This window comes from Ectothiorhodospira sp. BSL-9 (assembly GCF_001632845.1).
Lineage (GTDB): Bacteria > Pseudomonadota > Gammaproteobacteria > Ectothiorhodospirales > Ectothiorhodospiraceae > Ectothiorhodospira.
The window spans coordinates 1,246,449-1,473,343 of record NZ_CP011994.1; the positions used below are offsets into that span (position 1 = coordinate 1,246,449).

At 62.8% G+C, this 226,895-nt stretch carries 203 protein-coding genes, 2 tRNA genes and 11 pseudogenes (2 of these 216 cut by a window edge); 117 read left to right on the forward strand and 99 right to left on the reverse strand.

Annotation, left to right across the window (positions count from 1 at the left end; translation table 11 throughout):
• Positions 1-284, forward strand: the 3' portion of a protein-coding gene (secB, locus tag ECTOBSL9_RS05890; protein WP_063464287.1) for a protein-export chaperone SecB. It extends 244 nt beyond the left edge of the window; the window shows 284 of its 528 coding nt (coding positions 245-528); its start codon lies off the left edge, out of view; its stop codon occupies positions 282-284.
• Positions 285-298: 14 nt separating this feature from the next.
• A complete protein-coding gene (locus tag ECTOBSL9_RS05895; protein ID WP_063464288.1) occupies positions 299-1,300 on the forward strand; it encodes an NAD(P)H-dependent glycerol-3-phosphate dehydrogenase in 1,002 nt (333 codons plus the stop codon).
• Here the strand turns inward: ECTOBSL9_RS05895 and ECTOBSL9_RS05900 are convergent.
• Complete coding sequence (locus tag ECTOBSL9_RS05900; protein WP_063464289.1) at positions 1,297-1,761, reverse strand: tRNA (cytidine(34)-2'-O)-methyltransferase; 465 nt, start codon at positions 1,759-1,761, stop codon at positions 1,297-1,299. The genes ECTOBSL9_RS05895 and ECTOBSL9_RS05900 overlap by 4 nt on opposite strands.
• On the opposite strand from ECTOBSL9_RS05900, the gene ECTOBSL9_RS05905 reads away from it, so the two are divergent.
• On the forward strand, positions 1,760-2,707 hold the full coding sequence (locus ECTOBSL9_RS05905; RefSeq protein ID WP_063464290.1) for a dihydroorotate dehydrogenase: 948 nt from the start codon (positions 1,760-1,762) through the stop codon (positions 2,705-2,707). The genes ECTOBSL9_RS05900 and ECTOBSL9_RS05905 overlap by 2 nt on opposite strands.
• 82 nt (positions 2,708-2,789) lie before the next feature.
• On the opposite strand, the gene ECTOBSL9_RS05910 is transcribed toward ECTOBSL9_RS05905, so the two are convergent.
• Positions 2,790-2,865 (reverse strand) — tRNA-Thr (locus ECTOBSL9_RS05910).
• A gap of 125 nt (positions 2,866-2,990) precedes the next feature.
• On the opposite strand from ECTOBSL9_RS05910, the gene ECTOBSL9_RS05915 reads away from it, so the two are divergent.
• The 3 genes from ECTOBSL9_RS05915 to ECTOBSL9_RS05925 all read left to right on the forward strand — a co-directional run bounded on the left by ECTOBSL9_RS05915 (position 2,991) and on the right by ECTOBSL9_RS05925 (position 6,468).
• The gene (locus ECTOBSL9_RS05915; protein WP_082829766.1) at positions 2,991-5,048 is read left to right on the forward strand and encodes a TonB-dependent receptor; all 2,058 of its coding nucleotides are present in this window, start codon (positions 2,991-2,993) and stop codon (positions 5,046-5,048) included.
• 139 nt (positions 5,049-5,187) lie between these two features.
• A complete protein-coding gene (locus ECTOBSL9_RS05920; protein WP_063464291.1) occupies positions 5,188-5,952 on the forward strand; it encodes an SDR family NAD(P)-dependent oxidoreductase in 765 nt (254 codons plus the stop codon).
• 27 nt (positions 5,953-5,979) lie between these two features.
• Positions 5,980-6,468: a hypothetical protein gene (locus ECTOBSL9_RS05925; protein WP_063464292.1), complete on the forward strand. Its 489-nt coding sequence runs from the start codon at positions 5,980-5,982 to the stop codon at positions 6,466-6,468.
• Between the two features lie 16 nt (positions 6,469-6,484).
• Here the strand turns inward: ECTOBSL9_RS05925 and fnr are convergent, their stop codons facing one another.
• The 7 genes from fnr to ECTOBSL9_RS05960 form a co-directional block, all read right to left on the reverse strand.
• Positions 6,485-7,270, reverse strand: a complete 786-nt coding sequence (gene fnr / locus ECTOBSL9_RS05930; RefSeq protein WP_063464293.1) for a fumarate/nitrate reduction transcriptional regulator Fnr — start codon at positions 7,268-7,270, stop codon at positions 6,485-6,487.
• A 139-nt stretch (positions 7,271-7,409) separates the two neighbouring features.
• Positions 7,410-7,814: a CrcB family protein gene (locus tag ECTOBSL9_RS05935; protein ID WP_063464294.1), complete on the reverse strand. Its 405-nt coding sequence runs from the start codon at positions 7,812-7,814 to the stop codon at positions 7,410-7,412.
• Positions 7,811-8,212, reverse strand: a complete 402-nt coding sequence (locus ECTOBSL9_RS05940; RefSeq protein ID WP_063464295.1) for a CrcB family protein — start codon at positions 8,210-8,212, stop codon at positions 7,811-7,813. The genes ECTOBSL9_RS05935 and ECTOBSL9_RS05940 overlap by 4 nt, the downstream gene beginning before the upstream one ends.
• Positions 8,209-9,174 carry an alpha-L-glutamate ligase-like protein gene (locus ECTOBSL9_RS05945; RefSeq protein ID WP_063464296.1) on the reverse strand — a complete coding sequence of 322 codons (966 nt, stop codon included), beginning with the start codon at positions 9,172-9,174 and terminating at the stop codon, positions 8,209-8,211. Before ECTOBSL9_RS05945 ends, ECTOBSL9_RS05940 begins: the two co-directional genes overlap by 4 nt.
• Positions 9,171-10,700, reverse strand: coding sequence for an inactive transglutaminase family protein (locus ECTOBSL9_RS05950; protein ID WP_063464297.1), 1,530 nt, complete (start codon positions 10,698-10,700; stop codon positions 9,171-9,173). Before ECTOBSL9_RS05950 ends, ECTOBSL9_RS05945 begins: the two co-directional genes overlap by 4 nt.
• A 32-nt stretch (positions 10,701-10,732) precedes the next feature.
• Complete coding sequence (locus ECTOBSL9_RS05955) at positions 10,733-11,161, reverse strand: RimK/LysX family protein (RefSeq protein ID WP_063466037.1); 429 nt, start codon at positions 11,159-11,161, stop codon at positions 10,733-10,735.
• 173 nt (positions 11,162-11,334) lie between these two features.
• Entirely contained in the window at positions 11,335-12,285 is a 951-nt protein-coding gene (locus ECTOBSL9_RS05960; RefSeq protein ID WP_063466038.1) for a LysR family transcriptional regulator, read from the reverse strand.
• A gap of 135 nt (positions 12,286-12,420) precedes the next feature.
• Here ECTOBSL9_RS05960 and ppsA point away from each other — a divergent pair, with 135 nt between their 5' ends.
• The gene (gene ppsA, locus ECTOBSL9_RS05965; protein ID WP_063464298.1) at positions 12,421-14,805 is read left to right on the forward strand and encodes a phosphoenolpyruvate synthase; all 2,385 of its coding nucleotides are present in this window, start codon (positions 12,421-12,423) and stop codon (positions 14,803-14,805) included.
• A gap of 97 nt (positions 14,806-14,902) precedes the next feature.
• On the forward strand, positions 14,903-15,718 hold the full coding sequence (locus ECTOBSL9_RS05970) for a pyruvate, water dikinase regulatory protein (RefSeq protein WP_063464299.1): 816 nt from the start codon (positions 14,903-14,905) through the stop codon (positions 15,716-15,718).
• 4 nt (positions 15,719-15,722) lie between these two features.
• Here ECTOBSL9_RS05970 and cysQ read toward each other — a convergent pair whose 3' ends face one another.
• Positions 15,723-16,538 carry a 3'(2'),5'-bisphosphate nucleotidase CysQ gene (gene cysQ / locus ECTOBSL9_RS05975; protein WP_063464300.1) on the reverse strand — a complete coding sequence of 272 codons (816 nt, stop codon included), beginning with the start codon at positions 16,536-16,538 and terminating at the stop codon, positions 15,723-15,725.
• A complete protein-coding gene (gene nudE / locus ECTOBSL9_RS05980; RefSeq protein WP_025282751.1) occupies positions 16,535-17,083 on the reverse strand; it encodes an ADP compounds hydrolase NudE in 549 nt (182 codons plus the stop codon). Before nudE ends, cysQ begins: the two co-directional genes overlap by 4 nt.
• Before the next feature lie 107 nt (positions 17,084-17,190).
• Here nudE and yrfG point away from each other — a divergent pair, with 107 nt between their 5' ends.
• Positions 17,191-17,859 carry a GMP/IMP nucleotidase gene (gene yrfG, locus ECTOBSL9_RS05985; protein WP_371259005.1) on the forward strand — a complete coding sequence of 223 codons (669 nt, stop codon included), beginning with the start codon at positions 17,191-17,193 and terminating at the stop codon, positions 17,857-17,859.
• A gap of 56 nt (positions 17,860-17,915) precedes the next feature.
• Complete coding sequence (locus ECTOBSL9_RS05990; protein WP_063464301.1) at positions 17,916-18,602, forward strand: sulfite exporter TauE/SafE family protein; 687 nt, start codon at positions 17,916-17,918, stop codon at positions 18,600-18,602.
• Here the strand turns inward: ECTOBSL9_RS05990 and ECTOBSL9_RS05995 are convergent.
• The 4 genes from ECTOBSL9_RS05995 to ECTOBSL9_RS06010 all read right to left on the reverse strand — a co-directional run bounded on the left by ECTOBSL9_RS05995 (position 18,566) and on the right by ECTOBSL9_RS06010 (position 21,064).
• A complete protein-coding gene (locus ECTOBSL9_RS05995; RefSeq protein ID WP_063464302.1) occupies positions 18,566-18,898 on the reverse strand; it encodes a DUF167 family protein in 333 nt (110 codons plus the stop codon). The two genes, ECTOBSL9_RS05990 and ECTOBSL9_RS05995, sit on opposite strands and share 37 nt — an antisense overlap.
• 15 nt (positions 18,899-18,913) lie before the next feature.
• On the reverse strand, positions 18,914-19,468 hold the full coding sequence (locus ECTOBSL9_RS06000) for a YggT family protein (RefSeq protein WP_063464303.1): 555 nt from the start codon (positions 19,466-19,468) through the stop codon (positions 18,914-18,916).
• Between the two features lie 9 nt (positions 19,469-19,477).
• On the reverse strand, positions 19,478-20,305 hold the full coding sequence (proC, locus tag ECTOBSL9_RS06005; RefSeq protein WP_063464304.1) for a pyrroline-5-carboxylate reductase: 828 nt from the start codon (positions 20,303-20,305) through the stop codon (positions 19,478-19,480).
• 75 nt (positions 20,306-20,380) lie between these two features.
• Positions 20,381-21,064, reverse strand: coding sequence for a YggS family pyridoxal phosphate-dependent enzyme (locus ECTOBSL9_RS06010; protein WP_063464305.1), 684 nt, complete (start codon positions 21,062-21,064; stop codon positions 20,381-20,383).
• A gap of 94 nt (positions 21,065-21,158) precedes the next feature.
• On the opposite strand from ECTOBSL9_RS06010, the gene ECTOBSL9_RS06015 reads away from it, so the two are divergent.
• The 3 genes from ECTOBSL9_RS06015 (at position 21,159) to ECTOBSL9_RS06025 (ending at position 24,700) form a co-directional block, all read left to right on the forward strand.
• Positions 21,159-22,193 carry a type IV pilus twitching motility protein PilT gene (locus ECTOBSL9_RS06015; RefSeq protein ID WP_025282745.1) on the forward strand — a complete coding sequence of 345 codons (1,035 nt, stop codon included), beginning with the start codon at positions 21,159-21,161 and terminating at the stop codon, positions 22,191-22,193.
• A gap of 76 nt (positions 22,194-22,269) precedes the next feature.
• Complete coding sequence (locus tag ECTOBSL9_RS06020) at positions 22,270-23,436, forward strand: PilT/PilU family type 4a pilus ATPase (protein ID WP_063464306.1); 1,167 nt, start codon at positions 22,270-22,272, stop codon at positions 23,434-23,436.
• 49 nt (positions 23,437-23,485) lie between these two features.
• Positions 23,486-24,700, forward strand: a complete 1,215-nt coding sequence (locus tag ECTOBSL9_RS06025) for a PilT/PilU family type 4a pilus ATPase (protein WP_063464307.1) — start codon at positions 23,486-23,488, stop codon at positions 24,698-24,700.
• A 45-nt stretch (positions 24,701-24,745) separates the two neighbouring features.
• On the opposite strand, the gene ECTOBSL9_RS06030 is transcribed toward ECTOBSL9_RS06025, so the two are convergent.
• The 11 genes from ECTOBSL9_RS06030 to gshB form a co-directional block, all read right to left on the reverse strand.
• Positions 24,746-25,627, reverse strand: coding sequence for a dihydroorotate dehydrogenase electron transfer subunit (locus tag ECTOBSL9_RS06030; protein WP_063464308.1), 882 nt, complete (start codon positions 25,625-25,627; stop codon positions 24,746-24,748).
• Between the two features lie 15 nt (positions 25,628-25,642).
• The gene (locus ECTOBSL9_RS06035) at positions 25,643-26,923 is read right to left on the reverse strand and encodes a dihydroorotase (protein WP_063464309.1); all 1,281 of its coding nucleotides are present in this window, start codon (positions 26,921-26,923) and stop codon (positions 25,643-25,645) included.
• Positions 26,920-27,942: an aspartate carbamoyltransferase catalytic subunit gene (locus tag ECTOBSL9_RS06040; protein WP_025282785.1), complete on the reverse strand. Its 1,023-nt coding sequence runs from the start codon at positions 27,940-27,942 to the stop codon at positions 26,920-26,922. Before ECTOBSL9_RS06040 ends, ECTOBSL9_RS06035 begins: the two co-directional genes overlap by 4 nt.
• Positions 27,939-28,448, reverse strand: a complete 510-nt coding sequence (gene pyrR, locus ECTOBSL9_RS06045; RefSeq protein WP_063464310.1) for a bifunctional pyr operon transcriptional regulator/uracil phosphoribosyltransferase PyrR — start codon at positions 28,446-28,448, stop codon at positions 27,939-27,941. Before pyrR ends, ECTOBSL9_RS06040 begins: the two co-directional genes overlap by 4 nt.
• Positions 28,441-28,917: a Holliday junction resolvase RuvX gene (gene ruvX, locus ECTOBSL9_RS06050; protein WP_063464311.1), complete on the reverse strand. Its 477-nt coding sequence runs from the start codon at positions 28,915-28,917 to the stop codon at positions 28,441-28,443. The genes pyrR and ruvX overlap by 8 nt, the downstream gene beginning before the upstream one ends.
• On the reverse strand, positions 28,910-29,467 hold the full coding sequence (locus ECTOBSL9_RS06055; protein WP_063464312.1) for a YqgE/AlgH family protein: 558 nt from the start codon (positions 29,465-29,467) through the stop codon (positions 28,910-28,912). The genes ruvX and ECTOBSL9_RS06055 overlap by 8 nt, the downstream gene beginning before the upstream one ends.
• A 91-nt stretch (positions 29,468-29,558) precedes the next feature.
• Positions 29,559-30,443, reverse strand: coding sequence for an energy transducer TonB (locus ECTOBSL9_RS06060; protein WP_240481068.1), 885 nt, complete (start codon positions 30,441-30,443; stop codon positions 29,559-29,561).
• Positions 30,440-30,949 carry a Gx transporter family protein gene (locus ECTOBSL9_RS06065; protein ID WP_063464313.1) on the reverse strand — a complete coding sequence of 170 codons (510 nt, stop codon included), beginning with the start codon at positions 30,947-30,949 and terminating at the stop codon, positions 30,440-30,442. The genes ECTOBSL9_RS06060 and ECTOBSL9_RS06065 overlap by 4 nt, the downstream gene beginning before the upstream one ends.
• A gap of 23 nt (positions 30,950-30,972) precedes the next feature.
• Positions 30,973-31,335 (reverse strand): NusG domain II-containing protein, encoded by a 363-nt coding sequence (locus ECTOBSL9_RS06070; RefSeq protein ID WP_063464314.1) that lies wholly within the window; start codon positions 31,333-31,335, stop codon positions 30,973-30,975.
• Positions 31,332-32,417, reverse strand: coding sequence for an FAD:protein FMN transferase (locus tag ECTOBSL9_RS06075; protein ID WP_063464315.1), 1,086 nt, complete (start codon positions 32,415-32,417; stop codon positions 31,332-31,334). Before ECTOBSL9_RS06075 ends, ECTOBSL9_RS06070 begins: the two co-directional genes overlap by 4 nt.
• Entirely contained in the window at positions 32,414-33,379 is a 966-nt protein-coding gene (gene gshB / locus ECTOBSL9_RS06080) for a glutathione synthase (protein ID WP_063464316.1), read from the reverse strand. Before gshB ends, ECTOBSL9_RS06075 begins: the two co-directional genes overlap by 4 nt.
• 216 nt (positions 33,380-33,595) lie before the next feature.
• Here gshB and ECTOBSL9_RS06085 point away from each other — a divergent pair, with 216 nt between their 5' ends.
• From ECTOBSL9_RS06085 to ECTOBSL9_RS06110, 6 genes are all read left to right on the forward strand, one after another.
• Positions 33,596-33,952, forward strand: coding sequence for a PleD family two-component system response regulator (locus tag ECTOBSL9_RS06085; RefSeq protein WP_177169973.1), 357 nt, complete (start codon positions 33,596-33,598; stop codon positions 33,950-33,952).
• A gap of 87 nt (positions 33,953-34,039) precedes the next feature.
• The gene (locus ECTOBSL9_RS06090) at positions 34,040-34,402 is read left to right on the forward strand and encodes a PleD family two-component system response regulator (RefSeq protein WP_063464317.1); all 363 of its coding nucleotides are present in this window, start codon (positions 34,040-34,042) and stop codon (positions 34,400-34,402) included.
• Positions 34,402-34,962: a chemotaxis protein CheW gene (locus ECTOBSL9_RS06095; protein WP_063464318.1), complete on the forward strand. Its 561-nt coding sequence runs from the start codon at positions 34,402-34,404 to the stop codon at positions 34,960-34,962. The genes ECTOBSL9_RS06090 and ECTOBSL9_RS06095 overlap by 1 nt, the downstream gene beginning before the upstream one ends.
• A 61-nt stretch (positions 34,963-35,023) precedes the next feature.
• The gene (locus ECTOBSL9_RS06100) at positions 35,024-37,120 is read left to right on the forward strand and encodes a methyl-accepting chemotaxis protein (RefSeq protein WP_063464319.1); all 2,097 of its coding nucleotides are present in this window, start codon (positions 35,024-35,026) and stop codon (positions 37,118-37,120) included.
• An 82-nt stretch (positions 37,121-37,202) separates the two neighbouring features.
• Positions 37,203-42,734, forward strand: coding sequence for an Hpt domain-containing protein (locus ECTOBSL9_RS06105; RefSeq protein WP_240481070.1), 5,532 nt, complete (start codon positions 37,203-37,205; stop codon positions 42,732-42,734).
• On the forward strand, positions 42,731-43,201 hold the full coding sequence (locus ECTOBSL9_RS06110; RefSeq protein ID WP_063464321.1) for a chemotaxis protein CheW: 471 nt from the start codon (positions 42,731-42,733) through the stop codon (positions 43,199-43,201). The genes ECTOBSL9_RS06105 and ECTOBSL9_RS06110 overlap by 4 nt, the downstream gene beginning before the upstream one ends.
• Here the strand turns inward: ECTOBSL9_RS06110 and ECTOBSL9_RS06115 are convergent, their stop codons facing one another.
• A complete protein-coding gene (locus ECTOBSL9_RS06115) occupies positions 43,202-43,963 on the reverse strand; it encodes a 16S rRNA (uracil(1498)-N(3))-methyltransferase (RefSeq protein WP_063464322.1) in 762 nt (253 codons plus the stop codon).
• Positions 43,964-44,036: 73 nt separating this feature from the next.
• Positions 44,037-44,720 (reverse strand): annotated as a pseudogene (locus tag ECTOBSL9_RS06120) (ATP-binding protein); the annotation flags it as partial.
• A 104-nt stretch (positions 44,721-44,824) separates the two neighbouring features.
• Here ECTOBSL9_RS06120 and ECTOBSL9_RS06125 point away from each other — a divergent pair.
• The 14 genes and pseudogenes from ECTOBSL9_RS06125 (at position 44,825) to ECTOBSL9_RS16895 (ending at position 60,223) form a co-directional block, all read left to right on the forward strand.
• Complete coding sequence (locus ECTOBSL9_RS06125; protein ID WP_082829767.1) at positions 44,825-45,505, forward strand: TnsA endonuclease N-terminal domain-containing protein; 681 nt, start codon at positions 44,825-44,827, stop codon at positions 45,503-45,505.
• Positions 45,505-47,439 carry a Mu transposase C-terminal domain-containing protein gene (locus tag ECTOBSL9_RS06130; protein WP_063464323.1) on the forward strand — a complete coding sequence of 645 codons (1,935 nt, stop codon included), beginning with the start codon at positions 45,505-45,507 and terminating at the stop codon, positions 47,437-47,439. The genes ECTOBSL9_RS06125 and ECTOBSL9_RS06130 overlap by 1 nt, the downstream gene beginning before the upstream one ends.
• Positions 47,436-48,326 (forward strand): TniB family NTP-binding protein, encoded by an 891-nt coding sequence (locus tag ECTOBSL9_RS06135; protein ID WP_063464324.1) that lies wholly within the window; start codon positions 47,436-47,438, stop codon positions 48,324-48,326. Before ECTOBSL9_RS06130 ends, ECTOBSL9_RS06135 begins: the two co-directional genes overlap by 4 nt.
• Positions 48,323-49,393 (forward strand): TniQ family protein, encoded by a 1,071-nt coding sequence (locus ECTOBSL9_RS06140; RefSeq protein ID WP_063464325.1) that lies wholly within the window; start codon positions 48,323-48,325, stop codon positions 49,391-49,393. Before ECTOBSL9_RS06135 ends, ECTOBSL9_RS06140 begins: the two co-directional genes overlap by 4 nt.
• 584 nt (positions 49,394-49,977) lie before the next feature.
• A complete protein-coding gene (locus ECTOBSL9_RS06145) occupies positions 49,978-50,976 on the forward strand; it encodes a hypothetical protein (protein ID WP_156500049.1) in 999 nt (332 codons plus the stop codon).
• Between the two features lie 225 nt (positions 50,977-51,201).
• Positions 51,202-52,551 carry a Fic family protein gene (locus ECTOBSL9_RS16440; protein WP_082829768.1) on the forward strand — a complete coding sequence of 450 codons (1,350 nt, stop codon included), beginning with the start codon at positions 51,202-51,204 and terminating at the stop codon, positions 52,549-52,551.
• Positions 52,552-52,721: 170 nt separating this feature from the next.
• A pseudogene (locus ECTOBSL9_RS06155) lies at positions 52,722-53,123 on the forward strand (transposase); the annotation flags it as partial.
• A 51-nt stretch (positions 53,124-53,174) separates the two neighbouring features.
• Entirely contained in the window at positions 53,175-53,315 is a 141-nt protein-coding gene (locus ECTOBSL9_RS16890) for a hypothetical protein (RefSeq protein WP_156500050.1), read from the forward strand.
• A 76-nt stretch (positions 53,316-53,391) separates the two neighbouring features.
• Entirely contained in the window at positions 53,392-53,775 is a 384-nt protein-coding gene (locus ECTOBSL9_RS06160; protein ID WP_063464329.1) for a helix-turn-helix domain-containing protein, read from the forward strand.
• Positions 53,772-54,137 (forward strand): IS66 family insertion sequence element accessory protein TnpB, encoded by a 366-nt coding sequence (gene tnpB / locus ECTOBSL9_RS06165; protein ID WP_063464330.1) that lies wholly within the window; start codon positions 53,772-53,774, stop codon positions 54,135-54,137. Before ECTOBSL9_RS06160 ends, tnpB begins: the two co-directional genes overlap by 4 nt.
• Before the next feature lie 59 nt (positions 54,138-54,196).
• Positions 54,197-55,834 carry an IS66 family transposase gene (locus tag ECTOBSL9_RS06170; protein ID WP_063464331.1) on the forward strand — a complete coding sequence of 546 codons (1,638 nt, stop codon included), beginning with the start codon at positions 54,197-54,199 and terminating at the stop codon, positions 55,832-55,834.
• 622 nt (positions 55,835-56,456) lie between these two features.
• Positions 56,457-58,457 carry a hypothetical protein gene (locus tag ECTOBSL9_RS06175; RefSeq protein WP_063464332.1) on the forward strand — a complete coding sequence of 667 codons (2,001 nt, stop codon included), beginning with the start codon at positions 56,457-56,459 and terminating at the stop codon, positions 58,455-58,457.
• Positions 58,458-58,461: 4 nt separating this feature from the next.
• A complete protein-coding gene (locus ECTOBSL9_RS06180) occupies positions 58,462-59,133 on the forward strand; it encodes a hypothetical protein (protein WP_063464333.1) in 672 nt (223 codons plus the stop codon).
• Positions 59,120-60,223, forward strand: a complete 1,104-nt coding sequence (locus tag ECTOBSL9_RS16895) for a hypothetical protein (protein WP_156500051.1) — start codon at positions 59,120-59,122, stop codon at positions 60,221-60,223. Before ECTOBSL9_RS06180 ends, ECTOBSL9_RS16895 begins: the two co-directional genes overlap by 14 nt.
• On the opposite strand, the gene ECTOBSL9_RS06185 is transcribed toward ECTOBSL9_RS16895, so the two are convergent.
• Positions 60,220-61,356 carry a hypothetical protein gene (locus ECTOBSL9_RS06185; RefSeq protein ID WP_205631996.1) on the reverse strand — a complete coding sequence of 379 codons (1,137 nt, stop codon included), beginning with the start codon at positions 61,354-61,356 and terminating at the stop codon, positions 60,220-60,222. The two genes, ECTOBSL9_RS16895 and ECTOBSL9_RS06185, sit on opposite strands and share 4 nt — an antisense overlap.
• Before the next feature lie 181 nt (positions 61,357-61,537).
• Entirely contained in the window at positions 61,538-63,820 is a 2,283-nt protein-coding gene (locus tag ECTOBSL9_RS06190; RefSeq protein WP_063464335.1) for an IS4 family transposase, read from the reverse strand.
• 349 nt (positions 63,821-64,169) lie between these two features.
• On the opposite strand from ECTOBSL9_RS06190, the gene ECTOBSL9_RS06195 reads away from it, so the two are divergent.
• From ECTOBSL9_RS06195 to ECTOBSL9_RS17435, 5 genes and pseudogenes are all read left to right on the forward strand, one after another.
• The gene (locus ECTOBSL9_RS06195; RefSeq protein ID WP_063464336.1) at positions 64,170-65,222 is read left to right on the forward strand and encodes an IS630 family transposase; all 1,053 of its coding nucleotides are present in this window, start codon (positions 64,170-64,172) and stop codon (positions 65,220-65,222) included.
• Complete coding sequence (locus ECTOBSL9_RS06200) at positions 65,219-66,628, forward strand: IS66 family transposase (protein WP_205631997.1); 1,410 nt, start codon at positions 65,219-65,221, stop codon at positions 66,626-66,628. Before ECTOBSL9_RS06195 ends, ECTOBSL9_RS06200 begins: the two co-directional genes overlap by 4 nt.
• A gap of 687 nt (positions 66,629-67,315) precedes the next feature.
• A complete protein-coding gene (locus ECTOBSL9_RS06205; protein ID WP_063464338.1) occupies positions 67,316-69,910 on the forward strand; it encodes a DEAD/DEAH box helicase in 2,595 nt (864 codons plus the stop codon).
• A gap of 65 nt (positions 69,911-69,975) precedes the next feature.
• A pseudogene (locus ECTOBSL9_RS17430) lies at positions 69,976-70,101 on the forward strand (transposase); the annotation flags it as partial.
• Between the two features lie 45 nt (positions 70,102-70,146).
• The gene (locus ECTOBSL9_RS17435; RefSeq protein ID WP_240481141.1) at positions 70,147-70,365 is read left to right on the forward strand and encodes a hypothetical protein; all 219 of its coding nucleotides are present in this window, start codon (positions 70,147-70,149) and stop codon (positions 70,363-70,365) included.
• Between the two features lie 68 nt (positions 70,366-70,433).
• Here ECTOBSL9_RS17435 and ECTOBSL9_RS16900 read toward each other — a convergent pair whose 3' ends face one another.
• A complete protein-coding gene (locus tag ECTOBSL9_RS16900) occupies positions 70,434-70,682 on the reverse strand; it encodes a hypothetical protein (RefSeq protein WP_156500052.1) in 249 nt (82 codons plus the stop codon).
• A 250-nt stretch (positions 70,683-70,932) separates the two neighbouring features.
• The gene (locus tag ECTOBSL9_RS06215; RefSeq protein WP_063466043.1) at positions 70,933-71,127 is read right to left on the reverse strand and encodes a carbon storage regulator; all 195 of its coding nucleotides are present in this window, start codon (positions 71,125-71,127) and stop codon (positions 70,933-70,935) included.
• Between the two features lie 145 nt (positions 71,128-71,272).
• Between ECTOBSL9_RS06215 and ECTOBSL9_RS06220 the strand changes: the two genes are divergently transcribed.
• Entirely contained in the window at positions 71,273-72,469 is a 1,197-nt protein-coding gene (locus tag ECTOBSL9_RS06220; RefSeq protein ID WP_063464340.1) for an IS4 family transposase, read from the forward strand.
• 151 nt (positions 72,470-72,620) lie between these two features.
• On the opposite strand, the gene ECTOBSL9_RS16905 is transcribed toward ECTOBSL9_RS06220, so the two are convergent.
• The 3 genes and pseudogenes from ECTOBSL9_RS16905 to ECTOBSL9_RS06240 form a co-directional block, all read right to left on the reverse strand.
• The gene (locus tag ECTOBSL9_RS16905) at positions 72,621-74,357 is read right to left on the reverse strand and encodes a hypothetical protein (protein WP_168161538.1); all 1,737 of its coding nucleotides are present in this window, start codon (positions 74,355-74,357) and stop codon (positions 72,621-72,623) included.
• A gap of 152 nt (positions 74,358-74,509) precedes the next feature.
• Positions 74,510-75,367: pseudogene (locus tag ECTOBSL9_RS06235) on the reverse strand (YifB family Mg chelatase-like AAA ATPase); the annotation flags it as partial.
• A gap of 91 nt (positions 75,368-75,458) precedes the next feature.
• Positions 75,459-77,030 carry a glycosyltransferase family 39 protein gene (locus tag ECTOBSL9_RS06240; protein WP_063464343.1) on the reverse strand — a complete coding sequence of 524 codons (1,572 nt, stop codon included), beginning with the start codon at positions 77,028-77,030 and terminating at the stop codon, positions 75,459-75,461.
• Between the two features lie 132 nt (positions 77,031-77,162).
• Here ECTOBSL9_RS06240 and ECTOBSL9_RS06245 point away from each other — a divergent pair, with 132 nt between their 5' ends.
• The 4 genes from ECTOBSL9_RS06245 (at position 77,163) to ECTOBSL9_RS06260 (ending at position 81,598) form a co-directional block, all read left to right on the forward strand.
• On the forward strand, positions 77,163-78,074 hold the full coding sequence (locus ECTOBSL9_RS06245) for a lysylphosphatidylglycerol synthase transmembrane domain-containing protein (RefSeq protein WP_063464344.1): 912 nt from the start codon (positions 77,163-77,165) through the stop codon (positions 78,072-78,074).
• 68 nt (positions 78,075-78,142) lie between these two features.
• Positions 78,143-79,150, forward strand: coding sequence for a glycosyltransferase family 2 protein (locus ECTOBSL9_RS06250; RefSeq protein ID WP_063466044.1), 1,008 nt, complete (start codon positions 78,143-78,145; stop codon positions 79,148-79,150).
• 183 nt (positions 79,151-79,333) lie between these two features.
• Complete coding sequence (locus ECTOBSL9_RS06255) at positions 79,334-80,974, forward strand: tetrathionate reductase family octaheme c-type cytochrome (RefSeq protein WP_240481071.1); 1,641 nt, start codon at positions 79,334-79,336, stop codon at positions 80,972-80,974.
• Positions 80,975-80,986: 12 nt separating this feature from the next.
• Positions 80,987-81,598 carry a cytochrome b/b6 domain-containing protein gene (locus ECTOBSL9_RS06260; RefSeq protein ID WP_063464346.1) on the forward strand — a complete coding sequence of 204 codons (612 nt, stop codon included), beginning with the start codon at positions 80,987-80,989 and terminating at the stop codon, positions 81,596-81,598.
• A 120-nt stretch (positions 81,599-81,718) separates the two neighbouring features.
• Here ECTOBSL9_RS06260 and ECTOBSL9_RS06265 read toward each other — a convergent pair whose 3' ends face one another.
• Positions 81,719-81,922, reverse strand: coding sequence for a cold-shock protein (locus ECTOBSL9_RS06265; RefSeq protein WP_025282765.1), 204 nt, complete (start codon positions 81,920-81,922; stop codon positions 81,719-81,721).
• A gap of 217 nt (positions 81,923-82,139) precedes the next feature.
• Here ECTOBSL9_RS06265 and ECTOBSL9_RS06270 point away from each other — a divergent pair, with 217 nt between their 5' ends.
• The 3 genes from ECTOBSL9_RS06270 to ECTOBSL9_RS06280 all read left to right on the forward strand — a co-directional run bounded on the left by ECTOBSL9_RS06270 (position 82,140) and on the right by ECTOBSL9_RS06280 (position 86,556).
• Positions 82,140-84,323 carry a tRNA(Met) cytidine acetyltransferase TmcA gene (locus ECTOBSL9_RS06270; RefSeq protein WP_156500055.1) on the forward strand — a complete coding sequence of 728 codons (2,184 nt, stop codon included), beginning with the start codon at positions 82,140-82,142 and terminating at the stop codon, positions 84,321-84,323.
• 227 nt (positions 84,324-84,550) lie between these two features.
• The gene (gene ilvG / locus ECTOBSL9_RS06275) at positions 84,551-86,278 is read left to right on the forward strand and encodes an acetolactate synthase 2 catalytic subunit (RefSeq protein ID WP_063464348.1); all 1,728 of its coding nucleotides are present in this window, start codon (positions 84,551-84,553) and stop codon (positions 86,276-86,278) included.
• Positions 86,275-86,556 carry an ACT domain-containing protein gene (locus ECTOBSL9_RS06280; protein WP_063464349.1) on the forward strand — a complete coding sequence of 94 codons (282 nt, stop codon included), beginning with the start codon at positions 86,275-86,277 and terminating at the stop codon, positions 86,554-86,556. The genes ilvG and ECTOBSL9_RS06280 overlap by 4 nt, the downstream gene beginning before the upstream one ends.
• 76 nt (positions 86,557-86,632) lie before the next feature.
• Here ECTOBSL9_RS06280 and ECTOBSL9_RS06285 read toward each other — a convergent pair whose 3' ends face one another.
• From ECTOBSL9_RS06285 to ECTOBSL9_RS06295, 3 genes are all read right to left on the reverse strand, one after another.
• The gene (locus ECTOBSL9_RS06285) at positions 86,633-87,964 is read right to left on the reverse strand and encodes an MFS transporter (RefSeq protein WP_063464350.1); all 1,332 of its coding nucleotides are present in this window, start codon (positions 87,962-87,964) and stop codon (positions 86,633-86,635) included.
• A gap of 81 nt (positions 87,965-88,045) precedes the next feature.
• Complete coding sequence (locus ECTOBSL9_RS06290; RefSeq protein ID WP_063464351.1) at positions 88,046-89,119, reverse strand: homoserine O-succinyltransferase; 1,074 nt, start codon at positions 89,117-89,119, stop codon at positions 88,046-88,048.
• Between the two features lie 21 nt (positions 89,120-89,140).
• Positions 89,141-89,989 carry a hypothetical protein gene (locus ECTOBSL9_RS06295; protein ID WP_063464352.1) on the reverse strand — a complete coding sequence of 283 codons (849 nt, stop codon included), beginning with the start codon at positions 89,987-89,989 and terminating at the stop codon, positions 89,141-89,143.
• A 144-nt stretch (positions 89,990-90,133) separates the two neighbouring features.
• Here ECTOBSL9_RS06295 and ECTOBSL9_RS06300 point away from each other — a divergent pair, with 144 nt between their 5' ends.
• Entirely contained in the window at positions 90,134-92,035 is a 1,902-nt protein-coding gene (locus ECTOBSL9_RS06300) for an ATP-binding cassette domain-containing protein (RefSeq protein WP_063464353.1), read from the forward strand.
• Between the two features lie 116 nt (positions 92,036-92,151).
• Here the strand turns inward: ECTOBSL9_RS06300 and ECTOBSL9_RS06305 are convergent, their stop codons facing one another.
• On the reverse strand, positions 92,152-92,700 hold the full coding sequence (locus ECTOBSL9_RS06305; protein WP_082829774.1) for a SprT-like domain-containing protein: 549 nt from the start codon (positions 92,698-92,700) through the stop codon (positions 92,152-92,154).
• Between the two features lie 293 nt (positions 92,701-92,993).
• Between ECTOBSL9_RS06305 and ECTOBSL9_RS06310 the strand changes: the two genes are divergently transcribed.
• Positions 92,994-93,389: a hypothetical protein gene (locus tag ECTOBSL9_RS06310; RefSeq protein ID WP_240481072.1), complete on the forward strand. Its 396-nt coding sequence runs from the start codon at positions 92,994-92,996 to the stop codon at positions 93,387-93,389.
• Between the two features lie 252 nt (positions 93,390-93,641).
• Complete coding sequence (locus ECTOBSL9_RS06315; RefSeq protein ID WP_025280460.1) at positions 93,642-93,848, forward strand: cold-shock protein; 207 nt, start codon at positions 93,642-93,644, stop codon at positions 93,846-93,848.
• A 104-nt stretch (positions 93,849-93,952) separates the two neighbouring features.
• Here the strand turns inward: ECTOBSL9_RS06315 and ECTOBSL9_RS06320 are convergent, their stop codons facing one another.
• Both ECTOBSL9_RS06320 and rnd read right to left on the reverse strand, forming a co-directional pair.
• Positions 93,953-94,441 (reverse strand): peptidylprolyl isomerase, encoded by a 489-nt coding sequence (locus ECTOBSL9_RS06320; RefSeq protein WP_063464355.1) that lies wholly within the window; start codon positions 94,439-94,441, stop codon positions 93,953-93,955.
• A gap of 64 nt (positions 94,442-94,505) precedes the next feature.
• The gene (gene rnd, locus ECTOBSL9_RS06325; protein WP_063464356.1) at positions 94,506-95,675 is read right to left on the reverse strand and encodes a ribonuclease D; all 1,170 of its coding nucleotides are present in this window, start codon (positions 95,673-95,675) and stop codon (positions 94,506-94,508) included.
• A gap of 183 nt (positions 95,676-95,858) precedes the next feature.
• On the opposite strand from rnd, the gene ECTOBSL9_RS06330 reads away from it, so the two are divergent.
• Positions 95,859-96,839 (forward strand): ChaN family lipoprotein, encoded by a 981-nt coding sequence (locus ECTOBSL9_RS06330; protein ID WP_063464357.1) that lies wholly within the window; start codon positions 95,859-95,861, stop codon positions 96,837-96,839.
• Positions 96,840-96,877: 38 nt separating this feature from the next.
• Here ECTOBSL9_RS06330 and ECTOBSL9_RS06335 read toward each other — a convergent pair whose 3' ends face one another.
• Positions 96,878-98,413, reverse strand: a complete 1,536-nt coding sequence (locus ECTOBSL9_RS06335; RefSeq protein WP_156500057.1) for a sulfatase-like hydrolase/transferase — start codon at positions 98,411-98,413, stop codon at positions 96,878-96,880.
• 102 nt (positions 98,414-98,515) lie between these two features.
• Between ECTOBSL9_RS06335 and ECTOBSL9_RS06340 the strand changes: the two genes are divergently transcribed.
• The 4 genes from ECTOBSL9_RS06340 (at position 98,516) to ECTOBSL9_RS06355 (ending at position 103,537) form a co-directional block, all read left to right on the forward strand.
• The gene (locus tag ECTOBSL9_RS06340; protein WP_205631998.1) at positions 98,516-100,018 is read left to right on the forward strand and encodes a glucan biosynthesis protein; all 1,503 of its coding nucleotides are present in this window, start codon (positions 98,516-98,518) and stop codon (positions 100,016-100,018) included.
• On the forward strand, positions 100,011-101,858 hold the full coding sequence (gene mdoH / locus ECTOBSL9_RS06345; protein WP_063464359.1) for a glucans biosynthesis glucosyltransferase MdoH: 1,848 nt from the start codon (positions 100,011-100,013) through the stop codon (positions 101,856-101,858). Before ECTOBSL9_RS06340 ends, mdoH begins: the two co-directional genes overlap by 8 nt.
• Positions 101,842-102,669 carry an FkbM family methyltransferase gene (locus ECTOBSL9_RS06350; RefSeq protein ID WP_063464360.1) on the forward strand — a complete coding sequence of 276 codons (828 nt, stop codon included), beginning with the start codon at positions 101,842-101,844 and terminating at the stop codon, positions 102,667-102,669. The genes mdoH and ECTOBSL9_RS06350 overlap by 17 nt, the downstream gene beginning before the upstream one ends.
• A 121-nt stretch (positions 102,670-102,790) precedes the next feature.
• Complete coding sequence (locus tag ECTOBSL9_RS06355; protein WP_205632023.1) at positions 102,791-103,537, forward strand: RibD family protein; 747 nt, start codon at positions 102,791-102,793, stop codon at positions 103,535-103,537.
• Here the strand turns inward: ECTOBSL9_RS06355 and ECTOBSL9_RS17440 are convergent.
• The 3 genes from ECTOBSL9_RS17440 to ECTOBSL9_RS06370 are packed head-to-tail and all read right to left on the reverse strand — an operon-like array spanning position 103,527 to position 106,879.
• Complete coding sequence (locus ECTOBSL9_RS17440) at positions 103,527-105,461, reverse strand: glycosyltransferase (protein ID WP_063464361.1); 1,935 nt, start codon at positions 105,459-105,461, stop codon at positions 103,527-103,529. The genes ECTOBSL9_RS06355 and ECTOBSL9_RS17440 overlap by 11 nt on opposite strands.
• Positions 105,458-105,856, reverse strand: a complete 399-nt coding sequence (locus tag ECTOBSL9_RS06365) for a 6-carboxytetrahydropterin synthase (protein ID WP_063464362.1) — start codon at positions 105,854-105,856, stop codon at positions 105,458-105,460. The genes ECTOBSL9_RS17440 and ECTOBSL9_RS06365 overlap by 4 nt, the downstream gene beginning before the upstream one ends.
• A 21-nt stretch (positions 105,857-105,877) precedes the next feature.
• Positions 105,878-106,879: a zinc-binding alcohol dehydrogenase gene (locus ECTOBSL9_RS06370; protein WP_063464363.1), complete on the reverse strand. Its 1,002-nt coding sequence runs from the start codon at positions 106,877-106,879 to the stop codon at positions 105,878-105,880.
• A gap of 105 nt (positions 106,880-106,984) precedes the next feature.
• Between ECTOBSL9_RS06370 and ECTOBSL9_RS06375 the strand changes: the two genes are divergently transcribed.
• Positions 106,985-107,731 carry a CDP-alcohol phosphatidyltransferase family protein gene (locus ECTOBSL9_RS06375; protein WP_205631999.1) on the forward strand — a complete coding sequence of 249 codons (747 nt, stop codon included), beginning with the start codon at positions 106,985-106,987 and terminating at the stop codon, positions 107,729-107,731.
• Between the two features lie 6 nt (positions 107,732-107,737).
• Here the strand turns inward: ECTOBSL9_RS06375 and mreD are convergent, their stop codons facing one another.
• From mreD to ECTOBSL9_RS06390, 3 genes are all read right to left on the reverse strand, one after another.
• Entirely contained in the window at positions 107,738-108,229 is a 492-nt protein-coding gene (gene mreD, locus ECTOBSL9_RS06380; protein WP_063464364.1) for a rod shape-determining protein MreD, read from the reverse strand.
• Entirely contained in the window at positions 108,222-109,100 is an 879-nt protein-coding gene (gene mreC / locus ECTOBSL9_RS06385) for a rod shape-determining protein MreC (RefSeq protein ID WP_063464365.1), read from the reverse strand. The genes mreD and mreC overlap by 8 nt, the downstream gene beginning before the upstream one ends.
• Positions 109,101-109,177: 77 nt before the next feature.
• A complete protein-coding gene (locus ECTOBSL9_RS06390; RefSeq protein ID WP_063464366.1) occupies positions 109,178-110,224 on the reverse strand; it encodes a rod shape-determining protein in 1,047 nt (348 codons plus the stop codon).
• Between the two features lie 124 nt (positions 110,225-110,348).
• Between ECTOBSL9_RS06390 and gatC the strand changes: the two genes are divergently transcribed.
• From gatC to gatB, 3 genes are all read left to right on the forward strand, one after another.
• The gene (gatC, locus tag ECTOBSL9_RS06395; protein WP_025280476.1) at positions 110,349-110,636 is read left to right on the forward strand and encodes an Asp-tRNA(Asn)/Glu-tRNA(Gln) amidotransferase subunit GatC; all 288 of its coding nucleotides are present in this window, start codon (positions 110,349-110,351) and stop codon (positions 110,634-110,636) included.
• 77 nt (positions 110,637-110,713) lie between these two features.
• The gene (gatA, locus tag ECTOBSL9_RS06400; RefSeq protein ID WP_063464367.1) at positions 110,714-112,168 is read left to right on the forward strand and encodes an Asp-tRNA(Asn)/Glu-tRNA(Gln) amidotransferase subunit GatA; all 1,455 of its coding nucleotides are present in this window, start codon (positions 110,714-110,716) and stop codon (positions 112,166-112,168) included.
• Between the two features lie 54 nt (positions 112,169-112,222).
• A complete protein-coding gene (gene gatB / locus ECTOBSL9_RS06405; RefSeq protein ID WP_063464368.1) occupies positions 112,223-113,656 on the forward strand; it encodes an Asp-tRNA(Asn)/Glu-tRNA(Gln) amidotransferase subunit GatB in 1,434 nt (477 codons plus the stop codon).
• A 36-nt stretch (positions 113,657-113,692) separates the two neighbouring features.
• Here the strand turns inward: gatB and ECTOBSL9_RS06410 are convergent, their stop codons facing one another.
• From ECTOBSL9_RS06410 to ECTOBSL9_RS06445, 8 genes are all read right to left on the reverse strand, one after another.
• A complete protein-coding gene (locus ECTOBSL9_RS06410) occupies positions 113,693-114,433 on the reverse strand; it encodes a molybdopterin-synthase adenylyltransferase MoeB (RefSeq protein WP_063464369.1) in 741 nt (246 codons plus the stop codon).
• A 5-nt stretch (positions 114,434-114,438) separates the two neighbouring features.
• Positions 114,439-115,404: a lipoyl synthase gene (gene lipA, locus ECTOBSL9_RS06415; protein WP_063464370.1), complete on the reverse strand. Its 966-nt coding sequence runs from the start codon at positions 115,402-115,404 to the stop codon at positions 114,439-114,441.
• Between the two features lie 114 nt (positions 115,405-115,518).
• Positions 115,519-116,763 (reverse strand): HDOD domain-containing protein, encoded by a 1,245-nt coding sequence (locus tag ECTOBSL9_RS06420; protein WP_063464371.1) that lies wholly within the window; start codon positions 116,761-116,763, stop codon positions 115,519-115,521.
• Positions 116,756-117,979 (reverse strand): HDOD domain-containing protein, encoded by a 1,224-nt coding sequence (locus ECTOBSL9_RS06425; RefSeq protein ID WP_063464372.1) that lies wholly within the window; start codon positions 117,977-117,979, stop codon positions 116,756-116,758. Before ECTOBSL9_RS06425 ends, ECTOBSL9_RS06420 begins: the two co-directional genes overlap by 8 nt.
• A gap of 72 nt (positions 117,980-118,051) precedes the next feature.
• Complete coding sequence (locus tag ECTOBSL9_RS06430) at positions 118,052-119,326, reverse strand: O-acetylhomoserine aminocarboxypropyltransferase/cysteine synthase family protein (protein WP_063464373.1); 1,275 nt, start codon at positions 119,324-119,326, stop codon at positions 118,052-118,054.
• Positions 119,327-119,367: 41 nt separating this feature from the next.
• Positions 119,368-119,610 carry a BolA family protein gene (locus ECTOBSL9_RS06435; RefSeq protein ID WP_063464374.1) on the reverse strand — a complete coding sequence of 81 codons (243 nt, stop codon included), beginning with the start codon at positions 119,608-119,610 and terminating at the stop codon, positions 119,368-119,370.
• Positions 119,611-119,669: 59 nt separating this feature from the next.
• On the reverse strand, positions 119,670-120,569 hold the full coding sequence (locus ECTOBSL9_RS06440) for a hypothetical protein (RefSeq protein ID WP_063464375.1): 900 nt from the start codon (positions 120,567-120,569) through the stop codon (positions 119,670-119,672).
• A complete protein-coding gene (locus tag ECTOBSL9_RS06445; protein ID WP_063464376.1) occupies positions 120,566-121,525 on the reverse strand; it encodes a patatin-like phospholipase family protein in 960 nt (319 codons plus the stop codon). The genes ECTOBSL9_RS06440 and ECTOBSL9_RS06445 overlap by 4 nt, the downstream gene beginning before the upstream one ends.
• 124 nt (positions 121,526-121,649) lie before the next feature.
• On the opposite strand from ECTOBSL9_RS06445, the gene ECTOBSL9_RS06450 reads away from it, so the two are divergent.
• The gene (locus ECTOBSL9_RS06450; RefSeq protein ID WP_063464377.1) at positions 121,650-122,408 is read left to right on the forward strand and encodes a YdcF family protein; all 759 of its coding nucleotides are present in this window, start codon (positions 121,650-121,652) and stop codon (positions 122,406-122,408) included.
• Between the two features lie 85 nt (positions 122,409-122,493).
• Here the strand turns inward: ECTOBSL9_RS06450 and amrS are convergent, their stop codons facing one another.
• Complete coding sequence (gene amrS, locus ECTOBSL9_RS06455) at positions 122,494-123,531, reverse strand: AmmeMemoRadiSam system radical SAM enzyme (RefSeq protein ID WP_063464378.1); 1,038 nt, start codon at positions 123,529-123,531, stop codon at positions 122,494-122,496.
• A gap of 438 nt (positions 123,532-123,969) precedes the next feature.
• Between amrS and amrB the strand changes: the two are divergent.
• The 7 genes and pseudogenes from amrB (at position 123,970) to ECTOBSL9_RS16910 (ending at position 130,427) form a co-directional block, all read left to right on the forward strand.
• A pseudogene (amrB, locus tag ECTOBSL9_RS06460) lies at positions 123,970-124,769 on the forward strand (AmmeMemoRadiSam system protein B).
• Positions 124,756-125,328: an AmmeMemoRadiSam system protein A gene (gene amrA / locus ECTOBSL9_RS06465; protein ID WP_063464379.1), complete on the forward strand. Its 573-nt coding sequence runs from the start codon at positions 124,756-124,758 to the stop codon at positions 125,326-125,328. Before amrB ends, amrA begins: the two are co-directional and overlap by 14 nt.
• A 147-nt stretch (positions 125,329-125,475) precedes the next feature.
• Positions 125,476-125,552: transfer RNA gene (locus ECTOBSL9_RS06470), tRNA-Arg, on the forward strand.
• An 887-nt stretch (positions 125,553-126,439) separates the two neighbouring features.
• Positions 126,440-127,684 (forward strand): group II intron reverse transcriptase/maturase, encoded by a 1,245-nt coding sequence (gene ltrA / locus ECTOBSL9_RS06475; protein ID WP_240481109.1) that lies wholly within the window; start codon positions 126,440-126,442, stop codon positions 127,682-127,684.
• Between the two features lie 38 nt (positions 127,685-127,722).
• Positions 127,723-128,976: an IS256 family transposase gene (locus tag ECTOBSL9_RS06480; protein ID WP_063465985.1), complete on the forward strand. Its 1,254-nt coding sequence runs from the start codon at positions 127,723-127,725 to the stop codon at positions 128,974-128,976.
• 234 nt (positions 128,977-129,210) lie between these two features.
• Positions 129,211-129,708, forward strand: coding sequence for a transposase (locus ECTOBSL9_RS06485; RefSeq protein ID WP_063464381.1), 498 nt, complete (start codon positions 129,211-129,213; stop codon positions 129,706-129,708).
• Positions 129,705-130,427 carry a helix-turn-helix domain-containing protein gene (locus ECTOBSL9_RS16910; protein WP_156500058.1) on the forward strand — a complete coding sequence of 241 codons (723 nt, stop codon included), beginning with the start codon at positions 129,705-129,707 and terminating at the stop codon, positions 130,425-130,427. The genes ECTOBSL9_RS06485 and ECTOBSL9_RS16910 overlap by 4 nt, the downstream gene beginning before the upstream one ends.
• On the opposite strand, the gene ECTOBSL9_RS16455 is transcribed toward ECTOBSL9_RS16910, so the two are convergent.
• From ECTOBSL9_RS16455 to ECTOBSL9_RS06530, 10 genes are all read right to left on the reverse strand, one after another.
• Complete coding sequence (locus tag ECTOBSL9_RS16455; protein WP_082829778.1) at positions 130,335-131,630, reverse strand: hypothetical protein; 1,296 nt, start codon at positions 131,628-131,630, stop codon at positions 130,335-130,337. The genes ECTOBSL9_RS16910 and ECTOBSL9_RS16455 overlap by 93 nt on opposite strands.
• Complete coding sequence (locus ECTOBSL9_RS06495) at positions 131,623-132,864, reverse strand: ATPase domain-containing protein (RefSeq protein WP_168161539.1); 1,242 nt, start codon at positions 132,862-132,864, stop codon at positions 131,623-131,625. Before ECTOBSL9_RS06495 ends, ECTOBSL9_RS16455 begins: the two co-directional genes overlap by 8 nt.
• 80 nt (positions 132,865-132,944) lie before the next feature.
• A complete protein-coding gene (locus ECTOBSL9_RS06500) occupies positions 132,945-134,714 on the reverse strand; it encodes a carbamoyltransferase C-terminal domain-containing protein (RefSeq protein ID WP_063464383.1) in 1,770 nt (589 codons plus the stop codon).
• Positions 134,711-135,826, reverse strand: a complete 1,116-nt coding sequence (locus ECTOBSL9_RS06505; RefSeq protein WP_156500059.1) for a hypothetical protein — start codon at positions 135,824-135,826, stop codon at positions 134,711-134,713. Before ECTOBSL9_RS06505 ends, ECTOBSL9_RS06500 begins: the two co-directional genes overlap by 4 nt.
• A 78-nt stretch (positions 135,827-135,904) precedes the next feature.
• On the reverse strand, positions 135,905-137,179 hold the full coding sequence (locus ECTOBSL9_RS06510; RefSeq protein WP_082829779.1) for a phenylacetate--CoA ligase family protein: 1,275 nt from the start codon (positions 137,177-137,179) through the stop codon (positions 135,905-135,907).
• The gene (locus ECTOBSL9_RS16460; RefSeq protein WP_371259006.1) at positions 137,076-138,374 is read right to left on the reverse strand and encodes an AMP-binding protein; all 1,299 of its coding nucleotides are present in this window, start codon (positions 138,372-138,374) and stop codon (positions 137,076-137,078) included. The genes ECTOBSL9_RS06510 and ECTOBSL9_RS16460 overlap by 104 nt, the downstream gene beginning before the upstream one ends.
• The gene (locus ECTOBSL9_RS17150; RefSeq protein WP_063464387.1) at positions 138,290-139,630 is read right to left on the reverse strand and encodes a hypothetical protein; all 1,341 of its coding nucleotides are present in this window, start codon (positions 139,628-139,630) and stop codon (positions 138,290-138,292) included. The genes ECTOBSL9_RS16460 and ECTOBSL9_RS17150 overlap by 85 nt, the downstream gene beginning before the upstream one ends.
• Entirely contained in the window at positions 139,630-140,622 is a 993-nt protein-coding gene (locus ECTOBSL9_RS06525; RefSeq protein ID WP_063464388.1) for a radical SAM protein, read from the reverse strand. The genes ECTOBSL9_RS17150 and ECTOBSL9_RS06525 overlap by 1 nt, the downstream gene beginning before the upstream one ends.
• 882 nt (positions 140,623-141,504) lie before the next feature.
• Entirely contained in the window at positions 141,505-141,654 is a 150-nt protein-coding gene (locus ECTOBSL9_RS16915) for a hypothetical protein (RefSeq protein ID WP_156500060.1), read from the reverse strand.
• Between the two features lie 280 nt (positions 141,655-141,934).
• A complete protein-coding gene (locus tag ECTOBSL9_RS06530) occupies positions 141,935-142,141 on the reverse strand; it encodes a hypothetical protein (RefSeq protein ID WP_063464389.1) in 207 nt (68 codons plus the stop codon).
• Positions 142,142-142,250: 109 nt separating this feature from the next.
• Here ECTOBSL9_RS06530 and ECTOBSL9_RS06540 point away from each other — a divergent pair.
• Positions 142,251-143,386 (forward strand): IS3 family transposase gene (locus ECTOBSL9_RS06540; protein ID WP_371258969.1). Its coding sequence is split into 2 segments (ribosomal slippage): positions 142,251-142,527 and positions 142,527-143,386, totalling 1,137 coding nucleotides; the frame shifts between segments, so codons are not numbered across the junction.
• 69 nt (positions 143,387-143,455) lie between these two features.
• Here the strand turns inward: ECTOBSL9_RS06540 and ECTOBSL9_RS06545 are convergent.
• The 3 genes and pseudogenes from ECTOBSL9_RS06545 to ECTOBSL9_RS17820 all read right to left on the reverse strand — a co-directional run.
• Complete coding sequence (locus tag ECTOBSL9_RS06545; protein ID WP_063464390.1) at positions 143,456-144,214, reverse strand: ExeA family protein; 759 nt, start codon at positions 144,212-144,214, stop codon at positions 143,456-143,458.
• 4 nt (positions 144,215-144,218) lie between these two features.
• The gene (locus tag ECTOBSL9_RS17445; protein WP_063464391.1) at positions 144,219-144,611 is read right to left on the reverse strand and encodes a Mu transposase C-terminal domain-containing protein; all 393 of its coding nucleotides are present in this window, start codon (positions 144,609-144,611) and stop codon (positions 144,219-144,221) included.
• A gap of 51 nt (positions 144,612-144,662) precedes the next feature.
• Positions 144,663-144,827: pseudogene (locus ECTOBSL9_RS17820) on the reverse strand (integrase core domain-containing protein); the annotation flags it as partial.
• Positions 144,828-145,147: 320 nt separating this feature from the next.
• Here ECTOBSL9_RS17820 and ECTOBSL9_RS06560 point away from each other — a divergent pair.
• From ECTOBSL9_RS06560 to ECTOBSL9_RS16470, 8 genes and pseudogenes are all read left to right on the forward strand, one after another.
• Positions 145,148-146,100: pseudogene (locus ECTOBSL9_RS06560) on the forward strand (IS3 family transposase); the annotation flags it as partial.
• Positions 146,101-146,285: 185 nt separating this feature from the next.
• Positions 146,286-147,727 (forward strand): IS3 family transposase gene (locus ECTOBSL9_RS06570; RefSeq protein ID WP_371259018.1). Its coding sequence is split into 2 segments (ribosomal slippage): positions 146,286-146,634 and positions 146,634-147,727, totalling 1,443 coding nucleotides; the frame shifts between segments, so codons are not numbered across the junction.
• Positions 147,728-147,764: 37 nt separating this feature from the next.
• Positions 147,765-147,953 (forward strand): annotated as a pseudogene (locus ECTOBSL9_RS06575) (IS3 family transposase); the annotation flags it as partial.
• A gap of 96 nt (positions 147,954-148,049) precedes the next feature.
• On the forward strand, positions 148,050-149,177 hold the full coding sequence (locus ECTOBSL9_RS06580) for a site-specific integrase (protein WP_063464394.1): 1,128 nt from the start codon (positions 148,050-148,052) through the stop codon (positions 149,175-149,177).
• On the forward strand, positions 149,174-149,473 hold the full coding sequence (locus tag ECTOBSL9_RS06585) for a site-specific integrase (protein ID WP_082829784.1): 300 nt from the start codon (positions 149,174-149,176) through the stop codon (positions 149,471-149,473). The genes ECTOBSL9_RS06580 and ECTOBSL9_RS06585 overlap by 4 nt, the downstream gene beginning before the upstream one ends.
• A gap of 95 nt (positions 149,474-149,568) precedes the next feature.
• Positions 149,569-150,765, forward strand: coding sequence for an IS4 family transposase (locus ECTOBSL9_RS06590; RefSeq protein WP_063463543.1), 1,197 nt, complete (start codon positions 149,569-149,571; stop codon positions 150,763-150,765).
• A 39-nt stretch (positions 150,766-150,804) separates the two neighbouring features.
• Positions 150,805-151,518 (forward strand): tyrosine-type recombinase/integrase, encoded by a 714-nt coding sequence (locus ECTOBSL9_RS06595; protein WP_168161542.1) that lies wholly within the window; start codon positions 150,805-150,807, stop codon positions 151,516-151,518.
• Positions 151,515-152,537: a tyrosine-type recombinase/integrase gene (locus ECTOBSL9_RS16470; protein ID WP_082829786.1), complete on the forward strand. Its 1,023-nt coding sequence runs from the start codon at positions 151,515-151,517 to the stop codon at positions 152,535-152,537. Before ECTOBSL9_RS06595 ends, ECTOBSL9_RS16470 begins: the two co-directional genes overlap by 4 nt.
• A gap of 416 nt (positions 152,538-152,953) precedes the next feature.
• Here ECTOBSL9_RS16470 and ECTOBSL9_RS17660 read toward each other — a convergent pair.
• From ECTOBSL9_RS17660 to ECTOBSL9_RS06615, 3 genes and pseudogenes are all read right to left on the reverse strand, one after another.
• Positions 152,954-153,349, reverse strand: a pseudogene (locus tag ECTOBSL9_RS17660) (helix-turn-helix domain-containing protein); the annotation flags it as partial.
• Positions 153,292-154,005 (reverse strand): hypothetical protein, encoded by a 714-nt coding sequence (locus ECTOBSL9_RS06610; RefSeq protein ID WP_240481073.1) that lies wholly within the window; start codon positions 154,003-154,005, stop codon positions 153,292-153,294. The gene ECTOBSL9_RS06610 and the pseudogene ECTOBSL9_RS17660, both read right to left, overlap by 58 nt.
• Before the next feature lie 291 nt (positions 154,006-154,296).
• Complete coding sequence (locus ECTOBSL9_RS06615) at positions 154,297-155,286, reverse strand: Rpn family recombination-promoting nuclease/putative transposase (RefSeq protein ID WP_063464399.1); 990 nt, start codon at positions 155,284-155,286, stop codon at positions 154,297-154,299.
• Between the two features lie 534 nt (positions 155,287-155,820).
• On the opposite strand from ECTOBSL9_RS06615, the gene ECTOBSL9_RS06620 reads away from it, so the two are divergent.
• Both ECTOBSL9_RS06620 and ECTOBSL9_RS06625 read left to right on the forward strand, forming a co-directional pair.
• Complete coding sequence (locus tag ECTOBSL9_RS06620) at positions 155,821-157,017, forward strand: IS4 family transposase (RefSeq protein ID WP_063463543.1); 1,197 nt, start codon at positions 155,821-155,823, stop codon at positions 157,015-157,017.
• Between the two features lie 516 nt (positions 157,018-157,533).
• Positions 157,534-157,803, forward strand: a complete 270-nt coding sequence (locus ECTOBSL9_RS06625; RefSeq protein WP_240481074.1) for a hypothetical protein — start codon at positions 157,534-157,536, stop codon at positions 157,801-157,803.
• Between the two features lie 20 nt (positions 157,804-157,823).
• Here the strand turns inward: ECTOBSL9_RS06625 and ECTOBSL9_RS17825 are convergent, their stop codons facing one another.
• Entirely contained in the window at positions 157,824-158,303 is a 480-nt protein-coding gene (locus ECTOBSL9_RS17825; protein ID WP_063464401.1) for an isoprenylcysteine carboxylmethyltransferase family protein, read from the reverse strand.
• Positions 158,304-158,381: 78 nt separating this feature from the next.
• Between ECTOBSL9_RS17825 and ECTOBSL9_RS17470 the strand changes: the two genes are divergently transcribed.
• From ECTOBSL9_RS17470 to ECTOBSL9_RS06640, 3 genes are all read left to right on the forward strand, one after another.
• Entirely contained in the window at positions 158,382-158,843 is a 462-nt protein-coding gene (locus ECTOBSL9_RS17470) for a hypothetical protein (protein WP_240481076.1), read from the forward strand.
• Between the two features lie 296 nt (positions 158,844-159,139).
• A complete protein-coding gene (locus ECTOBSL9_RS17475) occupies positions 159,140-159,829 on the forward strand; it encodes a serine hydrolase (RefSeq protein ID WP_082830044.1) in 690 nt (229 codons plus the stop codon).
• Positions 159,760-160,200, forward strand: a complete 441-nt coding sequence (locus ECTOBSL9_RS06640; RefSeq protein ID WP_168161543.1) for an HIT family protein — start codon at positions 159,760-159,762, stop codon at positions 160,198-160,200. Before ECTOBSL9_RS17475 ends, ECTOBSL9_RS06640 begins: the two co-directional genes overlap by 70 nt.
• Before the next feature lie 147 nt (positions 160,201-160,347).
• Here ECTOBSL9_RS06640 and ECTOBSL9_RS06645 read toward each other — a convergent pair whose 3' ends face one another.
• The 3 genes and pseudogenes from ECTOBSL9_RS06645 to ECTOBSL9_RS16935 form a co-directional block, all read right to left on the reverse strand.
• Positions 160,348-160,575, reverse strand: a complete 228-nt coding sequence (locus ECTOBSL9_RS06645; protein WP_063464403.1) for an Rpn family recombination-promoting nuclease/putative transposase — start codon at positions 160,573-160,575, stop codon at positions 160,348-160,350.
• A gap of 16 nt (positions 160,576-160,591) precedes the next feature.
• Positions 160,592-161,845, reverse strand: coding sequence for an IS256 family transposase (locus ECTOBSL9_RS06650; protein ID WP_063465985.1), 1,254 nt, complete (start codon positions 161,843-161,845; stop codon positions 160,592-160,594).
• A 92-nt stretch (positions 161,846-161,937) separates the two neighbouring features.
• Positions 161,938-162,045 (reverse strand): annotated as a pseudogene (locus tag ECTOBSL9_RS16935) (Rpn family recombination-promoting nuclease/putative transposase); the annotation flags it as partial.
• A gap of 177 nt (positions 162,046-162,222) precedes the next feature.
• On the opposite strand from ECTOBSL9_RS16935, the gene ECTOBSL9_RS06655 reads away from it, so the two are divergent.
• From ECTOBSL9_RS06655 to ECTOBSL9_RS06665, 3 genes are all read left to right on the forward strand, one after another.
• A complete protein-coding gene (locus tag ECTOBSL9_RS06655) occupies positions 162,223-162,474 on the forward strand; it encodes a type II toxin-antitoxin system Phd/YefM family antitoxin (protein WP_040405933.1) in 252 nt (83 codons plus the stop codon).
• 9 nt (positions 162,475-162,483) lie between these two features.
• Entirely contained in the window at positions 162,484-162,912 is a 429-nt protein-coding gene (locus tag ECTOBSL9_RS06660; protein WP_063464404.1) for a putative toxin-antitoxin system toxin component, PIN family, read from the forward strand.
• Positions 162,913-162,994: 82 nt separating this feature from the next.
• Positions 162,995-166,864, forward strand: coding sequence for a DUF3427 domain-containing protein (locus ECTOBSL9_RS06665; RefSeq protein ID WP_063464405.1), 3,870 nt, complete (start codon positions 162,995-162,997; stop codon positions 166,862-166,864).
• A gap of 80 nt (positions 166,865-166,944) precedes the next feature.
• Here ECTOBSL9_RS06665 and ECTOBSL9_RS06670 read toward each other — a convergent pair whose 3' ends face one another.
• Entirely contained in the window at positions 166,945-168,261 is a 1,317-nt protein-coding gene (locus ECTOBSL9_RS06670) for an ATP-binding protein (protein WP_082829789.1), read from the reverse strand.
• Between the two features lie 405 nt (positions 168,262-168,666).
• On the opposite strand from ECTOBSL9_RS06670, the gene ECTOBSL9_RS06675 reads away from it, so the two are divergent.
• Complete coding sequence (locus ECTOBSL9_RS06675; RefSeq protein ID WP_063464406.1) at positions 168,667-168,957, forward strand: nucleotidyltransferase family protein; 291 nt, start codon at positions 168,667-168,669, stop codon at positions 168,955-168,957.
• An 83-nt stretch (positions 168,958-169,040) separates the two neighbouring features.
• Here the strand turns inward: ECTOBSL9_RS06675 and ECTOBSL9_RS16485 are convergent.
• Positions 169,041-169,157, reverse strand: a pseudogene (locus ECTOBSL9_RS16485) (transposase); the annotation flags it as partial.
• 111 nt (positions 169,158-169,268) lie between these two features.
• Between ECTOBSL9_RS16485 and ECTOBSL9_RS17155 the strand changes: the two are divergent.
• The 7 genes from ECTOBSL9_RS17155 to ECTOBSL9_RS06710 all read left to right on the forward strand — a co-directional run bounded on the left by ECTOBSL9_RS17155 (position 169,269) and on the right by ECTOBSL9_RS06710 (position 174,365).
• Positions 169,269-169,490: a hypothetical protein gene (locus ECTOBSL9_RS17155; protein ID WP_063464407.1), complete on the forward strand. Its 222-nt coding sequence runs from the start codon at positions 169,269-169,271 to the stop codon at positions 169,488-169,490.
• Positions 169,491-169,597: 107 nt separating this feature from the next.
• A complete protein-coding gene (locus ECTOBSL9_RS17480) occupies positions 169,598-170,131 on the forward strand; it encodes a DUF6431 domain-containing protein (RefSeq protein ID WP_240481077.1) in 534 nt (177 codons plus the stop codon).
• A gap of 131 nt (positions 170,132-170,262) precedes the next feature.
• The gene (locus ECTOBSL9_RS06690) at positions 170,263-171,621 is read left to right on the forward strand and encodes a DDE-type integrase/transposase/recombinase (RefSeq protein WP_063464409.1); all 1,359 of its coding nucleotides are present in this window, start codon (positions 170,263-170,265) and stop codon (positions 171,619-171,621) included.
• A 5-nt stretch (positions 171,622-171,626) separates the two neighbouring features.
• On the forward strand, positions 171,627-172,421 hold the full coding sequence (locus ECTOBSL9_RS06695; protein ID WP_063464410.1) for an ExeA family protein: 795 nt from the start codon (positions 171,627-171,629) through the stop codon (positions 172,419-172,421).
• On the forward strand, positions 172,418-172,627 hold the full coding sequence (locus ECTOBSL9_RS06700) for a hypothetical protein (protein ID WP_063464411.1): 210 nt from the start codon (positions 172,418-172,420) through the stop codon (positions 172,625-172,627). The genes ECTOBSL9_RS06695 and ECTOBSL9_RS06700 overlap by 4 nt, the downstream gene beginning before the upstream one ends.
• 138 nt (positions 172,628-172,765) lie before the next feature.
• Complete coding sequence (locus ECTOBSL9_RS06705; protein ID WP_063464412.1) at positions 172,766-173,137, forward strand: GNAT family N-acetyltransferase; 372 nt, start codon at positions 172,766-172,768, stop codon at positions 173,135-173,137.
• A gap of 70 nt (positions 173,138-173,207) precedes the next feature.
• Positions 173,208-174,365, forward strand: a complete 1,158-nt coding sequence (locus ECTOBSL9_RS06710; protein ID WP_063464413.1) for an RNA-guided endonuclease TnpB family protein — start codon at positions 173,208-173,210, stop codon at positions 174,363-174,365.
• A 104-nt stretch (positions 174,366-174,469) separates the two neighbouring features.
• On the opposite strand, the gene ECTOBSL9_RS06715 is transcribed toward ECTOBSL9_RS06710, so the two are convergent.
• The 8 genes from ECTOBSL9_RS06715 to ECTOBSL9_RS06755 all read right to left on the reverse strand — a co-directional run bounded on the left by ECTOBSL9_RS06715 (position 174,470) and on the right by ECTOBSL9_RS06755 (position 180,374).
• Positions 174,470-174,712 (reverse strand): hypothetical protein, encoded by a 243-nt coding sequence (locus ECTOBSL9_RS06715; RefSeq protein ID WP_063466051.1) that lies wholly within the window; start codon positions 174,710-174,712, stop codon positions 174,470-174,472.
• 364 nt (positions 174,713-175,076) lie between these two features.
• On the reverse strand, positions 175,077-175,394 hold the full coding sequence (locus ECTOBSL9_RS06725) for a hypothetical protein (protein ID WP_156500063.1): 318 nt from the start codon (positions 175,392-175,394) through the stop codon (positions 175,077-175,079).
• 109 nt (positions 175,395-175,503) lie between these two features.
• Positions 175,504-177,192 carry a DEAD/DEAH box helicase gene (locus tag ECTOBSL9_RS06730; RefSeq protein ID WP_205632026.1) on the reverse strand — a complete coding sequence of 563 codons (1,689 nt, stop codon included), beginning with the start codon at positions 177,190-177,192 and terminating at the stop codon, positions 175,504-175,506.
• A gap of 256 nt (positions 177,193-177,448) precedes the next feature.
• The gene (locus ECTOBSL9_RS06735; RefSeq protein WP_256366335.1) at positions 177,449-178,240 is read right to left on the reverse strand and encodes an Rpn family recombination-promoting nuclease/putative transposase; all 792 of its coding nucleotides are present in this window, start codon (positions 178,238-178,240) and stop codon (positions 177,449-177,451) included.
• 21 nt (positions 178,241-178,261) lie between these two features.
• Positions 178,262-178,963 carry an RES family NAD+ phosphorylase gene (locus tag ECTOBSL9_RS06740; protein WP_063464417.1) on the reverse strand — a complete coding sequence of 234 codons (702 nt, stop codon included), beginning with the start codon at positions 178,961-178,963 and terminating at the stop codon, positions 178,262-178,264.
• Positions 178,947-179,330 (reverse strand): MbcA/ParS/Xre antitoxin family protein, encoded by a 384-nt coding sequence (locus tag ECTOBSL9_RS06745; RefSeq protein WP_205632001.1) that lies wholly within the window; start codon positions 179,328-179,330, stop codon positions 178,947-178,949. Before ECTOBSL9_RS06745 ends, ECTOBSL9_RS06740 begins: the two co-directional genes overlap by 17 nt.
• Positions 179,331-179,640: 310 nt before the next feature.
• Complete coding sequence (locus ECTOBSL9_RS06750; protein ID WP_063464418.1) at positions 179,641-179,916, reverse strand: STAS domain-containing protein; 276 nt, start codon at positions 179,914-179,916, stop codon at positions 179,641-179,643.
• A 116-nt stretch (positions 179,917-180,032) separates the two neighbouring features.
• Positions 180,033-180,374, reverse strand: coding sequence for a carboxymuconolactone decarboxylase family protein (locus tag ECTOBSL9_RS06755; RefSeq protein WP_063464419.1), 342 nt, complete (start codon positions 180,372-180,374; stop codon positions 180,033-180,035).
• A 93-nt stretch (positions 180,375-180,467) separates the two neighbouring features.
• Here ECTOBSL9_RS06755 and ECTOBSL9_RS06760 point away from each other — a divergent pair, with 93 nt between their 5' ends.
• The 4 genes from ECTOBSL9_RS06760 (at position 180,468) to dinB (ending at position 183,308) form a co-directional block, all read left to right on the forward strand.
• Positions 180,468-181,184 carry a metalloregulator ArsR/SmtB family transcription factor gene (locus ECTOBSL9_RS06760; RefSeq protein WP_063464420.1) on the forward strand — a complete coding sequence of 239 codons (717 nt, stop codon included), beginning with the start codon at positions 180,468-180,470 and terminating at the stop codon, positions 181,182-181,184.
• A complete protein-coding gene (locus ECTOBSL9_RS17290; RefSeq protein WP_063464421.1) occupies positions 181,177-181,521 on the forward strand; it encodes a hypothetical protein in 345 nt (114 codons plus the stop codon). The genes ECTOBSL9_RS06760 and ECTOBSL9_RS17290 overlap by 8 nt, the downstream gene beginning before the upstream one ends.
• A gap of 73 nt (positions 181,522-181,594) precedes the next feature.
• Positions 181,595-182,035, forward strand: a complete 441-nt coding sequence (locus tag ECTOBSL9_RS06770; RefSeq protein WP_168161544.1) for an HIT family protein — start codon at positions 181,595-181,597, stop codon at positions 182,033-182,035.
• A gap of 148 nt (positions 182,036-182,183) precedes the next feature.
• Positions 182,184-183,308: a DNA polymerase IV gene (gene dinB, locus ECTOBSL9_RS06775; protein ID WP_371259019.1), complete on the forward strand. Its 1,125-nt coding sequence runs from the start codon at positions 182,184-182,186 to the stop codon at positions 183,306-183,308.
• A 56-nt stretch (positions 183,309-183,364) separates the two neighbouring features.
• Here the strand turns inward: dinB and ECTOBSL9_RS06780 are convergent, their stop codons facing one another.
• Genes ECTOBSL9_RS06780 through ECTOBSL9_RS06800 form a run of 5 tightly spaced genes read right to left on the reverse strand, consistent with a single transcriptional unit; the run spans position 183,365 to position 189,097 of the window.
• Positions 183,365-184,504, reverse strand: coding sequence for an ABC transporter permease (locus ECTOBSL9_RS06780; protein ID WP_082829791.1), 1,140 nt, complete (start codon positions 184,502-184,504; stop codon positions 183,365-183,367).
• Positions 184,501-185,622, reverse strand: coding sequence for an ABC transporter permease (locus ECTOBSL9_RS06785; RefSeq protein ID WP_063464424.1), 1,122 nt, complete (start codon positions 185,620-185,622; stop codon positions 184,501-184,503). The genes ECTOBSL9_RS06780 and ECTOBSL9_RS06785 overlap by 4 nt, the downstream gene beginning before the upstream one ends.
• Positions 185,619-186,638 carry an HlyD family secretion protein gene (locus ECTOBSL9_RS06790; protein ID WP_063464425.1) on the reverse strand — a complete coding sequence of 340 codons (1,020 nt, stop codon included), beginning with the start codon at positions 186,636-186,638 and terminating at the stop codon, positions 185,619-185,621. The genes ECTOBSL9_RS06785 and ECTOBSL9_RS06790 overlap by 4 nt, the downstream gene beginning before the upstream one ends.
• Positions 186,631-188,013 carry a TolC family protein gene (locus ECTOBSL9_RS06795; RefSeq protein ID WP_168161545.1) on the reverse strand — a complete coding sequence of 461 codons (1,383 nt, stop codon included), beginning with the start codon at positions 188,011-188,013 and terminating at the stop codon, positions 186,631-186,633. The genes ECTOBSL9_RS06790 and ECTOBSL9_RS06795 overlap by 8 nt, the downstream gene beginning before the upstream one ends.
• A gap of 4 nt (positions 188,014-188,017) precedes the next feature.
• Complete coding sequence (locus ECTOBSL9_RS06800; RefSeq protein ID WP_240481079.1) at positions 188,018-189,097, reverse strand: linear amide C-N hydrolase; 1,080 nt, start codon at positions 189,095-189,097, stop codon at positions 188,018-188,020.
• A 301-nt stretch (positions 189,098-189,398) separates the two neighbouring features.
• Between ECTOBSL9_RS06800 and ECTOBSL9_RS06805 the strand changes: the two genes are divergently transcribed.
• Positions 189,399-190,655, forward strand: coding sequence for a D-amino acid dehydrogenase (locus tag ECTOBSL9_RS06805; protein ID WP_063464428.1), 1,257 nt, complete (start codon positions 189,399-189,401; stop codon positions 190,653-190,655).
• Here the strand turns inward: ECTOBSL9_RS06805 and ECTOBSL9_RS06810 are convergent.
• Positions 190,646-193,141 carry an EAL domain-containing protein gene (locus tag ECTOBSL9_RS06810; RefSeq protein ID WP_063464429.1) on the reverse strand — a complete coding sequence of 832 codons (2,496 nt, stop codon included), beginning with the start codon at positions 193,139-193,141 and terminating at the stop codon, positions 190,646-190,648. The two genes, ECTOBSL9_RS06805 and ECTOBSL9_RS06810, sit on opposite strands and share 10 nt — an antisense overlap.
• A 256-nt stretch (positions 193,142-193,397) precedes the next feature.
• On the opposite strand from ECTOBSL9_RS06810, the gene ECTOBSL9_RS06815 reads away from it, so the two are divergent.
• The 7 genes from ECTOBSL9_RS06815 to ECTOBSL9_RS06845 all read left to right on the forward strand — a co-directional run bounded on the left by ECTOBSL9_RS06815 (position 193,398) and on the right by ECTOBSL9_RS06845 (position 203,391).
• Positions 193,398-195,317 carry a methyl-accepting chemotaxis protein gene (locus ECTOBSL9_RS06815; RefSeq protein WP_156500064.1) on the forward strand — a complete coding sequence of 640 codons (1,920 nt, stop codon included), beginning with the start codon at positions 193,398-193,400 and terminating at the stop codon, positions 195,315-195,317.
• A 320-nt stretch (positions 195,318-195,637) separates the two neighbouring features.
• Positions 195,638-199,303, forward strand: a complete 3,666-nt coding sequence (locus ECTOBSL9_RS06820; RefSeq protein ID WP_063464431.1) for an ATP-binding protein — start codon at positions 195,638-195,640, stop codon at positions 199,301-199,303.
• Positions 199,300-199,923 carry a hypothetical protein gene (locus ECTOBSL9_RS06825; RefSeq protein ID WP_063464432.1) on the forward strand — a complete coding sequence of 208 codons (624 nt, stop codon included), beginning with the start codon at positions 199,300-199,302 and terminating at the stop codon, positions 199,921-199,923. Before ECTOBSL9_RS06820 ends, ECTOBSL9_RS06825 begins: the two co-directional genes overlap by 4 nt.
• On the forward strand, positions 199,920-201,167 hold the full coding sequence (locus tag ECTOBSL9_RS06830) for a hypothetical protein (RefSeq protein WP_063464433.1): 1,248 nt from the start codon (positions 199,920-199,922) through the stop codon (positions 201,165-201,167). The genes ECTOBSL9_RS06825 and ECTOBSL9_RS06830 overlap by 4 nt, the downstream gene beginning before the upstream one ends.
• Positions 201,164-202,054 carry a hypothetical protein gene (locus tag ECTOBSL9_RS06835; RefSeq protein WP_063464434.1) on the forward strand — a complete coding sequence of 297 codons (891 nt, stop codon included), beginning with the start codon at positions 201,164-201,166 and terminating at the stop codon, positions 202,052-202,054. The genes ECTOBSL9_RS06830 and ECTOBSL9_RS06835 overlap by 4 nt, the downstream gene beginning before the upstream one ends.
• 118 nt (positions 202,055-202,172) lie before the next feature.
• Positions 202,173-202,787, forward strand: coding sequence for a BMC domain-containing protein (locus tag ECTOBSL9_RS06840; RefSeq protein WP_063464435.1), 615 nt, complete (start codon positions 202,173-202,175; stop codon positions 202,785-202,787).
• 34 nt (positions 202,788-202,821) lie between these two features.
• A complete protein-coding gene (locus ECTOBSL9_RS06845) occupies positions 202,822-203,391 on the forward strand; it encodes an NUDIX hydrolase (protein ID WP_063464436.1) in 570 nt (189 codons plus the stop codon).
• Between the two features lie 6 nt (positions 203,392-203,397).
• On the opposite strand, the gene ECTOBSL9_RS06850 is transcribed toward ECTOBSL9_RS06845, so the two are convergent.
• From ECTOBSL9_RS06850 to ECTOBSL9_RS16945, 4 genes are all read right to left on the reverse strand, one after another.
• Complete coding sequence (locus tag ECTOBSL9_RS06850; RefSeq protein ID WP_082829794.1) at positions 203,398-203,916, reverse strand: DUF2939 domain-containing protein; 519 nt, start codon at positions 203,914-203,916, stop codon at positions 203,398-203,400.
• A gap of 156 nt (positions 203,917-204,072) precedes the next feature.
• The gene (locus ECTOBSL9_RS06855) at positions 204,073-204,678 is read right to left on the reverse strand and encodes a nucleoside deaminase (protein ID WP_240481080.1); all 606 of its coding nucleotides are present in this window, start codon (positions 204,676-204,678) and stop codon (positions 204,073-204,075) included.
• A gap of 62 nt (positions 204,679-204,740) precedes the next feature.
• Complete coding sequence (locus tag ECTOBSL9_RS16940; RefSeq protein ID WP_156500065.1) at positions 204,741-205,688, reverse strand: hypothetical protein; 948 nt, start codon at positions 205,686-205,688, stop codon at positions 204,741-204,743.
• A 40-nt stretch (positions 205,689-205,728) separates the two neighbouring features.
• Complete coding sequence (locus ECTOBSL9_RS16945; protein ID WP_205632003.1) at positions 205,729-209,562, reverse strand: PAAR-like domain-containing protein; 3,834 nt, start codon at positions 209,560-209,562, stop codon at positions 205,729-205,731.
• A gap of 3 nt (positions 209,563-209,565) precedes the next feature.
• Here ECTOBSL9_RS16945 and ECTOBSL9_RS06875 point away from each other — a divergent pair, with 3 nt between their 5' ends.
• The 14 genes from ECTOBSL9_RS06875 (at position 209,566) to ECTOBSL9_RS06935 (ending at position 223,573) form a co-directional block, all read left to right on the forward strand.
• Positions 209,566-210,063 carry a BrnT family toxin gene (locus ECTOBSL9_RS06875; RefSeq protein ID WP_240481081.1) on the forward strand — a complete coding sequence of 166 codons (498 nt, stop codon included), beginning with the start codon at positions 209,566-209,568 and terminating at the stop codon, positions 210,061-210,063.
• Entirely contained in the window at positions 210,047-210,340 is a 294-nt protein-coding gene (locus tag ECTOBSL9_RS06880) for a BrnA antitoxin family protein (RefSeq protein ID WP_082829796.1), read from the forward strand. Before ECTOBSL9_RS06875 ends, ECTOBSL9_RS06880 begins: the two co-directional genes overlap by 17 nt.
• Before the next feature lie 105 nt (positions 210,341-210,445).
• On the forward strand, positions 210,446-210,586 hold the full coding sequence (locus tag ECTOBSL9_RS16950; protein ID WP_156500066.1) for a hypothetical protein: 141 nt from the start codon (positions 210,446-210,448) through the stop codon (positions 210,584-210,586).
• Positions 210,587-210,882: 296 nt separating this feature from the next.
• Positions 210,883-211,344, forward strand: a complete 462-nt coding sequence (locus ECTOBSL9_RS06885) for an RT0821/Lpp0805 family surface protein (protein WP_063464441.1) — start codon at positions 210,883-210,885, stop codon at positions 211,342-211,344.
• Positions 211,345-211,387: 43 nt separating this feature from the next.
• On the forward strand, positions 211,388-211,810 hold the full coding sequence (locus tag ECTOBSL9_RS06890; protein WP_063464442.1) for a DUF1841 family protein: 423 nt from the start codon (positions 211,388-211,390) through the stop codon (positions 211,808-211,810).
• Between the two features lie 453 nt (positions 211,811-212,263).
• Positions 212,264-213,115, forward strand: coding sequence for an RnfABCDGE type electron transport complex subunit B (locus tag ECTOBSL9_RS06895; RefSeq protein WP_063464443.1), 852 nt, complete (start codon positions 212,264-212,266; stop codon positions 213,113-213,115).
• A 123-nt stretch (positions 213,116-213,238) separates the two neighbouring features.
• Positions 213,239-218,248, forward strand: a complete 5,010-nt coding sequence (locus ECTOBSL9_RS06900; RefSeq protein ID WP_205632004.1) for a 2-oxoacid:acceptor oxidoreductase family protein — start codon at positions 213,239-213,241, stop codon at positions 218,246-218,248.
• A 2-nt stretch (positions 218,249-218,250) separates the two neighbouring features.
• A complete protein-coding gene (rsxC, locus tag ECTOBSL9_RS06905; protein ID WP_063464444.1) occupies positions 218,251-219,597 on the forward strand; it encodes an electron transport complex subunit RsxC in 1,347 nt (448 codons plus the stop codon).
• The gene (locus ECTOBSL9_RS06910; RefSeq protein ID WP_063464445.1) at positions 219,594-220,613 is read left to right on the forward strand and encodes an RnfABCDGE type electron transport complex subunit D; all 1,020 of its coding nucleotides are present in this window, start codon (positions 219,594-219,596) and stop codon (positions 220,611-220,613) included. Before rsxC ends, ECTOBSL9_RS06910 begins: the two co-directional genes overlap by 4 nt.
• On the forward strand, positions 220,610-221,305 hold the full coding sequence (locus tag ECTOBSL9_RS06915) for an FMN-binding protein (protein ID WP_063464446.1): 696 nt from the start codon (positions 220,610-220,612) through the stop codon (positions 221,303-221,305). The genes ECTOBSL9_RS06910 and ECTOBSL9_RS06915 overlap by 4 nt, the downstream gene beginning before the upstream one ends.
• A gap of 3 nt (positions 221,306-221,308) precedes the next feature.
• Entirely contained in the window at positions 221,309-221,971 is a 663-nt protein-coding gene (gene rsxE, locus ECTOBSL9_RS06920; protein WP_063464447.1) for an electron transport complex subunit RsxE, read from the forward strand.
• Positions 221,961-222,542: an electron transport complex protein RnfA gene (locus ECTOBSL9_RS06925; RefSeq protein ID WP_063464448.1), complete on the forward strand. Its 582-nt coding sequence runs from the start codon at positions 221,961-221,963 to the stop codon at positions 222,540-222,542. The genes rsxE and ECTOBSL9_RS06925 overlap by 11 nt, the downstream gene beginning before the upstream one ends.
• A gap of 6 nt (positions 222,543-222,548) precedes the next feature.
• Positions 222,549-222,743 carry a hypothetical protein gene (locus ECTOBSL9_RS06930; RefSeq protein WP_063464449.1) on the forward strand — a complete coding sequence of 65 codons (195 nt, stop codon included), beginning with the start codon at positions 222,549-222,551 and terminating at the stop codon, positions 222,741-222,743.
• Between the two features lie 116 nt (positions 222,744-222,859).
• Positions 222,860-223,573 (forward strand): glutamine amidotransferase, encoded by a 714-nt coding sequence (locus ECTOBSL9_RS06935; RefSeq protein ID WP_063464450.1) that lies wholly within the window; start codon positions 222,860-222,862, stop codon positions 223,571-223,573.
• Between the two features lie 3 nt (positions 223,574-223,576).
• On the opposite strand, the gene hrpA is transcribed toward ECTOBSL9_RS06935, so the two are convergent.
• Positions 223,577-226,895 carry the 3' portion of an ATP-dependent RNA helicase HrpA gene (gene hrpA / locus ECTOBSL9_RS06940; protein WP_063464451.1) on the reverse strand. The gene runs 560 nt beyond the window's last position, so 3,319 of the gene's 3,879 nt are visible here — the last part of the coding sequence; its start codon lies beyond the right edge, outside the window; the stop codon is at positions 223,577-223,579.

A 226,895-nucleotide genomic window follows, 5' to 3' on the forward strand; every position in this document is an offset into this window, starting at 1 on the left:
AGGGCGAGACGGCTTACCTGGTGGAGGTCAAGCAGGCAGGTGTGTTCATGGTTCGCGGTATTCCCGACGAACAAAAAGGGCCGCTGCTCTCTTCCTACTGCCCCAACATCCTCTTCCCGTTTGCCCGGGAAGTGATTTCCGACCTGGTCACCCGCGGTGGCTTCCCGCAGCTGCTGCTGGCACCGGTGAATTTTGATGCCCTCTATGCCCAGAAGGTGCGTGGTCAGCAGCAGGCCCCTGCAGCGGGTGGGAACGGCGATGCGGGCATCGCCACACAGAACTGATCCGGGCTGACCCCATGAGCAACGTGCGGAATGTGGCAGTGGTGGGCGCCGGCTCCTGGGGAACGGCGCTCGCCCTGCATCTGGCTCGCAAGGGGCTCGATGTGGGGCTGTGGGGTCGCGATAGCGACCACGTCAGATCCATGCAGGCAGAGGGTCGCAACGCCCGCTATCTGCCGGAGGTTCCCTTCCCCGAGACCCTGGGGGCCACATCGGACCTGGAAGGCCTGGTGGACCGGGCTGACCGGGTGCTCCTGGCCGTGCCCAGTAGTGGGTTTGGCCCGGTGCTCCAGCGCATTGCTCCACATCTGGGTTCGAGCGGTCTGATCTGGGCCACCAAGGGGCTGGATCTGGACAGTACCCGCTGGCTGCATGAGTTGGTGCTGGAGGAACTGGGGTCGGATCGACCCTGGGGTGTGGCCTCCGGGCCCTCCTTTGCCGGTGAACTGGCGCGGGGCCTGCCCACGGCACTCACGCTGGCCTCGCCGGATACGGGTTTCGCTGAGGACGCCATGACGTGGATGGCGGGCGGCACCCTGCGGGTTTATACCAGCGACGATGTGGTGGGCGTGCAGTTGGGTGGCGCCTTCAAGAACGTGCTGGCCATCGCCGCCGGGGTGTCCGATGGTCTGGGCTTCGGGGCCAACGCCCGCGCCGCCCTGATCACCCGGGGGCTGGCGGAATTGATGCGCCTCGGGGCCGCCACCGGCGCCCGCACCGAGACCCTCATGGGTCTGTCCGGTCTGGGGGATCTGGTGCTCACCTGCACCGACAATCAATCCCGCAACCGCCGCCTGGGCATGGCGCTGGGTCAGGGACAGAGCCTGGAGGAGGCCATCGCGGCCATCGGTCAGGCGGTGGAAGGGGTGAGCACGGCCCGCATCGCCGTGGCCAAGGCCTCGGCCCTGGGTGTGGACATGCCCATCTGCAGTCAGGTGGCGCGGGTATTGTTCGAGCAACTGCCTCCCACCGTGGCGGTGGAGGAACTGCTCAGCCGGGATCCCAAACCGGAATTCTAGGCACCGCCCGCATAGCCGCATTGCCGCCAGGCCTCATACACCACCAGGGCCACCGAGTTGGACAGGTTCAGGCTGCGGCTGTCCGGCACCATGGGTATTCTCACCCGCCGCTCTGCCGGCAGCCCGGCCAGCACCGTCTCCGGCAGGCCCCGGGTCTCCGGGCCGAACAGCAGTGCATCACCCGCCTCGAAGTGCGTGTCGCCCAGGCCCTGTTGCCCACGGGTGGTCACGGCAAACAACCGCCGGGGGGCGACAGCTTCCGAGAACGCCCCCAGGCTGTCATACTCCGACACCGACGCTAGATCCCGATAGTCCAGGCCGGCACGGCGCAGCCGTGTGTCATCCAGGGTGAACCCCAGGGGATGGATCAGGTGCAGGCGGCAGCCCGTGTTGGCCGCCAGGCGCATGACGTTGCCGGTGTTGGGCGGGATTTCCGGTTGATACAGGACGATGTGAAACATGCCAGTCGATACCCATCACAAACAGGCCCTTGCCATCGATTTCTGCGGCCTGCCGTTTGCCTCGCCCCTGGTGCTGCTTTCGGGCTGCGTCGGTTTTGGCGAGGAGTATACCCGGGTCGCGGGCTTCTCCAATCGCCAGGTGGGGGCGGTGTGCCTCAAGGGCACCACGGGCGACGCCCGCCTGGGTAACCCGCCGCACCGGGTGTACGAGACCCCCGATGGCATGCTCAACGCCATCGGCCTGCAGAACCCCGGGGTGGACCATGTGGTGGACGAGATCCTGCCGAACCTGGATTTCGATGAGACCCGCTTCATCGCCAATGTGTCCGGGTCCACCATTGAGGAGTACATCCGCGTTACCCAGCGGTTTGACGACTCCCCGGTGGATGCCATCGAGATCAATATCTCATGCCCCAACGTGAAGGAGGGCGGGGTGGCCTTCGGTAACGACCCGGACATGTCGGCCCGGGTGGTGGAGGCCTGCCGCAAGGTGACGCAAAAGCCCCTGATCACCAAGCTCTCGCCCAATCAGACGGACATCGCCGGGAATGCACGGCGCTGCATCGAGGCGGGGACCGATGGCCTCTCGGCCATCAACACCCTGATGGGGATGGCGATTGATACAGAGCGTCGCCGTACGGTGATTGGCAACAACCAGGGCGGTCTGTCGGGCCCGGCGGTGAAGCCGGTGGCCCTGCTGCGGGTGCATCAGGTCTACCAGGTGGCCCGGCCCCATGGGGTGCCCATCATCGGTCAGGGCGGGGTGGCCAGTGCCGATGATGCCATCCAGTTCCTGCTGGCCGGCGCCACAGCGGTGGGGGTGGGCACGGGGCTGTTCTACGACCCCCTGCTGTGCGGCAAGATCAATCACGGTATCAGCGATTATCTCAAGCGCCATGGCATGAGCCATGTGTCGGAGCTCACCGGGGCCCTGGAGCTGAACTGAAGCCCCCTCGTGCCAGGCTTCCATGACCACGAAGATGATCTCCACAACAAAAAAGGGCGGCCCCATGGGCCGCCCTTTGCGTTGGTGCCGGAGAGAGGAGTCGAACCCCCGACCTTGGCATTACGAATGCCCTGCTCTACCAACTGAGCTACTCCGGCGTGCCTGGGAATGTTGCCAGGGACGTTCATCCCGGGCCAACCTCTCCGACAGCCCGCGAAGGTTACAACAACCAGCCTGCGGACTCAAGATTGACCGTGCCCAGAGTCTTATCGGAGGTGTTGCCATGATCCCTGCTGCTTTCGCCATGCCCTTGCTGCTGCTGATGGCAGCCCCGGTTGCGGGGACCGAGGGGACAGGGGCCGACACGGCCGTGGGCCTGGACCCTGTTCAGGTGAGCGCCCCCCGCCTTGAGCGGGACTGGCTGGGCAGTCCCGCCGCCATCGGTCTGCTGGACCCCGAAGATGTGGGCATGGGCCGTCAAGGGCTGCAACTGGACGAATACCTGAATCGCATCCCCGGCCTGCAGATGCAGAACCGCTACAACTTCGCCCAGGATATCCGCCTGTCCATCCGGGGCTTTGGTGCCCGCGCCCCTTTCGGTGTGCGTGGGCTGCACATCCGCGTGGATGGCATCCCTGAAACCCTTCCGGACGGTCAGTCTCAGGTGGATGCCATTGATCTGGAGTCCCTTCAACGGGCAGAAGTGATCCGTGGCCCCAGTTCCACCCAGTACGGCAACGCCGCCGGCGGGGTGGTGGATTTGCATACCCAGCGAGGACGGGATATGCAGGGCGTGCAGGCCAAGGTGGATGCTGGAAGCCATGGCTTGCGTCGCCTGGGCATCAAGGCGGGAGATCAGGCGGGACCCTGGGAGTACAGTGTCAGTGGCTGGGACCTGCGCTATGACGGCTATCGGGATCACAGCCGGGTGGAGAAGCGGCTGCTCAATGCCAGGCTGGGTTACGAATTTGACGATGGCGCCCGCATTGAGGCGGTGCTGCGTGCCCTGGATGCACCGGACACCCAGGACCCGGGATCGCTGACCCGGGAAGAAGTGCAGGACGACAGGCGGCAGGCACGGGAGGCCTCCCTGGCTCGGGATGGCGGGCAGTCCGCGGAACAGCAGACCCTGGGGCTCACCTACACCCGCCCCCTGGGTGCGGACGACGAGCTGGAACTGCGTGGTTTTGTGAGCCAGCGAGACTTCAACAACCGTTTGCCGTTTGAGGGCGGGGGGCAGGTGCGCTACCAGCGGGATCACCATGGCCTGGGCGCTCGTTACACCCGTCAGGCGACGGTCGGCAGCCTTCCCATCCTCTATACCGCCGGTGTGGACCTGGCCGAGCAGCGGGATGACCGCCAGCGCTTTGACAATCTGGACGGTGGTATCCGGGGGGAGCAGCAATTCGACCAGCTGGAACGCGCCCGCTCCCTGGGAGTCTTCACTCAGGGGGGGGTAGAGCTGACGGATCGCCTGGATCTGGTGCTCGGCGCCCGCCATGACCGCCTGCGCATGTCCGTGGATGACCGATTCAGCGACCCGGGGGAGGACCGCTCCGGTCGCCAGGATTTCCGTGAATGGAGTTATCGCGCCGGGCTCGGCTATGCCTGGACACCGGGGCACCAGTTCTACGTCCAGTTGGGCACCTCGTTCGAAAGCCCCACCTTCACCGAATTTGCCAATCCCGATGGCGGCACGGGTCTCAACCCGAATCTGGAGCCGGAGCGGGCCCGTAGCCTGGAGTTGGGTGCCAAGGGCTTCTGGGGTGATACGGGCCGTTACGAGCTGGCGGTGTTCACCACGCAGGTGCGTCATGAGATCGTGAACTACCAGTCGGACGATGAGCGTGACTATTACGAAAACTCCGGTCGCTCCAGACGCCACGGCCTGGAAGCCGGCGCCTCCTGGTATCCCATGGATCCCCTGCGCCTGACCCTGGCCTACACCCTGTCGCATTATCGGTTCAGGGAGTTTCGCGACGAATCGGGCGAGGACTTCTCGGGCAAGGCCTTTCCCGGCGTGCCGCGCCAGCAGCTATTCGCCGAACTGGCCTGGCAGGGCCCCGAGGGGCGATTCGTCACCGTGGACATGCTCGCCGTGGATCGGCTTTACGCGGATAACGCCAACACCGAGCGGGTGTCGGGGCACGTGTTGACGAATCTGCGCCTGGGGCGGGCCTGGGAAACGGGGAACGCCCGGGTGGTGCCCTATCTGTCCGTCAACAATCTCTTCGATCAGGACTACCAGAGCAACATTCGCATCAACGCCCTGGGCGGCCGTTATTACGAGCCCGGCCCCGGTCGGGAATACGGAGTCGGGCTGAGCGTGCAGTGGCGCTGATCAGAGCGATGGGCCCTGCCGCGACCCTGCGTCGATCCCGGCACGGTCTCGACACGGGTGGGGTAGACGTGTACAGATGAGGGTATGACACGGGGTAGCCATCGGGTTGCCTGAGCCACACAGAAGGGAGGGTGCGAACATGAAGCCATTCGAGAACAAGGTCGTGGTCATCACCGGCGCGGCGGGCGGCATAGGCGAGGCCACCGCCCGAATGCTGCATGCCCAGGGGGCGCGGCTCCTGCTCACGGACCGGGAGCCCGACGGGGTGGAACGCCTTGCCGGGGAACTGGGTGATGGCGTCGCCGCCATGGCGGTGGACGTGAGCCGCGAGGCCGACAACCAGGCCATGATCGAGGCGGCGGAAAAGCGCTTTGGGGCCGTGAACGCGGTCTTTCTCAACGCCGGCATCGAGGGGCGGGTGGGCCCCATGGACAGTCTTGAGCAGGCGGACTGGGACAAGGTCTTCGCGGTCAATGTTCATGGCGTGCGCATGGGTATCCTGGCCGCCTTGCCGGCGCTGCGCCGGGTGGGGGGTGGGTCCATCCTCATCACTGCCAGTGTGGCCGGCGTGCGTGGCGCGGCGGGCCTGTCGCCCTATGTTTCCAGCAAGCATGCCGTGATGGGCATGATGCGCACCGCCGCCGCCGAGCTGGGCCCCGAGGGCATTCGCGTGAACACCGTCAATCCCGGCCCCGTGGACAACCGCATGATGCGCTCCATCGAGGATCAGGCCAGCCCCGGCCACGGTGATGACGTGAAGGCCGGCTTCGTGGAGCGCATGCCCCTGGGGAGGTACGTTACCAATGAAGAGGTGGCCGGTGTCGCGGTGCTGCTGTTATCCGATGCCTCCAGTGGTGTGACGGGCACCCATTACCTGGTGGATGCCGGGCTCACGGCCCATTGATCCGAATCACAGCCCGAGGAAGTGACCATGTCGGAAAAATCCCGCTTTCTGCCCCACGCCGAACGCCTGGTGTGGTTCGGTTTCATGTTGTTCCTGCTGATTACCGCGATGATCTACATCCATCGGGGCATTGGTCTTGAGCGGGATGTGCAGCAGGCTCACCAGGAAATCCTGGCGCTGCAGATGCGCCTGAACGAGATCACGGCAGGTCAGGTGGAGCAGCCAGCCGTTGTGGGGCTCACCCAGGGGCAGGAGCGTCGTCTGCGCCGGCTGGGCTTGAATCAGCCCCGGGAGGACCTGCTGAATGATCTGGTACAGCAGCCGGAACTCATTGATCATGATCCGGTGCTGGGCGGCACACTGTTCTTTGTGCCGGATGAGACCCATATCCTCAATGACCGATGGGTACTGGCCACCTTTGAAGACGGCCATGTGCGAGGGCAGATGCTGCTGGAATACGAGGTGGCCTTCGGCACCATCGACTGGCGCGTATTGACCTCCGAGCTGGATCGGTAATCGCCCGGCGGCTGCTTCAGCTGCCCGCGGAGACCTCGGGGCGTTGTTCGCACTCCACGGGGCACTGTGGCTGCCCATGCAGCCCCGCCACGCGTCGCAGGCCTTCGATATCGTGCAGGGTAATCAGCTTGCGTCGCACGCTGATCAGGTCCTGGCTCTGGAAACGGCTGAACATGCGACTCACCGTCTCCACCGCCAGCCCCAGATAGTTGCCGATATCGTTGCGGGACATGGTCAGGTTGAACTCGTGCCGGGAAAAACCGCGCTGCCCGAAGCGGTCGGAGAGGTTGAGCAGAAAGGCCGCCAGGCGGGCGTCGGAGGCCCGCTTGCCCAGCAGGGTCATGAGTTGTTCGTCGCTTTGCAGCTCGCGGCTCATGATCCTGAGTAGCTGATGCTGCAGTCCTGGCGTGCGTCCCGCCAGGGCCTCCAGCCCCTCGAAGGGGATCTCGCAGACGCTGGATGTTTCCAGAGAGAGTGCCGTGCAGGGGTGAACCCCCTCGCCGATGGCATCCAGCCCCAGGAGTTCCCCGGGCAGATGAAAGCCCGTGATCTGTTCCTCGCCATCATCGGTGAGCACGAAGGTCTTCACCGACCCGCAGCGCACGGCGTACAGGCAGCCCAGAGGATCTCCCGCCTGGTAGAGCAAATCGCCCCGATGCACTGGACGCTTGCGGCTGATGATGCCCTCCAGGAGCTCCAGGTCCTCCAGGGGAACCCCAAGCGGCAGGCATAGATCACCCAGACTGCAGGCCTTGCAGGCCTGTTTGAGATTCTTGATGTTCATGACATTGCTCGGGGTCATGGCTGTACTCGTCAAGTGGATTCGACCGCTTGTCCGGAAAAGGCTGATGGCCCGAACAAACATACTTGAGTTTAGCACTAAGGTACAAGCCTGCTAGGGAGACTCGATTCCGCCTGCCGGCCCAGGGTTCAGGATGGTGTCACGTGTTATGTGGGCGAGAGGCGTTGAAACGGGCGGCCAGACCATGGCCCAGCCAGGCCGCCGCCAGGGCCGCGATCAGGTGCAGGCCCATGGCAATGGCCGCAGAGGTTAACCCGTTCTGGTAGGCCCAATCCAGGGTTTCCACGCTGAGCATGGAAAAGGTGGTGAATCCCCCCAGGAATCCTGTGACCACCGCCTGGTAGATCGTGGGGCTTACCTTGAGGCGCCCGCCCGGCCCGGTGAGGGTGGCGAAGGCGCCGATCAACAGGCAGCCCAGCACGTTGACGGTCAGGGTGGCGACAGGATGCACCAGGCCCATACCGCCCACCACGGCAACCCCCACCAGGTAGCGGGTCAGTCCCCCCAGGGCGGTGCCGGCGGCGATGGCCAGATACAGTCTCATGGGTGGCCCGCCATAAGCATTGTCAGTTGGTATCCCAGCCAGGCCGCCCCCAGGCACGCCGTGCCCGAGGCCAGGACATTGCCTGCGGCCTGGAGTGAGCGTCCCTGTTGGGCCAAGTTGAGGGTTTGCAGGGCGAAGGAGGATACGGTGGTATAGCTCCCCAGAAAGCCCAGCATCATCAGGGCAAACAGCCCCGGCGAGGCCGTGTGGTCGAAGGGCCACAGGGCGATGAGCACCCCGGCGGCCAGGGCGCCGCTGACATTCACCACCAGTGTGCCCCAGGGGAATGCCGTGCCGGTGAGCTGCGTGACCCAGGCGCCCACCTGGAAGCGGGCTACGCCGCCCGCGGCGCTGCCCAGGAGAACACCCATCAGGGTTTCAGCGGTGATCATGCTCATGCCGCGGGTTGGGCTGAGCCTGAGAAGCACTCCTGTGCCAGCGCTGCGCGGCGCTGGGGGCTGAGCCCTTCACTGTGAAGTGATTCGATCAAGCGCACCCGCTCACCCAGCCCGGAACCATTGGCCAGTTGAACCGCCAGGCCCGGGCGGGCGTTGAGTTCCAGCATCAGCGGCCCCCGTTCCCGATCCAGCACCACGTCCACGCCCAGATAGCCCAGGCCGGTGATCTCGAAGCACCGTGCAGCCATTTCCAGCAAGGTGTCCCAGCCGGGGATCTGCAGGCCCTGGATGGGGGCGCCGGTGTCCGGATGCACGTCGACGATGCGGTTATGCCATACCCCCTGTCCAGTGCGCCCCGTACCCATGTTGACGCCCACGCCTACCGCTCCCTGATGCAGATTCGCCTTGCCATCGGAATCCCGGGTGGGCAGGCGCACCATGGCCATGATGGGGTAGCCCTTGTAGACGACGGTGCGGATGTCCGGTACGCCCTGATAGCTGACCTTCTCGAACAGGGGGTCGAATTTCACCCGGTATTCCACCATGGCCTTGTCCGGCTGACCGCCCAGGCTGTGCATGCCGCTGAGCACATTGGACACGTGGTGACCTACACCCTCCAGATCCACCATGCGGCCGCTGGATTTGCGAAAGCTGTCCCGCAGGCGCCCGGTGATCACCAGGATGCCGTTGCCCCCGGCCCCATGGGCGGGCTTGATCACGAAGTCATCACTGCGCGCCACAATGCGGGGCAGGTGACGGATGTCGTGGTTGGTTTCGATCACCCCATACAGTTCAGGCACGGCCATGCCTGCCTCCAGGGCCAATTGCTTGGTGCGCAGCTTGTCGTCCACCAGAGGGTAGAGATGGCGGGGGTTCAGTTCGGCGATCAGGTCGGCATTGCGCTGGTTCATGCCCACCACGCCCTTGCGCCGGAGTTCACGCGGGGAGATGAACCACTTCATGGGGCCTTTTCTCCCTTGAAGGCCTTGAAGCGCACCAGTTCACTGAGCCGGTAGCCGGTATAACGGCCCAGCAGCAGGGTGATTGCCAGGGCGATCAGCAGCAATTCCGGGAAGACGAAGAACAGGTGATCGATCGTGGGGTTGATCATCAGCAGATAGGCGGCGGCCGCCACCGCCAGGCTGCCAATGCCCTGGCGAATGGCGTCCGATGGGCCGTGCTCCTCCCAGACGATGGACATGCGCTCGATGGTCATGGCCAGGATCACCATGGGGAACAGGGCCACCGACAGCCCGTGCTCAATGCCCAGGTTATGGCTGAGGATGCTCAGGGTGAGCATCAGCATGATCACCACGATGACCACCGAGGCCAATCGGGGTACCAGCAGCAGTTTGAGCCGGTCCAGGTAGAATCGGATGGCGAGCCCCAGGGAGACGATCAGCGTGAACAGGATGATGCCGCCCAGAAGCTCCGTCTCCCGAAAGGAGAGGGCGATGAGCACCGGCATGAAGGTGCCAAAGGTCTGCACGCCCACGATGTTGCGCAGAAGCACGATGATCATGGCGCCCAGGGGGACCAGCAGCAGCACCCGGTACATGTTCTGGGTCTGCACCGGCAGGTTGAACAGGGAAAAGTCCATCAGCCGGGAATCCATGACCTGGGCCCGCTGCTGGGCCACGTCGATGGCGTCCATGTAGTTCTGGGTCACCGCGAAGCTGATCTGCGGGTTGCGCGCCCGGCTCAGTCGCACCGGGTCCTCGTCCCCGTACCACCACACCAGGAAGTTTTCCGGATACCCCACGCTGCCGTCATGGATGTTGATGGGTACCCACTTGCGGGTGTTGTGCACCTCAAGCCAGGTTTGCGGCTGCAGGTCCCGGGCCCTTTCGGTGAGGGAAATGCCATGGACCATGCGTGCCGGGATGCGCGCCCCGGCCAGCAGGTCAATGGCGGTGCGGACCTTGGCCCGGTCGCTGTCCGAGTTGGATACGAACAGGCTGATGTTCTCATCGGGCACCTGCTTCAGGTCACGAACCAGCACCGTGGCAAAACTGGTGATGTCGGCCGACCGGGCGCGTACCCGCGTGATCACCTCCTCGGCAGCCGAGGCGTAGGGTTCATCCCATTCCGGGGGGGTGACCGGACCGGGGTAGGGGGCATCGCGGCGTCGGTCACGGTCCAGCTGATAAACAGTGGTCCGATAGTAGAGTACCTGCCGCCCACTGGGCTGGCGGGTGGTCCACACCGCCTCGCGGTTCTCACCTACGAGCCCGGTGGTAAGGCCATAGCCCCGGGAGATGAAGTTCTCGTCCAGGATGGCCAGCCCCTTGGGCTGATCCGGGATGAACACCCGCGCCGTCACCGCGCCACCCGTGGGTTCGAACCCAACCCGTGCCTCCACGATCCAGTTGTTGGTGGTCTGGGCCGGCGTCAGCGGGAATCCCAGGTTGAAGGCCTTGTGGTAGAAGATCGTCAGGCTCATGGCAACCAGGGCCATGATCAGCAGGGGCAGGTGAAATCGCTTCATGCGGTGTCCTTGGGGTGGCGCGTGGGACTGGATCAGTCGAGATTGCAGTCCGGGGCCTGCAGGTACTTGTCCTTGGAATCCAGCAGGATGGCACCTGCCATATGGTTGCGGCCCACCAGCAGCTGATAGCTCAATGCCGTGCGGTCAATCAGGCTGACCTCCTTCTTGCGGTACACATCCCCCATGCAAAGGCCCATCTCGACCACTGGACGCCGCTGATGGTTGCCACTGTGACGGATGATGCGCACATGCCGGGTGATCTCCCTCTCCAGGCGGATCTTGTTGCTCTCATCATCCGGGTCGATGATGTCAAAGGCGATCCAATCCTTGCCGTCACGCTCGAAGGTCTCCTTGTTCAGCGCGTTCAGCGAACTGGTGGTGGCGCCGGTGTCCATCTTCGCCTCCAGTACGATCCCTTCCGGCATCAGGGCGACATTTTCCACCCAGCCCAGAATGCGCATCTGCTCGGTATCCAGTGTGTCCTTGTCATCACTGGCCCCAGCCGTGGGCGTCAGCAGGGCGCCGAACAGGGCGGCGAGTACCATCCATTTCATTTCTACCTCCGTTGCATTTCGGTAATGGTTCACAATTTTAGGTGGGGGCGCCATCCCGGAACGTTGACGAAGACCCCATTTCAGGTCTTCAATTCCGTATCCCGGACCTGCGGCTGGCCGGTATAGGCCTGTTCCATGAAGTGGATGAACCGTTTGGCCTGGGGGGAGAGGTGTCGGCCCAGGCGCTGCACCACGCCATAGCTGCGGGCGGGGAAGTAGTGATCCAGCGGTATGGCGGCCAGGGGCTCCTCACCGGTGAGGCAGACATCCGTCACGATGGAGATGCCGAGGCCCAGTTCCACGTACTTCTTGATGACTTCCCAGCCCCCGGCCTCCAGGGATACGTGGTAATCCACGTTATGCTGGCGAAACACCAGGTCCACCATGCGCCATGTGGACAGATGCCGTGGTGGCAGGATCAGCCCGAAGGGACTGATGTCTTCCAGGCTGATCGGGCCGGTCTTCTGGGCCAGGGGGTGGTCCAGCGGGGCGATGAGCTTGGGATGATAATCCACGATGGGCTGGTAGGTGATGCCATCGGGCACCTCGAGCATGGAACCCACCGCGAAATCCACTTCATCCCGATGCAGCATCGCCAACCCGTCGCGCCCGGTCACGTTATGCAACTTGATGCGGATATGCGGATGCACCTCGGCAAAGCGCCGCAACGGGTCAGGCAGCACGTAGAGGATGGTGGACTCCCCCGCCGCCACGTTCAGTTCACCCGATTCCAGGCGACCGAATCGCGCCGCAAAGGTCTCGTGCAGCTTGTCCACACCTTCCACCAGCGGATCGGCCAGTTTGTACAAGGCCTCCCCCTCGGGGGTGAGCTTGATGTGCGGGCCACGGCGCTCAAATAAAATGGTGTCGAACTCACGCTCCAGTGCCTGTATCTGCAGGGAAACGGCTGGCTGGCTGAGAAAAAGCGACTCCGCAGCCATGGAAATGCTGCCCAGCCGGGCGGCCCGGCAGAAGGCCCGCAGCTGCTTGAGGCGGTTCTGCTTGTAGTAGAGGTTGGGCACCGAGCCCATGATCTTCTCCTCATCAATGTTACTATTAAGAAACACAAGACTGATTCATGGGGCAATAGCTTGGCTGAATACTCGTCTTCAAGCTACGGTCCCGGCTACAATCACATTCCAACGTAAGAGGCAAAGGGCAGGACCATGGATAAGTATGTGATCTGGTTCCAAGATCTGGGCATGAACGACGTTCCCGATGTGGGAGGGAAGAACGCATCCCTGGGGGAAATGATTCGCGGCCTGTCCGAAGCCGGCGTGCGTGTTCCTGGCGGCTTTGCCACCACCTCCCATGCCTTCCGCGAGTTTCTGCGTCACGAAGGCCTGGCGGACCGCATCAACAATGAGCTGGCCAGTCTGGACGTGGATGACATCAACGCCCTGCGCGAGGCCGGTGCCAAGATCCGCCAGTGGGTGGTGGAAACCCCGTTCCCGCCGGCCCTGAACGAGGCCATCGGCGAAGCCTGGAACCGGATGATGGAAGAGGCGGCCGGTGATGAATTCACCGTGGCCGTGCGTTCTTCGGCCACCGCCGAAGACCTTCCGGATGCCTCGTTTGCCGGCCAGCAGGAAACCTTCCTGAACATCCACGGCCTGGACAGCGTGCTGCACCACATCCACGAGGTGTTTGCCTCCCTGTACAACGACCGGGCCATCTCCTATCGCGTACACCAGGGGTTTGATCACTCCGAAGTGGCCCTGTCCGCCGGCGTGCAGCGCATGGTGCGCTCCGACATCGGCGCCTCGGGCGTCATGTTCACCCTGGACACGGAATCCGGTTTCCGCGACGTGGTCTTCGTGACCGCCTCCTGGGGCCTGGGCGAGACGGTGGTGCAGGGTTCGGTCAACCCGGATGAATTTCATGTCTACAAGCCTTCCCTGGAGGCCGGGCGCCCCGCCGTGCTGCGTCGCCACCTGGGCAGCAAGGCCATCCAGATGACCTTCGGCAAGGACGGTCAGAGCACCCAGACCATCCCCGTGGACGACGCCGACCGCAACCGTTTCTGCATCAATGACAAGCAACTCGAGGAACTGGCCCGTCAGGCCGTGATCATCGAGAAGCACTATGGTCGCCCCATGGATATCGAATGGGCCCTGGATGGCGTGGATGGCGAACTCTACATCGTCCAGGCCCGCCCGGAGACGGTGGAGAGCCGTCAGGACGGCCAGGTGATCGAACGCTTCCGCATCCGCTCGCCCCGCACCGAAGTCATCGCCCGCGGGCGTGCCATCGGTCAGCGCATGGGCGCCGGCAAGGTGCGCGTGGTGATGGACCTCGACGACATGCACAAGGTGGAGGCCGGCGATGTGCTGGTCACCGACATGACCGACCCGGACTGGGAGCCGGTGATGAAGCGGGCTGCCGCCATTGTCACCGACCGGGGTGGCCGTACCTGCCACGCGGCGATCATCGCCCGCGAACTGGGTATCCCTGCCGTGGTGGGTTGTGGGGATGCCTCCTCACGCATCAAGGATGGCCAGGAGGCCACCGTGTCCTGCGCCGAGGGCGACGAGGGTCGCATCTACAAGGGCATCCTGGATTTCGAGATCACCCAGACCCGCGCCGACTCCATGCCCGAAGTGCCCTGCAAGGTGATGATGAATGTGGGCAACCCGGGCCGTGCCTTCCATTTCCGCAACATCCCCAACGCCGGTGTGGGGCTGGCGCGCCTGGAGTTCATCATCAACAGCATGATCGGCGTGCACCCCAAGGCGCTGCTGAATTTCGACTCCCTCTCCGGCGACCTCAAGGACGAGATCTCCCGCCGCATTGCCGGCTATGACGATCCGGTGACCTTCTATGTGGAAAAACTGGTGGAAGGCATCGCCACCCTGGGTGCCGCCTTCAACCCGAAGCCGGTGATCGTGCGCCTGTCGGACTTCAAGTCCAACGAATACGCCAACCTGCTGGCCGGCGAGCAGTATGAACCCGATGAAGAAAACCCGATGATCGGCTACCGTGGCACCTCCCGGTACCTGTCGGAGAACTTCCGCGACTGCTTCGAACTGGAATGCCGCGCCGTGCGCAAGGTGCGCGACGAGATGGGCCTGACCAATGTGGTCATCATGGTGCCCTTCGTGCGCACCCTTGGTGAGGCTGATGGCGTCATCAAGCTGCTGGAGGAAATGGGCCTCAAGCGCGGCGAGAACGGCCTGAAGATCTACATGATGTGCGAGATCCCCTCCAATGCGGTGCTGGCCGAGCAGTTCCTGGAGTATTTCGATGGCTTCTCCATCGGCTCCAACGACCTGACCCAGCTCACCCTGGGCCTGGACCGGGATTCCGGTCTGGTGGCCGCCACCTTCGACGAGCGTGATCCGGCGGTGAAGGCCCTGTTGTCCCAGGCCATCCAGGGCGCCCGCAAGGCCGGCAAGTACGTGGGCATCTGTGGTCAGGGCCCGTCCGACTATCCGGACCTGGCGGAATGGCTGATGCAGGAAGGTATCGAGTCCATCTCCCTGAACCCGGATACGGTGGTGGAGACCTGGCTGCGCCTGGCCGGTGACGAGAAGGGCCGCAAGGACGCCTGAGGCTGAGGGGGCGCACCTGCCCCCCACCCCAACCCCCTCCCCGGCGGGGAGGGGGGCTGTCTTTCTGGAACACTGGCTGCAAACGAGGAGAATGGCCATGATCCGCTCCGTCTTTTTCGTCTCCGACGGCACCGGCATCACCGCCGAGACCCTCGGGCACACCCTGCTCACCCAGTTCGAGCAGGTGTCCTTTCAGCAGATGAGCCTGCCCTTCGTGAACACCGACGACAAGGTGGAGTGGGCAGTGCAACGCATCAACCGGGCGGCAGAATCCGATGGGGGGAAGCCCCTGGTGTTCTCCACCCTCATCGACTCCCAGCTCAGAACCCACCTGGCCAAGTGCAACGGCGTGGTCTTTGACTTCTTCGAGACCTTCACCGGTGCCATGGAGCAGGAACTGGGCGTCACCGCCCAGCGTGTGGCGGGGCGCTCCCACGGCATGGGGAATGTGCGCGCCTATTCCGAGCGCATCGATGCCCTGCATTACGCCATCCAGAACGACGATGGCGCCACCACCCGTGATTACCCCATGGCCGATGTGGTGGTGATGGGCGTCTCCCGGGCCGGCAAGACACCCACCTGCATGTACCTGGCGCTCACCTACGGGGTCCGGGCTGCCAATTATCCCCTGGCGGACGACGACTTTGAGCGAGGCAGCCTGCCGGCGGCACTGGAACCCTATCGGCACAAGCTGTTCGGGCTTACGGTGGACCCGGAGCGGCTTCAGCAGATCCGCAATGAGCGCCGCCGTGGCAGTCACTACGCGAGCATGGACCAGTGTCTGATGGAGGTGCGCGCCGTGGAGCGGCTCTTCAAGCGCGAGCGCATCCCGTTCTTCAATATCACCCAGCGCTCCATCGAGGAGATCTCCGCCCAGCTCATGCAGCAGGCGGGCCTGACGCGGCGCATTTGAGGCCTTAAAGGCCTTCCAGATACCGGGCCCAGTTGCGGTCGGTGTCGCCGATCACCAGGAACTCTGGATTGAGCAGCGAGTCCTTGGTGTTATAGCGCAGGGGCTGCATGTGGATGTCGGTTACCTGTCCGCCCGCCTCGCAGACAACGCACTGCGCTGCTGCCGTGTCCCACTCACAGGTGGGGCCCAGGCGAGGGTAGAGGTCGGCCTTGCCCTCGGCCACCAGGCAGAACTTGAGCGAACTGCCCATGCTGATCAGTTCATGCTCTCCCACTCTTTCCAGCAGGGCCTGCATGCGTTCGGTGCCGTGAGAGCGACTGCCGGCGATCACGGGGACGCGCTGCCCGGTGTTCACCCGGATGGGCTCGGCGGCAGCCGTTGCCGACCGGCGGCGATGGGCACCCAGCCCCCGGGCGGCACTGTAGAGCAGGTCAAGGGCCGGACAGAACACCACCCCCAGCACCGGCTCGTGGTCATGGATCAGGGCGATGTTCACGGTGAATTCGCCGTTGCGCTTGATGAACTCCCGGGTGCCATCCAGCGGATCCACCAGCCAGTAGCTGGACCATTGGCTGCGTTCGCCAAAGGGGATCTGGGTCGATTCCTCCGAGAGGATGGGGATCTCCGGGGTCAACTCCCCAAGGCCCTTTACGATATGCCGGTGTGCTGCCATATCCGCCTCTGTGAGCGGTGTGCGGTCGGCCTTTTCCGTTACATCGAAGCCTTGGCCGTAAATGGTCATGATCGCCGTCCCGGCCTCACGGGCAATGCGGCAGGCGTTGTTGAGAAGGCGGTCCAGTGAGTGTTCGTCCAGTGTCATGCGGTTCTCGAGAGTTGGTCGCGGGCCATGTAGAGCGCGGCGATGGAGCGGGCTTCTGTGCAGTCGTCCAGGGCGATGAGTTGATCCAGCTGGCTCAGCTTCCAGGGTACCACCTGGATGTCCTCCGGTTCGTCACCGGGGAGGCGCTCCGGGTAGAGGTCCCGGGCCAGTATTACGTGGGTGCTGTGGCTCAGATACCCCGGGGCCACGGTCAGGGCCGTCAGGTAATCCAGTTGGCGCGCGCCGTAACCCACCTCTTCCATGATCTCCCGGTTGGCTGCCTCCAGCAGTTCCTCACCTTGCTCCACCAGCCCCTTGGGCAGGCCCAGTTCATAGCGCTGCGTGCCGGCGGCATATTCGCGAATGAGCAGCACCGTGTCGTCATCCAGCATGGGCACGATCAGCACCGCCCCCCGGCCCGAGCCCACCAGGCGTTCAAAGCGGGTACGGGCGCCGTTGGCGAACAGGAGTTCCAGCTCCTCCACATGAAAGAGTCGGCTGCGGGCCACCGTTCGGCGGCTGAGGATCTGAGGTTTTTGCGGCATGATGTCTGGGTGCCCTGTGATGGGTCGATGGGGTAGTCTCATGCTTGCCGGCCCAAGTCTCAAGGCCCGGATTTCACGTTTTCGAGTTTCATGAGGACTGCACTACAGTGAAGCCAGCATCCCCAAGCCTGCCCTGGACCGACGTGGACACCGTGCTACTGGACATGGACGGCACCCTGCTTGATCTCAACTTCGACAACCATTTCTGGCTGGAGTATCTGCCCCGCCGCTATGCCGAACGCCATGGCATGGCCCCGCAAGTGGCCCGTGAGGGCATGATCAAGCGTTATGCCGCGGTTCGCGGCACGCTCAACTGGTACTGCCTGGACTACTGGCAGCAGGAGTTGCAGATGGATATCGTCGCCCTCAAGCAGGAGGTGGCCCATCTGGTGGCGGTGCATGAACACGTGCCGGCCTTTTTGGCCACCATGCGTCGCCAGGGCCGCCGGCTGGTGCTGGTGACCAATGCCCATCGCGGTGGATTGGAGATGAAACTCACGCTCACCGCCCTGGAGGGGCATTTTCACCGGGTGATCAGTGCCCATGAGTACGGGCGCCCCAAGGAGGACCAGCGCTTCTGGGAGCAGTTCCGCGCCAGGGAGCCCTTTGACCCGGCCCGTACCCTGTTCGTGGACGATAACCTGGATGTGCTGCGCGCCGCCGAGCGTTTCGGTATTGCCCATCTGCGTGCCGTGCGCCGGCCTGATAGCCGACGCGGCGAGGTGGACACCGGCGAGTTCGCTGCCATCCGCGATTTTCGGGAACTGATGCCCTGACAATCGCCCCCTGGAGCCCTGGAGCCCTGGAGCCCTGGACCACCTCAAGGATTCACATGTCACTGGAACCCGGAACCCTCCTGGCCGCCTTTGTCGTCGGCCTGCTTGGTGGCGTGCACTGCGTGGGTATGTGCGGCGGCATCGTCGGTGCGCTGACCCTGGGCGTGAAGGGCGCCCAGACCGATGAGCGCCCCCGCCTGGCGCCCTTCCTGCTGGCCTATAACAGTGGCCGGGTGATCACCTACACCCTGGCCGGCGTCCTGGCCGGTGGCGTGGGCTGGTTTGCCGCCAACCTCACCGATGTACACCATGCTCAGCAGGCGCTGCAGATCCTGGCTGGGCTGTTCATGATTGCCCTGGGGCTGTATCTGGCGGGCTGGTGGTACGGGCTTACGCGGCTGGAGCGGGTCGGCGGGGTGGTGTGGCGGCGTCTGGAGCCCCTGGGGAGGCGCATGATGCCGGTGCGTTCACCCGGGCAGGCATTGGGGCTGGGGCTGGTGTGGGGCTGGCTGCCCTGTGGCCTGGTGTACAGCGTGCTCATCTGGTCGCTCACCGCCGGAGGGGCCCTGCAGGGGGGCGCCCTCATGCTGGCCTTCGGCCTGGGCACCCTGCCCAATCTGCTGCTGATGGGGGTATTCGCGGCGCGTCTGGCCAGCTTTGTGCGCAAGCCCTGGGTGCGGGGTCTCGCCGGCGGGGCGGTGGCGGGCTATGGGGTGTATATGCTGTTCGTGTCCTGGGTGTGATCCTGGCCACACACATCCAGCGGTGCCTCAAGACGCTGCGGCGCGCGGACGGCCAGGGTCTTCTCCCGGGAGGTGGCGCCGGACACCAGTTCCACCCGTGACCGGGCCACGCCGCAGTGCTTGCTCACCAGCCTGATCAGCCGTTGGTTGGCCGCTCCGTCCACCGGTGGGGCGGTGACATGGACCTTCAGCCGATCCCCCAGCGGCTCTCCCAGCTTGTCGCGGGAGGCCCTGGGCTGCAGTTTCAGGCGCAGCAGCAGGGTGTCACCCTGCCACTGCCACCACGCGTGGCTCATCGGCTCGGAATCCCGTCAGATGGAGCTCACGAAGATCAGCAGCACGTTCAGCCCGATGATGGCCACCAGCGGCGACAGGTCCACCATGCCCGTTTGCGGCATGATGCGACGGATGGGGGCCAGAACGGGGTGGTTCAGGCTGAACACCAGGTCTGCCACGGGATTGCGACCCATGGCGCCACCGGCCTGGAACCAGCTCATCACCGCCTGGATGATGATGCTGATGATGTAGATCCAGATCACCAGACGGATCAGCGCCAGCACACTCACCACAAACAGGGTGAAGATGGGCACGCCCACCCCGTGCAGCATGGCGATCAGCCAGATCTCCAGCATCTTGAGCAACAGCACCAGCACGAACGCCGCCGTATCGATCCGGCCCATGGGGGGGATGAATCGGCGCAGTATCCGCAGCGGTGGATTGGTGACCGTCACCAGAAACTGGGATACCGGGTTGTAGAAGTCCGCCCGGGCCATGGCCAGCAGGGTGCGGAGCATCACCGCCAGGATGTACAGGCTGAACAGGGTGGAAATCAGAAAGTCAGCGACGTTTTGAAACGCGTGCGTCATGGATGAACCTCAGTCCCGACCCAGTTGGTCGGCCAGTGCATGGGAACGGTCGCGGGCGGCGGTGAGGGCGCGCAGCATGAGTTCGCGCAGCCCCCCGGATTCCAGTTGCGCCAGCGCCTGCTCGGTGGTGCCTCCCTTGGAGGTCACCCGGGTGCGCAGGGTAGCGGCATCCTCGTCGGATTCCAGGGCCAGCTTGGCAGCGCCGAAGGCAGTTTGCAGGGCCAGCAGCCGGGCCGTGTCGCGGGGCAGGCCCAGTTCCACGGCGGCATCTTCCAGGGCCTCGATGAACAGGAAGCAGTAGGCAGGCCCGCTGCCCGAAAGGGCCGTCACCGCATCCAGCTGAGCCTCGTCTTCCAGCCATACGGTCAGCCCCACGGCGCGCAGGATGGATTCCGCCACGTCGCGCTGCTCATCGCTCACGAGGGGGTTGGCGGCCAGTCCCGTGGCGCCGCTGCCCACCAGGGCAGGCGTGTTGGGCATGCAGCGCACCACTGGCAGATTGCCACCCAGCCAGCGCTGGATATCCGCACCGCGCACGCCGGCGGCGATGGACACCACCAAGGGGTGGCGTTCCTGCACCTGCGCGGCCACCGAGCGGCACACCTCGCCGAGTACCTGGGGCTTGACCGCCAGGACCAGCACCTGGGCATGGGCGATGGCCGCCGCATTGTCGTCGGTCGCGTGCACATCGGGCCATCGCTGGCTCACCGCGTCTCGCTGTTCCGGATTGGGATCGGCCGCCCAGATGGCATCCTGGTTCCAGCCATCGGCGATCAGTCCACCGATGAGGCTGCGCGCCATGTTGCCGGCGCCGATGAAGGCGATCGTCTCATTCATGGGAAGGCCCGTCATGGCTATGTCAGTAGGGGCGTTATGGTAACCCGAACGCCGGGTGGATTCGTATGCCCCGGCTTATCCCCGCGCCCCGAAGATGGCCGTGCCCACACGCACGATGGTGGCGCCCTCGGCCACGGCGGCCTCCAGGTCGTCGGTCATGCCCATGGAGAGGGTGTCCAGTTCAAAGCCGCGTCGGATCAGATCCTCCTGAGCCTCCCGCAACCGGGCAAAGGCCCGGCGCTGCTCTTCGAAATCATCGCTGGGGGCGGGGATGGCCATCAGGCCGCGAAGTTTCAGGCCGGGCAGGGGGGCCACGGCCTCGGCCAGGGCAGGCAGGTCTTCCAGCGCGACGCCGGACTTGCTGTCTTCCGCGCTGATGTTCACCTGCAGGCATACATTCAGCGGCACGGCGCCCACCGGGCGCTGCTCGCTCAGCCGCCGGGCGATGCGTTCCCGATCCACCGAGTGTGCCCACTGGGCCGTATCGGCAATGAGTCGCGTCTTGTTGCTCTGGATGGGGCCGATGAAATGCCAGGCGGGGTGACGATCACCCAGTGCCCGGGACTTCTCATCCAGTTCCGAGGCATAGTTCTCCCCGAACTCACGCAGCCCGCAGTCCATGGCCTGGGCCACCATTTCCGCCGGGCGCGTCTTGCTCACGGCCAGGAGCTGGACGTCTTCAATGGGGCGGCCAAAGCGCTGGGCTGCCGCCTGTAGGCGGTCTTGCACCGCCTGGATTCGATCGCATAGCTGGGTCATGACGCTATGCTATATTCGGGGCTGATCAGAGTCACCTGTTCGCATGCGTTACAGGCATGCCCCGGGTGATGACAGGACATCAAAAGGGGGCTGGATGGACATCACCCAATTGCTTGCGTTCGCCGTGAAGAACGGCGCTTCCGACCTGCATCTTTCCTCGGGCCTGCCCCCCATGATCCGGGTGGACGGGGACGTCAGGCGCATCAACGTACCCGCCATGGACCACAAGCAGGTCCATTCCATGGTGTACGACATCATGAACGACAAGCAGCGCAAGGACTTCGAGGAGTTCCTGGAAACCGACTTCTCCTTCGAGATCCCCGGCCTGGCCCGTTTCCGTGTGAACGCCTTCAACCACAACCGGGGCGCCGGCTCGGTTTTTCGTACCATTCCCAGCAAGATCCTCACCCTGGAGGAACTGGGCTGCCCCAAGATCTTCGAGAAGATCTCCGAATACCCTCGCGGCATCGTGCTGGTGACCGGCCCCACCGGCTCGGGCAAGTCCACCACCCTGGCGGCCATGGTGAACCACAAGAACGAGACCGAGTACGGGCACATCCTCACGGTGGAGGACCCCATCGAGTTCGTGCACGAATCCAAGAAATGCCTGGTCAACCAGCGTGAGGTGCACCGGGACACCCTGGGTTTCAACGAGGCCCTGCGCTCCGCCTTGCGTGAAGACCCCGACACCATCCTGGTGGGGGAAATGCGCGACCTGGAGACCATCCGCCTGGCCCTCACCGCCGCCGAGACCGGTCACCTGGTCTTCGGCACCCTGCACACCAGTTCCGCCGCCAAGACCATCGACCGCATCGTCGACGTCTTCCCCGCCGCCGAGAAGGATATGGTACGCGCCATGCTCTCCGAGTCCCTGCGCGCGGTCATCTCCCAGACCCTCATGAAAAAGATCGGCGGCGGCCGCTGCGCCGCCCACGAAATCATGCTGGGCACCCCCGCCATCCGCAACCTCATCCGCGAGAACAAGATCGCGCAGATGTACTCCGCCATTCAGACCAGTCAGGGTGCCGGCATGCAGACCCTCGACCAGGGCCTCAAGGAAATGCTACAGAGAGGCCTGGTCAGCAAGGAAGAAGCCAGACGCAAGGCGGCAAATCCGGATAATCTCTGAGTCTGTCAGATACACTCGAACCAGGGTGGCCGGCGCCGGGCCGGCGGGATGATTTTCAAAGATCGAGGCACGCTTCATGGATCGGGACAAGGCAATACGCTTCATGCACGACCTGCTCAGAACCCTGCTGAGCAAACAGGGCTCGGATCTATTCATCACCGTGGGCGCGCCGCCGTCCATGAAGATCGACGGCAAGATGACGCCGGTCACCAATCAGCCCCTGTCACCGGCCCACACCCAGGTGCTGGTGCGTTCCATCATGAATGACCGGCAATCCTCGGAGTTCGAGCGTTGCCAGGAGTGCAACTTCGCCATCAGCCTGCCGGGGATCTCCCGCTTCCGGGTGAACGCCTTCACCCAGCGGGGCAGCGCCGGCATGGTACTGCGCGTGATCACCGCCGATATCCCCGCCCTGGAGGATCTGGGCCTGCCGATGCAGCTCAAGGATGTGTCCATGACCAAGCGGGGCCTGGTGATCTTTGTGGGCGGTACCGGCTCGGGCAAGTCCACCTCCCTGGCGGCCATGGTGGGTTACCGTAACCAGAACAGTTACGGACACATCGTCACCATCGAAGACCCCATCGAGTTCGTGCACTCCCATGTGAACTGCCTGGTGACCCAGCGCGAGGTGGGGGTGGATACGGAAAACTACGAGATCGCCCTGAAGAACACCCTGCGCCAGGCCCCGGATGTCATCCTGATCGGCGAGATTCGCGACCGGGAGACCATGGACTACGCCATCGCCTTCGCCGAGACCGGTCATCTGTGCCTGAGCACCCTGCACGCCAACAGCACCAACCAGGCCCTGGACCGCATCATCAACTTCTTCCCCGAAGAGCGGCGCCAGCAACTGCTCATGGATCTCTCATTGAACCTGAAGTCGGTGATCTCCCAGCGCCTCATCCCCAAATCGGATGGCAAGGGGCGGGTGCCGGCGGTGGAGGTCATGATCAACACCCCACTGATGTCGGATCTGATCTTCAAGGGCGAGATCCATCAGATGAAGGAGCTCATGGCCAAGTCCAACGAGGCGGGCATGCAGACCTTCGACCAGGCCCTGTTCCAGCTCTTCGAGGCCGGTCACATCACGTATGAGGATGCCCTGCGCAACGCCGATTCTCTCAACGACCTGCGCCTGCGCATCAAGCTGGACAGCAAGCGGGCCAGGAGCCACGGGCTCCTGGATGACACCCAGGATCTGAAGATGGAGGAGACCCCGGAGGAGTCGGGGATGCTCAAATGAGTCGTCGTTACGCCTGACGCCGCCGCTTGCTGAATCACGGGACCCGGACATGCTGCTTCAACCCTACCTCAAACTCATGGCCCAGAAGAACGCCTCCGACCTGTTCTTCACCACCGGTGCGCCGGCTTGCGTGAAGATCGAGGGTGAGGTGCGGCCCATGAGCCGCCAGTATCTGCAGCCGGGGGCGGTGAGGGAACTGGCCTACGACATCATGGATGAGCGCCAGATCGAGACCTTCGAGCGCGAGAAGGAGATGAACCTGGGCATCTCGGTGGAGCAGCTGGGGCGCTTTCGGGTGAATGTCTATGTGCAGCGGGGTGAGGTGTCCATGGTGATCCGCTACATCAAGAGCGAGATTCCCACCGTGGAGCAGCTGCGTCTGCCGCCAATCCTCAAGGAGCTGGTGATGCATGACAACGGGCTGGTGCTGGTGGTGGGGTCCACCGGCTGCGGCAAGTCCACCACCATGGCTTCCATGATCGACCACCGCAACAGCACGCGCACCGGGCATATCCTCACCATTGAGGACCCCATCGAATACAGCTTCATGCACAAGAAGTCCATCATCGGGCAGCGCGAGGTGGGGCTGGACACCCTCTCCTACGACAATGCCCTTCGCGAGGCCATGCGTGAGGCCCCGGACATGATCATGATCGGCGAGGTGCGTGACCTCAACACCATGAAGGCGGCCATCACCTATGCAGACACCGGCCATCTGGCCCTCTCGACCCTGCATGCGGTGAATGCCAATCAGGCCCTGGACCGGATCATCAATTTCTTCCCCCCCGAGGCCAAACAGCAGATCCTCATGGATCTCTCCCTGAATCTGCGGGGCATCGTCTCCCAGCGACTGGTACTGGGCAAGGAGGGTAATCGTCTGCCGGCCGTGGAGGTCATGCTCAACACCCCCTATGTGGCCGAACTGATTCGCAAGGGAGAGATCAATGCCATCAAGGCCGTGATGGAGAAGGGGGGCTCCACGGGGATGCAGACCTTCGATCAGTCCCTTTTCGAGTTGTACAAGGCGGATCTGGTCCACCTGCCCGAGGCGCTATCCAAGGCCGACTCCCGGGGCGACCTGGAATGGCGCATCCATTTCGGGGGTGGGGTGCGCAGCCTGAAGAAGAAGGACGAGGACCTCAACCTGCCCAGTTCCGACAGCATGGCTGGTGCGCGCGGGGTCACGGACGGGCGCAAGGGCTTTGATGATGAGCTCAAGCCCTTGTCGGAGACGGGGGTGGAATCCGGGCAACCGAAGGAATAAAGGGGCCATGGGGGGCGGTGTCCCAGCGATGGGGACACCGCCAGTTCAGGCGGCGGGGAACACCCGCTCCGCCGGGAACACCGGGCCATCCACGCAGACCCGCTTCATGGCGGGGCCCTGGTCCGTGTGCACCTTGACCACGCAGCCGGCACACCCGCCCACGGCACAGGCCATGTATTCCTCCAGCGACACCTGACAGGGCAGGCGGTATTCCCGGGCAAGCGCCGCACAGGCTTCCAGCATGGGGTGGGGGCCGCAGGCGTAGATCTGCACCTTGCGCCGCTCCTGGGGCGGCAGGGCATCCAGCCACAGGCGGGCCAGGTCGGTCACGAAGCCTTCATGGCACCCGGAGAATCCGGCCTGACTGGTGAGCCGCGAGGCCACGCCCCAGTCCTCCAGCAACGGCATGGCGGCGATCACGCCCTCCGGGATGCCGGGGATCATGATGCGTGATGGCTGCGGCTTGAAGGGGAAGGGCACTTCCGAGCCCATGATGACGAACGGCTCACTCACCGGGTCGCGGCGCATGGCATCGGCCAGGAAGACCATGGGCGGAATGCCCACCCCACCCCCCAGCAGCAGGGCCCGGGGGCGGTCACCGTGGGGCATCTCGAAGGGCGTGCCGATGGGGCCCATCATGTTGATCTTCTCGCCCACCTGGCGCCGGGCCAGCAGCCGAGTGCCTTCGCCCACCGACTTGTAGAGAAACTCCACCCAGCCCTCGTCGGGATGGGTGCGCATGATGGACAGCGGCCGGCGCATGGGCAGCAGCGGATCGCATTGCAGATGGGCAAAGCTGCCGGGCCGTGCGTGGGCGGCACACTGGGGCGCCTTCACCCGCAGGATGTGCTGATCGCCGGCATGGGCCGTGTGAGACAGGATGGGCGCATCCTCGACGAAGATGGTCCCGCGGTGTTTGTGGTTCATGGGGCGACTCGTTGTTTACTTTCGGGACTCGAAGATGACACGGCCGGCGGCCAGGGTATGGGTGACCCGGCCCTGGAATTCCCAGCCGAAGAACGGGCTGTTGCGACCGGCGCTGAGCCAGTTGTTGGCGCTGGGGCTGTAGACCTTGTCCGGGTCCACCAGGGTGATGTCGGCCCGGGCATCCGGGGCCAGGGTGCCGGTGGGCAGGCCCATGATGCTGGCCGGGCCGGTGGTCACCCGCCGGATGGCCTCCATCAGGGGCAGCACGCCTTCCTCGGCCAGCCGCAGCGTCAGCGGCAGCAGGGTTTCCAGGGTGGACATGCCGGCCTGGGTGGCCGGAAACGGGGCCAGTTTGGCATCCGCCTCGTGGGGTTGGTGGTCCGAGCAGATGGCGGCGATGGTGCCGTCGGCCACCGCCTGGCGCAGGCCCTCGCGGTCACGGGAGGTGCGCAGCGGCGGCACCACGTGACACAGGCTGTTGAAGTCCGCCACGTCCATCTCGGTAAGGAACAGCTGGTGAGCGCACACATCGGCCGTCACCGGGAGGCCGTCCTGCCGGGCCCGGGCCACCAGGGCGGCGCCCCTTGCCGTGGACAGTCGGCACAGATGAATGCGGGCGCCGGTCTGGGCCACCAGTGCCAGGATGACGCCCAGGCTGGCCGTTTCCGCGGCCTCGGGGATGCCCGTCAGCCCCAGGCGGGTGGCCACGGAGCCCTCGTGGGCACAGCCACCTGCGGCCAGGGAAGAGTCGATGGGGTGCAGAAAGACGGTGATCTCGTGGCTGGCGGCGTACTCCAGGGCCCGGCGCAGCAGCACGTGGCTGTCCAGGGGTTTGAGGCCCTGGCTGGCGCCCAGGGCGCCGGCCCGCTTGAGTGCCGCCATCTCCGCCAGTTGCTGACCCCGCAGGCCTTCCGTGAGCGCCCCCAGGGGGTGCACGCGCACGCCGCAGGCCTGTTTGGCGCGACGGTGGATCAGTTCGATCTGGGCCGGGGAATCCACCGGCGGGTCCGTGTCCGGGGGACAGATGAGGGTGGTGATGCCGGCGCTGGCGGCGGCCCGGGTTTCGGAAGCGATGGTGGCCTTGTTCTCGAACCCCGGCTCGCGCAGGCGCGCCGCCAGATCCACCAGCCCGGGCAGCACCCAGCGGCCCCGGGCATCGATACGCCGATCGGGGTTGAAGCCCTCCGGCGCGACGCCCAGTGCAACGATCCGCTCTTTTTCGATGAACAGATCCATCACTTCATCCAGGCCCTGGTGCGGATCAATGACCCGGCCCTGTTCGATCAACAGCTTCATTGCGATGCCCCCTGGTTGACGCTGCCCCCCATGATCATGGACATCACGGCCATGCGCACGGCGATCCCATAGGTCACCTGCTTGAGGATGACGGACTGTGGTCCGTCCGCCACCCGGGAGTCGATTTCCACGCCCCGGTTGGCCGGGCCGGGGTGCATGACGATGGCCTCAGGTGCGGCCAGGGCCAGGCGCTCCTCGTTCAGGCCCCAGAGCTGGAAGAACTCATGCTCGGAGGGCAGCAGGCCGCTATCCATGCGCTCGCGTTGCAGTCGCAGCATGATGATCACGTCCACATCCTTGAGGCCGGCGCGGATGTCGTGGAAGACATGCACACCCAGTTCCTCCACAAAGGCTGGCAGCAGGGTGCGGGGGGCGATCACCCGCACCTCGCCAGCGCCCAGGACGTTAAGTGCGTGGATCTGGGAGCGGGCCACCCGCGAATGCAGGATGTCACCGACAATGGCCACTCGCAGGGCAGAAAAATCCCCCTTGTGGTGGCGGATGGTGAACATGTCCAGCAGTGCCTGGGTAGGGTGGGCATGACGACCGTCGCCGGCGTTGAGCACGCTCACGTGCGGTGCCACGTGCCGGGCGATGAAGTGGGCGGCACCGCTGTCGGCGTGACGCACCACGAACATGTCCACCAGCATGGCCTCCAGATTGCGCAGGGTGTCCAGCAGGCTTTCGCCCTTCACCGTGGCCGAGGTGCTGATGTTGATGTTGAGCACGTCGGCCGACAGGCGTTTGGCGGCCAGTTCGAAGGTGGTACGGGTGCGGGTGCTGGCCTCGAAGAACAGGTTCATCACCGTCTTGCCCCGCAGCAGGGGCACCTTTTTCACCGTCTGGGCGTTCACGCCCAGGAAGGATTCGGCGGTGTCCAGGATCTCGGTGATCAGGGGCCGGGAGAGCCCCTCGATGGTCAGCAGATGGCGCAGCCGACCCTGGTCGCCAAACTGCAGCGACGGGGGAAGTGGCCCCGAGGTGGCTGGAGCAGGGGGGGTGGGCCGGGCCTCCGTCATGATGATGCCTCCAGTTGCACGATATCCAGATGCAACGGCGCGGGGCCGCGCAGCTTCACTTGTTGGTCCGGGTTCAGCTTCAGGTGTTCCCCCACCACCTGGGCCTGGATGGGCAACTCTCGTCCGTCGCGCTCCACCAGCACCACCAGGGTGACCGAGGCGGGCCGGCCATAATCGAAGATCTCGTTCATGGCGGCGCGGATGGTGCGGCCGGTGAAGAGCACGTCGTCCACCAGCAGGATGTGCCGGTCTTCCACCGAGAAGGGGATGGAGGAAGGTTTCACCTGGGGGTGCATGCCGATGCGACTGAAGTCATCCCGGTAAAAAGAGATGTCCAGTCTGCCCAGTGGGGCCTCCAGCTGCAGGCGGGACTGCAACTGCTCGGCCACCCAGACACCGCCGCTGTGAATGCCCACCAGGCCGGGGTCGGTGATGCCCTTGTCCGGCAGGCGGTGACGCAGTTCGTCGGCCATGCGGTCCAGGAGCTGTTTGACGTGTTCAGTCATGGGAGGTCTCTTGGGAAAGCCAGTGTTCCAGGAGCACCGCCGCCGCTACGGCGTCGATGTCCTCCTTGCGAATACGCCCGCGGCGTCCCTCGCGGCGCCAGTCCTTGAGATGGGATTCGGCCGCGGCGGAGGTGAATTGTTCATCCACCGGGCGCACCTTCAGCCCGTAGCGGGCACGCAACCGGTCAGAAAAGGCCTGGATACGCCGGGCCAGGGGATGCTCGGTGCCATCATCCGTTTCCGGCAGACCCACCACCAGCAGCTGGGGCTGCCACTCGCGCACCAGGGTGTCCAGGCGGGCCCATTCGGGGATGCCGTTGCGGGCTGGCAGGGTCTCCAGGGGGGCGCTGGTGCCGGTGAGGCCATTGCCCACCGCCACACCGATGCGCCGCTCGCCATAGTCCAGCCCCAGTACCGTGCCCGACGTGGCCGGCCCCGTATTCGCCGGCTTCGACCGCTGTTCAGGCATGTCCCGCCTGGCCGGTCATCAGCGACAGATCGACCCCCAGGCGGCCGGCGGCGGCCTGCCAACGCTTTTCGGTGGGTTGCTGGAAGAGGATGTCCGGGTCGGAGGGGCAGGTGAGCCAGGCGTTCTCGCCGATTTCCTGTTCCAGTTGCCCGGGGCCCCAGCCGGCATAGCCCAGGGCGATGAGGTAGGACCCTGGGCCGCTGCCCTGGGCCATGGCCTCCAGGATGTCCCGTGAGGTGGTTACCGAGATCCGCTCGCTCACCTGCATGGTGGAGGTCCAGCGTCGCTCGGGCGGGTGCAGGATGAAGCCCCGGTCCGGTTGCACCGGGCCGCCGTTGAAGACGGGCACCTGGCTGGCATCCACCTCGATGGAGATGCCCATGTGCTCCAGCACCGACTCCAGGGTGAGGTCGGTGGGATGGTTGATGACGATGCCCATGGCGCCATCCTCGCTGTGCTCGCACACATAGGTAACCGAATGAAAGAAATTCGGATCCTCCAGCGAGGGCATGGCGATCAGGAACTGGTCTGTGAAGTTGGCACTGTGCATGGGTTCATGGGCGCACTTGGGGTACATGAGCTAGTGTACACCCTTGATGCCGGTCGTCGTAGGTGGGGCAGGCAGTCAGATCGACCGATGTTCAACGGGTACGCAGGGTCTGGTTGCCCTGGAACACCCAGGTACGGGTGATCATGATCTGGTCGTAGGACTTGCGCATGTCGGCGGGAAAGGGTGCAAAAGGGCCCGCCAGATCGACAATGCGCCGGGCTGCGTCGTCCAGCACGCGCTCGCCGGAACTGCTGCCCACCTCGATGCTCAGCACCTGGCCCTCCCGGTCCACCAGCACGCTGAGCACCAGGGAGCCGGAAAGACGCTGGCGCCGCGCCTCATCCGGGTAATTGAGGTTGCCCACCCGCTCCACCTTGCGTACCCAGGCGTCCAGGTAACTGGCCTCCACGGCGGACTTGGCGCTCAGGGCGTCCACGTAGTGGGTACGGGGACGATGGCCGTGGCGTCGGTTCTGCTCGGAGATCTCCGAACTCAACCGTGCCATCTGCAGGCTGCGTTCCACCAGTTCATCGGTGGTCCATTCACGGGTGGGCGCGGGGATTTCGGTGGGAGTGTCCGGGGTGGCGGGCTGTTCGCTCTGCTCGGCGGTGATCACCTCCACCTCTTCCCGGGGCGTGGGCTCCGGGGCGCCGGCGCGCACCTCTTCCGGGGCCAGGCCATCAGTGGGCCTGAGCAGGGGGGCGGTCACCGGGCTGCTGGGGCGCTCTTCTTCGGCCTCCCGGCCGCTGGCCTGTTGATCCACCTGGGCGATGTGGCGGGCGTCCTCGGGCGTTTCCCGGGACTGGGTCTGCACCAGCACCACGTCCATCATGGGTGGGTGGGCTGAGGGCTCCGCTGGTTCGAAGTCGAAGCCCAGGCCGAAGATGACGATGCCGTGGATCGCCAGTGCCAGGAAGATGCCCAGGCCCAGGCGGTCGCCGGGTGTCACCATGCTGGAGGGGGTCAGGTTGCTCACGCTGGAGGCGAAAGCCGTCGTTGCATCAGGAGGGCCATTGTACCGCTCACCAGACCGAAAATCAGTGAGAAGGTGAGCAACACCGGCAGGAGTTTGAGCAGGCTGGCATGGGGGATGAACAGCCACCAGGCCAGCAGGAACTGCCCCAGCATGTGGGCCAGGGCCGCCAGCACGCACAGCCCCATGGGGCTCAGTGCCTGGCCGGCCAGACGATGGGCCAGGCCCAGGACCGCAAGGCTGCACAGGGCACCGGCGGCGCTGAGCCAGAAGGTGGGGCTGAGAAAGGTGCCAATCACCAGGCTGCCGGCCAGCACCCGCAGGCCGGTCACCCAGGCGGCCATGCGCCAGCCATAGAGCACCAGGACCAGCACGGTGATCACGTTGGCCAGGCCCGGCTTGATGCCCGGCAGCGGGCTGGGGAAGGCGGCCTCCAGCACATGCACGGCAATGGCCAGGGCGGCCAGCCAGGCAATCAGGTGGTCTTCGCGGGTGGTGGCAATCTGCACGGGCGTAGGACGATGGCGGGGGGTCAGTAGTTCATGCTGTCGAATTCGGCCTCATCGCCCAGCACCTCGATGATCACCCGGTTGGGCAGGCTCACGGCCATGTCGCCGGCCCGCCTCAGCCAGCCTGCGCTCTGGCAGATGCCCTGGGAGCCGGGAGAGGCGGCGCAGCGCGCGGCGCCATCGGCGATTTCCACCACGGTGATGCCGGCGGGACCGGGGATCTCCAGTTGCCGGGCCTCGTCCAGGGGCAGTCGGGCCACCTCCTCGTTGCCGGAAATCACCCGCACCTGCGAGGCGGGGGCCCCCGGGCTCCAAAGCCAGGCATAGGTGCCGGCCACCAGCCCGCAGGCCAGCAGGATCACCAGGGCGTCGGCGCGGGTGATCATGCCGACGGGGAGACGGACGCCGTGTCCTGCCCGTCGGGCAGCGGCGTGATGACTCGGTCCTTGGGTTCGGTCTCGAAGCGCACGCGCTTTTCCATGGCCGGGGTCATGTACACCACGCCCGCATCATCAATGAGCATGACCTTCTCGATGCCCAGGCGGGCGGCGATGCGGGGCCAGTCGTCGGCGCCGGCGATGAACAGGGCCGTGCTGGCCACGTCCGCCTCGGCGGCATCATCATGGATCACGGTGACCGATCGTGTGCCCCGTGCGGGGCGACCGGTGCGTGGGTCGAGAATGTGGTGATAACGCTCGCCCTCGTGCATGAAATACCGCTCATAGTCGCCGGAGGTGAAGATGGCTTCATCGCCCTTGATCTCGATGGCCGCAAGCACGCCCTGCCCGTCGGGGGCGCGCACGCCGATGCGCCAGGGGCGGTTGCCCGGCCGGCCAATGGCGCGCAGGTCGCCTCCGGCATTGAGGATGGCGTTTTCCACCCCTAACTCCTTGAGGTGCTCCATGGCCTGGTGCAGGCCATACCCCTTGGCGTAGGCCCCCAGGTCCAGGCGCACGGCGGTGTTGTGACTGCGCATGCGGATGCCGTCGATCCATACATCGTCCATGGAGGGTTCTTGCTCCAGGATCGCCTGAATCTCCGCGTCATCGGGCGGCGGGCCCTGGGGGTCGTCCGACTGAAAGCCCCACAGGGCAAACAGTTCTCCCAGGGCCGGGTTGAACAAGCCCTCGGTGGCCTCGGAGAGCCGTTTGGCCTCGATGATCAGCGGCAGTACCGAGGGGTTGGCGGAGAATTCCATGCCGGTGGCCAGCAGTTGGTTGGTGCGCCCCATGGGGCCGGGTTCCCAGGCATGCCAGGCGCCGTGCATGTAGTCCAGATCCGCCCGTACCGCCTCGGCGGCGGTGCGGGCCAGTTCCCGGTCAGCGGTGTAGATGTTCAGTTCGATGATGGTGCCGAAGGCGATGAAACGGTCACGATGAATCTCCGGGCGCTCGCAGCCGACCACAAGGGTGGTGGTCACGATGATGGCCAGTACCGCAGCGGCCCTGTGAAGGATTGCCCGGCTCATGCCTCAGCCTCCAGTTTGCGGGCGATGGCGCCCATGAGTTGATCCCCGATGTCCAGTCCGAACAGGGCGTCCAGTTCCCGGATGCAGGTGGGGCTGGTCACATTGATTTCGGTGAGGTAATCGCCGATCACGTCCAGGCCCACGAAGGTCAGTCCCTTCTCCCTGAGCCTGGGGCCCACCTGCTGGCAGATCCATTGATCCCGGTCGCTGAGCGCCAGACCCTCGCCACGCCCGCCCACGGCCAGGTTGGCGCGGTTTTCACCCTCGGCCGGGATGCGGGCCAGGGCGTAGGGCACCGGTTCACCGTCGATGAGCAGGATGCGCTTGTCCCCCTGACGATATTCGGGCAGGAAGCGCTGCGCCATCACCGTGCGGGTGCCCCGTTGCGTGATGGTTTCCAGGATGACCCCCGTGTTGCTGTCCCCCGGGGTGAGGCGGAATACGGAAACGCCTCCCATGCCGTCCAGGGGTTTGACCACGATATCCCCCTGCCGTGCCATGAATTCGCGGATGCGACCGGGGTCGCGGCTGACCAGCGTGGGTGGGCAGCACTGGGGGAACCAGGCGGTGAACAGCTTTTCATTGGCGTCCCGCAGGCTGGCCGGGTGATTCACCACATGGCAGCCCTCGGCCATGGCCAGCTCCAGCAAATAGGTGGTGTAGATGTACTCCATGTCGAAGGGCGGATCCTTGCGCATGAGGATCACGTCCAGGTCGGACAGAGGGTGGGTGCCGGCCTCACCCAGCCTGTACCAGTGCGTGGGGTCGTCGCGGACCGCCAGCGGGCGAGAGCTGGCCAGCACGCGGCCGTCCTCCAGCCACAGGTCGCCCTGTTCCAGATAATGCAGATGCCAGCCCCGGGACTGGGCTGCCAGCAGCATGGCCAGGGTGGAGTCTTTCTTCACCTGGATGCCCGCAATCGGGTCCATGACTACGCCCAATCGGATGTCTGTGCCGTTCATCGGCCCACCCCACACGCTTTCAAGGAGAATGGGTGCATCATACAAGACAGCAAAGGCAAAGCCATTGGCGGCCGCTTGGGGTTTTGTTTGATACGGCCCTGGCCATGGAGTAAATTCGGGAGCCTGTCTTGACACAACGGCATGCACGGGGGCGTCGTGAGCGAACACACCGAGGAAGGCGGTAACGGGGAGGAGGATCTCTCAGGACTCAAGGTGATGGTCATCGACGATAGCAAGACCATCCGGCGCACGGCAGAGACGCTGCTGAAAAAGCATGGCTGCGAGGTCGTGACGGCCACCGACGGCTTTGAGGCCCTGGCCAAGATCGCCGAGCACAAGCCGGACATCATCTTTGTGGATATCATGATGCCGCGGCTGGATGGCTATCAGACCTGCGCACTCATCAAGCACAACCGGTTGTTCAAGCAGACGCCGGTGATCATGCTGTCCAGCAAGGACAGCATCTTCGACAAGGCCCGGGGGCGTATCGTCGGCTCGGAGCAGTACCTGACCAAACCCTTCACCCGTGACGACCTGCTGGGCGCCATCAGGTCGCATGTCAGGAAACAATAGGCCAGGCCCGGGGTGGGGCCGACCATACCCGGCCCATACCGCCATCAGGGCGGATGAGGCCCAGAGCATCCATAGGGAGACCATGTCATGACCCGCATCCTGGTGGTCGATGATTCACCCACCGAACTGCATGTCATCAAGACCATGCTGGGAAAGCATGGCTACGAGGTGAGCACCGCTTCCAGTGGTGAGGATGGCATGGCCAAGGCGCGGGAGACCCTGCCGGATCTCATCCTCATGGATGTGGTCATGCCGGGTCTCAATGGTTTTCAGGCCACCCGGCAGCTGAGCCAGGACGCCGCAACCGCCAGGATCCCGGTGATTGTGGTCACCACGAAGGATCAGGAGACGGACCGGGTCTGGGCCATGCGCCAGGGTGCGCGGGATTACATCGTCAAGCCCGTGAAGGAGAAGGATCTGCTGGAACGGCTCAAGGATATCCTGCCCTGATGGAGTCCACCCAGACCCATACGGCGGCCGCGGACCCCTTCGCCTACCTGGTCTCCGTGGAGCGCAAGGGGCGCTCCCTGGGGGGGCAGTTGCCCATCCAGGAAGAACTGCGCGGGGCCTGGAAGGGCGTTCTTTTCCGCATTCACGGCGAATCGCTGCTGGCCCCCATGGAACAGGTGGCCGAGATCGTCACGCCTCCCTCGTTTACGCGCATTCCCGGGGTTAAGCCCTGGGCCCTGGGCATGGCCAACATGCGGGGCAATCTGCTGCCCATGATGGATCTGCACGGGTTCCTGTACGGCGACAATCTGGAATTCGATCCGCGACGGCAACGTCTGCTGGTGATGAATCACCAGGGCGTGTATGCCGGGCTGCTGGTGGAGAGTGTACTGGGGATGAAGCACTACTGGCGTGAAGAGCGGCTCGACGACGTGCCCGAGGTGGATGCGCGCCTGCAGCCCTACCTGGCCGGGGCCTGCCGCCGGGGGACTGAACACCTGGCGGTGTTCAGTCCATGGAAGCTGGTGGACGACGAACAATTCATGAACATCTCGGCGTAAGCCGGAATCACACACAGGGTGCCATGGCGGCAGACGCCCATGGCGGGTCGAGGGAGACACGATGAAATCGCCTTCAAGTGACGGGGCCGCGAAGATGGGCATCAGCCGGGGCATGGCGGTGCTCACCGGAATTGTGGTGCTGTTGATGCTGCTGACCGTGTCCGCCTTTGTGTATTACACCATGCAGGTGGGCAACAGTCGGGACTATGCCGCTGTCGCCGCGGATCAACGATTGTGGGTTCAGCGCCTGGAGTCCCAGGCCCGGGTGGCCGCAGCGGGCGATGATGCCGCCTTTGTGGAGTTGCGGCGCCACCGGGATCGTCTGGACGCTTCACTGACCCGTTTGCGGGATGGCGATGCCGACATCACGCCGGTCTCCGGGGCCCTGACGGGGCCGCTGCGGGATCTGCGCGGCGCCTGGGACAGTTTCCGCCCCCCCCTGAATGACCTGCTGGATGCCCGCTCCACCCTGGCCGATGCCAGCGAGCGCGCCGGGCGCGCCGCTCCGGCACTGTCCCAACTGCGCGAGTCGGCACAGGTGCTGGCCGGCGATCTGGCGGAGGCCGGGGCGCAGTCCGACCGGGTCTATCTGGCGGCCCGTGTCGCCATGGGCGGTCGGGATATGGAGCGGGATCTACTGCTTGTCGAGGCCGGCGAGGGGCTTCCTGGCAGCGCCCAGCGTCTGGAGCAGGGGCTGCGGCGTGTGGAAGCGGACATCAATCGCCTGCAGGCCTTTGCATTGCCGGAAAACGATGTGGCACCGGCCATGACAGATCAGGTGAGCCAGATTCAGGACCATCTGGACAGCTTGCGCCCCGACCTTCAAGCCCTGGCGGGGCTGTCTTCCAGCCTGGCCCGGGTGTCCACCTCCGCCGATCAGGCGAATGCCCAGGCCGGCGAACTGCTGGCCGCCGTGGGCGGCTTTCAGGAGGCCGTGGACCGCCATGCTGCCGGGCTCAGCAAGTGGGTGATCGCCGGTTACCTGCTGGCGGCCCTGACGGTGGCGACCATCGGCCTGCTGGCCTATCTCTTCTATCAGGACGCCCAGCGCCGACTGGCGGTGACCACGGAGCAGAATCGTCGCAACCAGCGGGCCATCCTGCGCCTGCTGGATGAGATGACCAACCTGGCCGAAGGGGACCTGACCGTCCATGCCACGGTCACCGAGGACATCACCGGTGCCATCGCCGACTCGGTGAACTACGCCATCGATGCCCTGCGCAGCCTGGTGACCACCATCAACCAGACGGCCATGCAGGTCTCCACCGCGGCGGTGAAGACCCAGGCCACCGCCCTGCGCCTGGCCGACGCGTCCAACCATCAGGCCCGGGAGATCGCCTCCGCGTCCTCCGGCGTGACCGACATGGCCGACTCCATCGAGCAGGTGTCCCGCTCCGCCGAGTCCTCCGCCGAGGTGGCGCAAAAGTCCGTGCAGATCGCCTCCAAGGGGGCGCTCACCGTGCGCAAGACCATCGACGGCATGGACACCATCCGCGAGCAGATCCAGGAGACCTCCAAGCGCATCAAGCGCCTGGGTGAATCCTCTCAGGAGATCGGCGACATCGTCAGCCTGATCACCGATATCGCCGATCAGACCAACATCCTGGCCCTGAATGCTGCCATCCAGGCCTCCTCCGCCGGTGAGGCGGGGCGCGGATTCGCGGTGGTGGCCGACGAGGTGCAACGTCTGGCCGAGCGTTCGTCCAACGCCAGCAAGCAGATCGAGGCCCTGGTCAAGACCATCCAGGCAGACACCAAGGAGGCGGTCATCTCCATGGAACAGTCCACCTCCAACGTGGTGGGCGGCGCCAAGCTGGCCTTCGACGCCGGCGATGCCCTGGCCGAGATCGAGGGGGTGTCCCACCAGCTGGCCGACCTGATCGCCAACATCTCCAAGGCGGCGCGCCAGCAATCCGAGGTGGCGCAGAACATCTCCAACACCATGAACGTCATCCAGGAGATCACCATGCAGACCTCCGATGGCACCAACGAGACGGCCGTTTCCATCGGCAACCTGGCCAATCTGGCCTCCGAACTGCGCAAGTCGGTCTCCGGCTTCAAGCTACCCGAATCCGAGCAGCTGGAGACGGTGATCATCGACCCCGCCGACACGGGTCAGGGAGACAAGTCGGGCCGATCCGATCAGGGTCCGGCCTGATGCCCGAGCATTCAGGGCAATGACCTGCGGGGCACGACAATCGCCGGTTCGCTAACACCATTGGGAACAGGCTGGGTGGGCCATGAGAGAAGACAGCCGAGAACATAGTGCCCTGCACTGGGTGAAGAAGGAGCTGGATGCGCTGCTGGTGGAGGCCCGCGTCGCCCTGGAAGCCTATCTGGAGGACAGTGCCCAGACCGACAGGGTGCAGGAGACCCGCGCGCGGCTGCGGCAGGTGGAAGGCACCCTGCAGATGGTGGAGTTGTATGGCGCCGCCATGCTGGCCCGCGAGATGGAGGCGCTTACCGCAGCCCTGGAGGACGATACGGTCACCAGCCGTGACGAGGCCTTTGAGGTGCTCATGCGGGCCATCCTGCAATTGCCCGACTACCTGGAGCACATCCAGACCGGCCACCGTGACATCCCCATTGTCCTGTTGCCGTTGCTCAATGATCTGCGCACCATCCGCAAGGCGGGTCTGCTCAGCGAGAATGTGCTGTTCTTCCCGGACCTGGTCGAAGGCGATGCCCTGCCGGGTCAATCTGCCGCCGAACCCCAGGAGGATGTCCGGGAATGGGCGCGCACCCACCGTCACCACTATCAGCGGGGCCTGCTGGCCGTATTGCGGGGCCAGAATGCCAAGGCCGGCCTGCATCGCATGGATCGGGTCATCGGCGGGTTGCGCCGTAATGCCCGCGAGGCATCGTTGCGCCGGCTCTTTTCCATCGCCGCTGCCGTCACCGAGGCCCTCACCGATGGAGGTCTGGAGCCCGGCGCCGCAGTCAAGCAGTTGCTCGGTACCCTGGACCGTCAGATCCGCACCCTGATCGATCAGGGGGAACAGGCCATGGCGGATCGGATCCCCGAGGAACTGGTGCGCAACCTGCTTTACTATGTGGCCCGGGCCCGCTCCGATGGGGAGCAGGTGCGGGCGATCCAGCAGGCCTACCGACTCAACGAGCTGGTGCCCGATGAGGCGGATCTGGAAGCTGCCCTGGAGGGGTTGCGTGCCCCCAATCAGGAACTGATGAGTGCCGTTGCCAAGGTGATCCGCGAGGATCTGGCCGACGTCAAGGACAGTCTGGATGTCTTCATGCATACCGGGGGGCGCCGCGGCGCGGATCTGGAGCCCCTGGTGGAAAAGCTGCATGGCATCGCCGACACCCTGGCCATGCTGGGCATGACCGAGCCCAGGGAGATTGCCTTGCGCGAGGCGGAGATCCTCGCCGCCATTGCCCGTGGCGAAAGCGAGGCCGACGAGCAGGTGCTCATGCAGGCGGCCGCCGAGATGCTCAATGTGGAGGCTGCCATCGGCTCGGCGGTGGCGGGCGAGGCCGGTCCGGGGCCGGAGCCAGCGGTCGGACGCCTGCCGCCCAGGCTGGGCGGCCTGTCACCGACGGACTCCCGCCCGGTGCTGGGGGCCCTCATCCGCGAGGCCCTGGCCGATATGAACCGGGCCAAGGACGCCATCATCACCTTTTCCCAGGACCCCACCCACTTGCAGGCCCTGGACGAGGTGCCCGGGCATCTGGATGGCATTGCCGGGGCCCTGTCCATCCTCAGCCTGGACGATGGTGTGGCCCTGCTGGAGGGCATCCGGGACTACCTGAGCAACACCCTGATGAGCGGCAGCCAGGTGGCCACGGATGAGGCCCTGTCCACCCTGGCCGATGCCATCACCGCGGTGGAATGCTACCTGGAGGACCTGGACTCGGGGCAGGGGGATCCGGACGCCATGATTGAACTGGGCCGCTCGGCCCTGGCCCGTCTGGGCGTCGAGGGCATGACGGACGAGGCCACGGAGGCCCTGTTCCCGGATCTGCCCGAGGTGCCGCAGGCACCGGAAGAACCGGCAGACCTGGACGAGACACTCCTGGCCGAAGGGGCGCTGGAGCTGCCGGATCTGGAACCTGCGGAGACGGCGCCCGAGGAGGTCGAACCGGAGACCGTGCTGACGGATACCGGGGATGAGGATCGCACCCTGGTGACGCCAGGTCGTCTGCCCGAGGAACAGGAGGATTGGCCGCCGTCGTTCCTGGGCGAATCCGACGCGCCTCCGGAAGGGGGCCCTGAAGAAGCCATGCCCGAGTGGGAGGATCAGACCCTGCGGCTGGAGCCGCTGGAGCCCGAGGAACCGGAAACCGCGTTGTTTGAGGGACTGCCCGATGAGGCAGCGCCAGCAGATACTTTGCCCGAGCCCGAGCCCGAGCCCGAGCCCGAGCCCGAGCCCGAGCCCGAAACCGCCGGCGGCGCGCTCTATGGCACCGAATCCCTGGCAGTGTTCGCCGGTGAGCCCGACGATGACATCCTGGAAATCTTCCTGGAGGAGGCTGCCGAGGAACTGGAGCGCCTGCAGACCTGGCTACCCCGCTGGCAGGCCCATCCGCAGGACGAAGAGGCCCTGACCACCATGCGGCGCTCCTACCACACCCTCAAGGGCAGTGGTCGCCTGGTGGGCGCGGAGTTGCTGGGAGAGTTTGCCTGGGTCAACGAGAATCTGATCAACCGTGTCATCGACCAGGCCATTCCCGTGGACGAGGCGGTGCTCAATCTCGCCGAGACCTCGCTGGCGGTCCTGCCCCAACTGGTGGGGCAGATCCGTGGGGAGGGGGACCCGGACGTCAACGTCCATGCCCTGATGGATCGGGCGCGGCAATTGGCATCGGGTGAGGGGGGCAGGCCCACGACCCTGCCTGCAGTCGACTCTCCCCAGGTGGTGGAGCAAGAGCCGGCGCCCGCGCCCTCCACGGATGCCGAGCCGGCCCTGGAACCGCGCATGGATCCGGTGCTATTCGATATCTACCGCACCGAGACCGAGCAGCATCTGCACACCCTGGAAGACCTGGTCGCCCAGGGCCGCCGGGAGGCGGAGGGACTGCCGGTGAGCGAATCCCTGCAGCGCACCGTTCACACCCTCAATGGCAGCGCCCGCGCCGCCGACGTGCCCGAAGTCTCCGGTGTTTGCAGCGCCTGCGAGCGCTACCTGCGTGCCGTGGGGGAGGGCGATAACCCGCGCCTGCCCGCAGACTCGCTGGATGAACTGGAGCAGATGCTCACCCATGTGCGCGTCGTGCTGGACGCCCTGTTGCAGCCAGCCGGGACCTGGGTGCCCGATGGGGCGGCACTGGAGGCCCGTTTCCAGGCGTTGTACGAAGAGGCGCTGGCCCGACAGGAAGAGGCCCGCCAGGCCCGCAGTTACGATGAAGCCTCCGCCGAAAGGGAAGTCGCCGAAGCGGAAGGCGCCGAGGAACCCGACGATGAGCTCATGGACATCTTCCTGGAAGAGGCCAGCGACATCCTCAACGAGGTGGATACCACCCTGGAGCGCTGGGGCGAGAGCCTGGACGATCGGGAACTGATCAACGAATTCCAGCGACAGCTCCACACCCTCAAGGGGGGCGCGCGCATGGCGGGGATCACCGCCATCGCCGACCTGAGCCACGCCCTGGAAAGCCTGATGATCGCCATCTCCGAGGGGGAACGCGAGGCGCAGTCCAGCATGCTGGACACCGTCCACCAGGGCGTTGACCGCCTCACCAGCATGGTGGAGCGGGCCCAGCGAGGCGAACCTGTCCCGACGGCTCCCGAACTGGTGGCGCAGTTGCACGATATGCGCGCGGGCGAGGTCGGCCAGGCCGAGGAGCCGGCGTCGGATGAGATGCCGGAAGCGGCCGTCACCCCACCCCCGGTCCAGGCACCCGAAACATCCGTGCCCATCCCACCCCCACAGCCGTTCATGCCCGAGCCGGAGCCCGCTCCGGCCACACGCGCGGCCGCCGGGGGGCAGGAACAGGTGCGGGTGCGCGCCGATGTGCTGGACAACCTGGTCAACTTTGCGGGCGAGGTCAGCATCTACCATGCCCGCATGGAGCAGCAGATCACCGCATTCGGGTTCAATCTGGGGGAGTTGTCCCAGACCATCGCCCGGCTGCGCGAGCAGTTGCGCAAGCTGGAAATGGAAACCGAGGCCCAGATCCTGTTCCGCCACGAACAGGAGGAAGGCGAGGATGCCAAGTGGCAGGAGGACTTCGATCCCCTGGAACTGGATCGATATTCCAACATCCAGCAGTTGTCCCGGGCCCTGGCGGAGAGTGTCAACGACCTGGTGAGTATTCAGGATCTGCTCTCCGATCAGGTGCGCGATTCCGAAACCCTGCTGCAACAGCAGTCCCGCGTCTCCACCGAGCTGCAGGAAGGGCTGATGCACACCCGCATGGTGCAGTTCGACACCATGGCGCCGCGACTGCGCCGCATCGTGCGCCAGACGGCCACGGAGCTGGGCAAGCGGGTGGAACTGGACATCGAGGGGGAGGCCAGTGAACTGGACCGCTCCGTACTCGAGCGCATGGTGGCGCCCCTGGAGCACATGCTGCGCAATGCCATCGCCCACGGCATCGAGCCCCCGGAAAAGCGCCTCGCCCAGGGCAAGGAGCCTGTGGGCCGCATCCTGCTGCGGGTCAGCCGTGAAGGGTCCGAAGTGGTTCTGCAGGTGAAGGATGACGGCGCCGGTATTCCGCTGGAGATGGTGCGGGAGAAGGTGCAACGCCTGGGGATGGTGCGTGATCTGGCGTCCCTGTCGGACCACGACCTGATGCAGTTCATCCTGGAGTCCGGCTTCTCCACCGCCGATCAGGTGAGCCAGATCTCCGGTCGCGGGGTGGGCATGGATGTGGTCAACAGCGAGATCAAGCAACTGGGTGGCGTGCTGGCCATCGACAGCACCCAGGGGGAGGGCACCACATTCACCGTGCGTCTGCCCTTCACCCTGGCCATTACCCAGTCATTGCTGGTGCAGACCGGGGAGGACGTCTACGCCGTGCCCCTGTCCAGCATCGAGGGCATCGTGCGCATGCGTGCCCGGGACCTGGCCGCCCTGTATGCGGAGGAAGATCCCCGCTACGAATACGCGGGCAATCACTATGAGGTGAAGCACCTGGGCGCCCTGCTGGATGTCTCCCAGCCCCTGCTGCACAACCCGGATACCATGTTCCCGGTGCTGCTGGTGCGATCCGGTGACGTGCGCATCGCCTTGCAGGTGGATAACCTCCAGGGTAGCCGGGAGGTGGTGATCAAGTCCGTGGGCCCCCAGGTGGCCAAGGTCAAGGGCATCTCCGGCGCCACCATCCTGGGGGATGGGCGCGTGGTGATGATCCTGGATATCCCCGCCCTGGTGCGGGCCGGTGCCGGTGTGCAGCTGGTCTATCACGGCGACGGTCAGCCCGGAGCGGAGGAGTCCCGGGCCACCATCATGGTGGTGGATGATTCCATCACCATCCGCAAGGTGACGGCCCGGGCCCTGGAGCGCCACCATTATCAGGTGCTGACCGCCAAGGACGGTCTGGATGCCCTCGCCCTGCTGCAGGACACGGTGCCGGACCTGATCCTGCTGGACATCGAGATGCCACGCATGGACGGTTTTGAACTGGCCACCCATGTGCGTAACGATGTGCGCCTGAACCACATCCCCATCATCATGATCACCTCCCGCACCGGCGACAAGCATCGGCAGCGGGCCATGGAGATCGGCGTGAATCACTACCTGGGCAAGCCCTATCAGGAAGCCGACCTGCTCAGCCACATCCAGGGGTTGCTGGAGGCCCAAGGCACCCGATGAGCGACCAACAACCGGACAGCGTCAACTGTTTCATCATCTCCCTGCAGGAGCAGAACCTGCTGCTGCCCCAGTCGGTGGCGGTGGAAGTGGTGACCCAGCAGGTGGTGCGGGGCGTGCCCGGTGCCCCCGCGTGGCTGCGCGGGGTGTTCGACTGGCGCCAGGCCCAGGTCCCCATCGTTTCCCTGGACACCCTGCTGCAGGTGCCCGAGGAGCGTCAGACCCGCATCAACCGTTTCGTGGTGCTGCATGGGGTGGAACGCCATGCGGGCCTGGACTATTATGGCCTGCAGGTACGGGGCATCCCCCACCCCGTGAAGCTCAGCCCCGCCGATATCGAACTGGAACCGCGCCGCGAGGAGGACCCGCCGGTGATTGCCGCCCGGGTGCGTGCCAGTGGGGTGCTGTGCATCATCCCCGCCTTCGAGATGATGGAGGATATGCTCCAGGCGGGGCTTCAGGGGCTTTGATCAGCCCATGTCCCCCCACAGGGACTGGATGATCGCCAGGGCCGCCACACCGGCGGTCTCCGTGCGCAGCACCCTGGGGCCCAGTTGCACCGGGCTCAGGCCGCAGTGACGGGCCTGGGCAATCTCGCCTTCCTCCAGCCCGCCCTCCGGGCCGATCAGCAGCGTGACCGCCTGGGGCTGATCCCTGGATGCCGCCAGATCCCCAAGACCTGATGTGGCCTCCGGGTCCAGTACCAGCGACCATGAGGCGACTTCCTGTGCCTCGCGCTCCGATTGCTCGTCCAGCCACTGGCTCAGGGGCAGGGGGGGCAGCAATTCCGGGATGTCCGTGCGACCACTTTGCTCGCAGGCGCTGATGATCACTCCACGCCAGTGGTCCAGGCGCTTTTGCATGCGTTTCGGGTCGTCATGGGTCACGCTGCGCCTGGCCACCAGCGGCTGAATCCGGCTCACCCCCAGTTCCGTGGCCTTTTGCAGGCTGTAGTCCATGCGGTCCCCCTTGGCGATACCCTGCAGCAGGGTCACGCGCAGGGCCGGGCGGGTGTCCCGGGGTTGGTGTTCATCAATGCGCACCCGGGAGGCCCTGCGTTCGGCCTGGGTGAGGGTGGCGGCATATTCGCCGCCCTGGCCGTTGAAGAGTATCAGCGGTGCCCCTACCCGCAGCCGCAGCACCTGCACCACATGCCGGTGGGCGCGTTCGTCCAGGGCGATCTCGTCGCCGGTTTGCAGGGGTTGATCGATGAAGCAGCGTGGGATGCGCATGGCCAGGGTCCGGTGGCTGTCACAGGGAGGCGGCTCACCTTACCCGTTGTGCCGGCCGTGCTCCAGTCCCGGATCACCCGCCCGTGTCTTCCCGCCAGCGGTCCATGGCCCGGTAACTCAGGGCCTCCATGAGATGCGTCTGCTGGATGGTGGCCTGCTGGTCCATGTCCGCCAGGGTGCGGGCCACCCGCAGGATGCGGTGATAGCTGCGCGCAGACAGCCGGAACCGGTCCATGGCCTGTTCCAGCAGGCGTCGGTTCTCGGGGCTCAGTTCGGTCAGCCGCTCCAGTTCACGGCCGGAGAGGGCCGCATTCAGGCAGCCCTGTCGCGCCAACTGGCCGTTGCGACAACGCAGCACGCGGGCCCGCACGGTGGCGCTGGACTCCGGGGTGGGGCCGGCGTCCATGAGCAGATCCCGGGGCAGGCGCGGCACCTCGATGCACAGGTCGATGCGATCCAGCAGGGGCGCCGAGATGCGCCCGCGCTGACGCCTGCGTTGCTCCGGTGTGCAGCGGCATTGCGGCCCCAGGTCGCAGTCATATCCCTGGGGACAGGGGTTCATGGCCGCCACCAGTTGAAACCGCGCGGGAAACTCCGCCTGATGTGCCGCCCGGGAAATGGTGATCTGGCCGGTCTCCAGGGGTTCCCGCAGCACGTCCAGCACCCGGCGATCGAACTCGGCCATCTCATCCAGGAACAGGATGCCGTTGTGGGCCAGGGAAATCTCCCCGGGGCGGGGGCGTGAGCCACTGTGAATTCCACAAAAAATGCCGATTGCAGCTATCATAGATCAATGACATACGGTGATTTTTACATGAATTGACCTGACCAGATAACAGGAATAAGCCGGACTGGATTGGCATGGAACAAGAAATTAACGGACTGACTTCGATGCGCCCTGTGCGCTCCATCGGCACGAGCCGCCGGAGCGTGACTGGGCGGGTCGCCTTTGGTGGAAAATCGATCCCCTTCGAGTCCTCGTTGGAGCGGGATTTCCTGGTCTTGCTCGATTTTGACTTGGCGGTGGAGGATGTTCTGGAGCAGCCGTGTCGCATCACGTTCACGGATGCGAACGGTCGGGAACGCCACTACACGCCCGACTTCCTCGTGGAGTACGGGGATGGCGAACGCGTGATCTTTGAGGTGAAGTACCGTGCCAACCTGAAGGACGAGTGGACTTCACTGAAGCCGCGCTTTCGGGCCGCTATACGGTACGCCAAGCAGAATGGCATGCGCTTCTCGATCGCGACGGAGGTCGAAATCAGAGGCGGGGCCTATCTGGCCAACGCCAGGTTTCTGCGACCATATCGAGACTATAAGTGGACACCGGCCATCGACGAACACCTGATCAAGACGCTCGTCACCCTTGGTGAAACCACGCCGGAATCGTTGTTGGCGGCGGCCTACTGGACCCTGGAGAACAGGATCAAGGCCGTCTCGAGCCTTTGGCGCTTGGTCGCGACCCGAAGGATCCATGCGGATCTTTACGAACCCCTCACGATGGCAACGCCCATCTGGACAACGCTGGAGGATGGCCTCTGATGAGCGAGCCAGCATTCCTTTCGATGAAACCCGGGTCATTTGTGATCTCCCAGGGCAAGCGCTTCAAGATCACGCACATGCTCGGTGTAGACAGTGTTCTTGCCAAGAACCTGGAAACCAACGCGGTTGAGCGGCTTCGGGTCGATCTAATTAGGCCCTTCAAGGATGAGGATCTGCCTGATGGCGTCGTGGCCGCTGGACGCGATATCGAAGACATCTGCGATGAGGATTGGAAGGAAGCTCAGCGCCGGTTCGCGGTGATCAAGCCACTACTTGATGATCCTGGGCGAACACGGGAAAAGGTCCGACAGGCGGCAGAGGTCGAGGGCGTGGCTACCGGAACGCTCTACGACTGGATCCGCGCCTACAACGAGTCGGGACAGCTTTCTGCGCTTGTTCCTCAGAAGCGTGGCCGCAAGCCAGGGCAGACGGGGTTGGATTCTGACCTTGAGGAGATCATTGAGGCTGCAATTCAGGAGATCTATCTGAGCAAGCAACGGCAGAAGCCTCAGGACGTGGTGGACCATGTCGCCCTTCTGTGCCGCAACGCTGGCATCAAGCCTCCACACGCCAATACCGTGCGGAATCGCCTGAAGAGGCTGCGCCCAAAGCGGGTTCTAAGGGCCCGAGGAATGGGAGACAAGGCGCGAAACCTGTACACCCCAATCAGGGGGAATTTCCCCGGCGCGGAGTTTCCGCTCGCGGTCGTCCAGATCGATCATACCGAAGCCGACATCATTGTGGTTGAGGAGGGCACCCGCCAGCCCATGGGGCGCCCTACGATCACGTTGGCGATTGATGTCTACAGCCGGATGGTTACCGGCTGTTATGTGTCCATGGAAAAGCCCAGCGCGGTGGCGGCCGGTATGTGTTTGGCCCGGTCCATGATGCCCAAGAATGAGTACCTTGCGGACCTTGAAGTGCCGGGCGACTGGCCGGTGTGGGGCAAGATCGGCACGGTTCATTGCGACAACGCCAAGGAATTCCGTGGCGCCATGCTCTCCAACGCCTGCGAGCAGTACGGAATAGATCTGCAGATGAGACCGGTGAAGGTGCCGCACTATGGTGGCCATATTGAGCGATTGATGGGCACCAGTGCGGGGGAATTTCGCAAGCTTCCGGGCGCAACCTTTTCTTGCCCAAAGGAGCGCAAGGGGTATGACTCCGAAAAGGAGTCCGCGCTGACCCTGAGGGAGTTCGAGCAGCGTTTGGTCGATTTTATCGTCAATGTCTACCACCAGCGGGTGCATGCCGACTTGAATGTGCCGCCCCGGCGGCAGTGGGAAATCGGCTTGCTGGGGGATACGTCCCAACCCGGAAAGGGCATACCGGAGGTTCCGAGTGACCCTCGGCGGTTGAGGCTCGACTTCCTTCCGTTCGTCGAGCGTACGGTCCAGCCCTACGGCATCGTGGTTGACGAGATATTTTACTACCACGAGGTCCTCAACCCCTGGATTAACGCCCGTGAACCGAAGCGTTCCAAGGAAAAGCGGAAGTTCATTGTCCGGCGTGATCCGCGTGACATTAGCGTGGTCTACTTCTTCGACCCAGAGGCGCACCAATACTACGAGATCCCTTACCGAAATACCGCACACCCTCCGATCAGTGTGTGGGAGCTGAGAGCGGCTCAGCAGAGGTTAAAGGAAGAAGGGCGGGCGCATGTGGACGAGGACACGATATTCGAGGCCATAAGCCGAATGCGCGAAAGGGTCGAGGAAGCTGTGACCAAAACGAAGGCGGCTCGCCGACAGCAGCATCGGATCAAAACTACCCAGAAAAGCGCGCAGGCCCGCCAAAAGACTGCGGATACCCCCGCGCCGGCACAAGAATCTTTGCCCGCCGGGGGCAATGCGCCGACAGCCGCTCCCTCGGACGCGGATGACATCTTCTCGATGCCAATTCAACCCTTTGATGACCTTGCGGTGAAGCAATGAGCGATTTGGATCACCTGGAACCGTCTATACGCGGCGCCATGTCCCTCCCCACGGAAGAACGCATTGCTTTCGCGCAGCAGGACCGTTGGATTGGCTACACGAAGGCCCAGGAGGCGCTGCGTACCCTCTCGGATCTTCTCGCGCACCCACGCACGCTACGGATGCCGAATCTGTTGCTGGTGGGTGAAAGCGGGAACGGAAAAACCACGATCATCGACAAGTTCCGGGAGCTTCACCCGGTGGTATCCCAGCCAGGCGGGGAGCCGTTGGTACCGGTGGCGACCATGGGGATGCCATCGGAGCCCGTCGAGGCGCGATTCTGGACTGAACTTCTGCTGGCTCTGAAAATCGCCCACCGGGACTCGGATCCTGTGCAGCGCAAGAAGAACCAAGCGCACTCGATTCTCACGTACGTGCAATGTCGCATGCTGGTGATCGATGAGATCCACAACCTCCTCTACGGACATGCACGCCAGCAGCGCCATTTCCTTGGGGTGATGAAGAACCTGAGTAACGATCTCAAACTCCCGATCGTCGCAGTCGGCACCCGGGATGCGATCCGAGCACTGCATACTGACACGCAGCTATCCAGTCGTTTCGAGCCCTTTGGGTTGCCCCGATGGCAGCTTGATGCCGAGTTTTTGCGCTTGCTCGCGAGCTTCGAGCGCCTTCTGCCACTCGCCAAGCCCTCCAACCTGGCCAGCAGGGAATTGGCGATCAAGTTGCATGGAATGAGTGGGGGCACGATTGGAGGGCTTGCCAGGATCCTGAAACGGGCGACAGTCCAGGCCATCCGCGACCGCAGCGAGCAGATCACACTGAAGACGCTTGGTCAGCTTGATTGGGTCAAGCTGTCTGATTACGGCAAGCAAGCGCAGACCCTATGATCGGTGACACGTGGCCTTACTGTGTACAGCTGCAGGAAGACGAACTGCTTTCCTCCTTCCTGATTCGCAATGCGCGGGCACATGGCACAACGCCGTATTGTTTCCTTAGCTACTACTGGCCAGGCCGCCACTTCTGGGACCGGGATACTGACCGGACGGCGGATACAGATTGGCTTAAGGAGTTGGAAGTCCTGGCCGGGGTTCCGGCGGAGCGATTGGAGGCCAGTACGCTACTGCCCTTTCGCCGTGTCTTGGGAAGCACGCTGCGCAGCGGTGACACGCCGCTGCTTCTGGCGGTCAGTCTCTTTCACCGGACGCGCCGTCGCCATGGGCTCCAGTTCTGCCCGGCGTGCTTTGCGGAGGGGCGCCAATGGTTCCGCCGGACTTGGCGGCTGGGATTCGTTTTCGTCTGCCCCGAACACCGGATTCCACTCATGGATGCCTGCCCCGCGTGTGGAAGCCCTGTGGTGCCCCATCGGTCCTTGTCGTTGGACTTGTCACGCTGCCATGAATGTGGCGCCTTCTTGGGTGGCGATTACCGTGGCGAGTTGCCGGCCGCGGGTGTTTTGGAATGGCAGAAAATGCTGCTGGATACCTTGGTGGGTTCGCGGGTAGGCGTGGGTCCTTTCGAGCGATCGGAGGCCTTCGCTGCGGTGCGAAGCCTGTTGTCCGTCCTCACCGCCCGTGGGGTGCACAAGGCAATCCGGGAGACGTTCCGTCTTCCCGCGGCCACCCTGGGGAGCGAAAGGCTTCAGTTTGAGCATGCGCGGGCTGTAGATCGCTCAGTTCTGATGGAAACCCTGGCGGCATGGCTCTCCGACTGGCCCTCCTCGTTTCGGGTGGGTGCCAATGCCGCCCATCTGACACAGAGAACATTTCGCCGCCTGAATCAGCTGCCGTCAAAACTGGGGCTGGAGGTCGAGGGCCTTCCACCAGGGGGAGAGCGCGATAGGCGGTATGTGCCAAAGGTCTTCGATGCAAAACTGATGCGTCTTGCCCGGCTGGACAAGAAAGCCTACCGCGCATTGCGTGCGCAACGGCTTCGGGCATTGTCGGGGCTGTCATGACAGATCCATCCTCGGAGAAAATGCGGCGCTGCGACGAGTGTGGTAAAGAGATGGTACGGGCCTCCCGAATCGAGAATGGCTATGCGTACTGCGGGACCTGCTACAACAGGGTGTTCAAACGTGTGGCCTGTTCGTTATGCGGTGGACCGGCGCGGGTCCGCGAGCACGACGGGGAGCCTGTGTGCCCCTCCTGTAGACGGAAGAATCGCTCGTGCTGGAGGTGTGGAAAGGAAATCGATAAAGCCGGCCGAATCATAGGGGACAAGGCAGTCTGCGCATCTTGCGCTCATTATTTCGCTGAGCCCAAACCCTGCCCAAATTGCGGGCAGTTGTCCCGTCGCCTGAGCCGGTCGCCGTCGCAGGGTTTCGACGAACCGGTGTGTGATCGGTGCCGTAACCAGCATCTGGAAACGTGCAGTGTCTGTCGTCGCTACCGCAAGGTGGAACAGCGCGATGAAGCCGGACGCTCCTTATGTTGGCAGTGCGCCGCCGAGGAACCAGTGCGGCATTCCTGCCCTGAGTGCGGTGCCGATGTGCCGGGTGGTGGATCTGCACGATGTGAAGCTTGTGCACTGAAGGACAGGGTGCGTCGTCGCGTCAGGCTTAATGTGGAGTTGCTGGAACAAACTTGGGTGCGTTCGTTATTCGAGGCCTTTTGCGCGTGGGAGGAATTGCGCAAGGAAGCAGGCAACATGACCGCCCGGATTGACCGATACGCCGTATTCTTCGCAGAGATTGATCGTCACTGCATGGCGCCTGGTGAGGTCACCCAGAGCCACTTATTCAATATCTTCGGGGCAGAACGGCTCAGGCGAGGATTTCTCATCGTTTCGTTCCTCTGTGAGCGTCTGGAGATCGAGTGGGATGCGGGCGCTCTTGAAGATATGATCGAGACAAAGAGAATCCGTCTGCAGGCCCAGTCATGGCAAGATCGGCCTTGGGCCTTGGATCTTCAACGCTTCGTTGAAGAGCTCCAGCACCGCAAAGGGCCGTCGCTCAAGCGAAAGACAATCAGGATGTATCAGACGGCCGCTGGTGGCCTTCTCGAAACGTCCGGTGTGAATTCTCCGGGAGAGCTAACGCAGGCAGGCCTGCAACGCTATTTGAAACGCCATCCCGGACAGGCCGCCAACTTGAGCGCTTTTGTTCGGTATCTGCGAGAGGGCTCTGGAGTATTACTCGACTTAAGGTATAAACCTCAGGCCTCGCTGCTGAAAAAGGATCGTAAACTTGTCGAGCATGTACAGGCCATGGTCAAACAACTTGAGGCAGAGACTAACGAGCTTAGGGCCAAGGCACTGCTGGTGGGGTTGCTGGCCGCTCTTTATCGGGTTCCAGCCAAGGAGATTCTGACGTTGACAGAAAATGATGTTTTGGAGGATTCGGAAGGTTTCCTACTTTGGCCAAAGAACTACGAACTACGTGTTGAGGGGCGTCTTGCAAAACTGTTAAAACGCTGGGTTCCCTCTTCCACAGAAGGAGTGAACGGCTTCCTGTTTAAGGGCAGGAACAAGGTGCAGCCTTTGACTCAAGACGCAGTACGACATCATTTGTCTATCTCTAGCAAAGAAGTGACCGACTGATGAGGGTATTAGTCGCGATGTGGCTGATGGAAATCGGCCTACCGAGTTATTGCAGATTCTGATAGTCTGACTTTGAATTAAGCCGAGATCCTCAGAGATCAAATTCGTAGAGGTATCTGTGCGAATCCACCCAACGTGCCCGCGCCTTCGGCGCTGGGACGGCATTTTCGCAATTATGCCTCCATGGGGCCCCCACGAAGCCGAGCATGACTAGGAAACCAGATAATGAACGCAATTAGCCTTGAAGGCTCGCCTTACCTGCTAGATGATGAGGCTGAAAATGAAGTGACACAACGAGTGACGGAGCTTGATGAGCGCGTGTCATTGCTGCGTGCACATGGCTCACTAAATGAAGATACGATCAAAGAGTACTACGGAGAAAAAAGATTTGAGCAGGTTGCCGAATCCAACGCTATTGAGGGGAGCACCCTCTCGATAGGTGAGACTGAGTTGGCTGTATTAAAGGGTACTACTATCACTGGGCATGATCCAGCTTACGTCAGGGACGCGCTGTCGTTGGATAAAGCTCTACAGCGGCTAACTGTCATGGCAAGACAAGCTGAGAGTCCTACAGATATTAGTCAGGTTAAAGAGCTACATGGGTTAATCCTTGGTGATCGACTTGGTGCCGGGGTCTTTCGAGCGGAGCCAGTACGTATCAGCGGTTCAAGCCACACCCCACCAAAGACCTGGAATGAGGTAATGGACTCGATGGAGGACTGGGAAAACTGGTCGAAAAAGAATGCGACGCTACCAGCGCCAATTAGGGCTGCTATCTTGCATGCCTGGTTATCTCACATACACCCATTTATCGATGGGAATGGTCGAACTGCAAGAGCGATTACCAATCTAGAATTGGTGAGATCCGGTTATCCTCCTGTGATCATAAAGAAAAAAGAAAAAGATCGATACATTGAGGCCCTTTCCGAATCGGATGATGGGGGGGATATTCGTAGTTTTCTCGAGCTGATTTTCGAGCGCTTAGATGGGGCGTTGATTGGGTTAGAGCTATCAGCTAGGAAAAAACAGGGATATAGTCCAATACAAGAACGGATCCGACAAAAACAGCAGAGGCAGTTTAATATCTGGGACTCGAGCATTAATCTTCTAGCTAGAACAATTGAGCATAAGCTGCAGTCTGAGATTGAGCCGCTGAATGGGAGGGTGTCTGTTAAGATTTTTGAGTCGCCACTAGATCTTGACGATTATTTAGCTATTTGCGATGGGAAATCTGCGCAGAAGTCGTGGGCGTTCATAGTTAGTATTTTGATTCCTGGTTTTGCTACTCAAACCCGATTGGCTTACGTAGGTTTTAGGAGTAAGCTAATGCTTCAAGAATTGACTGACGAAGGCGGTCCCTCACTGTTGTGGTCGAAAAGAAATCCTGAAGGGTTTCCAAAATGGAAGGGGGTCTCACATGAGGCGCCCTATGCGGTCGAGCTGACAACGAAGCTTGGCGCCGGTGATGAATGGTATGCAAGACGGATTGATGGAGTGATAGAAAATCTGTCGACGACAATGCTGGCGGCTAAGATCGCTAACAGTCTTATTGACCTTGCATCTAATAATAAGTGAATGCCGTTGGGTGTGGTCCGGGTACTCTAGGGTGGATTTCGCAATGATTGAATGAGTACGATCACCCCTACTGAGGGTGTTTGCGGCTGGAATGATCACGCAGGGTGAGGTTTGAGGGGGGGCTCGGGGAGCTTGAACGAACGCGCCCTTTGGGGGAATCTCTGGTTGCCAAGCCGCGCCACCGCACACAGGAGTTCTGGGAGTTCTTGCGTACCATCGCCAGCAATACCCCAAAGTACCTGAACGTCCATCTGATCATGGACAACTACAGCACCTACAAGACGCAAGCCGTCAAGGACTGGCTGGCTGATCATCCGCGATTCCACGTGCAGTTCACCCCAACCTCTGCCTCATGGTTGAACTTGGTGGGGCGCTTCTTCGCCACGCTCACGGAGAAATGGCTCAAGCGCCAGTCCCACGTCAGTGTCAAAGATCTCCTGGATTCCATTCGGCATTACCTGAAGATCTACAACGAGGATCCCAAACCCTTCGTCTGGCACAAGGACGCCGACACCATACTCCAGTCTGTGGGTACCTGTCCGGTAGCCCCCATATTCCATAGCCCGCCCTGATCCCCCATCGTCTCCGGCACGATCTCAAGCAACCAAAGGAGATGTGCCGGCATGAACAGAGGCATCCGACAGCGCAAGCGCGCTTTCTGGAAGGAGTTGGTCCAGCAGTGGGCGGCTTCAGGCCAGAGCAAGGCGGCCTTTGCCCGTCAGCACGGGGTCACACCCCAGCAGTTATCGGTACCTGTCCGGTAGCCCCCATATTCCATAGCCCAACCTGATCCCCCATCGTCACCGGCACGATCTCAAGCAACCAAGGAGATGTGCCGGCATGAACAGAGGCATCCGACAGCGCAAGCGCGCTTTCTGGAAGGATCTGGTCCAACAGTGGGCGGCTTCAGGCCAGAGCAAGGCGGCCTTTGCCCGTCAGCACGGGGTCACACCCCAGCAGTTATCGCAGTGGGCAGTGCGCTATCCGGAATGGGTGGTGGCCGCGACCGAGGCCAAGGTGGAGCATTCGCCCTCGAAGCCAGCTGTCGGGACGCAGCGCTTTTTGACGGTGCGCACGGTGGAGGACGACCCTGATCCCGCAGACCTGTCGCCGCAGCCCGGTGGACCGGTGGTGGTGACCTTGAGCCACGGTCGTCGGCTCGAGCTCTATCCGGGGTTTTGCGCCCAGACCCTGCAACGGGCCATGGAGGTCCTGGAGGCATGATCGCGTGGCCCACGGGCGTGGCCATCCACCTGGCAGTGGCGCCGGTGGATTTCCGCAAGGCCTTCGATGGTCTGTGCATCGAGATCGCCGAGGTCCTGGAGCGGGATCCGCTCAGCGGGGAGTTGTTCGTCTTCCGCAACCGGGCCGGGGACAAGCTCAAGGCCCTGTACTGGGATGGCCAGGGCTTTGTGATGATCTACAAGCGCCTGGAGAAGGGACGATTCAAGTGGCTCCATCACGTCGATGGGGATGCAGACGGCGAGGTTCGGCTCTCCCGCAGCCAGATGCAGGCGCTGTTCGAGGGCATCGATTGGCTGCGCCTGGAAACCCCTCGAAAATGCCTTGCCACAGCCACCCGCTGATAGATAAATACCATCAATAAGTCAGACACTTAGCGGTCTCATCATGGTAAAACGCAGGCATGTTGAACGGCACTGCACAAGGCCTGATGACACCGCCTTCCGGCCTGCGCGAATCGCAGTCCCGCGCTGCCCTGGCGGACCGTGATCAACTCATCGAGCAGCAGTCCCAGCTACTCGCCCAGCAGCAGTCCACGATCAATGAGCTGAGCGAACAACTGGAGAATCTCAAGCGCCAGGTCCTTGAGGCCCAGCGCAAACGCTTCGGGCAAAGCTCCGAGCGTGGCTGTTACCTCCAGCAGGATCTCTTCCACCCGCAGGAAGCTCCGATCCCCGAGCAAGACGAAGAAGAAACCACCGAGGCGCCCAAAAAGCGGCGCAAGACCCAGCCCCCTCGAGGTCGCCGTGTCCTCCCACCGGAATTGCCCCGGGAGACGCAGCGCTACGACTACGACGACGAAACCCGGGCCCAACTGGAAGCCCAGAACGGCGGCCCGCTGGTGGAGATCGGCGTCGAGGTGACCGAGACCCTGGAGTACCAACCCGGGCAGCTGTACGTGAAGCGCCACGAGGTGCCCAAGTATGCGATCCAGGGGGATGACGGGGAGCGCACCATCGTCTCTCCACCGCGCCCCTCGCCACCGATCCCCGGCGCCCAGGTGGGTGCCAGCCTGCTGGCCCACACCGTGATCAGCAAGTTCGCCGATCATCTGCCGCTCAACCGCATCAGCCAGCAGCTGGCCCGGGATGGTTACGACGTTCCCCGCCAGCGGCTGTGCGACTACGTGCTGCTGTCCGCCTCGGTCCTGGCCCCGCTGGCCGACCTCGTTCGCCAGGATGCCCTGGCCAGTCCGGTCGTTCACAGCGACGACACCACGGTGCCGCAACTGGAAAAGGGCCGACGACAAACCCGAACCTGTCGCCTGTGGCTCTACCTGGGCCGCGGGCGGGAGGACGGCATCATCCCGGTGTTCTACGACTACACCACCAACCGATCCCAGGAAGGTCCGCTGGAACACCTGCGTGACTACCAGGGATATCTGCAAGCCGATGCCTATGCGGGCTACCTGAACGCCGAGCGGATCCAGGAGGCGCTGATCTGGTGTGCCTGCTGGGCCCATGCGAGGCGCCCGTTCGAAAAGATCGCCCGCAAACACAAAAAACGCGGCCGGGTGCATCTGGTGATGAAACTGATCACGGCGATCTACCAGGTGGAATCGCGCCTGCGCGAACAGGGGATCACGGACCCCGAGCAGATCCGCGAGGCCCGCCAGCGCCGCACGGTGCCCATCCTCAAGCGCTTGCGTCGCCTGCTGGACCGCATCCTGCCCAGCCTGCCGCCCCGGGGAGACTTCGCCAAGGCGATCGGTTATGTCCTCAACCACTGGCAGGCCCTGATGCGCTTCACTGAGGATGGCCGCCTGGAGCCCGACAACAACCGCGGCGAACGTGCCCTGCGCGGGGTGTGCGTGAGCCGCAAGAACTGGAACTTCACCGGCTCGGAGAATGGTGGCCACGCCCTGGCCATCCTGCTCACCCTCCTGGAGACCTGCAAGCAGAACGGGGTGAACCCCCGTCACTATCTGATCGATGTGCTTGAGCGCATCCAGGATCATCCCGCCAATCGCCTCCACGAACTGCTGCCCTATCACTGGGAACCGCGCACCCAGGCCTGCGGGGAGAATGCCAGCGGGGAGTGAAGACTGGCTATACGGGGCTACCGGACGTACTCTGCCTACCACCGGCCATCTGGCACACCATGACCGTCGGGGAACACGGGGGCGATTTCCGGGTTCCGGGCGGGGTTGGTCACGGATTCAGGATAGGGGCAAGCGGGTTTTTGTAGGCTGGTCAACACGTTTTTCACGCTCGGAGCGTCTTTGGCTTGCTTGGATTTTCAATTATTTCAACAAATTCAGTTCACTATCGCCTAAATTAACGGCATTGGCTGGAAGCGAGGACCCCCCTCTCTCAACCCCGAAACATTTGCCCTTTGTGACAGGAATTATTTAGACTCGAGGTCGCCGTTGTTTGGTTGTCCTCGTCGCCGGGCCCCCTGTGGAGGCCATGCCCTTCACAACTAGGGGCATGGCCACATCGACGGTGGGTTCTCCCGGTCATAAGGTGCAAGCTGTTGAGAATCTGGCCTAGCCTTAATGGTTTGTCTGAAACGCAACTTCAGTCGGTCGGTCTTTGTCAGGGCTTAAAGCGCTCAGCCTCTCACCACCCTAGCAGAGGCGCTATTGCTTTTAATGATAGTATGCGGCCTCCGCTCGGTTTAACTCGCTAGGATGAAAGCTAGATACAGTTATCGGAAGAACAATGATAAATTTCCCCATCTTTGAAAATCTAGATGTCTCGGGCTATGGGCTTTATCCGGGCAGACCTGACGGGGAAGATGGCCTTCGGGTTGATTTTGCTCCTGGCCTAACGCTCATTCTTGGCACAAACGGTCTCGGGAAAACCACTCTTGTCACAATCCTGTATCGCCTACTCACCGGTCCTTGGGAAATCCCAGGTCTCGCGGATCGGGGCCCGCTTGGGAGTGTGAAACTTAAACCAACGAAGTTGAGCTCGTCTGCAAGGCGCATCTTTGCTAAGCGCGTCGCCGATGGTGCGGCTGGAGCCACGGCTACCTTAGCTATTCGGCTGGGTGATGATCGCCTAAGAATAGAGCGCCGGCTTAGTGATCTAGCGCTGATATCTTTTTTCGTCAACGACGAAGATAAAGGTGCGACCGAAGACGCCTTCCAGAATGAGATTAAAGCCCGCGTTGGCGTTTGGTCTTTCGGCGACTGGATTCTCCTGCTGCGACACCTGATCTTTTACTTCGAGGATCGTCGTGCACTTGTGTGGGACGCTACCGCACAAAGACAGATTCTTCGGTTCCTTTTTCTTCAACCGAGCGTCGCCCAAGAATGGACCGAGAGAGAGCGATCGATCCTCGCCTTGGACAGTCGGGTGCGCAACCTAGGTGCAGCGCTTTCCAAGGAGGAATCGACTCTTTCTGATGCCGAGTCTGCTGTCGCTGAGAGTGGCGGAGTGAGGGAGGAGTTAAAAACGCTCGGGGATCTACAGCAGATCGACCTGGCTAAGCGCCAAGAAGTTGATGAGGCGTTAGTTGACGTTGAGTCTCAGCGAGCTGAGGCGCGACTTAGGCTGTTAACATTTGAGCAGGAGCGCGAGTCATGTTTTCGCAACTACGAACGTGCGAAGCTATCTGCCATTGAAGCAAAATTCCCAGAAAAATCTGAGACAGCACGCTACATACTTGCCCACCTGCTGACGGAGAGCGACTGTCTGGTTTGCGGTAATGTTGCCCCAGATGCCATGCAAGCTTATCAAGATCGGATAATCAATGCGCGGTGTGTCGTCTGCAATACTGATCTCTCGGGAACATCTGCGACAACTACACCATCAGAGATGGCCTCTGCGCGTATTGAAAAGGCGCAGGCCGCACTACTAGGCGCCGAGAAAGCCCTGTCTGGCGCCCGCGAACACCTTGAGGCTGCCGAGAAAGATTACAAGACTATTCGCCGCGAGATTGAGTCACTGACTGCAGCCACCTCAAGACGAGCGCAAAAGATAGACCGTCTTGTTCGTAGTCTTCCACCAGAAGAAGCCGAATTGCACGAGCAACGGTCGGAACTTCGGGCAATGCGGGCGCGGGTATTATCACTGAAGTCGGGTCTGGCTGAGAAGAGGCGTGATTTCCACAGCTTCGTCGAGGAAGTGAATTTTCAAATCGTCAGGAAGAGTGAGCAAATTAAAACTACCTTCGATCAGTTCGCGTCAGGATTCTTGCTTGAGACATGTCATCTCGTCTGGTCTCCGCAACGAGCACGGATAGGTCAGACAGGGGATTTCTTTGAATTTCCGGCATATGAACTTGAGATGACGGGTGCCGACTTTTCAGCAGCAGTGTCACGCACGGGCCCGGAGCAGGTATCGGAAAGTCAAAGAGAGTTTATAGACTTGGCGTTCCGTATGGCCCTAATAAAAGTATCTGCTTCTAACCAAGCAGGCAGTCTAGTAATCGATGCTCCAGAATCATCCTTGGATGCGGTTTTTGTGTCAAGAGCTGCAGATGTGCTTGGACGTTTCGCAGATCCAGAGACGCAGAATAGACTTGTTATTACGTCCAATCTAGTAGAGGGTCGGCTAATTCCTGACCTCTTGCAAAAAACCACCACTACGGCTAATCGTAGAACCCGAGTAGTGGATCTTTTCGAACTCGCCCGACCAACCGCCGCAGTCCAGGTTCTTCGTACTGAATATGAGGACGTCCGCAACCGCTTACTAAACTCTGAGTTTAAGGAGTAGCTGGATGGTGGGCCAAATCCGTATCGGTCCTGATGAGCACTTTGCATCGCTCGCGCGTCGCACGCGTTTACTCATCCTCTTGTCGACAGCGGAGGTGGCCGGTTTAACACCTATCCCTATCCTTAAGCTACATGCCTTCGCATATCTTTCAAATGTTCTGGCGCCCGTCTGGGAACTCCATCCACTTGACGGAAAAATCCTTAAACGACGCGGCGGTCCTTTTTATCCGCGGCTTCAGTTGGATTTAGATCGTCTCGTGGGATTTGGGCTCGCTCATATATCAGGCCTTGATCACCTCGAAGATGAGGGCCACCGATGGCGACTTGAGGGTTCCTATCAATTGTATGCTCGGCTCGCCAACCCAGTTCTAAGGCAAATTCTGGAATTTCCAGAAGAAGATAGGACGCATAAGTTTATTCAAGAACTCGCTTATGCGCTGGCGGCGCTTGATGAAGCAGAGTTTTGCGGGGCTTTGGCCGAGGACGCCACATATGCGGACCCATTAATCGACTCTGGGAAAATCGTGGATTTCGCGGAGTGGCGGGATGTTAACTTTAGTGCGAATGCTGCTTCGAGCTTTGATCGTCTCGTAGCAAACGGACGAGGAATGACTTCGGGAGAGAAGATCCATCTCTATGTCCGTCACTTGCATCGGAAAATGGATGGCAGACGGTAACATGATGGAAAAAAGGACTACGCGCCTTGGCCCCTGGACCGATGAAGATCTCGCTTTAACTGCGACTGAGTTTGCCGGTGCTGGGGCAGATGAAGGGCTTCCTACCAAGGTTCGCTTCGTTCACGGTGTGACACGTGTAATTCGGCGCCGGAGGCTACAGCCGGAGGCGCATTCTGATGCTAAACGACCGGCCGTGTTCCTTCTGGAGCCGAATCCCAAGCTAGACATGGGTTGTTCTGGCATCAAGAGAGCCCCAATGCTCGATAATGGGCTGACTCAGGTTTCGGGGCGGATCTGGTTTGTAAGCGCCGTTCCTAATGCAGGTAGATATGTTGATCTGGGATTTAATGATGACGATGATGCGCTATTTTGTTCCATCACTGAGGATTTTAAGCTAGGCCACGTGCCTGCCATAATCTTTGACCCGCGCACTTCAGCGCCAACCGTTCGATATTATGAATCTGGCTTGGAAGTGCCAGAATCCTGTCGCTCTTTCGAGCTTCAGGTAAACGATCTGTCGCTGACGCAAATATTCCAAGTTATCGATCATATCTACAGAACTTCCCTTGTTACGCCCGAGGCGCAGATTCATCCCGTCAAACTCTGGCGGGACAGTAGTCGATGTTTGCCAGATTCCCGCGCCGAATACATCGTTCAAGCGCAGCTGAAAGTTGGTTTAGCGACTGCATTCCCCAGTTGCATAATTCGCCATGAACAGGTTGGAGTGTCCGGACGACTTGATCTCGAGATAGAAGAGCCAAGCACTGAAGGTAACGGAGAGATTATTCGGCATGCTATATTGGAATTAAAGGTTTTACGAAGCCAAACTTCGAACGGGGTCGCGCAATCGGATTCAGAGATAAAACGCTGGGTGCAGTCGGGCCTGGACCAAGCGCTAGCGTACAGGGTTGACAGGCAGTGCCGGGCGGCTGCGTTGTGCTGCTTCGATATGCGTGCCGAAGACATTGGCGATGAACTGTGTTTTGCACATATTAAGCACGCTGCTGCTAAAGCCGATGTGGCTTTACGGCGTTGGTACATTTATTCAAGTTCAAAGAAGTATCGAAAGCAAATGTCTGATAATCGCTAGCGCTTCGCTAATACGATTAAGCTTTCTGAGAGTTCAGCTCCCCCTCCCTGTTGAGCGGAGGCACGCATCGATCTGAAAGGATCGACCTTGACCACCTCATAACCTATATTCTCCGACAGCTCGGCAAGAATTTCGCCAGTCTCGATCTTAATGTCCGAGTATCTGCTATCCCCTACGACCATCCAGACACTTCCACCAAGCGTGAGTGATGTATAGATTCCCTCAAGGACGCCGACCATATCGCTGAAATATCCGCCGACCATCTCGGGAATCCAGCGGTTCCACAGTTTGGGGCGAGTACATTCAAGGCTTTCCATCGTTCTTAGCAACTGCCCGCAGCCAACGGGAGGCGTTGGGTAGTCCCGTGCAATTTGAACGTGAGAGCATAAGGTAGAGGCGCGCAGCTCGCGATTTGCCGGGCTCTCCATAAGATATCCCAGCATCCACAGTTCTAAATTGTAAACGTCTGTGTAGTCAAAAGAGTTGGGATAGGGTGGCGAGAAGACAGCAATGTCGTAGGTTCCTGCATCGGCGACTAGTCGGCGACAGTCCCCTCGGAGTATATCGTAGGTAGCACATGAGCGATTGCCGTAGCGGAATACCTCGCTCACGGCGCGTCTTGCGGCATTACAGAATAGTTGATCAACCTCGCCTGGCGAGCGTGGCCTATCTTTCCAGCCGCGTCGATAACGACGCCCTTTCCCGTTGATTATGACATTGCTCGCTTGTACCAAAATGCCGCCGAGCAGTACTCGAAAGAGTCTCCGGTGCGCTTCGTTCTCAAGGGAGTTGACGGCTAGTCGGAGAGCAGCGATCCTCTCTGCTATTTCCCTATCGAAAACCCATCGCTCGCCTAGTCCCGGCTCAATAAGCGTAGCTGGGGCACCGCAATAAATCTCGTCCAAGTCCAAGTCTAGGACGATTTTTTTTGATGCTCGAACGATTCGACCGAGATCAGTCGCCAAGCTGTCGGGGTCGTAGCTTTGGAGCTTGGCCTCGATGAGATCCGCGAGGAATGGGTTCACCTCAACCATAACGGGATGCACGCCGAGGAACTGGCAAGCCAAGCCTGTCGTGCCGGAACCCCCAAAGGGATCCAAGCAACGCAGCACCGGACCGTTGGCACTGCTCACGGCTGTCTCCACCAACTCCGGCGCAAATGCTTCCTTAAAGTGTCTCCATCCTTGAAAGGGGAGCTCGGGAGCGCCAGAATTCGTACCGATCGCCGGTACCGTTCTGCCTTGAGTCCAATCTTGAAAAGTTATCTGACGCATTTTTTATTGCAAAGCCGCCCTATCTCGTCGCGAGGGAGTGTCAACAGCCGCAGTGCAGAGCCGTAGCGGTTCGGTTCGTCTTTGAGTTGGCAAATGTAATGCTCCCGGGCGGTGAGCGATAGCACTCAAGGATGACGATTTCGCGCACAGTGTCGGCAAGGCGGGTGGGGCGTTCCCGGCGTCGGGACTGGGCGTAATCACCCAGGACGCGCAGTTCGATGTCCGAGAACAGCAAGTCGGGCGGTAACTCCGGGGCCTCTCGCCCGAGCAGGGTCATGAGCATGACGCGCCAGGCGATGACCAGGCGGATGGCGATGGCGCGCTCCAGGCGTTCGGTACTGTGATGGCCGAGTTCGTCGATCTTGCAGCCCGATTTCAGGACCCGATGCCAATCCTCAATTCTCCAGCGCAAACGATACCACCGCAGCACCTCAGCGGCCTGCTCGGCCGAGGAGACCGCGACCGTGGTAAGCACGAACCATTCGATGGGTTCCACCCCGGTGGGTGGGTCCAGTTCCACGGCATGGACCACCGTCAGCTCCACCGTGATGGGCTGATCGGCGCCGGCGGTTGTGCCACGGAGCGTCACCGGGCAGTAGCGCAGGGCCAGTTCCGCGGTGCGTGCTGTCCGGCCCAGGCGGGCGGGACGCTTGCTGGTCTTGGTGCGCAGGCTCTGTCCTTCCACCTCAAGCACCACCTGCCCGCAGATCGCGGTGTCGCGAACGGTATCGAACAGGCGCTGCCCATTGGCGAGCCGGCGATTGTGTTTGGCGCGGACCAGCAGACCCACCTGGGGGTGTTGCTGTTGTTCGGCATAGAGGTCGAACGCATCCGCCTCCCGATCGGCGACACTGATCACCTGGGTGTCCGGGAGGGTGGCCGCCAGGGCCGCCGTGTCCCGCAGGCCAGCGATCCAGCGAAAGCTCTTCTTCTCTTCTTGCGTTGGCGCCTCGTCGCCTCGCGGCTGCGGGGCCTCGAACTGGGCGTGCAGCACCCCCAGGGGCAGCCCGTCCGCATTGACCGCGAGTGTCGAATGCAGGTGCAGACCCAGGCTCTGGGCCCCGGTCTGGTTGGTGCCAATGACGCCCAGTCCCCGGGTTTGTGGATGCGTGGTGAAGTTCAGATCCGTGCCATCCTGCAGGCACAGCACCGTCGCCTGCGCCTGCATGCGGCGCTGCGTGCGCTCGCGATGCGGTGCCAGGATATGCTCCGGGGTCACCTCCGACTCCGGTGGCTGGTCGATCAGCCGGTAGTAACCCTTCACCGCCGGCCAGTCGTCCCGGGCCACGGCGGTAAAGGCACGCATCGGATCCTCGCCCTGGCGTTGGGCACTGTCCACCAATCGTTTCGTCAAGCGTTTGTCTCCCAAGGGCGCGCCCCCAAACTCATGCTCGGCCCAATGCGCCGCATCCAGGCCCTCGGCCAGCGCCAGCGGTCCATCGCGCCGCGCCGGGGCCGGACCCACGCCCAGACGCATGCGCCAATCGGGCTCCAGCTCATAGAGGTAGATCGCCTTACGCGTCTCGGCCGCGGCATGACTACGATCCTGACGACCCCGTCCGCAGGTGTCGCCCACGTGGCGCCAGTTCGAGGCCCGCAGACTCACACCCGAGTGTGGGGGCTCAATGAATGTCTCCACCAGCCAGGGACGATACCCATGCAAGGCCTCGAAGTCATTACCCAGCCGCCGCAGGACCCGGCCCAGCACCCACGACGCCAGGTTCCGGCAAGCCATCCCCGGGCGCAGCAGAAAGCGGTTCAGCCCCACCACCCGATGGCGCTGCGCTTCGCGCAAGGCACGGTCCCAGCCGATCCATTCATCACGGGCGGCCAACTGCAGTGCCGAGGCCGCAAACCCCAGCGCCCCCAGCCAGCCATGCGCCGAGCCGATCAGATAACGCATCTGCGCTCCCACCAGCGGCCCCATCCCGCGTGGGTGCTCGCGGGCCATCAACTCGTTCCAGATCGCCCGATGCGCGGCATCATCCACGCGCACCAGGGCCAGATCCACCAGCTCAGTGACTTGGCTGCCCACACCCACGGGCGTCGCCACCGCCTCACCCAGTCGCCGCTCCACACGCCGCCCCGGCTGGGTGCGCGCCGCCGGCAAGGTCAGCCGTCCCGCGCGCTCCAGCGACCGCAGGGCCTTCAAGCAACTCGCCCGCTGAAAACGGCCACGCGCGTCCACAAAGCCGAACGCGGCACACACCTGATCCGCAATCCCGGTGCGATGCGCCTCGGGACACTCCCGCATCAGGGCTTGCACCCGGGCAACACCCTCGGGTTCACTCAGCGTACGCTTGATCTGATTCTGTTCTCGCATGCCGGGCAATGTAACCGCTCCGACATGGGTTTGTCCAGCGGGAGATGTGGGTACAGGGCGGTTCTAGGTGGTCCATCAGATTGAGCGTGTTCACGCAAGGGGCGCATACCATGTGTGGGCCGGGCCTCATCGGCAATGCCTGCCCGCGCTGGGATGCCATAGATTTTCATCAGCACGCAATTGGGCAAACTCATCTGTTCCTCACCGCAGAATCGCGTATGACCCAAAGAGCTGAGGATGAGGTGTCGCCAGCCAGTGAGGGGAGAAGTTCAGATAAACAAGGCACGGGTAGGTTTTGAGGTATTAACCAGGCAACCAAATAGATCCACATTGTGCTATGATTTGATGCATGAAAAAAGATGATGCCAGAACCCTACACCCTGCGGCGCAGGAAGAGAAGCGCAAGACGGCGGTTCGTCTTTCCGAGAACGGCTTGAGTCAGCGCGAGATTGCAGAACAGCTGGGCGTTCATTATCAGACGGTAGGCCGCTGGTTGGCAAAGTATCGCGAAGGAGGTGTGGAGTCGTTGCTTCGCCAACAACGAGGTCGCCGTCTGGGTTCTGGTAGACAGCTGGCACCGGATGAAGAAGCCGATCTGCAAGAACTACTAAGGCAGCACACGCCTGATCAACTGGAAATGCCCTATGCCTTGTGGTCGCGAGAAGCGGTACAGGAGTTGATCAGGCAGGAGACCGGGTTGCGGATGCCGACTCGTTCGGTGGGTGAATACCTCAAGCGGTGGGGATTCACAGTGCAAACGCCAAAGAAACAAGCCTATGAGCAGCGCGCGGCAGATGTGCAACAGTGGTTGGCGGTGGACTATCCCCAGATCCAGAGCCGCGCCAAGGCGGAACGGGCGGAGATCCACTGGGGAGACGAGACGGGGTTGAGGACGGACTGCCAGCACGTGCGTGGCTATGCACCCAAGGGTCAAACGCCGGTGTTGAGGCAGAACGCCAGGCGTGCATCCATCAATCTAATCTCGACGGTGACCAATCAAGGCAAAGTTCGTTTTCGCATTTATGAAGACAACATGAATGCGGATTTGCTGATCGATTTCATGAGACGCCTGATCAGGGGAAGTGAGTGCAAGATATTTCTGATTCTGGACAATCTCAAAGTTCATCATGCGCGCAAGGTCAAAGTATGGCTAAGCGATCATACGGCTGAGATCGAAGTCTTTTATCTACCACCGTATTCTCCTGAGTTGAATCCTGACGAGTATCTGAACTGTGACCTGAAAGCAGGCGTTCACAAAGGTCCGCCAGCGCGAAACAAGGATCAATTGAAACAGAAAGCACTGTCTCATCTTCGCAAACTGCAAAAACTGCCCGTAACTGTTCAGGCTCCCTGCCCGCAGTCTGCCCATTTTCCCCTCGATAGGCTATCCTGCCCTGTATGAAGCTCCAGCGCCCCACGCAAGCAGAACTCGACGGCATGACCCATGCGCAGAAGGATGCGCTGATCGTGCAGTTGTTCGATGCGCTGGAGACGCTCAGTGCCCGATTGGCCGAGTTGGAGAAGAAGGTCGAGAAGAACAGTCGCAACTCCAGCAAGCCGCCATCCTCGGACGGTCCACGCAAAGGTCCGGCCCAACCGCGGCAAAAGGGCCAAAGATCCAGTGGTGGCCAAAAAGGCCACAAAGGCGCGACCCGGCAGATGGTGGATAACCCGGATGCGGTGGAGGAACTGCTGCCCCAGGGTCGCTGTGCGTGTGGTTGCGATCTGGGCGTGTTGCCGGCCACGATGAAGGAACGTCGCCAGCAGATTGAAATTCCCGAGCCCCGGGCCATTTATACCGAATTCCGACGGATGCAAGTGGTGTGCGGCTGTGGCCGTCGCCATCTGGGCGAGTTTCCGGCGGGTGTGACGCCCAACATCAGCTATGGTCCGCGCCTGAAGGCCTATGCGATTGGCCTGAACCAGGGGCATTTTGTCGCCTTGCAGCGTACCAGTCAGATTCTGGGAGACCAGTATGGCGTGGCGCCCTCCGCAGGAACGTTGCAGAACTGGATTCTGGGGATGGCCGATGGCCTGGAGGCGACCTATCAGGCGGCCGGTGACCAGATCCGTCAGGCCGCCGTGGCCCATTTCGATGAGAGCGGGCTGCGGGTGCAGGGTCGACTGCACTGGCTCCACGTGGCCGCCACGACCGATGCGGTGTACTACACGGCCCACACCAAGCGGGGGCATGAGGCCATGGATGAGGCCGGTATTCTTCCCCACTTCAAAGGGGTGGCGGTGCATGATCACTGGGCTCCCTACTGGCGCTACAAGGACTGCGAGCATGTCCTGTGCAATGCCCATCATCTTCGAGAATTGAATTACAGCGATGAGCTCACCGGCCATCTCTGGCCACGCCTGCTTCGAGAATCGCTGCTCCAGGCCAATGACGCCGTGGCACAGGCCAAGGCAAAGGGCCTGACCACCTTGCCAAGCGACCAGGTCGACTCCTTTCTCAAGGCCTACGACGAACAGGTGGCCGAGGGATTGGCGGCCAAGCCGGTCAAAGTGCCTGACGATGGCAGCCGACGGCGTATCAAGCAGCATCCCGCCACCAACCTGCTCGTGAGGTTGCGTGACTTTCGCGAGTCCATCTGGCGCTTCCTGACCGATTGGCGAATCCCCTTCACCAACAACCTCGCCGAGCGGATGGTGCGCCCCATCAAGGTCAAGCTGAAGGTGATTGGCGGCTTCCGGGCCATGGGTGGCACCCGGGCTTTCTGCATCATTCGCTCGGTATGGGAAACCAGCAAGCTACGCGGACAGAACCCCTTCGAAGTCCTGCGGCTGGCTGCGACAGCCTGAACAGCTACAACTGCCCAAGCGGGTTGCGAGCTATTTCCGAGCTGGATCCATTCAATATGCAGCAGTGTAGCTATTTGGTTGCCGGGTTAATAGCAAATTCATTCGTGTCCATGCGGTGGATCAGTAGGGCGAAACTCAGTGGGAGGGCAAGTACGCCCGCGGCTAAGTGTCGATGACCATTGGAGAGGCGAGTTTCCCCGAGGACCGCGTTCTGGCAAGGTCACCCGTGTTGGGCGCAGGTTGTTGGATGAAATGGCCTTTTGTAATAGGCGGCGGGGGGCTTCCAATGGGCGACTGCCTAATCGTGATGATCATATTCAGGTTCACTGTCAGAGCCATGCGATAGGGCACGATGGTGAAGATGTGCTAATGTTAGCTGATACAATGTTCCGGCTATTGGTGGTTCTGAAGTTGCAGGCGAAGGAGAGAATGCAGGAGGCTTCAGAGAGTCGGCCAACCCAACATCTGCGTTGATATCACCGCGGGAGTGCGGACGATAGGTCCAGCACGGGAGTGGGTAGGGCGTACGGTGGCATGCAAGCTTTATGGGAGCCTCTATTAATTCGATTTGCCGGAATTTTCACCCAATAAAATCAATGGTTTACTGACGGCGGCAAGCAATTAATAGAGGTTCCCTTATATTGGTGTCTTGGGTCAGCACAAAAATATCAGTTCTGATGAGGCTTTATGGCGTTTAAAAAACCTTCCACTCACGTTCCTGCCCCAGAGGGTCCGGACCGGCTTTTTCGAGACCTGCCGCGTCGCAAGCACGCCAGCTTATACGATCATCAAGGACAGGTGCTACGCACATATGTATCCGAGGCGCTAAATGCCTCAGATGTGGCTCTCCAGCTGCCTACCGGTAGCGGAAAGACGCTCGTTGGTCTGTTACTCGCCGAGTGGCGGCGGAGAAAGTATGGCGAGCGGGTGGTCTACCTTTGCCCAACTAGGCAACTTGTGGGTCAAGTATGCGATGAAGCGTCGTCAAAGTACGGTCTGTCTGTGCAGGCATTTACTGGCTCGGCTAGGAACTATCATCCTGATGCCAGATCGTTATACCTAGACGGAAAAGGTGTGGCTGTCACTACCTATAATAGTCTGTTCAATACCAATCCGTTCTTTGATGACCCAGATATCATCCTCATTGATGATGCTCATACGGCTGAAAATTACATTGCTAGCCAGTGGACAGTCCGTATTCGCAATTTTGGGGAGGATGAAGGTCTATTCCACGCTGTCGCTGCCGTTCTCAGAAGCGTGCTGTCGGAGACCAGTTACAATCGCTTGATGGGTGGACATAATGGCGTCGACGCTATGATGTGGGTTGATAAGGTACCCAGTAATAAGTTAGCCACAATCGCTCAAGAACTTTGCTCTGTCGTTTCTGGAAGCGTAGGTGAGAGCGAGCAGCGGTATGCGTGGAGCATGCTGGCCGATCACCTTGTTGCATGCCAAGTGTACGTCGCATGTTCAGAGGTGATGATTCGGCCGCTGATCCCCCCGACGTGGAAGCACCGCCCCTTCGCTGAGGCAACGCAACGGATCTTCATGTCTGCGACCTTGGGAGCGGGTGGTGACTTAGAACGACTCACTGGCCGTGCCAATATTACCCGTCTGGCCATCCCTGAGGGGTGGGACCATCAAGGTATTGGTCGTCGCTTTTTCATTTTTCCAGAGAAGTCTCTGACAGAGGAAGAAACAGTGGACCTGCGCCGGTCGCTAATGCGTACGGCTGGCCGTAGCCTAGTTCTGACGCCGACTAATGAGGCTGCTGCGGATGTCCGGGAAGATGTTATTTCAACTTTAGGCTTTCCCGTTTCCTTAGCAGAGGATCTTGAGTCGAGCCGAACACACTTTGTAGAAAAGAAAAATGCAGTTGCTGTGGTAGCAAACCGTTACGATGGCATCGACTTCCCAGATAATGACTGCCGTCTACTTTTTGTTGAAGGTCTGCCGCGAGCTACGAATCTTCAAGAGCGCTTCCTCATGACTCGAATGGGTGCAAACCTATTATTTAATGACCGAGTACAGACCCGTGTTCTCCAGGCGGTGGGGAGATGTACCCGCGGTCTCAATGATTACTCTGCAGTCGTTGTCACTGGTGAGGATCTGCCCGCTTACCTCACAGATCGGCGTAGGCGGAAACACTTCCATCCAGAGTTGCAAGCTGAGCTTGAGTTCGGAGTAGATCAATCCAGCGAGGTCGATGTGGACACATTCCGAGACAATTTCCGTGTTTTCCTCGAGCATGAATCGGAATGGGAGGCGGCCAACGAGAACATATTGGAGGCTAGGGCCAGTGCGGTCCAAGAGCCCTTTCCCGCAATGGATCACTTGGCCTTGGTTGTGAAACACGAGATCACTTGGCAGCAAGCGATGTGGGGTCAGGACTACGCGATGGCATACGAAGCCGCCCGCGACGTACTGGGTGGATTAAAGTCTCCCGAGCTGCGAGGATATCGCGCGCTGTGGCACTATCTTGCAGGGAGTGCTGCGGAACTTGCATCGGAGCACAACTACGTCGATTTGAGCGCTCAGGCACGAACCCAATTCAGGATGGCGAAAGATGCGGCAAGAGGGATTCCCTGGCTCGTTGCGCTAGCGCATGGAAGCAGTGAACGCCCATCAGCCGACGAACATCGCCAGACAACCGACCTGCTCCAGGTTGAGCACTTGGAGGGCTATCTAAACAAGCTCGGGACGGTGCACAACCGCGCTTTTGCGGCACGGGAGAAGAAAATCCGTGACGGACTCCGCAGTGGGGCGCTGTTTGAGCAGGCACAGGTGCTGCTTGGCCAACATCTTGGCTTCATGGCGGGTAAACGGGAGGCTGATGCTTCCCCTGATCCATGGTGGCAAATTGGCGATATAGTGATCGTTTTCGAGGATCATGCTAATGCGGACGCAACCACTGCGGTAATTGATGCGACGAAGGCGCGCCAAGCGGCATCACATCCAGATTGGATACGGCATCATGTGCCCGGTGCCGCAGACGCTCGAATTATTCAATCTGTACTTGTAACACCAGCCAAGAAGGCAAGGCCGGGAGCGATGCCACATCTTGTGCGGGTAGCCTATTGGGAGCTAGGTGAGTTTCGAAGTTGGGCAGAATCAGTCTTGGAGACAGTCAGGCGATTGCGCCGGAGCTTTCGCGAGCCCGGAGACCTGGCGTGGAGAGCTGATGCTGCAAGTGCACTTGCAGAGGCGAAGGCAGATGCGACAGGACTAAGTGGGTGGCTTGAGACACGGCTCGCGCGCGATCATCTAGAGGAAACGCCTTAGGTAACAGACGTCGATGACCTGCCGTGCCCAGGTGCGTGTGCTCTTAGTCTTCCGTTGAACCGCCAATGGATCGCCCAGGTGGCCACCGATCCTGCCTGTCCGTCCAGCAAGTGATTGAATACTATGGCGCCAGGTGGAAAATTGAATCTGGATTTCGCGAGATCAAACAGGAAATCGGCAGCGCCCAGACACAGACCCGTACACCTGAGGCGGTCACTAACCACCTAAACTTCTGCATGATGGCCACGTCACTCACCTGGGTGTATGGCCAACACCTGGAAAAGGCACGACCACGCCGTTACGCTACCCGTAAACGCATCGAATATGCCTTCGCTGACCTGCGCCGGTCTCTCGCCCGCCGCCTCAAGGATGAGGGTTTTGGTATCCGTTGCCTGGATTCGCCAAAACCCCCACAAAAACCCCTGATTGCGCGGCTACTGGATCTCGCAGCGTAAGGGATCTCGGAAACTTCAGTTTTCAGACAGAACCTAAGCTATTTCATTAACCGAATAACCGGTGTGCCCTACGAAACAGCAACATTTGCTTCCAGCACGGCAGTATTCTGATTAGGGAACATCACTTTAGCCCAGCCTCTAGCCATCGCCTCTTGTTCGAACCATTTCCTGACCGACTCAGAAACATTGGAAGCCTGATTTGAAGGATTCGCCTGATTGTACAAGCCCAGGATGGCATTTCTTTCGACAATAACATGTGGGTTATTTACGCTCCGATCATTTGGGTCGGGAAACTCGAATGGGCGGCCTTGCGTCATCATCATTTTCCTCGCTGGTGTGAGTAATATAAGGATGCAACCTGCAGAGCTTACTTAGCCGGCCCGGCCGCATCCCACTTGCGAAACCCCTCGCATACCAGGTTCCTTGCCGGTCTGATAAAATACTCCCCCGCCGTCCAAGGCAGGCGCTGAGTTTCAGGGTTGCGTTTTTCGATCTCAAACGCATGTGACGAGCCTCTGGCATGCGGGCGTCAGCCAACGTTGATGTGAGATTAACGCAAAGCACCAATCATTGTCCAGGTGCTTGACATTCGGTCCCTTCCAGCATCTGAATGTGCTCATACAACTCTTGGCGAAAGATCTCTACATCAAGTGGTGCGGAAATACCGAGCTTCACCTGTCCTCCACTCCGCTTCAATGGTTCGATAACCACATCGTCACCGATATGGAGGCGGTCGTTGATGGTTAGATCGATGATCTTCATGCTCGAAGGCTGAGGTATCCCCACGTTTTCGCAGGCAGAATTCCTTGTGAAACAGTGGGATAAGAGGAGGTAGGGGTGGACATGCACCGGCAAGATCGTGATTCTTTAAGGTTACGAAGCCGAAAAAGAAGCACGAAACAAGCCGATGCACGCCACGGACCTGATTCACGCAAACTTGGGGGTTGCTTGTCAATCCATTCACCGCACCCGCTTCAACGCGCTGTTGACCGCGACGGCGGCGGCCCTGGACGGGCAGACCACCTCGGTTACCGGTCTTGGCCGGGCATCGCAGCGGCAGATCACAGAAAAGGCGAGCATCAAGCAGATGGATCGGCTGGTGGGTAACCCCAGGATGCATCAAGAGGCGGCGACGGTTTATCAGGCCATGGCTCACTGGCTGGTTGGCCAGGAAGAGCGCCCGGTGATTCTGGTGGATTGGTCGCCGGTGGCAGTGGATGAGAGCATTCACGTGTTGCGCGTCTCGGTGCCCGTGGGTGGCCAGGGAAGAACCCTGTACCAGGAGTGCCACCCTCAGGCCAAGTACGCGAACCGCCAGATTCAGGAGGATTTTTTGAAGCACCTCTCGGAGGTTTTGCCCGCCGGAGTCTGCCCGGTGATCGTCACGGACGCCGGCTTCAAGAAACCCTGGTTTCGCGCCGTGGAGGCCTTGGGCTGGGACTGGGTGGGCCGAGCGCGAGGCCTGGTCCAGATGACGCGGCCAGGCGAGGACACCTGGCTCAATACCCGCGAGTTGGGGTGCTTGCTGGATGAGAATCAGCCGACCCACATGGGTGCCTTTGCCATGACTCGTAACGATTCGTTGGTGTGCCAGGTGTATGGCCTGCGCAAGACTCTCCAAGGGCGTATTCATGCGACCCGGTCTGGTCAGCGTGCCCAGAGCGGCAAGAGTCGCGCGCATGCAGCGGGCGAACGGGAACCCTGGGTGATTGCTACCTCCCTGCCAGGAGGGTCGAAGATCACCGACCGGGTGATAGCCCTCTATTCGCTGAGGATGCAGATTGAAGAGGATTTTCGAGCCAGCAAGAACGAGCATTATGGACTTGGCGTGAATCGCTCCAGGTCCCGCTCCGCGCAACGATTTGATGTGCTGTTGCTGATTGCTGCCCTGGCCAGCTTCGCAGCCTGGTTGGTGGGCTTGGCAGCAGAGCACGAGGGACGCCACCGTCATTACCAGCCGAACACGGCCAAGCGACGGGTGTTATCCCACTTTTTCCTGGGATTGAGGATATTGCGGCGGGAATCCGCCAACATCCTCGACGACACCTTACACCGCATCAGATCGGCCATACGAACTGTGTTTGCCGCTGGGATCCCTGCATGATTTCGTGGGGATATCCCAGGCTCGAAGGTTTCCTATATTTTTGTCATTTTAACAGCCGGACCGAACGGCGGCAAAGCTCCTCCATTTCCCAAGTTCTCGAGGGTATCGTGAAATTGGCCAGCCCTTTCTGTAAATACATATAAATACTCGGTTAGCTATGCCCGTGACAGACACTTGGGAGACATACTCGGATAATAGTATCTAGTGCTCTGCTCTCATTCAACCGCCCTCCACCTCCTTGCTTGGACCTTCCAATATAGGAGTGCTTCCATGGCTCGGCCATCGATACTCCCGCGAACTCAATCAGTTCGTCGCAGGGCAGCCATTTGCCGCGATTGAGAGCCGCAAGTTCGAGAAGCTTAAGCGTGGCAGTTTCGAAGAACTCCTTAGAGACGGTATATACAAGTGCCTTGCGTCCGGCCTCGTTATACCTAACTTCGATCTCAAGCCAATAGATGGTTTCATCCCCAAGCTGTAATTCACAAACTAAGGCGCCACGTGGCCTTCTTTCCTGTCTTTCGATGTAGCCAAAGGGAATGAATCGTTTGCTGTCTTTGGTCCTTAGCGGAAAGTGCCAGAGCGGGAGGGAATCGATATGAAGTTGTGGTCTAGGATGCGGGATGGCAGACCAGGATTGTATTGCTCCAGTTCGCTGGAGCATTTCAAACATATCGATGACTTCAGAGAAGCGCTGACTTACATCGCGGTTCCGCATTGATGATGCGGAGTAGGCGGATGCGCCTGAGTCAGTATCGCCCGACCAACTGATACCCGGCGATACACCTCCTACCTCAGGACCCGTGTCGCCGTTTGAGCGTGTTTCATAAATAAAACTCTCATCTTTGGGCTTCCGGGTCCACGCAGGAAGATTACCCCAAAGGACTGATGGCGGGGTAAACTTGGTGAGCGGGGCAGTCTCAATTGGGTCTTCTTGAGAGTTGGTGTCAATGAGGCCGTTGTTATCAGGAGGCGGGGGAGTGCCAGGTTTGCTGTAGGGCTTATCCTTGGCAATAGGCGTCTGAGTTTCGCCTTTCATGCCGCTATTGTCTCGGTGGATTACCAATGCCGGCGCGTCGGGCCAGTCCATGGCAACAATATTTAGGGCCAAGAACTTTGGTGGCTCCCCTTTTAACCATAAGCCCCTGGCGCTGAGTCGGAGTCTATAGAGATTGAAGGGAATAGGGGCATTCAAGTACCCGGCGCCTTCGTCTTTCAGTAGGTGCGTGTAGATGCCATTTGCGGCGGTGATGCCGGTTTCCGAGATACAGAGGTTGGCCAGATTATTGGCAAAAATATCACCTATCGTGCGACGTAACGTGATACCCCAGCGACCGTCCGCAAGTTTGCCGGTCCCTTCCGGGGCGATCACCTGGGTTTTAGTTAAATCCCAGGGGCCGGAAGTTAGGGCTAGTGCGATATGGGAGTGTGGGGCATACATCGTTCGGAACACTTCGTGACAAGGAATGACTATCACGAAATCAGCTGATTCAACAACAACTACTTGGCTTTTCCCCGCTACGGCGAGGTCTCCGAGGTGGTAATCACGCCGATTAATGGCTCGGTATGGGTATTGCCACCAGCTGGGTTTGCTGGGCAATTCGTCGGAGATGCTTCGTACGGACAGAGTAAATTCGTGAAGATCGAATCGAGCTTGGCGCCAGGGTATGTTTGCGACTTCGATGCCATTCTGGAAAACGAGCCCAAGTGGGAGGCGAGGTATAAACCCGGTGAATACAGGGATGGGTGGGTGCATTACAGGGTTTTTCGGAGCGGCGATCTCATGTGGATTGGCGTTCCGCAGGTCGCCAAGGGATATATCCAGTGGGCTTAAGAATACCTCCACCCCGGGAGTGGCGGTGCCACCCTTTGGTGCGTGGTAGCGATCCACCCACCGCACCCACCATAGTCGCCCATCCATGGGAAATTCCCGAATCCTATCAATCGTCTGGCCTGCCACTGGTTATCCCTTACGGTTGGCGAGGGATAACTGTGCCAGAAACCCATAAATTTGAGTAGTAGGCTTAATTCGTGGAATTCACAGCCACCTCCCACCAGGGCCACCCCCGAGGCCGTGTGATGGGGGGCTCTGAATGGCCGCGTGCGCCACTGACGGGTGTTGATCCCCTGCTGGCTGATGGCGTGCAGGGCGGCGGTTTCCAGGGCCTCGGTCTCGCTCATGGGGGGCAGCAACCCCGGCAGGCGACTGGCCAGCATGGTCTTGCCGGTGCCCGGCGGGCCGATCATCAGCAGGTGATGGGCGCCGGAGGCGGCCGCCTCCAGGGCGCGTCGGGCCTGGGGCTGGCCGCGCACGTCCGCCAGGTCGGGCAGGGCGGACCCATGATCATCATCGGTGCCCTCGGGTTGGCGCGGATGACTCTCCAGGGGCGCATCGCCACACAGATGCCCGCACACCTCCAGCAGGTGACCGGCAGCGATCACGTCCACGTCCTCCACCAGCACCGCCTCGTCCGCATCCCCCCGGGGCAGGACCAGCGTGCGCCCCGCCTGGTGGGCGGCCATGGCCGCCGGCAGCACGCCGCGCACCGGGCGCAGCTCGCCGGTGAGGCCCAGCTCGCCCAGGAATTCGCTGTTTCGGATGGAGGCCATGGGGATCTGACCCGAGGCGGCCAGGATGCCCAGGGCAATGCCCAGATCAAAGCGGCCGCCGTCCTTGGGCAGGTCGGCGGGGGCCAGGTTCACGGTGATGCGCCGGGCGGGAAAGTCGAAGCCGCTGGTCTGCAGTGCCGCCCGCACCCGGTCACGGCTCTCCTTGACCGCCGCTTCGGGCAGACCCACCATGGCAAAACTGGGCAGGCCGTTGGCCAGGTGCACCTCGATATGCACCGGAGGCGCCTGGATACCCAGCTGCGCCCGGCTGGCGATGACAGCAAGATTCATGGATCCTTCCATCGGGTCTCGTCCTTGGAGACAGCAGACTATATGCGGTGGCCCGGCGGTGGCAAGTGCCGCCGCCGGACTTGTGCCGCCCTCACCAGGCCAGCACCCTCACCAGCACCACCCCGCGTTGTGAGAACAGGATCTCGTAGTCCTCCAGCCGCTCCAGGGAGTCCTGCTTGGTGACGGCCACTTCCCCCACCTCGGGTTCTCGGCGCTCCACGCTGCGCTGTGCGTAGATGTTGAAGCTGGGGTTGTGCAGGCGCCACATGACCACCGTATCGGGCAGGTCGCGGGCCGCCAGGCCTGCCTCCTTGATGGGAGCCTGTTGCAGGCCGGCGGCTGCCGGGAGCAGCAGGCCGGCCACGCCCACGTTCATCACCAGCCCCAGCAGGAAGATCCGCCAGGCCCGGGCCATGCGCCGGTCGAACATGAAGAACACTGCGGCCACCGTGGCAATGGCAAAGAAGGCATGCCACAGGGGGCCGAAATGCTGCTGGTAATCACTGAGCAGGGCCAGGATGAAGTCATCGTCCACATGGGGCTTGATCAGCCCCACCAGCTCCGGCAGGGCCAGTAGCGCGCCAAACAGCAGGGCAGGGGGCAGGAACAGCAGGAAGCGGCTGCGCACCGCATCCAGGTGCATGGCCATGAGGATGAACAGGGGCGTGATGCCGTAGAAGATGTAGTGGGGCAGCTTGGTGCTGGCCAGGGAGAACAGGGCCAGCACGAACAGGAACCACAGCAGCAGATAGCCCTGCAGATCATCCCGGAACCGGTCCTTGAGTTCCACAAAGCTGCGCAGCATCACCGTGGTGTAGGGGAGCATCACCACCAGCAGCACCGGCAGGTAGTAATAGAGGGGCCCGCTATGGCTCTCCATGGGCTCCAGGAAGCGTTGCAGGTTGTGCTCCAGGAAGAATCCCAACAGGAAACCTGGCCCCTCCCGCCAGGTGATGGCCAGATACCAGGGCAGCACCAGCAGCAGGAACAGGACGATGCCCAGGGGGTTGAAGGCGGCTCTGAGCCAGTCGCGCCAGCGCCCCTTGAGCACATAGAAGATCAGGCTGACCGCCAGCGGGATGACCACCGCCACCGGCCCCTTGGTGAGAAAGCCCAGGCCCATGCAGACGAAGGCCAGGTATACCCAGCGGTTGCCCCCCTCCCGGAAGTGCAGAAAGATGGCGAACATGGCACCGGCGATGAACAGGTTCAGGGCGGCGTCGGCGATGGCACCGCGACCCACAATGACGATACCGATGGTGGTGGCACCGATGATGCCGGCAGCCAGCGCCGTAGGGTGGTCCAGTACGCGACGGGTGAAGGCCCAGATGAGCAGCATCCAGCCAGCCGAGGCCAGGGCCGAGGGTAGTCGCAGGGCGAATTCATTCAGCCCCAGGGCGCTCACGCTCAGGGCCTGTAGCCAGTAGATCAGTATCGGCTTATCATAGCGCGGCTCGCCGAACAGGTAGGTGGCCAGGAAATCCCCGCGCTCCAGCATGTTCCGGGTGGCCTCGCTGAAGGCGCCTTCGTCCAGATCGAACAGGGCGAAGCCATGCAGGTTGTAGAAAAAGCCCGTGAACAGGGCGGCCAGGAACAGCACCCACAGCCAGCGCAGTGAGAGTTGATCCAGATCGGGACTCAGGGGGTCGGCAAAGCGGGACATGCCATCGGACCTGTCGGGGCAACTGAACGGGTCGGCAGTGTACCAAAGAGCGCCGCAGTGCTCTGCCCTCAGTCGGCGCCATCGCGCCGGAGATCCTGCAGCCCTCGTGCGGATGAAACGCTCCACAAGCCCATGCCTCACCTCAAACTTCTCATCTCCATCGCCATTTTCGGCGCCTTTGTTGTCTTCGTGGAACTGGCCTACGGCTGGTCACGGGTGCTGGCTCCCTGGGTGGAACTCTCCTGGGGCCTGGTCATCGTGGCTGCCCTGCTGACCGGAGTGACCTACGCCCTGCGCACCCTGCGCCTGTACGACTATTATCGGCCGGTGATGACGGGCCGCTTCGGTGCCTGCCTGCGCCTCACCCTCACCCACAATCTGCTGAATAACCTGCTGCCCATGCGCACCGGGGAGTTGAGCTTCCCGCTGCTCATGGCGCGTTATTTCCAGGTGCCACCGCTGAACTCGGTGCCGGTGCTGCTGTGGTTCCGTTTGATGGACCTTCACACCCTGGGGTTTTTTGCCCTGCTGGCCCTGGGCAGTCATGCCCTGGGGGTGGGGCCGGCGCTGGCGCTGTCGCTCATGTGGCTGGCCACCCTGCCGCTCATCCGCCGCATGGCACCTTTCCTGATGGCCCGGATCGAACCCTGGGAGGACCATCGTCTGGCATCCCTGATGCTCCGGGCCTTGCAGGCCCTGCCCGAGTCGCCCCGGGCCTTCTGGCGGGCCTGGGGCTGGACCATGGGCAACTGGGTCGTCAAACTTGCCGTCTTTGTCTGGGTGCTGGCCCTGTTCCTGGAGGCCCCCGCCGCTGCCCTGTGGCTGGCGGTGATCGCCGGCGACCTCACCAGTGTGCTGCCGGTGCACGGTGTGGCCGGGGCCGGTACCTATGAGGCCGGTGTCATGGCGGCCCTGCTGCCCTTCGGTGTACCCGCCCAGGATGCCCTGGCGGCTGCCATCAACCTGCATTTGTTCCTGCTGGGATCAACCCTTGTCGCCGGTGCCCTGGTGCCCTGGCTCCCGGCGACCCGAGGAGAAACCTGATGTCCAATCCGCTTCCCACCGAACCTTCGGCCAACGAAGCCAGCCCCGGCGATGGCCTGGGCTACGCCATGTATGTGACCGAGGAGGGGTTGTCCCTGTCCCTGGTGGTGCCCATGTACAACGAGGAGGACAATGTGGTCCCCCTGGTGGAGCGCATCCACGAGGCCCTGGCGGGGCAGCCCATCCCCTGGGAGGTGGTGCTGGTGGATGACGGCAGCGCGGATGCCACGCCCGACCGCATGCTGGAGCAACGCAAGCGCCATGGCCGGCATGTGCGGGTGGTGTGCCTGCAGCGCAATTTTGGTCAGACCGCCGCCATGCAGGCGGGTATCGACCATGCCCGGGGCAGTATCATCGCCACTCTGGACGGGGATCTGCAAAATGACCCCAGCGACATTCCCGCCATGGTGCGACGCCTGCTGGAGGAGGACCTGGACATGGTGGCCGGGTGGCGCAAGGATCGTCATGATGACCTGTGGAAACGCAAGATCCCCTCGCGCATCGCCAACAAGCTCATACGCTGGACCACCAAGGTGAACCTGCACGACTACGGTTGCAGCCTCAAGGTGTTCCGGGCCGATGTCCTCAAGGGAGTGCGGCTCTATGGGGAGATGCACCGTTTCATCCCCGCCTGGTTCGCCACCCAGACGTCGCCCCGGCGCATCCGCGAGCATGTGGTCACCCACCATGCCCGGGCTCATGGGGACTCCAAGTACGGTATTTCCCGCACCTTCCGGGTGATCCTGGATCTGCTGTCGGTGTATTTCTTCATGCGCTACAAGGCGCGGCCCGGGCATTTCTTCGGCTCCATCGGCCTGGTCTTCGGGGGGCTGGGCTCGGTGATCCTGGGCTATCTGTTCCTGGTGAAGGTGTTGCTGAACGAGAGCATCGGCACGCGCCCGCTGTTGTTCGTGGGGGTGATGTGCGTGCTGGTGTCGGTGCAGCTGCTGACCACCGGCGTGCTCAGCGAACTCATGGCCCGCACCTATTTCGAATCCGGTCGCATCCGCTCCTATGTGGTTCGCGCTGGCGGCTATGAGCGTGCCGAGCAGGCCGACTGGCATCGTGCCGGTTGACGTGGGCCGCCTTTGATGTGGGTCATGGACTTCGCCTTTTGCCATGGCGCGAGGGGTCGGAGTGGTTTATTAGTGAATGCTAATTAATCGACCCATCAGCGGTCTCGATAGGTTCCGTTACGCAGCGCGGCATTCTGCGGCCCGCCGGGACCTTCCTCCGCGACACCTCCCGAGGAGTCATTCGTGTCAAGACCCCTTGTCTGCTCTTTCCTGCTCGGAATCATGCTGACCCTGTTGATGGCACCTGTCGTGGCACAGGAGCCGGACCGGTCGCCGGCGGTAGCCACCCTGGATGCTCCCACCCTGCTGCTGGAGAGCACTGCGGATCACCGCAAGTTCGAACAGCTCAGTGGCCCGTTCGAGTCGGGTCCCGATGTCACCCGGGCCTGCCTGGAGTGCCATACCGAGGCGGCCCTTCAGGTCCATCGCAGCATCCACTGGACCTGGGAGTATGATCAGCCGGAAACCGGCCAGAAGCTGGGCAAGCGCTTTGCCCTCAATAACCTGTGCCTGGGGATTGCGGGCAGCGAGGAGCGTTGCAGCTCCTGTCATACGGGTTACGACTTCGACGGTCCTGATTTTGATTTCACCGCCGAGGAAAAGGTCGACTGCCTGGTATGCCACGACACCACTGGCACCTATGTGAAGTTCCCCACCGGCGGCGGCCATCCGCCCGCCGAGGACACCGTGTTCCGTGGCACCCTGTTCAAGGCCCCCGACCTGGCCGAGGTGGCCCAGAACGTGGGCAAGACCAGCCGCGAGACCTGCGGTTCCTGTCACTTCGAGGGGGGCGGCGGCGATGCGGTCAAGCATGGCGATCTGGACAGCACGCTGTTGTCTCCCGCCCATTCCGTTGACGTGCACATGTCACCGGACGGGCTGGATTTCAGTTGCTCCACCTGCCATGAATTCAGCGGACATATCCAGGAAGGCAGTCGCTACCATGTGACCGCCAAGGCCGAGGGCGGCATCAGCGTGCCCGGGCGCGAGAGCGAACGGCCATCCTGCGAGTCCTGCCATGGCAGCGAACCCCATGACACCCGCATCCACGACAAGCTCAACCAGCACGTGGAGCGCATCGCCTGCCAGACCTGTCATGTGCCGGAACTGGCCCGGGGCGGCATGCCCACGAAGACCTTCTGGGACTGGTCCACCGCCGGCGAGCGTGACGAGGATGGGCGCCCCGTCGTGCGCAAGGATGAGGAAGGCAATGTGGTCTATGACGGCATGAAGGGAGACTTTCGCTGGGACGAGGACTACCCCCCCATCTATCGCTGGTTCGACGGCAACATGCGCTACACCCTGCTGGGTGATCGCATCGACCCCAGTCAGCCGGTGGAAGTGAACTTCCCTGAAGGCGGTCCCGATGACCCGCGCGCCCGCATCTGGCCCTTCAAGGTCATGGAGGGGCGCCAGCCCTATGACACGCAGTTCGAGACCCTGCTACTGGCCCACCTGTTTGGCCGGGACGAGAATGCCTTCTGGCGGGGTTACGACTGGGACAAGGCCATCATCTCGGGCATGGCCGAGGCCCGGCGCGCCGGTCAGACTGATGCCACCTTCAGTGGCAGCTTCGATTTCGTGGACACCCGCATGTACTGGCCGGTGAATCACATGGTGGCGCCCAAGGAGCAGGCCCTGAGCTGTGAGTCCTGTCATAGCACGGACGGGCGCCTGGCGGATCTGCCCGGGCCTTACATTCCAGGGCGGGATCGTCATCCCTGGATCGAACCCATCGGCTGGGCGGCCGTGACCCTCACCCTGCTGGGTGTGCTGGGCCATGGGGGAGTCCGTTACTGGCTCTATCGCCGCCGCTACCACTGACGAGTGCACACCATGAGTTCAGTTCGTATCTTCACCCTGTATGAGCGCTTCTGGCACTGGAGCCAGGCGGTGCTGATCTTCGGCCTGCTGCTGACCGGTCTGGAGCTTCATGGCAGCCATGGGCTGCTGGGATACAACACGGCCTTCTCCACCCATATCATCCTGGCCTGGGGGCTGATCGTGCTGTGGGCCTTCACCATCTTCTGGCATGTGGTCACCGGCGAGTGGCGTCAGTACGTGCCCACGCATCGGGGCATGCTGGCGGTGATGATGTACTACGCCTACGGCATCTTTTCGGGGGAGGCCAAGCCCTATACCCAGACGCCCTCGTCCAAGCATAACCCCTTGCAGCGCATGGCCTATTTCAGCTTCAAGGTGGCCATCGCCCCAGCGCTGTGGATTTCCGGGCTGCTGCTGCTGTTCTACGCTGCCTGGCGGGGTACGGCCCTGGAGGGCCTGGTCAGCTTTGCCACCGTGGCCTATGTGCACGTGGCGGCCACCTTCGCGCTGCTGGTCTTCATTCTCGGTCACGTGTACATGGCCGGCACCACGGGTGATCCCTGGTACGCTTATCTGAAATCCATGTTCACCGGGAAGAAGGAAGGGCGGTCGGACAGCCACTGAAGCTGGGGGAAGGGAGGCCCTGAAACAAAAGAACCCCGCCAAGGCGGGGTTCGCATCACTCAATTCTATGGTCAGGTCTGCTGGGTTCGGCAGGCTTGCGCCCCCGGCCCTTGAACCTGATCAGGCGGGCTGGACGTTCGCTGCAGCCATGCCCTTGGGCGTGGTCTGGGTCTCGAAGGAGACCTTCTGACCTTCGGCCAGCGTACGGAAACCACCGCCTTCGATGGACGAGAAATGTACAAAGACATCCTTGCCGCCATCATCGGGGGTGATGAACCCAAAACCCTTGCTTTCGTTAAACCACTTCACGGTACCAGTCAGCACTTCAGTATTACCTCGATCAAAAGAACAAAAGAGCAGAGCGAGTGAAGTCCATACCATCAAGCGATTCAGGCCCGTCCAGTCAGGGCTTTCACAATGTCTGCTCGCCCGATCATACGCCTGACCCTGGTTGGATGCTATAACTGTTTCACATTTTTCCGTTCCAGTGATCCAGTCCTTCTCACGGGCAGCACGCCACTTTGGCCCCCACGGCAAGACCATGTCCTCACCCCAGGTTTCCCGGCACGACCCGGCCCATCGGTCACCGCGTTCCAGCGCTGAAGTCCGGACCACACCGGCTGATTCCCCGGAGCACCGTCGCCTTGTCTGGCTGGCCGGCCCGGTCGAGCCCATGCAGGCGCTGGCACGGGACTGGTGTGGCGCTTTGTCCGAAACCACGCGGATGGCCTGGGTGGGACCCGCATCGGCCTCTCCGGCCCCGTGCCCACACCTGCCCCCGGCCCAGGCCGATACCTTGCTGGGCCGGACGCTGGATGCCCTGATTCTGGACGCTACCGCCGGCTTGCATCCCGACGCCCTGGGGGCTGCCACGGGGGCAGTGCGCGGGGGGGGGGTGGTCCTGTTGATCCTGCCCCGACTCCAGGCAAGGGCCTCCCGTTTCGGGCAGTGGTGTCTGCGTGTTCTGGGGGAGGCGGGGCTGGTGCCGCTGAATCCGTCAGGGGAGAGCCTGACGGCCCGGGATCTGCCTGTGCCTTTGTCCCTGTCGGTGGGCATGCCCCGGGCGCCCGATGCGGATGACTGCCTCACAAGGGATCAGCGTCAGGCTGTTCAGGCCCTGGAGCGCCTGGCCCATGGACGGGCCGGACGCCCGCTGGTGCTCACCGCCGACCGGGGGCGGGGCAAATCCGCGGCCCTGGGCATCGCTGCCGCCCGTCTCCTGACGGCCCGCCGAGACCTGGCGGTGGCTGATGCCCCTTACCGCATCCTGGTCACCGCGCCTCGTCTCGCTTCGGTGACGCCGGTGTTCACTCATGCTCGGGATGTTCTGGAGGGCAAAAGCCCCGGCGCGGGGCATGATCGGGGCTCCAGGCTGGAGGTCCCTGGTGCCGTTCTGGAATATGGTTCCCCTGGCGAGGCCTGTGACATCCCGGCGGACCTGTTGCTGGTGGATGAGGCCGCCGGGATCCCCGTCCACTGGCTGGTCCGCCTGCTGGAGGGGCATCAGCGGGTCGCCTTTGCCACCACCATTCATGGCTATGAGGGGGCCGGGCAGGGGTTTGCGACCCGGTTCCAGGAGATTCTCCGACGCCGTGCCCCGCAGACCCGTTTTCTGCACCTGACCCAGCCCATCCGCTGGGCGGCGGATGATCCGGTGGAGGCCCTCATGGATCGTTTGTTGATGCTCAGCGCTCGGCCGGCCGAGGTGGGGCATGAGGCCCGGCCAAACCCCGGGGAGGTCGTGGCCCAGGTGCTGTCACCTTCTCTGTGGCTGGAGGACGAACCCCTGCTGGAACAGGTCTTTGGTCTGCTGGTGCTGGCCCATTACCGCACCCGCCCCTCGGATCTCCAGCGCCTGCTGGATGACTCCGGCCTCCAGGTGCTGGCCTGGCGCCATCAGGGGCAGGTGGTGGCCGTGGCGCTGCTGGCGCGTGAAGGGGGGCTGGATGACGAGCTGACCCAGGCTGTGGCCCGGGGCCAGCGCCGGCCCCAGGGGCATTTTCTGCCGGTGGGGATGATTCTCCATGGTGGAGCCCCGCCGGCCTCGGGCCGTCTTGATTATGAGCGGGTGGTGCGGATTGCCGTGCATCCCCGGTTGCAACGACAGGGCCTGGGCACGGCCCTGTTGAGGCAGGTGGTGGATCATGCGCGCCAGGGTGGCGCCGATCTGGTGGGGGCGGGCTTTGGGGCCACGCCGGAACTCCTGGATTTCTGGCGTGGCGAGGGGTTCGAAGTCACCCGCATCGGCGTCAAGCCGGAGGTGAGCAGTGGTGGCTGGGGCGCCACGGTGCTGCGCCCACTCACCCAGGCCGGGCAAGAGGTCATGAAACCGGCGCGCAGCCATTTCGTTCGCGGTCTGCCGCAACTGCTGGCCGGCCCCCTGCGTTTCATGGATGCGGACCTGGCGCTGGCACTGGGCGCCGGTTCGGGTGCTCCGCCGCCCGGTCCGACGGACATTCCGGCCCTGGAGGCCTTTGCCCTCTGGCAGCGCCCCTTCGAAGCCTGCCTTCCCGAACTGGGTGCCCTGATCCGCTGGGGCCTGGCCGATCCGACGCGCCTGGCCGGGTTGCCCAGGGCCCAGCGTCACGCACTGGTGATGTGCCTGCTGCAACAGCGCTCCTGGGAGGCGACGGCCCGCGCGCTGGGGGTGTCGGGGCGCAAATCGGTGATCCGATGTCTGCGCGAGGCGGTGGAAGGGGTTGCCAAGCGGTTTTGGGCCGCTTAAGATCAAGACCAAGTGAACAACACAACTATTCGGATCGCCATCTAATGTTCGGTCACATGGTCAGCGTACGGGTACTGGTAGTCGTGGCACCCCCACGGCCCGGGAGCCTGTTGCGCTGACGATCTGACCACACCGATCCGATTCCTGCAAAAACCCCCGGGCAACCCCCGGGGGTTTTTGCGTTATGGCCGCCCAAAAAAGACAGGACCCAGCAGGAGAGTGACACCATGCCGCCCAGCCAAGCCGCCACCGCCGACGGGGCTCAAGCCCCGGATCAAGACCCTTGCAACGGTGCCGATGCCGTTATCCAGATCCTGCGGCGTCATGGTGTCGACACCGCATTCGGTTATCCGGGTGGGGCCATCATGCCCCTTTACGATGCACTGGCCCGACAACCCGGCGCCTTGAAGCACATCCTCACCCGCCACGAACAGGCCGCTGGCTTCGCCGCCAATGGCTTTGCCCGATCCTCCGGGCGCCTGGGGGTGTGCATCGCCACGTCGGGCCCTGGCGCCACCAACCTCATCACCGCCATTGCCGACGCCCACATGGACTCGGTGCCCCTGCTGGTGATCACCGGCCAGGTCCCCACCGGACTCATGGGCACCGATGCCTTCCAGGAGACCGATGTCCTGGGTCTGACACTCCCCATCACCAAGCACAGCTACCTGGTCCGCCGAGTGGAGGATCTGCCCGGCATCCTGGAAGAGGCCATCTGGCTGGCCCAGGAGGGGCGTCCCGGCCCCGTCTGGGTGGACATTCCCAAGGATGTGCAACTGGCCCCCTTGCCTGGGGCGTTGTGGGCAACCGCGGAGGCGGCCGTTACCCATGACGCTCCAGCCCTTGATGAGCAGGGATTGGCCCGGGCCCGCGCGCTGCTGGCCGAAGCGGATCAGCCCGTCATCTATGCCGGCGGCGGCGTGGTGCTGGCCGAGGCAGTGGAGGCCTTTCGCGGCTTTGTCGAGGCCACCGGGGCTCCGGTGGTCACCACCCTCAAGGGGCTGGGCCTGCTGACGGCGGATCATCCCCTGAACATGGGCATGCTGGGCATGCACGGGGCGCCCTGTGCCAACCGGGCGGTGCAGGCCTGTGATCTGCTGGTGGTGGTGGGGGCGCGCTTCGATGACCGGGCCACCGGGCGGCTGGCGGATTTTGCCCCCCATGCCCGGGTGATCCATCTGGACGTGGATGCCGCCGAGGTCTCCAAGCTGCGCCCACCCCAGGTGTCGCTGCTGGGGGATCTGAATCGCCTGCTGCCAGCCCTGGCCACGCCTTCGTCCACCGAGGCCTGGCGGGACCATTGCGCCGAGCTGCGCCGGGTGGGGGATTTTCGCCTGCCGCCGGAAAAGGGCGATACCTTCCCGGCACTGCGCTTTCTCAGGCGCCTCTCCGAGCAGGCCGATGCCCAGACCCATATCGCCTGTGACGTGGGCCAGCACCAGATGTGGGTGGCCCAGTTCTATGGTTTTTCGCACCCGCGTCGACACCTCACCAGTGGCGGCCTGGGGGCCATGGGGTTTGGCCTGCCAGCGGCCATTGGCGCCCAGATGGCGCACCCCAGCGCCCAGGTGATCAATATCAGTGGCGATGGCTCCTTCATGATGAACGTGCAGGAGCTGGCCACCCTGCGCCGTTACAACCTGCCGGTGAAGATGGTGATCTTTGATAACCAGTACCTGGGCATGGTGCGCCAGCAGCAGGAGCTCTTCTATGAGGGGCGCCTGGCGGAGGTGGATCTGTCGGATAACCCGGACTTTGTCCAGGTGGCCCAGGCCTTCGGTATCCCGGCGCTGCGCATCGAGGGCGTGGATTCGGTGGATGCCGCCATCGAGGCCTGCCTGGAGACCCAGGGGCCGCTGCTCCTGCATATCCCGGTGGCCCGTGAACAGAATGTCTGGCCCATTGTCGGGCCGGGCATGTCCAATGACCAGATGATCGAGGAGGAAGTCGCATGAACCCGCAATTCCAGTTACTGGCCCGCCCGGCCGATGGCAGTCTTGAGCGTATCCTGCGCACGGTGCGCTCCCGGGGTTTCGAGGTGCGGGACATGCACGTGCGTCTGGATGACGATGGCCACCGCTATCATGTGCGGCTCAAGGTGTCCGGCAGCCGCGACCCGGCCATGCTGGCCCGGCAGCTGGAGAAGCTGTGTGATGTGGAGCACCTGGCGGCGCTGCATGCGGCCGGGGCCGCGGATGAACCCGCCAACGCCCCCCGAATGGCCGCCGGCTAGCCCAACGCCCCCCTGACTCTGTGTCGGGAGGGTTTTTGTGGGAGCGGGCCTGCCCGCGAATGGTGGGCCGCCGATCCTATTGCACTTCCTCCAGCCGCCAGGCGCTGGCGACGCCGGCCAGGGTGAACAGGGACAGCACCAGGATGGCGGCGGCGGTGCCGGCCAGTTGGGCCACCATGCCGAACAGGCCGCCCACCAGCAGCAGGGCGCCGATGAGGGTATTGCTCACGGCGGTGTAGGCGGCGCGGGTCTCGGTGGTGGCCATGTCCACCAGATAGGTCTTGCGGCCCAGGCGGATGCCAGCGTGGGCGATGCCCATGATGAACAGGTAGCCGGCGAAGGCCCAGTGGGTGGCGGCCCAGTCCATGCCCAGGGTCACCAGGGCGAAGACCAGTACCCCCAGCAGTCCGGCCATGGCGCCGGACAGCATCAGCACCTGGCGACTGGAACGGTCCGAGAATCGCCCCCAGAAAGGGGCGCTGAGGGCACCGGCCAGCCCCATGGCCACAATCAGGATGCCCAGGCCGGAGATATCACCGGAGCCTTCCTGCTGGGCCAGGATCACGTAAAAGGGCAGGGCCAGGGCGGTGGTCATGAGCAGGGCCCGGGTGATCACGAAGTGCCGGAAGGGCCGATCCGTGCGCATCAGGCTCAGGGAACGCAGGCCCTCGGTGACGGCATTGCCACCCCCCTCGGTGGCTCCCGGCGCCTCCTGGAGGGCGGCAAACACCAGGGCGGCCAGCAGCCAGAGTCCGCCGGCGATCATGAGCAGGGCCACGAAGAAGCCGATGCCTGCATCCTCGCTGGCCTGAAAGGTGAGCCACACCCCCACTCCCAGGGTGACGACACCGGCCGCAGCAGCGGCATAGCCCATGAGGGTGCCGCGGCGCTGTTTGGCGATGGTCTTGCCCAGGACATCCTTGGAGGCCACGGAGTTGACCCCCCGGGACAGGGCAAACAGCGCCAGAAGACCGATGATGGCCCAGCCGGCGGCGGCCCCGGTAAGGGTGAGGGCCACCACGGCCATGAGCATGACGGCCACCCCCTGACCCACGCTGCCCCATACCCAGAACCACTTGCGCACCGCCGCGCGGCGGATGTAGGCGGCCACGAACAACTGCGGCAGCAGGGAACCGGATTCACGGATGGGGACCAGGAATCCGGCCAGCGCCGCCGGGGCGCCCAGGGCGGCCATGAGCCAGGCCAGCACCAGGCGGGCACTGGCCAGTTCATCACCGATCTTGGAGGCGGTGTTGGAGATCAGATGGACGAAGAAATTCGCCGGCTGCACCCGGCAGGCGGCGTCGGGGATGTCCTTGCAGACCCGGGCGTCCTCGTCTCCCGTGAGGGTCTCGTAGAGTTCCACCACGGGGCGCGAGGGCTGCTGGAAGGGCGGTTGTGCTGACATGGGCAGGATCCTTCAGTGGGCGCGTCACCTCTTGGGAAGGCTGGCGCCCTGGATTCGATGGTCCATGGATGGCGCGCGGGGTCAGCCGCGGCTGCGGTTCAGGGGGTTTGCTGGGTCCACCTCGTCACGGAAGGGGCGCTTGCGATCAATGTGGGTATATTGATAGACGTTGCCTATCCAGTTATTGATCACCGCCTCGGCCGTGTCGTGCCAGGTGTTGTCCAGTTGCTCGGTGATGAGCTGCTCGGGAAACTCCGGGGGTTCCTCGTTGCGGGCCAGGGCCAGGTTCAACTGTTCCCGGTGTTCTTCCAGGATTGCCTGGCTCTTGAGGCTGAAATAGTTCTGCACCACGGGCGGATAATCGGGACGCTCCCCCGCCGCATAGCGCTTGACCTCCCGCTTGTACTCCTTGAGCAGGCTGATGAGGTCGTACTCCGGGTGCCCCTGGAAGAAGACGATACGGAACTCGTCCTCGCTCACCGCCAGATGCACACCGGCTTCCTCGCTCTCTGCCAGCACCTTGAGCCCGGCGGCCTCGAACTGCTCGCGGGAAACGTGGTTGAAGCGGGAGTGGGGCACATCGAAGCGGGTATTCACGCCCGCCACCAGGGGGTGGGTGCGATCCACCACCCGATGGGAATACACCCCCCAGCGCTTGAACCCCAGCGGGCTGCGGGTCTGGCCGTAGCGGAACTGCATCACCGCATGGGTGGCCAGGCAGGAGCACAGGGTGGAGGTCACGTTCTCGTGGGCCCAGTCAATCACCTGGATCAAGGGCTTCCAGAAGGGCTCCAGCGACAGATCCGGCTGGGTGACATTGGCGCCGGTGATGATCAGGGCGTCCAGGCCCTGCTCCTGAATCTGCTCCCAGGGCTCGTAATAGCGCTCCACGTGTTGGCGCCCCTTGGGACCGCGCTTGAGGGCATCCAGGGTGAAGGGGTGCAGATAGAACTGGGCGATCTGGTTGCTCTCGCCCACGAGCCGGAAGAACTGGCGCTCGGTGGCCGCCAGGGCGGCGTCCGGCATCATGTTCAGCAGCCCGATGTGCATGGCGCGGATGTCCTGGCGCAGGGCATAGGCCCCGGCCAGCACCGTCTGGCCTTCTTGCTGGAGACGGGAAAACGTGGGCAGTTCGGAGTTGGCGACAAGCGGCATGGTGGGGTCCGGGTCCGGGGTTCAGAAAGTCTGTCTTTCCAGTGCCTTCTCGATCAACGCGTTGAACTGGTCTTCGCTGTGTACCTGCGCCAGTTCATCGGTGGTGATGGTATAGCCGTACTGGTCCGCCAGGGCCTCGTAGCGGGGCAGGCGGTCGCGGAACAGGCGCGGGAACATCCAGCGCACGAACTGATCCGGGTCGATCTGGGCCACGTAACGCAGGTCGTTCTCCCTGAGATACACGTCCAGTTCACGGTCCAGGAAGTCCTCTCGGTAATACAGTGGCTTGGGGCTTTCCTCGGCCCGCTGGATCAGTTCCCGCTCGTCCCGGTCGGTGGCCTTGATGTAAATGATGAGGGAGTGCTCGGCCAGCAGTTCCATCACACCCGGGTCGTCCAGTTCGCACACGCTGCCACCGGCGTCGTTGACCACGTGGTCGAATCCATAGATCTCATGCGCCTTGCGGATGAAGTCCGGCACATCCCGCATGGCGTTCACTTCGCCGTCGTGGTGCAGGCGCTGGCGGCGCTTGAACTCCTTCAGCGACAGGCCGCCCTTCTCCGGGTCGCCCAGCTTCCCCAGAAAACTGGACACCGGCTGGAGGTTGTCCACCGACAGGTTGTTGACGATGCTGATGGAATCCGAGCGCAGCAGGTCCCGCAGGAACTCGATGTGCATCACCTGGCGCTTGATGTTGTCCAGGATGGGTTCATCCAGATAGCGGGTACCGATGCGGTAATCGCCGGAATAGTGGAACCAGTGGGCGCGTCGCAGCAGGTGAGACAGGCGCGTCTTGCCCACGCCGGACATCCCCAGCAGGGTGATGGATTTGTTGCGCCAGTGCCGGTACTCGGAGGCCAGGAGTTTCAAGGCGTGCTCATCGTGTGATGGGTGGATGATTCCCCATTTTACTGATGTTTGGGCCGCGGGTGTCACCCGGCTCCTCGGTTGGACGTTTGAGACCCGCGGCTTCCGGTTACAATGCGGGTACGCCCAAACCCTGCCGGAACCTTCATGCCTTTGCTGGTCATGCGCAATATCCAACTCAGTTATGGTCATCACCCGTTGCTGGACGGCGTGGATCTGACCATCGAGCCCGGGGAGCGCCTTTGCCTGGTTGGCCGCAACGGTGCGGGCAAATCCACCCTGATGCGCATGCTCAAGGGAGAGATACAGGCCGACGATGGCGACATCGTGCGCAGTGATGGCCTCAAGGTGGCCATGCTGGAGCAGGCGGTCCCGAAGGGCGTTGAGGGCAGCGTTTACGATGTGGTTGCCGATGGCCTCGGCGCCCTGGGTGACACGGTGCGCCGCTATCATGGCCTGATTCGCGCCATGGAGACCGGTGCTGACGAGGCCCAGCTCAAGGCCCTGGAGCAGTGCCAGCACGAACTGGAGGCGGCCGATGGCTGGATGCTGGAACAGCGGGTGGACATGGTGCTGTCGCGCCTGGGGCTTGAGGCAGACGCCCCGTTCCATGGTCTGTCGGGTGGCCTGAAACGTCGTGTGCTGCTGGCCCGGGCCCTGGTCACGGGACCGGACCTGCTGTTGCTGGACGAGCCTACCAACCACCTGGACGTGGCTGCCATCGAATGGCTGGAAGAGTTTCTGCTGGGGTTCGAGGGCACCCTGCTGTTCATCACCCACGATCGGGCCTTCCTGCGGCGACTGGCCACCCGCATCATCGAGCTGGATCGTGGCCGTCTCACCAGCTGGCCCGGCGACTACGACACCTACCTCACCCGCAAGGCCGAGGCCCTGGAGGCGGAAGAGCGCCAGAATGCCCTGTTCGACAAGAAGCTCGCCCAGGAAGAAGTCTGGATCCGCCAGGGCATCAAGGCCCGGCGCACCCGTAACGAGGGGCGGGTGCGGGCCCTCAAGGCCCTGCGGGCGGAGCGCAGCGAGCGGCGCGAGCGTCAGGGTACGGCGCGCTTGCAGACCCGCTCGGCGGCACCCTCCGGGCGCATCGTGGCGGAGGCCGAGAACGTCAGCTTCAGCTTTGACGGCAAGCCGGTGATCCGGGACTTTTCCGCGCTGGTCATGCGCGGCGACAAGGTGGGCATCCTCGGCCCCAACGGCGCGGGCAAGACCACCTTGCTCAAGCTCCTGTTGGGACAGCTGGAGCCCCAGTCCGGTCACATCCGCCTGGGAACCAATCTGGAGGTGGCCTACTTCGATCAGCACCGGGCCGCGCTGGACGAAGAGGCCAGCGTGATGGACAACGTGGGTGAGGGTCGCGACCGACTCACCCTGGGGGATGAAAGCCGCCATGTGCTGTCCTATCTGCAGGATTTTCTCTTCGAGCCGGCCCGCGCCCGTCAGCCGGTGAAGGCCCTCTCGGGGGGGGAGCGCAACCGCCTGCTGCTGGCCAAGCTGTTCACCCGCCCGGCCAACGTGCTGGTGCTGGACGAACCCACCAACGATCTGGATGCGGACACCCTGGAGATGCTGGAGGCGCGGGTGGTGGAATTCCCCGGTACCGTGCTGGTGGTGAGCCACGACCGTGACTTCCTGGATAACGTGGCCACCAGTGTCATCGCCTTCGAGGGGGAGGGGTGTTTCCAGGAATACGTGGGGGGCTACTCCGACTGGTTGCGGCAGCGGCCCAAATCCCGATCCGGCGCGTCAAGCGCTGCATCGGCCAAGGCCCAGCGGGCCACGGAGGCCGCCAAGGCCAAGCCGGCACCACGCCCCGCCAAACTCGGTTACAAGGATCAACGGGAACTGGACGCCCTGCCCAAGCGCATCGAGAGCCTGGAAGCGGAACTGGCAGACATTCAGCAGGCCATGGCAGACCCGGCTTTCTATCAGCAGTCCAAGGATGAGATCGCCGCGGTACAAACCCGGATGGAATCCCTGGAAGCCGAGCTGGCCCAGGCCTATGAGCGCTGGGAGACGCTGGAATCGGGTGGCTGAGGCTCCCCGATGATGAAAGCGACGTTTCGAGCCCCTCTCCCCGGGGGGAGAGGGGTTGGGGTGAGGGGGAAGGATCGGCACAGTGCCTGCTTCACCCCCTCGGGGGAGCAGGGAGTCTATGTGGCTTTTACGTGAGGGGCCAGGGGTTCTTCCGGGGCAAAGCGCAGGGTTTCGCCGCAGTTGCGGCAATAGTAGATGCGCTCCCCGGCCTGGGCCGTTCGATGCCGCCGGGTACCCAGGGCGTAGACGTTGCAACTGCAGCGATAAGGGAACTTGCGGGTGCGCCGTATGGGCACCCCGGACAGATCCGATGAATGGGTCACCCGGGGTTCGAAGCCGAGCCTCAACATGACCTCCCGCCACTCCGGCCCGTGGGGCCGTCGCCGGTCCGCGCCCAGACCAAAGCGTCGGTAAACGATGCTGTGTGCCACCTCGTGGGCCACGGTCCCGGGAAAGTGATTGTCCCAGTCCTGGGCAAAGATGTACGGGTTGAACCGCAGCGATTCCTCCCCGCAGATCACACGCCATTGACCCGCCGCGCGCCCACGCAGGTTCAGATTCACTGGCGGCGGTGGGGTGGTGATGTCGTACCAGGCGGCGGCCCTTACAAACAGGTCATGGGCCGTTTGTCGGATGGCCTGTTGGCGGGAATCATCAAGGGGCATCGCAGGTGTGGGAATCCGGGAAAGGGGGGATGGGATGAGAGCAAGGATAGCCGGTTTGCACGCGTTGCACCAAGCCAGCAAGGGCATTCTACTTTCCCTGTGCAAAACGCTAAAATGTCTGCGTTATCGATAAAGAAACCAAAACCCCGAAGGGTCGGATCCATGGATCCCGGTGTTGGTCAAGCAGCAATGCTTCACGACTTTACCTGCCCTTGGAACCGGCGCTTGTTAAGGGTATCCAACTATAAAATGATCATTGGCGTGTGAGAAAAATGACCCAGTCGCTTGAAACCATGACTTCTGAAGAATTGTACGAACTGGCCCGCCAGCGCCAGGAAGACGAGCGTCGTCAAATGGAGGAAGAGCAGCGGGAGCGTCTCAGCCAATTGCAGGCACAGCGCAGTGAGGTGGTGGCCCGTCACAAAGCTGAACTGGCAGCCCTGGATAAACAGATCAAGCAATTGGGGGCGGGTAAAGCCAAGGGCCGCGGTCGTGGCTCGAGTGCCTCCAATCTCAGCCAGCACGTGGTGGACATCATCAACGAGCGTGGCCAGATGAGCACCAGGGAACTCAAGGGCGAACTGGAATCCCGGGGCTTCGAAGCGCGCAATATCAGCCAGACCCTGGCCTACCTCAAACGCAATGGTCGGGTGGTGAATACGGCTCGAGGCATCTATGCGGCTGCCTGATGCGGGCTTCAACCGCAAATATTATGGTACAAGGCAAACGCGCCCAATATCCTGATCTTGAAAGGGAAAATTCCCTGGGCGCGCGTCCGGGCGGCCTCGAATACAGTGCTTTGGGTTATACCGGTATGGCGTGTGGGGCGGGAAGCGGATAGACTGGGCCCATGTAGCGGTTTGAGTTGTCCGTTCGACGTCGGCACCGGCCCGCTGCATGGAGTTGTACTCACCTGAAAGAAAAGATTGAGGTTAGGATCAATGTCTACCGGTACTGTAAAGTGGTTTAATGAAACGAAGGGCTTTGGGTTTATCGCCCCCGCAGATGGCGGTGCCGACGTGTTCGTGCATTACTCAGCGATCTCCGCTGATGGCTTCAAGACCCTGGCCGAAGGTCAGAAGGTCAACTACCAGGTTCAGCAGGGTCCCAAGGGTCTGCAGGCCGTTAACGTGACCGTTGAAGGCTAAACAAGCCGGAATTCGATCATGAAAAAACCCCGCCGGTGAGTCATCACCGGCGGGGTTTTTTTTGGGCCTTATCTGGTTTCGGGCCCCTTCAAACGGACTGACGATCAGTGATCGTTGGCCCCTTCGTCGGTGTGTGCGTGACCGTGTTCCAGCTCTTCGGGAGAGGCCTCGCGCACTTCACGTACCGTGACATCAAAGTTCAAGGTGGTGCCAGCCAGGGGATGGTTGGCGTCGATGGTGACATCATCACCCTCGATGGACACGACCGTGACCACCTGCACGCCACCGTTCTGGTTACCGGCGTGGAACTGCATGCCCACTTCCAGTTCGTCAACGCCCTGAAACTGACTGCGATTCAGGGTCTGGATCATCTGTTCATCCCGTTCTCCGTAGGCCTGTGCCGGCTCTACGCGAACATTGAGTTCGTCACCCTGCTTCTTGCCCTCAAGAGCTGTTTCCAGCCCAGGAATGATATTGCCCGCCCCGTGAAGGTAGGCCAGAGGCCCACGATCGGAGGAGTGATCGATCACCCGGCCTTCGTCGTCGGTAAGCTTGTAATCAATGCTTACCACCTTGTTGCTGCCGATCTGCATGCGGCCGTTCCTCCAACTTCTTTCATGAATGAGGCCCCAGTCTAACGCGCATGCGGGGGCGACTTCATCTTTCCAGGTTCCCGCCGTGGGTTAGCGTGAGCTGGTGACCTCGCACGGAAAGGCCCGTCTCCCCTCGCAGCCAGGCCGACAGTTCACGTCCAGCGAGGCGAGCACGCCAGCCCTGCAGGAGCGAGCAGTCCGGGTCACCCGACACCAGGGCCTCCAGATCACGGCGGGTGGCGATGGCGGCCGGGCTGATGTCGTTTTTCAGTGCCAGATGACGCAGCAGGCCCATGGCCACATCCACCAGGGCCTCCTGATCGGCCTCCAGGCGTATCCGTGGGGGCAGGGTGGGGCAGTCGGCCGAAGGGCATTGGGCACCCGCGCGAATCAACTCCAGCAGGGTTTCGCCGTGGCGGCGCACGGTCTGTTCGGCCAGACCCCGCACCCGTTCGAGGGTCTTGAGGTCCCGGGGCTTGCGGCGGGCCAGGTCCAGGATCACCTCGTCCTGGAGCAGCCAGCGGCGCGGGCGGTCCAGGCGCATGGCCTCCTGTTCGCGCCAGCGGGCCAGGTCGCGGGCCACGGCCAGGGCCTGTTCGCCGCGCAGGGTGTTGATGCCCTTCAGGCGCCGCCAGATGGTCTCCGGGTCGGGCTGGTAGGTGCGCGGATCCTGCATGCGCTGAAAATCATCCTCCAGCCAGGCCAGCCGCCCATTGTCTTCCAGGGCCTGACGCATCACCGGGTAGGCCTGGGCCAGGTAATGCACATCATCGGCGGCATAGCTCAGCTGAACCGGCTCCAGTGGGCGCTGGGCCCAGTCGGTGCGCGACTGCCCCTTCTCCAGCTCCACCCCCAGCACCAGCTGGATAAGCTTGCCATAACCGATCTGATCGCCATGGCCCAGCAGGGCAGCGGCCACCTGGGTATCGAAGATGGGGCCGGGCACGCGCCCCTGCTGGTGGAAGAAGATCTCCAGATCCTGGCTGGCCGCATGCAACACCTTGGTGATGTTCGGGTCGAACAGCAGGTGGGTGAGGGGCGAGAGATCATCCAGGTTGAGCGGATCGATGCAGGCGACCTCCTCGGGGGTGGCCACCTGAATCAGGCACAGCTGGGGGTAATAGGTCTTCTCGCGGATGAATTCCGTATCCAGGGCGAACCATTCCACGCCCTTGAGGCGCTCGCAGAAGGCCTTGAGGGCCTCGGGCCGGTCGATGAACGGGACTGTTTCCATGTTCAACGCCCCCTGCCGCGTGCGTGTGTGGCGATGGTGACAAGGTCACCGAAGGCGGGGAATACAGGGTCCATCAGGGGCTCCATGGTGTTTTTTGCGGTAAGGGTTTTGGGCGATACTGGCCACGGGTCAGTATAACCCTCCACCCGGGTTCACCGATCAATCCAGTGCAGGAAAGCCTCCATGCGATTTCGTTTGCATCATCTTCTGTCTACCGTGGGCCTGGGCCTGCTCATGTGTCTTCCCGCACACGCCCAGGGCCATGAGTGGCTGGCGCCGCATCTGCAGGATCATCCCCTGGTGGGGCAGATCTGGTCTCCCGACGAGCAGCGCCAGCTTTCCCGGGAGGGCCTGGACGAACGGCTGATGGAGGCAGGCATCCTGTTGCTGGGGGAAGTGCATGGCAATCCGGATCATCATGCCTGGCAACTGGCGTTGATCCAGACCCTGGCGGCGGCGGACAGGCCCCCGGCGCTGGCCATGGAGATCTTTGATCTTGAGCATCAGTCCCGTTTGGACAGCCTGCGCGCCCAGGGCGAGACGGACGCCGATGTGCTGGCTGACGCCGCCGGGGTGGAGGACCGCCACTGGCCCTGGGATGCCTATCGCCCGCTGGTGCAGTGGGCGCTGGATCAGGACCAGCCGCTGGTGGCCGCCAATCTCTCCAGCGAGGAGGCCATGCAGGTGGCCCGGGATGGACTGCGCGAGCACATGGACGAGGCTGAACGCCGGCGCCTGGGCCTGAACGAGCCCCTGCCGGGCCCGGTGGGGCGCCGCTTGATCGAACATATCGTCGATGCCCATTGCGGCTTCCTGCCGGCGGAGCGCACCGGTGGCATGGTGGATGCCCAGCGGGCCCGGGATGCCCACATGGCCGACCGGCTGCTGGACACGGCCGATCGCCCGATCGTGCTCATCGCCGGCAGCGGTCATGTGCGTCGTGATTACGGGGTGCCCCGGTATCTGCAGGCCCGGGAGGCGCAAAGCCCGGTGCTGAGCCTGGCCTTTGTGGAGGTGCGCGAGGGGGATGAGTCCATCGAGGATTACACCACCGCCACGGAGGGCGTGTATGACGTGATCCTGTTCACCCCGCGCCAGCGGATCACCGACCCCTGTGACGACTTCCGGGAGCAACTGGAGGGGATGCGCAAGCAATCCTCATAACCCGCGCGGCCAACGTCATGAAGAGGAGGCGCTCGGCCTCACCCGGAACCAAAGTCCGCATGCAGCCAATGCCGGAAGGTGTCCATGCCGGCCGGCTGTCCAGGCTCTGGGGGGATGAGGCCGGGCACAAAGCCCCGCTCCTGAAACGGCTTGAGCAGCGCGGGGTCGCGGCTGATCAGATGCACGGGCACGGCGGGGGAGGGATCCTCGCCGATGATCAACGGCGCCGCCTGATGGTCCCCCAGCAGGATCAGCAGGGTGTCGTCTTCAAGGAACTGCAGCGCCCAGTCCAGGGAGACATGCAGCGAATAGTCCACCGAACGGGCAAAGTAGTCGCGGACCCGTTCCATGTCCTGCCAGAGCGTCTCCGGACTTGGGCCGGCCTCACCCCAGGGCGCGAAGATGCGCCCATCCCCCACCTGTTCCCAGTCTTCGATCAGGGACAGGATCGGGGTCCAGGGGGCGTGACTGCTCACCAGGGCCACCTTGGCGAACAGTGGTGCGCTCACTTGCGCCCGCAGGGCATTGAAGCGATGCAGGGTGAACTGGTCGGGCATGGTCACCCAATTGAGCGGCGGGCCGGCATAGTCCAGGTCGGCGGCGGCGAAGATGTGATCGAAGCCATAGGCGCGACCCTCGGGCCATGGCATGGTAATGGCTGGCATCACCGTCATGGTTTCGTGGCCGGTGGCCTTGAAATCATTCACCAGCGTTGGCTGCCCCAGTTCCAGCATGAGGCGATACCACAATGTGTTGTCGATCCACACGCCGCTCAGCATCGAGGCATGCGCCAGCCACGACTGCCCACCCAGGATGGGCGCATCCAGGCGCCCGGTGACGGCATGCAGTCCCGCCGCTTCCAGACGAGGGGCCATGGCCTCAAGCCGCGGCAGAACAGGGCCGGAGAACCGTGGGTCGTCGGTCAACGAGACCCCGTAGGACTCCACGAAGACCAGATACACATCCCGCCCGGCCAGACCGGGCAGGGCCTGCGCGGGCCGCTCCCTGTCGGCCACGGCGGTCTCGAACTGGTGGCGGGCGTGATGGGTCTCCCGGATCTGTCGGGACTGGAACATCAGGGTATCCAGCACCGGGGTGCGGGCGATGGGCACGATACGCTCACCGGCCACCTCCAGCGCCGTGAGCACGGCGGCCATGGCGCCGATGCCCAGGGCGAGCACGGCCGCGCCACCCCGCAGCGGCATGGGCCGCAACCCCCGGAAGGCTGCGATCACCACCCCCAGGAGCAATGCGGTGGCCAGGGCCAGGATGGCGACCGCCACGGCGTGCCCCAGTGTGCCGACCAGCAGGTGATGCACCGAGATCAGCGCCGGCAGGTCCAGGTACAGGTTGAGCGATCGGCCCAGGATCTGCTGCGTGGCGGCATCTCCCAGCCCCGCCGCCACGGCGAATACCAGCAGCACGGCCACGGCGGCGCGCGCCGTCTGGGTCGCCCAATGGGCGGCCAGCCAGGCGAACAGCACCGGCAGCCACCAGGCCTCCAGGGCGATCCAGCGTTCACCGGGTTCACCAAAGCGCAGCCACAGCGGCAGCACCAGCACAATATTCAGCAAGACGGCGGACAGCAAAAGGGGCCAGGCGGCGAGGGGGCCTTGGCGGGATGTGATGGGCATTGGCATGGGGGCGCCATGATGGGTCGGGGGCTCGGGCTCATTATGCTGACCCTGTGCCTGGCCTGGCCAGCCGCCCAGGCGGATCTGCTGGATACCCTCGGCGAACGGGCCCAGGAGTTGGCGCAAGCACCCTGGCAGGCGCCCGCCACCCTGGAGGCACCGGCCCTGGAGGCGCTGGACTACGATGCCCATCGACAGATCCGCTTCAACCCCGAGCGCGCCCTGTGGCAGGGAGAGTCGGACTTCCAGGTGCAGTTCCTGCACGCCGGCTTCCTCTTTGGTCAGCCGGTGCAGGTCTTTGAATGGGTGGACGGGCAACGCGAGCCCATTGCCTTCGATCCGGGGCTGTTCCGTTATGATGACGACGCGGCACGACTCACCCCCGAGCAGCGGGCAGCGGGCGGATTCTCCGGGCTGCGTGTGCACTATCCCCTGAACCGGGCAGATGTCCGGGACGAATTCCTGGTGTTCCAGGGCGCTTCCTACTTTCGCCTGGTGGGACGGGGCCAGCGTTACGGCCTGTCGGCCCGTGGACTGGCGGTGGACACCACCCGCCTGGGGTCGGAGGAGTTTCCGGCGTTCACGGAATTTCATCTGCAAAGGCCCGGGCCCGAAGACAGGCACGTGAACCTGTACGCCCTGTTGGAGGGGCCCTCGGTGACCGGTGCCTACGCCTTCCAGGTGCGGACCACCGAGCCGGTCACGGTGGACGTGGAGGCCCGCCTGTTTGCCCGCCGAGACCTGACGGGGCTGGGTATCGCCCCGCTCACCAGCATGTACACCCACGGGGATCTGACTGGCCCCATCGAGACGGACTTCCGGCCCCGGGTGCATGACTCGGAGGGCCTGCTGGTGCGCACCCGGGCCGGGGAATGGATCTGGCGCCCCTTGACCCGCCCCGAGGCACCCCGGGTGTCCGCCTTTCTGGATGCCGCTCCGTCCGCATTCGGCCTGATGCAGCGCACCCGGGGCTTCGCCGCCTACCTGGACCAGGAGGCCCGCTACGAACTTCGGCCCAGCCTCTGGGTGGAACCCGGGGCAGGCGATTGGGACGCCGGCCGGGTGGTGCTGCTGGAGCTGCCCACCCCCGACGAGACCCACGACAACATCGTTGCCTTCTGGGCGCCGGACTCACCCATGGCGGCCGGTGAATCCCGTCGCTTCAGCTACCGTCTCACACCGCGCTGGGAAAGACCGCCGGAGCACGCTCTGGCCCATGTGGTGCGCACCCGCACCGGCCCCGCCGGGGTGCCGGGCCAGGGCGACCCAGCCCCCCGGGATCAGCGGCGTTTCGTGGTGGACTTCGCCGGTGGGCCCCTGGATCAACTGGATGGATCGCTACCGGTCAGCGCCCACCTGGAATTGCACCAGGGTGAATTGGCGGAACCACCCCAGGTCGGCGCATTGCCCCAAGGGGGCTGGCGGGCCACCTTCGTGGTGGCGGCCAGCGCCGCATCGCCCGCCGACATGCGCCTGCAACTGCGCCTGTCTGATCAGGTGCTCACCGAGACCTGGCAGTACCTATGGAAAGGGCCGGATGCCTGATTCGCTCGCCCTGCGCCGTCGCCTGTTTGGCCTGCTGGTGCTGGGGACCGGAGCGCTGGGCACCCTGGCGATGCACGACGTGCTCACGACCACCGGAGCGGGGCTGCTGCATGTGCCGCTGCTGGTGCTGTTCGCCATCCTGTTCACCTGGATTGCCCTGGCCTTCTGGAATGCGTTCGTCGGGGCCGTGCTGCTCAGGCTTGGCCGCGATCCCTTCACCCTTGCGCCGCTGGCGCCCCCGCCCGCTGTGAGCGTTCCGCACCATACCGCGCTGGTCATGCCTATCCGTCACGAGGATGCCGGGTTCGTGGGGGCCGGGCTGGCCGCCACGCTGGAGGATCTTGTGCGCAGTGGCGACACCGAGGGCTTCGAGGCCTTCGTCCTGAGTGACTCCACCGACCCCCGCGTGCTGCGCCAGGAGGCAGACATGGTGGCGGGTCTGCAGCATTGTTTTGAAGGCAGAATACCCGTGCATTACCGTTGCGGCCGGGAGCCGGGGGGGCGCAAGGCGGGCAATATCGCGGAGTTTTGTCGCCGCTGGGGTGGTCGCTACGAGGCCCTGGTGGTGCTGGATGCGGACAGCCGCATGAGTGGCCGCACCCTGCGGCGTCTGGTGGCGAGCCTGCAGGCCAATCCTGACACGGGGCTGATCCAGACCGTGCCCCGGCCCATGGGAGCCCAGACCCTGCTGGCCCGGCTACAGGCCTTCGCGGCGGTGGTGCATGGGCCGCTGCTGGCCACCGGTCAGGCCTTCTGGCAGGGGGATGCTGCCAACTACTGGGGCCATAATGCCATCCTGCGCACCCGGGCCTTCATGGACTGCTGTGGTCTGCCCCGTCTGCCCGGTGCTGCGCCCTGGGGTGGCGATATCCTCAGTCATGATTTCGTCGAGGCGGCCTTGCTGCGCCGAGGGGGCTGGCAGGTGCGTCTGGATACGACTGCCCAGGGCAGTTTTGAACACGTGCCCGCCCACCTGTCGGACTACCTGCGCCGGGAACGGCGCTGGGCCCAGGGTAATCTGCAGCACCTGCGCCTGCTCGCCGCGCCCGGGCTGCATCCCCTCAGCCGGCTGCATTTCCTGCTGGGTGCCCTGGGCTTTGCCTATGCGCCCCTGTGGGCGGCCATGCTGATCCTGGGGTTTTTCAGCCTGGCCGGCGACACGCCGCCGTTGGCCAGTGGCCACCCGCCCGGGGCGATGCCGGAGACGGCCCTGTGGCTGCTGGGGGCCACGCTGTTCCTGTTGTTCGGGCCCAAACTGATGGGCATGGTGTTGACCCGTGCTCAGCGTCGGGCCTTCGGTGGCACCTGGCGTTGGCTGGGGAACGGTATCCTGGAGATCGTTTCGGCCGTGTTGCTGGCGCCGGTGCTGATGGTGTTTCATACCCTGTTCATCCTGCAGATCCTCGCCGGCAAGCCCGTCTCCTGGGAGGCGCCCTGCCGCGCCGACCGGCCCCTGGGCTGGCGTCGTTGCCTGCGCCTGGGCCTGCCCCCGGCGTTGCTGGGCCTTGTCTGGCTCGGGCTGTGCCTGCTCATCCTGCCGGGCCTGGTCTTGTGGACCGGGCCGGTGTGGCTGGGGCTGATGCTGGCCCCGGTGCTGTTCCGGCTCAGCGGCCGACGCGTGGCGCCCGGGCTGTTGCTCACGCCCCTGACAGAAACGGTGAGCCGAGCCAGCACCGGCGCGGCAGAGCACGGCCTGCTGGTATCGGGTCGCCCGTGGTCGCCGCCGCCCGAGTCGCCGGGACCCATGCCTGAACAATTCCTGATCGGTCCACCGGGGCGCCTGCGCCGATGGGCGATCGCGTGCGTGCCCGGAATGCGACACCATGACGACGCGGGTTAGGCGATGGCTGGGTCAGGGCGCCGCGGGTCTGGGGCTGTCCCGGTCCCTGGTGATCTACTGGCGCCCCGGTCGGCAGCGGGGTCTGCGTCGGATGTATGAGCCGTTCGTCCAGCCCGGGGATCTGGTCTTTGATGTGGGGGCCCATGTGGGCGACCGCACCCTGGCCTTCGCCGCCCTGGGGGCCCGGGTGGTGGCGGTGGAGCCCCAGCCCCTGCCGCTGGCCTGGCTGAAGCGACTCACCCGACACCGGCCGGCCATCCAGCTGGAAGCGGTGGCCCTGGATGCCCGCCCCGGATCGGCCTGGCTGGCCATCAGCCGGCTGCATCCCACGGTGTCCACCCTGGCGGAGGCATGGCGTCAGGCGCTGCCTGAGCGACATCCGGGTTTTCAACGGGTACGCTGGGAGGATGGCATCATGGTGCCGGTCACCACGCTGGATGAACTGATTGCCCGCCACGGCGTACCGGCCTTCTGCAAGATCGATGTGGAGGGTCACGAGGCACAGGTCCTGGCCGGTTTGTCACAACCGCTGCCCGCCCTGTCCGTGGAGTTCATCCAGGGGGCGCTGGCGCAGGCGGTGGAGTGCATCGATCGTCTGGAAGGCCTGGCCACCTATGAATACAACGTGGTGACCGGTGAGCAACGGCGCTTTCTCTGGCCCCAGTGGCGGTCGGCGACGGCACTGCATCAATGGCTGCACGCTGGCGCTGCCGGCATCGCCTCAGGAGACCTTTATGCACGCAGGACACATCCACCAGCAGGACCTGAAGCAGGCATCGCCTGTGCCTCCGGAGGTCTGAACCATGGGTGAGCATGCAGAGGGTCTGAACAATCCTGAAGCGGCCTGGTCCCTGATCCTGCGGGTGCGTGATCACGATTGGGTCCGCGAATCCCGGGGCTGCTGGGCCTATCCGGGGGGCGAGCTGGAGGTGATGCGGGGGGGTGCCTGGCATGCCCACGGCCCCATGGAGCGGGACGCGGGGCGGTTGCTGGACTGCCTGCTCCCCCTGGTGGCCGATGACCGGCCATGGGTCGTCGGGCAGTTGGGTCAGAGTCTGGATGGTCGCATCGCCACCCACACCGGGGCCTCCTACTACATCAGCGGCTGGGAGGCGCGGGTGCATCTGCACCGCCTGCGGGCCCTGGCCGACGCCGTGCTCGTGGGCGCCGGCACGGCCGCCACCGATCGACCGCAACTGACGGTACGCCATGCGTCCGGGCCCAGCCCGGCCCGGGTGGTACTTGACCCCCGGGGACGCGTGCCCCACGAGGGCCCCCTGTTCGAGGCCGCCCCGGCAGGCTCGGTCACGCCCCCCACCCTGTTACTGGTGGGCTGGGATGTGGGTCCCGTTGGCGGGCTGCCCGAGCATGTGAGCGCCCTGCCCGTGGATACCGACCAGGACAGTGGCCGGATCCGTCCCCAGCAGGTGGTTACACAGCTGGCCGAGGTGGGATACCGCCGGGTACTGGTGGAAGGCGGGGGGGTGACCGTGTCGCGGTTTCTGGAGGCGGGCCTGCTGGATCGGCTGCACCTGCTGGTGGCGCCCATGGTGATCGGTTCCGGACGCCCGGGGTTGTCCCTGCCCCCCATCGACACCCTGGATCAGGCCCTGCGGCCCCGGGTACGCCGCTTTGCCTGCGGCGAGGATACCCTGTTCGATGTGGATCTCAGGGCCTGAGCAGGGGCCGGGCGAAGACATCCCGATGCCCCACCCACAGTCCCAGGTGCCCATCCCGCAGGGCGGTGCTTCGGGATGCATGCCAGGCAAGGATGCGGTCGGTCTCCCCGGGCGCCTGTTCCAGCAGGGCCTGCTTCCATCCGTGCAGGGTTTCCAGCCCCAGGGTGCGGGCCTCCTCGCTCCCCGCCCGCAGACACCAGGGGCTGGGACGCTGGAACACCCGGTAGCCGTGGGAACGCAGGATCCGAAGCAGGCAGGCCGGGGCCTCGGGTCCCAGGGCCGACCCCAGGCCCTTGTCCCGACGCTGATGGCTGTGAAACAGGGACGCCGCCCACGCATCTTCGGGATCGGACCGGCGCCGGCCCTCGGCATCCAGACAGCCGCGCTGGCCGTCCACCGATAAGGTCAGCAGCAGCGCAGCGCCCGCGTGGGCACAGGCATCCACAAGGCCTTCGAGCCAATCCGCCGACACCAGGTCCAGCAGGGCGGAGGCGGTGACCAGGTGCGTGTTCCCCATATCCGCCGTGGACAAGTGGGCCAGGTCCGCTGTATGTACCTGCCGTGCCACCGGGTCACCGTGGGCATCCCGGGGTGTGGGGGGCGCCATGGCGGCGTCCAGCAGGACGGGATCCCGATCCCGGAGCATCCAGTGCTGCGGACCGGGCAGCAAGGGTGCCAGATGGCGCAGGTTGTTGCCGGAGCCGGCCCCCAGATCCAGGATGCGGTGGGGGCCAGGGCCGCGGCGCCGCAACCAGGCTCCGGCGGCCTGGGGCAGGCGCCTGTCTCGGGCCTGGGCATCGGCACCCGCGCGCAGGGTCAGCCAGTCGTGGGCAAACCATCCCTCATCCCGGCTTTTGGGCGGGGTGTCCAGTGCCTTGGCAACCTGCCGTGCCGTCTCCGCCCAGTCTGTCAGGTGGTCCCGGGCTGCCCGCGCCCCTGCGATCAGTGTGGCGCGCAGCGGGGCGTCGGTGAGCCAGCGCCGCAGGGCGTCGGTCAGGGCCTGGGGATCCTCGGGCGGCACCGAAAGGCCGGCCCCGGCGGGCAGGGTGTCGCACAGGGCCCCGCCGGTGGTGGTGATCACCGGCAGTCCCCGGGCCAGGGCCTCGGTCACCACCATGCCAAAGCCCTCATACCGGGAGGGCAGCACGAATACCGAGGCCGCATCAAAGGCAGCCGCCACCCGGTCTGCGGGGAGTTCCCCCTGCAGGGTGACCCGTTCGGTCAGGCCCAGGGCCTGGCACTGCCCGCGCAGCCCGGCGACCCATTCGGGTTCCCGGTCGGTTGACCCCACCCAGTGGCAGTGCCAGGACAGATCCAGCAGGCGGGCCAGGGCTTCCAGCAGTACATCATGCCCCTTGCGGGGCGCCAGGTGGGCCACGCAGAGCAGATGCGGGATGGCCTTGTCCCCGTGAACCGGTTCGCCCCGGGCGATGGCGCACAACGGCGCCGGCGTCACCCCCGGCGAGGCCACATGGATCGATGCCGGCGGCAGGCCCAGGGCCCCCAATCGCCGGGCCGTGAAGTGGCTGGTGACAACGATCCGGGCCACCCGGCGCAGCGCCCGGATCTCCAGATCCAGCAGTCGATCCCGCTGTTGGGGGGTGAGACCGCTTTCATCCCCCAGTGGATGATGCACCAGGGCGGTCAGGTCCAGGCGATCCGCATGGGTGTCGATCACCTCGGGCAGGCACCCCATGGCCAGACCGTCCAGCAGAACCCGGGATCCCGCCGGCAAGCCGGACAGGGCAGCGTCCAGGGCCTGGCGGGCCGTTTCATCCGGACCAGGGAAGGCCCCGTCGAGACCTAACAGCGTGACGGCCCAGCCTGCCGCTTCCAGTTCCCGGGCCAGGTGCCGGTCGTACAGGTAGCCGCCGGTGGTCTGTCCCGGATCGCCCGGCACCAGCAGGGTGAGCCGATGATTCAAAGCGGGCCCTCAAAGCCGGCCTGAGCCACATGGGACTCATGCAGGGTCACGGCCAGGGCAGACAGGTTCCGGGCCGAGGCCCCCAGGCGCCCCTCGTGGATGGCCCCTGCGAGTCGGTCGAAGATCACCCGGGCCATGAACTCGGTGGTGGTGTTCTGCCCCTGGAAGGCTTCCATCTCGTCCAGGTTGCGATAGTTGAACTCGCCCAGGATCTCATGGAGCACCTCGCTCGCCCGCCCGATGTCCACCACCAGGTTTTCCTCATCCAGCGCCTCGCGCTTGAAGCAGGCGTCCACCACATAGGTGGCGCCGTGCAGGCGCTGGGCCGGCCCGAAGGTTTCGCCGCTGAAGCTGTGGGCGATCATCATGTGGTCTCTTACGTTCACCGTGTACATGGGGCTTCTCCTGGGAAGTCGTCAGGGGTTGGACATCGCGGCGGGATAACGAATCCGATGACAGAGCACCTGGCCGGCCCCCTCCGCCAGCGACGGCATCACCCGGGGCAGGGCAGTAAAATCCGATTCGCCGCTGATCAACTGCTCCAGCACCGGATCCTGCAGCAGTTCCAGGGCCAGCGCCAGGCGCCGACGGTGATCCCAGCGGGGGGCGTGAGAGGGTGGCAGGCGGCCCACCTGGCTGGAGCGCAGGGTCAGCCGCCGGGCATGGAAGGCCTCGCCCAGGGGCAGGGCGACGGTGCGATCCCCGTACCAGCTCATCTCCAGCACCAGGCCTTCATCGCCGGCCAGTGCCAGGGCCCGCTCCAGGCCGGCCGGCTGGCCGCTGACGTGGATCACCCGGTCCTGATCGCCGGGTGCCGCCTCCGCCCTGGCGAAGGCCGCGCCCAGGGCCTGCGCCAGGGCGGCACGATCCTGCTGGATGTCCGCCAGGGTGACCCGTGTGCCCGGGATGCGTGCTGCCAGATAGGCCACCAGCGCACCCACCACCCCGGCGCCGATGACACACACCCGGTCACCGGGCCCAATGTGCGCATCCCAGATCCCGTTGATGGCGGTCTCCATGTTGGCTGCCAGCACGGCCCGCCCCGGGGGCAGGTCCTCGGGCAGCGGGGTCACCGCCGTGGCAGGCACCTGGTAACGGTCTTGGTGGGGGTGCAGGCAGAACACCGGTCGGCCCACCAGTTCATCCGGGCCACTATCCACCCGGGCCACACTGGCGTAGCCATATTTCACCGGGCCGGGGAAGTCGCCCACCTGAAACGGCGCGCGCATGCGCTGATACTCTGTGGCAGGTACGTGCCCGTGAAACACCAGCGATTCGGTGCCCCGGCTGACGCCGCTGTAGAGCGAGGTGACCTGCACATGGCCTTCAGGCAGCGGCGGCAGGGGCTCCTGGCGCAGTTCACCCCGGCCCGGGCGGGCGATCCAGAAGGCGGTGGCAGTCTCGCTTTCAGTGGACATGGCGGAATCTTTCGGCGGTGAGGCCTGTCAGTGGGTTCAGGGGCAGCATAGGCCCGATCGGGGGGATGTGTCTTCCCGGCGACAGCATTCAGGAGAACGTGCAGCGTGGGCAAGGCGGCAGAGGCACTCAAGGGCAGGAGGGGGATCTCAAGGGCAGCGCCCCTGCGCCTGCTGCCGGATCTACTGGCGGGGTTGTGCCTGTTGCTGCTCGGTCTGGCATGGCTGCAGATCGCAGGCTTGATGAGCAGGGCTGTGGCGGTCGGATCGATGATGGCCTATGGCGCGCTGGCCCTGCTCTTGCTGATGCGCTGGTCGGCCCCGACGGGTGGTTTTGGCTGGCCCAATCGGGTGACCTTGCTGCGCGCCCTCCCGGTCTGCGTGCTGGGGGGGGGGCTGGCACAACCGGAGTTGTATCGTGAGCAAGGCACGCTGCTGGCGGCCCTGGCCGGGGCAGCCCTGCTGCTGGATGGCCTGGATGGCTGGCTGGCCCGACGGCTGGATGCCGCCACGGCCTTCGGGGCTCGCTTCGACATGGAACTGGACGCGGCCCTGATCCTGGTGCTTTGCCTGGGGCTGGCCCTGTCCGGCAAGGTGGGGGCATGGATCCTGGCCATCGGCCTGATGCGCTATGCCTTCGTGGCCGCCGGCTATTGGGCGCCCCGTCTGCGGCAGGCCCTGCCCGACAGCCAGCGGCGCAAGGCCGTGTGTGTCTGGCAGGTGCTGGCCCTGCTGGCCTGTCTGCCCGGCTTTGTCAGCGGGTCGTTGGCCACCGGGCTGGCGGCCTCGGCGCTGTTGGCATTGACGGTCTCGTTTGGTCTGGATGTGCGCTGGCTGCTGCGACGGGCGAGGTGAGGGCGACTAACCCACCGCCAGACACCAACGCCGACGGATGCCGCGCAGGGTAACGAACACCAGGGGCCAGAGCAGCACGCTGCTGGCCAGGGGAGCCCAGTACAGCCAGGTGCCGGGGGCCAGGCCGGTGATGCCGTACACCCAGAGCACCAGCATGAGATGCAGGGCCAGCAGGGCGCCCACGGTGACCGCCTGCTGCCAGATGGGGAAGAAGCGCACCCGCTGATGCAGGCGCAGACTGATCCAGGCGATCACGGCCAGGCCCAGGGCGTGTTGCCCCAGCAGGGCGCCCTGGGTGACATCCAGCAGCAGGCCCAGGAACCAGGCCGTGCCCACCCCCACCTGCCGGGGCAGGGCCAGGGTCCAGTAGAGCACGGTCATGGCCAGCCACTCCGGGCGCCAGGGGGCCAGTTCCTCGGGTAGTGGCATCACCGTGAGGATCAGCGCCCCCACGAAGGTCAGCGGGATCACCAGCAGGCGCGCGCGCCACTCAGCCATGGATCACCTCGTCGGCGTCCGGGTCTTCGGTGTCATCCGGAGGTGGAGGTTCGGTGGGTTCGGGGGGCGCGAGCTCCAAGGGGGTGTCCGGCTCCTGGTCGGGTTGCGCGGGCCACAGCAGCAGGACTTCACGGGAGCGGTCCAGGCGTGCCAGCGGCCGGGCCTCCACCCGGGCGAAGGACTCACCGGGGGGGCGTTCCACCCGGGTGACCTGGGCCACCGGGTAATCGGCCGGGAAGCGCCCCCCCAGCCCCGAGGTACTGATGATGTCACCGCGGCGGATGTCTTCGCTGGGGGGAATGAAACGCAGGTCCAGGCGCTCCGGGTTCCCGGTGCCCACGGCCAGGGTGCGCAGCCCGGTGCGGTTCACCTGCACGGGCAGGGCGTGGCTGGGGTCGGAGATCAGCAGGGCCACGCTATTGAAGGCATGGACCTCCAGCACCTGGCCCACCACCCCGGCGGCATTGATCAGGGGTTGCCCGGGATAGACCTGATGGCGGCTGCCCTTGTCCAGCACCACCTGCTGGCGGAAGGGGTCCAGATCCACCGAGAGCAGTTGTGCGATGACCACCTGTTCCTGCAGGCGTTCGGCGGTGTCCAGCAACTCCCGCAGACGGACGTTTTCCGCCTCCAGGGCCTCGAAGCGCAGCATGCGTGAGCGCAGCAGCAGGTTTTCCTCCTGCAGGGCGCGATTGTGTGCCACCAGGGACTGGTGCGTGGAGAATTGCTCACTGACCCAGGCGCTCAGGCGCACGGGCAGGTCAGCGGCATACTGGATGGGATACACAGCCGAGGACAGCCAGGAACGCACTTCCTGGAGATGATGGTGCCGGTGATCCACAGTCATCAGCACCAGGGAAAGGATCGCCACCAGGGCCAGCCGGAATGCCGGCGAGGGCCCCAGGATGAAGAGCGGCTGTTTGATGGTGGGCCCTCCCGTGCGGTGTGTTACTCAACGGACAGGAAGTCGGCTCCGTGTTCGTCGAGCATTTCCAGCACTTTGCCACCGCCACGGGCCACGCAGGTGAGGGGGTCGTCGGCCACCACCACGGGGATGCCCGTCTCTTCCATCAGCAGGCGATCCAGGTCACGCAGCAACGCTCCACCGCCGGTGAGCACGATGCCGCGTTCGGCCACGTCCGAGCCCAGTTCGGGGGGTGTCTGCTCCAGGGCCGTGCGCACGGCGCTGACGATGCCGTGCAGCGGTTCCTGCAGGGATTCGAGGATCTCGTTGCTGTTGAGGGTGAAGGCGCGGGGGACACCTTCGGCCAGGTTGCGGCCCTTGATCTCGATCTCCAGCAGTTCCTTGCCCGGGTAGGCGGAGCCGATCTCGTGCTTGATGCGCTCGGCGGTGGCCTCACCGATGAGGATGCCGTAGTTGCGGCGCACATAGGCGATGATGGCGTCGTCGAAGGTGTCACCACCGATACGCACGGAAGCAGAGTAGACGATGCCGTTCAGGGACATGACGGCCACCTCGGAGGTGCCGCCGCCGATGTCCAGCACCATGGAACCGCGTGCCTCGTCCACGGGGATGCCCGAGCCGACGGCCGCTGCCATGGGCTCTTCCATCAGGTACACACGTCGCGCGCCGGCGCCCGCCGCCGATTCACGGATGGCGCGGCGTTCCACCTGGGTGGCCCCGCAGGGCACGCAGACCAGCACCCGGGGGCTGGGGCGGAACATGCGATGGTGATGCACCTTGCGGATGAAATGCTGGAGCATCTTTTCCGTGGTGGTGAAGTCGGCGATCACGCCGTCCTTCATGGGGCGGATGGCCTGGATGTTCTCCGGCGTGCGACCGATCATCTTCTTGGCCGCGGTGCCCACGGCTTCCACCGAGCGCGGGCCACCCGGCCCACGGTCCTGGCGAATGGCCACCACCGACGGTTCGTTGAGCACGATCCCCTTGCCACGCATGTAGATCAGCGTGTTGGCGGTGCCCAAATCAATGGAGATGTCGTTGGAGAGTAGACCGAGTAGACGGCTGAGCATGGGTTCTTGTGTGGCGTCGCCTGCGAAAGGCGCTACTCTAGCAACCGCCGCAGGCTTTGGGCAAGGCGTCATCTATGCTACTTTACGCCGCTTACCCCAAGTATTCGTGATCCCGGAGCATGTCATGTCGCTGTCACTCGATGAGGTGCGCAAGATCGCCCATCTGGCCCGGCTCAGTGTCCAGGAAGAGGATCTGCAGGGTTACGCCCGCAATCTCTCCGACATTCTGGACCTGGTGCAACAGATGGAGGGGGTCGATACCCAGGGCGTGACGCCCATGGCCCATCCACTGGATGCCTCCCAGCGTCTGCGTGCCGACGAGCCCACCGAGACCGATCAGCGGGATCACTTTCAGGGCAACGCCCCGGCCGTGGAATCCGGCCTCTATCTGGTGCCCAAGGTGATCGAGTAGGCCCCTCCGTGGCGGTGGCCACGCCTTCCCAGCCGTCCCCGCGAGCCCCTTGACCGTCTTCAACCACGGAACGATCCATGCACGAGAAGTCCATTGCCGAACTCGCCACCGCCCTCAAGGAAGGTGAGGTCTCCAGTGTCGAGCTGACGGCTCACTACCTGCGCCGCATCGAGACCCTGGACGACGCCCTCAACGCCTATGTCACCGTGACCGGGGAGCAGGCCATGGAGGCGGCGAAGGCCGCCGACGAGGCCCGTGCCCAGGGGGATGCCGGCCCCCTCACCGGGGTGCCCATTGCCCACAAGGACATCTTCTGTACCGAGGGCACACGCACCTCCTGTGGATCGAAGATGCTGGATAACTTCATCGCTCCCTATGACGCCACGGTGGTGGCACGCTTCAAGGCGGCGGGCTGCCCCATCCTGGGCAAGACCAACATGGACGAGTTCGCCATGGGGTCGTCCAACGAGACCAGCTACTACGGCCCGGTGAAGAACCCCTGGGATACCGAGCGCGTGCCTGGCGGCTCGTCCGGCGGCTCCGCCGCGGTGGTGGCCGGGCGTCTGGCGCCGGGTGCCACGGGCACCGATACCGGCGGATCCATTCGCCAGCCGGCAGCTTTGAACGGTGTCACCGGCATCAAGCCCACCTACGGTCGCGTGTCCCGCTGGGGCATGATCGCCTTCGCTTCCAGCCTGGACCAGGGCGGCCCCATGGCCCGCACCGCCGAGGATTGCGCGCTGATGCTCAATGTGATGGCCGGCTTCGACCAGCGGGATTCCACCAGCATCCAGCGCCCCGATGAGGATTTCACCAAGCGCCTGAACAGCCCGGTGAAGGGTCTGCGCATCGGCCTGCCCAAACAGTTCTTCGGGGAAGGCATGGATGCGGGTGTGGCCCGGGTGGTGGATGAAGCCATCGCCCACTACAAGGGCCTGGGAGCGGAGTTCGTGGAGGTGGACCTGCCCCACTCGGACCTGTCGGTGGCCGCCTATTATGTGGTGGCCCCGGCCGAATGTTCCTCCAACCTGGCCCGCTTCGACGGCGTGCGCTACGGCTATCGCTGCGAGGACCCGAAGGATCTCCTGGATCTTTACATGCGCTCCCGTGGCGAGGGCTTCGGCCCCGAGGTGAAGCGACGCATCATGGTGGGCACCTACGCCCTCTCGGCAGGGTATTTCGATGCCTACTACCTCAAGGCGCAGAAGATCCGCCGGCTGATCGCCGAGGATTTCGCCACTGCCTTCAAGGACGTGGACGTGATCCTGGGGCCCACCGCCCCGAGCACGGCCTTCCGACTGGGCGAGAAGACGGACGATCCGGTCACCATGTATCTGTCGGACATCTACACCATCGCCGTGAACCTGGCCGGCCTGCCGGCCATGTCGTTGCCCGCCGGTTTCAGCGATGGACTGCCCGTGGGCCTGCAGCTCATCGGCAATTACTTCGAGGAAGCCCGTCTGCTCGGGGTTGCTCACCAGTACCAGTTGGGCACGGAATGGTGTCGGATGGCCCCGGGCGGCTTCGAGTAAGCCGCGGTCGCCGCCAATCATTCCCCGTCTTACGTCAAACATCAGGATCACTGTATGGAATGGGAAACGGTCATCGGGCTGGAAATTCATGCCCAGTTGTCCACCAGGTCGAAGATCTTCTCCGGGGCATCCACGGCCTACGGAGCGGAGCCCAACACCCAGGCCTGTGCCGTGGATCTGGGCCTGCCGGGCGTGTTGCCGGTGCTCAACGAGAAGGCGGTGGCCATGGCCGTGAAGCTGGGCCTGGCCATCGATGCCCAGATCACGCCCCGTTCGGTGTTTGCCCGCAAGAACTACTTCTATCCCGACCTGCCCAAGGGCTACCAGATCTCCCAGTACGAGCTGCCGGTGGTGGGCCGGGGCCATCTGGAGATCGAGCTGGAGGATGGCGAGACCAGGACCATCGGCGTCACCCGGGCCCACCTGGAGGAGGATGCGGGCAAGAGCCTGCATGAGGACTTCCACGGCATGACCGGGATCGACCTGAACCGGGCCGGCACCCCGCTGCTGGAGATTGTCTCCGAGCCGGACATGCGCTCGGCCCGGGAGGCGGTGGCCTACATGAAGAAGATGCACTCACTGGTGCGCTATCTGGGCATCTGCGATGGCAACATGCAGGAAGGCTCCTTCCGCTGTGACGCCAACGTGTCGGTGCGCCGCCGGGGGACCGAGAAGTTCGGCACCCGTACCGAGATCAAGAACCTCAACTCCTTCCGTTTTCTGGAGAAGGCCATCGAGTTCGAGGTGGAGCGCCAGATCGATGTGCTGGAAGGCGGCGGCGCCGTGGTTCAGGAAACCCGCCTGTTCGACCCGGACAAGGGCGAGACCCGTTCCATGCGCTCCAAGGAAGAGGCCAACGATTATCGGTATTTCCCCGATCCCGACCTGTTGCCGCTGGATATCGACAGCACCTTTATCGAACAGATACGGGCGGAGTTGCCGGAGCTGCCGGACGAGAAGAAACACCGCTTCATGACGCACTACGGGCTGTCGGCCTACGATGCGGCCACGCTGACCACCAGCCGGGACATGGCCGACTACTTCGAGGCGGTGGTGGAGCAGGTCGATGCCGGCCAGGCCAAGATGGCCGCCAACTGGGTGATGGGCGAACTCTCCGGTGCCCTGAACCGGGATGGTCGCGAGATCGGCAACAGCCCGGTGTCCGCCCAGGCCCTGGGGGGACTGCTGGCGCGCATTCAGGACAACACCATCTCCGGCAAGATCGCCAAGGAGGTCTTCGAGGCCATGTGGGCCGGCGAGGGCGACGCCGACACGGTGATCGAGGCCAAGGGCCTCAAGCAGATCACGGACACCGGCGCCATCGAGCAGGTGATCGATCAGGTGATCGCCGACAACCCCAAGCAGCTGGAACAGTATCGCAGCGGCAAGGACAAGCTCTTCGGCTTCTTCGTGGGCCAGGTGATGAAGCAGACGGGTGGCAAGGCCAACCCGGCGCAGGTCAATGAGTTGCTGAAGAAGAAGCTGTAGGGATATGGAGCCCCTCTCCCGCTGGCTGGAGAGGGGTCAAGCTCCACACACCGGGCACCCCGGGTCCTTCCGCACCCGGATGCTGCGCCACTCCATGCCCATGGCATCCAGCAGCAACAAGCGCCCCGTCAGCGTCGGCAACCCCACCAGCCACTTCAGGGCCTCGGTGGCCTGCAGCGTACCCATGACGCCGGGCAGGCTGGCCAGTACCCCATTCTCGGAACAGGTCTCTCCCGTCTCCTCGCCCTCACCGTACAGGCACTGATAACAGGGGCTGTCGGGATTGCCAGGCTCGAACACCGTGATCTGGCCCTCCATGCGAATCACCGCTGCCGAGATCAGCGGCGTGCCCGTGGCCACGCTGGCCCGGTTGACGGTGAAGCGCGTGGCGAAGTTGTCCGTGCAGTCCATGACCAGGTCGGCCCTGCCCATGGCATCCTCCAGCGCCGGGCCCTCCAGGGCCTGCTCGATACAGTCGATCCGCACCGTGGGATTGATGCCCTTCAGGGTCTGGCGGGCCGAGTGCACCTTGGGTTGGCCGATGCGGTCGGTGGTGTGGATGATCTGGCGCTGCAGGTTGGACAGGTCCACCGTATCGAAATCCACCAGGGTGAGATGACCCACACCGGCGGCAGCCAGATACATGGCTACCGGACTGCCCAGCCCCCCCACACCAATGACCAGAACGTGAGCGGCAGCCAGGCGCTCCTGTCCCTCGATGCTCACCTGAGGCAGGAGGATCTGGCGGCTGTAGCGCAACAGGGCCTGGTCATCCATGGCGCTCAGTCCTGCTTCTGGGCATAGGCGGCCGCCTGCTGGTCGGCGTGGTAGGAGGAGCGCACCATGGGGCCGCTGGCCACCTGGCGAAAGCCCAGGTCATAGGCCACCTGGGCCAGGTGATCGAATTCCTCGGGGGTGACGAACCGGCTCACCGGCAGATGATGCCGTGAGGGCTGCAGGTACTGCCCCAGGGTGAGCATCTCGCAATCGTGGTCCCGAAGGTCCTTGAGGGTGGCCTCCACCTCATCCATCTCCTCCCCCAGCCCCAGCATCAGGCCCGACTTGGTGGGGATGTGGGGATGGCGTGCCTTGAAGGCCCGCAGCAGTTCCAGCGACCAGGCGTAGTCAGCCCCGGGACGGGCCTGGCGATACAGCCGGGGCACCGTTTCCATATTATGATTGAATACGTCCGGCAGGCCCTTCTCCAGGGTGTCCAGGGCCAGGTCCATGCGGCCACGAAAATCCGGAACCAGTACCTCGATGCGGATATCCGGGCTCAATGCGCGGGTGCGCACCGTGCACTCCACGAAGTGGCCGGCACCGCCATCGCGCAGGTCGTCCCGATCCACCGAAGTGATCACCACATAGCGCAGGCCCATGGCCTGAACCGTGCGCGCCAGGTTTTCCGGCTCCTCGGGATCCAGCGGGTTGGGCCGGCCGTGGGCCACATCGCAGAAGGGGCAGCGGCGGGTGCAGATGTCGCCCATGATGATGAAAGTGGCCGTGCCATGCCCGAAGCATTCACCCAGGTTGGGGCAGGCGGCCTCCTCGCATACGGTGTGCAGATGGCTGTCGCGCAGCACCCGCTTGAGGCGCTGCACCTCCGGGCTGCCCTGGGCCCGGGCACGGATCCACGCGGGTTTGCGCGGCGGACGCTCGGTGGGGGTGATCTTCACGGGGATGCGGGCCACCTTGTCAGCGGCGCGCAGTTTCTCGCCCCGAACGGGGCGCTTGGTGGTGTCGTTCATGGGGGAATCCTGTGCAGTGCCCGGGCCTTGTGGGGCTTGCGGCCGGGGTTTCATGCCTCATTCTAACAGCCCGGGCGCAAGGCGCGGACATGCCCCCGGATCAGGTGGGGGGATTCAGGCCGGGGACGGGCCCTTGAGCATGTCCATCACCTGACGGATCTCCTGTTCTGCCTCCTCGAACAGATCCAGCTTCATTTCGTCGTTGGGGGGCTCCAGGCCCAGCTTCCCGTAGGCAGGCACCTGGTCATAACGGGGAACATTGGCCACGGGCTGCCCCTTGCGGGTGTGGGTGAGCGCATAGAGATGCGCCACGAGCACCACATCGCAATAATCCGGTGGCGCACTGCCATTGCGCTCGAATTGATTCACCTCCCTCACCACGGTGCTCATATCCGGGCCCAGGCCCCAGTCGTTGATCACCAGTTCCCCCACCAGCGGGTGCAGGCGTTTGAGAATCGCGTCGATCTCATGATCCTCCATGGTGGGGTGATTCTGGCCCAGGTAGTCCAGTAGCGGCACCATGCCCACCTGGTGCAGCAGGCCGGCCAGCAGGGCATGCTCCGGGTCAAAGCGGGTGCCGTGGCGTGCCAGTACAAAGCTCAGGGCCGACACCCTCACGCTGCGATCCCATAGTTCCAGCATGCGTCGCTGAAATCCCCGAACCGAGGTCTTGAAGACCTGCTTCATGGCGATACTGATGACCAGTTGACGGGTTGCGGCGTGCCCCAGGCGGGTGATGGCGTCGCGGACGTTGGGCACCGGGGCCGCGCCCCCATACAGCGCGCTATTGGCCGCCTTGATAAGCCCCCCGGTCACGGCCATATCCATTTGCACGATGCGGGACAGGCGGGTGGAATCTATCCTGGGATCGTTGATGGCCGACTGGATCTTGGTGGCCACCTCCGGTAGCGCCGGCAGGGTCAGCTGGCCTGTGACAATGCGCTGATAGAGGCTGGAGAAAACCTCGCTCTCCACATCGGTGAGGGTGGTTTCCTCGATCTCGTAGCCGGCCTCGCTCTGCTGCTGGCTCAGGGTGTCGAACAGGTTGCGATCCACCCGCAGTACCTGGCATTGAGAGAGGGCGACGGCATATTCCTGGAGGCGGCTGGCGCCAAAGATGGGTTGCTGGGCCCGGCGACTGAAGGCCTCCATGACCAGCGGCTGCCCATCGGAGAAGAGGCTCATCTTGCCTTCCAGCAGGTAGAGCATCCAGCGGGCCTGGTCCCCGGCCTGTATCTTGGTGCCGGCCTTCATGGGCAGTTTCTGGGTCTTTCTGGCCAGTTGTTCCAGGGCGGCTGGCTCCAGCTCGTTCAGATAGGCCAGCTTTTCGAGTGTGGCGGTATCGACCGGATCAACCATGGAGCACCTGCCGGATCATCTGCAACTCTCCCTCGGCCTCCTTGAGCACCTCCAGGTTCAGGTCCTCGTCCAGGGGGCCGAGTTCCAGTTTGGCGAAGGCGGGCACCTCATCGGTGCGTGGCAGGGCCTGGCCCTTGGGGGTATCACGCAGCGCGAGCAGCTGGGAGACGATCACCAGGTCGCAATAGTCGGCCTTGGGCCCTTCATCCCGCATCCACTGATCGGCCTGCTCCACCACGGCAATGAGTTCGTCATCCATGCCCCAGTAATTCATCACCAGCACGCCCGCCAGGGCATTGAGCTTGTTGACGGCCTCTTCCATGGCCTCGGGGCTCAGTTCCAGGCGATTCTTGCCGATGAAGTTCAGGATGGGAACGGCGCCAATGCGATGCATCAGCCCGGCCAGCAGGGCCCGGTCCGGATCGAAGCCCCGCAGGTGCCTGGCCAGTACATAGGCAATGGCCGAGACGTTCACACTGTGTTCCCACACCTGGTGAATGCGCTCCCGGACCAGACTGGAGTCGCTCTGGAAGGTCTGGCGCATGGCCAGGTTGAAGGCCAGGGTCTTGGTGGTATTGAAGCCCAGCCGGACCACGGCGTCCCGGATATTGCTGATCTGCTTGGCTGTGCGATACAGGGGGCTGTTGGTGGCATGGAGCAGGGCGCCTGCCACGGCCGGATCCATCTGCACCACCTGAGTGATCTCGTTCACGCCCACACTGGGGTCGTCGGCCATCTTCTGGATGCGCATGGCCACTTCAGGCATGGGGGGCAATTCCAGCTTCTTCTGGGCGGTGGCCAGATAGAGCTGTTGCAGGATGGCCCCTTCCTCCGCCGTGGCCTCGGTATCCACCACCTCGAAGCCGGAGGTGCGTTCCTGGTTGAGCAGGTCGGAGAACGCCTGCTTGTTCACCTTGAGCAGGGTGGAGGGCGTCTCGGCCAGGGCAAACTCCCCCTGCACGCGGTCGCTGAACAGGGGCAGACGTGCGCGATCCGCCCCCCCTTCCACCCGGGTGGGGTTGCCCCGGCAGACCAGGGAGATCAGGCCATCCAGCAGGTAGATGGCATTCTCCCGCTCATCGCTGGCATGCAGCTTGCGGCCCGCCGGTAGCCTGGCGGTCTCCACCTGCCCCAGCAGGCGCCTGAGCCCCTCTTCGGATAACTCCTTGATGGGCGTCAGTGCGCTCAGGTCCTTGACGTCAACGGCGGCGGGCATGGTGGGAGATCCTGGTCTTCTTCATGGGCATGGGTCTGTCATGCGAGGCGCCCCAAGGGGCGGGCAGAGCATTCAGCCAGCCGCCGCCAGGGCCTGATCCAGATCCTCAAGGATATCATCCACGTGCTCCAGTCCAATGGACAGGCGCACCATGTCCTCGGCCACACCGGCCCGTTCCAGCTCCTCCGGGGACAACTGCCGATGCGTGGTGCTGGCCGGGTGGCAGGCGAGGGTCTTGGCATCGCCGATGTTCACCAGACGCACCGCCAGTTGCAGGGCATCGATGAACCGGGCACCGGCCTCGATGCCCCCCTTGATGCCGAACGACAGGATGCTGGCGGCGCGACCCTTCATGTATTTCTGGGCCAGGTGGTGATCCGGGTGATCCTCCAGGCCGGCGAAGCGCACCCAGTTCACCTTGGGGTGATCCTTGAGGAACTGGGCCACCTTCAGGGCGTTGTCGCAGTGACGGTCCATGCGCACCGGCAGGGTCTCGATGCCCTGCATGATCAGGAAGCTATTGAAGGGCGACAGGGCGGCGCCCATGTTGCGCAGCGGCACCACACGGGCACGACCGATATAGGCGGCGGCGCCCAGGGCCTCGGTGTACACCACCCCATGATAGGACGGGTCGGGCTCGCACAGCCCCGGGAACTTCTCCTTGTGCTCTGCCCAGGGGAATTCACCCGAGTCGACGATGGCGCCGGCAATGGTGGTGCCATGGCCGCCCATGTATTTGGTCAGTGCATGCACCACGATATCGGCACCGAACTCGAAGGGACGGCACAGATAAGGGGTGGGCACGGTGTTGTCGGCGATCAGCGGCACACCATGCTCGTGGGCCAGGTTGGCCAGGGCCTCGATGTCCGCCACATTACCGGCGGGGTTGCCGATGGTCTCGCAGAATACCGCCCGGGTGTTGTCATCCATCAGGGCGCGCATGCCGTCGATGTCGCCAGGGGCAGCAAAGCGCACCTCTATGCCATAACGGGGCAGGGTGTGGGCGAACAGGTTGTAGGTGCCGCCGTAGAGGGTGCTGGTGGTGACGATGTTGTGGCCCGCCTGGGCCAGGGTCATGATGGAATACGTCACCGCCGCCATGCCCGAGGCCAGACCCAGGGCACCCACGCCGCCTTCCAGCGCCGTGACGCGCTTTTCCAGCACATCCGTGGTGGGGTTCATGATGCGCGTGTAGATGTTGCCCTGCACCTTCAGGTCGAACAGGTCGGCGCCGTGCTGGGTGTCGTCAAAGGCGTAGGACGTGGTCTGGTAAATCGGGGTTGCCACGGCCTTGGTGGTGGGGTCGGGGCTGAAGCCGGCGTGAACGGCGAGGGTCTCGAATTTCATCGTGTGATTCCGTGAAGGCTAGGAAGGCGGCACCGGCATGATCAGGAGGCGTTCTTGTCGGCTTCTTCCGGCGTGAAGGTGCGTATGGACAGGGCGTGCAGCGTGCCACTGGTGATCTCGTTCATCACGGTGGCGTTGACCATCTGGTGGCGCTTGATGCGCGACTGGCCCGCAAAGGCCTCGCTGATCACCCGGGCCTCGAAATGGCCTTCGCCGCCGGTGACGGAGACCTGAGCATCGGGTAGCCCCGTTTCAATGAGTGTCTTGACCTGGTCGGGCGTCATGGGCTGTTTTCATGGTGTGAATTCAATGGGGTGATCATAGCGGATACCGGTGCCGCGCGTCATGGCGTGGCGCCCTCGTCATGGTCCGCAGGCCAGGCAGAGGTGGGATGGGATGTGCCCGAGACATAGGCCTCGATGACCGGCATGTGCCGCTCCAGGGTGCGGCGCATGAGGGCAGACATCAGGTGTTTGCGGTCCACGTGTTCCACCCAGCCGAAGATGGACAGGCGCAAGTCCTCCAGGGTGTTCACGTTCACATGGATGTCGTGGATCAGGCGCTGATACTCCAGCGGGGTAGGGGCCGTGCCCAGGTCAGAAAAGATCGCCTGCAGGGCCTTCAGCATGGGGCCGGACTGAGGAGGGAGGCCCAGGGCCGCCGGGGTGATCTCGGGGGGCTCGTCCATGTCCGGGTCCACCCAGATGCGAAAGCTCATCTGCTGCAGGGTGTGATACAGCGGCTCATCGGAGATGAGAAACACCAGCAGATTGCGGCGGTGGGCCTTGAGGGTCACGTCACCATAATGCCAAAGCCCATGATGGATGAACTCCGCCAGGCGCAGGTGCTCGGCAAAGGGCGCCCGGTGCAGACGATCCAGGATGAGCACTGCGGGTTCGCCCTCGCTCAGGGCGCAGGCCTCACCCAGCACCCGGTCCACCGGGTCGATGGGTGGCTCGCCGGTGGCCTCCTCGTTCCAGTCCGGGGTGATGCGCACAGGCTCGGGCGAGGGGGGTGGCATGTATTCGTGATACAGGATGTGCTCATGCCCCAGGGTGTGCCCCAGGGCATACCCAAAGGCGGTCCGCCGCCGGCCCTGGGTGCCCTCGATGTTCAGGCAGCGCAGGTGATCCACCCGGGCCGAGAGGAAACACTGAACCGGGTATTCGTAATTCTCGTTGGCGACGAAGCCATGCTCCGCCAGTCGCTGCCTGAAGGATTCCATCACCGAACGGCCTGTCATCCCTCGGCCAGCCGCGCCTTCAGATCCTCGCGCAAGGACTCGATGGCCGGGCGGGACTGCTCCAGGATGTCCTGGTAGCGGTTGAACTCCATCACCCGCACATCATGGATCTTGGGTGTGACCAGAAAATCCGGCGGCTGGTGGCGCATCTTTTCCTGCAGGATGGAGAACTGCATGATCTGGAAGGTGTTGAAGCTGTTGTCGAAGTACGAGGGCGTGTCCATTTTTCCATCCTCGTCGGGCTGGCGCGTGCCCAGCACGTTCACGGCAATCACCAGGTCGCAGTCATCCAGTAGCAGGTCGTAGGGCACGGGGTTGGTCAGGCCGCCATCCACCAGCACACGCCCGTTGTGCGCCACCGGATGGAACAGCCCCGGCATGGCCATGCTGGCCTGAATGGCCGGCCACAAAGGTCCTTCTTCGAACACTGCCTGGGAGCGGTCCCAGTAATCGGTGGCCACCACCTTGAGGGGGATCTTCAATTCCTCGAAGGAATTCACCCCGGTGGCCTTGGCCAGATGCTCCACAAAGGCCTTGGAGCGCAGCAGGCCACCCTTGCCGCCGAACGGTTCGATGAATTCGATCCACCGGGTCCAGCTGCCGTTGAACAGGTCCTCGAACCAGTTGTTGTCTTCGTCGTCGAGGATGAGTGCTTCCATCACCCCCCGCACCTCCTTGGCGCTCATGCCCGAGGCGTACAGCGAGCCCATGATGGCGCCGATGCTGGTCCCGGCGATGCGATGGGGTCGCAGGCCCATTTCTTCCAGCAGTTCAAACACCAGCACATGGGCAACGCCCCGGGCGCCGCCACTGCCCAGTGCCAGGCCGATGCGTGGGGCATCGCCCGTGCCGTTATCACTGGCGGCCAGCGCTCCCACCGGCCCCAGCGCCGGCAGCAGCGAGCCCGCCAGCAGGGCTTTCAGGGCGCGACGTCTGACAGGGTTGATCTCATTCATCAATTTTGCTCGCGTGTGTTGCAGTGCAGGGACATGACAACGCAGATGGCGCGCCGGTGCAATCCCATGGGGTGAAGGTCTGGCAGTGCCGCGTTGATGTTCCGGATGTTGTAATGTTCAGACCATGACGACACTGGAACTGTTCATCATGCCGCCCGCCGGCGGGCTCGTCCTGATCCTGCTGGGCCTGCTGCTCTGGCGCCGCCGGTTGGGGCGGCTGGCGATCTGGCTCGGGCTGGGGGTGCTTTACGTGGCCTCACTGCCGACCGTTTCCTACGCATTGATCCATGGGCTTGAAGCCCGGTCGGGGGCCGTGCCGTTATCCGAGGCCGCTGCCGGCGATGCCCAGGCCATCGTCATCCTGGCCGGTGGCCGCCGTCCCAATGCCCTGGAGTACGGCGGCGAGGATACCGTGAACCGCTATTCCCTCAAGCGGGCCCGCTACGGTGCCTGGGTGCATCGGGAGACCGGATTGCCCATCCTGGTAAGCGGTGGGCGCGTGGGCGGCGATGAGCCCCTGAGCGAAGCGGAGCTGATCGTCAGCCTGCTGGAGAACGAATTCGGCGTGCCCGTGCGCTGGGTGGAGGATGAAAGCCGCAACACCTGCGAGAATGCCCTCTACAGCGCCGAGCGCCTGGCCGAGGGTGGAGTGACTCACGCCCTGCTGGTCACCCAGGCGCTGCACATCCCCCGCGCCCGCTGGTGCTTTGAAAAAACAGACCTTCGGATCACCGCCGTGCCCACCTTCGAACGTCAACCCGACCCTGACGAGGCCTTTGACCTGCGCGGACTGATCCCCCAGGCCAACGCCATGGCCCGCACCCGGTTCGCCTTGCATGAATACCTGGGGTTGGTGTGGTACCAGTACTTCCGGTACCGCTGAAGTCTGCATGGGGACAGATTAAAATCTGTCCCCATTCCTCCCGGCACAACGGGGACAGATTTTAATCTGTCCCCATCCATGCACCTCAAGAAAAGTCACCAGAGCACCGCGCACCACACCCCGGACATTCCCCGCTGGCTCCCAAGCGATCGACGCTGATGCGGTAGCCATCCCGACGAATCAGCGCCGCCCCACACCCGCAACACCAGGTCGTACTACCCTCCACATCATGCACATTCCCGATATACGCATGCTGCACCCCATTGTCCCGGGCAATGCGTCGCGCCCGTTGCAGGGTGGCCAGGGGCGTGCGGGGCAGGTCGGTCATGCGCCAGTCCGGGTGAAAGGCGCTGAAATGCATGGGCACATCCGGCCCCAGTTCATTCACCACCCAGCGCGTCATCGCCTGTAGTTGTTCATCGTCGTCATTGCGACCGGGGATGAGCAGGGTGGTCAGCTCCAGCCAGATATCGGTCTCATGGCGCAGGTAGCGCAGGGTGTCCAGTACCGGCTCCAGATGGCCACCGCACAGGTCCCAGTAAAAGCCCTCGTCAAAGGCCTTCAGGTCCACATTCACCGCATCCATGGGGGCGAAAAAATCCTCCCGCGCCCCGGGGCTGATATAGCCCGCGGTCACCGCCACGCTGCGCACCCCCACCTCGCGGCAGGCCCGGGCGGTGTCGATGGCGTATTCCATGAAAATCACCGGATCGTTGTAGGTAAAGGCCACACTGGCACAACCCTGGTCCCGGGCTGCCTGGGCCAGTTCCTCCGGCGTGGCCCGGGCCTGCATGATGTCCATCTCCCTTGACTTGCTCATGTCCCAGTTCTGGCAGAACTTGCAGGCCAGGTTGCACCCGGCGGTCCCGAAGGAGAGGGTGCGACTGCCCGGCAAAAAGTGATAAAGGGGCTTTTTCTCGATGGGGTCGGCCCGAAAGCCGATGGCGCGGCCATAGGTGGTGAGCACCACCTGATCGTCACTGCGCCCACGCACGAAACACAGCCCCCGCTGCCCCTCGCGCAGTTTGCAGGCCCGGGGGCACACATCGCACTGCAGGCGACCGTCGTCCAGGGCATGCCAGTGGCGGGTGGGGAAGGTGGGTGTTTCCGGCGTGATCCGCATGTGATTTTTACTTTACAAAAAGATATGAAACAAAGTGAAAGTGATGTCTCCCATGTCCCTTGATCGGACGGCTGTTTTATTTTTCCTTATCGCCAATTCGATGCTTGCATTGGGAACAAGTTCACAGGTCAAGAATGTGGTGGAGCATCTATACTACAGATCAAGTGGATTTCGTTCAGAGCGCCTGCGGGCGCTTGAATGCTGCGGAATCTTTTCCGTCAAGAACCTGTCACACAGCTGTGATATGACATGCTCAACACAATCTTGATATCCACCCTCCGTCGCTGCCCGTATTGCCGGCAGTGATCGCACCCCCAGAGGGGCATGGCTGCATCGGCTTTTGAAATGTGCGGTCCAGCCATCATGAGAGATACACAAAGTATCCGGCGGTGAAGCCATTGAGGGCGGATATCCAGCCACCCTATTGGAGGAATCGCCGTGGATACCATCAGACACCCCGCAGTGGCGGGGCAGTTCTACCCCGCCGAAGCCGATGTCCTGAGGGCCTCGGTGCAGGCCTATCTCGACGAAGGGGGGAGGAGACCCCAGCTTCCCACCCCGCGCCCAAGGCCCTGATCGCCCCCCATGCGGGATACATCTATTCCGGGGGTGTGGCTGGTCGCGCCTACGCCACCCTCACACCCGAACGGGCCGCTCAGATCAAGCGTGTGGTGCTGATCGGCCCGGCCCACCGGGTGGGTTTTTACGGAATCGCAGCCCCCAGTGTGGATGGCTTCCAGACCTCCCTGGGCACGGTGCCCGTGGATCAGGACAGCATCGAGAAGGCGGTGAAATCCCCCACCGTGTTCCGCTTCGACGACCCGCACCGCAACGAGCACAGCCTGGAGGTGCAACTGCCCTTCCTGCAGATGCTGCTGGACGACTTCACCCTGGTCCCCTTGGTGGTGGGGAGTGCCACGGGAGAAGAAGTGGCCAGTGCCCTGGAAGATGTCTGGGGCGGTGACGACACCCTGGTGGTGATCAGCTCCGACCTCAGCCACTACCTGGACTACGACACCGCCCGGGAGGTGGACACCCGCACATCGAATGCCATACGCCAGCTGAAGGCCGAGGAGATCCAGCCCGGCCATGCCTGCGGCTACGTGCCGGTGCAGGGGTTGCTGATCAATGCACGACGGCACGGGCTCAGGGGCGAGACGCTGGATCTGCGCAGCTCGGGGGATACGGCCGGGCCCCGCGAGCAGGTGGTGGGCTACGGTGCCTATGCCTTCAGTTGATCTGGACGCGATGGAGCACCGCCTGCTGTTCCAAGTGGCCCGCCGTGCCCTGGGGGGCGCGCAGCCGGAAGACTGCACGCCCCGCGAGACGCTTTCGGAACGCCTGGTAGCACCGGCGGCCACCTTCGTCACCCTGCATCATCAGGCCGCCCTGCGGGGTTGCATCGGCAGCCTGGAGGCGCAGCGCCCCCTGGTGGAAGATGTGGCCCACAACGCCTGGGCGGCGGCCTTTCGTGACCCCCGGTTTCCGCCCTTGCCCGCCTCCCAGGCCGATGAGATCCATCTATCCATCTCCATCCTCGGGCCTGCCGAGCTGCTGCAGGTGGAAGGTGAGGCCGAACTGCTGCAGACCTTGCGCCCTGGCGTGGACGGCGTGATCCTCCATGACGGCCCCCACCGGTCCACCTTCCTGCCCGCCGTATGGGAGCAACTGCCCGATCCCGTCACCTTCATGGCCGCCCTGCGCCAGAAGGCCGGCCTGCCGCAGCGCCACTGGTCGAATTCCCTGAGGCTGTGGCGCTACACGGTAGCGGTGCTGGAAGAGCCAGCAAACGCCTGATGGGCCGCGGCCACCGCACGCCCATGGCCAGTGGGCGCTGCAGCCTGTGCTACGCCCCTTGGCGCGCCGCCCCATTTGGGCTATTCTCCGCCCTCCCATCGGCCCGCTACCAAGCCAGCCCGTGGGATATGCTAGTATCTCCGTTATGCGCCCGTAGCTCAGCTGGATAGAGTACTGCCCTCCGAAGGCAGGGGTCGCAGGTTCGAATCCTGCCGGGCGCGCCATATCCCCTTAAATCAAAGGCTTACAGCCTCTCCATCGGCGCCGAAATGGCCGATGAGTGCTACCCACGCCTGCCAGCACTCGTTTTTGGCCTGTTTGCGGCCATCACTCAGCGAGTCAAGGCCTCCTTTTTCCGAAATGACCCGTTTTGGGCGTGTGCCCGGAATGTGCCCTGGGTGTGCCCGTGGGCGAAAAGAAGGATCCTCATGGGGGGCGGGCATTGAGTCTTAGCCGCATCTGGGCGCGCGCCCTAAATCCGATAACCCCTATCGGATATTCCCAAACCAGCAGGTATCCCCCACCCCCCCCCCTGTCAGGATAAGTGTGTGTGCCGCAGCAATGCGGTTTCGGTTGGTGAGAGCTGACCGGGCAGCATGAGAAGCTGCCGAAGTGATGGCGGAACCGACCCGCCGGAGTCTGTCTGCAGGGACCGGCTCCAAACCACCCTCGAGCGGCATTGGTTGAAGACCGTTGTCGTGAGCGTCGGGGGAGAAGGCACATCCACGTGGTGTGTCAGGTATGGATCGAGAAGACGAGTGCAAACGAATCACTGTTGACGTGTCGAAAATGATTAGGCGACATCAAAACCGGGGGCGACATTTACCCTCGGGACAAATCCACCGGAAGCCTGCTGACTGGGTGGGTGGTGTCCGGCATAGAAGTGGCGTGATCTCGATCTGGGCGCTTCGGCGGAACTGCGGGAACTCAAGTCGTGATGCCAAGGGAGACTGCCAAGTGACACAAAACAAGGCACTGAGTACCGATGTACGACTTGAGGACGGACCGGCCCGTATGAGCGATGAGGCGGCTGTAATGGCTGCGGAGCAAAGGGGCCGGGTTGTTCTGGTCGACCCGATGGTCAACTCCGATTCTGGAGGATGAGCCCTTGATGTCGGCAAAACCGTTTGTGATTCCAAAGCGGCTGATATGGGAAGCCTATCGCCGCGTGAAGGCCAACCGCGGCGCAGCGGGGGTCGATGCGGTTTCCATCGAGCAGTTTGATGAAAACCGAAATGGCAATCTCTACCGGATCTGGAACCGGTTGTCCTCAGGCAGTTATTTCCCGCCTGCGGTCAAAGCGGTCCCCATCCCCAAGAAGTCCGGTGGGGAGCGGATGCTGGGTGTGCCGACCGTCAGCGATCGGATCGCCCAGACCGCCGTCGTCTTGGCCCTGGAACCCGATCTGGAGCGGGTGTTTCACCCGGACTCCTATGGGTACCGGCCGAGTCGCTCGGCCCATGATGCACTCGCAGTGACTCGCCAGCGCTGCTGGCGCCGTGACTGGGTGCTGGAGTACGACATCCGCGGATTGTTTGACAACATCGATCATGCACTGCTACTGCGGGCCCTTCGTCATCATTGTCAGGAGCGATGGATTCTCCTCCATGTGGAGCGTTGGCTGACCGCGCCGATGCAGCGTGCCGATGGAACAGTGATCGAGAGAACGGTCGGCACACCGCAGGGTGGGCCGCTATCACCGTTGCTCGCCAACCTGTTCCTGCACTATGCGCTGGATCACTGGTTGGCCGCGCATCATCCGGAGATCGAGTTTTGTCGCTACGCCGATGATGGCATCTTGCACTGTCACAGCGAGGCCGAGGCACTTCAGATGCGCGAGCATCTGTCGTCTCGGCTGCAAAGCTGCGGGCTTGAACTTCACCCGGACAAGACCCGGGTGGTCTACTGCAAGGACAGCAAGCGACCGGGAACGTATCCGGTTATTCAGTTTGACTTCCTTGGCTACACGTTCAGGCCGCGGCGGATCAGGTTACGCGATGGCACGTTGAAGACGGGCTTTACTCCGGCGGTGAGCCGGACGGCCCTAAAAGCGATGCGCCAACGATTGCGTGACAGTGGGGTGTTCCGGTACAGCCACCATGATCTTCAAGCACTGGCTGACTGGACGGCACCTCGCCTGCGTGGATGGATGCGGTACTACTGCCGCTATCGGGGTTCGGAGTTCCAGACCCTGGCCGACTACGTTGACTTCCTGATCGTTCGCTGGGCAATGCGGAAATACAAGCGCCTGCGAGGGCATAAAACTCGCGCTTACGCATGGCTGGATCGACAGAGAGTTAAGCTCAGATCTGGTGTATGGGGGAAGGAAGTGAAGGTGGCGTATCCTGTTGATTGATCACGACCAAGATCTCAATCAACAAAAGCGGATACGCCATGACCAAGTCTACCCTTCAAGCTGTTTCACAACCAGAACCGCAGGCCACGGATCCGCTGCACGAGCTGCTGCGCCAGGGTGCCCGCGACCTGATTGCCCAGGCGGTCGAGGCCGAACTGGCCACTTTCCTGGCGCAGCATGCCGAGCAGCGCCTCGACGATGGGCGCCAGGCGGTGGTTCGCAATGGCTACCTGCCCGAGCGCACGGTGCAGACCGGGATCGGTGATGTCAGCGTCCAGGTGCCCAAGGTGCGTGACCGCAGTGGCGGTGGCGCCTGCTTCAACAGCAGTCTGCTGCCGCCCTACCTGAAGCGGGCTCGCAGCGTTGAGGAGTTGATCCCCTGGCTCTACCTGAAGGGGGTCTCCACCGGGGACTACCAGGAGGCCCTGAGGGCATTGCTGGGTGAGAAGGCCAAGGGGCTCTCGGCCAACACGGTTTCACGGCTCAAGAAGCAGTGGGAGGATGAGCACACAGCGTGGCGGCAGCAGGACCTGTCAGACCGCCGCTACGTCTACTGGTGGGCTGACGGCATCTACAGCAAGGTGCGCATGGATGACCGCTTGTGCCTGCTGGTGATCATCGGGGTCACGGAGCATGGCCGCAAGGAGCTGGTGGCTGTCGAGGATGGCTTCCGTGAGTCGGCGGATAGCTGGGAGGCGCTGCTGACCCACTTGCGGGAGCGCGGCCTCACCACCGGCCCCAAGTTGGCTGTGGGCGACGGTGCCATGGGGTTCTGGGCAGCGCTGAGCAAGATCTATCCACAGACGGACCATCAGCGCTGCTGGGTCCACAAGACAGCGAATGTGCTCAACAAGCTGCCCAAGTCGGTGCAGCCCAAGGTCAAGTCCGATCTCCAGGAAATCTGGATGGCGCAGACCCGAGAAATGGCTCACCAGGCCTTTGATCGCACCCTGAAACGCTTCGAGGCCAAGTACCCCAAGGCGATGGCCTGCCTGGCAAAGGATCGGGATGAGCTGCTGGCATTTTACGATTACCCTGCGGAGCATTGGGTGCACATCCGAACCACCAACCCGGTGGAATCGACGTTCTCCACGGTTCGCCTGCGGACCAAGCGCAGCCGGAGCTGCGGATCCCGGGCGACGACATTGGCGATGGTATTCAAGCTGCTCCAGAGTGCCCAGAAGCGCTGGAGACGCATCAAGCATTTCCAGAAACTGGAACTGGTCGTCAACAACGTCAAGTTCCAGGACGGAGAGCAAGTAATCGATCAGTCAGACAGGAAGGCCGCCTGACCGCCGTACACCAGATTTGACAATAACTCATCGACAGAAGCGTCGCTCCCCATCGCTGTTTGCTCACTGGAGCGGCCGCGGCGAGTTTGTGGTTGGAGCAACAAGAGCCCGGTGAGTCGAGAGGCTCACGCCGGGTTCTGTGAGCGGCCGAGGGGGCAGTTCCCTCGGCCGACTCGACCGTCCGGTTTGATAGAGTATTTAAAACACCCTGGGGGCGAGAGAGGAGCGCCCAAGATGCCGCGATATCCTGACGAACGCAGAGAAGCCGCAGTAGCCAAGCTATTGCCCCCGTACAACCTCTCGCCCCGGGAGGTGGCGGAGCAGGAAGGGGTTTCCATTGCCACGGTGTACAAGTGGCGCAAGGAGGCCCGAGAACAAGGCCGCTGTCTTCCCCAGGCCACCGGGGCCGGTACTGAAGCTTGGTCATCCAAGGACAAGTTCTCCGCAGTGGTGGAGACAGCCGGGATGAACGCCCAGGAGGTGGCGGAGTATTGCCGTTCCCGGGGTTTGTATCCGGAGCAGTTACAGGTGTGGCGCCACGACTGTGAACAGGCAGCCGGCTTGGCGAGCCAGGACCGCCGCCGTGAAGCCCAGGAACTCAAGGACCACAAGGCCCGCGTTCGTGAGCTGGAACGGGAGCTCAGACGCAAGGAGGCCGCGTTGGCGGAGACAGCGGCACTGCTGACACTGTCAAAAAAGGCCGCCGCGATCTGGGGGGACGAGGAAAAATGATCAGCACCGCAGATCGCCGCAAAACCGTTGAGTTGATCGATCAGGCCCGGGCCAAGGGGGCAAGGCTGACACCCGCCTGCGAGGTGGCCGGTATCTGTGCCCGCACCTACCAACGCTGGACCGCGCAGGACAACCTGGGGGAGGATCGCCGCCCTTTCGCGGATCGGCCAAGGCCGGCCAATGCCCTGAGTCCTGAGGAAGAGCAAGCGATCCTGGACGTATGCAATCGGCCCGAGTACGCGTCCCTGCCACCGGATCAGATCCTGGTGCGCTTGCTGGACGAGGAAGATCGCTATCTGGCCTCGGTGTCCACGTTCTACCGGGTGCTGCGCCGTCACGGCCAGGTGGCTCACCGGGGGCGTGCCAAGGCCCCCCGCCGCAGCAAGCCACCGACCACGCATCAGGCCCATGCACCTAATCGGCTTTGGGTCTGGGACTGCACCTGGCTGCCAGGCCCAGCCCGGGGGACGTTCTACTACCTGATCATGATCCTGGACGTCTTCAGCCGCAAGGTCATCCGGATTAATGCATGGGGCCATATCGAGGGGCGCGGAGTTCACCGGTCCCAGGATGAGGATACCCCAACGGTACGCCGAGATCCTCGAGCTGAAACCTACCGCGTACATTCACCCCTGAGCGCTCAGTGGCTCGGCCGTATTCAAGGCCCGCTCCAGGTCGAAAAGAGCAGGGTTGCCGAAGTACCCATCGATCGCGAATAATCTGCCCTCACGGGCAAGGGGGGCGAAAAGGTCGAGGTAGCTATCGCGCACCTCAGGATTCGTTCTTATCCCGGGGTTCCACACGTAGATCTTGGGACTATAGTCATTCTTCGCAAGTGCAAGGGCCAGGAAGTGACGAAAGTAGAGATCGGATTGAGGTAAGGAGTACCCGATGAACACAATCCGTCGAACATTGCGCAACCCCCGAAGAATGAAACTCCATTGGTCCTGATACGCAGCTTTCGTGGACTGTTTGCGCCATGTCGGTGGGACGATGGCCATCATTTTTCCGTCGGACCACGTCGTAGTTGATCGCTCTGCCGTAAGTATCTGCGCCGAATCAATCCATACATCCGTGTTCCATTTATGTTTGCCCTTTTCGTACCGCAATCGCTCACAATTTTCTTCGTTTAATTCCGCCTCCACACGTTCCAAATCCTGACAATTGTGTTTATTTTCCGACCGTTCGGTATCGACCCAACATAGCCCACCATGCGGTCGTGCGACACGAGGTGTGGACACATAAAAATCATCACTTGAATCCCGATACCAAGGAGGAATCTTTTGACCATCATCCCATAAATTTAGATAACAGAGCGCACGATCCAGGGCCAGATCCCAATTGAACTGAATGAAAAGAGGACGACTTTCGTCGGAGTCCTTATGAGACGCTAGGCAAAGGTAAGCAAGCAGGTTGGTATATGAAGAACCCTGATCCCAGGCTCGAATGGTCTCCGTCGAGCTTTCGCGCTTCACCATATCCAAACAATTCACACCGGGAAAACGTTTGGGATGCGATTGGAAATCTGAACCGGCGTTTATTGCTATGCGGAAAATCGCTCTATTCAGCGCCTCGCGCGCATCTCGCGCCAAACTTTCCATGGGGTCCGGTGCGAGCCCGAACTCATCGTCCCGAGAAGAGGGCTGTTCGTTTTTCCGGGGAGCCGTTCCAGCTGCCTCAAGATCAACCGCGAGGTCGACCATGCCGTAGAGTTCCTCAATGTTGAGCATCTGGGTGCGCACATAGGCTCCCGATGGCTTAATTGTTTGTAAGAACTGCCTGATGTTCAGTAGGTGTTTCTCTCCCTCTTTGTTTGCTAGGGTTTCGTATACCTTGTCCATGAAAGCCGGCATGGGCGGCACACCCAAGCCGACGGAGCAACCGGCACCCACCACTATCGCGGTATATGGTTCCTTAGTCATGTAAGCCTCCGTGTTGAGCCTCTCCGAACAAAACCTCTAGCCAGGCGAGTCCATTTTTGGATAAATCATACGCATGACCACGCATATCATGCGCCGCACCGCGCATCTTCAGCACTCGCATGTAGCGCATGAGGTCACCACTTGGGTAACGATGGTAGTCGAGCTGAATTACCCCCGAGGCGAGGTAGCGCTCCTCGGTCCCAAGAAACAGGGGATGCCCGCGCAGAGTGTTATGCTCCGTCCTACGCGCTTCACACGCCATCATTGTAGTTACCTGCTGTTCCTCCAACCAGCGCACCAGATTCAGCATATGCAAACGCCGTGGCGACGCTTCCCCAAGGATACCTCCAGCGGCGGGCGAAGGGACCGAATTACCGGAAACTGCCTGTAGTTGTGCACAAGGATGCAACAATGCACTGAGGGAATCCAAGGCCAAAACACGCTGGGGCCATTCCCGGAAAGTAGCCAAAAGCATTGCCAAGAGATCCTTAAGCAGACGGACCCGCTCCGATGGGTCCGCCACAGGCGGTGTGATAAGGGTAATCAGGCGCGGCCGACCCACTTCTCGAGATGACTCGGAATCCCTCGGTTTAACAAAGAAATCATCGGGGTTCTGCAACAGATCTTCGAGGGAGAGGGCGGCTCCGTTTTCTTCATGGGCATACCAGCAGCGGCTCGGGTCTTGGTTTTGTGCACCGCAAGACGCGAGGTGTAGTTCCCGCTGTCGAGGGTTAGGCCGCGCGTCCGTACCTTCTTCGTTATCTTTGTCAAGCCTCGGATATCTCAGCATATCCTCCAGTCGCCCACTGAGCAGTGAGGTGGCATCAATGAACACATAAACATCGTCATCGGAACCAACAGCGCCTTTTCCTCTGCCGTTGTGAGGTCCATCCGTCGGATCAACGGTGGATTCGAGCATCGCCCCATGATGTTCCAACATCCGCGAAAACGGGTTTTCCAGCGACACAAAGATGCGCAAGTATCTAGAGTGTCCGTTCTCGTCGTTTTGCTCGGTTCGTATTCCGTACATATCCTTGCCATACTCACTTCCCGCTCCACGCATTTGTCCCTGAGGCTGAAAGAGGCGATCAAAAGCTTCCCATTGCCAGTCCTCAGGCGAGCCACCTTGGCCCTGGGAAGCCAGCCTGAGTGCATTGTTTACCAGCCGGGCGCGTTGAAAGAACGAAAGGAGCAGCATGGTTTTACCGGTACCCGGATCACCAACAATGGCCACCGTGTTCCCTTTTGGAATGCCGCAGGACTGCCTACCATCTACCATAGTCTACTTCCATTCGTTCAGTTTCGCATTTTGACTTATGAAACGGATGTAGCGACTGCAACGCCTGCCGTCGATGTGGCCTGCGTATGGCAATCACCGGATTCGAACCCAGCCCGGGGGCTGACGAGCCGGAACCCCTTCACCGAATCCGTGTTCAGTCCCAGTCGAAGGATGGTTCGATCCACCCCGGCTTGGGTGGCTGACATTGGCTCTCCCCGCAGATTAAGCGATGTGTTCACGACTAGAGGCCAGCCAGTGGCCATGTCCAATCGTCTCAGTAATTCGTGAAACTCCGGCTGTAGGTGGGCATGCACTACTTGCAGGCGGACACTGCCATCTTTGTGCAACAGGTGCGCTAACCGTTGTTGCCAGATGGCGCGCGGACTCACAGTCACCAACATGGTCCGTACCAGAGAGCGCGCGGAATCGGGAATATCGAACATCTCATCTGCACGTTCGGCCAATACGGATAACGCAACCGGCTCGTAAGCATACCGCCCCTTAAGGCGGTTGATCCGCTGTACGATATCCCTATCCCACGAGGGACCAAGGAGCGAACGTGCCCCTAGGGCGCGGGGGCCGAACTCGCAGCGCCCGATAGCCCAGGGCGCGCAATCACCAGCGAGCAGACGTTGTACCACTGACTTAGCGCTGCTCAGCCCATTTTGCCGATATGCATCCGTGTGCGGTGCTTCCGCATGCAGTCTGGGACCACTGAACACAACAAGGGCAGCGTCTTGCTGTGGTACGGGCCGTTGGCAAAGTTGTGTATGAACCTGCCATGCTGCACCCAGTGCGGTGCCCGCGTCGTGTGACGCGGGTCCGGCATGGATGCTCCGAAACAGCCCAGATCGCGCGAGCTTTTCGTTTGCTCGACAATTCAGCGCCACCCCGCCACCGTAGGCAAGATTAACCGAACCATATCGTTGTCGGATTTCCTGTCCAAGCTCTAAAAGCACGGTCTCCGTGGCGTGCTGAATGGCGTGGGCAATGGAGGGGCCCTGCGAACGCGTCTGGCGTCCGAACCGCCGCCGAAGCCCCGCGAAGTCGTCGGGATATTCGAGGCGAAAGATGTCCTGATCCACGATCAGTCGGCCATCGCGTACCTGCAGGGCATCGGCAAGATGGCTATGTACCGCGTGGTCCGCATCCGTACCAGCCCCTTGCGCCAATCCAGCGAGCGCCATCACTTTGGATGCATCGTATTCGGTGAGGTCAAGGAACCGTGCCACTTTTTCCCACGCCAGGCCCAGGGAGTCCGGGAAAAAGGACTGTGCGTCAAGATGCAGCGACCGCCGATCACCCCAGCCGATGGACACCGTGGCACCCTCGCCAATGCCGTCCATCACCAAGATCGCCGCTTCGTCGAATGTCGACGTTCCCATCGCATACCACCCGTGAGCTTCGTGGTGGGGCACAAACACGAAGTCCGTACGCTCGCCCAATGGTAGCTCATCAGGAACTCTGGCCAAACTCTGTTGAAAAAGTGCCTCGCCCTCCGGGTGTCCGAAGCAGTCGGGGATTCCATCCGTGCCCAGACAGGCATGACTTTGGCGCAAATGAGGATCCAGGGAATAGGCAACGGCAGTGATCGAGGCCCAGTCAATTCGGGCGGCATCCAAACATGCATTGATCGCTCGCCAGGGTAGTTCATCCGCGTTATCTACGCGCACCACCTTGCCATGCTTGGGGCCGCCGAGGCGTTCCTCTTCCACCGACATCACAAGCTCGCCATCCGCGATCAGCGCTGCAGCGGACTCATGGTAGGCACAATTGATTCCCAGGATGTACTGAGGCTGACTCATGGGGCAGCACACGAACTTGTACTATCCGTTTTCTGCATCGACATCCTTGGCAACGGAAAGGTCGTGACGAAACAACCTTGTGCCGATTCCTTTGCTAATTCGCCCCTAGTCTCCCTTTCCAGACTTTGTATATCCTGATTACCCTTATCGCGCAGATAATTGAACTGCCAGATCGGCAGATACAGTCGAGCCCCCGGCAATTCCGCCTCACGGGGCAAGGCTTCGACATGCAACCGGGGAATCCGCAAACCGCCGTAATGATACGGTGTCAGCACGATGATCCCATCGAAGAATGATTCCAGATAGCTGGCTTGGGCGGGCTCCATGACCCCTTCCTGCAAAACTGCGAAGAATAGGCCATCTTGATCGGCAACACGCATATCGCTGTTCCCACTCTGTCTCTCGTCCTGTGTCCAGATATCCTGCAACATCGTCTTCAATAGCGCAGCAGTCTCCGCTAGCCCGAGATTGCGATATAGATTGCTTAGCGAATGCAGCAGGAAGACGTTTAAGTCGTCGTTGGTTTTCGCCTGCCCGGCTTGGCGGAAGAACCGGTAGGTCCGCATCGGGTTCCCTGCTCCGATGATGGATTGGGACCACCACTTGGGAGAGGTATTATAATTCCGACCTTCACTTTGATTTTCGTCAGAAAACAAGATGCATGGCTGCTCGTTTTCTGGGAACTCACCATATGTATCGAGCCAGTAAGCAAGTTCCGGGAGGTAGGCGCCTGGTAACGACTGACGTCGTACCTTTCCTACAAAATCACCCGCCATCTGGATTGAATTGCTTCCTTCTGCGCCAAGCGCTTGGAGCAGGTTACTGCGTTCGTCATCAATGAACATTGCAATCAGGTTGGTCCCACTTTTCCGGTCAGTCTCACTCGATAACAAATCCTCTGATTTGTTTATTGCCCGGGTGCCGAAGAGAATCTCGCCGAGCAAGGGGTAAAGCTCGGTGATGCGGAGACTTGAACGGATGATATAGGCGTGGCCGCTCGGGAGGCAGCGTCCATCGGCCACCAAACCCGGCATGGTCGGACGAATCCCGGGTGGTGGCTCCTTTGCATTAGCTGATCCGGTTTTGGATTCAGTTACGTTGCCGTTTTCCATTGCCATCTTACCCCATCGCTCTTGGTGCTGGATAAAACCAGACCACCGTCGAAATTTCCGCCCTGAACCTACGCTCTTTTAGAGATTCGCACTCGCAGCGTGCTGCCGTGTGCTCCGTTCGATCCAGTGTAGATCCACCACCCCCTCATGAACCAGTTCAGCCAATTCCGGCAACGCACTCCAAAGCCTATGTTCGATTCTCTTGCGCGATCTCACCAATCGCCCCACGATTTCGATCGTCGGGCGAAAAGCACCGGCAAGATGCGGGGCCGAAGGACGCCCGGGCATATCCTTGTAGCGAAACCGGAGTCCGGGTTCGAGTTCCTGTAGAAGCTGGGTAAGCTGATTTACATCAAGTTTCACCGCACGCGGCAGATTCAGACTCGTAGCGATGCGGCCCGAGAGATGCACGCGGGACTGTGCGCTGCCACATGCACACTGTGCCCGCTCCACGCGCCCGATGTCGCCGCTGCGGTAGCGCAGCATCGGCATACGCGTCTGCATGAAACTCGTCAGCACGAGTTCGCCTTCCTCTCCCTCGGGAACCGGCTGGTCACAATCGGGGTGGAGCACCTCGACGCCCGTGGCATCCGGCCAGTAGTGATAACCGTCTCGAACCGCGCATTCAGAACCCACGACGCACTCGGAGAGACCGTAGGCGTCGTAGACGAAGGCACCGAAAGCCGCCTCGATGCGATGGCGTTCTTCGTGCAGGAGCGTTTCGCCCGTGGTTTCGATCAGTTCAAGGCGCGGGCCGCGATAATGGAGCGCCCAGGCCGAGAGCACACTGGGCGTACTGGAGATCACAGTGGGACGAATCTGTTCCGCCATGTGCTGCCAGGCAGCCACGCCTCCGTGCAGGTCGACCGGAAACACTTGCGCGCCCGCACGACGATGGCCATCCACCGTAATGCGTCCCACGGTCCACAAGCCCATGGGTAGTAGCACCATAACCCGGGAATCCCTACCCACCCCTTCAAGTCGGGCAAAGCGGGCACAGAGTTCGGCTACCCGCCCCAGATCCTCCACACTGTAGCGCACCAGCTTCGGCCCACCCGTGGTACCGGACGTATGGAAAAGCATGTCAGGACCAGCGCTGGCGTCATCCGACCTCAGTTTTGGGGAAGTGAGTGTCGGAAGAGACTGCCACGCCCTGTCCCCGAAACATTCTATTCCTTTAAAATTCCACCCCCGGTAGATCGGGCTAACCGCTGCCTGCTTCAGCAACTGACGAAGGGTTAGCATAGGCTTACAGCCCCCAAGGGGCTTCCGTGATCTCGAGCCGGCGCTTCGCGCGTGACGGTGCCTCGCGCACACGGACGTGCAGCTCCAGCAGACCACCGTGAGCGACATCCCCGATCTCGATTGAGGAGAGAACAAACCGATCGCGGATTTTTTCAGGATGCGGCAGCGGCCGACTGGCACCCAATTCGATCAGCAGCTGGTCCCGGGGTGCGCAATGTCGCAAGTTAAACATGGCCTCGTGGATCGGCATCCCCAGTGTATCCAGAAAGTGATCAATCTGGGCACGCGTTATCTTGACGCCGCCAGCGAGAGTGAAAGCGTGTCCATGGCGACCAAGGTACCGGAAACACCGAGTACCGGACGCGTCTTCCAAGAGTTCTGCCCGATCCCCCAGCGGATAACGCAACACGGGCTGAGCAAGGCCGTAGCGACGCGTAAGCAGAAGTTCACCGACTCCCGAGTCTCGTACCGTACCGTCTGCATCCCGCACCTCCAGATGGATGCGATCCGGATTCCAGCGGAACACCCCTGCCATCCCCGTTTCGAAACCGAGCACGGCTTCGCTGGCCGCGAACAAAGCTCGCGGCGATGCGCCAAAGCGCTTGGCAAGAGCCGAACGCAGCATCGGCGGCACCGCCTCACCTACAAGTAAGATACGCTCGACTTGCCGCTGCCCAGGAAGTTCGCTCAGAAGCCACGCTACCGAGGGGGTCGTAACCAGCACGTTGACGCGTGTCTCCTCCATCAGGCGCGTGGCCGCAGGAAGATAGGGCGCATAGAGGCCAACTGGCAGCACGCTCGCGCCGAGGCTCAGCAGGGCATCGGTGAGATTGTCTCCGGAAAACCAGGGACCGAAAGGCAGTAGCACCGCAGCATGATCTCCTGCGGCGACACCCAGCGCAGCGAGACACTCCGCACGATGTGCGGTTGTTTCCTGCCAATCGTCAGCGGAAAACAATACAGGTTTTGGGTTGCCAGTAGTTCCGCTGGTAAAGAAGCCGAGGCTGGGGCGAGCCTCCTTTACACGCGCCGGCTCGGTGTTCAGGCTAGCAGTAGGGATATCCCGCCAAGCGTGCACCGCACGAAGCCGATTTTCGAACCGTGGATCCGAGCGCAACCGCCCCAGCAATTCGGAAGCCCACGCAGGACCCCGAACCGTTACTCTGGATTGCACTGGGCCTTGGCGCTGCGTCACTGGGTAGAACTCCTGTCGGTGGACTATTGGCCTGCGGCCCGAAGGCGGCCATAGTAATTCTCGACGAAACCGGCGGCAACATCGAGTTGCTCCTGTAGCCGCCGGCACCAGGGCCGCGCATCCCTGCGACGCAGGTCGTGCTCGTGGAACGCATGATCTGGAGCCGCGCGCAGGCGCGCCGCCCGTGCGCGGTAGGCAACGTCGTCTTGGTTGCGCACTAGGTCGATAATACAGGCGTGGATCGCCTCGGTGACTGCATCCGTCGTTTGGCGGTGCGGGTTGGTCAGCAGATTGCAGCGCGGCCGAGGATCGGACTCCAGCCCGCCGAGGAACCAGTCGAAAGGGGTCACCGGTCGGCTTCGCACTGGCCGAAAGGCAAGCAGTCGATCTGCAAGGTCGAGGAGGAAATAGGGCTCGGGAAGCCGATAAAGTCCAACCTCATGCAGCAAATCCGGCAACGTATAGGCCTGAAGATTCGGGACCATCACGTTGGCAAACAGGCCCAGCTTTTCCAGGAACATCAAGCTGTTCGTTGTCTGTTCTAGGATCTCTGCGACTGTCAGGAAGGTCGCACCCGCGAAGACGAATACTCCGGGGTCCAGTCCATAGACCTGAGCCACCTTCATTGCTTTGATGAAGCTGGTGCGCGGCAGATCTTTGGCGAATCCCACGTTGCGCAGAAAATCGTTCTCCGCCTCGAACCCAACATTGATCACCGCGTCCAAGGAGCGAAGCAGAGGCGCGAGATCCCGCAGTTCGCCGCTACGTTCCACATTCAATATATGTTCTGCCCGACACTCCAGCATGAGATGAAGGTTGACACCCCTTTCCTCCTGGAACGTCAACAGTCGTTCGAGAATCATCTTGCGCTGGATTGGCGGTACCTCAGCGTCGCGGAAAAAGCTGCTCTCTCCCGCGAGTTGAAGCATGTACCACGGACGTCGCGGGGCGCTGCGCAGCCGATATCCCGGCAGTCGCCCACTGGCCTCGGCGACGAAAAGATCGTCGAACCGTTCCAGAAGCCATTCCAGTTGCCGGGGAAGGCTTGCATACTGGGCTTCGCGGGTTAGCCCTGCAGGGTGAGCTCGTGCCGAATAGCTGCAGGGCCCACAGAAACCGAGCACATACTTGTCGCAAGGAACACTGCGGAAAGCAATGATGGGGTAACGCCCACTCGGGGCATGGTCCCAATAGATGTCGGGACGTTGCGGCGCACCGGCCAGTGGTGCCGTAGCACGTTCGTGGCGCAGGCGCCGTTTCCGCAACTCCCGCGTCAAGGCGAGGGCGCGGTCGAGAAGTTGCTCGCCGTCGGCCGTACCGTCATCCACGGCTGACAGGAAAACGCCGTTCCCCGCCAGCGCCATCAGGCCCAGCCCTCGGAATCTGCCATCCTGCTCAGTTCGTCGGCGGGGATCAGGGTCGGGTCGATGCCGAGTTCCGCAGCCAAGAATTGGTACTCCGCCAGTACCCGCTCTGCAAGCGGCGCCGGCGCACTAATGCAGCTCTCACTGGCGCGGTAGTCATCACGGCAGCCACAGGGGGATATGGCTCGGATATGTTCGAACTCCCCCGTCTGATTCCAGAAATTCAGTGCCCCTTTCACGTGATCGGTACATACTTCGCATGTACGTGCGTAAAGTCGGGGCGGCACCGGTGCGTGGCTGATACCCTTGATTTGCACTGCGCGCCGATAGCGCTCGGGAAGCCGCTCAAGCAATTCGACGGCACGCCAGAGACTAGACAGTCGGTAGCGTCCCCGTTCCGCCAAATAGCCGGTCAGGCAAAAATCGACCATGTTCGTGACCATCAAAAAAACGTAATCGGCGCCGTGATCGACGGCGAATCGGATGGTGCGTATCGCGTCGTCGATGTCCTCGCACGCGGTCATAAACGGCTTGCCGAGCAGCACGTAGCAGTCGAACGAGAAGCCCTGCGCCTGCAGCAGCGTGAAGGCTTCCAGATAGTCCTCGCGCCGCCGGCCCTTGTTGATGCAGAATTGCTGCACAAAATCGTCGCTGCTCTCAAGGCCAAAGGAGATGGAAACCGGATGCGGCCCCTGCCCCGACGCGGATTCCGGCGAGAACGCATCTACCATTGTGCGGAGCCGCGGAACAGTAATGTACTCGGGACGGGTCTCGATCACGAGAAACTGGAAGCCCGCTTCGCGCAGCATTCTCAGCAGGACCGGGCGCACTTCGTCCGACACCTCTGCTCGGTCGAGAAAACTCCCATTGGAAGTGAACACCAACGTCGGATACACCACCGGATTGAGACGGTTGATCGCGTCACGTGTCTGCGCGACCAACTGCTCATCGGTAACCAGAGCACGGTTTGCGCCCAGATGGTAACCGCACATCACGCAACCTGCGGATACCGACCATCTGCAGGGATTCGTCCGTAGCGTTACCAGCGGCATAACGTAAGGCCCTTGGCGTGGGTCGTTTGCTCCGTGCAGACGGACCTCCTCGTAATAAATATCAGTGTGCCAGGGATCAGGCTCCGCAGCCGTAATCTCCCGCCGCAGCACAGCCTGCATGACGTGGTTAAGAAAGCGGTTACCGCGTCGGGCAGTAAGCCCACAAGGCACTGGGGTTTCGGTCGAAACCGCTACCCGAACGATCCCCACGGCTCTGTCGTTCATCACCCCCCCTCAACGTTCGAGGAACGTATCCTGACGCAAACGGCGCCCATGATAGCATGCATCGCCGCAACCCCATGATGCACTAAAACCTGTCAATTGCGGCATATGTAGACGTTGGAGTTGAGCGGATCGCTGCGCTCGACCTGATGGAACTGTGCTGAATCCGTGGCAAACCTCGCCTGCCGGCGTGAAATCCGCCCCGGCAGGCACGCGATCCCGCGGGGGATGCTGTGACCGGTGGCCGGCCGGCGTTTAGAGTACCTGATGGCGGTCATCCATGAAATTTCAGCCTTTCCAAGCAGAAGATGGGGGGTGATTTCCGGGCCCAGAGCCACAGGGGTCCGCACCGCCTGAGGTCCAGGCCGCGCAAGAGGGGTCGAGTTGTGAGCCGCCGTGTCCCGCTATCCGGAAGCGCGGCCTGGAGCTCTGCGTGAGCCCCTCCGCTCGAAGGCAGAAAAGCCGGGACAGTGCGCGCCAAAGCGCAGCCAGACCTGACGGCGTGGTGAACCATTGCTGCTGGCAGGCTGATCTACTCCTTAAACGCCGTACCGATGCGATGGGGCTTGGTGGGATGGCGCACGGGCGAGTCATCGCCGATCAACCCTGCGGGCCGATCCAGCGCAGGACGTTGTACCCGTAAGTGCCCGCCGCCATGTCCAGGGTGTTGGTATCGAACTTACCGGAGGGGAGGCGCTCCAGGTCCCGTTCGGCGGTCCCAGGGCCGAGTGCTGCCAAACCGTGGAACATTTTCGGTTCCTCGTCCGACCCGGCAGCCACGCCTGCCTGGCTAAAAGGGACATGGAGATACTCCGAGCTTATTCTGAGTCTGTTCCCCGGTCAGAGTGGAGACCCGAGCCGGGTGCGGTGTTGTTTCCCAGATTATTCCCCGCCCCTTTTCCCACGCAGATCCTGGCTGCAGGCCGAGGCTTTTCCCGGATTATGGCCTCGAGTGAAGGATTCCTGGAAGGTGAACGGATGCGGGAGAGCGTAGGCGCGAGCCTTTGGTGACTCGCGCCCGGGAGAGGGTTCAGAAGGGATCCTGCTCGTCGTCGAACAGGGAGGTCTGGCGCAGGTTGACGGATTGACGCTCGGCGGCCATGGCCTCGTGCAGGGCGATGGCGTAGCGGTGGCCGATGTGCTCGGTGAGGATTTCCAGCAGTTCCCACACAGCCAGGACCTGTTCCGGGGTCCAGTGAGCCGGCAGGGGGATGATGAGGGTGTGATGGTGGGTCATGGTCGCAACTCCTCCAGGGCGGTCTGCAGGTGGTCGGCGCTGACTGAGGTGGACCCCAAGATTCGGACCAGGGGTTAAGCTCTGATCATTCCGACAGGAGAATCTGATCATGAGCAGGAAACGCAAGCAATACAGCGCCGACTTCAAGGCCAAGGTGGCCCTTGAAGCCCTCAAAGGGGAACAGACCACCTCGGAGCTGGCAGCCCGCTTCGAGATCCATCCGACCATGGTGAGTCAGTGGCGGCGTGAGTTGCTGGACAAGGCGACGGGGATCTTCGAGGGCAAGGGTGGGGGCAAGGCGGCCCAGAAGACTCAGGAGGAGATCGACACCCTGTACCGTGAGATCGGCAAGCTGACGGTGGAACGCGATTTTTTATCACGCAGGCTCGGTCGTTGAGCCGGGCCCAGCGACAGGCCCTGGTGGAGCCGCAGGCGGTTGATGTCAGCGTCCGGCGACAGTGTCAGTTGCTCGACATCAGCCGTTCTTCGGTGTACTACCGGCCCAAGCCGACCCAGGATAGCGACCTGGAGCTGATGCGCCTGATTGACGAGGAATACCTGCGAAGGCCGTTCTATGGTTCGCGGCGGATGAGGGCCTACCTCAACCGCTTGAGCCACCCGGTAAACCGCAAGCGAGTCCAGCGGCTGATGCGCCAGATGGGCCTGCACGCCGTGTATCCGAGGCCGCGCACCAGTCGACCGGGCGAGGGCCACCAGATCTATCCCTACCTGCTGCGGGATCTGGTGATCGATCGTCCCAACCAGGTCTGGGCGACCGATGTGACGTTCATCCCGATGGCCCGGGGGTTCATGTACCTGGTGGCCATCATGGACTGGCACAGTCGTCGTGTGCTCTCCTGGCGTGTGTCGAACACCCTGGACACCGACTTCTGCATTGATGCCCTTGAGGAGGCTCTGGCACGCCATGGGCGACCCGAGATATTCAACACGGACCAAGGCTGCCAGTTCACCAGCAAGGCGTTCACCCAGGTGCTGAAAGACCACAAAATCCAGATCAGCATGGACGGTAAGGGCTGTTACCAGGACAACATCTTTGTGGAGCGGCTCTGGCGCAGCGTGAAGTACGAGTGCGTCTACCTGAAGGCCTTTGATAATGGCGTCCACTTACGCCAGGATCTGAAGCAGTACTTCACCTGGTACAACGCCGAGCGGCCCCATCAGGGGCTGGACGACGCAACACCGGATGAGGTTTACTTCAACCAACCTCTGACTCGGGCGGCCTGACGCCTGAGAGCTACAACCCCGGTTAGAGCTTAACCCCCCTGTCAGGTGGTCCAGTGGATGGGGTCCACTTCAGACCCGGTGGACCTGATCCTGGGCGGCGCAGGTCAGGGCGTAATGGGCCAGGCGGCCGACGGGGCGTGGCATGCCGTGGGTGGCCTGGTAGAGGCCTTCGATGGCCTCGGGTTCGAACAGGGGCAGTTCGCAGCCGACCCGGCGCAGGCGGTGGGCCAGGTAGTCGGGCAGTTCCTCGCGGCTGAGTCCTCCCAGGTGATGGCGCACGACAAGGCGCTGGGCCAGGGACTCATGCACCGCCATGCCCAGGCGCCGGCGCAGTTCGGTGAGGCCGACGAACAGCAGGCACAGGCGGGGATCGGAGTCCATGGCGTAGTTGGTGAGCAGGCGCAGATCCTCCAGGACATCGTTGCGCAGGTGATGCGCCTCGTCGATGATCAGCACCGGTAGCTGCTTGCTCTCCAGGGTGAGCCGGGAGATCTCGGCGCGCACCTGGCGGAAGGCGCTGGCGCGGTTGCGTTCGGTGGGCAGGCCCAGTTCCCAGGCGATGGACTTGTACATGTCCATGACGTTGCCGGTGGTCAGGGGGATGTAGAAGGTGCGGTAGAGCCCCGAGTGCAGGGTGCTGGTGATGCGCCGGCAGGCGGTGGTCTTGCCGCTGCCAGCCTCGCCGGTGAGCAGGCCGATGCCGCGCAGACGCAGCAGGTGTTTGAGCCGGGCCTGAGCCTCGCGCAGTGTCTGGGACTCGAACAGATCTTCACTGTTCACGTTGGGTTCGAAGGGGTAGTCGGTCAGGCCGAAGTGCTTGCGGTACATGGCCTCAGTCCTCCGCCGACTCGGCGTCGAAGTGCCGCCAGTGCATCCCTGAGGGGTTGGGTTGCGGGGCCTGATCTTCGCTGCGGGCCTCGCGCGAGGGCGTGTTGCGCTTGACGAAGCAGTTGGCATACAGATCCACGGGCCTGGCGGTTTCCACATACCGGCCCTGATGGACGATCTGCACGGTGCGTCGGGTCGCGCCAGGGTCGTAGCGCAGCGTGACGCGCTCACCGATCAGGGCGGCATCCACTTCGTAGATCACGCCATCAAGGCTGACGGTACGGTCCTTGTGGACCTTGCGCACCGCCTCGAACAGGCACAGGTCCTCCAGGTCCATCCCCGGGTCCAGATAGCGCACCTGGTCACCGTCCTGGGCCCAGCGCTCCAGGGGCGTCATCCCGTCCAGGCCGCGATGGGGGTTGTGGTGATACTCCCCTTCAACCCAGGCCCACAGGCGCCGGTTGAGGGCCTCCAGGCTGGCGGTATCCTCGGGTGTGAGGGTGTTCAGCAGCTGGGCCCGTAGGGTCCTGAAAAACCTTTCAATTTTACCCTTCCCCTGAGGGCGATAGGGGCGCGCGTGGATCAGGGCAATGCCCAGCTTGGCGCAGACCAGGGCTAGGTGGTGGGAGCGGTAGTTCGCGCCGTTATCGACGTTATGTGCCGAGTCCGGTTATGTGGCCGGGGTGGCTGACCGTCAAGGGTGTCGAAAACTCGTTTTCTGACTCGCCACATAACGCCAGGCCGGGAAAGGGTGATGATGACAGTTCCATTCCTTGTTGGAGCGGTTGTCATGTTAGAACGGTATTTTTCGAAGCCTGAGTCGGTCGACCGTATCCGAGCCTGCTGGCTCGGCGCGGCCATTGAGGACTATGAAGTGGTCCAATTGTAGCGGACACCCCGTTAAGCCTCGTAGGCTATGCATCGGAGGTGTTCATGAGCAAGAAGGCACGACGTCGATACACGGCGGAATTCAAGGCTGAGGCAGTGGCGTTGGTTGAGCGCCAGGGATATGGCGTGGCCGAGGCTGCCCGGTCCCTGGGCATCAATCGCAGCCTGTTGGATCGCTGGTTGCGCAAGGAGCGCGAGAGGCAAAATCCCCAGCATGACCAGCCGGAGGGTCAGGCCGAGGAGTTGGAGCGCCTCAGGGAAGAGGTTCGTAAGTTACGGATTGAAAAGGAAATATTAAAAAAGGCAGCGGCCTTCTTCGCCAAAGAGTCGAACTGAGATATGAGTTCATCCAGGAGGAGAAGGCCAACTTTTCAGTGGTGGATTTATGTCGGGTCATGCAGGTCAGTCGCAGCGGTTACTACGCATGGCGTCAGCGAGGACCCGATCCAGACCGGATCCGGCGGCTGAACATGGTTAAGAGCATCCACAAACGTAAGCGCGGCAGTTATGGGAGCCGACGGATGGCAAAGGAACTGCAGCGGCGTGGAGAGCCTGTAGGACGCGCTCAGGCCCGCAGCCTGATGCGCGAGGCCGGGGTGGAAGCGCGGCAGCGACGACGCTGGCGGGCCACCACGGATAGTAACCATGGGTACCCGGTGGCGCCGAATCGATTGGAGCGGCGCTTCCAGGTGTCGGAACCCAATTGTGCTTGGGTGGCGGATATCACCGCCGTATGGACGTTTCAGGGCTGGCTTTATCTTGCCGCGATCCTGGATCTTTACGACCGGCAAGTGGTGGGCTGGGCCATGGCCGATCACATGCGGGCTGATCTGGCACTGTCGGCCCTGGAGATGGCTGTGGGGCGCCGTCAGCCATCCTCGGGACTGATCCACCATAGCGACAGGGGTAGCCAGTACGCATCGCGTGTGTACCGCCAGCGCCTGGAGAAGTACGAGATGGTGGCCTCCATGAGCAGGAAAGGTGACTGCTGGGACAACCCCCCGTGCCAATATGACCTGCGACACCTACCCCCGAGAGATCAGTGAGCAAAGAGGTAGGTATGATGAAGATCAACCCGCAGTCGAAGGTACCCATGCACGCACAGAACGTTCCTTCCGATCCGGGCGCATTGCAAGGAGCCCGTAGGGCGACTGAAGATGCGCCCGGATCGACACCGGCGCCGATCCCGCCCGGCAGCGATTCCGAGGTGGTGCCGCGTGCGCGCCGCCGCACCTTCACCAACGCCGACAAGCGCCGCATTCTACAGGCTGCTGACCGATGCACCCGGCCCGGAGAAATCGGCGCGCTGATGCGCCGCGAGGGCGTGTACTCATCGTCCCTGAGCACTTGGCGGCGCCAGCGTGAGGCCGCAGACCTGGCGGCACTGGCGCCCCAAAAACGCGGCCCCAAGGTGGACGCTGGCGCGCGCATTGATGCACAGCAGATTGCCCGGCTGACCCGTGAGCGCGACACGCTGCGCGTCGAACTCGACAAAGCGCGCCTGGTGATCGAGGTCCAAAAAAAAGTTACTGCGCTGCTGGATCTGCTGGCCACCACCGACAAGCACGGGAACACCTGATGGCCGCTGCGTTGGAACTCACCCCCTCGCTCGGCGTCGGCGCGGCATGTCGCGCCATGGGCCTTGGGCGTGGCGAGCCTGAACGCCACAAAGCCCGCGTGCACCGGCGCACGGTCATGGGGCCGGCCCGGCCGCGGGCACCTCGGCCTCCGCCGCCTATGGCCCTGGATGCCAACGAACGGCGGACGGTCCTGGACACCCTGAACAGCGAACGCTTCGCTGATACCGCGCCGGCGGCCGTGCACGCCACGCTGCTCGACGAGGGCGTCTACGTTGGCTCAGTGCGCACCATGTACCGGCTACTGGCGGCCAACGGCGCCAGCGGCGAGCGGCGCAACCAACTCACGCACCCGGTCTATACCAAGCCCGAACTGCTGGCCACGGCGCCCAACCGCGTTTGGTCGTGGGACATCACGAAACTCAAGGGGCCCGCGAAGTGGACCTGCTTCCATCTCTACGTGATCCTGGACATCTACAGCCGCTTCGTCGTGGGCTGGCTCATCGCCCCCCGGGAGTCCTCTGAGCTCGCCCAGCAGCTCATCGCCGACACGGTGGCGCGGCACAACGTTGAGCCCGGCATGCTGACCCTGCACGCCGACCGGGGTGCGGCCATGCGCTCCAAGCCGGTCGCCAGCCTGCTGGTCGACCTCGATGTCGTCAAGAGCCACAGCCGACCTCACGTCTCGGACGACAACCCGTTCTCCGAGTCGCAGTTCAAAACCATGAAGTATCGGCCCGGATTCCCTCAGCGCTTCGGCTGCATCGAGGACGCACGAGCCCACTGCCAAACCTTCTTTGCCTGGTACAATGCCGAGCACCGCCATAGCGGCATCGGCTACATGACCCCGCACAGCGTCCACTACGGCTTGGCCGCCGACCTTCGAGTCATCCGCCAGGTCACGCTTGACGCCGCATTCCTGGCCAACCCCAACCGGTTCAAGAGCATGCGGCCCCGACTGCCGCCGATGCCGACCGCCGTCTGGATCAACCCGCCACCTGAGGAGAAAACACCCCCCAGTGAACCCGTAGCCTGCACACTAAATTAACGTCCCCGGGTGTCGCAAAACCATTGACACGTTCCGCAATGCGGTCATGGAGCGCTTCTTTGGTTCACTGAAAAGCGAGTGGCTGGCCGACCAGCGTTACCTCAACCGTGAGCAGGCCCGGCAGGACATCGTTCAGTACATCGAGATGGAGTACAACAGCGACCGACTCCACTCGTCCCTGGGGTACATCACCCCACAGCAACACTTTTTAGCGGTTGCTGCTTAATCTGTGTCCGCTACGACTTGACCAGAACACTACGTCGACGATTTGAGCGAGCGTGGCTATGCACCGGGTAGTATTACGCGTCGCGTACCGGTGCTGATGAACTTCGCTGCCTTTGCCGCCCAGAACGGGGCCGCCTGCCCGGACGACCTACCGGCGCATGTCGATCCTTTTGTGCAGATGTGGCTCCACACCCGCGGCCACCAAGCAGAGGGCAGAAGCCGTCGCGGCGGATTGTCCAGCTTCGCCGACGAACTACGCCGTCCCATTCTCCAGTTATTGCGTCGTCTGCTACCGGAGAGGGGGTTCTCACGGACGGTTCGGCCGCTGCCATTTGCCGAGACCGTGCCGGATTTCTTTGATGCATTACACGAGGAGCGAGGGCTGCGCCCGTCGACGCTCCAGCTTTACGCGAGCCATCTGCGCCTCCTCGAGCGCTTTCTGCAGCGCCAGGACGGGATTGACCTCCAGACGCTCTCGCCAAGCGAACTGGAGGCCTTCATGCGCGAGTGCAGTGCAACGCAGACCCCCGCATCGCTGGCCCCCCTGTTCTCTCATCTACGCATCTTCCTGCGCTACCTGCACCGGGAAGGGTTGCTAAACGTTGACCTGAGTGTGCATGTCGACGGCCCGCGTCATTATCGACTCGCCACGCTGCCGCGGGCTATCAACTGGGATGACATCACTCAGTTGCTGGCAGCCGTGGATCGGCGCAGCGCCGTTGGCAAGCGCGACTATGCCTTGCTGGTTTTGCTGACCACCTACGGACTGCGTGCCCGTGAGGTGGCCGCCCTGACCTTGGAGGATATTGATTGGGTGCACGAGCGGCTGGCGGTTCCAGCGCGCAAGGGTGGGCATGCCAGCGCCTATCCGCTCTCGCCAGGGGTCGGCGAGGCGCTGGTGGAGTACCTCCAACATGGCCGGGCGACGAGTAACCAGCGTGCTGTTTTTCTTCGCATGCCGGCGCCGCACGACCCGATGACTCATTCGGCCATCAGTGAATGCGTAGGCAAAAGAATCAAGCGTGCCGGGATCGCTGTTGCACGCCCAGGCTCGCATACCCTGCGCCACAGCTGCGTGACACGGCTGGTGGAGAGGGGATTTTCCTTGAAGGCCATTGGCGACTATGTGGGACACCGCCATCCGAAGTCGACGCAGATCTACACCAAGCTTGATCTTGAGGCGCTGCGTGAGTTGGCCCTTGGTGACGGGGAGGTATTGCTATGACAACGTTGCGCAGTCCGCTCACCGGGCCCACGCATGAGTTCCTCGCCCACCACCGCGCTTTGGGAAAACGCTACGACAACGAGGCGGCCGCCCTGCAACTGCTTGATCATTATGTACTCGATCAGCAGGTCGAAACCCTGGAGGCGATCACGCCGGCGCTGCTCGACGCCTTCCTGGATTCGCGCCCCCGCGCATCGGCGCGCAGCTACAACCATCTGCTCAGTGTGCTCCGGCGTTTCTTCCGCTGGCTGGACCCTGAGGTATCCCCACGTTTTCGCAGGCAGAATTCCTTGTGAAACAGTGGGATAAGAGGAGGTAGGGGTGGACATGCACCGGCAAGATCGTGATTCTTTAAGGTTACGAAGCCGAAAAAGAAGCACGAAACAAGCCGATGCACGCCACGGACCTGATTCACGCAAACTTGGGGGTTGCTTGTCAATCCATTCACCGCACCCGCTTCAACGCGCTGTTGACCGCGACGGCGGCGGCCCTGGACGGGCAGACCACCTCGGTTACCGGTCTTGGCCGGGCATCGCAGCGGCAGATCACAGAAAAGGCGAGCATCAAGCAGATGGATCGGCTGGTGGGTAACCCCAGGATGCATCAAGAGGCGGCGACGGTTTATCAGGCCATGGCTCACTGGCTGGTTGGCCAGGAAGAGCGCCCGGTGATTCTGGTGGATTGGTCGCCGGTGGCAGTGGATGAGAGCATTCACGTGTTGCGCGCCTCGGTGCCCGTGGGTGGCCAGGGAAGAACCCTGTACCAGGAGTGCCACCCTCAGGCCAAGTACGCGAACCGCCAGATTCAGGAGGATTTTTTGAAGCACCTCTCGGAGGTTTTGCCCGCCGGAGTCTGCCCGGTGATCGTCACGGACGCCGGCTTCAAGAAACCCTGGTTTCGCGCCGTGGAGGCCTTGGGCTGGGACTGGGTGGGCCGAGCGCGAGGCCTGGTCCAGATGACGCGGCCAGGCGAGGACACCTGGCTCAATACCCGCGAGTTGGGGTGCTTGCTGGATGAGAATCAGCCGACCCACATGGGTGCCTTTGCCATGACTCGTAACGATTCGTTGGTGTGCCAGGTGTATGGCCTGCGCAAGACTCTCCAAGGGCGTATTCATGCGACCCGGTCTGGTCAGCGTGCCCAGAGCGGCAAGAGTCGCGCGCATGCAGCGGGCGAACGGGAACCCTGGGTGATTGCTACCTCCCTGCCAGGAGGGTCGAAGATCACCGACCGGGTGATAGCCCTCTATTCGCTGAGGATGCAGATTGAAGAGGATTTTCGAGCCAGCAAGAACGAGCATTATGGACTTGGCGTGAATCGCTCCAGGTCCCGCTCCGCGCAACGATTTGATGTGCTGTTGCTGATTGCTGCCCTGGCCAGCTTCGCAGCCTGGTTGGTGGGCTTGGCAGCAGAGCACGAGGGACGCCACCGTCATTACCAGCCGAACACGGCCAAGCGACGGGTGTTATCCCACTTTTTCCTGGGATTGAGGATATTGCGGCGGGAATCCGCCAACATCCTCGACGACACCTTACACCGCATCAGATCGGCCATACGAACTGTGTTTGCCGCTGGGATCCCTGCATGATTTCGTGGGGATATCCCAGGGCTGGACCGCCAGGGGATATTGCGTCCCAATCCCCTACGCAATCGCCCCAGGCGCACAACCGCGCAACTTCGGCCCTTTCTGTTCGAGCCGGCGCAGGTCGAGCGGTTGCTGAGCCTCGCCGCCAGTTTGCCCGAGGCGCATCGAACCCACCGCCGCGGAGCGGCTTATCGAATCAGCTTTGTATTGATGTACACGCTGGGATTGCGGGTCGGCGAGGTCGCGCGACTCTGTCATGGCGATATCGACTGGGAACGCCGCTGCCTGATCATTCGTCAAACCAAATTCGCCAAGACACGCTTGGTGCCCTTCGGCCCCCACCTTGAGGCACAACTGCGTCGGTATCTGGATGCTGGCCAGGATAATGGCTCGGCGGTGACGACGGACCCGGTCATCTCGTTGTCCCGTGATCATCGCCAGCCGCTCAGCAGCCATTCAATCAGTCGCGTGTTCCAACAGTTGCTTGCGCATCTTGACCTGACGATTCCTCCGGGGGTGGCCGCCCCACGACTGCATTGCCTGCGCCACTCCTTCGCGGTGGGTACCCTGCTGCGGTGGTATCGCAGCGGTGTCGATCCCAATGCGCGCCTGAGCTGGTTGTCGACTTTTCTGGGACATATCGATCCCAACTCGACCGCCGTCTATCTGACCATCACCGATGCGCTGCTTGATGAGGCCAATACGCGTTTCGAGCGCTTTGCCGCACCGACCTCGCGGGAGGTACACCAGCCATGAGCACCACCACACTCGGGGCGCTGCTGTACGGCTTTTTCGAACACGACCTGAAAACACAAAAAGGCGTAAGGGCAGCGACCATCAAGAGCTATCGGGATGCCCTGCGCCTGTTCTTGCTGTTCGTCGCCCGTGAGCGGAAAGTACAGCTCAGCACCTTACATCCAGAAGACCTCACCGCTGTGCGGGTGCGACAGTTTCTGACCTTCCTCGAGCAGGAGCGCCACAACCAGGTGCACTCGCGCAATCAACGCCTGGCCGCACTCAAGACCTTCTTCAATTTTCTCGCAACTCAAGCACCTGAGCACTTCGTCGAGGCCGAGGCGGTCATGGGCATTCCCGTCAAACGCAGCCCACCGCCTGCAACGGTTTTCCTGGTGCGCGAAGAGATGCAGGGGCTGTTCACCGTCTTGCCCACGACGGGACCGCTGGCGTTACGCGACCGCGCCCTGTTGTTGTTTCTCTACAATACCGGCGCCCGTGCGCAGGAGGTGGCAGATCTGCGTCAAGGCCACTTGGAACTGGATCGTCGGCGCGTGCGCCTGCACGGCAAAGGCGACAAATGGCGCCTTTGCCCACTGTGGGAGGAGACCGTCCGGTTGCTGGAGCTACTCATGCAACCGCGTACCGATGCTGCCGCCGACAGTGCGGTCTTTATTTCCCAGCGCGGCCAGGCACTGACGCGGTTCGGGATTTACAAGATCGTTCGCCGACATACCCGAGGGCTCGACAAGCGCGGCCAGGATGGACGGCCGGTGAGCATCTCGCCACATGTCCTGCGTCACAGTGCGGCCGTCGGGTTGTTGGAAGCCGGGGTCGATGTCAATGTCATTCGAGCCTGGCTGGGGCATGTGAGTCTGGAAACGACGAACCGCTATGCGGAGATCACCATCGCCATGAAGGCGGCGGCGATGCAGGCGTGCGAACCATCAACCGGAACGCCAGCCGTTGAGGCCGGCTTTCCAACCAGGCGCCGCTGGCGGGACGATGCCGCTTTGCTTGAATGGTTGCAATCACTCTGAGCGTTATGTGCCCAGTGTCCCGGTCGCCGCTTGGCGATTCGGGACTTGCGCGGCCACTGGCCACATAACCGGACTCGGCACATAACACTGATTATGTGGCATGCCACATAATCGACGTATAAGCGTTCAGGGAGGCCACGCTTGCTCAGGGCCTGGCGGAGCACGGGCAGGAAGGCGCGGGTGTTCTCCGACAGGGCGAAGGCGGCATGGGGGATCACCCGGGTGGCATCATCCATGAAGGCGATCAGATAGGTCTTGCGGCGCACGCGCCCCTCGACAGTGACACTGGGGCCGTGCATGACATCACTGGACCACAGTTGACCGGCCTGGGCGAAGGCGAAGCGGCGGCGATCCTGGTCATGAACGGCCTCGGCCTGGCGCTGCATCAGCCCATGACGGGTGAACAGGCGGTGGATGGTGGAAGGCGGCAGCGGCAGATCCGCGTCCACCGCGCCATTGTCGCGCAGGTGTCGGATCACCTGGCGCACGGACCAGGAGGCATGTTCCTCCTTCAAGGCGATCAGGGCCTCGGTGACGGCCGCTGACAGGCGCCGGGGCTGGCCACGATCCTGGCGTGATCTGGGCAGCAGGGCGTCAAAGCCCCCCTGGCGGTACTTCTTCATCCAGTCCCGCAAGGTCTCGGCGGCCACATGGGTGCGATCACTGCCGGGGATCTGATGGGAGCGGGCGGCAATGGCATTGAGCTGGGTGTAGAGGCCGGGCGCGCCGGGCGGTCGACGCACCAGGTCGGCGATCAGCCCGAAACGGAACAGGGCGATCTCGTGGCGCAGGTCATGGGAGGGATCGGGCATGGCAGCGTCTCCAGGGCGAACGACCCAAACGGTCGCTCCACGACGCTAAGCCCCGCTGCCAGGGGCGGGTCAGGGCCCATTGTGTGTTGGTCCAGTGATGGACTGGACCCACCGCCAACGCGCTGGTGGGCAAAACCGAGTGGCGGCGGCAACTGATCAAGCCAGGGCGCGGTCATCTCACGCAGAGCGGGAAGCAAGGGGGTCTGACCCAATGCGATCTGGCAGGCAGTCACGGTGGGAGCGCAGTCAGTGAGCAGGTCGGGCAGCAGGCCCCTGAGGCGGTGCAAGCAATCGCCCACCGCATCCTTGCGGCGGCGTACCCAACGCAGGGCACCCGCCTCCTCGATGTCGGGGCGCAGGATCCTGGCGGCCGCCACCAGACTGGGGGTCGTCTCCGCAGTCATCACCGCCCCCTCTACCGTCTGCAGCGTTCCCGACCAGCGGGCCGCCAGACAATCGGGTATCAGGGAAAACGTGCGATGCCCCAACGGGCAGTACCAGCGGGCGATCCGCGCTCCCCAGGGCCGTTTGCGCGCATAGCTGCCGTGGCGGGCAAAGCCACAGCCACCGGCGGGATGCAGCGGACAACACGTCAGGCTTGCCTTCAACCAGCCTTGCTCGGTAACGTATTGTTCGCCGGTTAAGGGCGTTCTCAACCGCAATAGCACACCGGCTACCGGCCCGCACGGGGGCTACCGTGGCGGGCCACTTTTATGGGTTGGCCTCAAATCATGCCCCCGTCCGCCCCGGTTCCGCCAGCCCGGTGAGCCAATCCGGGCAGCTGACCTCACACCCGATTCACACTCTGCCACCACTCTGGCCCTATCAACGGGGAAATAATCCGCTTCAGATCAGGCGGTGATCAGCGATTGGGGGTGGGAAACAACAATTATTCAGGGTGTTGCGCCCCGCTCGCGATCCCATCCCATACACGGGCGCGATGTGACTCAGTGTCTGGGCGCCTCGCTCAGCAAGGCCTCAAGCGTCTCTGCCTCCAGGATGGCATCAGCCCAGGTTTCCAGTTGCTCGGAGCCAGCCTGGTCGAGCCGGGTCTGCGCCCATGTGGGGATCGCGCCGTACTTCTTGGCGATCAGACGGGCCAGCATGCGACGAGTGCCTTGTTCCAGCCCTTGTTCCAGCCCTTGCTCAAGCCCCTCCTGGCGCCAGCGTTCCGGCCACTTCTTGATGCGTTCAGCCAACATGGTGTGTACCTCATGCAGTTCCTGTAGATCGTTCAGCTCGGGCAACTCCATGCCGGGTGCCCGATGGGGGAGCAGGACACGCCGTATCCAGACCACGAAGGCTCGGCGCAGGCCCGTCTGCTCGGGTGCCTTGAGCCAGTCCACCAGCTTGCCCAGGACATTGAGCATCTCCTGCTCGTCACGGTTGTTCTCCAGCCGGAAGAGGGCGGCGACCACATTGCGTGCCGGCTCCGACCAGGCCGGGTCATTGACGATGGCCCCTTCATCCAGCAGGAGGTAGCCAAGGGCAGGGCGGTAGCGCTCCAGTCCCCCTGGTACCTGTTCGACCAGATCGGCGATGTCAGGTGCCGCACGCCAGCGTTCCTCTCCATTGTAGAGCACCACCGGCAGGACAGGCGGCAGCTTGCCGCTGGGCGTGAGTTTGTTCTGGCGGATCAGATCCTGGTAGAGCAGTCCCACATAGCTCATGATGCGCACCGCCATGAAACGGTCCACGCTGCTTTGAAATTCCAGCAGCAGGTAGACATACAGCCAGTCCTTTCCCCAGCGGACGCGCCAGATGATGTCATCCTCGCGATCGCGCAGTTCGTCGGTCACGTAGGAGCCGCTGACCTTCTCCAGGCTGGTGAAATCGAGCTGTTCCACCCAGGCTTCCCTGACGAAACCGGTCAGCAGGTCGCGAACCATGCGTGGGTGAGAAAAGAGCAGCTTGTAGCTGTTGTCGTGATGGGTCATGGGGGCAGGCGGTCTGGTCATCCGGTGTAATGAATGGGGCCATGATGAGGATACCCCAAAGGTGCGTCGAGATCCTCGAATGGAAACGTATCCAGGGCCGGTAATTTCACAATATTCACAGACTGTTCTGATGGATTTTGGTGGTGCAGTGAAGGGCCGGAAGCTGGGGTGGGCGCAGAGGGCAGAACTCGTTTTTGGGGGCTGCATAGCGTGCCCAGGATTGTGCCGTATGCCGGCAGGTGTCTGGTGTGGCAGGTCTAAATCGACGTTGATTGGCACATTTTGGAAGACCTTCTGTTTCTTTAAAATCAAGGGCTTGTGAGTTATTAGCCGATTTAGAGTCGATTAACGCCGATATGTGCCCATCCATGTGCGCCCATATTTTCTGCACTCCGAAGCTGAGGTATCCCCACGTTTTCGCAGGCAGAATTCCTTGTGAAACAGTGGGATAAGAGGAGGTAGGGGTGGACATGCACCGGCAAGATCGTGATTCTTTAAGGTTACGAAGCCGAAAAAGAAGCACGAAACAAGCCGATGCACGCCACGGACCTGATTCACGCAAACTTGGGGGTTGCTTGTCAATCCATTCACCGCACCCGCTTCAACGCGCTGTTGACCGCGACGGCGGCGGCCCTGGACGGGCAGACCACCTCGGTTACCGGTCTTGGCCGGGCATCGCAGCGGCAGATCACAGAAAAGGCGAGCATCAAGCAGATGGATCGGCTGGTGGGTAACCCCAGGATGCATCAAGAGGCGGCGACGGTTTATCAGGCCATGGCTCACTGGCTGGTTGGCCAGGAAGAGCGCCCGGTGATTCTGGTGGATTGGTCGCCGGTGGCAGTGGATGAGAGCATTCACGTGTTGCGCGCCTCGGTGCCCGTGGGTGGCCAGGGAAGAACCCTGTACCAGGAGTGCCACCCTCAGGCCAAGTACGCGAACCGCCAGATTCAGGAGGATTTTTTGAAGCACCTCTCGGAGGTTTTGCCCGCCGGAGTCTGCCCGGTGATCGTCACGGACGCCGGCTTCAAGAAACCCTGGTTTCGCGCCGTGGAGGCCTTGGGCTGGGACTGGGTGGGCCGAGCGCGAGGCCTGGTCCAGATGACGCGGCCAGGCGAGGACACCTGGCTCAATACCCGCGAGTTGGGGTGCTTGCTGGATGAGAATCAGCCGACCCACATGGGTGCCTTTGCCATGACTCGTAACGATTCGTTGGTGTGCCAGGTGTATGGCCTGCGCAAGACTCTCCAAGGGCGTATTCATGCGACCCGGTCTGGTCAGCGTGCCCAGAGCGGCAAGAGTCGCGCGCATGCAGCGGGCGAACGGGAACCCTGGGTGATTGCTACCTCCCTGCCAGGAGGGTCGAAGATCACCGACCGGGTGATAGCCCTCTATTCGCTGAGGATGCAGATTGAAGAGGATTTTCGAGCCAGCAAGAACGAGCATTATGGACTTGGCGTGAATCGCTCCAGGTCCCGCTCCGCGCAACGATTTGATGTGCTGTTGCTGATTGCTGCCCTGGCCAGCTTCGCAGCCTGGTTGGTGGGCTTGGCAGCAGAGCACGAGGGACGCCACCGTCATTACCAGCCGAACACGGCCAAGCGACGGGTGTTATCCCACTTTTTCCTGGGATTGAGGATATTGCGGCGGGAATCCGCCAACATCCTCGACGACACCTTACACCGCATCAGATCGGCCATACGAACTGTGTTTGCCGCTGGGATCCCTGCATGATTTCGTGGGGATATCCCAGACTCCGAAGGCAGGGGTCGCAGGTTCGAATCCTGCCGGGCGCGCCATAAAATAGATAACAAAAACAGCCGCTTACAGGTTATCCTGGGCGGCTTTTTTTGGTTCTGAATCGGGCGGATGAGGTGCCGTGTTACTGATATGTTCCTGTCATCAAGGGCGGCCTGGGGCGTGCCGGTACTGTGGCCGCTCGGGTGCTGATCGAGCGCGGGTATGCCCCGGATGGCGCATGGTCATGGTGCGAACGGGTGCGATCGAAAATACCCTTCAGGAGCAGCATCTATTGACCGTTTTCCGCCCTGGGTAGCGCTGAACCCACGGGGCTCCCCGATGCTGCCCGACAGGAAGACGCCCGACGCAACAAAAGGCCAGGGCGAGGCTGACAGTCAGCAGCCCGGCCCCCCGAGGCTGTGCAGGTTTTGACGGATTCATGGACAATGCCGCGACCTGACCTCTCACGGCAACGACCCTGAGCCAATCGCCCGCCGGATCAAGGAGGCGGTGCGTACGGCGACGGGGTTGTCCTGCTCGATCGGCATCGCGCCCAACAAGCGGCTGGCGAAGATGGCTTCGGAGTTCGACAAGCCGGATGGTCTTACGCAGGTAGGTTCGGCGGGTCTGCTGGCCGCCAGCCGGGAGTGTCTGCGCCGGGCGCCGATGGATCGGCCGTTGCGGCTGCTGGGCGTGCGCGTGAGCACCCTGGTGCCGGTTGTCAATGTCGCTGAAGACCCGGTGCTCTGGGAGCAGGGCGAGTTGGCCTTCGATGAGTGAAGCCGTGGGCGTTCGGCCTGCTACCCAACGCCCCGCGAAGGCGACAACCGTGGTAGCAGTAGCCCGCTTCGAGCGCGCCATTGGCCGTGCTCTATTGGAAAGCGTCTCGCCAGGAACTTGTCTTCAAGACGCGCCTGAATCACCAATGCAGCGATGGCCACCACCAGTATCAGACCAGCGGCAACACTGGGGGCAAGCATGGCCAGGCCGACACAGGTGACGGCGTCCCCGAGATACATGGGGTGGCGCGTGGAAGGGAACAGGCCACCGCTGCGAACCAGCTCCTGCGGCTCAGTGCAGGTAACACCTTTGCGGCGAAGTACGGTGTAGTGCGCCAGCGTGATGCAGCCACCGACGACCACCAGTAACTGGGCGAGGGGGATAGCTGGACTCGGCCAGCCTGGTAGCCCACCCGCTACGAAGCGCTCAATCACCAAGCCGATGAGTACGCCACTGGCTGCCACCTTTGTCCACCACGCTGCCGAATCTTTCAGAGTCATTGTTTCTACTTTGCTGATATGGATGCCTGATTTCGACCCTGAGCGCTCGCTAAGCCTTGCAAAGCTCTGTGCGGTGTCTTGGAAGCTATTCTTGCCGGCTTCGTGGTGGATGCACGCTGGATGGAGGATCGGGGCTGGCTGGACCGGCTGGAGCGCGGTGTTTTCCGACGCCCCGGCCCGCAACCTGTACCCCCCGACTGGCAGAGTTGCGTCCTCTCTCCAGCACATCATGGATTATCAGGCCGCATGTGGGCGGCATATCCGCCCTCGGTCTACAGGGCTACCACCACTATCTTTCGCTTGGTGCGCACCCCCCCCGTCTGGCTCCACGGCGATGACACTCCAAGCTGGCTTTCACGCCTGACCCTCGACGCAGCGCTGGGAAGTCGGCCGCTGTCCCTGTTCAGTGATCCGGCGCTACCTTATTTCGAAGCGATCGGCTTGCCTCAGGCACAAACCCTTCCAGCCGTCCGCTGGAAACTCTTCAGCCTGAAAAAGCTTGAAGTGGCTGATCTGGAGCAGGCACTCGAAGGCAGTTAGCTTGCAGGGATCCTTCGTAGTCACTTCTTCAAGGTGGCCAGGAGACGTCCAAGCGTCCCACCAAGGCCGTCTCAGTATGGGGGGAGTGTCCGCAGCCTGGGTCTGTGCGGGCTTTGGTCCCGAAGAACCGGGCGGCAGCTCAGGGCCGACAGCCGACACCAACCTTTTGCACTCAGGTTAAACCTGCAGTGCAGGTGGCATGTTGGGGCCCAAAATTTCCAGCACCTGGGCGCTATCGAAGGATCTCCGCTGGACAACCCGGGCAAGTGGGTGGACATTATGACGCATGAACCCGCATGAACCCGCATGCGCTGCAGGAGTTGATTGCTGATCTCGCCGAGGCGTTCGCTCTGCCCGGCGTGGTCGCTGGTGTGTGGCGCGCCGGGAAGGAAAGCATTGCTTGCCACGGGGTGACGAGCATCGAGAACCCGTTACCGGTCGATAAACACACGCTGTTCCAGGCGGGTTCCATTGGCAAGACATTGACCGCCACGGCGGTGGTCAGGTTGGCAGAGGCCGGGCACGTGGACCTGGACGCGCCGGTGCACCGGTACGGGCCGGGATTTCGTCTGGCGGATTCCGCCGCAACCGCCCAGGTCACGCTGCTGCAACTGCCCAATCACACCGCGGGCTGGGAAGGTGACTTCTTTCCTGACAGGGGGGGAGGAGACCTCCAAGGAGTGCCACCCATGGAATTTTCTAAAGCGTTCAGAGGGCGGGAACAGGACTTCTTGACCATCTGCCGGCTCAGCATGCGACGGGTGCCTTGCTCACGCCCCTCCTGGCGCCAGCGTTCCGGCCACTTCTTGATGCGTTCAGCCAACATGGCGTGTACCTCAGGCGACAGGGTTGGTGCGGCCGGATCGACCAACTGCATGTATCCTACGTGTGACGTGGATCGACAGGAGAAATTGCCGTGTTCGAGTTGGATGAACGTCTGGAGGCGGACAGCGTGGCAGTGGGAACGCGGGATGGCTGTCTGGTGAGGCTGTTCCGGGACGCGCACTATCCCTGGCTGCTGGTGATCCCGGCGATGGGCTGCTTCCGCGAGTGGTGGGAACTCACACCTGGTCAGCGCATGGCGGTGGATGGGGTGCTTGCCGAATGTGCTCGTGTGCTGTCAGTCCTGCCCGGCGTTGAAAAGACGAACCTCGCGACACTGGGCAATCTGGTGCCCCAGTTGCACTGGCACGTGGTGGGGCGCCGCGCCGGTGATCCCGCCTGGCCGGGGCCGGTCTGGGGGCACGGTGATCCGCAGCCCTACGCTCCCGAGGAGCAGGCCGACCTGGTAGCCCATCTGCGCCACGCGCTGGATCTTCATGCTGTTGACGAGGCTGAATCAGGCTATGTGCGATAGGTCGGCTCGCTCAACCCAGACCCTCCTTGCCATTGATGCCGCCTGGACACCCAACCAGCCCAGTGGCCTGGCCCTGAGCATGAGGCCTGGACAACCCGGGCAAGTGGATCGACATCATGACTTTATCCTGACCTATGGTGATCCAAACTACTCCGACCAGGCCGGGTCATTGACGATGGCCCCTTCATCCAGCAGGAGGTAGCCAAGGGCAGGGCGGTAGCGCTCCAGTCCCCCTGGTACCTGTTCGACCAGATCGGCGATGTCAGGTGCCGCACGCCAGCGTTCCTCTCCATTGTAGAGCACCACCGGCAGGACAGGCGGCAGCTTGCCGCTGGGCGTAAGCTTGTTCTGGCGGATCAGATGAGTTATTGTCAAATCTGGTGTACGGCGGTCAGGCGGCCTTCCTGTCTGACTGATCGATTACTTGCTCTCCGTCCTGGAACTTGACGTTGTTGACGACCAGTTCCAGTTTCTGGAAATGCTTGATGCGTCTCCAGCGCTTCTGGGCACTCTGGAGCAGCTTGAATACCATCGCCAATGTCGTCGCCCGGGATCCGCAGCTCCGGCTGCGCTTGGTCCGCAGGCGAACCGTGGAGAACGTCGATTCCACCGGGTTGGTGGTTCGGATGTGCACCCAATGCTCCGCAGGGTAATCGTAAAATGCCAGCAGCTCATCCCGATCCTTTGCCAGGCAGGCCATCGCCTTGGGGTACTTGGCCTCGAAGCGTTTCAGGGTGCGATCAAAGGCCTGGTGAGCCATTTCTCGGGTCTGCGCCATCCAGATTTCCTGGAGATCGGACTTGACCTTGGGCTGCACCGACTTGGGCAGCTTGTTGAGCACATTCGCTGTCTTGTGGACCCAGCAGCGCTGATGGTCCGTCTGTGGATAGATCTTGCTCAGCGCTGCCCAGAACCCCATGGCACCGTCGCCCACAGCCAACTTGGGGCCGGTGGTGAGGCCGCGCTCCCGCAAGTGGGTCAGCAGCGCCTCCCAGCTATCCGCCGACTCACGGAAGCCATCCTCGACAGCCACCAGCTCCTTGCGGCCATGCTCCGTGACCCCGATGATCACCAGCAGGCACAAGCGGTCATCCATGCGCACCTTGCTGTAGATGCCGTCAGCCCACCAGTAGACGTAGCGGCGGTCTGACAGGTCCTGCTGCCGCCACGCTGTGTGCTCATCCTCCCACTGCTTCTTGAGCCGTGAAACCGTGTTGGCCGAGAGCCCCTTGGCCTTCTCACCCAGCAATGCCCTCAGGGCCTCCTGGTAGTCCCCGGTGGAGACCCCCTTCAGGTAGAGCCAGGGGATCAACTCCTCAACGCTGCGAGCCCGCTTCAGGTAGGGCGGCAGCAGACTGCTGTTGAAGCAGGCGCCACCGCCACTGCGGTCACGCACCTTGGGCACCTGGACGCTGACATCACCGATCCCGGTCTGCACCGTGCGCTCGGGCAGGTAGCCATTGCGAACCACCGCCTGGCGCCCATCGTCGAGGCGCTGCTCGGCATGCTGCGCCAGGAAAGTGGCCAGTTCGGCCTCGACCGCCTGGGCAATCAGGTCGCGGGCACCCTGGCGCAGCAGCTCGTGCAGCGGATCCGTGGCCTGCGGTTCTGGTTGTGAAACAGCTTGAAGGGTAGACTTGGTCATGGCGTATCCGCTTTTGTTGATTGAGATCTTGGTCGTGATCAATCAACAGGATACGCCACCTTCACTTCCTTCCCCCATACACCAGATCTGAGCTTAACTCGGATCAGATCCTGGTAGAGCAGTCCCACATAGCTCATGATGCGCACCGCCATGAAACGGTCCACGCTGCTTTGAAATTCCAGCAGCAGGTAGACATACAGCGACGCTGCGCGCCGATGACTTCGACGCCTTCTACCAGCAGCGTAAGCGCCGTCTGCTGGAGATTATCAAGAAGGCCATGGGCACTGGGTCAATGGTGGGGTCGGAACCAGCTTGATGTTTTGTCCATTTTGTCTAAAATGGACAAAACATTGCTCCCTGCAAGAATGGAGGGTCTCATGCGCACCATCACCGCCAGCGAGGCCAAACAGGGCTTTGCCAAGTTAATCGATACCGCCAGCCGGGAGCCGGTAATTATCCAGCGCCAGAAGCGTGATGTTGCTGTGGTGCTCTCCATGGCAGAGTACGAACGCCTGACAAGACTCAACATCGCCGAGTTCCAGCGCTTTTGTGACCGCATCGGTAGTCAGGCCAAAGCCGCTGGCCTGGACGAAGCCAAACTGACTGAGTTGCTCGCCTCGGACGATTGAAGACCTGCCATGCGCACGGAAGAAACCCGCTTGGTCCTGGACACCAATACTCTGATCAGCCGCATGCTGGTGCCACAAGGTACAGCCGGGCGTGCCGTGGACAAGGCGCTGGCCCAGGGCGTTCTGCTGGCTTCCGAAGAAACATTGACCGAATTGGCCAATGTCCTTTCCCGCCCCAAGTTTGATCGCTATGTTTCTCTGGAAGCGCGGCAGCAATTCCTCAAGTTGCTTGGCGGAGTCGTACGCGTGGTCCCGATTCAGCATCGCATCCAGGCCTGTCGCGACCCTAAGGATGACATGCTGCTGCATGTGGCCCTTAATGGTGAGGCACAATGTTTGGTCACTGGCGATCAGGATTTATTGATACTCGGCAATGACTTTTGGCAAAGCCACGGGCTGCGCATCCTCTCGCCAGCCGATTATCTCGCGTTGATATGATCAATGCATCGAATGATGCCCTAATTTTGTAAACACCTCTTCAACAGGCTGCACAGCTGAATCAATTCCCGGCACCAGGGACGTGAACGACACCACCCACTACTACAACCAGCACGCCGGCCAGTTCATCGCCGACACCCTGCACGTGGACATGGAACCCCTGTACCAGTGCTTTCTGCGCTACTTGCCGGCCGGCGCGCAGGTGCTGGATGCCGGTTGCGGTGCCGGACGCGATGCCCTGGCCTTCCAGCGGCGGGGCTATGGTGTCAGTGCCTTCGATGCCAGCGTGGCGCTGGCGGACCATGCCTCACAATTGCTCGGCCGGCCGGTGCCCGTTCGGCGGTTCGATGAGGTGGACGAGGTTGAACGGTATGACGGCATCTGGGCCTGCGCCAGCCTGCTGCATGTGCCTGCCGCCCACTTGCCCGCCAACTTCCATGCGCTCTGGCAGGCCCTGAAACCGGGCGGTGTCATCTATTGCAGCTTCAAGCTGGGAACGGGTGAACGTGATCGCAACGGCCGACATTTCACCGATGCCGATGAAGACCAGATCCGCGTCTGGACTCGGGAACTCACCGGACTGGCCAAGCTGGAATGCTGGCTCACCGAGGATCGGCGCCCCGATCGGGAAGAGCACTGGCTGAACTGCCTGCTCCACAAGGCTACCCGCCAACTCATTACGGGCGGCGATGACCATCCCTTCCTGCCCCACCTGTGCAGCAGCATTCACCGCGCCGATGCCATCGACATGGCGGTGGCCTTCATCAAGCACACCGGCCTGCGCCTGCTGTTGCCTGATCTGCAGACGGCGCTGGATCGCGAAGCCACTGGCCGCACACACGCCCGCATCCGCATCCTCACCAGCGACTATCTGGACATCACCGATCCCCAGGCCCTGCGCGCCCTCATGCTGCTGCAGGAGCAGGGCGCTCAGGTGCGGGTCTACCAGAGCAGGGGAGGGAGCTTTCATCTCAAGGCCTACCTGTTTGCTGGTTCGCAGGAGACCGATACCCATTGGGGCTGCGCCTTCATCGGCTCCAGCAATATCAGCCGCCAGGCCCTGCAGCAGGGCCTGGAATGGAACTACCGGATCAACTATCCGGGGGACAAGGGATTTCTGGAGGCCCGTGAGCAGTTCCAGGCCCTGTTCAACGATCCGGCCACGGTGGCCCTGTCCGATGAATGGATCGATGCCTACGAGGCACGCCGCATTCCGCCGGAGCGTTCATGGGAGCCGGGCAGCACCGAGTCGGAGCCGCCACCCACGCCGACCCACATCCAGGCGCAGGCCCTGGAGGCGCTGGAGCAGACGCGCCTGGACGGCTACCGACGCGGGCTGGTGGTCATGGCCACCGGTCTGGGCAAGACCTGGCTTGCTGCCTTCGACACGCAACAGGCGAACGCTCGCCGGATCCTGTTCGTGGCCCACCGGGAAGAGATTCTCAACCAGGCTGCTGGCACCTTCGCCCGTATCCGGCCCAGTGCCCGGATCGGCTTCTATCATGGGCGCCAGCGGGATGCTCAGGTGGACATCCTCTGTGCCTCGATCCAGACCCTGGGTCGTGTCGATCATCTGGAGCGCTTCGGGCCGGGGCATTTCGATTACATCGTTGTGGACGAATTCCATCACGCCGCCGCGCCCACCTATCACCGCCTGCTGAACCACTTTGCCCCCACCTTCCTGCTGGGCCTCACCGCCACCCCCGACCGCACCGACAATGCCAGCATCCTCTCTTTGTGCGATGACAACCTGGTGTTCGAGAGCGACCTGTTCACCGGGGTGAACGCGGATCTGCTGGTGCCGTTCCACTATTTCGGGGTTTTCGACGAGGACGTGGACTACCAGAGCATCCCCTGGCGCAATGGCCGTTTCGATCCGGATCTGCTGGGCAACCGGCTGGCGACCCTGGCCCGCGCCCGTCATGCCCTGAGCACCTGGCGGGAACGGGCTCAGCGGCGCACCCTGGCTTTTTGCATCTCCACCCGCCACGCCGATTACATGGCCGACCAGTTTGCTCGGCAGGGCGTCAGGGCAGCGGCGGTCTATGCCGATTCCAGGCTGTCCCGGGGCGAGGCGCTGGAACAATTGGCCAATGGCCGGTTGCAGGTGCTGTTCTGCGTGGACCTGTTTAACGAGGGGGTGGACCTGCCGGCCATCGACACCGTGATGATGCTGCGCCCAACCGAATCCCGCATCCTGTTCCTGCAGCAACTGGGTCGGGGCCTGCGCAAGGCCGAGGCGAAGGAGAGACTGGTAGTGCTGGATTTCGTGGCCAATCACCAGAGCTTTCTGCACAAGCCCATGGCGCTGATGAACCGGACCATGACCCATCAGGATCTGGCCCGGTTTGCCCGCGATCTGGAAGCTCAGACTCTGGATCTGCCCACGGGCTGTTACGTCAATTACGACCTGCGGTTCATCGATTTTCTCAAATCCCTGGGGGGCAGCGATCTTCAGGATCAGTACCACACCCTGCGCGACACCCTCGGCCGTCGGCCAACCCTGACCGAGTTCTACCGTGCCGGTGCCAGCCTGCAGGCCGTGCGTCGTCAGTATGGTCACTGGTTCGGGCTGATCGCTGCTCTGGAAACGGGTCTTGAGGCCGATGAGCGGGCGGTCATCCAGCATCAGGCGGACCTGCTCCGGGAACTGGAGACCACCGCCATGACCAAGAGCTACAAGATGGTTCTCCTGGAGGCCTTTTTGGAACGGGATGGCTGGCGGGAGGCGCCGACGCTGACGGATCTTGCTGCTCGTTCCTGGCAGGTGCTGCAGCGCCGCCGCCCGCTGCTGGCCGACCTGCCGGACGCCTATCAGGGTCTCACCGAACCACCGGATGGCTGGCTGGGTTACTGGCGGAAGAACCCAGTGGCGGCCTGGGTCGGTGGGTCTTTTTTCACCCTTGAGGGTGATCGTTTCATCGGCGCCAAGGCGGTGGCTCCAGACCACGTTTCCACCCTGACGGCCCTGGTGCAGGAACTGGTGGATTACCGGTTGGCCACCTATGAGGTCAGGCAGGGTCTGGGTGGCGCCACGGTCACGGCCTTGTCCAGCCGCAGGCCGGAACAGGTCTCGCTGCCGTACTTTCCCAACCTTAAGATTGCCTGCGGCCACTTCAAGACGGGCACCGCCGATTGCGAGGAATACCGCAGTCTCCCGCCGGAAGGTTATGGTCGTCTGGATCCCGGTCGGCACTTCATTGCCCGCGCCTCCGGCAACTCCATGAACGGTGGTAAGCAGCCCGTGGAGGATGGCGACTATCTGCTGCTGGAACTGGCCAGTGCCGAGAGTGCGGGTCGCATCACCGGCGAGATCCTGGCCATCGAGCGTCAGGACGGCGCGGGCGACAATCAGTACCTGCTGCGCAAGGTGCTCAAGGATCCGAGCGGCCAGTACCGCCTCCGGGCCAGCAACCCGGATTACGAGGACATCGTGGTCACGCCGGAGCTACAGGAGCAGTTCCGCACCTTTGCCCGATTCAAGGGGGTGCTGGATCCGTTATGGATGGTAGTGGGGGAACGGTTTGCCCGGGAAGAGATACCCGGCCTTTTCAACGCCCAGTTCAATCCGGGCAGTTGGAACAGTGGCCATGTGGTGCTCGGGGAACAAAAGGTCCATGTGCTGTTGGTGACCCTGAACAAGCAGGGCAAGACGGCTGATCATCGCTATCTGGATCATTGGGTGGACGACACCCGGTTCCACTGGCAGACCCAGAATCAGACAACGCCTCAGAGCAAACGGGGACGGGAGATCATTCATCATGAGGAGATGGGTATCGGTATCCACCTCTTTGTCCGGGAAAACAAGCTGGAGCAGGGTAAGGCGGCGCCATTCACCTATTACGGGCCGGTGCAGTATCTCAAGCACCAGGGCAGTGGGCCGATGAGTGTGGACTTTGAGGTGATCCAGCACCCCGGAGCATTTCAATCTGCAACGCAACTTGATGGGTGAAGAGCACTGGTCGGCTGTCGTCACATACAAGCAGGCGCTGTCATCACCGCTGGCCCGGCAGTATCGCGGGGCTGGGGATTTCAGTAGCCCATATCCAGATCCTGGGCCTGGTCAACCAGGGCCTGCATGGCAGCCTCGCTGGAGATGGTCTGGCCCGGCTCCTCTCCCCACAGCATGCCGATAGGCACCGCGAAGCAGCCCGGCACCGGCAACTTGAGACAGTGGCGGCCGGTGTAGATCAGCATACCCCCGCGGAAGCCCTGGCCGGCCTGGTCGGCGAGCCTGGCGAGTCCGGCGGCGTCCTTGCCCTGGAGGCTGGCGGCACGTTTGACCTCCACCCCCCAGAGTTCTTGGCCACGCTCGATAACAAGATCGACCTCCACCTGGTCCTTGTCCCGGTAGTGGGAAAATCGTAGTTCCGGATCGACCCAGGAAGACTGAGCGACCAACTGCTCGACCACGTGACTTTCCAGCAGGGCACCAAAGCGTTCTGCATGGGTCAGCCACTGTTCCGGTCCCAGACGCCCCAGGGCGGCGGCAAGTCCGGTATCCACCAGATGCAGCTTGGGGCTCTTGATCAGCCGCTTGGCCTGATTACGGTGCCAGGCGGGGAGCTGTTTAACCAGAAAGAGGCGCTCCAGGATGCCAAGGTACTTGGCGACGGTGGCACGCTCTATCCCCAGCTCCTTGCTCAGATTGCTGACGTTGAGCAGGCTGGCAGTGCGGTAGGCCAATAACTCCATCAGGCGCAGCATCCCATCTTCGTCCTGGATGGCAGCGATATCCCGCACATCGCGCTGCACGATGGCGTTGAGGTACTGGCGATACCACTGACGTGCCCGGTGGGGCGGACGGCGGCTGGGTTCGGGATAGCCGCCCTGACATAGTACCTCTGCCGTTGGGGCCAGTGGCGCGGTGTCCGGCACCATTCTGGGCGTTAGCTGACCCTCCACCAGCGTGCCGAGCAGGGTCGAGGTGCTGACACGTTTCTCCTGTTCGGTCAGCGGATGCAGGTAGATGACTTCCATGCGGCCAGCCAGGGAATCCTGCGCCTTGGGTAACAACAGCAGGTTGGCAGAGCCTGTGAGCAGGAAGCGGCCTGGCTGGCGATCACGGTCCACCACCGACTTGATTGCCAGCAGCAGCTCCGGCACCCGCTGTACCTCGTCCAGAATGACGCGTTCAGGCAGGCCCTCCACGAAGCCGAGTGGATCCTGCCGAGCGACTTCCAGCAGCGTCGGGTCATCCAGATTCAGGTAGGTGCGCTCGGGGTCGATGCGCTGGGCGAGTGTCGTCTTGCCTACCTGCCGTGGCCCCAACAGGCAGACCACCGGCGTATCGGCAAGGGATTCAAGCAATCGAGCGCGAATCAAGCGTGGGAGATAGGGGGATGCCATGTTGCGCCTCTGCTAGCGTCCAGTTGCTGGCAAGGTTAGCGTCCAATTGATTTCTGGTCGACCGTCCAATTGATTTTTTATCGCTCGGCTAATTGGTCTCAGGCGCTTCGCTTAGTCCAGCTGTTGCATCGCCCTCCGACCAACTGCGCTGCCTGCTGGGGAGGCCGCCGGTCAAGCCCGGGAAATTTCCCGCCTGACCCGATGCGCGCAGGAACGGTTTGCGTGGCGTCGACCGCGTGCGTGGTGGTGTCGGTGACGGCGGTGCGGGGGGCCGTTGATCTTATTCGTCTGTGTGGGCAAGCTGGCCGGACTGCCTTCCTGACCAAGAAACACCTGCAAACCCTGGTACGTTGAGGAGAGGCCATGACGACCCTGACCATTGAATCCGCCTTTGGAGGCTGAGCGATGGACAGACAGCGTGCCCTTGACCTGCTAAGCCGCAGCAAGCCTGAGTTGCAGGCCCGTTTCGGCGTGACCCGGCTGGCCCTGTTCGGTTCCACCGCCCGCAATACGGCAAGCAGTGGCAGCGATGTCGATGTGCTGGTGGCCTTTGACGGCCCGGCCACCTCCAAACGTTATTTCGGCGTGCAGTTCTATCTGGAGGACATGCTCGGCTGCCCGGTCGACCTGGTCACAGAAAAGGCCCTGCGGCCGGAGCTGCGCCCCTACATTGAACAGGAGCGGGTCAATGTCTGATGCGAGGCAGCGCGAATGGCGTTTCTAACTCGACGACATGATCGCCGGAAAGGTGCTCGCCTACACCGACGGCCTTGACTGGCAATCGCCTTGAGTCGGATTTCCACCTCATCCACCAATACCTTCCGCCGATATTTCGGGCAAAAGATGACATGGTACTGGCAGGCAAACACCACATTATTGTTGGATCGGTATTCCAGTGACGACCATGACCGCTGACAGGCGCTGCATCTTTTCGGACGCCGATTGCCGCTTCGGGAGGGGGGTGATTGCCGTGTTGATGGGAAGGGGACTTTGAAGGAGGGCCATCCATGGAATTTTCCAAAGAGTTCAAAGGGCGTGAACAGGACATCATTGATCTGTTCCGTGCGACCTTCGCCCACGCCGAGGGCATGGAGGAGGGCGCATTGATTGGCAGTCTGGTTCGCCATCAGATGGCCGACACCACCGAGCCGGATCTCCATGCTGTTACGTCCCGCACTGATCCCGCTTACCACCCCCTCGCCATCCCAGGTTCCTTGAGGGCCTGTTAAAGCACATCCCCGCCTTCAATCCGGGACATCCGGGTCAAAGAAAAGGCCGGTGCACCTCTGGTAGTGTGAAATCTTCGACCAAATCACAACACCAAAAGGCACCGGCCATGGCTTTGATCCTGCCAGGGATTGCGTCCCTTGAGCAACACTTATCGGCCCTGTTGACTCATCCCGAGGGGTATCGACCCAAGCGGTGCCCGCATTGTGGTCGCGCCGGGCTGTGGTGCCACGGGTGCTATGGCCGCAAGGCCGACCGGGATCGTGGTGGCACCCTGAATCCGATTCCCATTGCGCGATTTCGATGCCCGGGGTGTTGCCGCACCTGTTCGAGGTTGCCCGAGTGCATTCCCCCACATCGTTGGTATCTGTGGGCGGTACAGCAGTGGGCATTGCTGGCACTCCTGGCGGGGCGTTCCTGCCGCGCCCTGAGCCGGGAGGGGATGCCGGGCAGGCACACCCTGGGGCGGTGGATGCACCGTTGGCGGGAGCGGTTTCACCTGCACGCCTTTGCCTTGTGTCAGCACGACCCTGGGTGGGGGCGTTATCCCGGCATGGCCACCTTGTGGCCGGCGGTGCTGGCCTGCATGCCGCTGTCAGCGGCGATGATCCTGGTACAGCATGTCGGGATCGCCATCCCATGAAGGCACGGGGATGCCCGTGGCGGGACAGGGGGTCAGTCGTGTTTCCATGACTCCACACAGTCTGCCCCTTGGACGGGGTGGGGCGCTGGGTTTTGCTGGGCGTTCCCTATCCGGCCCCAGGAGGCCTGCCCATGAAAATCAGCAAACCCATCCATCCCATGGCCCTGTTCCGTCTGAGCGTGCTCGGCACGCTGGCAGCCTGTCCGCCACTGCACCGGGGTGAGCTCAAACAGCACCTGCAAGCCCTGGCCGCCCGGGATTACCTGGATCCCACCACCGGGCGGCCGGTGCGTCTGGCGGAGAAGACTATCGAGCGCTGGTATTACGCCTACAAGCGCGGTGATATCGAGGCCCTGGCGCCGTGCTCCCGCTCGGATCAGGGCGCCTCAAAGATCGACCCGGCGCTGCAACAGGCCCTGCTGCAGGCCAAGCAGGACAACCCACAACGTTCCCTCAACGCCCTGATCCGGTTGCTGGAAAAGGAGGGTCGGGTGGCCCGGGGAGTGCTGTCCCGTTCCAGCGTTCACCGTCTGCTGCGGCGCCATGGGCTCTCCCACACTGCGGGATCCCCCAGTCAACCCCGGGAACGGCGACGCTTCGAGGCCCATCATGCCGGGGATCTGTGGCAGGGCGACGTCATGCATGGCCCCAAGATCCCGGTGAAGGGGCGGCTGCGCAAGGTCTATCTGGTCTCGCTCATGGATGATGCCTCGCGACTGATCACCCACAGCGCCTTCTGTACCGACGAGGGGGCCCTGGCCATCCAGGGGGTGCTCAAGCAGGCCCTGCTCAAGCGCGGCCTGCCGTCACGGCTGATGCTGGACCAGGGGGCGGCATACCGTAGCACCCAGTTGCAGGCCATCTGCGCGCGGCTGAAGATCCATATGGTCTACTGTGCGCCTTACCAGCCTGAAGGGAAGGGTAAGATCGAACGCTGGCATCGCCGAGTGCGGGATCACTTCCTCGGCGAGCTGGATCTGCAGCGGATCCAGGGGCTGGAGGATCTCAACGCGCGTCTGTGGGCCTGGCTGGACCAGGACTACCATGTGACGCCCCATGCCGGCCTCAATGGCCTCACCCCGCTGGCCCGCTATCAGCAGGACCTGGTCAACATCCGCCCCCTGGGGCCCCTGGCCACCGAACTCGACGCCCTGTTCCATCACTATCACACCCGCAAGGTGCGCAAGGATGGCACGGTCTCGCTGCACGGGCAGTACCTTGAGGTACCCTTCGAACTCGTCGGTCAGAGCGTCATCCTGGTCGAGGATCCCCATCAACGCCAGGTGGTGGCCGTGCTCGATGCCCAGGAGCAGCCCGTGGGCAAGGCCACGCCCCTGGATGCCCGCGCCAACCTCAAACGTCGACGTCAGCAGCCAGTCATCCCCGATCCGTCCCCCACCGCCCAAACCGGACCCAATGCCATCGAGCTGGCCCTGCAGCAACAGCAGGTCGACTGGGTGCTCGACACCGACGCGAACGAGGAGGCATGAACCCCATGTACCGTGAACACTTCGGTCTCACCCAGGACCCCCTGGGCAAGCAAAGCCGCGCGCTGTTCGATACCGAGCCGCTGCGCTTACTCAAACAACGCTTCGACTGGTTGCTCGAACACCCCGGCGTGGGACTGCTCACTGGCCCCCCGGGAGTCGGCAAGACCGCCGCCCTGCGCCAACTGACGCAACCCCTCAACCCGCATCGCTTCGAGGTCATCTATCTGGCCGAAACCGACTTCGGGCGCCTGGACCTGTATCGCTCACTGGCCCTTGCCCTTGGCCTGGAACCCCCGCATCGACGCGCCGCCCTGTGGCGGGAAATCAAGGCCCGACTGCGCGAGATGGCCGAGCAAAAACACCTGCTGCCCCTGTGGATCATCGACGAAGCCCAGAACCTGCCCAACGAGTTCTTCCGCGATCTGCCGGCCTTCATCAACTTCGCCTTCGACTCCCAGGACCTAATGACCCTGTGGCTGGTGGGACACCCCAGCCTCGCCCAGACCCTGCAGCGTGCCCCCTACGAGGCCCTGGCCAGCCGTCTGCAGTGCCATATCCAACTGCCCCCCATCGACGACCCCGAGCAGTTCACCGCCCTGGTCAGGCATGGACTGAAGCAGGCCGGCGTGCAGCAGCAACTGATGTCCGACTCCGGCCTACACCTGCTGCTCATGGCCAGCCGTGGCCGACCCCGCACCGCCAGCCAGATCCTGTGTACCGCCATGAAACTGGCCGTGCCCAAGGGACTGAATCACCTCCCCGACGAACTGCTCCAGGAAGCCATCGAGGCCCTGCGATGAATACCCAGAACATCGAAAAGCCGGTCCTGCCCCCGGACCTGGACCCCGACACGGTGCGCGCCCTGCACACCGTCCTGCTCAACCTGGTGGATCACCTGGAGTCGGTGTACTTCGCGCAACTGCGCCAGGAAGAGGAAAGACCGGACAACGACGTCACCACCCCCCGCCGGGCTTGCCGGCTGCCGGGCGATGAGCCACCCTTCTGAGTCACATCCGTCCCAGGCTGCGCGCGGAGGTGTTACCTTCCGCGCTCAGCTCGGGATGGGCCCTTTATCCCACCTCACAGAGGCCGGGATGGAAAGCCTTGGATAGGGTGGGACGTAACACATGCCTTCCTCGCCGAAATGGACCGGGCGATTGTCGGCGGGGCGATCTTCTCCCGGCTGACCTACGATCAGGATGACCGGTCCGTGTTCATCCTTGCACCGGTGGCCGTTGCGAGCGGGTGGCAGGGGCAAGGCATCGGCCAGAAACTCCTGGCCCATGGTCTGGAAGCGCTGAGGAACTCAGGGGTTGATGTGGTCCTGACCTATGGTGATCCGAACTACTACTCGTGTGTCGGCTTCAAGCCCATCACCGAGGCGCTGGCTCCGGCGCCCTTCAAATTGAAGCAACCCGAAGGCTGGTTGGGACAATCCCTGGCGGGTGGAGAGATGGTGCCTTTCAAGGGGGCGCCGCGCTGTATCCCGGCGCTCAATGATCCTGTCTTCTGGTAGGGGAGGGACCCTTCGGCCTCACCGATGCGTTTGCGCAAATGGCAGATGTTATATTGCCGAGTGGTTTTGAATGGCCCTCGTCCGCCCAGTGATTTCGTGCCGATTCGTCTTCAACAAGGGGCTGGCGTTGCAGAAGGAGCGCCACGAGCGCGGCGAGAAGAAACTCGGCTATGCGGGCCTGTGCAAGCTACTCACAGAGTGGCGCAATGGCCCGGAGACGCCGTGGCTGGCCGATGCGCCAACGCATCCGCTGCAACAGACGCTTAAGGATCTGGAGCGTGCCTACACCAACTTCTTCGCCCAGCGGGCGGACTTTCCGCGCTTCAAGAAGAAGGGCCAGTCGGACAGCTTCCGCTATCCCGATCCCAAACAGGTCAAGCTCGATCAGGCGAACAGCCGCCTGTTCTTGCCCAAGCTCGGCTGGCTGCGTTACCGCAACAGCCGCGACGTGCTGGGGACGGTGAAGAACGTCACCGTGTCGCAGAACGGCGGTAAGTGGTTCGTGTCGATCCAGACCGAGCGGGAGGTCGAGCAGCCCATCCCGCAGGGCGGCGCAGTCGGCATCGACATGGGCATCGCTCGCTTTGCCACCCTCTCGGATGGCTCGTATGTCTCACCGCTTAACAGTTTCAAGCGCCATGAAGCCGCGCTGCGAAAAGCGCAGCAAGCGATGAGCCGCAAGGTGAAATTCAGCAGCAACTGGAGTCGAGCGAAAGCTCGTGTCCACCGTATTCATTCCCGAATCGGCAATGCCCGCCGCGACTACCTGCACAAGACCACGACCGCGATCAGCCAAAACCACGCGATGGTGTGCATCGAGGATTTGCAGGTACGGAACATGTCCAGGTCGGCGGCAGGCAGCACCGAGCAACCGGGCAAGAACGTTCGGGTCAAGTCCGGCCTGAACAAATCCATCCTCGATCAAGGCTGGTTTGAGTTCCGCCGCCAACTGGACTACAAGCTGGCCTGGAAGGGCGGGTATCTCATCGCTGTGTCATCGCAGAACACAAGCCGGACGTGTCCAGCGTGCGGCCATGTGTCAGCGGACAACCGTCGTACACAGGAGCGGTTCGCCTGCATCGAGTGCGGTTTCGAGGAAAACGCCGATATGGTCGGCGCGATCAATGTTTTAAGGGCGGGACACGCCCGGTTAGCCTGTGAAGTGAACGGTGCGGTAATGCCGTCAGCAGCAGGAACCCACCGAGGTGAGTCAGCCTTGGCGGGCTGAACACGGTAGGAATCCCCTTCCTTTCCGCCTTTGGGCGGCGAGCGTCAGCGAGAGGGAGGGGAGGATGTCAAGTTCGTGTCGATCAGGATCATCGCCGGCACGCTTCAATCGAAACGCGGCGGTTCGGGCATCGGTTCCCGCTGTGGCAGGTCGAGATCCACCCCACCGAGCGCCGCGAACCGGCGGTGGATAGTCTCGCCGAGGTTCTTGGATGCCACCGGCTTACCGATGGCCTGGCGCAGGATTTCCCGCGCTTCCTCCTCCATCGACCGGTCATGCTCGGCCGCGCGAATGCGCAGGCGATGCTTCAGACCCTCGTCGAGATTACGAATCGTGATGCTGGCCATAATGCTCTCCATCAACCTCTCTCAAGATTAAGCTTTGATTGCATTGATATTAACTCCCCAATCCCGCCGAGGCCAAGAAGGCCATCAGCCGCCTGGCCCAGGACAGCATGAAGCGCAGCGCTGAGGGAGGCCTGCGCATGGATGCGGTGATGTACATGGCAGGGGCGCTGGAAACCCTCGAGAACGTGGACAAACAGCAGCTGACCACCACCGTGTTCGCGAGGCTCGGCAAAGCGGTCTTTCCGTCAACGCCCCCGCCAAACGCTACACGCTGGAGTCGCTCCCGGGCGATTTCTCTGGCCTGCAGTTGCTGTCGATGACGCATGTCGGCCTGAAGCAGATCGATCCCTCGCTCGACTCCCAGTCAGGCCTGGATGCCGAGTACGAAGCCGCAAAAAAATGGCGGGCAAGTAGGCGGTCCGTCGGACCGGGATATTGCCCCCCTATCGACGCAAGCAAACCGCAGAAAACATCGCGCTCTGGCAGGTAGCACAGGGGTGAGGGGCTCACCAATGACGTGCACATCCATCGGCAGATCCAGGCCATCCTCGATCCCTGCATGCAACGCCCAGAGCTGCTCATCGTCGCCATACGCATCAATGAGGATCTCTTCCAACAGGGTTTCCGGATCCAAAGAAGGCTTTCTTCGAGTGGCCATGTCCTCGTTGCGCTGTCGTCGCACGATATATAGCCTCGGAGCCGGCGACCACGTTGCGTGCCGGCTCCGACCAGCTCGGATCGTTGACGATGGCTCCTTCATGCAGCATATGTTGTCATGCTCTTGTGGAACATCAGGCGTCCCACGTTTCATCTGCGTGCTCGGCAGCGGGGATCAAGGTCGTTTTCAATTCGTACCCCATGGCCCGATATCCTCGCTGGCGCCTGGCCCACATGCGGGCAAGCTGGGGCTGATCGATCTCGGCGTAGTCGTGGATCCGCACGTCCCTTTTTTCGACATGCTCCCGGTGCAAGCGCCCGGCATATTGCTGCAGGGTCCCTTTCCAGGAGATGGGCATGGCCAGTACCAGGGTATCGAGCGGTGGATGATCGAAGCCCTCACCGATCAGGCGGCCGGTGGCCAGCAATACCCTGGGCGTGGATTCGTCCAGTGATTCCAGTTCGGCAAACACCGCCATGCGTTGTTTCCTCGACAGGCGGCCATGCAGCACGAAAACATGTTCGATTTCATTCCCCAAAGCTCCCTGCAATAACGGCAGGTGGTCTGTTCGCTCGGTGAGCACCAGCACTTTGCGCCCTTCCCGGTAGGCGGCCAGCACATCCTCGGCGATGCACCGGTTGCGTGAATCATCGGTGGCCAGAGCGCGGAATACGTCCTGTATGGGTGAGTCTGGCGCCAGTTCCGGCGCGGGTAGCATTTTCGGCCAGACTTCGAGCTTTGTCGGAACCGTTTCGGGTCTGCTGGCGGTGTGCCTGATGGGTCCGCACTGCATGAAAATGATGGGGTGATGGCCATCCCGCCGAACGGGGGTTGCCGTCAGACCCACCACGTATTTCGCCTTGGCCTGCTTGAGTATCGACTCAAAGGAGAAGGCCGACAGGTGGTGGCATTCATCAATGATGATCTGGGTGTACTGATCCAGGAACTCGCCCAGGTCTTCACGACGTGTCAGTGATTGCATGACGGCGATGTCGATCTGGCCAGATGGCCTTTTCTTGCCCCCGCCAATGACACCCAGTACCCCTTTGGGAAGATCCAGGAATCCACCCAGACGCGCTTGCCACTGACGGAGTAATTCCGTGCGATGCACCAGTACCAGGGTGCTGACCTTGCGCCGGGCGATCAGGGCGGCGGCGGTCACGGTCTTGCCAAAGGCCGTCGGCGCACAGAGTACGCCGAATTCGTGTTGGATCATCTCCCGCATGGCTGCTTTCTGATCCGTGCGCAAGGTGCCGGTGAATCTGGCCTTCACTTTCTGCCCGGCAAGGCGTTCATCCTGCAACTCTGGACGGATGTGGTTCTGCCGCAATAGATCCAGCACGGCTTCAAGGCAGCCGCGCGGGAGGGCAACATGCCGAGGGAGATTCTCGGCGCAACCTATGATGCGCGGTTTGTTCCACACCGGCAGGCGCATGGACTGTGCCTTGTAGAATTCCGGATTCTGGAAGGCGGCGAGGCGGATCAGTCGATTGGCCAATGCTTGCGGCAGGTCCGCCTTGGCGATGAAGATCTGGTTGGCCAGTACCAGCGGGAGCGAGTCCGGTAATGGACCGCTCATCCTGGAGGGTGTCGAAGAGGGGGGGTTCCAGGGTGCGTTATCTACTTCTTCTGACGTGAAGGCCACATCCAGCGGGTGGCGACCGTCGCTGGCCCGCAGGAGCGCATTCTCCAGGTCATGATGGGACATGGGTTGCACGGATGCCAGAAAGGCCCACTGATCCGGATAGGGTTGCAGGTGTTCATCCACGAACACAGTGCGACCCAGGCCCCTGGGTTGTTTCTGCAGGGGCAGTGCGATCAGGTTACCGAAGCCACCTTAATGGATGTGTGGGGGTGTCTTCTCCGGCGCTGGAATGGGGTTAGCGGCGCCCCTTGTTTCCCATGGGATGCCATGGCGGGTCAGCAAATCCTTGAGGCGAGCGTTTTCTTCACGTAACCGCCGTAACTCCTCTTGTTCGCCCTCAGCGATCATTAACTCCTCTTCACCGGCGTACTGGTGGTGATTATTCCGGATGGATGCGGCCCGGTCACGATCTCGCGCAAGGGTGCGATGGAGCTCAGTGCCTGGGCGTCTCGCTCAGCAAGGCTTCAAGCGTCTCTGCCTCCAGGATGGCATCAGCCCAGGTTTCCAGTTGCTCTGAGCCGGCCTGGTCGAGTCGGGTCTGCGCCCATGTGGGGATCGCGCCGTACTTCTTGGCGATCAGACGGGCCAGCATGCGACGAGTGCCTTGTTCTAGCCCTTGTTCCAGACCTTGCTCAAGGCCCTCCTGGCGCCAGCGTTCCGGCCACTTCTTGATGCGTTCAGCCAACATGGTGTGTACCTCATGCAGTTCCTGTAGATCGTTCAGCTCGGGTGCCTTGAGCCACTCCACCAGCTTGCCCAGGACATTGAGCATCTCCTGCTCGTCACGGTTGTTCTCCAGCCGGAAGAGGGCGGCGACCACGTTGCGTGCCGGCTCCGACCAGGCCGGGTCATTGACGATGGCCCCTTCATCCAGCAGGAGGTAGCCAAGGGCAGGGCGGTAGCGTTCCAGTCCTCCCGGTACCTGTTCGACCAGATCGGCGATGTCAGGTGCCGCACGCCAGCGTTCCTCTCCATTGTAGAGCACCACCGGCAGGACAGGCGGCAGCTTGCCGCTGGGCGTGAGTTTGTTCTGGCGGATCAGGTCCTGGTAGAGCAGTCCCACATAGCTCATGATGCGCACCGCCATGAAACGGTCCACGCTGCTTTGAAATTCCAGTAGCAGGTAGACATACAGCCAGTCCTTTCCCCAGCGGACGCGCCAGATGATGTCATCCTCGCGATCGCGCAGTTCGTCGGTCACGTAGGAGCCGCTGACCTTCTCCAGGGCTGAATCATTGGCCCGAGGTCAATATCCCGTTGCCCTCAGTTCAATGATGTCGGTGATCCTTTCGCCATCCCATCGATATTGCAGGTGCCTGCCCTGACGGGTTGGCCCAAGGGCGGGTGGCCTCAGGACACCCGCACACAGACCGCCCTCGGCATCCCTTACACTGGGATAGATGAATCCGTAACGACCCGCCTGTCGGGCCTGAAGTCCCAGGTGTTGCGAAGGCCGCCAATCGTGGGGGTCGAGGTAGGGAGTGCCAGTGGGGGCGCAGAGGTCGAGCAGCGGCGCCCGCAACTCTGCCAGATAAACCCGCATTTCCAGGTTGATCGAGGGTTCCGATGATTCACGGAGGAAACGCTCGCGGTGATGACGGGTTTCGGTCACCGCGGTGTGCTCGTCTCGGGCGCAGTAATACACGCCGTAGGCCCCATCGGAAAAACGACTCTGGGCCGGGTAGGTAAAGGCGGCCATGACCGGCGTGTAGCCGGGCCCGAATCGGCGATCCTGTTCGGGTACCAGATGGATCTCGCCGGCCGCCTCGCGCAGGCGATTCGAGGTCAGGCCCTCAAGCTCATGGAGGGCCGCCAGATCGCCGGCTTGTCCGGCAACAGCCTCGAAGAGGTCTATGGGTGGGAAACGGGAAGGTACGATCCGGTAGCTCTTGGGCCAATGCACCTCCACCTCTGAAAACTGGGCGAGAAGATCAGCCTCGGGCGGCATCCAGATGCTCCCGCACAGCCACCAGGTCTGCTACATGCCCCCCAAGCATGCGTTCAAGGGGGGGGTGTCCGCCAAAGCGGGGATTGGTGTTCGGTCGTCTCACCCAGCCATGCGCGGATTCGGGCCTTGGCAGCAGGATATGCAGCGCTTTGTAGATACCGAGAATCAGGGAGAGACGCTCCAGCAGGTTCACGTCCGCCTGCACCCGGTTCGGGTCACGCTTCCAGCGTCGATAGGTTTGGCCGGGGACCCCCAGCAGTCGCGCTGCCTCCTGCTCCTTGAGCCCCCATGCCCGGGCAATGTCTGGATAAGCCCGCAAACCGGCGGCAGCCAGTGTCTGGCGTTGCTCCGTCGTCATCGTCTGCATGGGGCACCTCCTGGGCAATGGCCTGTTTCGCTACGGAACACTTGATCGTTCTTTTAATTATAGCGCTCAAATGATCTATATGTCTTTCTGGTTCGCGAAGCGCACCATGTGGTGTAAACCATGATCCATGGCCGACTGAGTTGCTCGCCTCGGACGATTGAAGACCTGCCATGCGCACGGAAGAAACCCGCTTGGTCCTGGACACCAATACTCTGATCAGCCGCATGCTGGTGCCACAAGGTACAGCCGGGCGTGCCGTGGACAAGGCGCTGGCCCAGGGCGACGCTGCACAGCCAACCATGACTCTGGTTCAATCAATACCCTCTTGCTGCAGCCTGTGCGGGTGGGTTTTTCGATATGGCTGGAGCGTTTCGAGAGCTTTTCTGTAGGAGCTGAAGATGTTTTCCTCGCCAATATCCTCCAGTAGGCCTGCCCGTTTCATGTATTTGAGAACGCCGGGCTTGAGCCCACTGAACATCAGGGTGCAGTTGGCCGCCTGAAGATCGCTTATCAAGGAGCGTATCTTGTCGATGCCCGAGGCATCGATGCGGTTCAGGCTATTGCCAATCAGACCCGGATGGGTCACCCCGTGCGGAGCCCATGCCCCTCAGTTCCGGTCATCGTTCTCGGGCTCGACCCCCAACTTCTGGCGGTGGTGATCAGCGATCAGGGGCGGGAAACAACAGACGACGACTTTCCCGCTCACCCACTCATCTGATCGAAGGCTTCCAGCGCCTGGGCCCCATAGACATAGGACGGACCGCCGCCCATGTAGATGGACAGGCCGATGGTTTCCATGACTTCCTCCCGGGTGGCGCCGTGCTTGATGGCCGCCTTGGTATGAAAGGCAATGCAGCCGTCGCAACGCAAGGCGATGCCGATGGCCAAGGCCATCAATTCCTTATGCTTGGTGGACAGCGCTCCCTCCTGGGATGCGGCTTTGTCCATAGCCCCAAAGGCCTTGGCGACCTCCGGGATGCCGCTGCCCACTTCCTGCATGAGTCCGCCCAGCTGCTTTACGGTCTGATTCCAGTCTTTGTGCATGTCCACTCCGGGATTTTTGATGGATGTCAAGGCTTTTTATCTAATGATCATTAGAGTGTATTACAAGAAGTCCTCGTCTTAAAAGAAGGCCTCATGACCCAGACCCATCGCACCCTTCAGGACTTGCTCTATGAGCAGGTGGCTCGCATCGGCAAGGCGCTCTCCAGCCCCAAGCGTCTGGAGATCCTGGATCTCCTGGCCCAAGGGGAGAAGTCGGTGGATCGCCTGGCGGAAGAGGCGGGCATCGACATCAAGCTGGCCAGCGCCCACTTGCGGGTGCTCAAGGAAGGCCGACTGGTCATGCCCCGCCGACAGGGGCGTTTCATCTTCTATCGCCTGTCCGGCCAGGATGTGGCCTCCCTGAATGTGATGGTGCGTTCCGTTGCCGAGCAGCACCTGCTGGAGCTGCGGGCCACCCTCGAACAGATGTCGGGTGCCATGGCAACACTGGACTCCCGCAACCGGACCGATCTGCTGGCCCAGGCGCGCCAGGGGGAGGTGGTGGTGATCGATGTGCGTCCGCCGGAGGAGTTCGAGGCGGCCCATCTGCCCTTTGCCCGTTCACTCCCCCTGGCGGAGATCGAGGCCAGGCTGGCCGAACTGCCGCTGGATCGGGAGATCGTGGCCTACTGCCGGGGGCCGTTCTGCGTGCTGTCCGACGAGGCCGTGGCCCTGCTGCGGCGCCTGGGGTATCGGGCCCACAAGCTCAGCGACGGCGTCTCGGAATGGCAGGCAGCAGGTCTGCCGCTGGAATCCCGGGACGCAATCTCACCCACCGAACACGAACCCAGGAGTCACCGCCATGCCTGACAGAGCCCATTGGGATGAAGTCTACGCCACCCGGCCCAGTGATTCGCTTGTGGAACGCCAGCAACAAGGTCTGCGACCCGGCGGACGGGTGATCATGGCCACGTTTGCAGAGACGGGCCCGGAGCGCTGCAGTGGTCTGCCGGTGATGCGCTACGGGTCCGAAAGCCTCCATGCGTCGATCAGGATCATCGCCGCCACGCTTCAATCGAAGCGCGGCGGTTCGGGCATCGGTTCCCGCTGTGGCAGGTCGCGATCCACCCCACCGAGCGCCGCGAACCGTCGGTGGATAGTCTCGCCGAGGCTCTTGGACGCCACCGGCTACCGATGGCCTGACTGATCCTGTCTTATGGTAGGGGACGGACCAACTGCATGTATCCTACGTACGACATGTGTCGACAGGAGGAATCGCCGTGTTCGAGTTGGATGAACGTCTGGAGGCAGACAGCGTGGCAGTGGGAACGCGGGATGGCTGCCTGGTGCGGCTGTTTCGGGACGCGCGCTATCCCTGGCTGTTGGTGATTCCGGCGATGGGCTGCTTCCGCGAGTGGTGGGAACTGGCACCCGATGAGCGCCTGGTGGTGGACGGAGTACTTGCCGAGTGTGCCCGTGTGCTGTCAGTCCTGCCCGGTGTTGAAAAGACAAACCTCGCGACGCTGGGCAATCTGGTGCCCCAGTTGCACTGGCACGTGGTGGGGCGCCACGCGGGTGATCCCGCCTGGCCGGGGCCGGTCTGGGGACACGGTGATCCGGACCCCTACGACCCGGGGGAGCAGGCGGACCTGGTGGCCTATCTGCGCAGCGCGCTGGATCTTCATGGTGTTGATGTGACTGAATCACACTGTGTGCGATAGGCCGGCTCGCCAAACCCAGAGCCCCAGGGCAGTGGCCATGGCCGAGGCTGACAGTCAGCAGCCCGGTATCCCCGGGGCTGTGCAGGTTTTGACGGATTCACGGACAATGCCGCCAATGGACGGCGGCCGCTGCATTGCCCATCTCGACATGGATGCGTTCTACGCATCCGTGGAACTGCTGCGCTATCCGCAACTGCGGGGGCAGCCCCTCGTGGTGGGTGGGCGCCGTGTCATGGCGCCGACGGTTGGCGACGACGGCGTCCTTCAGTTCACCCATCTACGTGATTACCGTGGCCGGGGCGTGGTGACCACCGCGACCTACGAAGCGCGTGCCCGGGGCGTGCATTCCGGCATGGGCCTGATGACCGCGGCCCGGCTCGCACCGGATGCGGTTCTGCTCCCTGCTGATTTCACGGCCTACCGGCACTACTCGATGCGCTTCAAGGTGGCGGTTGCCTCTCTCGCACCGAGGATCGAGGACCGTGGGATCGACGAGATCTATATCGACCTGACCTCCCATGGCAGCGACCCTGAGCCTATCGCCCGTCGGATCAAGGAGGCGGTGCGTACGGCGACAGGGTTGTCCTGCTCGATCGGCATCGCGCCCAACAAGCTGCTGGCGAAGATGGCTTCGGAGTTCGACAAGCCGGACGGTCTCACGCACGTGGGTCCCGCGGATCTGGTGGACCGGATATGGCCGTTGAAGGCCAGCAAGATCAACGGGATCGGGCCCAAGAGCGCAGAGCGGCTGGCGTCCCTGAATATTCATACCATTGGTGATCTCGCCCGGGCAGAGCTCGGGCTTTTGCAGGAACAGTTCGGGCCCCGATATGCCGCTTGGCTGCATGACGCCGCCCACGGGCGTGACGACCGGCCGGTGGTTACGGAGGCCGAACGCAAGTCGGTCAGCCGCGAGACCACCTTCGAGCGCGACCTGCATCCGCGACAGGACCGTGCCGAACTCACCGGCATCCTGGTGGCGCTCTGTGAACGGGTGGCCGCTGATCTGCAGGCGCTGGGTGTGCGTGGACGGACCGTGGGCATCAAACTGCGCTATGGGGATTTTCGCACGCTGACCCGGGACCACACGCTGCGCGTGCCCGTTGATGCTCAGGCGGAACTGCTGGCCGCCAGCCGGGAGTGTCTGCGCCGGGCGCCGATGGATCGGCCGTTGCGGCTGCTGGGCGTGCGCGTGAGCGCCCTGGTGCCGGTTGCCGATGTCGCTGAAGACCCGGGGTTCTGGGAGCAGGGCGAGTTGGCTTTCGATGAGTGAAGCTGATGGCGTTTCGCAAGGCCGGGGAGGTAGCGCCCTGGTCCGGGTCTTGCGAGTCACGAGGATGGCCCGCGACACTGGCTTCGTCCTCCTGCCCACCAGGCTCCTATCGCATACAGTAGTGCCAGGCACCACAGGCCCAGCCAGGTTGACCGGATCTCCTCCAGTCCCGCGCCCATCTGGTAAACGCGCACAAAGGCATCAATGCTGCCGGTGGAGGGTATGATCAGGCCCAGATTGACCAGCCAGCCTGGCATGGCCTCGGCCGGCCATGCGAAACCGGCGAGGAACAGTGCGGGAACGCTCACCAGCATCATGACCTGCAGGGCAGTTTCGCGACTGGAAAACAGGCAGCCCAGCAACAAGCCGAGCAGCGTCACGGCCACAAAACCCGGCAGAACGGCAACCAGCGCCAAGCCTGCGGAACCCAGGTGTGGAAAGCTGAACAGGTCATACACAACCAACATGTAAAAACCGAATAGCAGGCACTGGAGTGCCAGGTACACACTCACTCGCGCGACCATCACAAGCGGCGCACGATCGATCTCCCCCTGCTCTCGCCGCCCGACCTGCACCATGCAGATGCCAATCAGAAAGGTCTGCTGCAGGATCAGGATGAGCACCGCCGGCACCACATAGTTGGCATAGCCCCCGTCGGGGTTGTAGAGCTCATGTAAGTCAACCGCTACCGGCATGGCCAGTGCCCTTGCCCCCTCCGGCGAGTGCGCCGAGGTCGTCAGGGCCCGCTGCTCAACGATATTCTGGCTTAGAGCCAGGCTGGCGCTGGCCGTTGCGTTTGCCACCTGCGAGTAAAGCACCAGGTAGGCGCCGTTGGCGAAGACGCCGATGCGCGCCGGCTCTCCACGCAGGACCTGTCGACCGAAGCCATTGGGGATTTCGATGTAACCCGCCAGTGCCTTGCGCCGGACGGCATCGCGGACCTGGTTGACATCGGAGGTGGTGAGCGTGACCTGAACCTGCTCGGTGGCGTCGATCCAGCGCACCAGTTGCCGCGAGAGGGCACTGGAATCGTGATCGACTACGGCCACAGGCAGCGCGGTGGCTACCTGGGCCTGGTACGGCAGTGGATAAAACAGCGCATAGAAAAGACTGCCGCCGATCAGCACCAGCACGACCGCGCGATCACTGAAGATCACGGTCAACTCTTGCCGCATCGTCAGGAGGAAACGCCTCATGCCTGGCCCCAGCTGTCAGGGTCCGTGAACCAGCGCCGCCAGCGCCGCAATGTCAGCACCGGCAGCAAGGCAAACAGCAGCAAGGCAAACACGTGCCACAGGGCGGCTGCTGGTGGTGCCGCCATCAGCACCTGCGCCGACTGCAGGTGCAGGAAATACCCTAACGGCAGTGCCTGTGCCCAGAAGGCCGCGAAACCGTCCATGGCCGCGGTGGGAAACGTCATGCCGGAATAGGCGAAGGCCGGGCTGACCAGCACGCTGGCAACGCTGGTGGCCAGGCGCAGATTGCCCAACAGGCCGAGCAGGAACGCTCCGAGCCCAAAACTGGCGAGGACCAGACCCAGCCAGCCCAGGATCCAGACGATGAGACTGCCCTTGAACTCGGTACCGAGCAGGCGCAGCAGTACCGCCAGGAGCAACAGCCCGAACACGAAGAACCAGACCATGTAGGGCAGCAACTTGCCCAGCAGCGCCGTCACCATTCCACCACCGGCGGCGTCCATCCAATCACCCGCGGAACCGTCGCGAAGCTCCCGACCGGTGACGTCGATGGCCAGCACCACCATCAACACGTGTAGCACCGCAACAGCCAGGGGCAGCGCCAGAAAACGGCCGAACTCCAGCCCGGGGTTGAACAGGGCGTGGCTCTCCACCAGCACCGCCGGTAACGCCCCCTGGGCCATGCCGATGCCGATAGCCGTGGTCGTCACGGCGGTGCGCACTTCGCGCAGCACCAGATTGCCGGCAGTCAGGGTCTGGCGATTGTAGTAGAGCTGTATGCGCGGTTGCTCCGCCCGAATGACCTCGCGAGCGAAATCACGTGGCACCACGATGACCGCATAGACATCACCCTGCCGGACCCTGCTGGCCGCGGCGTTCATGTCGGGCAGGTGGGCAGCAATCCTGAGGCCGGGCGTGCCATCCAGGGCACGCACCAGTTGGCGAGAACCCGCACTCTGGTCCTGGTCAACCACCGCCACGGGCAGTTGGTCGGGCACCTGCTCGATGAAGATCAGCAACAGCAGGCCCGGCAGCATCACCGGCAGCAGCAGGGTGAACCACCATAGCCTGGGCGTCGCAGCAAAACGCGCCCATTCACGCGCTAGCAGGTGACTCACTCTTCGGCCTTGATGCTGCGTTCATCCACCAGCACGCTCATGCCCGGGCGCAGGTCCGGCACTGCCTCGACAGGTCGGGCGCGCACTTCGAAGGTGCGCAGGTCAAAGCCACCCAGGTCGCGCGAGGAACGCCAGGTGGCGAAGTCGGCCATGGGGGCGATGTAGTGCACCTGGAATTCCACGCTGCGCATCCCCAGCGCCGGCAACTGGCCGCTGAAGCGACGTCCGGGGTGAATGCCGGGCATCAGGTCCTCACGTAGATTAAGCGTGACCCAGGGGCGATCGGTGCGGGTAATGACCAGCAACGGAAATCCGGGACCAACCACCTCCCCCGGCTCGACGACCCGGTTGGTGACCTCACCGGAGACCGGCGCGAATTGCTGCGCCTCGGCCAGCGTGCTCTGCGCTTCACTCAGCCCGCGCTGGGCCTGCCGCAGCTGAGCCTCGGCGGCGCGCAGCTCTTCCGGCCGCACTGCGGACCGGGCCATGTGGTAGGCCTCACGCGCGGCATCCGCCTGGGCCTGGGCCGATTTTGCCCGGGCCACGGCCTCATCGCGGCGCTGGGTCGGCACCACTCCATCGGTGTGCAGGCTTTCGATGCGGGTTCGGGTTTCAGCAGCCAGTTCGGCCTGGCTCACGGCCGCCTGCCACTGCGCCCGCGCCGCGCGAATCTGCTCATCACGTGCTCCGCTTCGGGCCATATCGGCCATGGCCCCGGCTGCATCCACCTGGGCCTGGACCTGGCCCGCGCGCGCCTCCACTTCCGGCATGAACAGCGTTGCCAGTAGATCACCCGTCTCTACCCGGTCTCCTTCTTCCACCTCGATGGACGCAACACGGCCACCGACCTTGGCCGCGACCCGAATACTGTCGGCCTCGATCTGCCCCTGCAGGAAGGCCGGTCCGGGGCGGGTCAACCAGAGCAGCAGCGCAACGAAACACGCCAGGGCGAGGATTGACAGCGTGGTCCAGAGCAGAACACGGCCCAAACGCCGGGATGGAGGGGATTCAGTCATTGGCGCGTTGCTCGATCAGGTTCACCAGTTGTTCTCCGCGACCCACAGCCGTGTACAGGGCGGCTGTGGCCACCCAGGCATCATGACGTGCCGCCAGCTCTCCCAGGGCGACACGTGAACGCGCCAACTCGGCATCGATCACATCCATTGATGTTGCAAACCCTTCCTCGAATGCGCGCTGCTGGGCACGCAGGCTTTCATCGGTCAACTCGGACGTGGCGGCGAGCGTCCGCTGGCGGGCCAGCGCCCCGTTGAGCCGGTCCACCTGTTGATCAATCAGCAGGGCCACGTCGCGTTGACCTGCCGCCAGACGTCGATCCACTTCGCTGACTCGCGCCTCTGCCTGGGCCATGCGTGCCCGGCGCTGTCCACCATCAAAAAGGGTCCAGTTGGCCTGGAGGCCAACCACCCATTCCGGATCGACCAGCGTCAGGTCTTCGGTATACAGCGCACGAGCCCCGAACAGGGAAACGACCGGCAGGAATTCCCCGCGAGTGGCACGCGCCCCGGCGCGGGCCTGTTGCAGGCGTTGAGCGGCTTCACGCAGGGCCGGGTTGCCATCCTCCGCTGCCGCCTTCCAGGCATCGCGATCCACCGGTGGCGGCGGGGCGGGAATCGGGGTCGCTGTGGTCACCGGACGGTCGCTGGCCAGTAGCGCCGCCAGGGCCGCCCGGGATAGCTCCAGCTGTTCACGCGCCACCAGCAGTTCGTTGTCGGCTTCGGCCAGGGCAACGCTGGCCCGCAGACGCTCGACCCTGGCGATCTGCCCTTCGGTCTCCATGCGGCGCGCGTTGAATTCATGAAGACGCAGACTTTCCGCGCTGCGTTTGTGTACCTCAAGGGACTCCCTGGCCAGTGCCTGACCAAAAAAGCGCTCGACCAGCGCCACCTCGAGCTCGCCGCTATACCGGTCCACCGCAGCCTTGCTGGCCTCCAGTCCAAACCGGGCGGCCTCTCTCCCGGCCTGGATACGCCCACCCAGATACACAGGCTGCACCGCCTGCAGGGACACGTTGACGAAATCGCGATCCTGTATGTGGTAGTGGCGCGGCAAGTCGGGCAGAGGGAAACCCAACCCAGCCTGCCCGAAGCCCTCGATCAAGGCATCACTGACCCGACCAATATCCGCCTCCAGCGGCGCATTCAAATGGCTGTAGCGGCTCTTGAGCTCGACGGTTGGCAGGCGCCGTGCATCGGCCTCAGCACTTTCGGCCCGGCGCTGCTCCACCGTTGCGCGGGATGCCTGCAGCGTTTCGTTGACGGTGACAAGGCGCTGCAGTGCACTGCGAAAATCCAGCGACAGCGGATCGGGCTCCTGCCCTGCGGCGACGCCACAATACAGCAGCGCCAACACCGCAAACGACCGGCGCAACACGGCGTCAGTCCGCTGCCTGGAAGGCAAACGGCTCAGCCGCCACGAACAGCTCCGACACCTCGCCGGAAAGCACCCGCTCCATGTCCACACCCAGGTCCAGTTTCTGAGTATCCGCACCTTCGCTGAAATCCAGTTGATCAAGGTCGACCCAGAACACGCTGGGCGAGATCACCGACTCGGCGTAATAGCGCCGCTGCTTGTGGTCGGCGACCACGCGCCAGCGGGTGGTCGAGAGGTTGGGGGCATCCGCCACGCTGATGCCCCAGGGCACGGAGGTCTGGCGGATGACGCTGAACACCGAGGCAGCGGCGACCCGCGGGTTGTCACTCTGCACCACGGCATTGATGTAGAACTGGGCGCGCACGAAACGATCGGAAGCACGTACCGTACCGGGCAGGAACTCCCGCGGATTCACGTTTTCCCAGTACTCCAGGATGGCCTGCTGCCTGTCGTAGGTGGGCTCGTTCGTCATCACCTGATAGTCGCGGCTGTGATGGATGACCATCTCGCCGTCGATGAACTCGATCACCGCACTGTCGCCCGTCGCGTCCGACACTGACACATGCACCGTGGCGAAGCGACTCGGATCTATGGGAAGAGGCCCCGTCACGACGTCGATGGGGTTGGATTTCAGGTCGGCGACCGCCTCCGCCACCGTGGCGTAACGGTCGAGCAGATATTGCGGGAAAATCGCCACGGAGATGCGCGGCGTTTCACCATCATCGTCAGGATAGGTGGCGTCGACCTCCCAAAGCAGGTTGGCCACCAGGCCGGCCTCGTTCATGCCGTCGGCGGTGGAAATATCGTAGCCGGACACGATCAGGCTGCCATAGCGGCTATTCCAGGTCACCGAGCGATCTCCGGCCAGCCCGTTTCTCTCCATGCCGCGGGGAAATGCCCATAGGTTGCTGACCATGGGCAGCTTCCAGTCCATGCTGCGTCCGGTGAGGATACGATCTTGCGGGCCCTGGTAGACCACGCGCGTACAGCTTTCCGCCAGCCCCGAACCCAGAAGACCCGCCACCAGGATGAAAGCGCAGCTGAAGAACCTTATGGACATATTCAACTCCTGTCTGAATGTCATGTTCAACTCCTGCCTACCCGGTATGCAGTCGAGCCACTGCAGAAAAGCGGCCGGGTTTGATGAAAGGCTACAATAGTAGGGATCGGTTTGCCATGAGAGCCATCACCGCGACCCAGGGCCTGTTCAGCATGGAAGGCGGGGACAACGACATACCTGAAATCAGGAAGGTACGGGTAGTCACCACCATTTCCTTCCAGCCTGAAGCGCCTTGATATGGATGCCGGATTCCCAAACTTTTTTGCGCCGAGGCCTTCTTAACTGTAAGGAACCGATTCCATTTCCTGGCACGTGAGGCTCCCTTATGAAAATCCTGGTATTGGGCAGTGGCGTGATCGGTGTCACCAGCGCCTGGTATCTGGCCAGGGCAGGCCATGAGGTGACGGTGGTTGACCAGCTGGAGGCGCCGGCCATGGAGACCAGTCATGCCAATGCGGGCATGTTGTCGTTCGACCACTCCACCCCATGGGCTGCACCGGGCGTTCCCTTCAAGGCGGTCCAATGGCTGATGCAGGACCTGGCGCCCCTGTACATCAGTCCGAAGGCCCTCGACATCCGCGCACTGCGTTTTCTGTTGAGGATGCTGGGGCAGTGCAGCGCCTCGGCCTTCGAGGTGAACAAGGAACGCATGCTGCGGGTGGCCCGTTATAGCGCCGAGTGCTTCAAGCAGCTGCGGGAAGAACTGCCGCTGGACTACGATGGCCGCCAGAAGGGCACCCTGGAGCTGTTTCGCACGGAGAAGGATCTTGCCGCTGCCGCCAGCAATGTGGCCATCCTGGAGCGCCATCACATCCCCCATGCACTGCTGGACGTGGACGCCTGCATTCGCCAGGAACCGGCCCTGGCCCATGTGCGGGAAAAGATCGCCGGTGGGGTGCTTCTGCCGGGGGATGAGACCGGTGATTGCCACAAGTTCACCTGCGCCCTGGCAAAGGCCTGTGAAACCCGTGGTGTGACCTTTTTGATGAATACCCGGGTGGAGGCCATCGACACCGGCAACGGGAAGATCACCGGTATCAGAACTTCCGCCGGCACCCTGAGCGCCGACCGCTACGTGTTGGCCCTGGGGTGTGAGTCACCGAGGGTGCTGGGCGGGATCGGAATTCACGTGCCCGTTTACCCCCTCAAGGGCTACTCCCTGACCATGCCGATCCTGGATGAGGACAGGGCACCCCAATCCACGGTGATGGACCAGAAATACAAGGTGGCCGTCACCCGCTTCGACCACCGCATCCGGGTGGGCGGGGTGGCGGAGATCGCCGGGGACAACAAGGACCTGCCGCCACAACGCCGCGCGGCCATCGAGTACGTGGTGCGGGATCTATTCCCCGGCGGTGGCGCGGTGGAGGCGGCGGAGTTCTGGGCCGGGCTGCGGCCCATGACCCCGGACAGCGTGCCCATCCTGGGCAGTACACGTTACGACAATCTGTTCCTGAACATCGGTCACGGGACGCTGGGCTGGACCATGTCCCTGGGCTCGTCAAGATTCGTGGCTGATCTGGTCGGCGGCCATTCCACGGATATCGATCCCGACGGCCTGGGCCTGGACCGCTACGCCTGAGCAGGGTATAGCAAGCGTTCCACATCCTCGGCCGGCACCGGCCGACTATACAGATAGCCTTGTCCTTGCACGCAGCCATGATCCAGCAGGAAGTCCCGCTGCACGGTGTTCTCGATGCCCTCGGCAATGACCTTCAATCCCAGGGTCTCGCCCAGGCCGATGATGGCCCGGATGATGGCGGCATCCTCGGGGTGATTGGCGGGGTCTTCCTTCATCTCGGAGACGAAGGATTGATCGATCTTGATGGCGTGCACCGGCAGGCGCTTGAGATAGTTCAGGGAGGAATAGGCGGTGCCGAAATCATCAATGGAGATGCGCACACCATGGGTGTTGAGTTCGGTCAGGGTGCGTATGGTCTGTTCAATGGAGCTCATCGCCGCGCTTTCGGTGATCTCGATTTCCAGATCGCTCGCCTCCAGGCCGGTATCGGCCAGCACCCCTAGAATGCGTTCAACCAGGTCCGGCTCCCGCAGTTCCCGTGCCGACAGGTTTACCGCCACCGTCACGGTCGGCACGTTCCGGGCCTTCCAGGCGCGAATCTGCTCGCAGGCCTGTCGCAGCACCTCCGGCCCCAGTGAGAGAATGAAGCCGGTCTCCTCCGCCAGGGGAATGAAACGACCCGGAGAGATCATGCCCCATTGGGGGTGACGCCAGCGCACCAGGGCTTCCAGGCTGAGCACGCGCCCGCTGGCCAGGTCCACCCGGGGCTGATAGACGAGATGGAATTCGTCTCTCTCCAGTGCCTGGCGCATGGCCTGGTCCAGTTCCATGCGTTCCTGTAGTGCCGCATCCATCTCCGGGGTGTAGAAATGGTAGCAACGCCGCCCCTCGGCCTTGGCGCGATACATGGCGGCGTCGGCATGACGTATCAAGTCCTCCGGCCGGTCGCTGTCGCCGGGGTAGGCAGAAATGCCGATACTGACCGTCACGGACACCTGCTGGCTCGACAGGGGGATGGGTTGGCTCAGGACCTTCTGGATCTTCTCGAGTACGGGGATGGCGTCCTCCGCATGAGAAAGTTTGGGCAGCAGCAGGATGAACGAGTCCCCACCGAAACGGGCCACCGTATCCCCCTCGCGCAACAGGCCGCGCAGGCGATGCGCCACCTGGATCAGCAACTGGTCGCCCAGGTCGTGCCCCAGTGAGTCATTGATGACCTTGAAATCATCCAGGTCGATGAACATCACCGCCAGGGCATGTTCATCGCGGCGGGCCTGTGCCACTGCCTGACCGATTCTATCCAGTATGAGGCTGCGATTGGGCAGGCCCGTCAACGGATCGTGGAAGGCGAGGTATTCCAGGCGCTCGTTCAGGGCTCGCTTGTCGGAGATGTCCTCGGCCAGCTTGATGTAGTGAGTGACTTCACCCCGTGCATTGCGGATCGGTGAGATCCGGGCCCGTTCCCAGTACGGCTCGCCGGACCGCTTGCGGTTGTGGAACTCGCCCTCCCAGGTTTCGCCGCTGCGGATGGTTTCCCACAGCTGGTGAAATTTTGCGGTGTCTTTCTCGCCGTAGCGCAACATCCCCGCACGCTGACCCAGTACCTCCTCGCGGGAAAAGCCGGTGTTGTCGCAGAAACGTTGATTCACATACTCGATCACGCTGTCGGTGTTGGTGAGTATCATGACACTGGGACTTTGCTCCACCGCGTAGGCCAGTCGCTCGCTTTGCTCTTCGGCCAGCTTGCGCTCGGTAACATCCACGGTGGACCCCAGGATCTTGCTCAGGCATCCGTCCGGGCCGTAAACGGCGGAGGCTTGATGCAGGATCCATCGCCAGCCACCAGCCTGGTGGCGCATGCGCACCTCGATACGAAATCGCCCCTTGGGCTGGCGTGTGTATTGCTCGAACAGCCGAATATCCTCATCCCGCTCGTCGGGGTGGATCAACGAACGCCAGGCCTCCATATCATTGTGCAGTTGGTGATCCAGGTAACCCAGTTGCCCCTTGAGTTCACGGGACAACATCACGCTTCCGTCGGGCCTCCACTCGAACAAGCCCACGTTGCCGCCTTGCACGGCCTCCCATAGCCATTCCTGCTCCTGGAGTCGGGCCGCCATGTTCATGTCCATGCAATAGAGGCGTGAGCCATCTTCGGCATGGGGCACCACCACATGGCAGGAGAGGACCTTGACGGGGTAGCCTTCGCGATGACGCAGGATCAGCATCTCCGAGGGCGGCAGGTGAACGCCATCACGCACCTGCTGCATGCGCTGGTGAAAGACCTCCAGATCTTCCGGGGGAATGATGAGATCTGCCAGGTTGGCACCCAGGGCCTCATGGGCGGGGTAGCCATACAGATGCTCGCTGGCGGGGTTCCAGTAAACCACGGTTCCATCCAGCCGATACCCCTGGATCGAGATGTCGGGTACGGTGTCCAGGAGTTGCGTCAGGGCCGCTTCATCGTGCCGACGCGATTCGTCCACCGCTCCCTCCCGAGCAGCCTCATCCGAGGCTCCCGGCGAAGGGTTTTTGTCCTCTTGCATGCGAGTAATCCAGTCGCAGTTGATGTATCGCAAGGGTAGCATGGCACCCTTGTCTAGAATTCCGACACTCTATCAATACTTTTTTGGCTATTCTATTTTCACGGTAGCTTGGGTGGCCGATCGGAAGTCGTGCACGCAGGTGGGGCGGTGAGAGGCCGGCGCCAAGCGAACAGGCGTCATGGTCGCCAGCGGTGAGGCCTGTTGGCAATATGCGTCATGTCCCCGGTGATGGGAGCCATGACCCTGGAGGGGTTCAGTGTTTTTTCAACGATTTCGATTGACGCCCAAGCTGCTGATTCTGCTCGGTATACCCATGGTGCTGGCGCTGGTTGTGGTGGCCCTCATTGTTATCGCGCAGGTTAACCACCGGGTGGTGGGGTTGATGCACGACGCCGCTCAGAATCGGGCCAGCGCGGGCTCGGATAGCGTGGGATGGTGGCTGGAGTCGCACATGGGGGTGGTGCGCACCCTGGCGCAGACCCGGGTGCTGGCCTCAGGCAATACCGAGAGCATCTCGGGCGTCCTTCAGCACTTTGGTCAGCGCATGAGCGATGAATACGAAGTGCTGTTCTTCGCCGACGTCGATGGCGAAGCCTACTACCACAATGAACACCGCTCGAACTTGGCCGATCGGGGCTATTTCCGGCGTATCGTCCGGGATCAGGCGGACGTGTCCGTGGTCACCGATCCTGTCTACTCGCGCAGTACGGGAAATCCCATCACCGTACTCGCCCACGCCGTGGAAAATGCGCGAGGTGAAGTGCTGGGGGTGTTGGCCGCCACCGTGACCCTGGACACCCTGTCCCGCATTGTCGGGCAGGTCATCGACCAACCCGGGGCCATGGCCTGGGTTCTGGATTCTGGCGGCATGACCATCGCCCATCCGGATTCCGGGCGACTCATGTCGGAAAATGCCCTTGATGTGACCAATCAGGAGTATGCCGCCATTGCCCGGCGCATGGTGGCTGGTGATCAAGGTATTGGGGAGTACGTGGATGATCAGGGACGCGCGTTCAATGTGGCGTACCAGCCCATTCCCGATACGCCGGGCTGGTCCCTGGCGGTCGCCATCCCAACGGACCATTTGCTGGCGACAGCGCGCGAACTGCGGACAACGCTGATCGTCGTCTTCGGGATCACCCTCTTGTTGCTGGCCGGGATCATCATTTGGGTGGCCCGCATGATCGTGCGCCCGGTGCGTGAAACACGCCAGGCGCTGGACGATATTGCTGCCGGGGATGGTGATCTCACCCAGCGGCTCAATGAGGATCGCCATGACGAGTTCGGGGATCTGGCGCGCAGTTTCAACGCCTTTGTCGATGGTGTTCACACTCTCGTGAGGCAGGTCTCGGAGGCGGCCAGTCAGCTGTCGGCGGCAGCCGAGCAATTGTCCGTGTCCAGCCGCCAGGCCAGTGAGCAGGTTCAACAGCAGCAATCCGAGACCGAGCAGGTGGCGACCGCGATGACACAAATGGCGGCCACCGTGACCCAGGTGGCCGGTAACGCCAGCCAGGCCGCCGATGCCGCTGCCGAATCGGACCGCGCGGCCCATGCGGGTGCCGATGTGGTGCAACTCACCTCGCGGGAGGTGGGCGAGCTGGCCGAAGAGGTGCAGAGCGCGGTGTCCGTGATCAACCGCCTGCAGGGCGATGCCGAGAGCATTGGGACGGTGCTGGAGGTGATCCGTGGCATTGCCGAGCAGACCAACCTGCTGGCCCTCAATGCCGCCATCGAGGCTGCACGTGCCGGCGAGGCAGGTAGGGGGTTTGCGGTGGTGGCCGACGAGGTGCGCACCCTGGCCACCCGCACGCAGAGTTCCACCCAGGAGATCCGGGCCATCATCGAGAAACTGCAGGGCGCCGCCAATGATGCGGTCAAGGTCATGGATGCCGGGCATGCCAAGGCCACCGACGGCGTGTCCTCCGCCGAACGGGCCGCCAGGGCCCTGGAGGACATCACCCGCGGTATCAGTACCATCAATGACATGAACACCCAGATCGCCAGTGCCGCAGAGGAGCAGTCAGCCGTAGCAGAGGATGTGCACCGCTCCCTGACGCGAATCAGCAGCGGCGTGGAACAGGCTGCCAATGGTTCCACGCAAATTGCAGCGGCCAGCGACGAGTTGGCGCGACTGGCGGCTGATCTTCAGACGCGGGTGGGGCGTTTCAAGGTATGACTTTGGGAGGCGTGTCTGTAGCCTCCAGATAAAGCTGGAAGCTCATTCATCGTGTACCGGTTTGCAGCCGGCCCTTGCCGGGGGGCGGTACGATCAGGAATCTTCGGGGTGCAGGTTTTTCGACTGCAAGAGCAATTGCTCTGCCTCCTTGGCTGGCACCGGTCGGCTGAACAGGTAGCCTTGCCCCTGCACGCAGCCATGGTTCAGTCATGGCCTTACCGTTTGGAGTTGATGGCAGTGCAGGGCGGCTGCGGGAATGCTGCTGCGGCCGGTCTCTGGCAAGATAGGCCCCTCCGAGGTCAAGGAATCCAGAACGCGACATGGCGCACCTGTTACGCATCGTGATGATTCACGGCCATCTTGAGGGGGTGGTCGAGCTGAATGTGGACGGCCACACCAATATCTGCGGCACCAATGCCTCGGGCAAGACCACCCTGCAGCGGCTGGTGCCGGTGTTCTACGGCGAGTTGCCCAACAAGGTGGTGCCCAGGACGCGGCAGAAGTTCGACCAATTCTACCTGCCGCACCGCAACAGCTACCTGGTCTACGAATACCGGCGCGAGGCGGGCGACGTGTGTCAGGCGGTCCTCACGCGCAAGAGCGACGGCGGCGTGGAATATCGCTTTGTCAGTGCCCCCTATCGCCCCGAAGACTATCTGGTCACGGGCGAGGGCGGTGTGACGGCGCTGGACTATGCCCAGTGGGCCAACGGGCTGCGCCGCCAGGGTGTTGAGGTATCCCAGAAAATCGGCGCCAGCTCCGAATATCGCGCGGTGATCCAGAACGACTTCACCCAGCAATACGGCAACAGCCGCGAGGCATTGCGTCTGCGTCAGATGGCGGCCCGTTTCAGCCTGGTACGCCCGGCACATCGCATCCGTCATATGGAAAAGCTGGTCTCTGCGGTGCATGCCAAGGAGGGCAAGATGGACACCCTCAAGACCATGCTGGCGGCCATCTTCGAGGAGGATGGCGTCGAGTTGCCGGTCACCCGTATCCGCAACACCAAGGCGCGGGAGTGGATCGCCCGCATGCGCCAGTCCATGCGCCTGGCGCCGCTCCAGCGTGCCCTGGAAGACCTGCAGCGCCTCGACCGCGAGATTGCCGAGCTGGAGACTTCACTGTGTCAGTTTCACCCCCGGCTCCAGGCCGACCACCACCATGCCCAGCGGGCCTGGGCCGACCTCGAGGCCCGGCTCAATGAGCTTCGGCGTGACTTCCGGGCTCGCGAGCAGGCCCATGAGGAGGCGCGCGGCACCCTCGACGACCGGATCAGCGCGCTGGACAGCGAACTGAAGCGGACTCGCCTTGAACTCGATGACCTGCAGCGCCGGTTCGAGGCCTTCAAGGAGGCCGATATGCCCGGTCTTGAGCGCGACCTCCAGAGTCTGCCTCAGTGGCGCGAGGAGTTGCAGCAACTGCGCGATCACCTGGAACTGATGCAGCAGGCGGCCCAGGAGAGCAAGGCACGCCTGAATGCCCGGCTGGTGGAACTGGGTGATCTGCTGGAGCGCCGCAGCGAGGAAACCCAGGCGCGCATCGATGCCCTCGACAAGGAGAAGGACGCCTGCCGCGAGGCCCGGAGTGAACAGGAACAGCATCTGGAAGCGGACCATCAGGGCCGCCGAAAGGCACTGGACGATGATTACCGCAGTCGCCTGGATGAGGGCGCCAACCGGCTTGCCGAACTCAAGGCCCGGCTGGCTCATGACGGCCAGACCACCGAGGAAGCCCACGAGGCCCGGCAGGCCCAGGCCCGGGTCGATCAGGCTCAGGGCGAACAAAGCGCCGCCGTCGCCGCGACGGAGGCGGTGCGTGGCGAACTCGACGAGCGCAAGCGTGAACGCGAGACTGCGGAGCGTGATCTGGAGCATGCCCGTCAGCAGCGTTCCCGGGCCGAGGCGCGCCTTGATGCACTGCTGATCCAGCGTGACCCCGCCCAGGGCAGCCTGCGGCACTTCCTGCGTCATCATCGTCCGGGCTGGGAACAGAGCCTGGGCAAGGTGATCGCGCCGGAACTGCTGCAGCGTCGCGATCTGGCCCCGCAGTTCAACGACGATGCCAGTGACGATCTTTATGGGTTGGTGGTGGACCTCGCAGCCATCGCCCTGCCTGATCATGCCCAGGACGAGGCCACCCTGCTGGCCGGGATCGAGGCTGCCCAGCAGGCGCTGGACCAGGCCCGGAAGACCGAAGAGGCCGCCGAGAAGGCGCTCAAGGCCCGCCACGACAAGGTGCAGGAGGCCGCCGGCCGGCTGGATGGTGCCCGTGCGACCCAGCGCCGCGCCGCCGAAGAAGTGGACTACGCCCTGCAGGCCCGCAGCCAGTGCCGGGAGCGTCACGAGGCCGCTCGCCAGGCACGCCAGGCCGCCTGCCGTGAGGCGCTCAATGAGCAGGAGGCTCAGCAGCAGGCGCTGAATCATGAGCGGGAACAGGCCCTGGAGGCACTGGCCGGTACGCACCGCGCCCAGCGCCAGGCCTTGAACGACGAATTCAAGGGGCGGCTGGCCGGTCTGGATGAGCAGATTGCCCAGTATCGTGGCCAGTTAACCGGATTCAGGGAGGAGAACCGCCGTCAGCGCGAGGAACTTGAGGCTGCCTTCGAGCGCGAACTGGCCGAGCAGGGTGTGGACACCGTTAGCCTGAACCAGACCCGCTCACGCCTGGAGGCCCTGGAGCAGCGCATTCGCCAGACCGAGCGGCGTCGCGAGGAGCTCGAAGCCTACACGCGCTTCATGCGGGTGGAGTGGGGTGAGCGCAAGCCGCAGTTGGTGGCGCGGGAGGCTGAACTGGGCGGTGAGCATCAGACCGCTGTGCGCGAGCGCGAGCATCTCAAGCAGCAGTTCGACACCGCGCGCCGGGAGTACCGTGAGGCGGTCGCCGATCTGGAGAAGCAGCGCAGCGCTGAACAGCAGTTGATCGACACCCTCGCGCCGTTGCTCACCCGGCTGGATGCACTGCATCTGGAACAGGTCCCGGACTCCCAGGGCGAGGCCCCGGGGGATGCCAGCGAACGCATTGAGCGCGTCCGCCAGGCGCTGACCGACCATGCCCGCACCCAGGATGAGCTGCGCCGTGGCTGCGAGAAGATGGAGTCCGACCTGATCAAGGGCGCCAGTACCGATTTCCACGAGACCCTGGAGGCGGAGCGCAAACGGCTTGAAGACAGCAGCCCCCGCCGTCTGCTGGGTGTACTGGCCGGCATGCTCCAGTTGCTGGAGGGGCGGCAGGAGCAACTCCAGCAGGAAGGACGCAACCTGGGCGACGATCTGGACAAGTTCTTCACCGTGTTCCGCGATCTCAACCGGCGCATCAACGCCCAGAGCCGGCGCCTCTCCGATGAAGTGGCGGATGATCTCAAGCTGGAGGGCATTGGTCGTGCAGAGGTGAAGATCCAGTCCACCATCGATGAGCTGGGTTTCTGGGAGCCGCTCAAGCGCTTCACCCAGCACTACCGCGACTGGCGCGACTCCGGCCAGCCGCTGCCCGGTGATGACTACCTGGACGCCCTGGCCGACGTGGTGGAGCTGTTGCGCAGTGACCAGCAGTACAGCTTCGAGAGCCTGCTGCGCCTGGAACTGCATCTGAACGAGGGGGGAACGGATCTCGTGATCAAGAGCGACCGCCAGTTGCTGGAGTCCTCCAGTCACGGCATGGCCTACCTGATCCTGTGCAAGTTCCTGCTGGCCTTCACCCGGTTGCTGCGCGGTGAGGCCCAGGTGGCCATTCACTGGCCCATCGACGAGATCGGCACCCTGGCCTATCACAACGTGGAGAAGGTCTTTGATGCCTGCGACAATAACCGCATCCATATCGTCGGCGCCTTCCCCAACCCGGAGTCGGACGTGCTGCTGCTCTTTCGCAACCGCTACCTGATCGACCGTGACGAGGCTGACCCGGCCAAACGCCGGCTCAAGCGCATCGAACCGCGCCTGAGCCGTCTGTCCCAGCGCCTGCAGGCCCGCGCCGAGGAGGTGTCCCCATGATCGAGCACGGCCCCCTGCTGGAGCGCCTGCTGGCCGGCGACTTCATCTGCGCGGTGAGCGACGAGGCCGCCTTTCGCCACCTGCAGGACGAGACGATTCGCGAACAGATGGATGACTATCTGCGCCCGCTCAACCGTCGCCTGGCCACCAACACCGATGGGAATGTCTACTTCCTGGCCTGGCTGCGGCTCGACGAGGCCGCCCGGGAGCAGCTCTCGCGCCAGCTTGGCGACACGCTGGGCAGCCTGATGCCGATGCTGGAGTGGTTGCAGCTGGTGCAGGAGGCGTTGGGCCGCGATGGCCTGGCGGCACCCGGTGACGTGCTCAAGCCCGCCGACTTCAGCTCCCGTTGCGAAGACCATCAGGGCCTGCGTGAGCGCCTGGAGCGGCTGGCCTCCGATCCCTTCTTCGGCTCCCAGAGCGACCAGCTGGACGCCCAGCTCAAGCAGGTCTTCAAGCGCCTCAAGGAGCATGGTTACCTGCAGCAGCCCCACGCCGATCGCCAGTACTACGTGGTGACAGGCAAGATCGACTACCTGATCGACCTGGTGCGATTCATCCGTGATGAGGAGAATTTGCCCATTGAAGATCAGGCGCCCACTCAGCAGAGCCTGCTATGAGCGGCAACGACCCCCACGCCCTGGAGAGCCGCCTGATCAGCGCCGGGGTGGAGCGCCTGGCGCTGCTGGGCAAGCATGCCGAGACGCTGATGGCCGGCTACGCCTGCGACGAGGTGCCTCTGGAGGGGCTGAGCACCACTGCGCTGAACCGCCTGCTGGCGGCCCGCATCCTGTGGCGGCCCGACGAGCAAAGCGGCGTCAAGCTGGCCCCCAAGGTGCGTGAGCTGATCGCCGAGATGCTGGCCGACGAGACCCGCCGCCACGTGAATGCCGATGTGGCCGAGACGCTCGAACTGGTGCGCACCCTGGTGCAGAGCTACCGCGAAGCCCGTGATGCCGGCGAGTACTGGCGCCAGGAGCAGCAACTCCTGCGTCTGCGCCAGGAGGTGGATGATCTCAATGGCCGCTTCGCCGACGCCATCGACAGCCTGTGGCGGCGGCTCAACAGCGACTTCGGCTTCGTCAGTCGCCTGGGCGACAAGGTCCGCGAGAACGAGCGTGCCCAGAAACAGATCGTGCGCCTGCTGGACGGCCTGGAACTGATCGACTTCAACGAACTCATTGAGTTGGTGGGCAGCGATGGCGCCCTGCGCAAGCTGCTGGTCAGCGGCCTGCAGCAGCAACTCACCCACCACTACACCAGCCTGCGGGAGGTGCAGCGGCGGCTCATCGAACTGATGGCCCGCTTCCGTCAACAGCAGTCGCGCAGCCGTCTGGTGGCCGGCATGGTGGGCTTCCTGCGCGAGCACCCCAACTTCGTGCCTGGCAACTACGCCATGCGCAGCGAAGTGCCGGAACTGATCAACCGGGCGGCCCCCATCATGCCCGCGGGTGCCGTGGCCCTGGACCACGATGCCGATGCCCGTCTGGTGGCCGAATTGCTGCATCGCCTGCCTCGGCCTGCATCACGTCCCGAGCCGGTCACAGCCGCCGGTGCCGCCGAGTTGCCCGAGGACACCCTGGTGGCCGCGCGCCAGCAGGCGCTCAAGGAAGATGTGGAGGGGTTTTATCTGACGGTGGTGGATCACGACGGCGAGGGGCTCAGTGCCCTGGAATATCTGCAGGGCAGCGATCTGGAGTGGGATGAGGAGATCTGGCTCTTCCAGGTGATCTCCGAGTATCAGGGCCTGCCCCGAAGCGAGCAGCGCGCCTTCCGGCTGCGTCAGGTGGAAACCCAGGCCAGCCCCTTTAATCATCTTTACCTGATCCACGACGTCCAGTTGCAATTGGCGCCGCCGGCATGAGCCTGTCACCGGGTGCCTACAGGCTGCTGCGTGAGGTGCGCAAGAAGCTGCTCCACGAGCCCTGCGTGGCTAAATCCCGCGGTGGCAAGGTCATGGCGGAGATCGAGGCCTGGTGCCATGAGCACGACATGGTGCTGGGCATGCGCTGCTCCACCCGTACCTTGCGCTTCGACCGCGAACTGCTGGCGCAGATCGACACCACCCTGGTGGCTTCGGGGCTGCCGTCCATCGATGCCAACCTCAGCGGCCTCACCACCGCCGAACAGGCTCGCCACGGCAGCCGCGAGGAGAAGGGGGTGCGGGAGAACCCGCGGGACCATCGCGTGCTGGCCAGCCTGCCCGCCGGTGCAGCGCGGCCCGGCATCGCCGCGACGCCCCGCCATGTCCATGATCTGGACTGGCGGCAGATCCAACTGTCTGCCTTTGACGTGCTGGTTCAGGTGGAAAACCTGGACAGCTTCTACGGCCTGGCGCCCGATCTTCCGGCGCTGGCTTCGTGGTCTTGTCCGCTGCTGCTCTATCGTGGGGACAGCCACTATGGTGGAGGTTTTGGCAGGCTGTCCCAGGCCTGGGCGAGCACAGCCAGGCCGCATGTCTACTTTGGCGACTTCGATGCCGCCGGTATTCGCAACGCCCTGAGCAGCGGCGCAACCGACCTGCTGCTGCCACCCATCGCCTGGCTGGGCGAGCGCGCCACCTCCGGGCACCTGCCGGCAGAGCAGCACCACTACCAGGCGGCGCTGCATGACATCGAGGCCAGTCTGCCCGCGGAACACCCCTTCAGAGACCATCTGGCCATCCTGCTCGGGCAGCAGCGCGGCCTGCGTCAGCAGTGGTTCGGTGAGCAGCTGGTGATCGTGCCGCTGGGCGCGATTCGATCCGGCTAGCCTGCGGGCTGTTTCAATCGGACGCCCAATCTCTTGATTATCATATCCATATTCCACGATGATTGTGGACTGCCCGCCTTTATGCGGCTACCCATGCCCCGCAACCCCGGTACCCTGGATGATCAAGCTTCGAACCTACGTCTTCATGGACTCGCTGCAGCCGCAGCTTGCGGAATATCTGGCCACTGTATCCCAGGGGTTTCTACCGGTGCCGGGGGACGCCTGCCTGTGGATCGAGGTGTCGCCGGGGATGGCCATACACAGGCTGACCGACATGGCCTTGAAGGCAACCCGGGTGCGTCTGGCGCAGCAGGTGGTGGAGCGTGCCTATGGATCCATGGTCATTCACCAGCGGGATCAAAGCGATGTGCGCGAGGCCGGGCGGATGCTGCTCTCCCGGCTGGGTGCCCGCCAGGAGGACCGGGAGAGCTGCCAGGTGGCCTGGCAGGAAGTGATTCGCGGCATCACGCCGGATCACAGCGTGCTCATCAACCGACAGAACCGTCGCGGCTCCATGATCCTGCCCGGCCAGAGCATGTTCATCCTGGAAACCCAGCCTGCAGGCTACGTGGTGTATGCCGCCAACCAGGCCGAGAAGGCGGCCCGCATTAACCTGATCGATGTGCGCGCCGTGGGCGCCTTTGGCAGGCTTACACTGTCGGGCAGTGAGGCGGATGTGGATGAGGCCGCACAGGCGGCCCTGGCGGCCATCGAAAACCCCGCCGGGATCTGAATCCAGCGACGCCATCAGCAGAGGGGGCTTGGTCATGCATCGTCGGGAATTGCTGGGACTCCTGTCCCGCCATCAAACGCGCTTCATCGAGGAGTCGGCCCATCTGGATCGGGCCCGCGCCTTTGTGGATGCCCACGAGGATTGCTTCCACTGTGATCTCTGGCCGGGGCATGTGACCGGCTCGGCCTGGGTGGTCAGCCCCGACCGGCGCCAGGTGCTGCTGATGCACCATCGCAAGCACGGGCAATGGTTCCAGCCCGGCGGCCATGCCGATGGTGACGCCGATATCCTGCGGGTGGCCCTGCGTGAGACATCCGAAGAGACGGGCGTCGACCCTGCCCACATTCGCCTGGTGAGCGAGGGGATCTTCGATCTCGATATTCATGTGATCCCTGCCAGTCCCCGCGGCCCAAGGCATGAACACTTCGATGTGCGGTTTCTGGTGGAGATGGACGATGACATGCCCATCCCCGGCAATGACGAGTCCCACCAGGTCATCTGGGTGCCGTTGATGCACGTCTCCCGTTACAACAACAACCGCTCCACCTATCGCATGGTGGAAAAGACCCGGCGACTGCGCAGCTTGCTGGACGCCTGTGCCTGACGACGCTCAGAGCGGCAGACGCAGGGCAGAGAGCCGCCACCAGAACAGATTCTGGCGATGCAGCACCATGTCCACGGCTTCGCCGTTGTCTGCGGCGATTCTGATCACGAAACGGTCGAAGGCCTCATAGCGCAGGGACACCTGCACATCGTCCCGGGCCTCCAGCCCCACACCATCCGTGCCATCGGTCACGGGCATGTAGCCACGCAGGATGGCTGCCAGGGAGGCGGGGGAGATCACGGCATCCACCAGCGGCCTGAGCAGGGCGTCGGCCACGGCCAGGCCCATGGCGCCAAACGGGCTGTCCCGCATGGCCCGGTTGAGTTCACCGGACAGGGAATCGCTCAAGCTCTCGCGCACGTCCTCGCGCACGGCGGGGAAATCCACATAGCGCGACAGGCGCTCGGTATCCCGGGCCTCGGCTGCTTCCCGCATCTGATCCACGGCATGGTAGGGGGAGTAAAACACACCGATGACCATGGCCAGCAGGCCCAGGACGATCAGGGGTTTGATGAGCATCTTCATGGTGGTGAGGGTCCGAGAGGTTGCGGCAGTGATGATCGGCGCCCGGGTTGCCGCAAGCGGGATGGGTCGCAGCGCACGGTGTGATTCAGTGGGCGGTATTGTCCGGATTCGCGCGGGGCTGTCAAAGCCTGCGGCCCCGTTCAGGGCACGGCATGTTCAATAGATGGCGCCGCCGGATTCCACATAGGCCTGTAGTATCTGGGTGGCCTCGGGCCGTAACACGTCCCGTTGTACCTGGATGCCGCGCCTGGTGAGGGTTTCAGCCCAGTGGTCGGGCTTGGCCCCTTCGTCAAACCCGATCTCGCGCACATCCTCGTCCCGTGCGCCGCAGACCACCCGGGACACCCCGGACCAGGGGATGGCGCCCAGGCACATGGCACAGGGTTCAGCGGAGGTGACCAGGGTATGGTGCAGGCGACCGCCATCGCTCAGGTCGTGATTATCGAGGCGTTTTTGTGCCAGGGCCATGGCGACCATCTCCGCGTGGAGGATGGAGCAGCGGGAGCTGGTTACAAGGTTCAGTCCTGGCGCCACCAGTTGCCCGTCGGCATCAAACACCGCCGCCCCGAACGGTCCGCCACTGCCCTGAGTCACGTTCTCCCTGGCCAGCGAGATCACGAAGCGCATCTGTGCCTCATCCCCATGCAATGGCACCCAGTCACCGCTGAGCTTCTCCAATAGCCAATCCGGCAACCGTATCTTCAGCTCTGGCATGTCCATGGCGATCTCAAGACCCGTGCAGTGCATCTGAGTGGATATCATGCCTCATCCGGGCCACGGCGAACACCGGCCGCCTCTCCGCGACCGATCCGTCCGCAGGGGACTCATGTGTCCAGGTTTTCCGTACTTTGATCCTTGGCGATTCGACGCGGCTTGATCAGGTTGTCCCACCAGGGACGCAAAGCCTTCACCCCCGGCCCAGTGCGCTCCCAACGCCCATCGGGGTGACGGACCCAGTTGGGTTGGTCGGGGAGCTTTGCTGGGTCGAGGCGGTACCAGCGCCAGCCTTCTACGCGGCGCATTAGGTCCCAGTTGCCGGAGTAATGCTTATCGCAAAGCTCGTGGTCAGCTCTCGCCACCTCCGCAGCTGGACCTTCAGTCGTACTGTCTTTCATGAATGCGACAATGTAGCGGTAGATCGCCTCCGCTTCAGTAGTATTCCATAGGCTAAATTGTTTGCCGTCTAGATCCATAAGTTTGTGAGCTTTCGGCGAGGGTGGTGCGCCATCTTTAATCAAATCATGAGGGGGGCGGACTAACGCCACCTTAGTATTGCAATAGGAGTGAGGTCGGTAAATGTGATTTTCATCATAGATTAGATAGGAAGAGTCTATCCAGGTTAATGAGTCTATGTTGTTTCGCATTCTCTGGGTGAAGTAAACAATTTGTCGCTCTCTGTCAAATACGACAAATCGGTTTGCTGGCAAAGCTCCTGATAGCCAGAAAATTAAGATGCCTATCGGTATTGCAAAAATGGATAATATCGCGATAGCGATTGATTCGTGTTGTTTTATTACAACTAGAAGGGTGAAAGCTATTACTGACATGCCTAACCCTAGAGTGCCGATCGTCGTGGCAAGAGAGTGGTAGCCATAAGTAAGAATATTAGATTCCTGCCATGAAGGGCCAGGCCAATAATGTTCTCGTTCTGTCTTTTTGCCGTAATGTGTGGTTTGGAATGGTGGTTGGGTATTGTCTTGGGAAAGGGCCACCTTGCTTCGCTCAAATAGTTCACGGAAAGGGGATGCTACCCATGCGCGTGCGACTGCCATAACAGAAGTTCTCCATTCGCTAATACGATGTTGATTATCTCTAGTTTGTCTTTGCGCTAGTGTTTATTGTTGGGGTCTGCTCAACTGTAGGTCTCCAAGTTGACTGTATGCGTACATACTCTTTTTCACTTAGCTTGTTGTTTCGTGAATCGCGGCTAGGCCACGAGGCTCGTCTTTCGATTTTGAAGTCCGGGTCATTCCGGTTTGGGCGTAGGACGATTGTCGTGGTTACGCCTGCCACTATTTCTCGGATGGTTGTCTTGTGGAATAGGCGAATTTTAACCGGAGCCCCGTGGTCGTTCGTTTCTATAATCATCATTTCTTCGATTCGAATTTGCGAGCCGGAAGATCTGAGTAAGATTTCAACCTCTATGATACCTTTGAGTGAGGCGATTTCGGTTAGCTGGATATTGACTTCAACGAGTACCGGTGAGTTAGGTTCGCGTAGTTGTATGCCTGTATGGGTTTGCGTGTTGTAAGGGTTTTTTTGCGTTGTGAGGTCATGCATGATTATTTGCGCAGTGATCTCATGGATGATGGAGATCATCTTTTTCAGCTGATCTTCTGGCGTGGAAACGGGGTGTTCAGGAGGTTTCGTTTCTTTTATGGCTAATTTTCCAAACTGAGATTGGAATAGGGTTTGGGCGAGCTTCGTTCGGTCTTGATTCGCAACAATAAGGTTTCCCGTCGTGCCAAGAAGTAAAGCGAACAGTGCGCTAAATCCAAGGATGTTGGCGCCTAATACGGCAACACCGGAAGCTACTATTAGTGAGCCCCCTAGTATGACTCCTTTGTTGTTGTTGGTTAGTCCATTAAATATATAGGCGGCACCAGCTCCAAGATCCATTAATCCAGAAAATCTCGTGAGCGTTATCAGTATGGTCTGTTGTCCTGAGGCTTTATAATTTCGTTGGCGCCGTTTGTGCGCATTATGGTTTGATATGCTTGAGTGCAGTCGTTCTGTTGAGAGTGCGTGCGAGTAACGATTTTGGTTCTGTTGAGTGATTTTGGGTGCGCCATATTGTGGGAGTATCGACTGTCGAGTATTTGACCAGAACCTAAACTCGGACAGCCCGAAAGCGGCTACCGTGCTAAATAGAGAGGCTAGCTGCAGGTTATGTGCAGCCGCTTGTGACCGCCCCATTTCCCCAAGGGCGATTCCAAGATTAAAAAGTAGCAAAGGCCCTAAAATTGCTCCATAAGCCATTCGGTAGGAGGGGGTGTTGCGGATCATTTGACTTAGGTCACCAAGACTATAGGCGCCAGTTGGCATTAGAACAGGTACATTTGTTTGGTGGAGTTCTTTATGGATACCTATAAATTCAGATTGCCGGAGTTGGAAGCCTCGAGCAGGAGGATTATCGAAGGTGAATCCTAAGAAGTGCGATAGCGGTAAGTGCTGGATATGGAGTTCGATGCCCGCAATTCGGTGTGCCATAGTTGCGACATGACTCAAGCTATGTCTTATGTGCTGGGGTTGTTCGTTCATCGCCGCCTCCGCCAACGCATCGATCAACCGATTCAACGCGTCCGGCGCAAACGTGGCCAGCTGCAGCCGGTCTATCTCCAGTAGCGGCTTCATGCGGGGTTCGGTGGTTTCCAGCCATTGGTTGCCGGTGGACCAGTCGATGAGGGTCTGGCGGGTTTCCGGGTCGTCGTTACCCAGGACGGGGAGGGTGTTGGTGTCCGGGTCGAGAAAGCACCTGAGGTAGGGCAGGGAGGTTTCGCTGTCCAGATCGCGGATGCAGTGGATCCACTGCAGCAGACCGAAGACCCGATCGTCCGGGCAGGGGCTCTTGGTGTAGTCCTCCAGGGCATGGGCGTAGTGGGGGGATTGCAGCAGCGACAGCAGATCCCGGTTCAGGGCCTGGAAACGACTGGCCGCCTCTTTCACCTTCTGGTCCCAGGCATTGAGCGTACGGTTCATGCGGGGCACGTCCACCTGGCGCTGCAGGTCGGGCTGAACCTGTATGAGACGCTGGATCAGGGTGCCCAGGGCGCGTTCACCATCGATGGCCGATTGTTCGGCCTCGGCCAGATCTTCCAGGCAGGCGTCCATGGACTGGCGCAGATCCCGGGCTTGTTGCAGTGGGTCGGGGAGGAGCGCGGTGATGAGGCCGTTCACATCCCGCAGTTCCAGGGCCTCGCCGCGCTCGGGTTGCGAGGCTAGAAGAGGGCGGGGGCGGCCGCCGGGCTGACCGGCGCGACCGAGGCGTCCCATGCGCACTGCTTCGCGCCCCAGGTTCAGTGGGGTGCAACGGGCATCCCGCTCGCTGGAGGAGGGCGGGGGCACCCTCCTGGGATCATCCGGTGCCAGGCCGCCGAAACCCTCGATCCGCGCCCAGGTCCACTGCGGCTCACTCAGCGCCAGTTGGTAATCGAACACCTTCCCGTCAATACGATGCGGGAACAGCAGGCGCGCTCCCACGGGGCAGTGTGCCGGGCGTTCATCCTTGCCCTGCCAGACCTCAAGGTTCACCTCCAGCCAGGTCCCCTCGGGACCGGCCTCCAACTCGCGCCACAGATGACCGTCGCGAAAGACATAGACCCGGCAGCCGGGTCGGATGGCGTCATGCTCTATTCCCCGAATATCCACCGACCGACGCAGGGCCACGGCGACCAGCTGATGTTCATGGCGATGCGCCTCCAGGGCCGGGTCGTTGTCCGAATCCCGGGGCCGAACGCTCACATCCTGAGCCAGTGGGACGTGATACATGCCCTGGTGGGGATCGTGCAGCGGCAGTACCAGATCCACCGTCTGTGCCGGCAGGCCAGTAAAGAGCAGGGTGTGAGCATCGCGGCGATTGTTCACGGGGCGCGGGTAGGCGCCGACCGCATCACCCGAGCCGTCCCGGGGTTGGGCTGTCACTTCCAGTCCGCGCCCCAGAGCCCTGTCCAGATCCACCTCGAGCCGCAGCGCATGAGTCTGCTGCAACGGGGGTGGCTCATTGAAGACCGCAGGATTCAGTTCCGCCGCCTGTCGGCAGCCCGGTTGCATGAGGGGGGCAGGCGGGGTGTTGCGACAGTTGGAGACCATGGGGTCGAACTGCCGTACCGCCGGCACGCCCTCGAAGAACACATTACTGGAGCGGCCCACAAACTCCGCGTAACCGCGCCGGGTGCGGGAGCGCACGCCGCCACAGTTGCCGGCCTCGTCACCCCGGCTGCGGGCGAACCGGGACTGGTGATGACACGCCGCATGACCGTTGACGAACACGCTGCCGGCGGTGCCTGTGGCATCCCGGCTTTCCGCCACATTGGTATACGGGATGGGCTTGCAGCGCTTGCCGATCCTGGTCAGGCACACATCAATACTGGTGAGCCGGCCCTGGGAGCCGGCATGCACGGCGCTGCGGCCGTTGATGGCGATGTTGCCGCCGGCACCGGACGTTGCGGGGTTAGCGCTGTCCTCCTGGATGGCCAGCGGCTGGCGATGGACGGAGCCGATCTCCATGCCCAGGCGATGCTCGATGGCACGGGCCACCGTGTCCCGTTCGCGAGGGCCCAGAGTGCTGACTGTGCGCTCCGCCTCCAGACCCGTGTCCGGGCAGCGGGAGGGGCGATCAGGTTGCGAGGGTGGCAATTGCCAGTGGGGGTCGATGTGCCGGTAAAGGCTGGCGATGCGGTGGTGGCTCGCCGGGGCGCGTCCCAGCCAGTCTCTCAGGGCGCGGCGCCCATGTTCCAGTGTAGGGAATACCGGTACGCCCTGGGCAACACCGATGGCGCCATGATCCAGGGCCACCGGGCCCAGGCCCAGTAAGCCGGGGTTATGGGTACGCCAGGAGAGGCTGCCGCCCCGATGGATGGTGACCGTGTCGGAGTCGTCAAAGAAATGCACTTCCGTGTCGGACGCACCGCTGGCTGATCGATACATGGCATGGCTTCCCTGCGCATGGACATGCCCGGAATCATCGCCCGGCCCCTTCCTGAGTTCAAGCCCGAAGGCCGGAACCACCTCACAAAAGAGGGATCAAATCCATACAGCAGGGGGGTCAGTAGGGTAGGGGCCAGGACTCTAAAAACGATGCCAACTGCCGGGGAAATCCTCCTTCGTCTTCAAAGGTTTGACGCGGCTGACATTTGTACATATGCTCGGCTTGTGAAAATCGAATATGACATGGATAAGGCCAGGGCCAATCCACTCAATCACGAAGGTGTCACTTTCGAGGAAGCCAAGCCGGTTCTACTCGACCCCTATGCGCTGACTCTGGAGGATCGGGATTCAGAATATGAACAACGGTTTGTAACGCTTGGGATGGGTTCCAAAGGACGGATTCTTATAACTGTCTGGACGCTGCGAGCCGATCGAATCCGTATCATTTCTGCCTGGAAGGCCAACCAGATACAAAGGAGGCGCTATGAACAACAATTCTGACCCACTGTTTGGTCGCTACGCTAATCTGGATTTCGAGGAGGCCCAATCGGTAGACTCTATTCCGGCTCTTGCTCGATTGCAGGCTGAACATGGTGGGAAAACGCGCGTAACCATGCGGCTCGACAACGATGTGCTGGCTGTTTTCAAAGCGCGTGCGGAAATCGTAGGCGGCAATTATCAAACCTTGATCAACCAGGCATTGCGTGATGCCGCCCAAGGCGTCACTTTGGCCGAAGTAGTGCGCCAAACGATACGGGAAGAGTTGCACACTGACTAAGTGGATTAAGGTAGGGGGAACAGTCCCCGCTCCGCACGCCCGTGAAGTGGTCCAATTGTAGCGGACACCCCGTTAAGCCTCGTAGGCTATGCATCGGAGGTGTTCATGAGCAAGAAGGCACGACGTCGATACACGGCGGAATTCAAGGCTGAGGCAGTGGCGTTGGTTGAGCGCCAGGGATACCGGTACGCCCTGGGCAACACCGATGGCACCGTGATCCAGGGCCACCGGGCCCAGGCCCAGTAAGCCGGGGTTATGGGTACGCCAGGAGAGGCTGCCGCCCCGATGGATGGTGACCGTGTCGGAGTCGTCAAAGAAGTGCACTTCCGTGTCGGACGCACCGCTGGCTGATCGATACATGGCATGGCTTCCCTGCGCATGGACATGCCCGGAATCATCGCCCGGCCCCTTCCTGAGTTCAAGCCCGAAGGCCGGAACCACCCCACAAAAGGAGGATCAAATCCATACAGATATATGTCGCTTTTGTTAGTCTGTGAGCCGGTCGGGCTCTGGCTGCCCTTTCTGCCCAAGGAGTTTTCGTGATGACTTCCCTCAGACGCTTTGCCGCTGCAATCTGCGCGGCGGCTTTCATCGGTCTTGCCGGCTGTGCCACCGGTCCCACCCAGGAACAGACCGGGGCCGTGGTGGGCGGGGCCCTGGGCGGTGTGCTGGGCAGCCAGATCGGCGGCGGCACCGGGCGCACGGCGGCCATCATTGCCGGCACGCTGGCCGGGGCGGCCATCGGTGGCTCCATTGGTCGCACCATGGATGAAGTGGATCGGGCCCGGCTGTCCAATACCCTGGAGCGCCAACCGGACAACCGCTCCACGTCCTGGCAGAACCCCAATACCGGTCATAGCTTTCAGGCCACACCGACCAATACGTTCCAGAGCGGTGGCCGTGATTGCCGTGAATACACGGTCATCGGCACTATCGACGGCTCCCAGGAGCGCATCACTGGTACCGCCTGCCGTGACTCCCAGGGTCGCTGGATCAACCAGTAAGTCGTCTTCCCATCGGTACAGCCCTTCCCCTTGAGGTCCCTGGATGTTTGCCAACCAGAATCGCGATCAGTTGCGCGCCATGTATTGCCAGGCCTGGCGCAAGCACCAGGCCGGGGAGCCCCTGGAGCCACTGGAACGCCAGATTGCCGAACTGGTGCAGGAGCACCCCGAGTATCACGCCCAGGTCCAGGACGCGGAGGCCGCCAAGGCCGCCGAGTTCACGGTGGAGCAAGGTGTCACCAATCCGTTCCTGCACATGGGCATGCACCTGGCCATCCGGGATCAGGTGGGCATGGATCGTCCGGCGGGCATTACCAAGGCCTATCAGGGCCTGGTGCGTCGCCTGGGCGCCCATGAGGCGGAGCACGCCATGATGGAGTGTCTGGGCACGACCCTGTGGGAGGCCCAGCGTTTTGGCCGCCCGCCCGACGAGTCGGCCTATCTGGAGTGCGTGCGCAAGCTGTAATCTTCGGTTCTTCCCCCGAGGAACCGGAGCCCCCGCCTGCTTTGCAATCCCCCTGTGGGAGCGGCCCTCGGCCGCGGAATATCTTTTCAAAAAGAACGCAGAACTGTCCGGGCCTTGGGGTGCCCGCTTACAGGGATGTATTCACGGCGTCCCGCTGTAAGGAATCCGGGCACCCCAAGGTCCTCTCCGGTCTCTGGTTCGGGTGCGAGGTCGAAGGGTTGCCCATTCGCGTCCGAGACTCATTTCCATAGTGTCCGCCCGTTGCGAAGCCGCAAAAATGTCATCAGATCCCGGGTTTTGAATGCCTTTCGTCCTGTAATTGCTTGACCCCACGGTTTGTGCAGGGTAATTTTTGTCATCAATTGTTCACTGCACAAAAAGTGAGTGATCCCATCGGGTACCGGACTGATCGTGACTTCCTCAACCTTACAAATCGCACTGGCAAGTGGATTCATGGCGTCACTGGGCGTGTTGCTGGCTGGTATTCTGGCCATCGCCAACCGTCGCCTGTACGTCTATGAAGACCCGCGCATCGACGAGATTGAAGACATGCTGCCGCGCGCCAACTGCGGTGCCTGTGGCGAGGCCGGCTGCCGTTCGTTTGCCGAAGCGCTTGTGCAGCGCCGTATCGATCCTGCCCGTTGCACCCCGAATGCCGAGGAAATGAACCAGAAAATCGCCGATTTTCTGGGTGTCGAGATGGGTGATCAGGAGCGCAATGTGGCCCGCCTCGCCTGTGCCGGTGGTTCCCACGTGGCGGCCACCCGCGCCCGCTACCAGGGGCTCAAGTCCTGCCGCGCCGCCGCCATCGTGGCTGGCGGCGGCAAGGGCTGCACCTGGGGTTGCCTGGGGCTGGGCGACTGCGAGGCCGTGTGCGATTTCGACGCCATCCGCCTGAACCGGCACGGCCTGCCCATTGTGGATGTCGACAAATGCACCGGTTGCAATGATTGCGTCGACATCTGCCCCAAGAATCTGTTCACCCTTCAACCCGAAAGCCATCGTCTGTGGGTCAACTGCCTCAACAAGGACCCCCAGGACGAAGCCATGGCCCATTGCCAGGTGGTGTGCACCGCCTGTGGCCGCTGCGCCATCGATGCCCCCGAGGGTCTGATCCGCATGGAGCAGAACCTGGCCGTGATCGACTACACCAAAAACGCCCTGGCCTCCCCCGTGGCCATCCAGCGCTGCCCCACCGGCGCCATCGTATGGCTGGAAGGGGCAGAGCCCCGCAAGGGGTCGGGCGCCCGCAAGGTTACCCGCAAGGAGCCCCTGCCACGCATGGAGCCCCTGCCCCGCGTATAAGGCGGCGCAGAACGGAGCTCCGCCGGTCGATTCGATACGACCGGCCCTCTGGCATTCCCGCATGGATCGGCGAAGACACCGAATTATAAAACGTAACGGCCTCAGGCCGGCAGGAGAGCGACCATGATCTTCAAGCGCAAGCCATCGCAGGATTTCAAATACACGGGTACCCGGGCGGCCATGGATGGCAACACGGCGGTGATCCACTGTGAGCGGGAGTCCTCGGACGCCGCGGGTGCCTACCCCATCACCCCTTCCACCCAGATGGGGGAGATGTGGGCGGAAGAGGTCTCCAAGGGCCATGTGAACATCTCCAATCGTTCCCTGGTGTTCATCGAGCCGGAATCCGAGCACGCTGCTGCCGCCGTCACCGCCGGCCTGGCCATGACCGGCATGCGCGCCATCAACTTCTCCTCGGCCCAGGGCGTGGCGTTCATGCACGAATCCCTGTACGCCGCTGCCGGCAAGCGCCTGCCCTATATCCTCAATGTCGGCTGCCGCGCCATCACCAAGGCCGCACTGAACGTGCACGCCTCCCACGATGACTACCACTGCGTGGATGACACCGGCTTCTTCCAGGTCTTCGCCAAGAATGCCCAGGAAGCCGCAGACCTGAACATCATTTCCCACAAGGTGGCCGAGCTGGCCCTGAACCCCGGCATCGTGGGTCAGGATGGCTTCCTCACCACCCACCTGATCGAATCCATGAAGGTGCCGGAGCGGGAACTGATCGCCGAGTTCCTGGGCCGTCCCGACGACATGATCGACTGCCCCACGCCCGCGCAGCGCATGATCTACGGCGAAAAGCGCCGCCGCATTCCTGCCACCTGGGACGTGGACAACCCCATGGTTTCCGGTGCCCTGCAGAACCAGGACTCCTACATGCAGCAGGTGGCGGCCCAGCGGCCCTACTTCTACGATCACGTGGCCGAGCTCACCGATCAGTGCATGGAAGAGTTCTACCAGCTCACCGGTCGTCGCTATAACCGTGCCCAGGGCTATCGCACCGACGATGCCGAATACCTGATCGTGGGGCAGGGCAGCATGGTGGCCACCGCCGAGGCCGTGGCCGACTACCTGCGTGCAACCCGCGGCATCAAGCTGGGCGTGGTGAACATCACCATGTTCCGTCCCTTCCCCGGTGCCCTGCTGGCTGGCCTGCTCAAGGGCCGCAAGGGTGTGGCCGTGCTGGAGCGGACCGATCAGCCCCTGGCGGAAGACCTGCCGCTGATGCGCGAGACCCGTTCCGCCGTGAGCAAGGCCATCGAGAATGGCGTGGCCGGCAAGGTGATGCCCTACGCCGAGTATCCGTCCTACCGCAGCAGCGACATTCCGCGCATGTACTCCGGTGCCTATGGCCTGGGGTCCCGCGACCTGCAGCCCGAAGGCCTGATCGCCGCCGTGGAAAACATGCTGCCCAACGGCAGCCAGCGCACCTTCTTCTACCTGTCGGTGGACTTCATCCGCGACAAGGCGGCCAGCCCCAAGCAGGAACTGCACCAGCAGGCCGTGGAAGAGGCCTACCCCAAGGTGCGCCAGCTGGCCCTGCGCGGCTCCGAAAACCCGAGCCTGATGCCCGACGAGGCCATCGCCGTGCGTCTGCACTCCGTGGGCGGCTGGGGCGCCATGACCACCGGCAAGAACCTGGCCATGACCCTGTTCGACCTGCTGGACTTCCACATCAAGGCGAACCCCAAGTACGGTTCCGAGAAGAAGGGTCAGCCCACCACCTATTACCTGGCTGCTGCGCCCGAACCCATCCGCGTGAGCAACGAGCTCAAGACCGTGGACGTGGTGCTCTCGCCCGACCCGAACGTGTTCGACCACTCCGATCCGCTGGCCGGTCTGGTCAAGGGGGGTGCGTTCATCATCCAGTCCAGCCTGGAGAGCCAGGAAGCCGTGTGGCAGAGCTTCCCGCCCGCCGCACAGCGCTATGTCATCGAGAACGAGATCCGCGTCTTCTACGTGGATGCCTTCAAGATCGCCCGCGACGAGGCCTCCAACGCCGACCTGCAGTTCCGCATGCAGGGCATCGCCTTCCAGGGCGCCTTCTTTGCCGCCTCCCCGGTGATGAAGCGTCGTGGTCTGACCGAAGAAACCCTGTTCAAGGCCATTGAAGATCAGCTGCAGGACAAATTCGGTGGCAAGGGTGCCCGCGTGGTGCAGGACAACCTGCGCGTGGTGCGTCGCGGCTTCGAAGAACTCACCGAAGTCACCGACAAGGTGGTCACCCAGGGTGCCATCGCCTCCGACCAGATCCGCGTGCCGGATATGCCGGTGATGCTCAAGCGCATGCCCCAGTCCTCCATGGCCAGCTCCGACATCCATCGTTTCTGGGAGCAGACCGGCAGCTTCTATGTGTCCGGTCAGGGCAACGACAACCTGGCCGACCCCTTCATCGCCCAGTCCATGATCCCGGCATCCACCGGCATCTACCGGGATATGACCCAGATCCGTTTCGATTACCCGGAATGGAAGCCCGAGAAGTGCACCGCCTGCGGCGACTGCTACACCGTCTGCCCGGACAGTGCCATCCCCGGCCTGACCAACACCATCGGTGAGGTGTTCGACACCGCCGTGCGTCGCATCGAGATCGGTGGCAAGCCCACCCGTCACCTGCGCCGCGCCGTGCGTGATCTGGAAAAGCGCCTGCGCAATGCCCTGACCCAGGCTGGCGACGGCGCCGATGTGCGCGCCGAACTGGACTTCGCCATCACCCATCTGCTGGCCGAAACCGAGCTGGCCGGTGATGACAAGGTCAAGCTGGAAGAAGAACTGGGCTGGTTGAAGAATTCCATTGGTGATTTCCAGTTCGCCGTGACCAAGCCCTATTTCGGCGCCCTGGAAAAACGCGCCAAGGGCAGCGGCGGCCTGTTCTCCCTGACCCTCAACCCCTACACCTGCAAGGGTTGCATGGAATGTGTGGAAATCTGTGAGGAAGACGCCCTGGTGGTGACCCCCCAGAACCCGGAGAGCGTGGACACCATGCGTCGCAACTGGGACTTCTGGATGGATCTGCCCACCACCCGCCCGGACTACATCCGCATTGAGGATCTGGACGAAGGGATCGGTGCCCTGGAGACCCTGCTGCTGGACAAGAAGGCTTACGGCTCCATGAACTGCGGCGATTCCGCCTGCCTGGGTTGCGGTGAAAAGACCACCGTGCACCTGTTCACCGCCACCGTCACGGCCCTGATGCAGCCGCGCGTGAAGGCGCACCTCAAGAAGCTGGATGATCTCATCGAGCGTCTGGAACAGCATGTGCGCCTGAAGCTGGCCGAAGGCATGGATCTGTCCAACGTCCAGGCCGTGAACCAGGTGATCGGTGAACATGCCGACAAGGATCTGACCCTGGCCCGCCTGTCCACCGCCCTGGATGCCGGCGGCAGTCACACCCTGGATCCGGACTGGCTGCAGTGGACCAGTGGCGTGCTGTCCAAGCTCAAGGACCTGCGCTGGCGCTATCTGGAAGGCCCCTCCGGTCGCGGTCGCACCGAGATGGGTGTGATCAACGCCACCGGCTGTACTTCCGTGTGGGGTTCCACCTTCCCCTACAGCCCCTATCCGTTCCCCTGGGCCAGCCACCTGTTCCAGGACACCCCGTCCATGGCCATGGGTATCTTCGAAGGCCACATGGCCAAGATGGCCGAGGGCTTCAAGGCGATTCGCATGGCCGAGCTGGAACTGGCCGGCAAGTACGACCCGCTGGAGCATGATGCCCACTTCGCCCAGTTCAACTGGGAGCAGTTCAGTGATGAGGAATTCCACCTCTGCCCGCCGGTGGTGGGTATCGGCGGCGACGGCGCCATGTACGACATCGGCTTCCAGAACCTGTCCCGTGCGCTGATGTCCGGCATGCCCATCAAGGTGCTGGTGCTGGATACCCAGGTGTACTCCAACACCGGTGGCCAGGCCTGTACCTCCGGCTTCATCAGCCAGGTGTCCGACATGGCGCCCTATGGCAAGGCCTGGAAGGGCAAGGAGGAAACCCGTAAGGAGATCAGCCTGATCGGCATGGCCCACCGCACCAGCTATGTGATGCAGGGCGCCATCTCCAACGTGACCCACCTGCTGGAGAGCTTCATCGAGGGTCTGAACAGCCGTCGTCCGGCCATGTTCAACGTGTATGCCGTGTGCCCGCCGGAACATGGCGTGGGTGATGACGTGGCCTTCGCCCAGTCCAAGCTGGCCGTTGAGTCCCGCGCCTATCCCTTGTTCCGTTACAACCCGGATCGTGGCGTGACCTTCCGCGAGTGCTCCGATCTGGAAGGCAACCCGGCGATGGATGCCGACTGGCCGACCTACACCCTGAAGTATCAGGATGAGAACGGCGAAGAGGGCACCCTGGAACTGCCCATGACCTTTGCCGACTTCGCCCTGACCGAAGGCCGCTTCCGGAAGCACTTCCGCAAGGCCCCGCAGGACACCTGGAACGACGATATGCTGCCGTTGCATGAGTTCCTGGAGATGAGCGAAGACGAGCGGGAAGGACGTTTCCCCTACATCTGGACCGTGGATGAAAAGAACCGTCTGGGTCGGGTGCTGGTCTCCGAGGAACTGGTGCGTTCCGCTGAAGAGCGCCGTGACTTCTGGAAGCAGCTCAAGGGCCTGCTGGGTCTGGACCACGAAGTGGTGGATGCCGACGCTGTGGCCGCGCAGACCCGCACCGACATGGCTCAACGCCTGAGTGCCGCCCTGCTGTCCCTGGCCAGCGGCGAAGGCAATGGCCAGTTGGCCGCTGCTCTGGAAGGGTCCGCTGCGCCGGCTCCTGCCCAGACACCGGCCCTGGCACCCGCAGGGGCGGCTCCGGCCTCAACCCAGGCGGTGTCCCAGGGTGCGTCCAATCCGGCCAACGACGGCGGTAACGGCGGGCTGGCCTGGGAATACGAGCCGGTCTGGGTGGAAACCAACGAGTGCACCGCTTGTGATGAGTGTCTGGAGATCGCCCCCGGGGTGTTCGCCTATGACGACAACAAGCAGGCCGTGGTGGTGGATCCCAAGGGCGGTTCCTACAAGGACATCGTCCGCGCTGCCGAGAAATGTGCCGCCCTGGCGGTGCATCCCGGTACCCCGGCCAATGCCAAGGAACCGGACGCTGAAAAGCTGATGAAGCGCGCCGCGAAGTTCAACTGATCATGGGCGTCATGTCATTCCTGACGGGATTGACCTTCCCCCGGGGGATTCATCCCCCGGAGCTGAAGGAAGATACCCAGCATCAGCCCATCCGGCGTCTGGCGTTTGCGCCTCGCATGGTGGTGCCGCTGCAGCAGCACTTTGGCCAGCGGGCCAAGGCGCTGGTCAGCCGCCACCAGGAGGTGCTGCGCGGTCAGCTCATTGCCGAGGCCGACGGCGACATGTCCGTGCCGTTGCATGCCCCGGTGACCGGCGTGGTGGAGGGCATCGAATTGATGCCTTCCGCCCGCGGGCCCAAGGGCGAGGCCATCATCATCCGTACCCTGCCGGGTGACAGTCAGGCCGTGCGTTGCGCCAAGCCCCGCAATGATCTGATGCAGGCCTCGCGCCGGGAGATCACCCAGGCCATTCAGGCTGCGGGCCTGGTGGGGCAGGGCGGGGCCGCGTTCCCTACCCATGTGAAGTTGTCCGTGCCCAAGGGGCATGCGGTGGACACCCTGGTGGTCAACGGCTGCGAATGCGAGCCCTATCTGACCACCGATCACCGCATCATGCTGGAGTACACCGATGATGTGATCACCGGTGTTCGCCTGGCCATGCGGGCGGTGGGGGCCGAACGGGCCATCATCGGCGTGGAGGACAACAAGCCCGACGCCATCAAGGCCCTGCGCGAGCGGCTGGGCAAGGATGATGTCATCTCCGTGGGGGTGGTGAGATCCAAGTACCCCCAGGGCTCGGAGAAGATGCTCATCAAGGCCCTGCTGAACCGGGAGGTCCCTTCCGGCGGGTTCCCCTACCACGTGGGTGCGGTGGTGAACAACGTGGGGACCATGTCCCAGATCGGTCGATTGTTGCCGGCAGGCGAGGGCCTGATCGAGCGGGTGATCACCGTGGCGGGGCCGGGCGTACAGCGACCGGGCAATTACCTCCTGCCGGTGGGCACGCCCATGCGTTACCTGCTGGAGCAGGTGGGTTTTCAGGGCGAGGATGCCAGTCATCTCATCCTGGGTGGGCCCATGATGGGGAACACCGTGTCCTCCCTGGACGTGCCCATTACCAAGAGTGTTTCAGGCCTGGTAGTGCTCCCGGAAGTGGAGCCGGGTTCCGAGGCCGCGCGGGTGCATCCCTGCATCCGTTGTGGTCGCTGTGTGGATGCCTGCCCCGTGGGGCTCAATCCCTCGGACCTGGGGCGCCTGGCTGCCAAACGGCAGTATGAAACCATGCAGGAACGCCTCCACCTGAGTGATTGCTTCGAGTGTGGCTCCTGCGCCTACGTGTGCCCGTCCAACATCCCGCTGGTGCAGTACTTCCGTATCGCCAAGGCCCTGAATCGGGAGCGTATTTCGTGACACCACTGCGTATTGAACTCAAAACCTCGCCGCACCTGAAACAGGCCGGCAGCGTTGAGCAGATCATGCGCAACGTGGTGCTGGCGCTGCTGCCCATCTGCGGGTTCTCGGTGTATCTGTTCGGCATCAGTGCCCTGGCGCTGATGATCACCACCACGGTCACCTGCGTGGCCACCGAGCAGCTGTTCAACAAGCTGTCCCGGCGGCCCGGCACTGTGTCCGATTACAGTGCGGTGATCACCGGTCTGCTGCTGGCCCTGACCTTGCCGCCCTCGTTCCCCTTGTGGATGGCGGCCCTGTCGGGTTTTATCGGCATCGCTCTGGGCAAGGCCATGTTCGGTGGCCTGGGTTTCAACCTGTTCAACCCGGCGCTGATCGGTCGGGCCTTTGCGCAGGCGGCCTTCCCGGTATCGGTGTCCACCTGGACGGTGCCCTTCCATCCGGATCGGTTCACCGAGTTCCTGCCCTCCACGCTGGCCGCGCCCTTCACGACGCCGGCCTCGGTGGATGCCTTCACCACGGCCACGCCGCTGGGGGAGTGGAAGTTCCAGGGCATCCACACCGACACCTGGGATCTGCTTACCGGCATGGTCTCCGGTTCCGCAGGCGAGACCTCGGCCATCATCATCCTGCTGTGCGGGCTGTATCTCATCGCCCGGCGCATGATGAACTGGCGCATCCCGGCGGCGGTGCTGGGCGGGGCCTTCCTGACGGCGGCGGTGTTCTATGCCATCGATCCGGAGTTTTATCCCACGCCCTGGTTCGTGCTGTTTTCCGGTGGCCTGATGCTGGGGGCCTTCTTCATGGCCAGCGACATGGTGGCCTCGCCGGTGACTCGATCCGGGCTCTGGATCTACGGGCTGCTGATCGGCTTTCTGGCAGTGATCATCCGGTTCTTCGGTGGTCTGCCGGAAGGAATCATGTACGCCATCCTGCTGGGTAACGCCATGTCGCCCCTGATCGAGCGCATGACCCAACCCCGACCCTACGGAACCCGCAAACGGAGGCAGTCATGAGCACCACGGCATCGGCGGACCCGCAAAGACCGGCGCCTACGTCCAGCATCAAGCTCATCGGCACGCTGGGTCTGATTGCCCTGTTTTCGGGGCTGATGGTGGTGAGTGTGTTCGAGTTCACCAAGCCCTACATCGCCGAGAACCACCGCATTGCCCTGGAACGGGCCGTGCTGGAGGTCATCCCGGGCGCTGCGGAGCGGCGTGAGTTCGTGCTCACCAGCGATGGCGTCTTCCCGGCCGGGACGGCGCCGGAGCGCGGTCGAACCATTCATGCCGGTTTCGATGCGGAAGGTACCTTCAAGGGCGTGGCCCTGGAGGCCTCCGGGCGCGGCTATGCGGACGTGATCCGTATCCTCTACGGCTATGACCCGTCCTGCGAGTGCATTGTCGGCATGACCGTGCTGGAGAGTCGCGAGACTCCAGGTCTGGGTGACAAGATCGAGACCGATCCGGCGTTCGTTGCCAACTTCGAGCGCCTGGATGCCCGCCTGGCCACCGACGGCTCGGGCCTGGCCAACCGCATTCGCACGGTGGACCCGGGTGCCGCAGAGCAGCCCTGGGAGATCGATGGCATCACCGGTGCGACCATTTCTGCGGAGGCCATTGGCAGCATGATTCACCGCAGTGCCGACTCGGTGCTGCCGGAGCTGGCCCCCCACTGGGCGGCCTTTGAACAGGATATCCAGGACTAACCCATGGCGGCCAAGACAGACAAGAAACCGATCACCATGGATACCTTCCTGAGTGGTATCTGGAAGGAAAATCCGGTGTTCGTGATGTTGCTGGGCATGTGCCCGGTGCTGGCGGTCACCAACTCCGTGGCCAACGCGCTGGCCATGGGCCTGGCGACCACCTTCGTATTGCTGTGCTCCAATGCGCTGATTTCGGTACTGCGCCACCACATCCCCAAGGAGGTGCGGATCGCGTCCTATATCGTGATCATCGCCACCTTCGTGACCGTGGTGGACTACCTGATTCACGCCATCAGCCTGGAGATCTACAACGCGCTGGGCGCCTTCATCCAGCTCATCGTGGCCAACTGCATGATCCTGGGCCGGGCCGAGGCCTTTGCCTCGCGTAACCGTCTCAGTGGCACCCTGATCAATGGTCTGGGCATGGGCCTTGGGTTCACCCTTGCGCTGCTGTGCCTGGGTTCGGTGCGTGAACTGCTGGGCGCCGGCACCCTGCTGGGTATTCCGGTCTTTGGCGAGGCCTTCGAGCCCTGGGTGATCATGCTGTTGCCGCCGGGCGGGTTCTTCGTCCTGGGCGCATGGCTGCTGCTGTTCGCCTGGATCAAGGAAAGACAGATCAAACGTGCCGCTGCCGGCACCGGGGAGGCTGCCGCTCATGCACGCTGATTCCATTGCCTTCATCTTTCTCAATGCGGCCATCATCAACAACTTCGTGCTGGCCCTGTTCCTGGGGATCTGCCCGCTGCTGGGTGTGTCCGGCAAGCTCACCACGGCCTTCTCCATGGGGTTGGCCACGGCGTTCGTGATGTTGATCAGCTCGGTATCCGCCTGGCTGATCAACGAGGTGCTCACCCATTTTGATCTGGAATTCCTGCGCCTGATTGCCTATATCGCGGTGATCGCCTCGGCAGTTCAGCTGGTGGAGATGATGATCAAGAAGTACAGCCCGCCCCTGTATCAGGCGCTGGGAATCTTCCTGCCGTTGATCACCACCAACTGCGCCATCCTGGGCGTGGCGCTGTTCCAGACCAATTACGAGTACAGCTTCGTGCAGTCGCTGTCCTACAGCCTGGGCGCTGGCGCCGGCTTCATCCTGGCCATCGTCCTGATGGCGGGGCTGCGTGAGAAGCTGGAACTGGCCGATGTCCCGTCCATCGCCCGCGGCGCCGCCATGAGCCTGATGCTGGCTGGCATCCTGTCCCTGGCATTCATGGGCTTCGCGGGCCTGGGAGGCTGACTCCGGATGCTCCAGTACCTCACCGCCTTCCTCATCATCTTTGCCCTGTTCACCGCCTGGGTGCTGGTGCAACACGCCGCCCGACGCTTCGCCCAGCGTCACCCCGAGTTCGGCCCCGCCAAGGAAGAGGGGGGCGGCTGCGCCTCCGGCTGCGGCGGTTGCGCCTCCGCCCATTCCTGCGGCAAAAAAACCTCTCCCTAGCAAAACGGGGACAGACACCTTTTTTGCCGGCCCGCAGGGCGGCGAAAAAGGTGTCTGTCCCCGTTTTGCTCTTTTTGGTAACGTGAATTGGGCCTCACGACGAAAGGATGCCTTGAATGGCAAAGCTGCTGATCATCAAGACCGGGACGAAGATCCCCTCCCTTCAGGATCATCCGGGGGATTACGAGCACTGGATCGCCCATGGGATGCGCTGGCCCATGGAACAGGTGCTTGTTGCCGATGTGCAGGCTGGCGACCCCTTGCCGGACGCGGGCAGTGTGGCGGCGGTGGCCATCACCGGTTCCGGTTCGATGGTGACCGAACAGGCTCCGTGGATGGTCCGCACCGCCCACTGGCTCACCGGCGCCGTGGATCGGGGGCTGCCGATCCTGGGCATCTGTTTTGGGCACCAGTTGCTGGCCTGGGCCCTGGGAGGCCGGGCGGATTACAACCCCCGGGGTATCGAGGTGGGCACTGCCATCGTGAACCTCACCGAGGCGGCCGCCGAGGATGCCCTGTTCCGTGTGCTGCCCGAGCGGTTCCCGGCCCAGGTGAGTCATAGTCAGTCGGTGCTCGCCCTGCCTGCCGGCGCCGTGCGCCTGGGCTGGAGTGATATGGACGACCATCAGGGCTTCCGTTTCGGCGAGCGAGCCTGGGGCCTGCAGTTTCATCCGGAATTCGATGACCGGATCGTACCCCATTACGTGGAGTACTACCGGGAGCGCCTGCTGGAGCAGGGGCGTAATGCGGATGAGTTGCTCGGCCAGGTGCAGGCGGCGCCGGAGAGTGTGGGCGTGCTGGGGCGGTTCGGGGATCTGGTGCGTGGATAAATTTTAAGCCCGGTCCAGCGCCTTGCGGTCTTCCTCCAGGCGCTTCACCGAGACCTTTTCCACGGTGCGGATCTCCTGGGCGAACAGCGATAGGCGCAGTTCCTCGATGCGCCAGCGATAGCGTTGCAACTCCTCCTCCCTGTCGGGATGTACGCCGGCCTTGAGGCGGGTCTTGCAATCGTCCCATAAGGGTTCGATGTCCACCCGGGCGCGGCGGTCCTTGTCCGGGGCCTGGTCCAGGCGTTCCAGGCGACGGTCGATGCCGGCCAGGTACTGGGGGTGGCGGGCGAGCCACTGGGGCGGGGTTTCCAGCACGAAGTGGGGGTAGATCAGGTGATCCAGCTGATCCCGCACGTCTCCCGCCGCCTCGATCCAGGACAGGGGCAGGGCACCCTTCAGGCGTGAGCGGATGCCCTGGTAGGCCTCCAGGATCGTGCCCAGCTGCTCACACAGTTCATTGCACTGCCCTACCAGTTCACTGCGTCCGGCCTCCAAACGTGCTTCGAAGGCCTCGGCGTCACGGGGCCAGGGATCGGCCATGAACACCCGCTCCACCGCGGCGAAGACCAGGTCATCCTTCAGGACCTCGCAGCGATCCACCGCGTTGTACTGCAGGCACAGGCGCTGGATGTTGGGCAGGTGGCGGTAGAGATATTTCACCTGATCCCGAACCCCCAGCATGAACAGCCGACGCAGCCCGGCCCGATGCGTGGCCCGGGCCCGCACGGGGCTGTCGATGATCACCCGGGCAACGCTGTCGCCCCGGTCCTCCAGGGCCGGGTAGCCTCGGAGTGTGGCCCCGTGCTGCTCGAACTCCACCGATTCCTCCAGGGGACCAAAGTCCCACTGGGTGATCCCCTCACGCTCGAAGCCCTCGGGGCGATGTTCCTCGAAGCTTTCCTGGGCATGGCCGGACAGTTCGGCCTTGAGGGCCTCCAGGTCGCGTCCGGCGGTCAGCTCCTGCCCCTGGGCATCCACCACCCGGTAGCGCAGGACCAGATGGGGCTCCAGCCGCTGGGGATGCCATTCATCCAGGGGGATGTCGGTGCCGGTGATCTCCCGCAGGGCGCGGCTGATGGCCGGGATCAGCGGCCCCCGTGGCTCACCCATGCGCCCCAGGGCAGCCTTGGCAAACTCCGGGGCTGGAACGAAATGGCGTCTGATGGCCTTGGGCAGGCTCTTGATCAGGGCAGTGACCTTTTCCTCCAGCAGGCCGGGGACCAGCCAGTCGCCCACGTCCGGGTCCAGGGCATTGAGGGCGGCCAGCGGCACGGTGAGGGTGACGCCGTCGGCCTCGTGGCCCGGGTCAAAGTGGTAGCTCAGGGGCAAACGCAGCCCGCCGGTATGCAGCGAGTCGGGGAACTGATCCGCATCCAGTCCCGGGGCGTCGCGCTGCATCAGGGTGTCCCGGTCCAGGTGCAGGATGGACGGGTCCTCCCGTTCCGCCTGCTTGCGCCAGCGCTCGAAGGAGGCGGCATCATGCACCCCGGCGGGGATGCGGCTGTCGTAGAAGTCGTACAGCACCTGCTCGTCGGCCAGCAGATCCCGGCGCCGGCCCCGGGCCTCCAGGTCCTCGATCTCCCGGATCAGGTCCCGATTATGGACCAGGGCCTCGGCACGGCTGCGCAGGCGCCCGGCCACCAGTCCCTCGCGGATGAACACCTGGCGCGCATCCTCCGGGGCCACGCGCCCATAGTTCACCTTGCGCTTGGGATTGATGATCAGACCGTGCAGGGTGATGCGATCGTAAGCCCCCACGGTGCCCCGCCGAGGCTCGAAGTGGGGGTCGAAATAGTGATGCTTGAGCAGGTGACCAGCCACCGTCTCCAACCAGTCGGGCCGGATGGCGGCGCACTCCCGGGCATACACCCGTGTGGTCTCGGCGATCTCTGCCGCCATCAACCAGCCCGGTGGGCTCTTGAACAAACCCGATCCCGGATGGATGTGGAAGCGGCGGTTGCGGGCACCCAGGTAGTCCCCCCGCTCGGTCTTCACACCGATCTGATTCACCAGGCCGGTGAGCAGGGCGCGGTGGATGGCGGCGGGATCGGCGGGTTCCTGATTCTCCTTCAGGCCCAGTTCGTTGAGATGCTGGCGTAGCTGGCCGTGCAGGTCCTGCCATTCGCGCATGCGGAGGAAAGAGATGAATTCCTCCCGGCACCAGGTCCGCAGCTTGGACTGGGACAGGTGCCGGGACTGATCCCGCCAGGCCTTCCACAGGTTCAGATAGCTCAGGAAGTCCGAGCCCGGTTCCCGGTGACGGGCGTGGGCCTCGTCGGCCGCCTGACGCTTGTCGGCGGGGCGCTCCCGCGGATCCTGAATGGCCAGCATGGCGACGATCAGGTTCACCTCCGCCAGGGCCTGCTCGCGGGCGCCGGCCAGGAGTATGGCGCCCAGCATGGGGTCCACCGGCAGCCGGGCCAGTTGCCGACCCACGTCGGTGATCCGATGGGCGCCGTCCACCGCCTGCAGGGTCTCCAGCAGCTTGAAGCCATCGCGGATCAGGCGGGTGTCCGGGGGCTCCACGAAGGGGAACTGCTCCGGGTCGCCCAGATTGAGATGGGCCATCTGCAGGATGACCGAGGCCAGGTTGGAGCGCAGGATCTCCGGGTCGGTGTACTCGGGCCGCAGCGCGAAGTCCTCCTCGGAATACAGTCGCACGCAGATGCCGGGCCCGAGCCGGCCGCAGCGCCCCGCTCGCTGATTGGCCGAGGCCTGGGAGATGGGTTCCAGGGACAACCGCTGCAGCCTTGAGCGCCAGGCATAGCGGGCCACCCGGGCCAGGCCCGAGTCGATCACATAGCGGATGCCGGGCACGGTGAGCGCGGTTTCGGCCACGTTGGTGGCCAGCACCACCCGTCGGCCCGTATGAGGGGCAAACACCTTGTTCTGCTCCGCCGCCGAGAGCCGGGCATACAACGGCAGGATTTCCGTGTGTTTGGGGTGATGCTTGCGCAGGGCCTCGGCGGCCTCGCGGATCTCCCGCTCCCCGGGCAGGAATACGAGGATGTCGCCACGGCCCTCGGCGGCCAGTTCGTCCACGGCCTGCAGCAGGGCGTCGTTGAGATCCCGATCGGTATCGGCGTCATCTTCCCCCGTCACGGGGCGGTAGCGGACCTCCACCGGGTAGGTGCGCCCTGGCACCGTATAGATGGGCGCATCGTTGAAATGCCCGGCGATCAACTCTGGCGCCAGGGTGGCGGAGGTGATGATCAGTTTCAGATCAGGCCGGCGGGGCAGCAGGCGCTTGAGATAGCCCAGCAGGAAGTCGATGTTGAGGCTGCGCTCATGGGCCTCGTCGATGATCAGGGTGTCGTAGGCG

Excerpts from the sequence above, each read along its gene's own strand:
- ECTOBSL9_RS05895 (WP_063464288.1), top strand. The coding sequence starts at position 299 with ATGAGCAACGTGCGGAATGTGGCAGTGGTGGGCGCCGGCTCCTGGGGA.
- ECTOBSL9_RS05905 (WP_063464290.1), top strand. The coding sequence starts at position 1,760 with ATGCCAGTCGATACCCATCACAAACAGGCCCTTGCCATCGATTTCTGC.
- ECTOBSL9_RS05900 (WP_063464289.1), bottom strand. The coding sequence starts at position 1,761 with ATGTTTCACATCGTCCTGTATCAACCGGAAATCCCGCCCAACACCGGC.
- ECTOBSL9_RS05915 (WP_082829766.1), top strand. The coding sequence starts at position 2,991 with ATGATCCCTGCTGCTTTCGCCATGCCCTTGCTGCTGCTGATGGCAGCC.
- ECTOBSL9_RS05920 (WP_063464291.1), top strand. The coding sequence starts at position 5,188 with ATGAAGCCATTCGAGAACAAGGTCGTGGTCATCACCGGCGCGGCGGGC.
- ECTOBSL9_RS05925 (WP_063464292.1), top strand. The coding sequence starts at position 5,980 with ATGTCGGAAAAATCCCGCTTTCTGCCCCACGCCGAACGCCTGGTGTGG.
- fnr (WP_063464293.1), bottom strand. The coding sequence starts at position 7,270 with ATGACCCCGAGCAATGTCATGAACATCAAGAATCTCAAACAGGCCTGC.
- ECTOBSL9_RS05935 (WP_063464294.1), bottom strand. The coding sequence starts at position 7,814 with ATGAGACTGTATCTGGCCATCGCCGCCGGCACCGCCCTGGGGGGACTG.
- ECTOBSL9_RS05940 (WP_063464295.1), bottom strand. The coding sequence starts at position 8,212 with ATGAGCATGATCACCGCTGAAACCCTGATGGGTGTTCTCCTGGGCAGC.
- ECTOBSL9_RS05945 (WP_063464296.1), bottom strand. The coding sequence starts at position 9,174 with ATGAAGTGGTTCATCTCCCCGCGTGAACTCCGGCGCAAGGGCGTGGTG.
- ECTOBSL9_RS05950 (WP_063464297.1), bottom strand. The coding sequence starts at position 10,700 with ATGAAGCGATTTCACCTGCCCCTGCTGATCATGGCCCTGGTTGCCATG.
- ECTOBSL9_RS05955 (WP_063466037.1), bottom strand. The coding sequence starts at position 11,161 with ATGCGCATTCTGGGCTGGGTGGAAAATGTCGCCCTGATGCCGGAAGGG.
- ECTOBSL9_RS05960 (WP_063466038.1), bottom strand. The coding sequence starts at position 12,285 with ATGGGCTCGGTGCCCAACCTCTACTACAAGCAGAACCGCCTCAAGCAG.
- ppsA (WP_063464298.1), top strand. The coding sequence starts at position 12,421 with ATGGATAAGTATGTGATCTGGTTCCAAGATCTGGGCATGAACGACGTT.
- ECTOBSL9_RS05970 (WP_063464299.1), top strand. The coding sequence starts at position 14,903 with ATGATCCGCTCCGTCTTTTTCGTCTCCGACGGCACCGGCATCACCGCC.
- cysQ (WP_063464300.1), bottom strand. The coding sequence starts at position 16,538 with ATGACACTGGACGAACACTCACTGGACCGCCTTCTCAACAACGCCTGC.
- nudE (WP_025282751.1), bottom strand. The coding sequence starts at position 17,083 with ATGCCGCAAAAACCTCAGATCCTCAGCCGCCGAACGGTGGCCCGCAGC.
- ECTOBSL9_RS05990 (WP_063464301.1), top strand. The coding sequence starts at position 17,916 with ATGTCACTGGAACCCGGAACCCTCCTGGCCGCCTTTGTCGTCGGCCTG.
- ECTOBSL9_RS05995 (WP_063464302.1), bottom strand. The coding sequence starts at position 18,898 with ATGAGCCACGCGTGGTGGCAGTGGCAGGGTGACACCCTGCTGCTGCGC.
- ECTOBSL9_RS06000 (WP_063464303.1), bottom strand. The coding sequence starts at position 19,468 with ATGACGCACGCGTTTCAAAACGTCGCTGACTTTCTGATTTCCACCCTG.
- proC (WP_063464304.1), bottom strand. The coding sequence starts at position 20,305 with ATGAATGAGACGATCGCCTTCATCGGCGCCGGCAACATGGCGCGCAGC.
- ECTOBSL9_RS06010 (WP_063464305.1), bottom strand. The coding sequence starts at position 21,064 with ATGACCCAGCTATGCGATCGAATCCAGGCGGTGCAAGACCGCCTACAG.
- ECTOBSL9_RS06015 (WP_025282745.1), top strand. The coding sequence starts at position 21,159 with ATGGACATCACCCAATTGCTTGCGTTCGCCGTGAAGAACGGCGCTTCC.
- ECTOBSL9_RS06020 (WP_063464306.1), top strand. The coding sequence starts at position 22,270 with ATGGATCGGGACAAGGCAATACGCTTCATGCACGACCTGCTCAGAACC.
- ECTOBSL9_RS06025 (WP_063464307.1), top strand. The coding sequence starts at position 23,486 with ATGCTGCTTCAACCCTACCTCAAACTCATGGCCCAGAAGAACGCCTCC.
- ECTOBSL9_RS06030 (WP_063464308.1), bottom strand. The coding sequence starts at position 25,627 with ATGAACCACAAACACCGCGGGACCATCTTCGTCGAGGATGCGCCCATC.
- ECTOBSL9_RS06035 (WP_063464309.1), bottom strand. The coding sequence starts at position 26,923 with ATGAAGCTGTTGATCGAACAGGGCCGGGTCATTGATCCGCACCAGGGC.
- ECTOBSL9_RS06040 (WP_025282785.1), bottom strand. The coding sequence starts at position 27,942 with ATGACGGAGGCCCGGCCCACCCCCCCTGCTCCAGCCACCTCGGGGCCA.
- pyrR (WP_063464310.1), bottom strand. The coding sequence starts at position 28,448 with ATGACTGAACACGTCAAACAGCTCCTGGACCGCATGGCCGACGAACTG.
- ruvX (WP_063464311.1), bottom strand. The coding sequence starts at position 28,917 with ATGCCTGAACAGCGGTCGAAGCCGGCGAATACGGGGCCGGCCACGTCG.
- ECTOBSL9_RS06055 (WP_063464312.1), bottom strand. The coding sequence starts at position 29,467 with ATGCACAGTGCCAACTTCACAGACCAGTTCCTGATCGCCATGCCCTCG.
- ECTOBSL9_RS06070 (WP_063464314.1), bottom strand. The coding sequence starts at position 31,335 with ATGATCACCCGCGCCGACGCCCTGGTGATCCTGCTGGCCTGCGGGCTG.
- ECTOBSL9_RS06075 (WP_063464315.1), bottom strand. The coding sequence starts at position 32,417 with ATGAGCCGGGCAATCCTTCACAGGGCCGCTGCGGTACTGGCCATCATC.
- gshB (WP_063464316.1), bottom strand. The coding sequence starts at position 33,379 with ATGAACGGCACAGACATCCGATTGGGCGTAGTCATGGACCCGATTGCG.
- ECTOBSL9_RS06085 (WP_177169973.1), top strand. The coding sequence starts at position 33,596 with ATGGTCATCGACGATAGCAAGACCATCCGGCGCACGGCAGAGACGCTG.
- ECTOBSL9_RS06090 (WP_063464317.1), top strand. The coding sequence starts at position 34,040 with ATGACCCGCATCCTGGTGGTCGATGATTCACCCACCGAACTGCATGTC.
- ECTOBSL9_RS06095 (WP_063464318.1), top strand. The coding sequence starts at position 34,402 with ATGGAGTCCACCCAGACCCATACGGCGGCCGCGGACCCCTTCGCCTAC.
- ECTOBSL9_RS06100 (WP_063464319.1), top strand. The coding sequence starts at position 35,024 with ATGAAATCGCCTTCAAGTGACGGGGCCGCGAAGATGGGCATCAGCCGG.
- ECTOBSL9_RS06105 (WP_240481070.1), top strand. The coding sequence starts at position 37,203 with ATGAGAGAAGACAGCCGAGAACATAGTGCCCTGCACTGGGTGAAGAAG.
- ECTOBSL9_RS06110 (WP_063464321.1), top strand. The coding sequence starts at position 42,731 with ATGAGCGACCAACAACCGGACAGCGTCAACTGTTTCATCATCTCCCTG.
- ECTOBSL9_RS06115 (WP_063464322.1), bottom strand. The coding sequence starts at position 43,963 with ATGCGCATCCCACGCTGCTTCATCGATCAACCCCTGCAAACCGGCGAC.
- ECTOBSL9_RS06125 (WP_082829767.1), top strand. The coding sequence starts at position 44,825 with ATGGAACAAGAAATTAACGGACTGACTTCGATGCGCCCTGTGCGCTCC.
- ECTOBSL9_RS06130 (WP_063464323.1), top strand. The coding sequence starts at position 45,505 with ATGAGCGAGCCAGCATTCCTTTCGATGAAACCCGGGTCATTTGTGATC.
- ECTOBSL9_RS06135 (WP_063464324.1), top strand. The coding sequence starts at position 47,436 with ATGAGCGATTTGGATCACCTGGAACCGTCTATACGCGGCGCCATGTCC.
- ECTOBSL9_RS06140 (WP_063464325.1), top strand. The coding sequence starts at position 48,323 with ATGATCGGTGACACGTGGCCTTACTGTGTACAGCTGCAGGAAGACGAA.
- ECTOBSL9_RS16440 (WP_082829768.1), top strand. The coding sequence starts at position 51,202 with ATGAACGCAATTAGCCTTGAAGGCTCGCCTTACCTGCTAGATGATGAG.
- ECTOBSL9_RS16890 (WP_156500050.1), top strand. The coding sequence starts at position 53,175 with ATGAACAGAGGCATCCGACAGCGCAAGCGCGCTTTCTGGAAGGAGTTG.
- ECTOBSL9_RS06160 (WP_063464329.1), top strand. The coding sequence starts at position 53,392 with ATGAACAGAGGCATCCGACAGCGCAAGCGCGCTTTCTGGAAGGATCTG.
- tnpB (WP_063464330.1), top strand. The coding sequence starts at position 53,772 with ATGATCGCGTGGCCCACGGGCGTGGCCATCCACCTGGCAGTGGCGCCG.
- ECTOBSL9_RS06170 (WP_063464331.1), top strand. The coding sequence starts at position 54,197 with ATGTTGAACGGCACTGCACAAGGCCTGATGACACCGCCTTCCGGCCTG.
- ECTOBSL9_RS06175 (WP_063464332.1), top strand. The coding sequence starts at position 56,457 with ATGATAAATTTCCCCATCTTTGAAAATCTAGATGTCTCGGGCTATGGG.
- ECTOBSL9_RS06180 (WP_063464333.1), top strand. The coding sequence starts at position 58,462 with ATGGTGGGCCAAATCCGTATCGGTCCTGATGAGCACTTTGCATCGCTC.
- ECTOBSL9_RS16895 (WP_156500051.1), top strand. The coding sequence starts at position 59,120 with ATGGCAGACGGTAACATGATGGAAAAAAGGACTACGCGCCTTGGCCCC.
- ECTOBSL9_RS06190 (WP_063464335.1), bottom strand. The coding sequence starts at position 63,820 with ATGCGAGAACAGAATCAGATCAAGCGTACGCTGAGTGAACCCGAGGGT.
- ECTOBSL9_RS06195 (WP_063464336.1), top strand. The coding sequence starts at position 64,170 with ATGAAAAAAGATGATGCCAGAACCCTACACCCTGCGGCGCAGGAAGAG.
- ECTOBSL9_RS06200 (WP_205631997.1), top strand. The coding sequence starts at position 65,219 with ATGAAGCTCCAGCGCCCCACGCAAGCAGAACTCGACGGCATGACCCAT.
- ECTOBSL9_RS06205 (WP_063464338.1), top strand. The coding sequence starts at position 67,316 with ATGGCGTTTAAAAAACCTTCCACTCACGTTCCTGCCCCAGAGGGTCCG.
- ECTOBSL9_RS17435 (WP_240481141.1), top strand. The coding sequence starts at position 70,147 with ATGATGGCCACGTCACTCACCTGGGTGTATGGCCAACACCTGGAAAAG.
- ECTOBSL9_RS16900 (WP_156500052.1), bottom strand. The coding sequence starts at position 70,682 with ATGACGCAAGGCCGCCCATTCGAGTTTCCCGACCCAAATGATCGGAGC.
- ECTOBSL9_RS06215 (WP_063466043.1), bottom strand. The coding sequence starts at position 71,127 with ATGAAGATCATCGATCTAACCATCAACGACCGCCTCCATATCGGTGAC.
- ECTOBSL9_RS06220 (WP_063464340.1), top strand. The coding sequence starts at position 71,273 with ATGCACGCCACGGACCTGATTCACGCAAACTTGGGGGTTGCTTGTCAA.
- ECTOBSL9_RS06240 (WP_063464343.1), bottom strand. The coding sequence starts at position 77,030 with ATGTCCCGCTTTGCCGACCCCCTGAGTCCCGATCTGGATCAACTCTCA.
- ECTOBSL9_RS06245 (WP_063464344.1), top strand. The coding sequence starts at position 77,163 with ATGCCTCACCTCAAACTTCTCATCTCCATCGCCATTTTCGGCGCCTTT.
- ECTOBSL9_RS06250 (WP_063466044.1), top strand. The coding sequence starts at position 78,143 with ATGTATGTGACCGAGGAGGGGTTGTCCCTGTCCCTGGTGGTGCCCATG.
- ECTOBSL9_RS06260 (WP_063464346.1), top strand. The coding sequence starts at position 80,987 with ATGAGTTCAGTTCGTATCTTCACCCTGTATGAGCGCTTCTGGCACTGG.
- ECTOBSL9_RS06270 (WP_156500055.1), top strand. The coding sequence starts at position 82,140 with ATGTCCTCACCCCAGGTTTCCCGGCACGACCCGGCCCATCGGTCACCG.
- ilvG (WP_063464348.1), top strand. The coding sequence starts at position 84,551 with ATGCCGCCCAGCCAAGCCGCCACCGCCGACGGGGCTCAAGCCCCGGAT.
- ECTOBSL9_RS06280 (WP_063464349.1), top strand. The coding sequence starts at position 86,275 with ATGAACCCGCAATTCCAGTTACTGGCCCGCCCGGCCGATGGCAGTCTT.
- ECTOBSL9_RS06285 (WP_063464350.1), bottom strand. The coding sequence starts at position 87,964 with ATGTCAGCACAACCGCCCTTCCAGCAGCCCTCGCGCCCCGTGGTGGAA.
- ECTOBSL9_RS06290 (WP_063464351.1), bottom strand. The coding sequence starts at position 89,119 with ATGCCGCTTGTCGCCAACTCCGAACTGCCCACGTTTTCCCGTCTCCAG.
- ECTOBSL9_RS06300 (WP_063464353.1), top strand. The coding sequence starts at position 90,134 with ATGCCTTTGCTGGTCATGCGCAATATCCAACTCAGTTATGGTCATCAC.
- ECTOBSL9_RS06305 (WP_082829774.1), bottom strand. The coding sequence starts at position 92,700 with ATGCCCCTTGATGATTCCCGCCAACAGGCCATCCGACAAACGGCCCAT.
- ECTOBSL9_RS06310 (WP_240481072.1), top strand. The coding sequence starts at position 92,994 with ATGACTTCTGAAGAATTGTACGAACTGGCCCGCCAGCGCCAGGAAGAC.
- ECTOBSL9_RS06315 (WP_025280460.1), top strand. The coding sequence starts at position 93,642 with ATGTCTACCGGTACTGTAAAGTGGTTTAATGAAACGAAGGGCTTTGGG.
- ECTOBSL9_RS06320 (WP_063464355.1), bottom strand. The coding sequence starts at position 94,441 with ATGCAGATCGGCAGCAACAAGGTGGTAAGCATTGATTACAAGCTTACC.
- rnd (WP_063464356.1), bottom strand. The coding sequence starts at position 95,675 with ATGGAAACAGTCCCGTTCATCGACCGGCCCGAGGCCCTCAAGGCCTTC.
- ECTOBSL9_RS06330 (WP_063464357.1), top strand. The coding sequence starts at position 95,859 with ATGCGATTTCGTTTGCATCATCTTCTGTCTACCGTGGGCCTGGGCCTG.
- ECTOBSL9_RS06340 (WP_205631998.1), top strand. The coding sequence starts at position 98,516 with ATGCTGACCCTGTGCCTGGCCTGGCCAGCCGCCCAGGCGGATCTGCTG.
- mdoH (WP_063464359.1), top strand. The coding sequence starts at position 100,011 with ATGCCTGATTCGCTCGCCCTGCGCCGTCGCCTGTTTGGCCTGCTGGTG.
- ECTOBSL9_RS06350 (WP_063464360.1), top strand. The coding sequence starts at position 101,842 with ATGACGACGCGGGTTAGGCGATGGCTGGGTCAGGGCGCCGCGGGTCTG.
- ECTOBSL9_RS06355 (WP_205632023.1), top strand. The coding sequence starts at position 102,791 with ATGCGGGGGGGTGCCTGGCATGCCCACGGCCCCATGGAGCGGGACGCG.
- ECTOBSL9_RS06365 (WP_063464362.1), bottom strand. The coding sequence starts at position 105,856 with ATGTACACGGTGAACGTAAGAGACCACATGATGATCGCCCACAGCTTC.
- ECTOBSL9_RS06370 (WP_063464363.1), bottom strand. The coding sequence starts at position 106,879 with ATGTCCACTGAAAGCGAGACTGCCACCGCCTTCTGGATCGCCCGCCCG.
- mreD (WP_063464364.1), bottom strand. The coding sequence starts at position 108,229 with ATGGCTGAGTGGCGCGCGCGCCTGCTGGTGATCCCGCTGACCTTCGTG.
- ECTOBSL9_RS06390 (WP_063464366.1), bottom strand. The coding sequence starts at position 110,224 with ATGCTCAGCCGTCTACTCGGTCTACTCTCCAACGACATCTCCATTGAT.
- gatC (WP_025280476.1), top strand. The coding sequence starts at position 110,349 with ATGTCGCTGTCACTCGATGAGGTGCGCAAGATCGCCCATCTGGCCCGG.
- gatA (WP_063464367.1), top strand. The coding sequence starts at position 110,714 with ATGCACGAGAAGTCCATTGCCGAACTCGCCACCGCCCTCAAGGAAGGT.
- gatB (WP_063464368.1), top strand. The coding sequence starts at position 112,223 with ATGGAATGGGAAACGGTCATCGGGCTGGAAATTCATGCCCAGTTGTCC.
- ECTOBSL9_RS06410 (WP_063464369.1), bottom strand. The coding sequence starts at position 114,433 with ATGGATGACCAGGCCCTGTTGCGCTACAGCCGCCAGATCCTCCTGCCT.
- lipA (WP_063464370.1), bottom strand. The coding sequence starts at position 115,404 with ATGAACGACACCACCAAGCGCCCCGTTCGGGGCGAGAAACTGCGCGCC.
- ECTOBSL9_RS06420 (WP_063464371.1), bottom strand. The coding sequence starts at position 116,763 with ATGGTTGATCCGGTCGATACCGCCACACTCGAAAAGCTGGCCTATCTG.
- ECTOBSL9_RS06425 (WP_063464372.1), bottom strand. The coding sequence starts at position 117,979 with ATGCCCGCCGCCGTTGACGTCAAGGACCTGAGCGCACTGACGCCCATC.
- ECTOBSL9_RS06430 (WP_063464373.1), bottom strand. The coding sequence starts at position 119,326 with ATGAAATTCGAGACCCTCGCCGTTCACGCCGGCTTCAGCCCCGACCCC.
- ECTOBSL9_RS06435 (WP_063464374.1), bottom strand. The coding sequence starts at position 119,610 with ATGACGCCCGACCAGGTCAAGACACTCATTGAAACGGGGCTACCCGAT.
- ECTOBSL9_RS06440 (WP_063464375.1), bottom strand. The coding sequence starts at position 120,569 with ATGACAGGCCGTTCGGTGATGGAATCCTTCAGGCAGCGACTGGCGGAG.
- ECTOBSL9_RS06445 (WP_063464376.1), bottom strand. The coding sequence starts at position 121,525 with ATGAATGAGATCAACCCTGTCAGACGTCGCGCCCTGAAAGCCCTGCTG.
- ECTOBSL9_RS06450 (WP_063464377.1), top strand. The coding sequence starts at position 121,650 with ATGACGACACTGGAACTGTTCATCATGCCGCCCGCCGGCGGGCTCGTC.
- amrS (WP_063464378.1), bottom strand. The coding sequence starts at position 123,531 with ATGCGGATCACGCCGGAAACACCCACCTTCCCCACCCGCCACTGGCAT.
- amrA (WP_063464379.1), top strand. The coding sequence starts at position 124,756 with ATGCCTTCAGTTGATCTGGACGCGATGGAGCACCGCCTGCTGTTCCAA.
- ltrA (WP_240481109.1), top strand. The coding sequence starts at position 126,440 with ATGTCGGCAAAACCGTTTGTGATTCCAAAGCGGCTGATATGGGAAGCC.
- ECTOBSL9_RS06480 (WP_063465985.1), top strand. The coding sequence starts at position 127,723 with ATGACCAAGTCTACCCTTCAAGCTGTTTCACAACCAGAACCGCAGGCC.
- ECTOBSL9_RS06485 (WP_063464381.1), top strand. The coding sequence starts at position 129,211 with ATGCCGCGATATCCTGACGAACGCAGAGAAGCCGCAGTAGCCAAGCTA.
- ECTOBSL9_RS16910 (WP_156500058.1), top strand. The coding sequence starts at position 129,705 with ATGATCAGCACCGCAGATCGCCGCAAAACCGTTGAGTTGATCGATCAG.
- ECTOBSL9_RS16455 (WP_082829778.1), bottom strand. The coding sequence starts at position 131,630 with ATGACTAAGGAACCATATACCGCGATAGTGGTGGGTGCCGGTTGCTCC.
- ECTOBSL9_RS06500 (WP_063464383.1), bottom strand. The coding sequence starts at position 134,714 with ATGAGTCAGCCTCAGTACATCCTGGGAATCAATTGTGCCTACCATGAG.
- ECTOBSL9_RS06505 (WP_156500059.1), bottom strand. The coding sequence starts at position 135,826 with ATGGAAAACGGCAACGTAACTGAATCCAAAACCGGATCAGCTAATGCA.
- ECTOBSL9_RS06510 (WP_082829779.1), bottom strand. The coding sequence starts at position 137,179 with ATGTCGCTCACGGTGGTCTGCTGGAGCTGCACGTCCGTGTGCGCGAGG.
- ECTOBSL9_RS17150 (WP_063464387.1), bottom strand. The coding sequence starts at position 139,630 with ATGGCGCTGGCGGGGAACGGCGTTTTCCTGTCAGCCGTGGATGACGGT.
- ECTOBSL9_RS06525 (WP_063464388.1), bottom strand. The coding sequence starts at position 140,622 with ATGTGCGGTTACCATCTGGGCGCAAACCGTGCTCTGGTTACCGATGAG.
- ECTOBSL9_RS16915 (WP_156500060.1), bottom strand. The coding sequence starts at position 141,654 with ATGTTCCACGGTTTGGCAGCACTCGGCCCTGGGACCGCCGAACGGGAC.
- ECTOBSL9_RS06530 (WP_063464389.1), bottom strand. The coding sequence starts at position 142,141 with ATGACCCACCATCACACCCTCATCATCCCCCTGCCGGCTCACTGGACC.
- ECTOBSL9_RS06545 (WP_063464390.1), bottom strand. The coding sequence starts at position 144,214 with ATGTACCGCAAGCACTTCGGCCTGACCGACTACCCCTTCGAACCCAAC.
- ECTOBSL9_RS17445 (WP_063464391.1), bottom strand. The coding sequence starts at position 144,611 with ATGACGCCCCTGGAGCGCTGGGCCCAGGACGGTGACCAGGTGCGCTAT.
- ECTOBSL9_RS06580 (WP_063464394.1), top strand. The coding sequence starts at position 148,050 with ATGAACTTCGCTGCCTTTGCCGCCCAGAACGGGGCCGCCTGCCCGGAC.
- ECTOBSL9_RS06585 (WP_082829784.1), top strand. The coding sequence starts at position 149,174 with ATGACAACGTTGCGCAGTCCGCTCACCGGGCCCACGCATGAGTTCCTC.
- ECTOBSL9_RS06590 (WP_063463543.1), top strand. The coding sequence starts at position 149,569 with ATGCACGCCACGGACCTGATTCACGCAAACTTGGGGGTTGCTTGTCAA.
- ECTOBSL9_RS16470 (WP_082829786.1), top strand. The coding sequence starts at position 151,515 with ATGAGCACCACCACACTCGGGGCGCTGCTGTACGGCTTTTTCGAACAC.
- ECTOBSL9_RS06615 (WP_063464399.1), bottom strand. The coding sequence starts at position 155,286 with ATGACCCATCACGACAACAGCTACAAGCTGCTCTTTTCTCACCCACGC.
- ECTOBSL9_RS06620 (WP_063463543.1), top strand. The coding sequence starts at position 155,821 with ATGCACGCCACGGACCTGATTCACGCAAACTTGGGGGTTGCTTGTCAA.
- ECTOBSL9_RS17825 (WP_063464401.1), bottom strand. The coding sequence starts at position 158,303 with ATGACTCTGAAAGATTCGGCAGCGTGGTGGACAAAGGTGGCAGCCAGT.
- ECTOBSL9_RS17475 (WP_082830044.1), top strand. The coding sequence starts at position 159,140 with ATGAACCCGCATGCGCTGCAGGAGTTGATTGCTGATCTCGCCGAGGCG.
- ECTOBSL9_RS06650 (WP_063465985.1), bottom strand. The coding sequence starts at position 161,845 with ATGACCAAGTCTACCCTTCAAGCTGTTTCACAACCAGAACCGCAGGCC.
- ECTOBSL9_RS06655 (WP_040405933.1), top strand. The coding sequence starts at position 162,223 with ATGCGCACCATCACCGCCAGCGAGGCCAAACAGGGCTTTGCCAAGTTA.
- ECTOBSL9_RS06660 (WP_063464404.1), top strand. The coding sequence starts at position 162,484 with ATGCGCACGGAAGAAACCCGCTTGGTCCTGGACACCAATACTCTGATC.
- ECTOBSL9_RS06670 (WP_082829789.1), bottom strand. The coding sequence starts at position 168,261 with ATGGCATCCCCCTATCTCCCACGCTTGATTCGCGCTCGATTGCTTGAA.
- ECTOBSL9_RS06675 (WP_063464406.1), top strand. The coding sequence starts at position 168,667 with ATGGACAGACAGCGTGCCCTTGACCTGCTAAGCCGCAGCAAGCCTGAG.
- ECTOBSL9_RS17155 (WP_063464407.1), top strand. The coding sequence starts at position 169,269 with ATGGAATTTTCCAAAGAGTTCAAAGGGCGTGAACAGGACATCATTGAT.
- ECTOBSL9_RS17480 (WP_240481077.1), top strand. The coding sequence starts at position 169,598 with ATGGCTTTGATCCTGCCAGGGATTGCGTCCCTTGAGCAACACTTATCG.
- ECTOBSL9_RS06690 (WP_063464409.1), top strand. The coding sequence starts at position 170,263 with ATGAAAATCAGCAAACCCATCCATCCCATGGCCCTGTTCCGTCTGAGC.
- ECTOBSL9_RS06695 (WP_063464410.1), top strand. The coding sequence starts at position 171,627 with ATGTACCGTGAACACTTCGGTCTCACCCAGGACCCCCTGGGCAAGCAA.
- ECTOBSL9_RS06700 (WP_063464411.1), top strand. The coding sequence starts at position 172,418 with ATGAATACCCAGAACATCGAAAAGCCGGTCCTGCCCCCGGACCTGGAC.
- ECTOBSL9_RS06705 (WP_063464412.1), top strand. The coding sequence starts at position 172,766 with ATGGACCGGGCGATTGTCGGCGGGGCGATCTTCTCCCGGCTGACCTAC.
- ECTOBSL9_RS06710 (WP_063464413.1), top strand. The coding sequence starts at position 173,208 with ATGGCCCTCGTCCGCCCAGTGATTTCGTGCCGATTCGTCTTCAACAAG.
- ECTOBSL9_RS06715 (WP_063466051.1), bottom strand. The coding sequence starts at position 174,712 with ATGGCCAGCATCACGATTCGTAATCTCGACGAGGGTCTGAAGCATCGC.
- ECTOBSL9_RS06740 (WP_063464417.1), bottom strand. The coding sequence starts at position 178,963 with ATGCCGCCCGAGGCTGATCTTCTCGCCCAGTTTTCAGAGGTGGAGGTG.
- ECTOBSL9_RS06745 (WP_205632001.1), bottom strand. The coding sequence starts at position 179,330 with ATGCAGACGATGACGACGGAGCAACGCCAGACACTGGCTGCCGCCGGT.
- ECTOBSL9_RS06755 (WP_063464419.1), bottom strand. The coding sequence starts at position 180,374 with ATGCACAAAGACTGGAATCAGACCGTAAAGCAGCTGGGCGGACTCATG.
- ECTOBSL9_RS06760 (WP_063464420.1), top strand. The coding sequence starts at position 180,468 with ATGACCCAGACCCATCGCACCCTTCAGGACTTGCTCTATGAGCAGGTG.
- ECTOBSL9_RS17290 (WP_063464421.1), top strand. The coding sequence starts at position 181,177 with ATGCCTGACAGAGCCCATTGGGATGAAGTCTACGCCACCCGGCCCAGT.
- dinB (WP_371259019.1), top strand. The coding sequence starts at position 182,184 with ATGGATGCGTTCTACGCATCCGTGGAACTGCTGCGCTATCCGCAACTG.
- ECTOBSL9_RS06780 (WP_082829791.1), bottom strand. The coding sequence starts at position 184,504 with ATGAGGCGTTTCCTCCTGACGATGCGGCAAGAGTTGACCGTGATCTTC.
- ECTOBSL9_RS06790 (WP_063464425.1), bottom strand. The coding sequence starts at position 186,638 with ATGACTGAATCCCCTCCATCCCGGCGTTTGGGCCGTGTTCTGCTCTGG.
- ECTOBSL9_RS06800 (WP_240481079.1), bottom strand. The coding sequence starts at position 189,097 with ATGACATTCAGACAGGAGTTGAATATGTCCATAAGGTTCTTCAGCTGC.
- ECTOBSL9_RS06805 (WP_063464428.1), top strand. The coding sequence starts at position 189,399 with ATGAAAATCCTGGTATTGGGCAGTGGCGTGATCGGTGTCACCAGCGCC.
- ECTOBSL9_RS06810 (WP_063464429.1), bottom strand. The coding sequence starts at position 193,141 with ATGCAAGAGGACAAAAACCCTTCGCCGGGAGCCTCGGATGAGGCTGCT.
- ECTOBSL9_RS06820 (WP_063464431.1), top strand. The coding sequence starts at position 195,638 with ATGGCGCACCTGTTACGCATCGTGATGATTCACGGCCATCTTGAGGGG.
- ECTOBSL9_RS06825 (WP_063464432.1), top strand. The coding sequence starts at position 199,300 with ATGATCGAGCACGGCCCCCTGCTGGAGCGCCTGCTGGCCGGCGACTTC.
- ECTOBSL9_RS06830 (WP_063464433.1), top strand. The coding sequence starts at position 199,920 with ATGAGCGGCAACGACCCCCACGCCCTGGAGAGCCGCCTGATCAGCGCC.
- ECTOBSL9_RS06835 (WP_063464434.1), top strand. The coding sequence starts at position 201,164 with ATGAGCCTGTCACCGGGTGCCTACAGGCTGCTGCGTGAGGTGCGCAAG.
- ECTOBSL9_RS06840 (WP_063464435.1), top strand. The coding sequence starts at position 202,173 with ATGATCAAGCTTCGAACCTACGTCTTCATGGACTCGCTGCAGCCGCAG.
- ECTOBSL9_RS06845 (WP_063464436.1), top strand. The coding sequence starts at position 202,822 with ATGCATCGTCGGGAATTGCTGGGACTCCTGTCCCGCCATCAAACGCGC.
- ECTOBSL9_RS06850 (WP_082829794.1), bottom strand. The coding sequence starts at position 203,916 with ATGAAGATGCTCATCAAACCCCTGATCGTCCTGGGCCTGCTGGCCATG.
- ECTOBSL9_RS06855 (WP_240481080.1), bottom strand. The coding sequence starts at position 204,678 with ATGATATCCACTCAGATGCACTGCACGGGTCTTGAGATCGCCATGGAC.
- ECTOBSL9_RS16940 (WP_156500065.1), bottom strand. The coding sequence starts at position 205,688 with ATGGCAGTCGCACGCGCATGGGTAGCATCCCCTTTCCGTGAACTATTT.
- ECTOBSL9_RS16945 (WP_205632003.1), bottom strand. The coding sequence starts at position 209,562 with ATGTATCGATCAGCCAGCGGTGCGTCCGACACGGAAGTGCATTTCTTT.
- ECTOBSL9_RS06875 (WP_240481081.1), top strand. The coding sequence starts at position 209,566 with ATGGCTTCCCTGCGCATGGACATGCCCGGAATCATCGCCCGGCCCCTT.
- ECTOBSL9_RS06880 (WP_082829796.1), top strand. The coding sequence starts at position 210,047 with ATGAACAACAATTCTGACCCACTGTTTGGTCGCTACGCTAATCTGGAT.
- ECTOBSL9_RS16950 (WP_156500066.1), top strand. The coding sequence starts at position 210,446 with ATGAGCAAGAAGGCACGACGTCGATACACGGCGGAATTCAAGGCTGAG.
- ECTOBSL9_RS06885 (WP_063464441.1), top strand. The coding sequence starts at position 210,883 with ATGACTTCCCTCAGACGCTTTGCCGCTGCAATCTGCGCGGCGGCTTTC.
- ECTOBSL9_RS06890 (WP_063464442.1), top strand. The coding sequence starts at position 211,388 with ATGTTTGCCAACCAGAATCGCGATCAGTTGCGCGCCATGTATTGCCAG.
- ECTOBSL9_RS06895 (WP_063464443.1), top strand. The coding sequence starts at position 212,264 with ATGGCGTCACTGGGCGTGTTGCTGGCTGGTATTCTGGCCATCGCCAAC.
- ECTOBSL9_RS06900 (WP_205632004.1), top strand. The coding sequence starts at position 213,239 with ATGATCTTCAAGCGCAAGCCATCGCAGGATTTCAAATACACGGGTACC.
- rsxC (WP_063464444.1), top strand. The coding sequence starts at position 218,251 with ATGGGCGTCATGTCATTCCTGACGGGATTGACCTTCCCCCGGGGGATT.
- ECTOBSL9_RS06915 (WP_063464446.1), top strand. The coding sequence starts at position 220,610 with ATGAGCACCACGGCATCGGCGGACCCGCAAAGACCGGCGCCTACGTCC.
- rsxE (WP_063464447.1), top strand. The coding sequence starts at position 221,309 with ATGGCGGCCAAGACAGACAAGAAACCGATCACCATGGATACCTTCCTG.
- ECTOBSL9_RS06925 (WP_063464448.1), top strand. The coding sequence starts at position 221,961 with ATGCACGCTGATTCCATTGCCTTCATCTTTCTCAATGCGGCCATCATC.
- ECTOBSL9_RS06930 (WP_063464449.1), top strand. The coding sequence starts at position 222,549 with ATGCTCCAGTACCTCACCGCCTTCCTCATCATCTTTGCCCTGTTCACC.
- ECTOBSL9_RS06935 (WP_063464450.1), top strand. The coding sequence starts at position 222,860 with ATGGCAAAGCTGCTGATCATCAAGACCGGGACGAAGATCCCCTCCCTT.